Genomic DNA, 230,686 nt, shown 5'->3' with positions numbered 1-230,686 from the left:
TACTCGAACTCCTGCTGGCCGTGCTTGCGCGCGATGAAGTCCGGGATCAGGTCCATCGGGCCGGGGCGGTACAGCGACACCAGCGCGATCAGGTCCTCGAAGCGGTCCGGCCGGGCATCCTTGAGCATGCGCCGCATGCCCGAGGATTCGAACTGGAACACCGCGCCGGTGTTGGCCGCGGCAAAGATGTCGCGGTAGGTCGGCACGTCGTCCAGCGGCAGCGCGGCGATGTCCACCGGCTCGATCCCGGCGCGCGCATGGCGCGCGTTGATCGCCTTGACCGCCCAGTCGATGATGGTCAGCGTGCGCAGGCCCAGAAAGTCGAACTTCACCAGGCCCACGGCTTCCACGTCGTTCTTGTCGAACTGGGTGACCGGGTTCTTGCCGCGCGTGCCCTCGTCGTGTTCGGCGAACAGCGGGCTGAAATCGCTCAGCGGCGAGGGCGCGATGACCACGCCGCCGGCGTGCTTGCCGGCGTTGCGGGTGAGGTCTTCGAGCTGGCGCGCCAGGTCGATCAGGTCGCGCACGTCGTCTTCGCTGCCGTAGCGCTGGATCAGCTCGGCCGAGGCCATCTCGCTGTCCTTGCCTTCGCCCATCGCGTCCTTGAGCGTGATGCCCAGGATGTTGGGAATCAGCTTGGCCACGCCGTCGACGAAGCCGTACGGGAAGCCCAGCACGCGCCCGCAGTCGCGCACCACCGCCTTGGCCGCCATGGTGCCGTACGTGATGATCTGGCTGACGCGGTCGCGGCCGTACTTGCGCGCGACGTAGTCGATCACCTCATCGCGCCGGTCCATGCAGAAGTCGATGTCGAAGTCGGGCATCGACACGCGTTCGGGGTTGAGGAAGCGCTCGAACAGCAGGTTGTACGGCAGCGGATCCAGATCGGTGATCTGCAGCGCCCAGGCCACCAGCGAACCGGCGCCCGAACCGCGACCCGGGCCGATCGGGATGCCCTGGTTCTTGCCCCACTGGATGAAGTCGGCCACGATCAGGAAGTAGCCGGGGAAGCCCATCTTGATGATGGTGTCCAGCTCGAATTCGAGTCGGTCCACGTAGTCCTGGCGCGTCTTGCCCGGCGCCAGCGGATTCTTCTCCAGGCGCGCGTCCAGGCCGCGGCGCGACTCGCTGCGGATCCAGCTGTCCAGCGTCTCCTCGTCCGGCACCGGGTAGGCCGGCAGGAAGTAGGTGCCGAGCTTGAGCTCGATGTTGCAGCGCTGCGCCAGCGCCCAGGTGTTGTCGATCGCGTCGGGCACGTCGGCGAACAGCTCGGCCATCTGCTCGGCGGACTTGAGGTATTGCTCGCGGCTGTACTCGCGCGGGCGCTTGGGATCGTCCAGCACGCGCCCGGAGGCGATGCACACGCGCGCCTCGTGCGCATCGAAGCCCTCCGGCGTGAGGAAGCGCACATCGTTGCTGGCGATCACCGGCAGGCCGCGCGCGGCGGCCGCGTGCAGGGCGAAGGCGTTGAACGCCTCCTCGCCCTCGCGCTGGGTGCGGGTCAGCTCCAGGTGCAGGCTGTCGTCGAAGGCGCGCTGCCAGTCGGCGATGTGCTGCTCGGCCAGGTCGTGGCGGCCGCTGGCGGCCAGTCGCCCGGCCTGGCTGTTGCGGCCGATGATGCCGAACAGGCCCGAGGTGTCCTCGCGCAGCCAGGCCGGATCGATCGCCACCCCGTCGGTGCGATGGCCCTCCAGCCAGGCGCGCGTGAGCAGGCGCGACAGGGTCAGGTAGCCGCCGTGGTCGCGGCACAGCAGGGTGATCGGCCACGGCGTGCCGTCTTCCTCGATCACGCTGACGTCGGCGCCGGCGATGGCCTTCATGCCGACCTTTTCGCAGGCGTTGTAGAACTTCACCAGCGCGAACAGGTTGTTGCGGTCGGTCACCGCCAGCGCCGGGGCCTGCAGCTCGACCGCGCGGCTGACCAGGTTGGGCCGCTTGGCCTTGGACGGCAGGCCCTCGTCCGGTTTCTCGGGCACGCGGATGGTCGAATCCGCCAGCGAGAATTCGGTGTGCAGGTGCAGGTGGATGAAGCGGGAAGACATCGGGGTCAGTGTACGCAAGCCGGCCTGCGCGGGGCAGGCTTGACAGCCTCCCGGACCGGCGCGGGCCGGCCTCTACGCGTTCAGGCCCAGAGGTCTAGAACAGCGCGACCTGTCCCAGCCCGGCCCGGCGCGCGGCGGCCTCGCGCACCGGCGCGAAGCTGTGACGGTGCTGCGGGCAGGGGCCGTGCGCGTCGAGCGCGGCCAGGTGCGCGGGCGTGCCGTAGCCCTTGTGCACGGCGAACCCGTATTCGGGATGGGTCTGGTGCAGCTCGCGCATCATCCGGTCGCGGGTGACCTTGGCCAGGATCGAGGCGGCCATGATCGCCCGGTCGCGGCCGTCGCCGCCGATCAGCGCATGGCCGGGGCAGGGCAGGCCGGCGGGCACCCGGTTGCCGTCGATATGGACCACGCCGGCCACGTGCGCCACCGCTTCCACCGCCAGGCGCATGCCGAGCATCGTGGCCTGGTAGATGTTGAGCCGGTCGATGTCGGGCACCTCCAGCACCACCACGTGCCAGGCCAGCGCACGCTCGGTGATGCGGCCGTAGAACAGCTCGCGCTTGGCGGCGGTGAGCTGCTTGGAGTCGTCCAGCCCGTTGATGCGCGGCCGCGCCGGGTCGAACACCACCGCCGCCACCGTCAGCGGCCCGGCCAGCGGCCCGCGCCCGGCCTCGTCGACGCCGGCGACGAGCAGCCGGGACGCGGGACCGGGGACCGGGGACCCTTGGACCCGCGCTACCGGATCGATCGCGCTCATGTCCGCTGTTCCGGGTCCCGGGTCCCGGCTCTCCGGTCCCGGAGGAGTTCATCCACCGCATCCGCCGCGCGCGCCGAGGCGTCCTGGCGCAGCAGGGCGTGCAGCTCCAGATAGCGTCCCTGCAGCGCGGCGACCGCCTCGGGGTGCGCGAACCACGCCAGCACGGCCGCGGCCAGCCGCTCGGGCGTGCAGTCTTCCTGCATCAGCTCGGGCGCGAGGTCCTCACCGGCCAGGATGTTGGGCAGCGCGAAGCGCTTGACCTTCAGCAGGCGCAGCCTGCGCGCCAGCCAGGCCGAGGCCGGGGCGACCTTGTAGCCCACCACCATCGCGCGCTTGGCCAGCATCGCCTCCAGCGTGGCCGTGCCCGAGGCCAGCAGCACCACGTCGCTGGCGACCATGGCCTCGCGCGCCTGGCCATCGAGCAGGCGCGGACGCGGCGAGGGGAAGGGCGTGGCGGCCAGCAGCGGCTCCAGCACGGCGTGCACGGCCGGGTTGGCGGCCGGAATCAGCACCTGCAGGCCAGGCACCTGCTCGGCCACGCGCAGGGCGGCATCGATGAAGTCCTGCGCCAGGCGGCCGACCTCGCCCATGCGGCTGCCGGGCAACACCGCCAGCACCGGCCGCGTGCCCAGTCCCAGCGCCGCGCGCGCGGCCTCGCGATCGGGCTGCAGCGGCAGCGCATCGGCCATGGGATGGCCGACGTAGCGCGCATCCACGCCATGGCGCGCGTAGATGTCCGGCTCCATCGGGAACAGGCACAGCACCAGGTCAGCGCTGCGGCCGATCCGGTCGGCGCGCTTCTCGCGCCAGGCCCAGACCGAGGGGCTGACGTAATGCACGGTGGGCACGCCGCGCTGCTTGAGCCAGCGCTCCATGCCCAGATTGAAGTCCGGCGCATCGATGCCGATGAACACGTCCGGCTGCCAGTCCAGCAGCTGCTGGCGCAGCGACTTGCGCAGGCGCAGCAGGCGCGGCAGATGGCGCAGGACCTCGGTCAGGCCCATCACCGCCAGTTCGCTGGCGTCGAACCACGCATCCAGCCCGGCCGCGCGCATGCCCGGACCGCCGATGCCGGCGAAGCGGGCCTCGGGATGGCGCTGGCGCAGCTGTGCGATCAATCCGGCGCCGAGCGCATCGCCGGAGGCCTCGCCGGCCACCAGCGCGATACGTGGCGCGCGTGCACCCTGCGGACCTGCCATCAGCTCGGCCAGGGTGCGCGAGGAGCCGGCCGTCGTAGGCATCAGGCGTGCACCACTCAACGCACCAGGCGGCGCTCGCCGTGGGCGATGAAATCGAGCATGGCCTGCACATCGCTGCTGTCCTTGGCCTGCTCGGCCAGCTGCGCCTGGGCCTCGGCCAGCGGCAGGCCGGCCACGTACAGCGTGCGGTAGGCGCGCTTGATCGCGGCGATGCGCTCGGCATCGAAGCCGCGGCGCTTGAGGCCTTCGCTGTTGATGCCGCGGGGGCGGCCATGATCGTCGGCGGCGAACATGGTGAACGGGGCGACATCGCCGCCGACCAGTGCGCCCATGCCGATGAAGGCGTGCGCGCCGACGCGACAGAACTGATGCGCGCCGGAGAAGCCGCTGAAGATCACCCAGTCCTCGACCGTCACATGCCCGGCCAGGGTGGTGTTGTTGGAGAACACGCAGTGGTTGCCGACGTGGCAGTCGTGCGCCACGTGGGTGTAGGCCAGCATCCAGTTGTCATCGCCGATGCGGGTGACGGTGGTGCCGGTGACGGTGCCGCGGTTGAGCGTGACGAACTCGCGGAATACGTTGCGGTCGCCGATCACCAGCTCGGTGCGCTCGCCGGCGAACTTCTTGTCCTGCGGCGGCCCGCCCGCGGCGACATGGCCGACGAAATGGTTCTCGCGGCCGATGCGGGTCGGGCCGGTGATCGAGCAGTGCGGGCCGACGATGCTGCCATCGCCCACTTCCACATCGGCGCCGATCAGGCTGAACGCGCCGATCTGCACGCCGACGCCGAGCCTGGCGCCCGGGTCGACCACGGCCGAAGGGTGGATCAGGGTCTGCGCCATCGGCTCAATCTCCCTTGCCCTTGTCGACCTCGGCGCACAGCATCTCGGCGCAGGCGACCTGCTTGCCGTCCACGCGCGCGATGCCTTCGTACACGGCCATGTTGCGGATCTTGCGCTTGATGGTGACCTCCATCTCCAGGCGATCGCCCGGGACCACCGGCGCGCTGAACTTCACGTTCTCCACCTTGACCAGGTAGAACAGCTTGCACGCGGCGGCCTCGCCGTTGGCGATCTGGGTGATCAGGCCGCCGGCCTGGGCCAGCGCCTCGATGATCAGCACGCCCGGCATCACCGAGCGCTCGGGGAAGTGCCCCATGAAGAACGGCTCGTTGAAGGTGACGTTCTTGTAGGCCTTGATGCGCGTGTCCGGCTCGAGTTCGGTCACCCGGTCCACCAGCAGGAACGGATAGCGATGCGGCAGCAGGCGCTGGATGGTTTCGATGGTGAGCGGCAGTTCCAGGTTCATCGTCATGGTGCTTCTTGGGTGTCCTTGCCGGAGGGAATCCGGCGGGCGAGCGCATCGAGCTGGCGGAAACGCGCCGCGTTCTTGCGCCAGGTGCGGACATCGGTGATGGGAAGGGAAGAGGCGTAGGTGCCCGGCTCGGTCACGGGACCGGCGACCATGGACATGGCCAGCACGGTGACCTTGTCGCCGATCTCCAGGTGGCCGGCCACGCCGACCTTGCCGGCCAGCATGCAGTACTGGCCGATCTTCGCGCTCCCTGCGATACCCACCTGCGCGGCCATGGCGGTGTGCGCGCCGACCTGCACGTTGTGGGCGATCTGGACGAGGTTGTCCACCCGCACATCCTGCGCCAGCACGGTGTCTTCCAGCGCGCCGCGATCGATGCAGGTATTGGCGCCGATCTCGCAATCGTCGCCGATCACCACCCCGCCCAGCTGCGGCACGTTGAGCCAGCGCCCGGCCTCCATCGCCAGGCCGAAGCCCTGCGCGCCGAGCACGGCGCCGGGATGCACGCGCACGCGCCGACCCAGGCGCACACGCACCACCAGGGTGACGCGGGCGACGAGCTCGCAGCCTTCTTCCAGGCTGCAGTCCTCGCCGATCACGCAACCCGGGCCGACGATGCAGCGCTCGCCGACCACGCTGTTGGCGCCGATGTAGACATGCGCGCCGATGCTGGCGCTGGCGGCGATGCGCGCGGAAGGTTCGATCACCGCGCTGGGGTGGATGCCGGGCGCGCGCGGATAGGTCGGCTCGAACAGCTCGGAGACCTTGGCGAAGGCCGCATGCGGATCCTTGGCCACCAGCGCCACGCCGCGCACGCCCTCGACGTGATCGCGGCCGACGATCACCACCGAGGCCTGCGTGGAGGCCAGCAGGTCGGCGTAGCGCGGATTGGCCAGGAAGGCCAGCTGCCCCGGCTGCGCGCCGGCCAGCGTCGCCACGCCGGTCACGACGGTGTCGCCATCGCCATGCAGTTCCAGGCCGAAGCGCTCGGCCAGGGCGCCAGCCGTCTGGGAAGAAGGAGTGGTCATCGGCGGCATTTTACCCCGGACCCGCACCGCACAAGCGAAGGCCCGGTCGAGCCGGGCCTTTGCCTGTGCCAGCGAGGGTCGACGCGTGGCGCTTAGAACGAGCCGCCGAAGGTGAACTGCAGGCGCTCGATCTCATCGCCCGGCTGGGTCTTGAGCGGGAAGGCGTAGCTGATCGAGATCGGGCCCACCGGCGCGCGCCACAGCAGCGCCACGCCCGTGGAGGCGCGCAGGTCGTTGGCGTGGAAGTTGTCGTAGCCGTTGAACACGTTGCCCACGTCGATGAAGGCCGAGATGCGCGCGGCGTTGGAATCGAACAGCTTCGGGAACAGCATCTCGATCTGGCCGATCGTCTTGAGCGAGCCACCCAGGGGCTGGCCGCGGTTGTAGTAGGCGGTCGGTTCCGAACGCGGGCCCAGGGTGTTGTCCTCGAAGCCCCGCACCGAGCGCACGCCGCCGGCGTAGAAGTTCTCGTAGAACGGCAGGCCGGTGGCGGTGAAAGTCTCCGCGACCGCGCCGGCCGTGCCGCATGCCACGGCGACGTCGGTGGCCGGGTCCTTGCAGATCACGCGCGAGGTGTCGCTGCCGTAGCTGTTGCCGTAGCCGATCTCACCACCGGTGCGCAGCACGAAGGCCGGGCTGAGCGGCCAGTACTTGGAGAACTCGTAGTTGAGCTTGTAGTACTCCACGGTCGAGCCGGGCAGGGTGATTTCCGCCGAGACGCGCTGGTAGGTGCCGCGGGTGGGCATCCAGTAGTCGTTGCGCGTATCGCGCGCCCAGCCGACCTGGGTGCGCCAGGCGTGGAAGGTGCGGCTGCCCAGCGCCTTGACGTAGTCGACGATGGCCTGCGGGGTGTAGTTGTCGTAGGTGCTGACCTGGGTCGAGTCGACGCCGAACATGACCGAGATGCTGTCGCTCTCGCTCAGCGGGATGCCCAGGATCGTCTGCGCGGCGACGTTGCGCGAGGAGTACGCGGCGGTGTTGTAGTCCGAGTAGTCCAGGTCGCTGTAGGACAGGTTGTAGCCCAGCGACACGCCGTCGTCGGTGAAGTACGGGTTGGTGAAGGAGAACGAGTAGCGGCTCAGGTAGTCGCTGCGCGAGGCCTCGACCGACACGCGGTTGCCGCCGCCCAGGAAGTTGTTCTGCGACAGCTGCACCGAGGTGGTGATGCCGGACAGCTGCGAATAGCCCAGGCCGAACACGAAGCTGCCCGAGGTGGTTTCCTTGACGTTGTAGATCACGTCCACCTGATCGCGCGTGCCCGGCACCGGCTGGGTCTGCACGTCCACGGTCTCGAAGTAGCCCAGGCGCTGCAGGCGGATCTTGGAGCGGTCGATCGCCGCCTGCGAGTACCAGGCGCCCTCGAACTGGCGCATCTCGCGGCGCAGCACCTCGTCGGCGGTGCGGCTGTTGCCCTTGAACTCGATGCGGCGCACGTTGACGCGCGGGCCCGGCACGACCTGGAAGTTGATGCCGACCGTGCGCTTGTCGCGATCGATGGTCGGGATCGGATTGACCTGGGCGAAGGCGTAGCCGATGTTGCCCAGCGTGGCGGTGATGCCGTCGGAGGTCATCTCCAGCAGGCGGCGCGAGAAGATCTGGCCCTTGCGCACCAGCACCATCTTCTCCACGCGCTCCTGCGGCAGGATCGTGTCGCCGCTGACCTTGACGTCCGAGACGGTGTACTGCTCGCCCTCGGTCACCCCGCCGGTGATGAACATGTCCTTCTTGTCCGGGCTGATCGCGACCTGGGTCGAATCCAGGCTGAAATCCACGTAGCCGCGGTCCAGGTACCAGGAGTTGAGCTTCTCGATGTCGCCGGAGAGCTTTTCCTTGGAGTACTGGTCGTCGCGCTTGTACCAGGACAGCCAGTTGTGCTCCTGCGACTCCCAGCCCTCGCGGATGTCTTCCTGCGGGAACTTCTCGGTGCCGATCAGGTTGATGTGGCGGATCTTGGCCGCCTTGCCTTCCTTGATCGCGATGGTCACGTCCACGCGGTTGCGGTCCAGCGGGCTGACCGTCGGGGTGATCTGGACGTTGTACTTGCCGCGGTTGTTGTACTGGCGCACCAGCTCCTGGGTGACGCGGTCCAGCGCCAGGCGGTCGAAGGTGCCGCCCTCGGACAGGCCGATGTCGTTCAGGCCCTTGGTCAGGTCCTCGGTCTTGATGTCCTTGTTGCCGGTCAGCGTCAGCTTGTTGATCGCCGGACGCTCCTTCAGCGTCACCACCAGGATCGAGCCCTGGCGCGAGAGCTGCACGTTCTCGAAGAAGCCGGTCTTGTACAGCGCGCGGATCGCCTCGCCGATCTTGGCCTGGGTCACCGTGTCGCCGCGCTCGATCGGCAGGTAGGTCAGCACCGTGCCGCTGGAGATGCGCTGCACCCCGTCCACGCGGATGTCGCTGGCCACGAAGTCCGAGGCCGAGGCCGGGGCGGCCGGCTGCGTGCCGAAGGCCGGCGCGGACGGCTGCTGCTGCGAGCCGAACGGCGGCACCGTGCCGGTCGACTGGGCCCAGGCCGGTGCCGCGATGGCCGAAGCCAGGGCAAGGGCGAGCAGGCGGCGGGTCGGGAGTCGCGTCATCATCACATCCGTCGAAAAACTGGTTTTGGTGTGACCCCGTGCGGGGCCGGGCCGCGACGCGGCCATGGAAGAGGTAGTGGAGGGCATCAGATCACCGGGCGCAGGATATCGTTGTACAGCGCCAGCCCCATCAGGCCAGCCAGGAAGGCCAGGCCCACGAACTGGCCCGCAGCCATGGCCCGCTCGCTGAGCGGGCTGCCCTTGACCAACTCGATAAGGTAATACAGCAGGTGTCCGCCGTCCAAGACCGGGATCGGCAGCAGGTTGACGATGGCCAGGCTCAGCGAGAGCAGGGCCAGGAACTGCAGGAACCAGGTCGGGCCGCGTTCGGCCGAGGCATTGGCCACCTTGGCGATGGTGATCGGCCCGGAAACCCCCTGCAGCGAGGCGTGGCCGGTCACCATGCGCCGGATCATGCCCAGCGAATCGGAGGCCAGCTGCCAGGTCTGGCGCAGGGCGGCGGGGATCGCCTGCAGCGGCCCGTAGCGCTGCAGCGCGTCGTAGGCCGGGGCGGTGTCGCGGCCCAGGGAGATGCCCAGACCCCAGTAATGCGCGCCGCTGGCCGGGTCGGTCATCTGCCGCGGCCGCAGCGGCAGGGCCAGGCGGCTGCCCTCGCGTTCGACCTCGATCATGACCTCGCCGCCGCGCGCGCCCAGGGTCTGCACCAGCGGACGCAGGTCGGCGGCCTGCTGCACCGGCTCGCCGTCGATGGCGGTGATCAGGTCGCCGACCTGCAGCACGCCGGCGGCGGGCGAATCGGCCGCGACCGCGCGCACCTGCGCCGGATCGACCAGGAACTGCCAGCGCAGGCCCAGCGTCCCGGCCACGTCCTGCTCGTTGAAGCCGGCCGGCACGCGCGAGGTGTAGACCGTGCGTTCCAGCGTATTGCCCGCCGCGTCCTCGACCCGGGCGCGCGCGTCGCGCCCGTCCATCGCCGCGCCGGTCAGCTCGATCGTGGCCTCGGTCGCGGTCGGGGTGCTGCGCCCGTCCACGTCCAGGATGCGGTCGCCCGGGCGCAGGCCGGACTGCTGGGCGATGCCGGCCACGTGGCCGACCACCGGGGCGAAATCCTCCTTGCCGATCACGAACATGGCCCACAGCAGGGCCACGCACAGGATCAGGTTGGCGATCGGCCCGGCCGCGACGATCGCGATGCGCTGGCCGACCGGCTTGCGGTTGAAGGCCTCGTGCAGGCGCTCGGCGGGCACGTCGGCCTCGCGCTCGTCCAGCATTTTGACGTAGCCGCCCAGCGGGATCGGGGCGATGGCGAACTCGGTGCCGTGGCGGTCGCGGCGCGACCACAGCGGCTTGCCGAAGCCCACCGAGAAGCGCAGCACGCCCACCCCGCAACGGCGCGCGACCCAGTAATGGCCGAATTCATGGAAGGTGACCAGCACGCCGAGTGCGACGATCAGCCACCAGATGGAGCCTGCGATATCACTCATGCGGAAACGGCGTGGCCTGTGGTGCGGTGGATCCAGTCCTGGCTGAAGCGCCGCGCGAGGCCATCGGCCGCCAGCAGCGCCTCCAGCGTCTCGGCCGGGGCATGCGCATGGGCGGCGAGGGCATCCTCGACCAATGCAGGGATCGCTAGGAAACCGATCCGGCCCTGAAGAAAGGCTGAAACGGCCGATTCGTTGGCCGCGTTGAGCACCGCCGGCGCCGCGCCGCCGGCCGCCAGGGCCTCCCAGGCCAGCCGCAGGCAGGGGAAGGCCTCCATGTCCGGCGCCTCGAAGTCCAGCCGGCCGTGGGCCAGCAGGTCCAGCCCGCCCACGCCCGATGCCAGCCGCTGCGGCCAGCCCAGGCCGACCGACAGCGCGGTGCGCATGTCCGGCAGGCCGAGCTGGGCCAGGGTGGAGCCGTCGATGAAGTCCACCAGCGAATGCACCAGGCTCTGCGGGTGCACCAGCACGTCCAGCCGCTCGCGGCCGACGTCGAACAGATGCGCGGCCTCGATCAGCTCCAAGCCCTTGTTCATCAGCGTGGCCGAATCGACCGAGATCTTCGGCCCCATCGACCACTTGGGATGGGCCACGGCCTGGGCCACGGTGACCGTCTCCAGCGAGGCGCGGCTGCGCCCGCGGAACGGCCCGCCCGAGGCGGTCAGGATGATCCGGCGCACCTGCGCCCCGGCCTGGCGCGAGCCCAGGCACTGGAAGATGGCGTTGTGTTCGCTGTCGATCGGCACGATGTCCGCGCCGGAGGCCTGCGCCGCGGCGATCACCAGGGCGCCGGCCAGCACCAGCGATTCCTTGTTGGCCAGCAGCAGGCGCTTGCCGGCGCGCGCGGCGGCCAGGGTGGAGGACAGCCCGGCGGCGCCGACGATGGCGGCCACGACCGTGTCGCAGGCCTGACCGGCCACCAGCGCGTCCAGCGCCGCCTCGCCGGCATGCGCCTGGATGGCGGACAGGCCGGCGTCGGCCAGCGCGTCTCGCAGCTCGGCGTAGCGGGCCGGATCGGCGATCACGGCATGGTCGGGACGGTGGCTGCGGCACAGCGCGACCAGCGCCGGGACATTGCTGCCGGCGGCCAGCACGGTCGCGCGCAGCTGGTCCGGGTGCCGGGCGATCACGTCCAGCGCGGAGCTGCCGATCGAGCCGGTGGCGCCGAGCACGGCGACGCGACGCGAGAAGGGAACAGGCGCATCCATCGGCTTAGAACCCCAGCAGCTCGCGGCCGATCAGGAACACCGGCAGCGCGGCGATCACGCCGTCGATGCGGTCCAGCACGCCGCCGTGGCCGGGGATCAGGTGGCCGGAATCCTTGGCCCCGACGTGCCGCTTGAGCAGGCTTTCGAACAGGTCGCCGGCCACCGAGAACAGCACGGTCACCACGCACACCAGGGCCAGCGCGGGCATCTGCGCCAGCGACACGCCCGCCAGCCAGCCGCCGAGCAGGCCGATGACCACGCCGCCGATCAGCCCGCCGGCCAGGCCCTCGATGGTCTTGTTGGGGCTGATGCGCGGGGCCAGCTTGTGCTTGCCGAAGGCGCGCCCGGCGAAGTACGCGCCGCTGTCGGCGGCCCAGACCAGCGCCAGGGCGGTCAGCAGCCACAGATGGCCGCTCATGCCGGCCTTCGGGTCGAAGCTGTTGGAGTGGATCAGGCACAGCGCGCACCAGGCCGGCACCACCGCCAGCGTGCCGGCGGCCAGCTTGAACAGCCGCGCCCAGGTCTGGTGGTCCGAGGCGAAGGCGTAGAAGCGCAGCCACACCAGCGCCAGCACCCACCAGGCCACGCCGACCAGCGACACCAGCTGGAACAGCGCCGGCGACAGCCCGCTCGGCGCGCGGCTGGCCCAGGTCAGCAGCACCATCAGCGCCAGGTTGAGCAGGACCAGCACGGTGCGCGCCAGGGTGTCGTCCACCTCGGCCAGCTTCAGCCATTCCCACAGGCCGATCAGGAACAGCGCGGCGGCCAGCGCGGCCAGCCACGGCGTGGGCAGCAGCACGATGGCGGCGATCGCCAGCGGCGCCATCACCAGCGCGGCGATCACGCGGACGCGGGTCATGCGCTGGCTCCCTGTGTGGCGACCTGTTCACCGGTCAGGCCGAAGCGGCGCTCGCGCTGGGCGAAATCGTCCAGCGCGGCCTGCAGCACGCCGGCATCCAGGTCGGGCCACAGGGTCTCGGTGAACCACAGTTCGGTGTAGGCCAGCTGCCACAGCAGGAAGTTGCTGATGCGGTGGTCGCCGCCGGTGCGGATGAACAGGTCCGGCGGCGGCAGGTCGGCCAGCGCCACGCGCGCGTCCAGGCTGGCCTCGTCGATGTCTTCCGGCCGCAGCCGGCCGGCCGCGACCTCCACGGCCAGGGCGCGCGCGGCGTCGGTCAGGTCCTGGCGACCGCCGTAGCTGGCGGCGATCGCCAGGGTCAGCGCGGTGTTGGCGGCGGTCTGCGCCTCGGCGGCGGCCATGCGCGCCACGATCGCCGGGGCGAACCGCGCGCGCTGGCCGATGAAGCGGATGCGCACGCCGCGGCGGTGCAGCTCATCGACCTCGCGCTCCAGCGCGCCCATGAACAGCTTCATCAGTGCGCTCACCTCATCGGCCGGGCGGCCCCAGTTCTCGCTGGAGAAGGCGAACAGGGTCAGCGCCTCGATGCCGCGCTCCAGGCAGAAGTCGATGCACAGGTTGACCGCGCGCGCGCCGGCGCGGTGGCCGATCATGCGCGGGCGATGGCGGCGCTGCGCCCAGCGGCCGTTGCCATCCATGATGATGGCCAGGTGGCGCGGCTGGGCGCGGGGCAGGGCGGGCGGCATGGCGGTCATGAGGGCGGTGTGACCCGCTCAGACGGCCATCAGTTCCTGTTCCTTGGCCTTGACCACCTCGTCGACGTCCTTGATCGCCTTGTCGGTGAGCTTCTGGATCTCGTCCTCGCTGCGACGCACCTCGTCCTCGGTGATCTGCTTGTCCTTGAGCAGGTCCTTGACCTGCTGGTTGGCATCGCGGCGCACGTTGCGGATGGCGACCTTGGTGTCCTCGCCCTCGCTGTGCACGACCTTGGACAGGTCGCGGCGGCGCTCCTCGGTCAGGGCCGGGATGTTGATGCGGATGACCGTGCCGGCGGTGTTGGGCGTCAGGCCCAGGTCGGAGGCCAGGATGGCCTTCTCCACGGCCGACACCATCTGCTTCTCCCACGGGGTGATGGTCAGCGAGCGCGCATCGGCCACCGACACGGTGGCCACCTGCGACAGCGGCATGTCCGAGCCGTAGTAGTTGACCTTCAGATGATCGACCAGGGCCGGGGTGGCGCGACCGGTGCGCAGCTTGGTCAGGGCCTGGCGCAGCGACTCGACGCTCTTGTTCATGCGCGCCTGCGCGTCGTTCTTGATGTCGTTCAGCATCGTCGGGTCCTGGGATTCGTCAAACCCGGGATTATAGGTCAAAGCCGGCACTGGCCGGACTTGGGCTCAGTGGTGATGCGGCGCCGATGCCGCTTCGCCGCCTGCGGGACGGCAGGGCTGCTGGCAGGCCTGGCCGCGTTCGAGCTGCAAGGTGGCGTGGCCGATGCCGAAGCGCTCGGCCAGCGCGCTGGCGGTGGCCTCGATGAAGGCGTCCTCGTCCTGCGCCTCGGGCCGCACCACGTGCGCGGTCAGCGCGGTCTGGCCCGCGCCCAGCGGCCAGATATGCAGGTGGTGCACCGCGGTAACGCCGGGGCGCGAGGCCAGGAAGGTCTCCACGGCGGCCTGGTCGATGTGCCCCGGCACCGCGTCCATGGCCGCGGCGAAGCTCTCGCGCAGCAGGCCGTAGGTGCCGATCGCGATCACCACGCTGATCACCAGGGCGGTGGTCGGGTCCAGCCATTCCCAACCCAGCCACCACATGCCCAGGCCGGCCAGGACCGCGGCCAGCGACACCGCCGCATCGGCCATCAGGTGCAGCACCGCGCCGCGTCGATTGAGGTCGTTGCCGCTGTGGCTGTGGCCATGCCCGCTGTGCAGCAACCAGCCCGCGCCCAGATTGACGGCGATGCCGATCGCGGCCACCACCATCACCGGGATGGCGGGGATCGAGGGCGGCTCGCTGAAGCGGCGGATCGCCTCCCAGGCCAGGCCGCCGGAGAACACCATCAGCACGATCGCGTTGGCCAGCGGCGCCAGCAGGGTGGCCTTGCCCCAGCCGTAGGTATGGCTGGCGGTGGGCTGGCGGCGCGCCATGGCCGCCGCCGCCCAGGCCAGGGCCAGGCCGAGGACATCGCCGAGGTTGTGCAGCGCGTCGCTCAGCAGCGCCAGCGAATTGGTGTGGAAACCGTAGCCGGCCTCCAGCGCGGTATAGGCCAGGTTGACCAGCATCGCCACCGCGTAGCCGCGGGTGCCGCTGTCGTGGCCATGCGCGCCACCGGCGGCGGCGCCGTGCGCGTGGCCACTTGTGGCCTGGTGCGCGTGGCCATGGTCATGACCGGCGTGGTCATGGCCGTGGTCTGCGTGATCGTGGGAGTGGGAGTGCGCCATGGGGCGGCAGGGTGAGGCCGGCGGGGCGCGGACACAATTACAGGATCACGGAGTGACCGCGCAAGAGCGAGAAGTGCGCGTAGAGGAGTGAGCAAAGGCGGCGGGCTTTCGACTCCCACTCACTCCTCTGCGCTCACTCCTCTTCACTCGTCTCAGCCTCAGCCCCGACCTTCCACCAGCGTGCCGATGTTCTCGCCGCGCAGGATGTTCATCAGATTGCCCGGCACCGACAGGTCGTAGATGCGCAGCGGCACGGCGCTGTCGCGGCACAGGGCGAAGGCGGCGGTATCCATCACCTCCAGACCGCGGCGGATCACCTCGTCGTAGGTCAGCGTGTCGAAACGCTTGGCGTCGGGGAACTTGCGCGGGTCCTTGTCGTAGACGCCGTCGACCTTGGTCGCCTTGAGCAGCAGGTCGGCCTCGATCTCGATCGCGCGCAGCGCCGCGCCCGAGTCGGTGGTGAAGAAGGGGTTGCCGGTGCCGGCGGCGAAGATCGCGATGCGGCCCTTTTCCAGGTGGCGCACGGCGCGGCGGCGGATGTAGTCCTCGCACACGTCGTTGATCTTCAGCGCGCTCATCACGCGCACCTTGGCGCCGAGCTTTTCCAGCGCGTCCTGCATGGCCAGCGCGTTGATGACCGTAGCCAGCATGCCCATCTGGTCGCCGGTGACCCGGTCCATGCCGCCCGCCGCCAGGCCGGCGCCGCGGAAGATGTTGCCGCCGCCGATCACCAGCGCGACCTCGGCGCCGGCGTCGCGCGCCTCGATGATCTCGCGGGCGATGCGGCCGATCACCTTTGGATCGATGCCGTAGTCCTCAGATCCCATCAGCGCCTCCCCGGAGAGTTTCAGCAGGATGCGGCGATAGGCGAGGGGCGCGGTCATCGGGGGGGAACCTTGGCTTGGACAAACGTCGGCCAGTCTAGCCGACGCCGGCCGGTGCGAGAAGCGAGGCGTGCGTGGAGAGCAGTGAGCGCAAGCGTCCGCGTTGGCTCACGCCTCACTTCTCCACGCGCACTGCTGCGCTCAGACTTCCAGCGAGGCCAGGTCTCCCTTCGTCTCCCGCCGCGCCGCGCGGATGTTTCCGGCGTAGCGGCGTCCGGGCCGTCGCTACGGCTGATAAATAGTGAATCGCCAGGATCACACTTCCAGCGACGCCAGATCGCCCTTGGTTTCGAGCCAGGCCTTCCTGTCCGAAGCCCGCTTCTTGGCCAGCAGCATGTCCATCAGGCCGGTGGTCTGCTCGGCGTCGTCCACGGTCAGCTGGACCAGGCGGCGGGTGTCGGGATGGATGGTCGATTCGCGCAGCTGCGAGGGATTCATCTCGCCCAGGCCCTTGAAGCGGGTCACGTTGACCTGGCCCTTGAGCTTCTCGCGCGCGATCTTCTCCAGCAGCAGGCGCTTCTCCTCCTCGTCCAGCGCGTAGAACACCTGCTTGCCCACGTCCACGCGGAACAGCGGCGGCATCGCCACGAATACATGGCCGGCGGCGACCAGCGCCGGGAAATGCTTGAGGAACAACGCCGAGAGCAGGGTGGCGATGTGCAGGCCGTCGGAGTCGGCGTCGGCCAGGATCACCACCTTGCCGTAGCGCAGGCCGGAGATGTCGTCCTTGCCCGGGTCGCAGCCGATGGCGATGGCCAGGTTGTGCACTTCCTCGGAGGCCAGCACGCTGCCAGAGGCCACTTCCCAGGTGTTCAGGATCTTGCCGCGCAGTGGCATGATCGCCTGGAAGTCCTTGTCGCGCGCCTGCTTGGCGCTGCCGCCGGCCGAGTCGCCTTCCACCAGGAACAGCTCGGTGCGCGAGAGGTCCTGGCTGATGCAGTCGGCCAGCTTTCCGGGCAAGGCCGGGCCGGAGGTGACCTTCTTGCGGACGATCTGTTTCTCGGTCTTCAGCCGCGCGCTGGCGCGGTCGATGGCGATCTGGGCGATCTGCAGGCCGATCTCGACATGCTGGTTGAGCCACAGGCTGAAAGCGTCGTGCGCGGCGCCCTCGATGAAGCCTGCGGCCTGGCGCGAGGACAGGCGCTCCTTGGTCTGGCCGGAGAACTGCGGATCGGTCATCTTCAGGCTGAGTACGAAGGCGACCCGGTCCCACACGTCCTCAGGCGCCAGCTTGATCCCGCGCGGCAGCAGGTTGCGGAAGTCGCAGAACTCGCGCAGCGCATCGGTCAGGCCCGAGCGCAGGCCGTTGACGTGGGTGCCGTGCTGGGCGGTGGGGATCAGGTTGACGTAGCTCTCCTGCACCAGCTCGCCTTCCGGCACCCAGGCCACGGCCCAGTCCACCACCTCGGTGTCCTTCTTCAGCACGCCGACGAACAGCTCGGCCGGCAGCAGCTCGCGCCCGGCCAGTTCGCCCTTGAGGTAGTCGCGCAGGCCGTCCTCGTAGTGCCAGCTGTCCTGCTCGCCGGTGGCCTCGTCGAACAGCTTGACCGTCAGCCCCGGGCACAGCACGGCCTTGGCGCGCAGCAGGTGGCGCAGGGCGCGCACGTTGATCTTGGGCGTGTCGAAGTACTTCGGGTCGGGCCAGAAGCGCAGGCGCGTGCCGGTGTTCTTCTTGCCGACCGTGCCGACCACCTCCAGCGGGCTGGCGCGGTCGCCGTCGCGGAAGGTGATGCGGTGCTCGGCACCCTCGCGCTTGATGTGGATCTCCACCAGCGTGGACAGTGCGTTGACCACGCTGACGCCCACGCCGTGCAGGCCGCCGGAGAAGGTGTAGTTCTTGTTGCTGAACTTGCCGCCGGCATGCAGGCGGGTCAGGATCAGCTCGACGCCGGGGATCTTCTCCTCCGGGTGGATGTCCACCGGCATGCCGCGGCCGTCGTCGGCCACCTCGACGCTGCCGTCCTTGTACAGGGTGACCTCCACGGTCCTGGCATGGCCGCCCAGCGCCTCGTCCACCGAGTTGTCGATGACTTCCTGCGCCAGGTGATTGGGGCGCGAGGTGTCGGTGTACATGCCGGGCCGGCGCTTGACCGGGTCCAGGCCGGAGAGGACTTCGATATCGGCAGCGTTGTAGCGGGTATTCATTGAACTCGATCAGGTCGTGTGGGTGCCACGAAGGGCGGCAAGTGTGCGGTCTGGGGTCTGGATTTGCACGTTCGCGCGGCTTTGCCCCGGCAGTGGCCGCCGCGGAGGCGTAGGCGGGCCGCGCTTGCCGATACAATCGCCCGCCAGCGGGTGCGACGCGCGCCATCGGTGAGGAGATTGTCAGTGGTGCAAGTCGCCGCCCGTGAGACAGCGGGCGCCCCCGGCCAGGCCGGAATCCAACAGCTGATCGCCGCCGACGTCGGCGGCACCTATGCCCGTCTGGGCCTGGTCGAGCTTGCGCCCGGGCACGCGCCGCGGCTGCGGCTGCACCGGCGCTATGCCGGCGCCGATTTCCCCAGCCTGGCCGCCGTGCTGCTGCGCTTCGCCGAGGAGCTGCGTGCCGCGGAAGAGGCCTGCCCGACAGCCGCCGTGGTCGCCATCGCCGGCCTGCTGCAGGGCGATACGCTGCTCAACGCCAACCTGCCCTGGCCGGTGTCGCTGGCCGACACCCGGCGCCAGGCCGGACTGCAGCGGCTGCACCTGATCAACGACTTTCAGGCCCTGGCCTGGGCCTTGCCGCACGTGGCCCTCGACCAGATCCGGCCGCTGACCGGCGAGCCGGCCACCGGCGTGCAGTTTCCCGCGCTGCTGCTGGGGCCCGGCACCGGGCTGGGCGCGGCGCTGGCGATGCAGGGACCGGCGGGCTTTGTCGTCTGGCCCAGCGAGGCCGGGCATGCCGCGCTGGCCGCGACCACGGACCTGGAGCTGGACGTGGTGCGCGTGCTGCAGCGCCGGTTCGGCCACGTGGACAACGAGCGCGCGCTGTCCGGTACCGGCCTGCTGCATCTCTACGCCGCCCTGTGCGAACTGCGCGGCGCCACGCCGGCGTTCGCCACGCCCGCCGAGCTGGTGGCCGCGGCCGAGGATCGGCGCGACGCGCTGGCGGTCGAGTGCCTGGACCTGTTCTGCCAGTGGCTGGGCAGCCTGGCCGGGGACCTGGCGATCACCTTCTGCGCGCGCTCGGTGTACCTGGCCGGCGGCCTGGCCGGCCATCTGGGCCAGCACCTGGAGGCAGGCGGCTTCATGCGCCGCTTCCACGACAAGGGCGTGCTGTCCAGCGCGCTGCGGCAGGTGCCGGTGGCGTGCATCGCGCACGGACAACTGGGCATCATCGGCGCCGCCGCCTGGTGCGCGGCCCAGCCCGACCTCTTCTGACCCCACCGACCCCACGACGGAGCCCTGCCATGTCCACCCGCCGCACCTTCCTGCAGTCCTCGCTTCTGGTCGCCGGCGCGGCGGCGCTGCCGCGCGGCCTGGCCCAGACCGGTTCCAGCGGCGCCAAGGTGGTGTCGACCTGGGACTTCGGCGTGCCGGCCAACCAGGCCGCCTGGGCGGTGCTGGGCAAGGGCGGCAGCGCGATCGACGCGGTCGAGGCCGGCGCGCGCTGGGCCGAGACCGGGCAGTGCAATTCCACGGTCGGGCGCTGCGGCTATCCCGACCGCGACGGCCACGTGACCCTGGACGCCAGCATCATGAAGGGCGACGGCAGCTGCGGCTCGGTCGCGGCGATCGAGGGCATCGACCACCCCATCTCGGTGGCGCGCCTGGCCATGGAAAAGACCCCGCACGTGATGCTGGTCGGCGCCGGCGCGCAGCAGTTCGCCGTCGAACAAGGCTTCACCGTGCGCGACCTGCGTACGCCCGAGGCCGAGAAGGCCTGGAAGGAATGGCTCAAGACCTCCAAGTACGCGCCGGAGATCAACGTCGAGCGCCGCGGCCTGCCCGGCAACAAGGAAAACCACGACACCATCGGCATGCTGGCCATCGACGCCAGCGGCAAGCTGGCCGGTGCCTGTACCACCAGCGGCATGGCCTGGAAGATGCGCGGCCGGGTCGGCGACAGCCCGATCATCGGCGCCGGCCTGTACGTGGACAACGACGTCGGCGGCGCCACCGCCTCGGGCGTGGGCGAGGAGATGATCCGCAACGCCGCCAGCTTCCTGGTGGTCGAACTGATGCGCCAGGGCCGCAGCCCGGCCGAGGCCTGCCGCGAAGCCATCGAACGGGTGGTCGCCAAGCGCCCGGAGGCCAGCAAGACGCTGCAGGTGTGCTTCCTGGCGCTGAACAAACACGGCGAGGTCGGCGCGTTCGCGCTGCACAAGGGCTTCGTCTACGCGGTCTGCGATGCGGCCAGGCAGGACGCGCTGCTGCCGTCGCCGTCGATCTACAGCACCGAGCAGACCTGAGCGGCATGGCCGAGCGGGTGAAGCTGGAGATCGCGGCCAACGCGCTGGAATCCGCCCTGGCCGCCCAGGCCGGCGGCGCGGACCGGGTCGAGCTGTGCGAGAACCTGGGCGAGGGCGGCTGCACGCCGTCCTACGGCACCCTGACGCTGGCGCGCGAGCGGCTGTCGATCCCGCTGTACGTGCTGATCCGCCCGCGCGGCGGCGATTTCGTCTATTCGCCGGCCGAGTGGGAGGCGATGCGCCGCGATGTCGCCTTGTGCGTGCGCCTGGGCTGCGATGGCGTGGTGATCGGCGCGCTGACCGCCGGGGGCGAGATCGACTCCGAGGGCTGCGCCTCCCTGGTCGCCGCGGCCGGGCCGCTGGGCGTGACCTTCCACCGCGCCTTCGACAGCGTGCGTGACCCGCGGCGCGCCCTGGAGCAGATCATCGCCCTGGGCTGCGAGCGGGTGCTGACCTCGGGCCAGGCCGCCGGCGCCCCGCAGGGCGCGGCGGCCATCGCCGCCGCCCGCGCGCAGGCGGCCGGGCGGCTGTCGGTGATGGCCGGCGCCGGCCTGACCCCGGACAACGTGGCCGAGCTGGTGCGCCGCACCGGGGTGGGCGAGGTTCATGCCTCGGCCAAGGCCTTCCAAGCCGGGCAGGGCAGTAGCGACTTGCCCGGACTCAAGGGCGGCTACTGGCGCACCGACGCCGACCAGGTGCGCGCCCTGCGCGCGCGCCTGGACGAAATCGCCGCAAACCAGGCCTAGCCGGCCGTCGGCCGCATTCAGGCCTGGCTGAACAAGCCCAGCGTAGCCTTGCAGCGTCGTCCAGCTGCGCCTTCGCGCGGCGACGCACCTTGAAGGAACCTCACAGGAGGCCCCATGAAAACCCGCACCGTCCTGTTGCTCGCCGGCGCCGTCGCCGCGCTGTCCTCCGCCGCCGTGGCGCTGGCCCAGTCCGCCGCGCCCCAGGTCGAAGGCAAGGCCAGCGCCGCGGCCAAGCCCGAGGACACCCGCAGCGAGGCCGAGAAGCGCGCCGCGCGCCGTGCCGCCAACGAGGCCCGCATGAAGGGCCAGGACCAGCACGCCCCGGCCCCGAGCGAAGAAGAGGAAGAGGAAGCCCGCAAGCGCTGATCCGTCCCTTTCCGCCGTCCGCCCGCGCCCCGCTCGTCGGGGCGCGGGCGTTTTTGTAACCGCGCACGCGGATCGGAAAGGCCTTTTTCGCTCGCGAGGTTTGGCCGTCCGGTTCGGTGCCGGTAGACTATGGCTTTCCTGGAGCCCTCAGATCCATGACTCCCCTGATTTTCGTGACCGGCGGCGTGGTGTCCTCGCTTGGCAAGGGCATCGCCGCCGCCTCGCTCGCGTCCATTCTCGAAGCGCGTGGCCTGAAGGTCACGATGATGAAGCTGGACCCCTACATCAACGTCGATCCGGGCACGATGAGCCCGTTCCAGCACGGTGAGGTCTACGTCACCGACGACGGCGCCGAGACCGACCTGGACCTGGGCCACTACGAGCGCTTCGTGCGCACGCGCCTGAGCCGCAAGAACTCGGTCACCACCGGGCGCATCTACGAGAACGTCATCCGCAAGGAGCGCCGCGGCGACTACCTGGGCGCGACCGTGCAGGTCATCCCGCACATCACCGACGAGATCAAGCGCAGCATCGACGAGGCCGTGGCCGGCTTCGACGTGGGCCTGATCGAGATCGGCGGCACGGTGGGCGACATCGAGTCGCTGCCGTTCCTGGAGGCGATCCGCCAGATCCGCACCGAGCGCGGCCAGGAGAAGGCCGTCTTCATGCACCTGACCCTGGTGCCCTACATCGCCGCAGCCGGCGAGCTGAAGACCAAGCCGACCCAGCACTCGGTCAAGGAGCTGCGCTCGATCGGCATCCAGCCCGACGTGCTGCTGTGCCGCTCCGAGCAGGAGATCCCGGACGGCGAGCGCCGCAAGATCGCGCTGTTCACCAACGTCTCCGAGCGCGCGGTGATCAGCCTGCGCGACGTCGATGTGCTCTACAAGATCCCGCTGGGGCTGAAGGAGCAGGGGCTGGACCAGTTCGTGGTCGACCGCCTGAAGCTGCCGGCCAAGCAGGAGGCCGACCTGCGCGAGTGGGAGGCCGCGGTCGATGCGACGGTCAACCCGCTGGACGAGGTCACCATCGCGGTGGTCGGCAAGTACGTGGACCACAAGGACGCCTACAAGTCGGTCGGCGAGGCGCTCAAGCACGGCGGCCTGCGCCAGCGCACGCGCGTGAACCTCAAGTGGCTCGAATCGCAGGACATCGAGGCCGGCACCGCCGACCTGGACGGCGTGGACGGCATCCTGGTGCCGGGCGGCTTCGGCGATCGCGGCTTCGAGGGCAAGGTGCTGACCGCGCAGTACGCGCGCGAACACGGCGTGCCGTATTTCGGCATCTGCTACGGCATGCAGGCGGCGGTGGTGGACTACGCGCGCCATGTCTGCGGCCTGGCCGGCGCCAACAGCACCGAGAACGACAAGCAGTCCCCGCATCCGGTGATCGGCTTGATCACCGAATGGCGCACCGCCTCGGGCGATGTGGAAAAGCGCGACGAGCGCTCCGACCTGGGCGGCACCATGCGCCTGGGGCTGCAGGAGCAGCGCCTCAAGCCCGGCACGCTCGCCCGCGAGCTGTACGGCAGCGACGTGGTCGCCGAGCGCCATCGCCATCGCTACGAGTTCAACAACCGCTATCGCACCCAGCTCGAGGACGCTGGCCTGGTGATCAGCGCCAAGTCGATGGACGACACGCTGGTGGAAATGGTCGAGCTGCCGCGCGACAAGCACCCGTGGTACCTGGCCTGCCAGGCGCACCCGGAGTTCCTGTCCACCCCGCGCGAGGGTCATCCGCTGTTCGTCGGCTTTATCCGCGCCGCGCGCGAGCGCAAGGCCGGCGGCAAGCTGCTCAAAGAAGCCAGGGCGTGAAGGCAGGAACGAGCGACCAGGAACGAGGAACGAGCCAGAGCTCGTCGCTCGGACTCGATGCTCGTTCCTCTCCACTCGTTCCCGCTTCCTCTCACATCAAACGAGATTCCCAATGAAACTCTGTGGATTCGAGGTTGGCCTGGACCAGCCGCTGTTCCTGATCGCCGGCCCCTGCGTGATCGAGTCGATGCAGCTGCAGCAGGACGTGGCCGGCAAGCTGAAGGAGATCACCGGCAAGCTGGGGATGAACTTCATCTTCAAGTCCAGCTTCGACAAGGCCAACCGCACCTCGGGCACGTCCTTCCGCGGCCCCGGCCTGGAAGAGGGCCTCAAGGTGCTGGAGGCCGTGAAGCGGCAGATCGGCGTGCCGGTGCTGACCGACGTGCACGAGTACACGCCGATGAACGAGGTCGCCGCGGTCGTCGACGTGCTGCAGACCCCGGCCTTCCTGGTGCGCCAGACCGACTTCATCCGCAACGTCTGCGCCGCCGGCCGCCCGGTGAACATCAAGAAGGGCCAGTTCCTCTCGCCCTGGGACATGAAGCCGGTGGTGGAGAAGGCCAAGTCGACCGGCAACCAGGACATCCTGGTGTGCGAGCGCGGCGCGTCCTTCGGCTACAACAACCTGGTCAGCGACATGCGCTCGCTGTCGGTGATGCGCGATACCGGCTGCCCGGTGGTGTTCGACGCGACCCATTCGGTGCAGCTGCCGGGCGGGCAGGGCACCAGTTCGGGCGGCCAGCGCGAGTTCGTGCCGGTGCTGGCGCGCGCGGCGGTGGCCGTGGGCGTGTCCGGCCTGTTCGCCGAGACCCATCCCGACCCGGCCCACGCGCTGTCCGACGGCCCCAACGCCTGGCCGCTGGACAAGATGGAAGCGCTGCTGGAGACCCTGCTGGCGCTGGATTCGATCACCAAGAAGAACGGCTTCCTGGAAGACGGCGTCAAGGCCTGATGCCACCCGGTGCGCCCCCGTCGCGCGGGTTCGCCGGCCTGAGCCTGGCCTGCGGCGCGCGTGCCGCCGCCGTCACCGGCCACTGCGGTGTCGGTCGAACGCTCGCCGCCGAGGCGCGCCGGCCGATCCACCGCCGCGCGGCGGCAGCTTCTACAATCGCCCCTAGCTCGAACGCGCGCGTCGCCGCCTGGCCGACGCGCGTGGCCATGCCGGGTCTGCGGCCCTAGGCCCCAGGCCACTCCCCTCGTCCCTCATCCGATCGATAGAGCCCAACCAGATCCCATGACCAACATCGCCAAGATCCACGCCCGCGAAATCCTCGACTCCCGTGGCAACCCCACGCTGGAGGCGGAAGTCACGCTCACCGATGGTTCCTTTGGCCGTGCGGCCGTGCCCTCTGGCGCCTCGACCGGCGCCAGGGAGGCGGTGGAACTGCGCGATGGCGACAAGACCCGCTACCTGGGCAAGGGCGTGCGCAAGGCGGTCGAGCACGTCAACACCGCCATCGCCAACGCGCTGACCGGCTTCGATGCGGTCGACCAGGAAGGCCTGGACCGCCGCCTGATCGATCTGGACGGTACCGAGAACAAGGGCCGCCTGGGCGCCAACGCGCTGCTGGGCGTGTCGCTGGCCAATGCCCATGCCGTGGCCGCCTCCGAAGGCAAGCCGCTGTGGCGCTACCTGGCCGACACCAGCGAGCATCCGGCCGACTGGCAGCCGACCCTGCCGCTGCCGATGATGAACATCATCAACGGCGGCGCCCATGCCGACAACAACGTGGACTTCCAGGAGTTCATGGTCCTGCCCGTCGGCTTCGCCTCGTTCTCCGAGTCGCTGCGCGCCGGCACCGAGATCTTCCACGCCCTCAAGAGCGTGCTCAAGGGTCACGGCCTGAGCACCGCGGTGGGCGACGAGGGCGGCTTCGCCCCGGACTTCCGCAGCAACGTCGAGGCGCTGGACACCATCCTGGAGGCCATCGGCAAGGCCGGCTACACCGCCGGCGAGGATATCCTGCTGGGCCTGGACGTGGCCTCCAGCGAGTTCCACGACAACGGCAAGTACAACCTCGTGGGCGAGAACAAGCGCCTGACCTCCGAGCAGTTCGTCGATTTCCTCGCCGACTGGGTCGCCCAGTACCCGATCATCACCATCGAGGACGGCATGGCCGAGGACGACTGGACCGGCTGGAAGCAGCTGACCGAGCGCCTGGGCAAGACGGTCCAACTGGTCGGCGACGATCTGTTCGTCACCAATCCGAAGATCTTCAAGGAAGGCATCGAGTCGCACACGGCCAACGCCATCCTGATCAAGGTCAATCAGATCGGCACGCTGACCGAGACGCTGGAAGCCATCGCCATGGCCCACCACGCCGGCTATGCGGCGATCGTCTCGCACCGCTCGGGCGAGACCGAGGACACCACCATCGCCGACATCGCCGTGGCCACCACCGCCACGCAGATCAAGACCGGCTCGCTGTCCCGCTCGGACCGCGTGGCCAAGTACAACCAGCTGCTGCGCATCGAAGAGGCGCTGGGTTCGGCCGCGCGCTACGCCGGTCGCAACGCGTTCGTGTCGCTCAAGCGCTGAGGGTGCGCACGATGGGCCGGCGCCGCTTCCACCCCGTCCGCGGGGGCTGACATGGCCAAGTGGCGCTGGCTGCTGCTGGTGCTGGTGGGACTGCTGGCCTTCCTGCAGTACCACCTGTGGTTCGGGCGCGGCAGCTCGGGCGAGGTGATCGCCATGAAGGCGCAGGTGGCCAGCCAGACCCGCGAGAACGAGGGCCTGCGCGAGCGCAACGCGGCGCTGGCCGCCGAGGTCGAGGATCTCAAGTCCGGCGAGGCCGCGGTGGAAGAACGCGCGCGCAGCGAGCTGGGCATGATCAAGCCCGGCGAGAAGTTCTACCGCGTGGTCGACACCGCGCCGGCGCAGGGCGATGTGTTGCCCGCGCCGCCGTCGGCGCCTGCCGCCAGCGAGCCGGCGCCGATCTCCGAAGAAGACGCCGTGCAGGCAGAGGGCAATTGATGCGTGGGATCTGGGTGGTGATTCCCGCGGCCGGCCGCGGCACGCGCTTCGGCGGCGAGGTGCCCAAGCAGTATCTGGAAGTCGGCGGGCAGTCGGTGCTGGCCTGGACCCTGGCCGCGCTGCTGGGCCATCCGCTGGTCGAGGGTGCGGTGGTGGCCGTGTCGGCCGATGACCCATGGTGGCCGGGCTGGACCGCCTTCGGCGGCAAGCCGGTGCTGGCCTGCGTCGGCGGCGGCACGCGCGCGGCCTCGGTGCTGGCCGCGCTGCAGGCGCTGCCCGAGCACGTGCGCGCCGACGACTTCGTGCTGGTCCACGACGCGGCCCGGCCCAATCTGGCCGATGCCGATCTGGAGCGGCTGATCGAACGCGGTCGCGAAGACCCGGTCGGCGCGCTGCTGGCCGCGCCGGTGCGCGATACGCTCAAGCGCGCCGGCGATGACGGTGGCGTGGACGCCACCGAGCCGCGCGAGCGCCTGTGGCGCGCGCTGACCCCGCAGATGTTCCGCCGCCTGCAGCTGACCCGCGCCCTGGACGAGGCCGCCGGCGCCGGCATCGAGGTCACCGACGAATCGATGGCCATGGAGCGCCAGGGCCTGCGCCCGCTGCTGGTCGAGGGCAACGACACCAACTTCAAGATCACCACGCCGGGGGATCTGGACCGGTTCGCCTACATCGTGGGAGCCGGGACGGGAGACCGGGGACCGGTGACCCGGGAAGCCGGGACCAGGGACCGGGGACCGGGGACCGGGGAAGAACAGATGCCACGGCAACAGCAACAGCAATATCAGAGCGACGAGGGGGCTTCTGCTTCCCCCGGTCCCCGGTCCCCGGTCCCCGGTCCCGCCTTGCCCATCCGCATCGGCCAGGGCTTCGACGTCCACGCCTTCGCGCCCGATGGCGATCACGTGATGCTGGGCGGCGTGCGCGTGGAGCACAGCCGCGGCGTGCTCGCGCACAGCGATGGCGACGTGGTGATCCATGCGCTGTGCGACGCCATCCTCGGCGCGCTGGCGCTGGGCGACATCGGTCGCCACTTCCCGCCGACCGACCCGCGCTGGGAAGGCGCCGACAGCACGCAGTTCCTCGAGCATTGCGCCGGCCTGGCGCGCGCGCGCGGCTGGCAGGTGGGCAACGCCGATGTGACCGTGATGTGCGAGCGGCCCAAGGTCGGCCCGCACGCGCTGGCCATGTGCACGCATCTGGCGCAGGTGCTGGGCGTGGCCGCCGACGCGGTCAGCGTCAAGGCCACCACGACCGAGAAGCTGGGTTTCACCGGGCGCGGCGAAGGCATCGCCGCGCAGGCCGTGGTGCTGCTGGTGCAGGCCTAATTCGACCTACGCATTGTAGAGCCGAGCTTGCTCGGCTGAGGCCTTCCCGGGAAAGCTTCAGCCGAGCAAGCTCGGCTCTACGAAAATCGGGCGAGCGAGCCCCAGCCGAGCAAGCTCGGCGCTACGAGAATGCAGGGCCCCATGACCGAGACATCATCGCTTCCCCTTGCCTTCGGGCCGCCGGTGCTGGAGGCGGTCTTCCGCACCCAGCCGGAGGATTTCCAGGTCGACGAATGCGACGCCTTCGCGCCGCACGGCGAGGGCGAGCACCTGCTGCTGACGCTGCGCAAGCGCGGCCTCAACACGGCCGAGGTGGCGCGCACGCTGGCGCGCTGGGCCGGCATCGGCGAGGTCGGCATCGGCTACGCCGGGCTGAAGGACCGCCACGCGGTCACCACCCAGCGCTTCAGCGTGCACCTGCCCAAGCGCGTGGCGCCCGATCTGGCCACGCTGGCCACGCCCAACCTGGAAGTCGTCGCCTCGGCCTGGCACAACCGCAAGCTGCCGCGCGGCGCGCTGGAGGGCAACCGCTTCACGCTGGTGCTGCGCCAGGTGCGCGGCGAGCGCGAGGCGATCGAGCAACGCCTGGGCGAGATCGCCGCGCGTGGGCTGCCCAACTGGTTCGGCGAGCAGCGCTTTGGCCGCGGCGGCGGCAATGTCGCCCAGGCTTTGGAAATGTTCGGACATGCCAGCCCCTCGCCCGAATCCGCCGCTGCCGGCGCGCGCGCTGCGAGGAGGCCCATCAGGCGCGAGCAGCGCTCGCTGCTGCTGTCGGCGGCGCGCTCGGAGCTGTTCAACCGCGTGCTGACCGCGCGCGTGCTCGATGGCAGCTGGGAGCGCGGCCTGGACGGCGAGGTCTGGATGCTGGCCGGCAGCCGCAGCGTGTTCGGGCCGGAGCCGTGGAGCGCGGCGCTGGCCGAGCGCCTGGCGGCGTTCGACATCCATCCCAGCGGCCCGCTGTGGGGCGAGGGCGCGCCGCGCGTGGAGGGCGCCTGCGCCGCGCTGGAGGCGCAGGCGCTCGGCGAAGGCGACGGGCCCGCGCTGCGCGCCGGCCTGGAGGCGGCGCGGCTGAAGCAGGAGCGCCGCGCCCTGCGCCAACGCGCCGATGCGCTGCAGTGGCATTGGCACGACGCCGACACGCTCGAACTGCGCTTCGGCCTGGCGCCCGGCAGCTACGCCACCGCGCTGCTGCACGAACTGGGCGCCGTGCGCGAGGCGAACCGCATCGTCTGAGCGAAGCGGCGGGCGGCGCATCACGCCTCGCCGCGCGGTCCCGGGCTGGCCTGCGCATCGGCCTGCTGCGCCTGCAGGAAGACCTCTGCCTGCGCCTGGAAGGCGCGCTGGAACGCCGGCCGCGCGGTGCCGCGCGCCAGGTAGTCGAGCAGATTGGGGTACTCCTCCAGCAGCGTCGAGCCCTGCAGCCGCAGCAGCACGCTGAGCATCAGCAGATCGCCGGCGCTGAACTCGCCGTCGAGCCACGGGCTTTGGCCTAGATGAAGGGACAGCTCGCCCAGGCGCTGGCGCACGCGCTTGTCCAGCGTCTCCAGGCGTTCGGCGAACCACGGTGTCTGCCGCTCCAGGACCACGCACAGCGCGCGCTCGAACACCGGCGGCTCGATCGTGTTGAGCGCGGCGAACATCCACGACACCGCGCGCATCCTGGCGTCGGCCGCCTCGGGCAGCAGGCCCGGATGGGTCTGCGCGATGTGCAGCACGATCGCGCCGGATTCGAACAGCACCAGCCCGTCCTGTTCATAGGTGGGAATCTGGCCGAAGGGATGGCGCGCCCGGTGGGCCGGCTTTCGCATCGCTTCGAAGGACAGCAGACGCACCGCGTAGGGCTGGCCGACTTCCTCCAGCGCCCAGCGCACGCGCATGTCGCGGGCCAGGCCGCGCCCGCGATCGGGCGAGCGTTCGAAGGCGGTGATCGTCGGAAGCATGGGAAATCCTCTGTGAAGTGGCTGGCGTCCCCATCGGTCGTTCCCGCCAAAGCGCGGACCCGGCGACTCGTGCGTGGCACCTCGAAGCCCATGGGTGCCTGCCTTCGCGGGCACGACGCGCTTCGCTTTGCCGCTTTGGGGTGGGTGACGATTCCTCTCGGCGTCGGTCTGTGTTGCCGGTCCATCCCGCACGACGTGCGGGCGGACGGCAGATCGACACGTCATGCTTGCGTTTGGCGCTTCAGCGCGCCGCCAGCAGCACCAGCACCGCGCCGGTGCCGCCCTGAGCGGGCGGCGCGGAATGGAAGGCCAGCACGTCGCTGCGCTGGCGCAGCACGCGGTCCACCACGTTCTTCAGCACCGGGATCTCCGCGTCCGAGCCCAGGCCCTTGCCGTGGATGATGCGCACGCAGGCGCTGCCGCTGCGCTGGGCGTTGCGCAGGAACAGGCGCAGCGCCGTCTCGGCCTGGCCGGCGGTGGCGCCATGCAGGTCCAGCTCGTCCTGGACGGAGAACTGGCCGCGCTTGAGCCGGTTGAACACGGTCACCGGCAGCGCCTCGACGCGATGCGCCAGCACGTCGCCCGCGCCGATCGGCATGGCCTCCAGCGCCTGGCGGAATTCGCTCATCGCCGCGCGCTCGTCGGCCTGGGCCATGCGCGCGGCCGGGCGCGGGCGCGGCCCGCGCGGCGGCGTCGGCGCGTCGTCCAGGCGCCGCACCGGGCCGATGGCCGTGCGGAACAGGTCGCTGTCGTCGTCGTCGCGCGCGTCGCTCATACAGGCAGGGTACGTGGCCGGGCGCGTCGCGCAAGGGCGAAGCGCGCGGATCGATCCGGTATCATCCGATGCGCATCAAGAAGGAACCCCATGCGCGTATTGGTCTCAAACGACGACGGTGTCGACGCCCCCGGAATCCGCATTCTCGCCGAGGGCCTGCGTGACGCCGGTCATGAAGTCTGGGTGGTGGCGCCCGATCGCGACCGTTCCGGCGCCAGCAACTCGCTGACGCTGGACCTGCCCATCCGCGTGCGCCAGCTGGACGCGCACACCATCCGTGTCAACGGCACGCCCACCGACTGCGTGCATCTGGCGCTGACCGGCATGCTGGACTTCGATCCGGACATCGTCGTGTCGGGCATCAACAATGCCGCCAACCTGGGCGACGATGTGATCTATTCGGGCACCGTGTCGGCGGCGATGGAAGGGCGCTTCCTCGGCCTGCCGGCGGTCGCCGTCTCGCTGGTCACGCAGGACCATCAGGCGCGCCACTTCGAGACCGCCGCGCGCGCCGCGGTGGACATCGTGGCGCGGCTGGCGGCCGATCCGCTGCCGGCCAACACCATCCTCAACGTCAACGTGCCGGACCTGCCGTGGGAGCGCATCCGCGGCTACGAGGTCACGCGCCTGGGCAACCGCCACCGCTCGGAGGCCTGCCTGCCGCAGAACGACCCGCGCGGCGGCACGGTCTACTGGATCGGCCCGGCCGGTCCGGAACAGGACGCCGGCGTGGGCACCGATTTCCACGCCGTGCGCAGCGGCGCCATCTCGATCACGCCGATCCACGTCGATCTGACGCGCTACCAGGCCCTGGAGACCGTGTCCGGCTGGGTCAGCGGGCTCAGCGCGGGCCTGGAGCCGGCGGCATGACCCCACGCCTGCGTGTGCCGGCGGCCGAGGCGGCCGGCTCCGGCATGACCTCGCAGCGCGTGCGCGACCGCCTGGTCCAGCGTCTGCGCGAGGGCGGCATCGTCGACGAGCGCGTGCTCAACGCGATCGGGACCGTGCCGCGCCACCTGTTCGTCGACGAGGCGCTGGCCACGCGCGCCTACGAGGACACCGCGCTGCCGATCGGCCACAGCCAGACCATTTCCCAGCCCTGGGTGGTGGCGCGCATGACCGAGCTGCTGCTGACCGGGCGTAGCCCCAGGACCGTGCTCGAAGTGGGCACCGGCTCGGGCTACCAGGCCGCGGTGTTGGCGGCACTGGGGCTGGAGGTCTACACCGTCGAGCGCATCGGCGACCTGCTGCGCCTGGCGCGCAAGCGCCTGCGCCAGCTCGGCATGAACGTGCGCAGCAAGCACGACGACGGCCGCGTCGGCTGGCCCGAGCAGGGTCCCTTCGATGCCATCATCGTCACCGCCGCCGGCCCGGCCCTGGTGGACGCGCTGATCGATCAGCTCGCGCCCGGCGGCGTGCTGGTGGCCCCGGTGGGCGGCAGCGCCTCGCAGTCGCTGGTGCAGGTCACCCGCGATGCGGACGGCCAGCTGCAGCAGGCCACCCTGGCGCCGGTGATGTTCGTCCCCCTGCTGTCTGGAACCCTCGACTGATGCAGCTGTTCGGTCCGCTCTACGCCCGCGCCATCGCCTGGTCGCGGAACCGGCACGCGCCGCGGCTGCTGTTTGGCCTGAGCTTCATCGAGGCGATCTTCTTCCCGGTGCCGCCGGAAGTGATGCTGGCGCCGATGGCGCTGGCCCAGCCCAAGCGTGCGTTCTCCTTCGCCGGCATCAGCCTGGGCGGTTCGCTGCTGGGCGCGCTGGTGGGCTACGCACTGGGGCATTTCGCCTATGCGGCGGTACAGCCGCTGATCGATGCGCTGGGCTGGCGCGCGGCGGTCGATGGCCAGGTCGCGCATCTGCGCGAGCTGGTGGCGCAGTCGCCATGGCGCGCGTTCTGGCTGCTGGTGCTGGCCGGGTTCACGCCGATTCCGCTGAAGATATTTACGTGGGCCTCAGGCATCGTCGGAGTGCCGCTGCTACCGTTCATTGCCAGCATGGTGGTCGGACGCGGCAAGCGCGTGTTCCTCATCGCGCTGGCGTTGCGTCTGGGCGGGGCACGGGCCGAAGCGGCCCTGCGTCGCTGGATCGAACCGGTCGGCTGGATCGCCAGCGTGCTGCTGCTCGGTGTCTTGGCTTGGCTGGCGTGGAGGGCAAAGAACGGATGAGATTCGGCATGGACCTGGGGCTTGGCCCGACACGACGCGTGGCGCCACTGGCGCTGCTGATGGGCACGGCGCTGGCGCTGGCCGCGTGCAGCAGCACCGTCACCCGCACCTCCGGCCCTGCTTCGCGCCCTGGCGTCGGCGGCGGGACCAGCGCGCCGCGCGCGGTCGTCTCCAAGCCGCAGTACGGCAAGAGCGTCACCGTGCAGCGCGGCCAGACGCTTTACCGCATCGCCACCGACAACGGCATCGCACCGGCCGATCTGGCTGCCTGGAACGGCCTGTCCGCGCCTTACACCATCTACCCGGGCCAGTCGCTGCGGCTGTTCCCCTCCAACGGTGCGCGTCCGGGTACCACGGTGGCCACCGGGCGTCCCGCCACGTCCGCGCCTGCCGGTGCCACGCCGACGCCGGTCGCCGCGCCGCCGCCGGTCAAGAGCGATATCGCCTGGCGCTGGCCGGCCGATGGCCAGATCGTCGGGCGCTTCGTGCCCGGCGATGCCTCCAACCAGGGCGTGGACATCGCCGGCAACGCGGGCGATGCGGTGCGGGCCACCGCCGATGGCGTGGTCGTGTACTCCGGCGCCGGCCTGGTCGGGTACGGCGAGTTGATCATCGTCAAGCACTCCGAGGCCTGGCTGTCGGCCTACGGCCACAACCGCAAGCGCCTGGTCAACGAGGGGCAGCGGGTCAAGTCCGGCCAGCAGATCGCCGAAATGGGCCGCAGCGGCGCCTCGCGCGACATGCTGCACTTCGAGATCCGTTACAACGGCAAGCCGGTTGACCCGCTGGGCTATCTGCCGCCTAAATAATCGCGCGGGACCACACCGGGGCAGTTGAGACTCTTTGCCGGTGAGGCTCTGTGCCGGCCTGTCTCCTCAAACCTCGCGACCTGCCTGTAGAGCGGAGCTTGCTCCGCTGCTCTTCGTTCGGTTCTTGGGGAAGGCCCCAGCGGAGCAAGCTCCGCTCTACAGGCGGCCGCGCCCGGTCGGGTCGGGCGTGGTCGGCGACGTCGCGCTCCGGCTCCGCACTGCGTCGGAAGGCCAAAAGCAAAGGCCGGCATTGCCGGCCTTCTTCGTGTCCGCCACGGGAGCGCGCCTCAACCGCCGAGGATGAACCCGGCCGCCACGCGCCGGCCTTCGCCGGCCAGGATGTGGTAGGTGCGCGCCGCGGCGGCGTTGGCCATGACTTCCAGGCCGATGCCGCGGGTCAGGCACGCGGCCATGACCTCGGCCGAGGGGAAGATCTGCCGGCTGCCGGTGCCCAGCAGGACGATCTCCGGATTCAGCGCCAGCAGCGGCTGCAGCGCGGCCACCTCAAGCCCGGCGGCGTCGGCCACCGGCCAGTCGGTCTGCAGGGAGTCGGGGGTGAGGATGAAGCTGGCCCGCAGCACCTGGTCGTTGACCGTGGCGCTGGCGCCGTCGGCCGCGCGCAGGCTGTAGGCGTAATCGGGACGTTCGTGGCTCAGTTGCATGGCGGCTCCCGTCTGGGCTGGGCGCGTGACCGGCGGGGAACGGCGCGCCGAAAGGGGGACTTCAGGCCCGCGGCAGGACGATCGTGCGCTTGTCGCGGCTGGGGCGGTACAGCACGGCCACGTGGCCGATGCGCTGGACCAGGGCGGCGCCGGTGCGCTGGACGACGCTGTCGATCATCGCGTCGCGCACCTCGCGGTCCGCGGCGGCGATCTTCACCTTGACCAGCTCGTGGCGCTCGAGCACCTCGTCCAGCTCGGCGTAGAACGCCTCGGTCAGCCCCTTTCCGCCGGTCTGCAGCAAGGCCTTCAGCCCATGCGCCTGCCCGCGCAGGAAACGGTTCTGGGCGGCGGTCAGGACAACGGACATGCAAGGCACTTGGGGGTGGTGGAGGGCGATCAGCGTATCATGGCCCCCTGTTTTCCATCCCGATCACGCGGGCGTGCGCGCCGCGCAAACCGTCGTCCCCATGGCCAAACGCAGTCAAAGCAGCCAGCGCTGGCTCAAGGAGCACTTCTCCGACCCCTACGTCAAAAAGGCGCAGGCCGAGGGGCTGCGTTCCCGCGCCGCCTACAAGCTGGAGGAGCTGATCGAACGCGACCGGCTGCTCAAGCCCGGCATGACCGTGGTCGACCTGGGCGCCGCGCCCGGCGGCTGGTCGCAGTACGTACGCCAGGCCATGGGCGACAACGGCCGGGTCGTGGCGATGGACATCCTGGACATGCCCTCCCTGGCGGGGGTGGAGTTCCTTCACGGGGACTTCAGGGAGCAGGCCGTGTTATCCCAGCTGGAAGCCATGCTGGGCGGGGCGCAGGTCGACCTTGTGCTTTCCGACATGGCCCCCAATAAGAGCGGTGTGGATGCGGTGGACCAGCCGCGGGCGATGCATCTGGCGGAACTGGCGATGGATTTCGCCGACCACCATCTGCGCACCGGCGGGGCTTTCCTGATCAAGCTGTTCCAGGGCGTGGGCTTCGACGATTACATCCGCGACCTGCGCAAGCGGTATGACAAGGTCGTCATCCGCAAGCCGGACGCCTCGCGCAAGCGGTCGCCGGAAGTGTACGCACTGGGGCAGGGCAAGCGCGCCCAGCCCAAGTGAACCGGACGAGCGGGCCGGTCAGACAATTTCGCTTTAACGTGTAGTGCCAGAGGACCACCCAAGGCCATGAGGATGAACGACTTGACCAAGAATCTGCTGCTGTGGGTCGTAGTGGCGGTGGTGCTCATGGTGGTGTTCCAGAGCTTCTCCCCGCGCCCGGGCGCGGGGCCGGGCAGCAACCAGCTCACCTACACCCAGTTCGTCAACGATGTGAACAACGGGCAGATCAGCTCGGTGGAGTTCACCAACAAGGGCGACCAGAAGACCAACGCGATCAGCTACAAGCGCACCGACGGCACCCAGGGCCTGGTGTTCGGCCCGACCGATGAGAGCCTGGTCAACGTGCTGATCGCCAAGGGCGTGAACATCAGCCAGCAGGAGCCGGACAGCGGCATCTCGCTGGCCGCGATCCTGCTCAACTTCCTGCCGGTGCTGCTGATCATCGGCTTCTGGATCTTCATCATGCGCCAGATGCAGGGCGGCGGCGGCGGGGCCAAGGGCGCGATGTCCTTCGGCAAGTCGCGGGCCAAGCTGCAGGGCGAGGACCAGGTCAAGGTGACCTTCGCCGACGTCGCCGGCTGCGACGAGGCCAAGGAGGAAGTGGGCGAGCTGGTCGAGTTCCTGCGCGACCCGACCAAGTTCCAGAAGGTCGGCGGCAAGATCCCGCGCGGCGTGCTGATGGTCGGCCAGCCCGGCACCGGCAAGACGCTGCTGGCCAAGGCCATCGCCGGCGAGGCCAAGGTGCCGTTCTTCTCGATCTCCGGCTCGGACTTCGTGGAAATGTTCGTCGGCGTCGGCGCCAGCCGCGTGCGCGACATGTTCGAGCAGGCCAAGAAGCACGCCCCGTGCATCATCTTCATCGACGAGATCGACGCGGTCGGCCGCCATCGCGGCGCCGGCCTGGGCGGCGGTCACGACGAGCGCGAGCAGACCCTCAACCAGCTGCTGGTGGAGATGGACGGCTTCGAGGGCGGTGAGGGCGTGATCATCATCGCCGCGACCAACCGTCCCGACGTGCTGGATCCGGCACTGCTGCGCCCGGGTCGCTTCGATCGCCAGGTCGTGGTCGGCCTGCCGGACGTCAAGGGCCGCGAGCAGATCCTCAAGGTCCACATGCGCAAGCTGCCGCTGGCCGACGACGTCGATGCGATGATCGTCGCGCGCGGTACGCCCGGCTTCTCCGGCGCGGACCTGGCCAACCTGTGCAACGAGGCGGCGCTGTTCGCCGCGCGCGGCAACGAGAAGGAGGTCCGCATGGACCACTTCGACCGCGCCCGCGACAAGATCCTGATGGGCGCCGAGCGCCGCTCGATGGCCATGAGCGAGGACGAGAAGACGCTGACCGCCTATCACGAGGCCGGCCACGCCATCGTCGGCCGCGTCGTGCCCGAGCACGACCCGGTCTACAAGGTCACCATCATCCCGCGCGGTCGCGCGCTGGGCGTGACCATGTACCTGCCCGAGGGCGACAAGTACAGCTACAACCGCACCGCGATCGAGTCGCAGCTGTGCTCGCTGTACGGCGGCCGCGTCGCCGAGGAACTGATCTTCGGCACCGACAAGGTCACCACCGGCGCGTCCAACGACATCGAACGCGCGACCAAGATGGCCCGCAACATGGTCACCAAGTGGGGCCTGAGCGACGAGATGGGCCCGATCGCCTATGGCGAGGAGGAGGACGAGGTGTTCCTGGGTCGTTCGGTGACCCAGCACAAGAACGTCTCCGACGCCACGGCGCGCAAGATCGACGAGGTCGTGCGCGGGATCCTGGACAACGCCTACCAGCGCACCACCAAGATCCTGACCGACAACCTGGACAAGCTGCACACGATGGCCAAGCTGCTGCTGCAGTACGAGACCATCGATGCGCCGCAGATCGACGCGATCATGGAAGGCCGCGATCCGCCGCCGCCGGCGGGCTGGAGCAAGACCAACAACGACAACAACGACCGCGGTGGCGGCAGCAAGCGGCCCCTGCCGCCGATCGCCGGCCCCGCTGCGCAGACCTGAGGGCCTGGCGCAGAGGTCATCGAAAGGCCGGGATCAGTCCCGGCCTTTTGCTTTGTCACCACCGACCGATCACGAGGGGCGCGTGCGTACGATCTTCGACAGCAGTGGATGGAGCCTGGGCGTCGGCATCGCGCTGGGCGTGGCGCTGGGGGCGGGCTTCGGCCTGGCCATGCACGACCTGGGCGTGGGCCTGGCGATCGGCATCGGCCTGGGCGCGGTGCTGGGCGTGTTCATGAGCAGCCAGAAGAAGAAGCGTCGCGGCGGCTGACGCGTATCATGCGCGCTCGCCCAGACTCGCCGCAGCGCCCATGTTCGACACCTCGCCTCAGCTGGACTGCAACGGCCGCGTGCTGCGCCTGGATCGGCCGCGGGTGATGGGCATCGTCAACGTCACGCCGGACTCGTTCTCCGACGGCGGCGCGCACGACACGCTGGAAGCGGCGGTGGCCCACGGCCTGAAGCTGGCCGAGGAGGGCGCGGATATCCTGGACATCGGCGGTGAATCCACGCGCCCCGGCGCGCAGGCCGTGCCGGTGGAGGAGGAGCTGCGCCGCGTGGTGCCGGTGATCGAGGCGCTGGTCGAGCGGACCACGCTGCCGATCAGCATCGACACCTTCAAGCCCGAGGTGATGCGCGCGGCGGTGGCCGCCGGCGCGGGCATGATCAACGACATCCGTGCGCTGCGTGCCGACGGTGCGCTCGAGGCCGCCGCGCAGCTGCGCGTGCCGGTCGTGCTGATGCACATGCTGGGCGAGCCGCAGTCCATGCAGGAGGCGCCGGAGTACGAAGATGTGGTCGGGCAGGTGCATCGCTTCCTGGCCGAGCGCATCTTCGCCGCCGAGATGAGCGGCATCGACCGGCGCCAGCTGATCGTCGATCCCGGCTTCGGCTTCGGCAAGACCACCGCGCACAACCTCGCGCTGCTGGCGCAGCTGCAGCGCTTCACCGAACTGGGCGTGCCGGTGCTGGCCGGGATGTCGCGCAAGCGCAGCATCGGCGAGCTGACCGGGCGCGAGGCGCCGGCGCAGCGCACGGCGGGTTCGGTGGCCGCGCACCTGATCGCCGTGCAGCGCGGCGCGATGCTGGTGCGCGTGCACGATGTGGCCGCCACGGTGGATGCGCTCAAGGTGTGGGCGGCCGTGGATGCGGTGCCGGCGGTGCGCCAGGACGCGCCGAAGAAGCCTGAGATTCGCTGGCCCGAGGATTGAGTGATCAGGGCGGTCGAGGGGAATTTGGTTGCCGGGAAGCGGTGACCGGCCTCGTGTGTCGCGCTTGAAAGTCGCTGGGTTCCCGCTTTCGCGGGAACGACGGTAGGGAGATTCGTGCGCAGGTTCGCTGTGAACCTAACAGTCGTCATCCCCGCGAACGCGGGGATCCAGGGACTTCCGTCGAGGTCGCGCAACGTCCATGGGTTCCCGCTTCCGCCGGAACGACGATAGGGAGATTCCCGCGCGGGCTCGCGCTGCGAACCCAACAGTCGTCATCCCCGCGAACGCGGGGATCCAGGGGCTTTCGCCCAGATCTCGCAGCGTCCATGGGTTTCCGTTTCCGCGGGAACGACGATAGGAAGATTCGCGCGCGGGCTCGCGCTGTGAACCTAACAGTCGTCATCCCCGCGAACGCGGGGATCCAGGGACTTTCGTCCAGATCGCGCAACGTCCATGGGTTCCCGCTTCCGTGGGAACGACGATAGGAGGATTGCGCGCGGGTTCGCGCTGCGAACCTAACAGTCGTCATCCCCGCGAACGCGGGGATCCAGGGACTTCCGTCCAGGTCGCGCAACGTCCATGGGTTCCCGCGTTCGCGGGAAAGACGGTTGAGGCTTTGTTCGCGGCGGTTAGTGCAGCGCTTTCAGCTTGGCGAGCACGTCGTCCACCGTGTGCGCGACCACGGCGTCCGGCACCACGTGCACCGCGCGCTCGTCCGCAGCAGGGGGCTCAAGCGTGTCGAGCTGGCTGCCGAGCAGGCTGGCGGGCATGAAGTGGCCGGGACGCTGGGCGATGCGCTGGTCGAGCTGCTGGCGCGCCACGTCCAGCCAGACGAACACCGCCTGCGCATCGCCATCGCGCAGCACGTCGCGATAGGCGCGCTTGAGGGCCGAGCAGGCCACGACCACGCCCACGCCCTGCGCCCGCTGCTCGGCGATCCAGGCGGCGACGCTGCGCAGCCAGGGCGCGCGGTCGGCATCGGTCAACGCGATGCCCTGGCGCATCTTGTCGATATTGGTCTGCGGATGCAGGTCGTCGGCGTCGAGCACGCGATAGCCCAGCGCCAGGCCGAGCAGCCTGGACACGGTGGTCTTGCCGGAGGCGGACACGCCCATCACGATGAGGGTCTTGGGGAGCGGCATGGCGATGGAGTTCATGCGAGGAATGAACGGAGAGGCGTGAGCAGTGAGCAGAAGCGACTGCGAACAGCAGGCGTCGCTTGATTCACCCGATGCGCTGGCTTTCGCTCATTCCCCATGCCTTTCCACTCACGCCTGTCTCAACGACGCGGTGCGCGTTTCGCGGCCGGCTTGACCGTCTTCTTTACGGCCTTGCGTCCGGCGGGCTTAGCAGGTGCCTTCTTCACCGCCGGCTTGGCGCTTTTCGTTGCCGGCGCGGAAGCAGCCTTGCCAACCTTGCCTGCGGGCTTGTCGGCCGCCTGCGCGCGGGCGCGCTGCGGCGGGCGCGTGCGCCCGGGCGTCAGCGCCCGCCAGGTGCGTCCGCCGTCCAGCGCCAGCAGCGCATCGGCGGCGGTCGGCCCTTCGCTGCCGGCAACGTAGTTGGGGAATTCGGTCGCCGGCTGCCGGGCCCAGGCGTCCAGCACGGGCTGCACGATGCGCCAGGCCGCATCGACCATGGTCGCGTCCTGGAACAGCGCCGCCTCGCCGCGCATGCAGTCGTGCAGCAGACGCTCGTAGCCCACCGTGTTCTGCTGCGGGAACCAGTCGCGATAGCGGAAGTCCATCCGCACCGGCGCCAGCGCCACCGGATAGCCCGGCCGCTTGACGTCGAACTGCAGCGAGATGCCTTCGTCCGGCTGGATATGCAGGACCAGCCAGTCAGGGCCATAGCCGCCCACGGCCGTATGCCGGAATGGCGCCAGCGGCGCGGGCTTGAAGCGGATCGCCACTTCGGTGGTGCGGGTGCGCAGGCGCTTGCCGGTGCGCAGGTAGAACGGCACGCCGGCCCAGCGCCAGGTGTCGATGGCCAGCTTCATCGCCACATAGGTCTCGGTCTCGGAGGTGTCCGAGGTGGTGTCCTCCTCGCGGTAGCCCGGCACGTTGCTGCCGTTGATGCTGCCTGCGGCGTACTGGCCGCGCACCACGTCCTCGGGCGCCAGCGGACGCACGGCCTCGATGACCTCCGAGCGCCGCCGCAGCATCGCCTTGGGCGTGAAATCCGACGGCGGCTCCATGGCCACCATCGCCAGCAGCTGGAACAGGTGGTTGGGCACCATGTCGCGCAGCGCGCCGGTGGGCTCGTAGAAGCTGCCGCGACCCTCCACGCCGATGGTCTCGGCCGCGGTGATCTGCACGTGGTCGATGCGGTCGCGGTTCCAGACCGGCTCGAACAGGCCGTTGGCGAAGCGGAAGGCCTGGATGTTCTGCACCGTCTCCTTGCCCAGGAAGTGGTCGATGCGGAAGACCTGGTCCTCCTCGAGCACGTCGGCGATCTGGGCATTGAGCGCGCGGGCGCTCTCCAGATCATGGCCGAAGGGCTTTTCGACGATCACCCGGCGCCACGGGCCGCCCTCGGTCTGCTTGACCAGCCCGGCGCGGCCCAGTTCGGTCACCGCCGTGCCGAAGAAGCGCGGCGCGGTGGCCAGGTAGAACAGCACATTGCCCTGCGTGTCGTGCTTGGGGTCGATCTCCTCCAGGCGCTTGCCCAGCAGGCGGTAGTCCTCGGCCGAGGTGAAATCGCCGCGCTGGTAGAACATGCGCTTTGAGAGCCAGCGCCAGGTGTCCTCATCGATGCTTTCGGCCTGGAACTCGCCGCCGCGCGAGGCCGCCTGCGCGCGCAGCGCATCGCCGATCTTGCGGCGCCAGGCCGCCTCGCTGACATCGCCGTGGTCGAAGCCGAGGATGGCGAAGCGCTCGTCCAGCTGGCCGGCGCGCTTGAGGTTGTACAGCGCCGGCAGCACCAGGCGCTGGGCCAGGTCGCCGCGGGCGCCGAACAGCACCAGGATGCAGGGCGGGGCCAGAGCTTCGGCGGTGACGCCGGGAGAGGTGGTGTCGCTCATGCGTGGATCTCCGTGCTGGTGCGCTGGATGTCGTGGAGGTTGTTGAGGCGGTAGGCGGCGTTGACCAGGGCCACGTGCGAATAGCCCTGCGGGAAGTTGCCGAGCATGCGCCGGCCGCGCGGGTCGTATTCCTCGGCCAGCAGGCCCACGTCGTTACACAGCGCGAGCAAGGCGGTGTAACGCTCGAGCGCCTGGTCGGTGTGGCCGATGATCGCCAGCGCCTCGACCAGCCAGAAGCTGCAGGCCAGGAAGGTGCCTTCGCCGTCGGGCAGGCCGTCGCCGGCTTGCTCGGTGGCATAGCGCTGGACCAGGCCATCGACGGTGAGGCGGTCGCGGATCGCCTCGACCGTGGCCACCAGCCGCGGATCGTCCGGCGGCAGGAAGCCGGTCAGCGGCATCAGCAGCAGCGCCGCGTCCAGCGCCTCGCCGCCATAGCTCTGCACGAAGTAGCCATCCGGATGCAGGGCGTTGGCCAGGATGTCGGCGTGGACCTGCGTGGCCTGTTCGCGCCAGCGAGCCCGATCTTCGGCGCAGAAGCTGCCCTCGTTCTGAGCGGCCAGGTCGAACGCGCGCCAGGCCATCAGCTTGGAGTGGGTGAAGTGGCGCCGGCCCGAGCGCACCTCCCAGATGCCCTCGTCCGGGTCGTGCCAGCGCTGTTCCAGCTCGATCAGGAAGGCGCGCTCCAGCTCGATGCCCGACTCGCCCGACTCCATGCCGCGCAGGCGCGCGGCCTCGAGCATGCCGATCAGCTCGCCATAGACATCGAGCTGGAACTGCTTGGCCGCCGCGTTGCCCAGGTTGACCGGGCGCGAGTCGCCATAGCCGGGCAGCCAGTCGGCCACCCACTCGGGCAGGCGCCGCTCGCCGCCCACGCCGTACAGCGCCTGCAGCTGGCCCGGCGTGCCGGCCACCGCGCGCTTGACCCAGTCACGGAAGGCCGCGGCCTCCTCGCGATAGCCGGCATTGGTCAGCGCCAGCAGGGTGAAGCTGCTGTCGCGCAGCCAGCAGTAGCGGTAGTCCCAGTTGCGCTCGCCGCCCAGAGACTCGGGCAGCGAGGCGGTCGGCGCGGCCACGATGGCGCCGGTGGGCAGATAGCTGAGGCCCTTGAGCACGACCAGCGAGCGCTTGACCTGTGCGCTCCAGGGCCCGGCATCGGCGCAGCGCGAGGACCAGTCCTCCCAGAAGCTCAGCGTGGTCTGCAGCGCCTCTTCCACCTCCAGCGCCGGCGGCTGCTCCAGATGCGAGGCGCCGTGGCTGAGCACGAACCACGTGCTCTGGCCAGGCTCCAGCGTGAACTCGGCCGTGGAGACCATGTCGTGGCTGTCGATGGTCAGCGGCGTGCGCAGCAGCAGCTGGTCGGGGCCGGCGACCGCGCGCAGGCCGTCGTCCTGCTGGGTCACCCACGGCACGATCAGGCCATAGCCGAAGCGCATCACCAGCTCGGTGTGCATCGGCACCTTCCCGCGCAGCGCCTCGACCCGGCGCACCAGGTGGTTGTGCACCTCGCCGTTGTGGCTGGCGACCATGAAGTCGGTGACCAGCACCTGCCCGCGGTCGGTCTCGAAGATCGTGTCCAGCACCAGGCTGCCGTCGCGATAGCTGCGCTGGCTGCGGGCGGTCTCGTCGGCCGGGCAGAGCAGCCAGCGGCCGTGCTCGGGCGTGCCGAGCAGGGCGGCGAAGACGGCGTCGGAGTCGAACCGCGGCAGACAGAGCCAGTCGATCGAGCCGGCGCGGGTCACCAGGGCGGCGCTGCGGCAGTTGCCGAGCATGGCGTAGTCTTCGATGGGGGTCGACATCGGGCGGTTCCGGACTGAGCGGCGTAGAAGTACCAGCGCGGCCGTGGGCGGTGCGTGGTCTGGCGCCCGGCCGCGCGGGCAGTGTTCAGGTTTGCCGGGCCTTGTCATCGCGGCGCTTCGTCGCCATGACGCCCCTGTCAGCGGGCAGTCCCGGGGCAAGCGGGTAGAATCGGCCGGCGCCGTGCCCCCGCCACATCGGGCCCGCTGCGTCTCATCAATTCGGAGTTGGCATGGCCTGGAATACCCCTGGTAGCGGTTCGGGAAACAACGGAAGCGGCAGCGGGCCGGGCGGGGGGCGCAATTCCTGGAAGCCGGGACAGGGCGGCGGCCTGGACCAGATCCTGGCGCGCCTGCGCGCCCTCTTCGGCGCCGGCGGCGGTGGCCCGCTGCGCTGGGTGCTGGTGTTCTTCGTGCTGCTGCTGGCCTTCAGCAGCTTCCAACTGGTGGGCGAGCAGGAGCGCGGCGTGGTGCTGCGCTTCGGCCAGTTCGCGCGGATCATGCAGCCCGGCCCCAACTTCAAGTGGCCCTGGCCCATCGAAACCGTGCGCAACGTGCAGGTGACCACCATCGGCACCTGGGGCCTGCAGGAAATGCCCGTGCTGACCAACGACGAGAACATCGTCAACGTCACCCTCAACGTGCAGTACCGCATCAACGACCCGCGCCAGTACCTCTACGGCACCCAGGACGCCGACCAGGTGCTGCAGCAGGCCGCGCAGAGCGCGGTGCGCGAGCAGGCCGGCCGCGCCTCGCTGGAGGACGTGCTCAACAAGCGCGGCCCGCTGGCCTCGGCCGCCAAGGAGCGCCTGCAGGCGGCGCTGGACGCCTACCACACCGGCATGGTCGTGACCGATCTGACCTTGCCCAACGCGCGCCCGCCCAACGAGGTCAAGCCGGCCTTCGACGACGTCAACAGCGCCCAGCAGAGCCGCGAGCGCCTGGTCAACGAGGCCCAGGCCTACGCCGCGCGCGTGGTGCCCGAGGCCCGTGGCGAGGCCGCGCGCATCCGCACCGCCGCCGAGGGCTACAAGGAGGCCGCCATCGCCAACGCGCAGGGCGACGCCGACCGCTTCAGCCTGCTGCAGCAGCAGTACGCCGCCGCGCCGGAGACCACGCGCAAGCGCCTGTGGCTGGAGACGGTCGAACAGGTGCTGGGCCATAACCGCAAGGTGGTCGGCGGCGATGGCCGCCAGCTGATCTACGTGCCGATGGACGCCAACGCCCAGGCCAAGGCGCTGCCGCCGGCCTCGACCCTGCCGCGCCTGCCGACCGACACGCTGCTGCCGGCGGTGCAGAGCGCGGGCGGCAGCGACAGCGCGTCGTCGACGCCGACCGACCCGCTGCGCCCGCCGCGACCCACCGGCCGCGAGGAGGGCCGCCCATGAAGACTTCCGTGACCGTGGCCGTGATCGTGGCCGCCCTGCTGGCGCTGATGGGCTCGGTGTTCGTCGTGCGCGAGGACCAGACCGCGATGGTGCTCAACCTGGGCCGCGTGGTGCGCGCCGACGTCAAGCCGGGCCTGCACTTCAAGCTGCCGCTGGTGGAGACCGCGCGCGTGTTCGACCGCCGCTTCCAGATCCTGGAGACCGCGCCGGAGCGCTACTTCACCTCCGAGCAGAAGGACGTGTCGGTGGACTTCTTCGCCATCGGCTACATCTCCGATGTGCGCGCCTACTACCGCGCCACCGGCGGCGACCAGCGCAACGCCAACGCCCGCCTGGCGCCGATCGTGACCAACTCGCTGCGCAACGAGATCAACTCGCGCACGCTGACCCAGCTGGTGTCCGGCGACCGCAGCGAGATCATCGCCAGGCAGCTGGTCTCCATCAACGCGGCGATCAAGAACCTGGGCATGCAGCTGGTGGACATCCGCCTCAAGCAGATCGACCTGCCGCAGGACAGCAAGGTGCTGGGCGAGGTCTACGACCGCATGCGCGCCCAGCGCCAGCAGGTCGCCAGCGCGCTGCGCGCCGAGGGCGAGGAGCAGGCCCGCACCATCCGCGCCGAGGCCGACCGTCAGGCCACGGTCATCGCGGCCGAGGCCGAGCGCGACGCCCAGCGCCTGCGCGGCGAGGGCGATGCCCAGGCCGCGCAGCTGTACGCCAAGGCGTCGGCGGCCGACCCGGGCTTCTACGCCTTCTACCGCAGCCTGGAGGCCTACCGGCACTCCTTCGCCGACGGCAACGCGGTGATCGTGCTGGACAAGAACGACCCGTTCCTGCAGTACATGAAGTCCGATCGCTGATCGGCCGATCGATGCGGGGTGGAGCGGGGCGCCTTCGAGGCGCCCCGTTTCGTTTTGCCCGAGGCTTCCGCAGCAGCCGAAGCGTCACCTTCGCATCGTCATTCCCGCGAACGCGGGAATCCATGGACTTAGCTCCTCCGCTGATCCCGCGCGCCCCGACCTCGCAAATCTGAACACCCCCCGCCACCCCAAGGTGGCCCCCGTCCCCCAAAACCCGGATAATGCACAAAAGCCGGCCGGGCGCTTCCCACCAGAAGCACACCCTTCCGGCTTTTTCCGTGTCCTGGATGCGGTGATGCGCGTGCGGCCCGCCCCGATGGCGGCTGACATACACGCGCCTCATGCTCCAGACCGCACGGCCCAAGTCCGCGGCCCCGATGGCCGCAACAAAACAGGAGTACCCGTCATGGGTCAGTCAGTGGTGGTGTTGGGCGCCCAGTGGGGCGATGAAGGCAAGGGCAAGATCGTCGATCTGCTCACCGAAGAGATCGGCGCCGTCGTGCGCTTCCAGGGCGGCCACAACGCCGGCCATACCCTGGTCATCAACGGCAAGAAGACCGTGCTGCACCTCATCCCGTCCGGCATCCTGCGCCAGGACGCGCTGTGCCTGATCGGCAACGGCGTGGTGATCAGCCCGGCCGCGCTGATCAAGGAGATCGACGAGCTGGAAACGGCCGGCGTGGAAGTGCGCAGCCGCCTGAAGATCTCGCCGGCCGCGCCGCTGATCATGCCGTATCACATCGCCCTGGATCAGGCCCGCGAGAAGGCCGCCGGCGGCAAGGCCATCGGCACCACCGGCCGCGGCATCGGCCCGGCCTATGAGGACAAGGTGGCGCGCCGCGGCATCCGCATCGCCGACCTGCATTACCCCAAGCAGCTGGAAGAACTGCTGCGCACCGCGCTGGACTACCACAACTTCGTGCTGACCAAGTACCTGGGCGTGGAGGCGGTCGACTTCCAGAAGACCTATGAAGAGGCGCTGGCCTTCGGCGAGTACGTGCAGCCGATGAAGTCGGATGTGGCCGGCATCTGCCACGACCTGCGTAAGCAGGGCAAGCGCGTGCTGTTCGAGGGCGCGCAGGGCGCGCTGCTGGACATCGACCACGGCACCTATCCCTACGTCACCAGCTCCAACACCACCATCGGCGGCGCGCTGGCCGGCACCGGCGTGGGCGCGCAGGACATCGACTACGTGCTGGGCATCGCCAAGGCCTATGCCACGCGCGTGGGCGGCGGCCCGTTCCCGACCGAGCTGGACGACGAAGTGGGCCAGGGCATCCGCGATCGCGGTGCCGAGTACGGCGCCTCCACCGGCCGCCCGCGCCGCTGCGGCTGGATGGACATCGTCGCGCTCAAGCGCGCCGTGGCCATCAACGGCATCTCCGGCCTGTGCATCACCAAGCTGGACGTGCTGGACGGCATGGAGAAGCTGAAGGTCTGCATTGCGTATGAGTACAACGGCAAGCGCACCGAGTACGCCCCGCTGGACGCGCAGGGCTGGGAAGACTGCACCCCGGTCTACCTGGAGTTCCCGGGCTGGAACGAGACCACCCACGGCATCACCGAGTGGGACAAGCTGCCCGCCGCCGCCCGCGCCTACCTGCGCGCGTTGGAGGAACTGGCCGGCTGCCCGATCAGCATCGTCTCCACCGGCCCGGACCGCGACCACACGATGGTGCTGCAGGATCCGTTTGCCTGAGGCGGGGCCAAGGCTCGCGCTAGGAGCGGAGTTGAGGCGCTTCAATGCGTGGAATCCCGCCCTTTGCCCTTTCCCGTGCACGGGAGAGGGGGTAGGGGTAAGGGAAGCTTGAAAGGAAAGGCCCGGCGCAAGCCGGGCCTTTCTTGTGTGTGCAGGAGCCCGTGGGAGGGCTTGCAGTTTCGATTGGGCGCGCCGCTTTCCACTTGATGGACCATATCTGGTCTACGCCAGGCAGGCGTGCCTGCCATATCTTCGGCTGGCTTCAACAAGTGCGGCATCCGGCTCCATATTGAAGGCTGCCTATCGCATGGTGCCGCCGCGAGCGGCCCAACGCGCGTACTCGCGTGCAAGCTTGGTGATTCCATGATCATCGACATTTAGCAACTGAGGCGTAGCGAGGACGTGGAAAGTTCCGGCGGACACTTGGGTGCGCAGATCTACGGAAATGAAGGGTGTCCCAACCCTTTGTGGGGCGGTACAGTCGATCACGACCAGCCGCTATGCTTTGGGGACTACCTCACCCGTATGATCGGGGTGTTGTCGTGTGATGAGCTGGTCACCCGGAAGTCGCCATGGAGTCGGGCATGAGGGCATTCTTTACGGTCAAGGGTCGTATGCGCCGTTCAATAGCTTGGATGGCGCTTTGCACGGGATGGGCGGTCATGTCCGCCTGTTCCGGCCAGACGCCCGCGCCAGCGTCGGAAGCGAAGGCCGAAGCCGGTCCCGCGCTAGTGCCCGGTCACTACGTGACGGAGAAGGGGTGGGGTCACCTGGACATCGTTCCTTCCGACAGTGGGCTTCGATTCGCGCTGGAGACGGTGACCGGTGAGGACATCTGCTCGCTGCAGGGCGAGATCGCAGGTGATCGCGGCACGGCGGCCCCGGAGCAGGGCGAAGCGCCCTGTGTGATGCGCTTCAAAGCTGGCGATGGTGGGGGCATCGGCGTTGCGCCTGTCACCGCCACCCAGTGCAAGACTTTCTGCGGATACAACGGCGGCTTCGAAGGCCAGTATCTGTCCGTCCCGGACACTTGTTCGGATGCAGGCTTGAATGCGGCGCGTCAGCAATTCAAGAATCTTTATGAAGCAAAGCAGTACAAACCGGCCCTGGAGGTGCTGTCGCCCGTGTTCGCCAAGTGCCTGCCGACCCTGACCTGGGAGCAGGAGGGGGAGCTGCGCAATGATCTGGCCATCACCCAGCATCACAACGGAATGGACCGGCAGTGCCTGGCGACGCTTGCGCCGTATGCGGAGGATGCGGCCAAGGACGATGATGCAGTGATGGACGCTTGGCCGCCGGCGCTGGTGGACCGTTATCTGGGCATCGTGCGCTCGGCCAGGACCAACCTCCATCTTTGCCAGAAGGGTTCCGGTGTCCAGTAGTCAATGAGGAAAGGTGAACGTCATGGAAGACAACTCCGTAGCCCCCACACTGCCAAAAACTGAGCTGACCGACGACGAACTTCGCGCGTTGGCCTACTTCGCGGTAGGCGTCGGTTCCGAAGGCAGCGTTGGCGGGCGCGACGTGTCCAACCGGCTCTCATTCGCGGGACGTGTCAGCGGTGGCGTGATGTACCCGGTTGGCAACAGCGGATACTCCATCGGCACCTTGCAAACCGACCTGGGGCAGCATCCCGAGGTCGCGACCACGCTGGTAGCGGCCTATCAGGACTGGGCCAGGCAAGCGCATCCGGACTGGACCTTGACGGCTGGTCAGCAAGCCCAGACCACAAGCGATCTTGCACGCAGTGGCCACACCATCACGGCCCAGCAGGGCAGGGCACTGGACCCGGTCGTCAAATCCCACCTCGACCAGTTCCTGGCCTCGGATGCCGGCATCACCTATGTGCATGAGCGCGACGTCGCTCAGGTGGATCGATTGATGCGCGTCGGGGGTGCCGTCGATCAGCTCAAAGACACCTCGCTGTATCAGCGATCCACGCTGGATGATCAGGCCAGGCTTGCGACGATGATCATGAAGCTGGAGAACCAGGCGGGGCAGGCTTACTACCCGCGCATCATCCGCGGGCTCAATGACGGCAGTATCGACAGCGTCGGCGGCGTACAGACGGCGATCAATGATCTGCTTCCCAATCGCAGCGGCAGGTCACACGCCGATCCTGATTATGTCGAAACCGGCGTTGCGCATGCCCTGGAGGGCACGGAAGTCTTCAACGCGCTGCGCAACGCAAGCGCGCAGAATCCGCTTCATCGGTCCTGGTCGAATGTCCTCTCCGATCCGCTGGCCAATCCTGTACATCCGGACGCCGTTACCGGTGATGCGGATTTTCGCTCGGAGTACGCAACGATCAAAACCTTGTTCCTGCAGAAGGGGGAGGCGCCGGCCTTCATCGATGCATTGGACCAAGGCGGCACATTCGGCCATGTCATCGTGGACGCCCGAGGGCATCGGCATCCACAGTCGACCAACCTGTATGCCGCGGGCGATGACTTCGTGGTGTTGGATGGCCGCGGGCATGGTAAGGCGTGGGTGGATGACAGGTGGCGTGATGTTGAACGCTCGCAGCTGAGTCGCCTCGACCATCCGGATGGCACCACCGACGTCTGCCTTCGGGTGGATGGTCAGACCAGCCGCTTGCTCCATCTCGATCCGACCGCGCAGCCCCTGCGGCCCCGCCAGGCGGTGGAGAAGGCACCCTCGGAACCGGATGGACCTGCCGTACTGACCCCGGATCGTCCCGAACATCCGGACCACGCTTTGCTGGAGCAGATCCGCTCAGGCGTCCGTCGCGAAGATGCGCGCGTCGGGCGCACTTACGATGAATCCAGTGAGCGTCTGAGTCGCAGTCTCTTGGCGGCTTGCAAGGGTGGCGCCGGAGACGTCGGGGACGGCATGAGTGCGATTCAGCGTGCCGACCATGTGGTCTCCGGCATCGACAACATGTTCGTGGTCCAGGGGAAACTTGGCGACCCTGCCCATCTGCGCGTCCACGTCAATATTGTCGAGGCCATGAACACCCCGATCGCGCAGTCCGATGCGAAGGTTCAGGCCGTCAATCAGGCGCAGCAGCAGGTATTGGCACAGGGGCAGCAGCTCGCGCCAGCATTGAGAGCCGAGGGCCCGAGAGGCCCCGTGCTGTCTTGACTGGCCGGCGGTACTTGAACGCCTGTGCGTCCCCTGCGACCATGCATCGCAGTTGCAACGCATGAGGTGTGGGATGAAAACCGCGTCGCTGCCGTCCCTGCGGGTCGAGCCCGAACTGCGCGAAGCCGCCGAGTCGGTGTTGCAGAAGGGCGAAAGCCTGTCCGCCCTGATGGAGCAGTCGCTGCGCGATGAGGTGCGGCGTCGCCGGCACCAGGCCGAGTTCATCGCCAGAGGCCTGGCCTCGCGCGAGCAGGCGCGCCAGACAGGGCGCTACCTCGAGGCACAGGATGTGTTGGACGGATTGCAAGCGAGGTTGGACCGCGCACGAAAGGAATAGGCCGGGATGGCATGGACCGTTCGCTTTACGGAAGAAGCGCAGCAGGACTTGGAGCGCCCGTACGACTGGCTGCTGCAGCATGCGGCGGGCGACTACGCGGTTGCCGAACGGGCCCTGCAGGCCATCCGTGAGGGCGTCGCCCTGCTCGAATGCGCACCGATGAGCTGTCGCAAGCCCACGGCGGATCCGTTTTTGCGAGAACTTGTGATTGGCTTTGGCAGCGCGGGATACGTGCTGTTGTTCGAGATCCAAAACAGCGCGACGGTGACCGTCCTGGCGGTCAGGCATCAGCGTGAAGACGACTATCATTAGGCGCTGCGCCAGTGGCGGCGCCTTACTACAGGGGACGTAGATGGCCAATATCAGCAGACGGCGCACGGGTGAATTGACCCGGGCGCTGTTCCAGATCCTCAAGGCCCAGCCGGAAGGCATGCGCGCAGCCGATGCGCTGGCCGCGCTGGAGAAGCAGGTCGTGTTGACCGAGTACGAAGCGGGCGACTACGAAACCGGTGGCCGTCGCTTCGAGAAGATCGTGCGCTTCAGCACCGTCGCCCCGGTTAAGGCCGGCTGGCTGGTCAAGGACAAAGGCATCTGGACCCTCACGCCCGAGGGTGAAGCGGCCCTGGAGGCCTATCCGGATCCCGAGCAGTTCATCCGTGCGGTGGGGCAGCTGTACAAGAAGTGGAAGAGCGCCCAGCCCGTCGTCGACGAAGTGGATGACCCCGAAGGCGAACTCACCGAGGAATCAGCCAGCATCACGCTGGAAGAAGCCGAGGAGATGGCCTGGGCAGAGATCGAGGCCTATCTCGCCGCGATGCCGCCCTATGATTTCCAGGAGCTGGTGGCCTCGCTGCTGCGCGCAATGGGCTACCACGTCGCCTGGATCGCCCCGCCCGGCAAGGATGGCGGCACCGACATCATTGCCTACAACGACCCGCTGGGTACCCGCCCACCGCGCATCAAGGTGCAGGTCAAACGCAATGCCAACTCGCTGCGGATTGACGTCATCGGGCTGCGCAGCTTTATGGCCGTTCTGGGTGAGGGTGATGTCGGCCTGTACGTCGCGTTGTCCGGCTTTACCAAGGATGCGGACTATGAGGCGCGGCAGTCGCATCGGCGGATCAATCTAATCGATGCGCGTCGGCTCGTTGAATTGTGGACGACGCATTACGCGCAGCTTGAAGACGTGGCGAGAACTCGTCTAGCCCTAAAGCCTGTTTGGTTCCTTGCAGCTGAAAACTGAGAAAGGGCCGAATCGTGCAGAGAAGTGAAGCCAAAACGCGCTCGGAGTTGATCGACAACCAGCTTGCGCTCGCAGGCTGGAACGTCAAAGACTCCACGCAGGTTGTAGAGGAGTTCGACATCCTCGCCACCCTGCCTGAAGGTGTGTCCGAACCTCGCACGCCTTACGAGGGCCACCAGTTCAGCGACTACGTCCTGCTTGGCAGGGACCGCAAGCCCCTGGCAGTAATCGAGGCCAAAAAGACCAGTCGCGATGCTGCCATTGGCCGCGAGCAGGCAAAGCAGTACTGCTACAACATCCAGAAGCAACTGGGCGGCGAACTGCCATTTTGCTTCTACACCAACGGCCACGATCTGTACTTCTGGGACCTGGAGAACGCACCACCTCGCAAGGTTGTCGGTTTCCCCACGCGCGACGATCTGGAGCGCTTTGCCTACATCCGCCGAAACCGCAGGCCGCTGACGCAGGAGTTCATCAACACCTCGATTGCTGGTCGCGATTATCAGATCCGCGCGATTCGTTCGGTGCTCGAAGGCATCGGGCAGAAAAAACGCGACTTTCTGCTGGTGATGGCTACCGGCACCGGCAAGACCCGCACCTGTATCGCCATGGTCGATGTCTTGATGCGGGCCGGCCACGCGGAGAAGGTTCTGTTCCTTGTTGATCGCATCGCGTTGCGTGAACAGGCACTGGCCGCCTTCAAGGAGCACATGCCCAACGAGCCGCGCTGGCCCAATGTGGGTGAAAAGCTGATCGCGACGGATCGTCGCGTGTATGTTGCCACCTACCCGACGATGCTCAATATCATCCGGGATGAGGCCCAGCATCTGTCGCCGCATTTCTTCGATTTCATCGTCGTCGATGAGAGTCACCGCTCCATCTACAACACCTTCGGCGAAGTCCTCAGCTACTTCAAGACCATCACGCTGGGCCTGACGGCCACGCCGACCGACATCATCGACCACAACACCTTCCAGCTTTTTCATTGCGAAGATGGCATTCCCACGTTTGCCTACACCTACGAAGAAGCCGTGAACAACGTGCCGCCTTACCTCTGCAACTTCCAGGTCATGAAGATTCAGACCAAGTTCCAGATGGAAGGCATTAGCAAGCGCACCATTTCGCTAGAGGACCAGAAAAAGCTGATCCTCGAGGGCAAGGAAGTTGAAGACATCAACTTCGAGGGCACGCAGCTTGAAAAGCAGGTGATCAACAAGGGGACCAACGCCCTGATCGTTCGCGAGTTCATGGAGGAGGCCATCAAGGATGCCAACGGTGTGCTGCCCGGCAAGACCATCTTCTTTTGCGCCACCAAGGCGCATGCCCGGCGCATGGAAGAAATCTTCGACAAGCTCTACCCGCAGCATCACGGGGAACTGGCCAAGGTTTTGGTGTCGGATGATCCGCGCGTTTACGGTAAGGGCGGCCTGCTCGATCAGTTCACCAACAACGACATGCCGCGCATCGCCATCAGCGTAGATATGCTCGACACCGGTATCGACGTGCGAGAGATCGTCAACCTCGTGTTCGCCAAGCCGGTTTACTCGTACACCAAGTTCTGGCAAATGGTCGGGCGCGGTACACGCCTGTTGGAGGCCAGCAAGCCCAAGCCATGGTGCCTTGAGAAGGATGTTTTTCTAGTCCTCGACTGCTGGGACAACTTCGAATATTTTAAGCTCAACGCCAAGGGCAAGGAGCTCAAACCACAGTTGCCGCTGCCGGTGCGGCTGGTGGGCCTGCGCCTCGACAAGATTAAAAAAGCCAGCGACAGCGGCCATGCCGACATTGCCGAGCGAGAGATCGCCAAGCTCCGCCTGCAAATTGCAGCGCTACCCAAAGAGTCGGTGGTGATCAAGGAAGCCGTCGCTGCGCTGGCGCTGCTGGACGACGACAACTTCTGGATCAGCCTCGGCCACGACCGACTGGAGTTCCTACGCGTAGAAATCAAGCCGCTATTCCGTACCGTGTCCGAGGCTGACTTCAAGGCGATGCGCTTCGAGCGCGACCTGTTGGAGTACTCGCTGGCCGTTCTGAGCGAAGAAATGGAACAGGCCGACACCCTCAAGGAAGGCATCGTTGAGCAGATCAGCGAGCTGCCGCTCTCCGTCAGCTTCGTCAAGCAGGAAGAGGCCCTGATTCGCGCCGCGCAAACTAGCCACTACTGGGTCAAGGCGGATGAAGACACCTTCGACGAACTGGTCGCCAAGCTCGGCCCGCTGATGAAATTCCGCGAGTCGTCCACAGGCGAGGTGCAAACCCACCTCGATCTTGCCGATGAACTGCACAAGAAAGAGTGGGTGGAGTTTGGCCCACAGCACGAGGCGGTCAGCATCACCCGCTACCGTGAAATGGTGGAAAACCTGATTGCCGAACTCACCGCGCACAACCCAGTGCTGCAGAAGATCAAGAGCGGCGAAGCAGTCAGCGGCGAAGAGGCCGATGAACTGGCCGTACTGCTGCACGAAGAACACCCCCACATCACCGAAGACTTGCTTCGTCAGGTCTACAAAAACCGCAAGGCGCGCTTCATCCAGTTCATCCGCCACATCTTGGGTATTGAAGTACTCAGAAGCTTCCCGGACGAAGTCAGCGCAGCTTTCGACCAGTTCATTCGCGCCCACACCACACTCAGCAGCCGGCAGATCGAATTCCTCAATTTGCTGAAGGGCTTCATCATCGAGCGCGAAAAGGTGGAGAAGAAAGACCTGATCAATGCTCCCTTCACGGTCATCCACCCGCAGGGTATCCGTGGCGTCTTCAGCCCGGCCGAAATCAACGAGATCCTGCAGCTAACCGAACGGTTAGCTGCTTAAAAGGCAAGGTATCCCATGCTGCAAAACAACTCCGAACTCAAAAGCAAGATCGACCAGCTCTGGAACAAGTTCTGGAGCGGCGGCATCAGCAACCCGCTGACCGCCATCGAGCAGATCACCTACCTGCTGTTCATGAAGCGGCTGGATGAGCTGGACCAGAAGCGCCAGGCCGATGCCGAGTGGACCGGTGAGAACTACACCTCCAAGTTCACTGGCACGTGGATTCCACCCGAGGAACGCAACTGGCCAGCATCGGAACGGCGCCCCATCGAAAAGCGCACGCTGCGCTGGAGCGAATTTAAGCGCATGCAGGCCGAAGAGATGCTTCAGCACGTGCAGGGCAAGGTGTTCCCGTTTCTCAAGGACCTGAACGGCGCCGAATCCAACTTCACCCACCACATGAAGAACGCCGTCTTCATCATCCCCAAGCCCGCCCTGCTGGTGGAAGCGGTGAAAACTATTGACGACATCTTCGAGGTGATGGAGAAGGACTCGAAGGAGAAAGGCCAGGCCTTCCAGGATATCCAAGGCGATGTCTACGAGTTCCTGCTGTCCGAGATCGCCACCGCCGGCAAGAATGGCCAGTTCCGCACCCCGCGCCACATCATCAAGCTGATGGCCGATTTGGTGCAGCCGCAACTGGGCCACAAGATTGCCGATCCCGCCTGCGGTTCAGGTGGTTTTCTGCTCGGTGCGTATCAGTACATCGTCACCGAACTGGCGAAAAAAGCCGGTGCCCAGGACCTGAAGCCGGATGAAGATGGCTTCTTACGTACATCGGTGGCCGCTGCGCTCACCGAAAAGGCGCAGGCCATTCTGGCTAGTTCTTTGTGGGGCTATGACATCGACCAGACCATGGTGCGCCTGGGCCTGATGAACCTGATGATGCACGGCATCGACGAGCCGCATATCGACTATAAGGACACCCTCAGCAAAAGCTACACCGAGGAGGCCGAGTACGACATCGTTATGGCCAACCCCCCCTTCACCGGCAGCATCGACAAGGGCGACATCAACGAGCAGCTGCAACTGGCCACCACCAAGACCGAACTGCTGTTTGTCGAGAACATCTACCGCCTGCTCAAGAAGGGCGGCACCGCCTGCGTAATCGTGCCGCAGGGCGTGCTGTTCGGCTCCGGCGGCGCGTTCAAGACGCTGCGCCAGATGCTGGTGGAGCGTTGCGACCTCAAGGCCGTGATCACCCTGCCCAGTGGCGTGTTCAAACCCTATGCCGGGGTCAGCACTGCCATTCTGCTGTTCACCAAGGTCTGGGGGCCGAAAGACAAGGTGAGCAAAGCCGCCACCGAACACGTCTGGTTTTACGAGATGGCCGCCGATGGCTATTCGCTGGACGACAAGCGCAGCAAGCAGGAAGGCTGCGGCGACCTGCAAGATATCATTGCTAAGTACCACGCCCGCGATGCTGCCACTGACACCGACCGCACGGCCAAATACTTCACGGTACCGCGCACTGAGATTGCGGACGAGAAAAACAATTATGACCTCTCGCTGTCGCGATACAAAACCGATGTGTTTGAGGAGGTCCACTACGACGCACCGGCGGTGATTCTGAATCGGCTGATTCAGGCCGAGGTGGGGAGTGTGCATGAAGCGGAACTGGCCAAAGTTCAAAGCGGCATCGTGCGCGAGCTGCTGGAGTTGAAGGGGATGGTGGGATGACCTCGTTCAAAACTCTTCGCGAGCTGGTTACTTTCAGGGGTGGCGGCACTCCGTCAAAAAAAATTCCAGAGTATTGGGATGGCGACATTCCCTGGGCGAGCGTCAAGGATTTTACCTCTACTTCATTGTCCGAAACCCAGGACTTCATCACGCAGGAAGGACTTGGGAATAGTTCTGCGAACCTGATACCCAAAGGGCACGTCATTATCACCACGAGAATGTCCTTGGGGAAAGCAGCGATTAACGCCGTCGATTTGGCGATAAACCAAGACCTGCGAGCCTTGATTCCAAAGGTGCCTTTAGACGCGAAGTTCCTGCTGCACGCAGTTTTGTCATTGAAAGAAGAAATCGTCAAAAAGGGATCTGGCGCGACGGTCAAGGGAATTACCCAAGAGGAACTGTACAAACTCGAAATCCCCGTCCCCGAAGAATTCGAAGACCAAATCCGCATTGCCCATCTGCTCGGAAAAATCGAAGGGCTGATCGCCCAGCGCAAACAACACCTGCAACAACTCGATGACCTGCTCAAGAGTGTGTTTCTGGAGATGTTTGGCGACCCGGGGCGAAATGAGAAAGGGTGGGATAAGCCTGAGTTAAAGGCCTTCGGCAAGATTTCGACGGGCAATACGCCACCCAGAAATGATCCTGCCAATTACGATGGCGACTTTATCGAGTGGATCAAGACGGACAACATCACGGGTGATGCTGTTTTCGTCACGCCTGCCACCGAGCACCTTTCTGAGGTTGGAGCGAAAAAGGCGAGAATGGTCTCGAACGGCGCCCTGCTTGTAGCCTGTATCGCGGGCAGCGTCGAATCAATCGGGCGTGCCGCATTAACAGACAGGACGGTGTCGTTCAATCAGCAGATCAATGCGATCCAGCCTGGCAAGAGTGTGCATCCCCTGTATTTGTATAGTTTGTTTAAGTTGTCTCGGGCTTACATACAGAGCCACGCTACGAAGGGAATGAAGAAGATTCTTACAAAAGGCGATTTTGAGAAGATCACGATGATCAAGCCGCCCGTTGAAATACAGAATCAATTCGCTGTCATCGTAGAAAAAGTCGAAGGCCTCAAATCCCGCTACCAACAAAGCCTCGCCGATTTCGAAACCCTCTACGGTGCCGTGAGCCAGCAGGCCTTCAAGGGGGAGTTGGATTTGTCGCGGGTAGCCTTGCTTGCCGCCCCTATCGAAGGAGAAAAGCCCGTGGCCGCTGCCGCGCCTACGCCCATCGCCGTGCCGGTGATCGAGCTGCCAGAAGCCGATTTACTGCCGCCCGCATTGCAAGACCGCGCACAGCTGGCACCGCTGCTTCGCTTCTGGCTGGAGGCTTATCGCACGCAATTGGGCGGTGCGGCTTTCTCCATCGAACGCTTCTTCGCCGCCGCGCAAACCCGGCTGGGCGAATTGCATCCGGACAACGATTTCGAATTGCGCGCTAGCGATTACGAGATCATCAAGGCCTGGGTGTTTGAAGCCTTGGTCGCTGGTGCCCTGACGCAGGCGTTTGACGACGACCGCAATCGCATCGAGCTCAAAGCCGTCGCCGAGCAAAACCTGGCATGAAGCTGCTGCGCCTCAAGATCACAGACCCTAAAGGCTTTCGCAGTCTGCCTTGCGGGTTTGAGCACCACTTCCGTACCGAGTGGAGCTTGCAGGACGAGCTGGAGCAGGCGAACGACTTTGCGCCCTTCGTCTGCGCCGGGCTCAACGGCAGCGGCAAGTCCAATCTGCTCGAAGCGCTGGCGGCCATCTTCTTTCAGCTTGAAGTGCTGCGCGTGCGCCGCAGCTTTCTGCCGGAGCCCTTGCAGGACGAGGTGCCGGATGTTTCGCCCATCGCCTTTGAGCTGGAATACCTGATCCGCGTGCCCGCCGAGTACCGCGGCCCTGGCAGCCCGCTGTGGGCAAAAGCGGCCGTTTGGAAGAACGCTGGTGAATCGGTGCGCATCCGATGGGAGAATCAGGGCGACTTCAGTACCGATGTGGTCGAGGCGTTCCAAGGCGACCATGCTGACATTCTGCTGCCGCAGTACGTGCTGGGTTATTCCTCGGGCGAGAACGAGATCCTCAGCCTGCCGTTCTTCAAGATGCGTTTCGTGCAGTTCGACGAATACTGGAACGCGCTCGCCAAGCAACTACCCTATCCTGGTTACCCGGAAACGCGGCTGGCCTACCTCGATAACGGTTTCAGTCAGGCCATCCTGCTGTGCAACATGCTGTTTCAGGACGAGGCCACCCTGCAGCCTTTCCGCGAGCACGTAGGCATTGGAGCTCTGAAGCAGTTTCGCATCATTCTGCGCAGGAGTATCCTTGTCACGCGGCACCAGCTGGCAGCTTTCACCTCAGGTGACTACATCATGCCCACCGAGGCGGAAGACGGTCGCTTCGCGGATACCAATGTGGTCTATATTGACCCTGCCACCGGAGACTATCGGCTCAAGCTGTTGCACGGCCTAGAGGCGAACGAGCGCACACAAAATACCTCCATCATCGAGAAGCTCAAGCGCTGCGCTACGCTGCATTTCCACGATGAGGCGTCCGACACCCTGACCCTTGATTACTGGGTCAATGAGAACACCAAGCAAGCCTTTCGCGCCAACTTTGATGATTCGCCTCTGGCCTTGTTCCAGGCGCTACAGGTTCTGCTGGCGCTGAATCTGTACCCGGTTAGCGAAGCTCTGAAGTCGGATCTTTACACCTCGACTAGTCACTACGTCAGCGAGACGGTGCCGACCTTGGCGTCTGATGAGCGCGCCATGCGCATCAAGAACTTCTACTTCACGAAGCAGGGCATTGAGAAGCCGATGCTTCTCAAGGAGTTGTCGGACGGCGAGCACCAGTTGCTACACAGCCTCGGCTTGTGCCTGCTATTCCGCGAGACCAACAGCCTGTTCCTGCTCGATGAGCCAGAGACGCACTTCAATCCTTCCTGGCGCGCCAATTTCATCAGCCGCTTGCGCCAGTGCCTGCCCGGCAACGGTAAGTACGCGCAGGAGATGCTGATCACCACCCACACACCCTTTCTGATCTCTGACAGCAAGCCGGACAAGGTGCTGGTGTTTGCCAAGGACAAAACCACTGGTCTGGTCAGCATTAGCCACCCGGGATACAACACGCTGGGCGCGTCGATCAACAAGATCACCATGAGCACCTTCGGCAAGCGCGAAACCATCGGCGGCCATGCGCAGGCTTTGCTGGAGGCGTTGCGGGCCCGTTTTGAACAAGGCACCGAAGACAAGGAAGCCTTGATCACGGAGATTCATCAGCATCTTGGTGACTCGGTGGAAAAGGTGCTGCTGATCAAGGCCATTCTCGGCGATGATCAGTCTGGCAATGGGGAGGCGCGATACTGATGCTATTTCCGTACACGTATGTGCCTCACCAGATGGAGAAAATGAAGGGTTTTATCGACTTCATCTTCTATGAAGTGTGGTGCAAGGCGACCCCCAAGACGGCCTTCTCATTCGACTTGTGCAACGGCAATCCCGAGTTATTTGAGATCATGAAGAAGTTTTTCTACTCTGACAAGAAGAATGCTAATTTTTTCTACGGCAACGTTGAGCGAATTTATGGCCATTTCGCCCATCTTAAGTCAAAACATATACGTCGGCTGAAATGGTGGTACTTCAGCAACAATGATATTGAGCGAATCTGCTCAAACAACCCCGCCCTCCAGCTGGCGCATTATGCGGACGTTGAGAGAAGATATCCAGATCTAGCTAAAGACCTTCGCACTTTTTTTTTGGGACTTTATGACTTTGAGTCAGCCGATATGAAGGCCAAAGTCGGTGACATCGACGATCATTACCAGGTCTTCGTACGGACCAACAAGTCGGGAAAGTGTCCGTTCTGCGGCATAGATGATTTGCTTGGCGAGTATCACAGCAGGCGCGAGGCCTATGACCACTACTTGCCCAAGGCGCTGTACCCGTTCAATTCCATCAACTTCCACAATCTTGTCCCGGCCTGTCACCATTGCAACAGTAGCTATAAGGCCAGCAAGGACCCAGCCTACATGCCCAAAGATCCCGCCGGTGCGGTTCATCGCTCTGCCATTTTCTACCCATACAAAGCGACTGCGCATTCCATCGAAGTACAAGTCGCGTTCCAGCATGCAGACATTGCAAAGCTAACCCCGGTCGATATCTCCCTGCGATTTGGCCCTGCGGCCATCACCGAGGAAATTGAGACCTGGAAGGATGTGTACGGCATTGAGGAACGCTACAAAGCAAAAATGTGTGGGGAGAACGACGGCAAGTATTGGCTGACGCAGGTGTTGGATGAATGCCAAGCTTATGGCAAGCAGCCCGCTGACATTCTAGCTATGCGTGCCCAGCAGGCACTGAGCAGGCCGTATGCAGACTGCAATTTTCTCAGAAAGCCTTTTCTCGATGCTTGCCAGAAAGTTGGTGTTATTTGATGGCTTGACACCGAAATATTTCAGTAGCAGTCTTGCTGCACGGAGCCTCGAAACTCCGCTTACAGCGGTACCCACCTCCGACAAACCGGTGGGTTTTTTGTGCCTGCATGCTTTGCAGGCGCAACCGACGCGATGCCTGCGTCGGGAGGGCGGTGAATACAACACCCGCAAGGGGAATAAGCCCGCCGGCTGTAAGCGGTTTCGAGCCTCCCGACTTCCCGTCCGCCGTTTTCGGTGGGCGGCTCCCTTTATGGAACGAGGAGGCACCGATGTCGTACGCGCAGTTGGACGAGGAAGACGGCCCCGGCTATTTCCTGCCGGTAGAGGGTCAGGTGCGGTTGGCGCGCCTGAGCGATCACGTCGGGTTTCTGGCACGGCTGCTAGCGCCGCGCACGCAGGCGGAGGAGGACGCGGCTGGGCGTGGGGTGCGCATGGGCGAGGTGGCGTTCTGCCTGGAGCTGTTGGCCGATCAGGTGGGGCAGGTGCTGGAGGCGCTGTCGTGGCCGGCGCAGCGCCCCGGCGGTGCGGCTGATGGCCTGCCCGATCTCGATGGCGATGGAGCGCCGGATGCGGGAGGCGCTGCCTTTCGCGTCACGCTGGCGCAGATCGACCGGCTCAACCTGCTGATCGAGACTGCCTCGGCGCATGCCAAGGTAGTGGCGGTTGGCGATGCGAGCGGGCGGGCTGGGCATGCGCTGCCGGAAGTAGGCGAGACGCTTTGCGCTGCGGTCGAAGAGGTGCGTGCGTTGCTGGGGCAGCTCGAGCGTCAGCCGCTGCGTGCCGCGTCGTCGGCTCGCGTGCGCGAGGAACAGGTGGTCTACAGGGTGAGGCAGGTGGCGCAGGCTGACGAACGCGGACGGATGCACTGAGCCTCAAGGGAAATGGGGCAGGGCAGGAAGGCCCCGCTTTCGAGGGGATGACGACAAGTGGGCTGGTAAGGGAAGGAGACCACATGGCGATGAACCGGGGTGGAGAGGCGGTTACGACGTGCTGCTTGGTCCGTTTGCCGGATCTGGGCTTGCAAAACAACGGCTTATGGTCAATATTCCATATTCCGGAATATGGAATGAGTCGCGCGCCGATGGAGCTCAAGTCGCAGGATCTTCTCGTGCTGTACAAGCAGGTCGCGCAAGCCGGCCGGCTGTGGACGTATGCCTCCTTGGGCGAGGCGCTGCAGATGAGTGCCTCTCAGGTGCATCGCAGCGTCAAGCGTGCCGCTGCTTCCGGACTGGCACTGGAGAAGGCGCGTGGTGAGTGGGAAACCGTGCGGACCGCGCTGTACGAGTTCGCAGTGCACGGGGTGCGCTATGCCTTCCCCGCGACGGTGGGTGCCATCAAGCGCGGCATTCCAACGTCGTTCGGTGCGCTGCCGCTCTCAAGGGACATCGCCAGCGTGCCGGGCGAGGCACCCGTCTGGCCAAGCGCCGAGGGCACGGCCAAGGGGCCGGGGCTGTCGCCCTTGTCGGCCAGTGCTCCCGTGGCTGCTCTGGCGGATCCCGCCCTGCACGAACTCCTCGCGCTTCAGGATGCCTTGCGCGCCGGGCGCGCGCGCGAGCGCGCGCTGGCCGCGAAGTACCTGGAACAGCGTCTGGGTCTGAGCGATGCGGCCTGAGGACGACCCCAATCTTCCGCGCTTGCGGGTCATCGCGGAGGCCTTGGGCGATCTGCGCGAGCAGGTCGTCTTTCTTGGAGGCGCGGTGGTCGGCCTGCTGGTTTCCGACCCGTTGGCAGAGCGCGTGCGCGCGACGTATGACGTGGATGCCGTGGTCGATCTGGAATGGTCCGGATTCCGGCGCCTCGAGGCGCGCGTGGAGGCGCAAGGCTTCATGAGAGAGATGGAGAGCGGTGTGGTCTGCCGCTGGGTCCATCGTGCAACGGGACTGATCTTCGATCTGATGCCGGTCGATCCGGACGTGCTGGGTTTTTCCAACCGTTGGTACGGCTATGCGGTGGAGACCGCGCATGCGGTGCGGGTGAGCGACCACATTTCCATCAGGCTGGTGACCGCAGTGGCGTTCGTCGCGACCAAGCTCGAGGCCTTCGCGACACGCGGTGGAGGCGATTTTCTCGCCAGCCATGATCTGGAGGACGTGTTGAATGTGGTCGATGGACGCGATGAACTTGCTGCCGAGATGGCAGCAGCACCGTCGGAGTTGCGCCGCACCGTCTCCGAGGTCTTTGCCCGCCTGGTGAGCAATCCGGCGTTCGTGAATGCGCTGCCTGGACTGATCACGGATTCCGGGCGGGCCGGCATCGTCCTCCGGCGTCTGCAAGCCATGGTGGATCAGCGGCCTTAAGGGGAACATCCCCATTCACGATTGCGGGGATTACGAAAAGGTGGGCTGTGGGGAGGCCGGCTTCCGTTAATCGCGAGACATAGGCACGCCATGGATCGGGAGAAGCAGGCAGGCTATGGATCGCCAGAAGCGGGCACGCGGTGACCGGAACGCTGCGCGTGGTATGCCTTGCGCCTAACGCTCCGCCACGCCGAGCGTGCGGGCCTGGGCGTCGAACAGCACCCGCCAGTGGAAGAACGGGGCCAGGCCGAGGTTGAGGGTGATCGTGCGGCTGCCGCCGCGGTAGGGTGCGGCGAACATGCCGCTGGCCTGTTCGCGCAGGCCGATGGTGACGGGGAAGGCGGCGTCGCGGTCGTCGCCGAGGGAAATGTCCGCGGGCGTGCCGTTCGGCCAGAGGGCGTCGGCTTGCGCACCCTGGATGCGCAGGCCGCTCGCGCCGGTGTCGATCATCGCCGGCCCGCAGAAGCGCGCCGGGGCGTCGCGCCGGATCAGGCAGGCGGGCACCTGGTTGGTGCCGTCGATGAACCTGACGCTGCGAAAGCGGGCGGTGTCTTCCGGCGAGGGGTTCAGGATCAGGCGCCCGGTCTGGCGCGGGCCGCGCGGCAGTTCGACGATCCAGCGCTGCACGCCCAGCGCGGTGAGCGGGTTGGGGACCGCATCGTCATGCAGGCCGGTGCCGATGATCGCCATGAAGCCTTGTCCGGGCAGGCCGTCGCCGCCGATGCGGTACGCCGCCGCCGGCACGCGCGTGGCGGGGCAATCCGGCTTGCGTTGCACGCAGGCGACCGCTTCCACGAACTGGAAGGGGACTTCGCCGGTGACACCGCCGGGGAAGCCGATCTGCGCCGACACCTTGCGCCCCTGCAGCTCGACCCCCGAGCCGTACGCGTAGCGCACCGGCATCCCCGGCGCGCTGGCGGCCTTGCCGGTCAGGGCGGGCGCCAGAATGCGCAGGCCGGTGGAGCCGGTATCCAGCTGTGCCTCGATCGGGACGCCATCCACAGTGAGCGTCACGGCGTAGCGGCGCACGCCGTCGCTGAGCACCACCTCGCGGATGGGCACTTCCAGGCCAGGCGCGTCGGCTGCGCGGGCGTGCAGGGCGGGGGCGATGGCCAGCAGGAGGGCAAGTGAGCGCAGGGCAAGACGGAACGATGGCATGCAGGCGGCCTTTCAAGCCGGGGATGAGCGTCCGGCGCGCACGCTAACACCGGCGCGGCGCCGGACGATGGCGGGCCAGACATGCGGCGGTGCACCAGACGGCAGGGTCCGGGAACCTGTCAGAACCGACATGACTTTCGGGGGGCGCCGGGCCCGGTGGGGGAGAGGATCATCCGCGGCTTCGGCGCGGGGACGCGCCAGCCACTTCAAGGAATCCGCATGCGCAAGACCCTGGTGACCGCCATCACGCTGGCCCTGGCCGGCACGAGCCTGGCGGCGTCGGCCCAGTCCACCCCGGCCACTCCCGCCGCGCAGGTCGCCGACAGCGCCGCGCAGGTGACCACGCAGCTGCCGCGCACGGCGCGCCCCAGCCACTACGCGGTGCAGATCACCCCGTACGCGGACAAGATGACCTTCGACGGCAAGGTCAGGATCGATGTGCAGGTGCTGGAACCGACCCAGACCCTGGTGCTGCAGGCGGCCAACCTGGCTTTCGGCACCAGCACGCTCAGCGCGGGCAAGGGCAAGCCGCTCACGGCCAAGGTCAGCACCGATGCCGATGCGCAGACGGCGAGCTTCGCCTTCGACAAGACGCTGGCGCCGGGCAAGTACGTGCTGTCCATCGACTACAGCGGCGTCATCAACACCCAGGCCAATGGCCTGTTCGCGCTGGATTACGCCACCGCCGACGGCCAGAAGCGCGCGCTGTACACGCAGTTCGAGAACTCCGATGCGCGCCGCTTCATCCCGTCCTGGGACGAGCCGGACTTCAAGGCCACCTTCGACCTCGCCGTGACCGTGCCGGCGGCGCAGATGGCGGTGAGCAATATGCCGATCGCCTCGTCCAAGGACGCCGGCAACGGCATGAAGCAGGTGGTGTTCGCCACCACGCCGAAGATGTCGACCTATCTGCTGTTCTTCGGCCTGGGCGACTTCGACCGCGCCACGTTGGCCGGGCCCAACGGCACCGAAATCGGCGTGATCGCGCAGAAGGGCAAGGTGGACCAGGCCAAGTTCGCGCTGGAGTCCGGGCGCGATGTGCTGAAGGAATACAACGCCTACTTCGGCGTGGACTATCCGTTGCCCAAGCTGGACAACATCGCCGCACCCGGCCAGAGCCAGTTCTTCAGCGCGATGGAGAACTGGGGCGCGATCTTCACCTTCGAGTACTCGCTGCTGCTGGACCCGGCCGTGTCCAACGTCAACGACGAGCAGCGCGTGTTCACCACCGCCGCGCACGAGATCGCCCACCAGTGGTTCGGCGACCTGGTGACCATGGCGTGGTGGGACGACCTGTGGCTCAACGAGGGCTTCGCCACCTGGATGGAGGGCCGCACCACGGCCAAGCTGCATCCGGAATGGGACATCGACAAGACCGAGGCGGCCTACACCAGCCGCGGCGCGATGGGCCGCGACGCCTACGCCACCACCCACCCGGTGGTGCAGCACGTGGCCACGGTGGAGCAGGCCAGCCAGGCCTTCGACGGCATCACCTACGGCAAGGGCTCGGCGGTGATCGGCATGCTGGAGGACTATGTCGGCTCGGACAACTGGCGCAGCGGCGTGCGCAGCTACATCAAGGCCCACGCCTACGGCAACGCGGTCACCGACGAGCTGTGGCGCGAGGTCGACAAGGCCGCGCCGGGCAAGGACTTCATCCAGGTCGCGCACGACTTCACCCTGCAGCCGGGCGTGCCGCTGATCAAGGCCAATGCGGTCTGCGCCAGCAACAGCACCACGGTGACGCTGGAGCAGGGCGAGTTCACGCTGGACCGCCCCAACAAGACGCCGCTGCGCTGGAACGTGCCGGTGACCCTGCGCGGCGCCGACGGCAAGGAGACGCGCGTGCTGGTGCAGAACGGCAGCGCGCGCGTGACGCTGCCGGGCTGCCAGCAGCCTGTGGTGATCAACGCCGGGCAGAAGGGCTACTACCGCACGCTGTATGCGCCGGCGATGTTCCAGGCGCTCAGCGCCAAGTTCTCCACGCTGCCGGTGGTGGACCAGCTGGGCGTGATCATGGACGCCGGCGCGCTGTCCAGCGTCGGCCTGCAGCCGGTCGCCGACCAGCTGGACCTGACCGCCAAGGTGCCGCTGGAGGCCTCGCCGGACCTGTGGCTGCAGGTGGCCGGCGTGCTGGGCGGCGTCGACGGGCTGTTCGATGGCGATGCCAAGCAGCAGGCGGCGTGGCGCAAGTACGCCATCGCGCGCCTGTCGCCCAAGTTCCAGCAGCTGGGCTGGGACAACCGCGCGGGCGATCCGGCGCGGGTCAAGCAGCTGCGTTCGAGCCTGATCGGCGTGCTCAGCAACATGGGCGATGCGCAGGTGATCGCCGAGGCGCGCCGCCGCTTCGCGGCCTTCCAGGCCGACCCGAAGTCGCTCTCGCCGGATCTGCGTCGCACCGTGCTGGGCATCGTCGCGCGCAACGCCGACGCGGCCACCTGGGACACGCTGCACGCGATGGCCAAGAAGGAGACTTCGTCCATGGTGCGCGACCAGTACTACTCGCTGCTGGCCTACGCCAAGGACCCGGTGCTGGCCCAGCGTGCGTTGGACATGGCGCTGACCGATGAGCCGGGGGCGACCAACGCCGCCAGCATGATCGGCGCGGTGTCCCAGGAGCATGCCGACCTGGCGTTCGACTTCGCCGTCAGCCATCGCGAGAAGGTCGACACGCTGGTCGATTCCACCTCGCGTGCGCGCTACTACCCGGGCCTGGGCAGCAGTGCGGACGATCTGAAGATGGTGGCCAAGATCAAGGCCTATGCCGACAAGTACATCGCCCCGACCTCGCGCCGCGCGGCCGAGACGGTGATGACCAGCATCCAGACCCGGGTCAAGCTGCAGGCCGAGCGCCGTCCGCAGGTGGTGGCGTGGCTGAAGCAGCAGAAGTAAGCGTCGCCTGAGGCATGCCAGGGATTGAGGCATGCAGGCAGGAAGAAGCCCCGCGATGCGGGGCTTCTTTTTTCCCTAGCTGGCGTGCGGGGATGCGGACCATTTGTTGAAGCGCGTAAATGTGCGCCACGCCGCTTGTGTCGGTAAGCGCTACTTCGGCAAGCGGCCTCGACCCGGGCGGGCACGGCTCCTTGGCTCGGTCCGCCCTCCATGGCGGACTTGCCGCCGCGGGCCATCCTAAGGCCCGCTCTCCGCGCGCCCGCCCGGGTCGAGGCCCTGCGGCATATGGATCAGACTTCTTCCAATTCGAAGGCATGGGGCAGCGCTCTGCCCTCCCTTGCGCGCAGCGCAGGGGAGGGCTGGGGTGGGGTGCCTTTGCTGTTGCTTCGGTGGCTTGACCGGGAAGGCCCCGACCCCTCCCCAGCCCTCCCCTCCGCCTATGGCGAAAGGGAGGGGGCCTCAAGTCGATAGTTTTCTGTCACTGATCGTGGTGTGCGCGAGGCAGGGGTTCGAACACCCTCGCAAACCGAAGCACTGTGACCGCGGCCCCACCGAAGTCCCGGCTCTCAAACGCAGCGCTCCCTGGATCGGGCGAAGATCACATTTCCTAGGTATGTCCGGATCTAGAGGTGTGTCCGGATCTATCAGCCATCCTCACGCAGATCAGCCTCCGCAGCCGATCCCGGACCGCCCTCATGGTCCCCATCCCGCACCGCCTGGCCCGGCGGCCCGAAGGACGCGCTGCCGTCGTCGTAGCGGATCAGATCGCGCACGCCGACCACGCCGTCGATCTGGCGCACGTAGGCCACGGCGCGCTGCTTCATGTCGCGCTCGGGCACGTTGCCGGTCAGCGTGACCTGGCCGTCCCGGATCTCGACCAGGATCTCGCCGGCCTCGATGTCCGGCTGCTGCGCCAGGGTGCGGACCACATCGTCGCCGATCAGCTGGTCGGAGCGGGCAGGGGTGCTCATGGTGGAAGTCCTTGTAGTGGGTGAGGCGATGCTGCGCCCGCGCAAGTGAGCGCACCGCCAAGAGCGCGCTCGATGAAGGGCGTGTCCGCCGGGACGCGTATGCTTGTGGGGATTTCGATTCGCCTGGGAGGGCACGATGAAACAGACGATGCGGGTGTCGCTGATGGGCGCGCTGCTGGCCGCGGCCACTGCGCAGGGGGCGGAGGTCACGAGCGCGGCCTACACGCCAAGCGGCGGCGCGGTGACGGTCTACACCTCGGCCTCGGGCGCGCCCGCGCAGATGGTGCGCAGCGAGGTGGCCGCCCTGCAGCCCGGCCACGCCCTTACCGAGCGCGAGAACTCGATCTTCGTCGACCCGACCCGGCGCTTCCAGACCGTGATGGGCGTGGGCGGGGCAATCACCGATGCGGCGGCCGAGACCTACGCCAAGCTGAGCAAGGCCAAGCAGGCCGAATTCATGAGGGCCTATTACGACCCGGACGCCGGCATCGGCTACAGCTGGGCCCGCACCACCATCCACAGCTCGGACTTCTCCAGCGCCAGCTATACCTACATCAAGGAAGGCGACAAGGACCTCAAGACCTTCTCCGTCGCGCACGACCGCAAGTACCGCATCCCGATGATCAAGCAGGCGATCGCCGCGGCCGGCGGCACGCTGCCGATGTTCGCAAGCCCCTGGAGCGCGCCGGCCTTCATGAAGGACAACAAGAGCATGCTCAAGGGCGGCCATCTGCTGCCCGAATATGCCGATGCCTGGGCCAACTACTACACCAAGTTCATCGCGGCCTACGAGAAGGAAGGCATCCCGATCTGGGGCATCAGCATCCAGAACGAGCCGATGGCCGTGCAGATCTGGGAGTCGATGCAGTTCTCGGCCGAGCAGGAGCGTGACTTCCTCAAGGAGCACCTGGGTCCGACCATGGCCAAGGCCGGCTACGGGGACAAGAAGATCATCGTGTGGGACCACAACCGCGACATGATGGTCCACCGCGCCAACGTGCTCTTCGACGACCCGGAGGCGGCCAAGTACGCCTGGGGCATGGGCTTCCACTGGTATGAGACCTGGGCTGGCTTCGACCCGATGTACGACAACGTGGCCGCCGTCTCGCGCGCCTATCCGGACAAGCCGCTGCTGCTGACCGAGGCCTCGATCGAGAAGTTCGACTTCGACCGCATCCAGGACTGGGCCCACGGCGAGCGCTATGGCGCCTCGATGATCCACGATTTCAACGGCGGCGCGGTGGCCTGGACCGACTGGAACATCCTGCTGGACGAGCACGGCGGTCCCAACCACGTGGGCAACTATTGCTTCGCCCCGCTGCAGGCCGACACGCGCACCGGCGAGCTGATCTACACCCCGCCGTACTGGTACATCGGCCATTTCTCCAAGTTCATCCGCCCGCAGGCCCAGCGCGTGAGTGCCGCCAGCAGCCGCAGCAATCTGATGACTACCGCGTTTCTCAACCGGGACAACCGGCTGGCCACCGTGGTGATGAATGGCAGCGACCAGGCGATCACCTACAACTTCTATGTCGGCGAGGCGTCCACCCAGGTGAAGATCCCCGCGCACGCGATCCAGACGCTGGTGTACTGAGCCGGCGCGTCATCCCCGGCCTCTTCGATCGGCATGATCGAAGAAGACGCCCGCATCCGCGGGATGTCCTGCTTTGGCCCGTGGTATCCACCTTGTAGAGCGGAGCTTGCTCCGCTAGGCCGTCCCCGGCGACCCGACCGAAGGGCAGCGGAGCAAGCTCCGCTCTACGGTTCCGGCGATCCGACCGAAGGGCAGCGGAGCAAGCTCCGCTCTACGGTTTAGGCGACCCGACCGAAGGGCAGCGGAGCAAGCTCCGCTCTACGGTTCCGGCGACCCGAACGAAGGGCAGCGGAGCAAGCTCCGCTCTGCGGTTCCGGTGATCCGAACGAAAGGCAGCGGAGCAAGCTCCGCTCTACGGTGGGTTGCGATTTTTCCGATGCGATGTCGGGCGAGCGCCTGATGCATTGCGCGAGGCGCGCCGCTCAGGCTGTGGGCATGGCAAGCCCTGCGCTACACATTGGACGGTACTCGGTGATCGGCGCTGTCTACGCGGTGACCACGGTGACGCTTTTGCGTCGTCCCCTCTTCGCCAATCCGGTCGCCGCGCAAGCGATGGCTTCTGAATTGCGTGGGTCGGATGCGTCCGGCGATAGCGACTCCATTGCCTGGGTCGTCATGCCGGATCACGTGCACTGGTTGTTCGAATTGCGGGCCGAGAGCTTGAGCCGCGTGGTGCAGCGATTGAAGTCGCAGGCTGCGCGTGACATCAATATCGCGCGCGGAACACGCGGTGCATTCTGGCAGCCAGGGTTCTATGACCGGCAGATGCGCGGTGACGAGGATCTGCTGACGCAGGCGCGCTACATCCTCGGGAATCCTGTGCGACGTGGATTGGCTGGGGGTCTGGGTGAGTATCCACATGCCTGGTGCCGATATGGCAGCGACCTATCGCTGGCGCCATGACCCTGCCCTGTAGAGCGGAGCTTGCTCCGCTGGAGCATTCCAGGCGATCTGATCGAAGGGCAGGGGAGCTTGCTCCGCTGGAGCATTCCAGGCGACTTGATCGAAGGCAGGGGAGCTTGCTCTGCTGGAGCATTCCAGGCGATCTGATCGAAGGGCAGCGGAGCAAGCTCCGCTCTACAGAGGGTTTGAATTTTTCTGCGCCATGTCGCGTGATGTGCTGATCGCTTGCGATCGCTCGATGATCGGCGCTTTCGGCGATCTGGCAGACAGCGATATCTGTTGCGCTGGGCATCTTCGGTGATTTGGCCGAAGGGCAGCGGCCCTGTAGAGCGGAGCTTGCTCCGCTGAAGCATTCCAGGCGATCTGATCGAAGGGCAGTTGGGCTTGCTTCGTTGATCATTTCCGGGTGATCTGACCGAAAGGCAGCGGAGCAAGCTCCGCTCTACAGAGGGTTTTGAATTTTTTGGCCCCATGATGGGGGGCAGGCCTTGGGCTTGCCTTGCGTGGTCCGCCGCGCCGCGCGGGCATGCAGTCCCGGATCGACCCAAGATGGTAGAAAGGGCGTTCGGCGGCGGGGTCTGCCGCCTGGACACCGAGCATTCGCATGGCACTGATCGATACCCGGCATCACCAGATGTACCCGGCGCTGGATGCGGCCCAGCTGGCCACGGCGCGGCGGTTCGCCAGCGGGCCGCTGCGGCGGTTCGCGCCGGGCGAGGAGGTGTTCGCCGTCGGCGACCACCCGGCGCCGGTCTGGCTGGTGCTGGAGGGGAGCATCGTCGTGTCGCGTCGCGACGGGTTGGGCCATGAGGAGGTCATCCACGAGCACGGCGTGGGCAGCTTCACCGGCGAGGTCAGCCAGCTGGCTGGGCGTAGTTCGCTGGCCGGTGGCGTGGCCGGTGCGCAGGGCTGCAAGGCCGTGCCCCTGGATGCCGCGCATCTGCGCGCCCTGCTGATCGGCGCGGCCGAGCTGGGCGAAATCGTGATGCGCGCGCTGATCCTGCGCCGCGTGGGCCTGATCGAAAGCGAGGCGGTCGGCTCGGTGCTGGTCGGCCAGCCGGGCGAGGCCGAGCTGGTGCGGCTGCAGGGCTTCCTCACCCGCAACGGCTATCCCAACACGCTGCTGGACGCGACCCAGGACGCGCAGGGACAGGCCCTGGTCGAGCGCCTGGGCATCCACGCCGAAGAACTGCCGCTGATGATCTGCCCCAACGGCACCGTGCTCAAGCGGCCGACCAACCTGGCCGCGGCCAGCTGCCTGGGCATGACGCCGGAGCTGGATCCGGCGGTGGTCCACGACGTAGTCGTGGTCGGCGCGGGGCCGGCGGGGCTGGCGACGGCGGTCTATGCGGCGTCCGAGGGGCTCTCGGTGCTGGTGCTGGAGCAGCGCGCCATCGGCGGGCAGGCCGGTGCGTCTTCGCGCATCGAGAACTATCTGGGCTTCCCCACCGGCATCTCCGGCCAGGCGCTGGCCGGGCGCGCCTACAACCAGGCGCTGAAGTTCGGCGTGGAACTGGCGCTGCCGCTGGATGTGCGCACGCTGCAGTGCGAGGCCAAGGCCGAGGATCCGCATGCGCCGCTGCAGCTGAGCCTGGACAACGGCCAGGTGGTGCAGGCGCGCACGGTGGTGGTCGCTTCCGGGGCGCGCTACCGCCGGCCGGAGGTCGCGCAGCTGGCGCGCTTCGAGGGCAGCGGCGTGTCCTACTGGGCCTCCCCGATCGAGGCGCGCATGTGCGCCGGCGAGGAGATCGCGCTGCTGGGCGGCGGCAATTCAGCCGGGCAGGCGGTGGTCTACCTGGCGCCGAAGGTGAAGAAGCTGCATCTGGTCATCCGCGGCCAGAGCCTGGAGGCGTCGATGTCCAGCTACCTGATCGAACGCATCCAGGCGCTGCCCAACGTGGAGCTGCACACCAATACCGAGCTGCTGTCGCTGGAGGCCGACGATCAGGGCGCGCTGTCCGGTGCGACCTATCGCGATCGCACGAGCGGCCAGTCGCACAGTTGCTCGCTGCGGCATCTGTTCCTGTTCATCGGCGCCGACCCCAATACCGATTGGCTCAAGGGCTGCGTGACGCTGGACCCGGCCGGCTTCGTGGTCACCGGTGCCAACGGCGCGGCCTTGCTGGAGACCGACCGGCCCGGCGTGTTCGCCATCGGCGATGTGCGCGCCGGTTCGGTCAAGCGCGTGGCCGCCGCGGTGGGCGAGGGCGCGGCCGTGGTTGCGCAGATCCATCAATACCTGGCGGCCCTGGAGCCGCGCCCTGCCGCAGAGCCCTGAAGGAGCCATCATGTCCCGTTGCACGCATCTGGATGACATCGCCGAGGTCACGCCCAGCGCCAAGGGCTGCGAGGATTGCCTGGCCATCGGCAGCCCGTGGGTGCATCTGCGCCTGTGCCGCATCTGCGGTCATGTCGGCTGCTGCGACGATTCGCCGCACCGCCACGCCAGCGCGCATTTCCACGCCACCGGCCATCCCATCATCGAGGGCTACGACCCGCCCGAAGGCTGGGGCTGGTGCTACGTGGACAGGACCGAGGTCCATCTGCCCGATCAGACGCCGCAGCTGGGGCCGATCCCGCGCTACGTGTAGCGCGGCCGCGGTGCGACCGTCGGGCGATGCCGAGGCCGACGGGTCCGGTACGATGCGGTCACCGCAGCCTGAAGGACCGTGCATGTCCAGCCCGAGCGTGCTGCCCGCTTCGCCGTGGCGTCAAAGGATCGTGCGTGGCGCGCTCTGGTTTGCGGCGATCGCGTGGGGCGTCCTGCTGGGGGCCAAGGTCTTCGACTTGGTGATCCTGGCGGGCGCCTGGAGCGCGGCGCCGCCGGCCTCGTTGCGGCTGTTGCCCTACGGGGCCGCATATCCGGTCAATACCGGTGACTTCTTCATTCCGCCCTCGGCCTTGCTGCTGGTCGCCACGTGGATCGCGGTCTTCGCCGGCTGGCGCACTCCGATGCGCTACCGCCGCTGGCTGCTGGCATCGGCACTGACGATCCTGGTCGTGCTGGTCTTCACCGTGGCGTCGTTCTGGCCCATGAATGCCGCGCTCTGGGCCATCGCCAAGGGCGCGCCCGGCGCGCTGCAGGATCAGGCAGGTATCGAGGCCCTGGTGCATGCCTGGCTGCGCAACGACTGGCTGCGCGTGATCGCCGCGACGGCGGGGTTTCTCAGCACCCTGCGTGCGATCAGCCTGCCGTTCCCCGACGAACAGGTCGTGACCGGCCCCGCATCGCTCGCGAGCAGGCTCGCGTATGCGGGCTGTGTCCTCCTGCTGCTGGCGTTCGTGGCGTACTTCGTGTCCGAGCTGCTTTAGCGGTCTCACACGCTGAGATGGGCGCGTGGCAGGCTGGTGCGGTGAGGCAGGTTCCATGACCCGACGCGGCGGCAGCGCCGATCTTCCCCTGCATGGCGGGCGCGTACCGGCGTGGCTGGGCCAGCGCATGACCCGGCTGGGTGCGGTGATGTGCCAGGCCATCGTCCACACCTATGGGCGCGACGAGCTGCTGCGGCGGCTGGCCCATCCGTTCTGGTTCCAGTCCTTCGGCGCGGTGATGGGCATGGACTGGCATTCCTCCGGCATCACCACCAGCGTGATCGGCGCGCTCAAGCGCGGGCTGACGCCGCTGTCGGGCGAGCTGGGCCTGCATGTGTGCGGCGGCCGTGGCCGGCATTCGCGCGCCACGCCCGACGAGCTGCTGGCGGTGGGCGAGCGCACCGGCGTGGACGGCGCGGCGCTGGCGCGGGCCAGCCGGCTGGTGGCCAAGGTGGACAGCGCGGCGGTGCAGGACGGGTTCGACCTGTATCTGCACGGCTTCATCGTCGGCGACGACGGCCAGTGGGTGGTGGTGCAGCAGGGCATGAACACCGCCAGCAGGCAGGCGCGTCGCTATCACTGGCTGTCCGAAGGGCTGAAGGACTTCGTCGATGCGCCGCACGCGGCCATCGAGGGCCCGCGCCAGGGTGCGATCGTCAACCTGGCCGATCGTCGGGCCGCCGGCGCGCGGGCGGCGCAGGTCTCGCTGCTGCAGACGCTGAACCCGCAGGAGATCGCGCGCGAATACGGGCGCCTGGCGACGCCGTCGGCGGCCACGGCCAAGCGCCTGGCCCGCGCGCGGACCGAGGCCGCGGCGCCCGTCACCGGCGACCTGTTCGCCGAGCCGGCGGCGGAGGCGCCCGGTCCGCAGGCCTGGAATCCGGCCGCGCAGCCGCACCTGTCGCTGCCGGACCACCACGATGTGCGCGCGCAGGACATCGTCCTGCGCCGGCTGCACGGCAGCCTGGCCGCGGCGGCCGAGCAGGGGCCGAAGGACTTCACCGCGTTGTTGCAGGTGCCCGGCGTGGGCGCGCGCACCGTGCGCTCGCTGGCGATGGTGGCCGAGGTGCTGCACGGCACGCCGTGCCGCTTCAGCGATCCGGCGCGGTTCTCGCTGGCCCATGGCGGCAAGGACCGGCATCCCTTCCCGGTGCCGACCCAGGTGCTGGACCACACCATCGGCGTGCTCAAGACCGCCGTGCGCCAGGCCCGGCTGGGCAACGAGGAAAAGCTCGAGGCGATCCGCCGCCTGGATGCGCAGGCGCGGCAGCTGGAGGCGCAGGCCGAAGGTCCGTCGCTGGAGGCGTACCTGGAAGAGGAGCGCCGCCAGTCGCATCGCTACGGCGGGCGCAGCGTGTTCGGCTGGGAGCCGGCGCCGGATGAGGCGGCTGGAGTTCCTCCCGCGCCGGCCGCCCCGCAGCGCGCCGCATCATGAGCCGCGCCGCCGAGGCGGCGGTCCCGATCGACGGGCGCTGCTTCACCTATGTCTTTCCGTGCGCCTGGGAGGACTTCTGCAAGATCGGGTTCTCGCGCGATCCGCTGGGGCGGATCGGCGCGCTGCATCCGCGCTGGTTCGAGTTCTTCGACCTGCACAGCGGCGTGCTGATCGAGACCGAGACCGTCCGCGATGCCCGCGACCTGGAACTGCGGCTGCGCGGGCCGCTGCGTGCCCATCGCGCCCCGATGCCGCTGACCATCCGCGATGCGGCCGGCGGCCAGACCGAGTGGTTCCGCGGCGTGGCCGCGCCGCTGGCCACGCACGTGGCCGAGCTGGCGCAGGGCGGCTATCGCGTACTGCCGCTGCACGGCTGGCTGCGCGCGGCGGCCCTGTCGCGGATCGACCGGCTCTACGACTGGGCCGATGCCCAGCTCAGCGTCGAGGAACGCGAGGGCCTGATCGCCCGCACGCCGGCCGGGCGGGCGCTGGGCGATGTGCTGGACGGCTATCGCAGCCTGGGCATCGACCTCACCGATCGGCTGTCGCCGGCGATCGCGCGCTGGTACGGCAAGGTCTGAGGTCGGCGTGTGCCGGCCAGCGGGCCGGGCCGGGCCGCGGCTCACGCGCGAGCAAGGGCGTTTGAGCGAAAATCACTGCTCCCGCTGTCGCCCCACCGGTCCATTGAAGCCCGAACGCCTGCTGCCGCTGATCGTCGCCACCGCCTTGTTCATCGAGAACATGGACTCCACGGCGATCACCACCTCGCTGCCGGCGATCGCCACGGACCTGGGCGTGGAGCCGGTGGCGCTGAAGCTGGCCCTGACCACCTACCTGCTGGCGCTGGCGGTGTTCATCCCGATCAGCGGCTGGGTCGCCGACCGCTTCGGCGCGCGGCCGACCTTCATGACGGCCATCGCGGTGTTCCTGCTCGGCTCGCTGGGCTGCGCGGCCTCGACCTCGCTGGAATGGATGGTCGCCGCCCGCTTCGTCCAGGGCATGGGCGGGGCGATGATGGTGCCGGTCGGGCGGCTGGTGCTGTTGCGCAGCGTGGCCAAGGCCGAGCTGGTGCGGGCGCTGAGCTGGCTGACCATCCCCGCGCTGCTGGGGCCGATCCTGGGCCCGCTGCTGGGCGGTCTAATCACCACTTATAGCCACTGGCGTTTCATCTTCCTGATCAATCTGCCGATCGGCGCGCTGGGCATGTGGCTGGCGTGGCGACATATTCCGCTGCTCAAGGAGCCGGTGCAGCCGCTGGACTGGACGGGGTTCGCGCTGTCGGGCATCGGGCTGGCGCTGACGATGTTCGGGCTGGCCACGCTTGGGCGGCACATGGTCAATATCGGCCTGGCGCTGGGCTGCGTGGCGGTGGGCGCGGCGGTGATGGGCGTCTACCTGTGGCATGCGCGCCGGGTCGCGCATCCGCTGATCGACCTGAGCCTGCTGCAGCTGCCCACCTACCGCATCGGCGTGCTGGGCGGGTCGGTGTTCCGCATCGGCATCGGCGCGATCCCGTTCCTGCTGCCGCTGATGCTGCAGCTGGGCTTCGGTCTCAATCCGTTGCAGTCCGGTGCGATCACCTTCACTTCGGCAGCCGGCGCGATGTTCATGAAGACCTTGGCGGCGCGCATCCTCAAGCGCTATGGCTTCCGCAAGGTGATGGTGTTCAACGCGGTGGCGGCGTCGCTGATGCTGGCGACTTATGGCTTCTTCCGGCCGGGGACGCCGTATCTGCTGATGGTGACGCTGCTGCTGGTCGGTGGCTGTTTCCGCTCGCTGCAATTCACCAGCCTCAACGCGATCATCTATTCGGAAGTGGATCAGGCGCGCATGGGGCAGGCGACCAGCCTGGCGGCGATGATCCAGCAGATCTCGCTGGCCTTGGGCGTGACGGTCGGCGGCTATGCGCTCAGCCTGGCCAGCTTGGCCACCGGTCAGCCGACCGGGGTGCCGATCAACTTCACCTTCGCCTTCCTCACCATCGGCCTGATCTCGGCCAGCTCGGTGATCGCCATGCGCAAGCTGGCGCCCGACGCCGGCGCGGAGATGGCCGGCCGTGCCAAGCCGGGCGAGGAAGTACACGAGCCTAAGGTGGTGGCGCGGCCGGGGACTTGAGCCGGGGAATGTTGTTCCCCTGAGCCAGGGATCACGTTGCGATGGACCGTGGTGCGTGCGTGTTGTTGCTTCGGAAGGGCAGCGGTCCGGCGTGCGGTGTCCGCTTATCCCTCGGTCAGGGCATCCTGTCCTGACTCAAGGCGCTCGGCTTCCTGCCTCGCTAGGCGCGGCCTCCGCCCGCCGGCCCGCTGCCTCGCGCGTTGAGCGCATGGGCTTCGGCTCGAAAGATGGACCGCGGCGGCGCGCTTGGTGCTCGCCGGCTCCCACTTGTAGAGCGGAGCTTGCTCCGCTGGGGCTTTCCCTGCGAACCGAACGAAGAGCAGCGGAGTCCCCAAGAGGGGATTGCCACAAGCTCCGCTCTACAACGAGGCTGCGATCTGAGAGACAGCTGCTCGCAGCGCAGCATGAAACCCACTCAGGCCTTTCCATCCAGACGCCGGCCTTCAAGGAATCAGCGAGCCGAGGCGCCGCGCCCTGCCGGCCCGCCACCCCTCCCAAGAAGCTCGACACGCGCATGCGCCAATCGATCGGTCGAGAGAAGCGAAAAAAATGGGCTGCGGTCCATCAGTCGAGAGAAGCAGCAAAAGAAGGGCGCCGGTCTATCAATCCAGAGAAGAAACAAAAAGGGCGCCGGATGCGATCCGGCGCCCTTGCTTCATCTTCTCAGGCGAAGCGGGTCAGAACTTGTAGTTCACGCCCAGCACGATGGTGCGGCCCCACTCGATGTACTCCAGCGGGCGGTCCTTGCTGCCGGCGTAGGTGCGGTACGGGGTGTTGGTGAGGTTGCTGGCCTGCAGCAGCAGGCTCAGGCCGTCCAGCCGGCCGCTGCCGAAGGTATAGCTGACCTGGGCGTCGGTGATGTTCTCGCCGACCACGTAGCGCAGGGTGCGGTTGCCGTTGAAGTTGCCGATCTCGCCGATGAAGTCCGAGCGGCGGCGCTGGCTCACGCGCGCCTCGAAGCCGTTGCGCTCGAAGTAAGCGGTGAGGTTGTACACGCGGTCGGACAGGCCGGGCAGGCTGATCGCGCCGTCGCCGACGCTGGAGGCGCTCTCCGGATCCTTGATCTTGACGTCGCTGTCGTTGAACGTGGCGCTGGCCTGGATGCCGAAGCCCTCCAGCGGCGCGAACACCATGTCCAGCGGCAGTGAGGCGGTCAGTTCCAGGCCGCGCAGCTTGCCGCCCTTGCCGTTGAACGGCGCGCTGAAGGTGCCGGTGGTCTGCACCGGCACGCTCATGCCGGGCGGACGCACGTAGCCGGCGACCAGGTCGCTGAAGTCGTAGTTGTCGCGGGTCTGGGTGTAGATGTAGCTCTTGAGATCCTTGTAGAAGAACGCGGCGGCCACATAGGCCTTCTCGCCGAAATACTTCTCGTAGGAGATGTCCAGCGCATTGGCGCGCCACGGATCGAGCATCGGATTGCCGCCGCTGGCGCCGGGCTTGCCGGTGGAGGTATCCACGCCGAACTCCAGCGAGGCGCGCATCTGGTCCACGCGCGGGCGCGCGACCTGCTTGGCCAAGGCGAAGCGCAGGGTCTGGTCGGCGGGGAACTGGAAGGCCAGGTTGAGGCTGGGCAGCCAGTCGTTATAGGTCTTGCCGTCGTCGATGGGGCGTACTTCGCTGCCCGCCGGCTGCGAGCCGTCCCAGTAGTTGGCCTGCGAGGACTGGTCGGTGTGCTGCAGCTGCACGCCCAGGTTGCCGCGCACGCCCACTTCGCCCCACTGGGTGTCGATGTCCGCGCGCATCCAGGCGGTGGTGATCTTCTCCAGCACGGTCCAGGCCTTGGACACCAGGTAGGAGGCGTCCTCGTTGGGCGAGAACTGCATGTAGCGGTCCACCGCGCCAGGCACGTTCCAGGCCGGGATGTAGCCGATGCCGGCGAAGCCCAGGTTGACCGGCGCGTACTGCAGATCGGGGGCGATGGTGGTGTCGCCCTGCGGGCCCAGGTTGATGTTGCCTTCGGGCTGGTGCTTGGTCTTCTCGCGGCGGGCGTAGTTGACGCCCACGTCCAGGTCGGAGAACCAGCTCAGCGCGTCGGGCATGGGCAAGCTGGCCTGCAGGCGTGCGCCCTTCAGCTCGTCCTCCACCTGCGGCACCTTGCCGTAGCCCGAGCCGTAGATGGTGTTGGTGATGAACAGCGACTCGGGGTTGGAGTAGTTCAGCCCCGGCGAGATCTGCGAGAAGTCGTTGTTGCGATAGGCCAGGTCGACCGTGTCCAGCTGCGGCATCGGCGTGAGCTGGAGATTGCTCTCCAGGTTGAGCTCCTTGCGCGTGGCCTTGGAGTAGTTGAGGTCGGCGTTGACCTTGACCGCGCCGACGTTGAAGGCGTTGTTCCAGCCGAAGGCGTCGATCTTGTCCTTGCGCTTGTTGTACATGCCGCGCACCAGCGGATAGACGCCGCTGGCGGTGCCGCCGGTGAAGGTGTCGTTGCCGTTGACCTGCGGGTTGGCGATGTTCAGCCCCGGGGTGTAGCCGCCGTTGTAGTTGCTGAGGTTGACCTCGAACTGGTTGGCGGTATCGACCTGCTCGGCCTCGGTGTGGAAGGCGTCCAGCGTGCTGGTCCAGGCGTTGGACGGGCGGTACTGCAGGGTCGCCATCACGCCGTCGCGCTTGGAGTTGCCGGTGCGGCGCAGGGCCTTGATGCCGTCCGAGAAGTAAGTGCCCGGCGCCACGCCGGGGCGGTTGCCACTGTCGGTGTTCTGCGTGCTCCACGGCTCGTACAAGCCGACCTGGTTCTCCTGGATCGGCGTGTCGGTATGCGCATAGCCGATCGACAGGCCCAGGGTCTTGTCGAAGAACTGATCGATGTAGCTGGCGCTGAAGCGGTTGCCGTAAGGATCGACGTTGGCCGCCTTGCCCAGCGAGTTGCGCTGGTAGCGGCCACCGAGCGCGATCACGCGCTCGCCGAAGCTCAGCGGACGCACGGTCTGCATGTCCACGGTGCCGGACAGGCCCTGGCCGACCAGGCCGGCGTCGGGCGTCTTGTACACGGTCACGCCGTTGACCAGCTCGGACGGGTACTGATCGAACTCCACGCTGCGGTTGTCGCCGGTGCTCACCACCTCGCGGCCGTTGAGCAGGGTGGTGGAGAAGTCGGGCGAGAGGCCGCGCACGCTGATCACCTGCGCGCGTCCGGCCACGCGCTGCGCGGCCAGGCCGGGCAGGCGGGCCAGCGACTCGGCGATGCTCACGTCGGGCAGCTTGCCGATGTCCTCGGCCGAGATCGCCTCGACGATCGAGGTGGCGTCCTTCTTGACCGAGATCGCGCCCTCGATGCCGCGGCGGATGCCGGTGACCTTGACCCGGTCCAGGTCGGTGGCGTCGGTCTTGACCGCGGCCGGATCGGCCTCGGTGTTGGCCGGCGTGCTCTGGGCCCAGGCCTGGGCGGTGGCCATGCTCATGGCCACGGCGATGGACAGGCACAGCAGGTTGCGCTTGGGAGTCAACATTTTCCCCTCCAGTCAATGTTGGTACTGCATTCGAGTTGATCCGGTGTCCCCCTCGACACCGGCGATTCGCGAAGGCCCGGAACAGCGCCTTGCTTGAATGGGCGGCCATGGTAGTGCGCGTTCCCGGATGTGCATGGGCCTGCATACGTATTCATGGCGGTGCGCTTGCAACGACGTCATCGGACGGGCGATGCAGCGGCCAGCGTCTTCGCTCGCGCGACCGAAAACGGCTTGGAAACAAGGGCTTTCCGGCGTTCTCTGGCGTCCGTGCTGCAGCGCAGGAACGATTCCGCGCAGCCGCCGACGCACGGCTCGATCACGCCACGACGCCGAACCAGCTGCCGCGTGCGGGCAGGGCGAGCGTACGTCCTTCCAGTGGTGCGCCCGGCAGTCCGTGATCCTCCAGCGCAGTGGCGGCAAGGCCTTCGGGCAGGGTCCAGCGCTGCGCCTGGGCCGAGAGGTTGAACACCACCAGCACGCGCTGGTCTTCGTGCTCGCGCAGGAAGGCCAGCACCGGCTCGTCGGTCTGCAGGAAGGCGATCGTGCCCAGTACCAGCGCCGGATGCCGGCGCCGCCAGCGCAGGAAGCGGCGCACGTGCTGCAGAACCGAATCCGCATCGGCCTGCTGGGCGGCGATGCTGCGCGCGCGGTGCTCGGCCGGCACCGGCAGCCAAGGTTTGCCGCTGGTGAAGCCGCCGGCGTCGGCATCGCGCCAAGGCAGCGGCGTGCGGCAACCGTCGCGGCCCTTGAAGTTAGGCCAGAAGGCCTTGCCGTAGGGATCCTGCAGCAGCTCGAAGGGCACCTGCGCCTCGCTCAGCCCCAGTTCCTCGCCCTGATACAGGCACACCGACCCGCGCAGCGAGCACACCAGCGCCACCAGCTGCGCGGCGAAGGCATCATCGCCCGCGCCGCCCCAGCGCGAGACCGCGCGCGGCACGTCGTGGTTGGAGATGGCCCAGCACGGCCAGCCATCGTCCATCGCCGTCTCCAGCCGGGCGACGGTGTCGCGGATGTAGCCGGCGCTGAAATCCTCGACCAGCAGCTCGAAGCTGTAGCCCATGTGCAGGCGCTTGCGACCGGTGTATTCGGCGGTAGTGGCCAGCGAATCCTCCGAGGAGATCTCGCCCAGCGCGGCCACGTCCGGATAGCGGTCCATCAGCCCGCGCAGCCGCTCCAGGAAGGGCAGCATCTCCGGGCGGGTGTTGTTGTAGTAGTGGTACTGGTAGGCGTAAGGGTTGTCCGCGCTGAAGCCGCGGCCCACGCGCTGCTCCTTGGGCTTGGGCGGGTTGTCGCGCAGCTGCGCGTCGTGGAAGCAGAAGTTGATCGCGTCCAGGCGCATGCCGTCCACGCCGCGGTCCAGCCAGAACTGCACATTGTCCAGCGTCGCCTGCTGCACGGCCGGGTTGTGGAAGTTCAGATCCGGCTGCGCGCCGAGGAAGTTGTGCAGGTAGTACTGCTCGCGCCGCGGCTCCCAGCGCCAGGCCACGCCGCCGAACAGCGACATCCAGTTGTTCGGCGGGGTGCCGTCCTCCTTCGGATCGGCCCAGACGTACCAGTCGGCCTTGGCGTTGTCGCGGCTCAACCGGCTTTCCTGGAACCAGGCGTGCTGGTCCGAACAGTGGCTGAGCACCTGGTCAATCATCACCTTCAGGCCCAGCGCATGCGCCTTGGCCAGCAGGGCGTCGAAGTCGGCCAGCGTGCCGAACAGCGGATCGACATCGCGGTAGTCGGCGATGTCATAGCCGAAGTCGGCCATGGGCGACTTGAAGAACGGCGAGATCCAGATCGCGTCCACACCCAGGCTGGCGATGTAGTCCAGGCCCTCGACGATGCCGGGCAGGTCGCCCACGCCATCGCCATCGGTGTCCTTGAAGCTGCGCGGGTAGACCTGATAGATCACCGCGCCGCGCCACCAGTTGTTCATTGCCGTTCCCCGAAGTAATCCGACCCGGACACCGCGAGCGGCCCTGGGCGAAGCGGGCGCCACTATTCCACGCATGACCCGGCGCGTCCTCGCGCAACGACGGGGCGAGGCCATGAATACGTATGCAGCGGGCTGCGATGCGTGAGTCGAAGAAGGGGCTTCGCGCGGGGTGTATCGATCATGCGGCGCATCGCTGAAACCGCTTGAAAACAGGCGTTTCGAACGTATCGCCTGCATTCGCAGGCCGCGACTTTGACGTCGCGGCGCATGCACACACTTGGTTGCACTGCAGCATGGAAAGCGCGACGGCAACGGTCACCATGTCGCCCGGCGAACCGCGGCCGTGATTCGACACGGCCGCGCGTTGTCGCAAGGGGATCGATCGCGCGTCATGAGCCAAACCCGCACCCTGTCGTTCTGGCAGATCTGGAACATGTGCTTCGGCTTTCTGGGCATCCAGTTCGGCTTCGCCCTGCAGAACGCCAACGTCAGCCGCATCTTCCACACCCTGGGCGCCTCGGTGGACGAGATCCCGGTGCTGTGGATGGCCGCACCGCTGACCGGGCTGATCGTGCAGCCCATCGTCGGCTATCTGTCCGACCGCACCTGGACGCGGCTGGGCAGGCGTCGCCCGTATTTCCTCATCGGTGCGGTGCTGGCCACGCTGGCGCTGCTGGCGATGCCGCACTCGCCCGCGCTGTGGATCGCGGCTGGCCTGCTTTGGGTGCTGGATGCCTCGATCAACATCTCGATGGAGCCGTTCCGTGCCTTCGTCGGCGACCTGCTGCCCACCCGTCAGCGTGCCTCGGGCTATGCGATGCAGAGCTTCTTCATCGGCATCGGCTCGGTGGTGGCCAGCCTGCTGCCGTGGCTGCTGGCGCAGGCCGGCGTGGCCAACACCGCCGGTGCAGGGGAGGTGCCGGACACCGTGCGCTATGCGTTCTACTTCGGTGGCGCAGTGCTGCTGCTGACCATCCTGTGGACCGTGCTCACCACGCGCGAGGATCCGCCGGGCCAGCTGGCCGGCGAGCGCGAAGCGCCGGAGGCGGAGGTCGCGCCGGCGCTATCGGCATCCCCGCCCGCGCTGCGTCTGCGCCTGGGCACCGCTGCGCTGGTGCTGGGCCTGATCGGCTGCGCGCTGGTCGCGCTGTTGGGCCTGGACAAGCAGCTGTATGTGCTGGGCGGCGGCGCGGCCGTGTTCGGCGCCCTGCTGCTGGGGCGTGGCCGCGTGCGCGGCGGCATGTATGCGGCCATCGTCGACGATCTGCTGGACATGCCGCCGACCATGCGCCAGCTGGCGGTGGTGCAGTTCTTCTCCTGGTTCGCCCTGTTCGCGATGTGGATCTACACCACCGATGCGGTCACCGCCACGCACTTCGGCACGCGCGACACCACTTCGGCCGCCTACAACGACGGGGCCAACTGGGTGGGCGTGCTGTTCGCCGCCTACAACGGCTTCGCGGCGCTGGCCGCGATCGTGATCCCGCAGATGGTGCGGGTGCTGGGGCTGCGCTGGAGCCATCTGCTCAATCTGTGCCTGGGCGGAGTGGGGTTCCTGTCGTTCCTGCTGATCCGCGATCCGCACTGGCTGCTGCTGTCGATGGTCGGCGTGGGCTTCGCCTGGGCCTCGATCCTGTCGCTGCCCTATGCGCTGCTGTCCGACAGCGTGCCGGCGCGCAAGATGGGCCTGTACATGGGCATCTTCAATTTCTTCATCGTCATCCCGCAGCTGGTGGCCGCCTCGATCCTGGGCCTGCTGCTCAAGACCGTGCTGGGCGGCGCGCCGATCAACGCGCTGGCCGTCGGTGGCCTGAGCCTCTTGTTGGCCGGCCTGTGCACGCTGCGCGTGCGGGATGCCCGTCCGGAAGCCCACGCATGAGAACGTTCTGTCTTTCGCTGCTGGCCCTGTCCCTGTCCCTGGCCGTGCCGGCGCGCGCCGACGAGCTGTACGGCACGCTCGAACCCTTCGCCAGCAAGGCGATCTATTTCGTGATGACCGACCGCTTCGTCAACGGCGATCCGTCCAACGATCATCGCGACCAGGGCGGCCGGCACCGCACCTTCGACCTGCCCACGCCGGGCGCGCCGGCCGGGCAGAGCGACAACATCGGCTACCTCGGCGGCGACTTCAAAGGCATCGTCGACAACGCCGGCTACATCCACGACATGGGCTTCGGCGCGGTGTGGGTGACGCCGATCGTGGACAACCCGGATGAGGCCTTCACCGGCGGTGAGCCGGTGCGTTGGGGCAGCGCGATGACCGACCGGGGCAAGACCGGTTATCACGGCTACTGGGGCGTGAACTTCTACAAGCTGGACGAACACCTGCCCAGCAAGGGCCTGGACTTCGCCGGCTTCACCCGCGCCATGAAGGGCCAGCAGCTGGACGTGGTGCTGGACATCGTGGCCAACCACGGCTCGCCGGCGTACTCGATGCCCAAGGCGCAGCCCAAGTTCGGCCAGATCTTCGACAAGGACGGCCGCAAGCTGGCCGACCACCAGAATCTGGATCCGTCCCAGCTGGATCCGAAGCACAACCCCATGCACGCCTTCTACAACACCGGCGGCGGTCTGGCCCAGCTCTCGGACCTGGCCGAGGACAATCCGGCGGTGCTGGACTATCTGGCCGGCGCCTACGAGCAGTGGATCGAGCAGGGCGCGGCGGCGTTTCGCGTGGACACGATCGGCTGGATGCCGCACCGCTTCTGGAAGCAGTTCGCCGACCGCATCCGCGCCAAGCACCCGGGCTTCTTCATGTTCGGCGAGGCCTTCGACTACGACGCGGCCTTCATCGCCGCCCACACGCTGGAGCGCAACGGCCACTACAGCGTGTTGGACTTCCCGCAGCGGGCCAGGCTGTCCAAGGTGTTCGGCAAGGAGGGCGGTGGCTACGAGGACCTGGAGCGCACGCTGTACCTGGAGGACGGTCCGTACGCCAACCCGTACGACCTGGTCACCTTCTACGACAACCACGACATGGCGCGGCTGGATGCCAGCGATGCGGGCTTCATCGACGCCAACAACTGGCTGTTCACCGCGCGCGGCATCCCGGCGATCTACTACGGCTCGGAGACCGGCTTCATGCGCGGCGCGGCCGAGCATGCCGGCAACCGCAACTACTACGGCCAGCAGCGCATCGACGCCGCGGGCGACAGCGCGATCTACCGCAATCTCAAGCGCATCGCCAACCTGCGCCGCGACTCGATCGCGCTGCAGCGCGGGCTCCAGCTAAACCTGATGCTGAAGGGCGATACCGGCGCCTTCTATCGCGTCTACGAGCACGACGGGCAGGCGCAGACCGCGCTGGTCCTGCTCAACAAGGCCGAGACGGCCTCGACCCTGCGGCTGGAGACGCTGCTGCAGGCCGGCACCTGGCGCGATGGCTTCGACGGCAGCCAGGTGCGGATCGATGACCGCCTCGCGCTGGAGGTGCCGGCGCATGGCGTCAGGGTGCTGTTCTACGACGGTGCGCTGACCAACGCCGACCTGCGCAAGCGCCTGGCCGAAGACATGGGCCACCGGCTGCGTGATTGAATAAGGCGCGCATGCGCGCCTCAAGCCGCGGTGACCCCTGCGCGGCGCTTCAGCCGCAGTGGGTGGAGCCGCGCAGCGCCAGCGTGACGGGGATGGTCTGGCTGTCCACGGGCTGGCCGTGCAGCTGCTGCAGCAGGGCGTCCACCAGCAGCATGCCGGCCTGACGCGTGTCCTGCTGTACCGTCGACAGGGCGGGGGTGACGAAGCCCGCGAGCGGGATATCGTCGAAGCCGGCCACGGCCACCTGCTCGGGGATGCGCAGGCCGGCCTCGCGCAGCGCCTTCATCGCGCCGATGGCGATCAGGTCGCTGGCGCCGAACACCGCGTCGAAGGCCACGCCGCGCGCCAGCAGCGTGCGCGCCGCGTCATAGCCGGACTGCTCGCTGGTCTCGGCGTCCACCTGCAGCGCGGCGTCGTGTCGAAGCCCCGCCGCGTCGAGGGCGGCGCAGACGCCACGATGGCGCTCCTGGAATTCGGGATAGTGCGCCGAGGCATGGCCGAGGAAAGCGATGCGCCGCCGCCCCCGGGCGATCAGGTGCGCGGCCATGTCGTGCCCGCCCTGGAAGTTGTCGCAGCCGATCGACACGCCCGGCTGACCGGGCAGCGCCGCGCCCCAGCGCACGAAGCGGATGCCCTGCTGCTGCAGCTTCTCCAGCCGCACGCGCGATTGCAGGTAGTCGCCATAGCCGAGCAGGATCAGCCCATCGGCCTTCTTGCTGTCGGCGTAGTCGGCCTGCCAGTCGGTGGACAGGTTCTGGAAGGAGATCAGCAGGTCGTAGCCATGCAGCGCGCAGGCGCGGGTGATCGAGCCCAGCATCGACAGGAAGAACGGATTGATCGCCGACTCGTCCGGCGTCGGGTCCTCGAAGAACAGCAGCGCCAGCGTCCCGGTGTGCTGGGTGCGCAGGTTGGAGGCGTTCTTGTCGACCTTGTAGTGCAGCTGCTCGGCGATGGCCAGGATGCGCCGGCGGGTGTCCTCGTTGACCATCGGGCTGCCGCGCAGGGCGCGCGAGACCGTGGGCTGGGACACGCCGGCCAGGTGCGCGATGTCGAGCGAGGTGGCCTTGCCCTTAATCGAATGCTGCACGGAACACCACGCCTGTATTGCGGTGCGCGCGATCATGCCACGCGGCCTCGGGAAGGCCGTGCTGCAGTGCCGCATCGATTGCGCTTTGGGGGTGCGGGCGTCGGGTCAAACGCGATGGCCATGCCGGCTCGGGCGCCGTTGGCCGCCGTCCTGCAGCCTTCCGCTATACCGCCTCGCCTGCGGCGTGGCCGCTGGCCCAGGCCCACTGGAAGTTGTAGCCGCCCAGCCAGCCGGTGACGTCCAGCACCTCGCCGATGAAGTGCAGGCCGGGCGCGCGCCTGGATTCGAACGTGGCCTGCGACACCTCGCGCGTGTCCACGCCGCCCAGCGTGACCTCGGCGGTGCGATAGCCCTCGGTGCCGCTGGCCACCAGCGGCCAGGCGCGCAGCAGCTCGGCGGCCTGGCGCAGCTGCGGCTCGTTGAACTGCTTCATCGGCCGGTTGGGCAGCCAGTGTTCGCATAGGCGCTGGGCGAAGCGGCGCGGCAGCAGATCGCCCAGCACCGTCTTCAGCTCGGCGGCGGGGCGCGCGGCCCGCTGCGCCTGCAGCACGGCCAGCGCGTCCTGTCCCGGCAGCAGGTCCAGGTGCAGCGGCTGGCCGGGCTGCCAGTACGAGGAGATCTGCAGGATCGCCGGGCCGCTGATGCCGCGATGGGTGATCAGCATGGCGTTGTCGAAGGCGACCTTGCCGGCCGCCGCGCGCACCGGCAGCGCCACGCCGGCCAGGTCGGCCAGCTGCTCCTGCGGGCGGCCGCTCAGGGTCAGCGGCACCAGCCCGGCGCGCGTGGGCAGCACCGTGTGGCCGAACTGCCGCGCCAGCGCATAGCCGAAGCCGCTGGCGCCCATGGAAGGAATCGACAGCCCGCCGCTGGCCACCACCAGCGAAGGCGCGACGAACACGCCCTGCGCGGTGTGCACCGCATAGCCACCGTCCTCGCGCGCGACCACGCGCTCAACAGCGCAGCCGGTGGCGATGCGCACGCCGGCCGCTTCGCATTCGGCGACCAGCATGGCCACGATCTGCTTGGACGAGTCGTCGCAGAACAGCTGGCCCAGCTCCTTCTCGTGATAGGCGATGCGGTGCTTCTCGACCAGCGCGATGAAGTCGCGCGGCGTGTAGCGCGCCAGCGCCGAGCGGCAGAAGTGCGGGTTGTCCGACAGATAGTTGGCCGGCGAGGTGCCGGTGTTGGTGAAGTTGCAGCGTCCGCCGCCGGACATCAGGATCTTCTTGCCCACGCGGTTGGCGTGCTCGATCACCAGGACCGAGCGCCCGCGCGCGCCGGCGGTGGCCGCGCACATCAGCCCGGCCGCGCCGCCGCCGATGATCAGGACATCGTGGGTGAAGCCGGCCGGCACCTTCAGTCCTGCGGCGCGTGGCGGACGATGGGGACCACCACCAGCTGCAGATCGTCGCCCATCAGCTGGACTTCGCCGTCCTGGATCAGCACGTCCAGGCGCAGGGTGCGCACGAGCCTGGCCGCCAGTTCCCGGATCGCGTCCTGCGGCAGGTCGATCACGGTCAGCTGCTTCATGCGGCGCAGCGAGGCGGCGTGCTTGTGCCACCACACATCGCCGGCGTGCCCGGCGTAGCCCACCACCACCACCTCGCGCGCGCGGCCGGCGGCCTTGCGCAGGCGGCTCTCGTCGGGCTGGCCCAGTTCGATCCACTGTTCGATCTGGCCGCTGTAGTCGCGGCGCCACAGGTCGGGCTCGTCCTCGTTGCTCAGGCCGCGGCCGAAGGCCAGGCGTTCGTCGGCGTACAGGACGAAGGCCAGCACGCGCGCCACCAGGCGCTCGTCGGTCTCCGAGGGGTGCTGGGCCAGGGTCAGGCTGTGGCTGGCGTAGTGGTTGCGGTCGAGGTCGCTGATCTGCAGCTCGACCTTGCGGATCGTGGCGGAAAGGGCCATGGCTCAAGACAAGGAAGTGAGAACAAACGCGCCCCCCGCGCAGGCATGCGGCGCGGGCGGTCACGGGAAAGAGGGGGCAGGGAGGATCCCGCGCAGGACAGGGCCATCCCAGGCCTGGAGCCGGCGCGAACGCCCGCTGCACTGCTGCAGCGCAGCATCCGCTGGCGCCACCGGCGGTGACTTGGGGCACCTGCCGGACGGCGTATGCTACCGGCTAGCTGTTTGTTTTGAAAGGAATTTCGTGGCTTGTTGAACGATCGGGTCTGGAAATGTCGGGGCTTGGTCCGCGAATTTCCTGGATCGGCCGGCGATTGTGTTGGCTTTTTCACCGCAACCTGCGTATCGTGCGGCCCACTGTGCTTGCCAGGGTCACCGTGGTTCGTGAGCCTGATGCGGTAGATCGACAGATCGGCTACATCGTTTGCGTTTTTCCTACGCCTGCAAACCCAGTCTCGGCCCGGAATCCCGGCGCCGCGATTACCTATCATGTTTTCAGGAGTAGTAAAAATGAGCGATCGTCAGACCGGCACCGTCAAGTGGTTCAACGATGCCAAGGGCTTCGGCTTCATCACCCCGCAGAGCGGCCCGGACCTGTTCGTGCATTTCCGCGCGATCCAGGGCAACGGCTTCAAGTCGCTGAAGGAAGGCCAGCAGGTCACCTTCGTGGCCGTGCAGGGTCAGAAGGGCATGCAGGCCGACCAGGTGCAGGCGCTGTAATCCAGCCCCCACCGCGTCAACACGCATGAAGAACGCCGGGCTTGTCCCGGCGTTTTTTTTTGGCTTTTTCCCCGCCGAGGGGATGCTGACGGCGGCGCCTCGTGGCCTCGCCCGCTTCGGGCGCTGCGGAGAGCAGGCCAGGATGGCCAGCGGGCACGCGCAGGTGCCATCAGTTCTTTCGGAACACCAACTCCATACCGTGGGAGCCGCCATGGCGGCTCCCACCTGTAGAGCGGAGCTTGCTCCGCTGGGGCCTTCCCCACGAACCGAACGAAGCGCAGCGGAGTTCCCAAGAGGGGATAGCCACAAGCTCCGCCCTACAGGCAGGCTGCTGCGAGCGTTAAGGACACAGTTGATCCCACCAGAGCATGAGCCGCTCCCAGCGAAGCATAAGGTGCGCTCAACCTCTTCCCGTCCAGAATGAGCCAGGTGGGCTGAGGGGCCGAGAGGAGCTGCGCCTGGTCGAGTCGAGGCGGTGGGCCAGGTATGTCCACCGTCACTGCACTCCGCGAAGCTTTTTTATACCGGCGTCGACTCCATATCAGGAGCCACACGGCGCACATCCGAGGCGGGCTCCATGCAGTTGAACTTCGACAACCGATTCATCGTCGAGCTGCCGGGCGACCCGGTCGTGGGGCCGCAGGCGCGTCAGGTCGAAGGGGCGCTGTGGTCTTCGGTCGCGCCGACGCCGGTGGCGGCGCCGCGCGTGCTGGCCTGGTCGCCGGAGGTCGCCGCGCTGCTGGGCCTGCAGGCCGAGGACATCGCCGAGCCGCGCTTCGCGCAGGTGTTCGGCGGCAATGCGCTGGCGCCGGGCATGGCGCCGTTCGCCACCAACTATGGCGGGCACCAGTTCGGCCATTGGGCGGGGCAGTTGGGCGATGGGCGGGCGATCTCGCTGGGCGAGGCCATCGCGGTGGACGGGCGCCGCCAGGAGCTGCAGCTTAAGGGCGCCGGGCCGACGCCGTATTCGCGCTTCGCCGACGGCCGCGCGGTGCTGCGCTCGTCGATCCGCGAGTTCCTTTGCAGCGAGGCCATGGCGCATCTCGGCGTGCCGACCACGCGTGCGCTGTGCCTGGTCGGCACGGGCGATGCGGTGGTCCGCGACATGTTCTACGACGGTCACGCCGCGCCGGAGCCGGGGGCGATCGTGTGCCGGGTGGCGCCCTCGTTCCTGCGCTTCGGGCATTTCGAGCTGCCGGCGGCGCGCGGCGATGTGGCGCTGCTGCGCCGGCTGGTGGACTTCACCATCGCGCGCGACTTTGCCGAGCTCGACGGCCCGGCCGGCGAGGCGCGCGATGCGGCCTGGTTCGCGCAGGTGTGCACGCGCACGGCCGAACTGATGGCGCACTGGATGCGGGTGGGCTTCGTCCATGGGGTGATGAACACCGACAACCTGTCGATCCTGGGCCTGACCATCGACTACGGTCCGTACGGCTGGATCGATGACTTCGATCCGGACTGGACGCCCAACACCACCGACCGTCAGGGCCGACGCTATCGCTACGGCTGGCAGCCGCAGGTGGCGTTCTGGAACCTGAGCCGGCTGGCCGGCGCGCTGTCGCCGCTGTTCGCCGATCCCGCGCCGCTGCAGGCCGGGCTGCAGGCGTATGCGGATGCGTTTGCGGCCTGCGAGCGCCGCGATACGGCGGCCAAGCTGGGGCTGGCGCAGTACACGCCGGCCGATGCGGCGCTGATGGCCGATCTGCGCGCGCTGCTGCACGCGGCCGAGGTAGACATGACGCTGTTCTTCCGCGAGCTGGGCGAGCACGCTCCCGGTCCGCAGGCGCTGGAGGCGCTGCGCGAGACGTTCTACGACGCCACGAAGTCCGAGCTGCACGCGGCTGCGTTCACCGACTGGCTGACGCGCTACGCCGCGCGTTGCGCGCAGGACGGCGACGAGGCCGCGCGGCGTGCGCGCATGCGCGCGGTCAATCCCCGCTACGTGCTGCGCAACTATCTGGCGCAGGAGGCGATCGACCGCGCGCACGACGGCGACCTGGGCGGCATCCACACGCTGCTGGAGGTGCTGCGCCGTCCCTATGAGGATCAGCCGGGGCACGAGGCCTTCGCCTGCAAGCGCCCGGACTGGGCGCGCGATCGGGCGGGCTGCTCGATGCTGTCGTGCAGCTCCTGAGCACGGCAGCGTGCGGCGCGGTGCAGTAGCATCGCGCTTTACCCAGGACCACGAGCGTGTCGATGTCCGTGCAAACCGAATGGGCCGCGCTGATCCGCGATGTGCCCGATTTCCCCAAGCCTGGCGTGCTGTTCAAGGACATCACGCCGGTGCTGGCCGATGCGGCTGGGTTCGCCGCGGCCACGGCCGCGCTGGCCGATCCCTGGCGCGAGGCCGGCGTCCAGGCGGTGCTGGGCATCGAATCGCGCGGGTTCATCCTCGGCGCGGCGCTGGCGCGTGCGCTCAAGTGCGGGTTCGTGCCGGTGCGCAAGCCGGGCAAGCTGCCCGCTTCGGTGCTCAGCGTCGAGTACGGCCTGGAGTACGGCAAGGACACCTTGCAGATGCACCGCGACGCGCTGCCGCCCGGTACGCGTGTGCTGATCGTCGACGACGTGCTGGCCTCGGGCGGTACGCTGCATGCGGCGCTGTCGCTGGCGCGACAGCAGGGCTGCGATGTGCTGGGCGCGGCGGTGCTGATCGAGCTGCAGGCGCTGGGCGGGCGCGGGCGCTGGCAGGCGGATCTGCCGCTGACCGCGGTGCTGCGCTTTCCGTGAGAGCAACAAGCGCCGGTGGAGCCGGCGTCTTGTGGCGCGTCTTCGGTCTTCAACGTGCGGGAACGATGTTTGAGGCGGCGGGTGCTTTTGGCGCCTGAGCCAGAGTCTCCCGCGACCTGATCCGACCCCCTCCCGGCCTCCCCCTGCTGCGCAAGGGGAGGGGCGAAGCGCTGCCGGGGTGGGCATTCGCCACGCGTGCGTCAGCGCAAATTCCGTCATCCCCGCGAACGCGGGGATCCATGGACGTTAGCCGGGCACTGCGAGAAGCAGACCATCGCCCCGCGCGCGATCTCCCGCCTCAGCCCGTGGCCCTGATCACATCGGCCAGCACGTTGAAGATCCGGTCGATGTGCGCCTTCTCCACGATCAGCGGCGGCGACAGCGCGATCACATCGCCCGTCACGCGGGTCAGCATCTGGCCGTCCTCGAAGGCGCGGCGGAACACCTCGAAGCCGCGCGCACCCGGCGCGCCCTCGCGCGGGGCGAACTCGATCGCACCGATCAACCCGAAGTTGCGCAGGTCGATCACATGGGGCAAGCCCTTGAGCGAATGCAGGCCCTGCTGCCAGTAGTCGCCCAGTTCGATCGCCTTCTCGAACAGGTGCTCCTCGGCATAGGTGTCCAGCGTGGCCAGCGCGGCGGCGCAGGCCAGCGGATGGCCCGAATAGGTATAGCCGTGGAACAGGTCGATGGCGCTGTCCGGCCCCTGGTCGAAGGCCTCGAAGATGTCCTCGGACACAAACACCGCGCCCATCGGCACGCAGCCGTTGGTGATGCCCTTGGCCGCGGTGATGATGTCCGGCGTGACGCCGAAGCGCTGCGAGGCGAAGGCCTTGCCGACGCGGCCGAAGCCGGTGATCACCTCGTCGAAGATCAGCACGATGCCGTGTCGCGTGCAGATCTCGCGGATGCGCTTGAGATAGCCCTCCGGCGGCAGGATCACGCCGGCGCTGCCGGAGATCGGTTCGATGATCACCGCGGCGATGGTGGACGGATCATGCAGCGCGATCACGCGTTCCAGTTCCTCGGCCCACTCCAGGCCATGCGGCGGCAGGCCCTGCGAGAAGCCGTTGCGCGCGATGTCCAGCGTGTGGCGCAGATGGTCCACGCCTGGCAGGCCGGGTCCGAACCACTTGCGGTTGTTCGGCAGCCCGCCCACCGAGATGCCGCCGAAGCCGACGCCGTGGTAGGCCTTCTCGCGGCCGATCAGGCGCGTGCGCTGGCCTTCGCCGCGCGCGCGCTGGTAGGCCAGGGCGATCTTCAGCGCCGTGTCCACCGACTCGGAGCCCGAGTTGGTGAAGAACACGTGGTTGAGGTCGCCCGGGGTCAGCGCGGCCAGGCGTTCGGCCAGCACGAACGGCAGCGGCGAGGACATCGAGAAGTTGGGCGCGAAGTCCAGCGTGCCGATCTGCTGGCGCACGGCATCGACGATGCGCGGCCGCGCATGCCCGGCGTTGACGCACCACAGCCCGGCGCAGGCGTCCAGGATCTGCCGGCCGTCGACGTCGATGTAGTGCATGTCCTTGGCGCTGGCCAACAGGCGTGGCTTGGCCTTGAACGCGCGGTTGGCGGTGAACGGCATCCAGAACGCGTCCAGCGAGTCGGGCATGTGCGCGCCCAGTTCGGCGTAGTGGGCCGCGTAGCCATCGCGCGGGGAGAGGGAATCGGCGCTCATGCGGGCCTCGCAGGGGACGGGAAAGGGATCGGCGCTAGCCTAGCGCGTTGAAGAAACTTTACAACTTGCGGCCGAAACGGCTCAATGCGGCCTTGCGTGTCAAGAATCCGCAACAGATGGGCAGCCAGGGAGCCACCATGGACATCGGAGCGCGGTTGCAGCAGGTGCGCACCGCCAAGCAGCTCAGTCAGCGCGAGCTGGCCAAGCGCGTGGGCGTGACCAACAGCACGATCTCGCTGATCGAGCAGAACAAGGTCAGCCCCTCGGTCGGCTCGCTGAAGAAGGTGCTGGACGGCATCCCGATCTCGCTGGCCGATTTCTTCACCCTCGACCTGCAGCCGGGACCGCCGGACAGCCCGTTCTACACGGTGGCCGACACGCCCGATGTGGGCAGCAACGGCGTGCACTACTTCCTGGTCGGCCAGCGCGTGGCGCGACGGCAGATGTGCATCCTGCGCGAGGTGATGCCGCCGGGCACCGACACCGGCCCGACCCTGCTGGCCCACGCCGGCGAAGAGGGCGGGGTGGTCGTGGCCGGCGAGGTGGAGATCACCGTTGGCGAGCAGGTGCGCGTGCTGCGCGCGGGAGAAGGCTATTACTTCGAAAGCCGCGTGCCGCATCGCTTCCGCAACCTGGGCGAGAGCGAGGTCGTGATCGTCAGCGCGAACACGCCGCCGACGTTCTGAGCCGATGCCGGCGTCGCAGCTCTGCGAGTGATGGGCTGCGGAGCGTGCAGGGCATCGCGCGGTAGCCAGACAGCCGCTTCTCCTTGCAGCGCGAAGCGGCAGCCGGATCAGACGCCGGAAAGTCTCCGTGGGCTCAGCCCCGCCGCGCCGCATCGATCGCGGCCACATCGATCTTGCCCATCGTCATCATCGCCTCGAACACGCGCCTGGCCACCGCGGGATCCGGATCGGCCATGCCTTCGGTCAGCGTGCGCGGCGTGATCTGCCAGGACAGGCCCCACTTGTCCCTGCACCAGCCGCAGGCGCTCTCCTGCCCGCCGTTGCCGACGATGGCGTCCCACAGGCGGTCGGTCTCGGCCTGGTCATCGGTGGCGATCTGGAACGAGAACGCCTCGCTGTGCTTGAACGCCGGCCCGCCGTTGAGCCCGATGCACGGCACGCCGCACACGGTGAACTCCACGACCAGCACGTCGCCGGCCTTGCCGGAGGGGAAGTCGGACGGCGCGCGCCGCACTGCACCGACCTGGCTGTCGGGAAAGGTCTGCGCGTAGAACTGCGCGGCTTCCAGCGCGGTGCCGTCGTACCAGAGGCACAGGGTGTTCATCGGAATCATGGGGTGTTTCCTCCTGGCGGTGAACGACGCGGCGGGACTGCCGCGTCCTTATACGGCTCCGACGCGCGAAGGCGATGAAGATCGACACGCAGGCCAACGGACTCCGAGCGCGATGGTTGCAGGCGACACCGCTTGCGGCGCGCCCGCGGCCGCGTCGTGACGCTTAGAATCGACGGCTCCCTCCATTCCATTCCGCAAGCCCTGCCTTCATGACCACTTCCCACGCCCCCCTGCGCGGCAGCATCGTCGCGCTCGTCACCCCCATGCACCAGGACGGCAGCGTCGACTACGCCGCCCTGCGCAAACTGGTGGACTGGCACGTGGCCGAAGGCACCGATTGCATCGGCGTGGTCGGCACCACCGGCGAGTCGCCCACGGTCGACGTGGAGGAGCACTGCGAGATCATCCGCGTGGCGGTCGAGCAGGCCGCCGGCCGCGTGCCGGTGATGGCCGGCTGCGGCGCCAATTCCACCGCCGAGGCGATCGCGCTGGCCAGGTTCGCGCGCGAGGTCGGCGCCGACAGCCAGCTGCAGGTGGTGCCTTACTACAACAAGCCCGGTCAGGAAGGGCAGTACCGCCACTTCGCCGCCATCGCCGAGGCCACCGGCGATCTGCCGATCGTGCTCTACAACGTGCCCGGCCGGACCGCGGCCGACCTGGCGCACGACACCGTGCTGCGCCTGGCGCAGCTGCCGGGCATCGTCGGCATCAAGGAGGCCACCGGCAACATCGAGCGCGCGCAGTGGCTGATCCGCGAGGCGCCGGAAGGCTTTTCCATTTACTCCGGCGACGACGCCACGGCCGTGGCGCTGATGCTGTGCGGCGGCCACGGCAACGTCAGCGTCACCGCCAATGTCGCCCCGCGGCTGATGCGCGAGCTGTGCGCGGCGGCGCTGGCCGGCGATGTCGCCACCGCAATGGCGATCCAGCGACGCCTGCTGCCGCTGCACAAGCAGCTGTTCGTCGAGGCCAACCCGATCCCGGTCAAGTGGGCGGTGTCGCGCCTGGGCCACTGCGGCGGCACGCTGCGCCTGCCGATGACCGAACTCGAGCCGGCCAACCAGGCCAAGGTCGAGGCGGCGCTGCGCGAAGCTGGCTTGCTGGGCTGACGCCGATGTCGCCGGCGCCGCGCACAGCTCGTGCAGCCACGTGCCGGATCGCAGGCCTGCGGCCTTGAGCGATCCGACGCGGCCGGCTTCGACCGAGGATGCCGGCAGCGTGTGGCGCGAGATGGTGCGCGTGCGCGGCGAAGTCGCCGAGGCACGCGCGGACGAGATTGCCGAGGAAGTGCCGGTGGCCTTCGTCTACAACGACACGCCATTCGCGGTGATGATGGCCACGCCGTGCGACCTGGCCGATTTCGCCCAGGGCTTCGCGCTCAGCGAGGGCATCGTCGAGTCCATCGACGATGCGCATGTCGAGTCGATCGAACACCTGCTCGAAGGCGTGGAGGTGCGCATGCGCATCCCGCCGCAACGCGAGCAGGCGCTGCAGCGGCGCCGCCGCAGCATGAGCGGGCGCAGCGGCTGCGGGGTGTGCGGCAGCGAACTGCTGGAGGCGGCCCTGCGCGATCCCGCTCCGGTCGGCCCCGGGATCGTCGTGACGCCCGCCGCGCTGCAGCGCGCCTTGCGCGCGCTGCGCGCCGCCCAACCGCTGGGCGCCCGCACCGGCGCCACCCATGCCGCCGGCTGGGCGCTGGCCGACGGCGAGATCGCCTTGGTGCGCGAAGACGTGGGCCGGCACAACGCGCTGGACAAGCTGATCGGCGCCATGCACCGCGCCGGGCTCGATCCCCAGGCCGGTTTCCTGGTCGTCACCAGCCGGGCCAGCTACGAAATGGCGATGAAGGCCGCCAGCGCCGACATCGCCTTCTTGGCCGCCATCTCCGCCCCGACCGCCCTGGCTCTCGCGCTGGCCCAGCGCACCGGATTGACCCTGCTGGGCTTCGCCCGCGACGACGGCTACGCTGTCTATACCCATCCCCAGCGGCTGGACGCGGCGGGGTAACCAAGCTGGCGTTCGTGCCGGTGGATCAGGCCAAAGACGGCTGACTGCCAGGGCGTAGCGGTGCGCGCCAGATTTGCTACGCTGCGCTGGCTTCGAACAAGGAGAGTCCCGATGCGTGTTGTGCTTTTCTTCCTGGCAGGTGTGCTTGCCGTGGGTGCGAGTAGTTGCAAGCCGGCGCAGGCGCCCGCCCAGGCGCAGCAGCCGTCGGCTTCTCCCGCCGAACAGCCGGCCATCCGCCAGATTCTGCTGATGAATGAGAGGGCTACGCCAGGTCAGGCGCAGCGTCCGACTCCGGTGACGCCGGATGTTCCGATCAGCGTGGCGGTCAGCCTGACCGGACCGGTCGAGCGCGAGGTGTCCGTTTCACTGCGTCTGATCGATTTGCGTGACGGCAAGGATGTGGGGCGGCAGACCCAGGCGATCAAAGCAGGGCAGGACGCGGCGCATTTCGAATTCAAGCCCGTGCAGGCCTGGACCCCGGGGCGCCATCTCATCGAGGCCCGCCAGGAGCCCAAGGGCAAGGTGTTTCAGCGCGACTTCGACGTCGTTCCATCGCCACCTTCGAGCGCTTCGGGGTCGTGAGTCGCAGGTCGAGGCCGATCCTCCAGCGCGAATAGAAACGCGCGGAGGTCGTTCTGCTCTTCGACGGTCAGTGAGATCGGCGCACCGCGAGACAGGCTGCGGTAGTAGATCTCACGTTGGATCGCATCGTCCAGAGTGGCAACGCTGCCATCGTGCATGTATGGCGCCGTGCGCGTGACGTTTCGAAGGGTCGGTGTGCGATAGGCGGCGAGATCCTTGCCCAAACCGGTCACCGCATAGCGTCCAAGCGCAGCCATGTCCGGATCCGAGAGGACCAGTTCGGCGACCGGGTGGCCCGATGCGCGTTTCGCCTCGAACGCGGCGATCGTCTGGCCGACCTTGCCAGACAGTCGCCCCAGGTCGACGTTGGAGTGATGAAACCGATTGTCGGTGAATGCAGTGGGCGAGCCCTGCAGCGCATGGCATGTGGCGCAATCTGCCTTGCCTTGGAACAGATCCAGGCCCCGAACTTCAGACACTGTCAGCGCCGTCCGATCGCCTGCGGCGTAGCGGTCGTAGCGGCTGGCGCCCGCTGTGGCGAGTCCCAGGTAAGACAGCAAGGCCTGTCTGATCCGTTCGGGGTCGATGCTGCGATCTCCGAAAGCGGCGTCGAAACCTTCCAGGTAACGCGGATCATCTTCGAGTCTTGAGACGATGGCGCCCATTTCGGGTTGGGCCATCTCGGCCCGATTGGTAAATGCCGCCAGCACGGCATGATCGAGCCGATTCTCCCGCCCATCCCAGAAGAAGGTGGCGAAGTAGGGCAGGTCCAGCAGGCTTGGGACATTCCGCGTCCCGGTTCGGCCCGCGTAGACGACTGGGACGCGTTGCGGCTGCGCGAAGGCATGCTCGGGCACATGGCAGGAAGCGCAGGCCAGCGTCCCTGAGGCGCTGAGGCTGGTATCGCGGAAGATGCGTTCTCCCAAGCGCGTGAGCGCAGCGGTGCGTGCCTGTTGCTGATGCGCCGTCCACACGCGCGACTGCCAGACGCCGACGGCCACCAGGGCTGCGGCGGCAGCACATATGAGGAGCAGGCGGGGGGCTTTCCTTCGCATGCTACTTGTATCCCTGTCGTGAACATAGTATGAATCGATTAGGGGATGCAGGGATAGACCGGGCCGCTGGCTGGCGGCGAAAACGGAACAAAGGGACAGTCGCATGGAAAGGCGATGGTGGAGAGGTAGTGCTCGCGCGACTGGACGCATGACGGCGTCGCGGCACAGCGAAGCCGGACGCTCGCGTTCGCGCTGGGCGGCTGTCGCATTCGGACTTGTCCTGAGCGTGGTCTCATCGGTCGGTGCCTGGGCAACGAGCTACGTCTACGACGGAGCGGGTCGCTTGGTCGCTGTCAGCGACGATACCGGCGCGAGCGCGCGCTACACCTACGACCGTATCGGCAACCTCCTCGCGGTTGATCGCTTCGCCGCCGGTCAACTCGCCGTGTTCGCGTTTGCGCCGGCAAGAGGCGCGGCGGGCATCACGGTCAAGATCAAGGGGCAGGGCTTCAGCACCACAGCCTCGCAGAACACCGTCAAGTTCAACGGCACTTCGGCCACGGTGAGCGCAGCCACCGCGACCGAGCTGACCACCACCGTGCCTTCAGGGGCAACGACAGGCCCCATCTCGGTCACGGTAGGGACGGCCACTGCCGCAAGCACCGGCAGTTTCACCGTGGACCCCGGAGCCGGTGGACCCACCATCACCTCGGTTGCGCCCACCCTTGTGGCCATCGGCGACGCCATCACCGTGACCGGTACGCGACTGTCGCCCGTGGCCGGCCAGACCTCGACGCTGCTCAACGGCCTTCCGGTCGCGACCGGTACGCTTTCCAACACGCAGATCGTGTTCCCCGCACCGGCGAACGTGGGGAGCGGCAAGGTCTCGGTCGTAACGCCGTACGGCGTTGCCACAAGCAGCCAGGATGTGGTCGTGCTTCCGGCCGGCGTTGCGGTTGCAGATATCGCATCGGTCAAGCGGCTGACGCTCGGCGCGGCGGCGCAAAGCTTGTCAGTGAACACATCCGGCAAGTCGCTCGCAGTGCTGTACGACGCAAGCCTGGGCGACTTCCCCAGCCTGCAGTTCAGCGCCCTGGGCGACCTCTCGATCAACTACAGCGTTTACAGCCAGACCAATGTTCAACTGGCGTACGGCACGGTCACCGCAAACACGCCGACAGCGCATCTTCCGAAAGCGTCCTCAAGTGCTACTTATCTGGTCCTGCTGAGCCCGTCCCAGGCCCCGGCGACCTGGAAAATGGCGATCGAGAAGGCGCCTTCCCTAGGAGTGAATGGCTCCTCACTTGTCCAAGGAGTTACCGCCGCGGGTCAAAGCAAGCGGATCATCTTCGTTGCCACTACGCGCCAGAACCTGGGCTTTGCCTTAAGCGATCTGGTGTTCCCAAACGCCACTAACTGGGTAAGCGCGGACTTCAGGATCTATGACCCTGACGGCAACTTTGTGACGAGCGGATGGTGCTATGCGGAGTACGGCGGGTGCCAGGCCAATCTGAGCGACACACTGGCGGGCACATACAGCGTGGTGATCACACCGCCCGGCGATGGCGATCGCACGATGAGCTTCAAGTCCACGCTATCGACCGATCTGACCGGTACGTTGCAAACGGATGTGGTGCAGACGGTGAACCTTTCCCGCCGAGGCCAGAACGCGCGCCTGAGCTTTTCAGGCACCGCCGGCAAGACCGTGGCGCTACAGGTTGCTGGCCAGAGCACCACCCCCGTTGATCAGCCGGTGTACTACACGGTCTACCAGCCCGACGGAACGCAGCTGGCCTCCGTCAGCACGACGTCGGCGGCTACCTTGAATCTGCCCAACCTGCCGGCGACGGGTACGTATCTGGTGTTCGTGGATCCGTCCAGCGGCGAGACGGCGAGCGCGCAGGTCATGTTGGCCTCGGGGACGACCGGTGGCCAGGTAACCAATGGTGCCAGCGGCAGCTTTACGACTACGGTTCCGGGCCAGAACGTCTATCTGACCTTCAGTGCCACGGCCGGGCAAAACCTGGGCTTTGCCTTGAGCGATCTGATGACGCCCAACGCCACTGGTTATGTTTACCTCAATGTTTTCAGTCCTGATGGTGGCGCTGCGGCGAGTCAGGTCTGCTACGCCAGCGACGGGGGATGCCAGGTCAACCTGCCCGGCACGGTGGCGGGTACTTACAGCGTGGTCGTGTCTCCGCCTTCGGACGGCGATCGCACGATGAGCTTCAAGTCCACGCTGTCAACAGATCTGACAGGCACACTGCAGTCGGACGTTGCGCAGACGATCAACCTGACCCGTCGAGGTCAGAACGCGCGCTTGAGCTTTGCTGGAACGGCTGGCAAGACGGTTGCATTGCAAGTTGCGGGTCAAAGCACAACCCCGGCGGAGCGTTGGGTTTACTACACGGTCTACAACCCTGATGGTACACAGCTATCCTCGGTCAATGCGACTTCAGCTGCGACATTGAACTTGCCTAATCTTCCGATGACCGGCACCTATCAGGTGTTCGTGGACCCGGGTTATGGAGAGGCGGCAACTGCTCAAGTCATGTTGGCCTCGGGGACAACCGGTGGCCAGGTCACCAATGGTGCCACCGGCAGCTTTACGACTACGGTTTCGGGCCAGAACGTCTATCTGACCTTCAGTGCCACGGCCGGGCAAAACCTGGGCTTTGCCTTGAGCGATCTGGTGACGCCCAACGCCACTGGTTATGTGTACCTCAATGTTTTCAGTCCTGATGGTGGCACTGCGGCGAGTCAGGTCTGCTACGCCAGCGACGCGGGATGCCAGGTCAACCTGCCCGGCACAGTGGGTGGTACTTACAGCGTGGTCGTGTCTCCGCCTTCGGACGGCGATCGCACGATGAGCTTCAAGTCTACGCTGTCCACAGACCTGACCGCAGCACTGACGGTCAACACGGCCAAGGCGCTGAGCGTGACGCGCCGTGGTCAGAACGGCCGGCTGACCTTCAGCGGGACGGCCGGGCAGACGATGGCGCTGCGCGTCTCCAACCAGAGCACCGGTCCGGTCGATCGGGACGTGTACTACACCGTGCTGGCCCCCGATGGTAGTTCGGTGGACAGCATGTCGGTGCGCACCGAAGGGACCTTGAACCTGCCAGGTCTGCCAGCTAGTGGCACCTACACGGTGTTCGTTGATCCGAACTACGGCGAGACAGTCAGTTCCAGCGTGTTGGTGGCCTCTGGTGTCACAGGCACATCGACCACAGGGGGGGCAACTGGCAGCTACAGCACCACGATTCCCGGTCAGAACATCTATCTGACTTTCAGCGCCACGGCCGGGCAAAACCTGGGCTTTGCCTTGAGCGATCTAGTGACGCCTAACGCCACTGGTTATGTGTACCTCAATGTTTTCAGTCCTGATGGTGGTACCGCGGCGAGTCAAGTCTGCTACGCGACCAACGCGGGATGCCAGGTCAACCTGCCCGGCACGGTAGTGGGAACTTACAGCGTGGTCGTGTCTCCGCCCTCGGACGGCAATCGAACGATGAGTTTCAAGTCCACGCTCTCCGCGGACGTGACCGGAGCGCTGACGGTCAATACGGCCAAGGCGCTGAGCGTGACCCGCCGTGGCCAGAACGGGCGGCTGACCTTCAGCGGGACAGCGGGCCAGACAGTAGTGTTACGCGTTGCCAACCAAACTACCGTTCCGGTCGACCGGTACGTGTACTACACCGTGCTGGCTCCGGATGGCAGCTCGGTCGGCAGCATGTCGGTTACCAATGAGGGGACCTTGAATCTGCCTGGGTTGCCTGCCAGCGGCACCTACACCGTGTTCGTCGATCCGGCTTTCGGTGAGACCGTCAGTTCAAGCGTACTGGTGGCCTCCGGTGTCACGGGAGCACCGACCACCGGTGGCGCCACCGGCAGCTATAGCACCACCGTGCCGGGCCAGAACGTGTATCTGACCTTTACTGCCACGGCGGGTCAGAACCTGGGCCTGGGCTTGAGCGATCTGGCGACGCCCAATTCGAGCTACGTCTCTTTGGTCGTCTATGGGCCCGATGGCAGCTATGCGGCCAGCGAAACCTGCTATTCAAGCAACAACGGGTGTCAGGTCAACCTGCCCAATACTTCGGCTGGCACTTACAGCGTGGTCGTCAGTGCGCCGTACGATGGCGATCGCACGATGAGCTTCAAGTCGACGCTCTCCGCGGACGTGACCGGCACGCTGACCGTCAACACGACCAAGACGCTGAGCGTGACGCGGCGTGGCCAGAACGGGCGGCTGACCTTCAGCGGGACAGCGGGCCAGACAGTAGTGTTACGCGTTGCCAACCAAACTACCGTTCCGGCCGACCGGTATGTGTACTACACCGTGTTGGCTCCGGATGGCAGCTCGGTCGGCAGCATGTCGGTGACCAATGAAGGGACCTTGAATCTGCATGGGTTGCCTGCCAGCGGCACCTATACGGTGTTTGTTGATCCGGCTTCCGGTGAGACCGTCAGTTCGAGTGTATTGGTGGCCTCTGGCGTTACAGGGACGCAGACCACGGGCGGTGCCACTGGCAGCTATAGCACCACCGTGCCGAGCCAGAACGTTTATCTGACCTTCACGGCCACGGCAGGTCAGAACCTGGGTCTCGGCTTGAGCGATCTGGTGACGCCCAATGCGAATTACACATTTCTGACGGTCTACGCACCTAACGGAGATTACGCGGCAGGTGAAACCTGCTATCAAAGCAATAGCGGTTGCCAGGTCAATTTGCCTGGCACCATCGCCGGCACTTACAGCGTAGTTATCAACGCGCCGCCCGATGGCGATCGCACGATGAGCTTCAAATCCACGCTCTCCGCGGACGTGACCGGCACGCTGACCGTCAACACGACCAAGGCGCTAAGCGTGACGCGTCGCGGTCAGAACGGGCGGCTGACCTTCAGCGGCACGGCCGGACAGACCGTGGCGCTGCGCGTGGCTAATCAGAGTACCGGTCCGGCTGATCGGGGTGTGTATTACACCGTGTTGGCCCCCGACGGCAGTACGGTTAGCAGCATGTCGGTGAACAGCGAAGGGACGTTGAATCTACAAGGATTACCTGCCAGCGGCACCTACACAGTGTTCGTCGATCCGTACTACGGCGAGACCGTCAGTTCCAGCGTGTTGGTGGCTTCCGGCGTCACGGGGACATCGACCACCGGTGGTGCCACAGGAAGTTACAGCACTACCGTGCCGGGCCAGAACGTGTATCTGACCTTTACTGCCACGGCGGGCCAGAACCTGGGTTTTGCCTTGAGCGATATGGTAACGCCGAATTCTACTTACGTTTACTTGGTCTTCTATGATCCCGATGGCGGCTATGCGTCAAGCCTGTATTGCTATCAAAGCAACAACGGCTGTCAGATCAATCTACCGAATACGGTAGCTGGCACTTACAGCGCGACGGTGTCCCCGCCTTCGGACGGCGACCGCACGATGAGTTTCAAGTCCACGCTCTCTGCGGACGTGACTGGAACGTTGGCCGTCAACACGGCGAAGGCCCTAAGCGTGACGCGCCGCGGTCAGAACGGGCGGCTGACCTTCAGTGGGACGGCCGGGCAGAGCTTGATGCTCCAGGTGACCGGTCAAACGACCAACCCAACGAGTCGTGATGTTTATTACTCGGTGTACAACCCGGATGGGACTTATCTCAACAGTACCTATGGGCAAACTTCTGCTTCTCTGCCCTTAGAGCAGTTGCCGGTGACGGGCACATACACCGTTTTCGTTGACCCGTATTACGGCGAGACGGTCAGCGCCAATCTTCTGCTGAAGCCCAGCAACTAACGTTTGTTATCCCACCGATGGTTGGAGCCAAAATGGAAACTGGCACGCGTGTACTGAAGGGATGGGGATACGGACTGCTGCTTGGCGCTTTGGCTGCCGCAAGCACGAGCGCCTCTTTCGTGTGGGCCCAGACGCAACCGACGGCGTCGAGCTCATCAAACGCACAAGCCGGCTCGCCGGCGACATTCAGCCAACGCGTCTCGCTGGAATCCCGCCATACGCTTCGCCTCGATGCCTCTGGCAAGACGGCAAGCCTATATACCGAGGATCAGCACGCCTCGCAGCTGCGCGCCTGGTCGCTCCCACAGCAACGGTTGGGTGCCAGTTTGACGCGGATGCCCGATGGCAAGGTGCTGCTCTGGGGCGGCACAGACGGTAAGGGTGTGTTGGTCGAAGGCGGTCTATTGATCGACCCCAGCCAGGAGGGAATCCAGTCGATCGCGCCGGCCGGCCTGCAGGCGCGCGTGCGTCATAGCGTGACCGTCCTGACCGATGGAAGCGTGCTTCTGGCGGGCGGCAAGAGCCACCCGGACCAGGCGCAACGCTGGAATCCGCAGACCCAGGCAGTTGTCACCCTGTCCATGCCTGCCCGGCTCGGTCACCAGGCCACCCTGCAAGCCGACGGGCAAGTACGTCTTTCAGGGGGCACCGACGCCGACGGCGTTTCCCGCGGGGATCTGCTTTTCAACCCGTCTGACGATACGTTCAGCCCGGCTCCACCCAGCTGGACGGCGCCGAAGCAGACGGCACTTGCCGCGTCTCTTCCCAACACCAAGGCGACGGAAGTGGATCCCGGCGTGCGTGTCGCGGTGCGGTTCACCCGGCCGGTCCGCATGCAGGGCGTCAAGGACAACACAATCTCGTTGATGGGCCCGGCGGGGCTGGTGGAGGCGCGGGTGACCAGCGCGGAGGGCGGCCGCCTGGTGTTCATCCAGCCGGACGCGCCTCTATTCCCGGAGACCGACTACACGGTCCTGGTCGAAGGGCTCAAGGCGCTAGGTGGCGAAAGCGTGCCGCTGGCGGTGATCGAGTTCAGGACGCGTGCAATCGCGGGTGACGGCAAGCCGACGACTTCTAGCGGAAAGCCTCTTTCGGTTGAAGCAAAGGCCAGACAGATGGCCGCGCTGCTCGGCTGCGGCAAGGATCATCCGCAGCCGTGTCAGGCATCTTCAAGCATGACAGAGGGCGCCTGGCGTCCAGGACAGGACAGCACGGACGCGCGTTGGCGTGTGACCGGCACACAGCCTGAAGCACTACCGATCGGCGCACTGGAAGTGGCCGCCATTGCCGGCGGCCAGACCAGCGTCAGTGGTCGGCTCCTGCTGGTGAACAGCCAACCCATCGCCGGTGTCGAAGTCAGCGTGGGCTCGATCAGGACCAAGACGGACCCGAGCGGACGTTTCGTACTGTCCGGTGTGCCCAACGGCAGGCAGGAGCTCTACGTCGATGGCTCGAGCGCCGACGTGGCCGGGCGCGAGTATGGGCAGTTCGTGGTGGGCGTGGATCTCAAGGCCGGGCAGCTGACCCGCTTGCCGTACACCATGTACGTGCCGCAGATCAGCGCGCGCGACAAGACCTCCATCGACTCCCCTCTCAAGCGGGACGTCGTGCTGACCCATCCGGATATTCCGGGGCTGCAGGTGCACATCCCCGCCGGGACGGTCATCCGGGATCGCAAGGGCAACCTGGTCCACGAGCTGGCCATCGTGCCAACGCCGGTCAACCGGGCGCCATTCCCGGTTGCCGCCAACTATCCCGTCTACTTCACCTTAGAACCCGGCGGCGCGGTGGTGCAGGGCCTGACCCCGGAAGCGGCCAAGGGCGTCAAGGTGCTCTATCCGAATTACGACAAGCTGCCCACCGGCACCCAGGCCAACTTCTGGATCTACGATCCGATGGAGGGCTGGCGCGTCTACGGCAAGGGACGTGTCACGACCGATGGGACGCGCCTGGCGCCCGAGGGCGGTGTTGCCCTGCATCAGACGATGGGCGCCAGTTACAGCATGGATACCACCACGCCGGGGTCGGAAAGCGACAAAACCGCCAAATCGTGTCCTTGTGGCTGTGACTGCGATGCAGGCGCAACCGAAGGGGATCCAATTGATATGTACACGGGCGAATTCTCTTACGAGGAGACTGATGCGGTAGTGGGCGGTCTGGTGCCGATATCCGTTGGACGTGCCTACCGCCCCCGTGAAACGCTCAAACGCGATTTCGGCATCGCGACAGCGGCCAACTTCCGCTTTACGTTCTACTCGCCCACCACTGACTACAACCAGTTGCAGCTGGTTCAGCCCAACGGAACGCACGTTCCCTTCAGCAGGGTCTCGGGTAGTGGCTTGACGGGGCAGTGGGCGCAGTCGGGTTCGATGACGGCTTATGCCGGCGCCACCGTCACGCAGGGGACGCCTTCGGGGCACGGCTATCTGATGGTGCTGCGTGACGGCAGCAAGATGTACTTCAACCAGTACGCACCCAATAACCTGGAATGGACGCTGGACCGCTTCGGCAACCGCGTCGACTACGTCTACGACGCAGGGTTGGTCAGCCGGATCGTCTCCACCAATGGTCGCTATTTGGCGCTGACCTACGATAGCGAGAACCGGATCAGTACCGTCAAGGACTCGCTGAGCAATACCTGGTCCTACACGTACAACGGCGACGGTTATCTGTCCAAAGTGACGCGGCCGGATGGCAGTACGCGCAGTTTCAACTACAAGGTTCGGGACAAGAACACTCTCTACGAGAAGCAGGTGCGTCTTGAGTCGATCTACGACGGCAAGAACCAGCGGGTGCTGTTTAACGAGTTCCAGGACGACTACGGCACATGGACCGGCAAGGTGGTCAAGCAGACCCAGGCCGACGGCGGCGTGCTGACGATCAATTACGTTCACGTCGATGGCGGAACAACAGGGGTTTTAGCCACCAGACCTGACGGCAGCAAGCGACGCATCGTATTCGACCCGATCACACACTATCCCAAGACTAGTACGTTGGCCTATGGCACAAGCCTGGCCCAGACGACCACCTACGAACGCGGCGCGGGCGGGCAGGTCAGCGCCCGGATCGATGCTTTAGGACGGCGCACCGAGTACAGCTACGACGGCGCCGGCCGGGCCACGCAGGTCAAGGCCATGGCTGGGACCAGCCAGGCGCGCACCACGACGCTGGCCTATAACAGTGACGGCGACCTTGCCTCGATCACCGATCCACTGGGTCACAAGACCAGTTTCGGCTATACCAGCCGTTGCCTGACGTCGGTGACCAACGCCCTGGGTAAGGTCACCAAGGCCACCTGCAATGCGGCCGGTCAGCGCCTGACCCTGACCGACGCGCTCGGACACGCCACCACGTATGCATGGACGGGCGAGGATTTGGCCCAAATCAGCGATGCGCTGGGTCGCAAGATCAAGTTCCGCTATGACGTGCTGGGCCGCATGATCGCTGCGGAGGATGCACAGGGCAACGTCTCGCGCATGGAGTACGACGGGCTCAGCCGGCTCACCAAGTCGGTCGATCCGTTGGGCAACACGGTGCAGACGGGTTTCGACGCCAATGGCAACGTCACCGCGGTGCTGCTGCCCCATGGCAATGGGGTGACCTATGCCTACGACGCGCGCGACCGGCGGATTACCCGGACCGATGCGCTGAGCCAGGTCGAGAAATGGACCTACGACACCATGGACAGGGTCAAGACCTACACCGACCGGCGCAACCGCGTGACCAGTTACGCCTACGACACGCTGGGACGGCTGACCGCCACGACCTTCCCTGGAAGTGGGGGCACCTTGACCTCGGCCTATGATGCTGGTGACCGCTTAACCAGCCTAACCGATAGCATCTCTGGGGCGCTTGGGTGGACTTACGACAACTTCGACGCGGTGACCCAGGCCAACAGCCCGCAGGGCACGATCTACTACACCTACGACGCAGCTGGCCGGCGCACGAACATGCAGGCCGCCTCGCAGACCCAGGTGCAGTACAGTTATGACAACGCAAACCGCCTGCTCGGCATTACCCAAGGCACCGAGGCGGTGACCTTCGCCTACGACAACGCAAACCGGCTCACCACCACCACGCTGCCCAATCAAGTACAGACGGTCTACGCTTATAACGACGCCAATCAAGTTACTGGTCTAGCCTGGGGCAAGGCCGGACAGGCGGCGCTAGGTAGTCTGGGCTATGGCTACGACAGCAGCGGCCAGCTGGTGGCCCAGACCGGCACCCACGCCCCGCAGTCGCTTCCCTCGGCCAGTACCAACAACACCTTCGACGACAACAACCGCCAGACCAAGGCCAACAATGTTGCGCTGAGCTACGACGGCAACGGTAATCTGATCAGCGACGGCAGCCGAACCTACGTCTGGGACGATCGCGACCGGCTGATCCAGATCAAGTCCGGCGGCACGGTCATCGCCAGCTTCGGCTATGACGCTTTGGGACGGCGCGTCGCTAAGACCGAGGGAGGGACCGCCACCAACTATCTCTACGACGGATTGGATGCGGTCGAGGAGACGCAGGGTACAACGGTCAATCCGATCCTGACCGGTGCCAGCATCGACCAGCGCTACGCGCGAAACGAGGCCAGCGGCCGGACCTACTTCCTGACCGACTTGCTGGGCAGCACGCGGCTGCTGACCGATGCCTCGGGCGCCGTGGTGCAGCGCTACGAATATGAGCCCTACGGCATAACGACACAGACCAGTGCTGGGATCACCAATCCCTACCAGTATACGGGTCGCGAAAAGGATCAGAGCGGACTGTACTACTATCGGGCGCGTTACTATCAACCCGGGTGGGGCAGGTTTATCAGTGAGGATCCAATCCAGTTGGCCGCGGGGCCGAATAGCTATGCCTATGTCGGTGGTAACCCGATGGCCTTCTCGGATCCCACCGGCTTGATGCACTGCATTTTTTACGTCGCTAACGGAGTTGTGTTGTGTATGCCTGACAATGGGTCCACCTTTTCTTTTCCCGCGGCTTCGGGAAATAATGGCGGTGGAATGCAGTGCAAAAACAACCCAGCCTGTTACCCACTAGCAAATCGAGGGCCAATTCCTGCGGGTAATTGGATGTGGACAAATGAGGCAACAGCAAAACCAAATGGAAAGTCACTCTCCCCTTTGCCCGGAACCGAAACGTTCGGCAGATCATTGATCAGAAGTCATAGCTGCCCGAACGCGTTCGGACCCTCTCTTGGCCCAAAGTTTTGCTCTGAGGGGTGCTTGACTGGCAATCCTGCAGATATGGCAAAAGTAAAGTCGACAGCAGATGCTGAGCCGGGAAGCATACTTACTGTAGTCGATCACTTTCCTACGTACGCGCCTCCCTTTTCTACGGATATCGATGGGTTGGGATACTAATGGACAGAGTTTTGAAGATTTTTGGGGGTGTTACTACATGCCTTTTGCTTTTCATTGTGAGTGCTCGCTTGGAGGCATCAGGCGCCGAGTCCAGATCTGACCTGGCTCGATTAAGTATTGAAGCTGCGAATAATTCCGCAGTTGCGGCGATGCTGATAAGTACAAGCATGGAAACAAGGTACTTGTGCGCCACGCAGAAATACTCTTGCCTCACGCAGAATGGCGTTGAATCAGCTCTGTCGTTGTTTTTCGCTGGAAGCGAGGATTATTATCAGGATGCTCTTTTGGATATGATAAGGTTTAAATTAGATGCTGGTGGGGCGGAGCTCTTTCATTCCTATATCAGTTTGCTTCCAAAAAAGGGGTTTGTTAGGGCTTCTGCGGCTCTGAAAATTGACATGCTTGCTGATCGATGCACACGCGAAGTGACATTTGAGAAGAAAAGGATTGGTCAGCCGCTAAGTGCCAGACCCGAAGATATATGTAGAAGTGTGGAGGGAATCAAAGCAGAGCTTCTCTTGTTAAAGAGCATGCGGCGATAGATCATTAACTTGTTGATAACTAAGCCGCGCTTTTCTATTAATGGCGATGAGTGGGTTGATTTCCTATTGGCATTGTCAGCGATCTATGCACTCTTTGATTCTTAGTTGCGCATTGAAGGTGGGCTGGTGTGGAAATGATCGCGGCCGAAGACGCAGGGCAACGTCTCGCGCATGGAGTGCGACGGACTCAGTCGGGTCACCAAGTCGGTCGACCCGCTAGGCAACACCGTGCAGACCGGTTTTGACGCGAACGGCAACGTCAGCGCGGTCTTGCTGCCCCATGGCAATGGGGTGACCTACACCTACGACGCGCGCGACCGGCGGATTACCCGGACCGATGCGCTGAGCCAGGTCGAGAAATGGACCTACGACACCATGGACAGGGTCAAGACCTACACCGACCGGCGCAACCGCGTGACCAGTTACGCCTACGACACGCTGGGACGGCTGACCGCCACGACCTTCCCTGGAAGTGGGGGCACCTTGACCTCGGCCTATGATGCTGGTGACCGTTTAACCAGCCTAACCGATAGCATCTCTGGGGCGCTTGGGTGGACTTACGACAACTTCGACGCGGTGACCCAGGCCAACAGCCCGCAGGGCACGATCTACTACACCTACGACGCAGCTGGCCGGCGCACGAACATGCAGGCCGCCTCGCAGACCCAGGTGCAGTACAGTTATGACAACGCAAACCGCCTGCTCGGCATTACCCAAGGCACCGAGGCGGTGACCTTCGCCTACGACAACGCAAACCGGCTCACCACCACCACGCTGCCCAATCAAGTACAGACGGTCTACGCTTATAACGACGCCAATCAAGTTACTGGTCTAGCCTGGGGCAAGGCCGGACAGGCGGCGCTAGGTAGTCTGGGCTATGGCTACGACAGCAGCGGCCAGCTGGTGGCCCAGACCGGCACCCACGCCCCGCAGTCGCTTCCCTCGGCCAGTACCAACAACACCTTCGACGACAACAACCGCCAGACCAAGGCCAACAATGTTGCGCTGAGCTACGACGGCAACGGTAATCTGATCAGCGACGGCAGCCGAACCTACGTCTGGGACGATCGCGACCGGCTGATCCAGATCAAGTCCGGCAGCACGGTTATCGCCAGCTTCGGCTATGACGCATTGGATCGGCGCATTGCTAAGACCGAGAACGGCACCACACTTTCATATCTCTATGATGGATCGGATGCGGTCCAGGAGACGCAAGGTACGGTAGTCAATCCAATCTTAACGGGAATCGACATCGATGAGCGTTACGCACGCAACGAATCCGGTGGCCGGACCTATTTCCTTACCGACTTGATTGGCAGCACGCGACTCCTAACCGACTCGTCAGGCGCGGTCGTGCAACGCTACGACTATGACGCATATGGAGCTACAACCCAGGACAATCCGGGCGTTACAAACCCTTACCAGTATACCGGTAGAGAAAAGGATCAAAGCGGACTTTATTACTACCGAGCGCGCTACTATCAGCCCGGAATAGGCAGATTTATCAGTGAGGATCCCATTGGACTAACTGCCGGACCTAACGGCTACGCATATGTAGAGGGAAACCCAATTGATCAGATAGATCCCTTCGGAGAAGCGGGGCACACCAAAAATAAGCGTCCTAATACTCGTGGTAAACATGAGGCAGGAGATGCTAGGAGAAATCGCGACGCTGGAAACGAAAAGGGTGATCAACGGAGGCGTCCGCCTAGCAAAAGGCCACCTAATACCAAGGGCCCTTGGCCGCCCAAACCGTCGTCTCCAAAGGGGATAGGCTTATTTTGCGCGGTGAAACTTGCAGAGGCTTTAGCGGGAGAGCAGTGCAGGCGTGGTGACATGACCGCTTGCGATATATATGAGGCACTTGGTGGGGAAGTTATCTACCAGCCGCCCGTGACCTACCTATAATAATCTTATGACTACAAAAATTAAGAATATTCTTGGCCGTTACGAGCGGGCCGAGCGGGAAATGACTAAGGCTGAGCCGTCATTAGAGAAGGCTTACCAACACTTGGTCGAGGCGCAGTTAAATCTCGATCATAGAGCGGATTACGCGCTCGCCACTTGGTACCTACACGGCAGATTCGTCAGAAAAAATCTGAGGAAGTCCATAAAATTATTAAGATCTGCGTGTGATGCCAAGGTTCCAGACGCTTGCTTCGATATCGCTGTTCTCTATGAGACTGGCATTGGTGTCAAGAAAAACTTAAAGAAAGCTGCTGCTTATTATCTGAAGGCCGCGCTCTTGGGTGATAAGTCTGCAGCGAATGAGGTTGCAAGATGTCTCTACCATGGCATTGGATTTAACAAGGACGTTATTCAGGCGAAGGTGTGGAGTGACTCAATAAGCGAATAGCTGATCTGCGGGGGTATGCGTCGCTTTTTAGCGATGCTTTCGGGCGCTATTGTGCGGCGTATTGACCGCGCCCGCAGTGCCGTATTGGACCTGCCGCGCAAAGGATCGAGAAGCGATCAAGGCCGCGAAGACGTACACAGCTGCGCATCCAAGTATCGGTGGTCTTCCTCCCAAGAATATTCTTGATCGGGCGCTTGGAATTTGTGGAGCAGATCCACGCTGAAGTGTCAGCAGCGCAAAGCCTCACGATCAGGTGAGATCGAATTGATGGCGTCAGATACGAACGGTTTAGTTGCGCTGGTGTAGGGCTCGTCACCCTCTAGCCCGCAACATAAAGAACTGGGAAAAGTTCTATCCCTGCAATTTTGAAGCAGAAGGTGCCTTGATGGGCGGTAGGAAGCGTCGAATCTATCTGTTTGTGGCGCCGTTGATCGCCTGGTTGTGCCTGCTGGCGATCGGCATGGCACTTTGTCGTGGCGTTCAGCTTCATAATGTCCCTGGATATTCCAACAAGGGCCAGCTTACGCTGTATGTTTGCTTGCCCTCTTTTATGGTGGCGAGTAATTTATTCTTACTTTGGGCATCAATGCGAATTCCGCGTTGGGCTTCTTATCTCCTTTTGTTTTGCCAGGTGCCGCTTTGGATGGTGGCTTTTGCGCTTTTTGGTGGCGGAGTGTAGCGGGCGCTGAAGGGCTTCTTAAAAGAGCGAAGTGCCTAGATGAAGTCAGTGTGTCGTGCGGGATCATGAGGCTTGATTAGGTATAAGGTTCTAAGCGGCGCTTAGAACGAGCAGGCAGCGGACGCGGGCAGACACAGATCGAAAACTTCCAGCGCTCCAAATCGTCTCAAGCGCAACCGTCTCCACCGCCCCCCGGTCAAACATGACAGAATCCGCCGGCTTTTGTTCCGGAACGCGACCTGAAGATGTCCTCGACCACCGCCGCCCCGCCCGTCAACTCTCCGGCCCGCGTCCTGCTGGCCAGCCTGATGGGCACCACGATCGAATTCTTCGATTTCTACATCTACGCCACCGCCGCGGTGCTGGTGTTCCCCAAGCTGTTTTTTCCGCAGGGCGACCCGGTGGCCGCGCAGCTGGCGTCGCTGGCGACCTTCGCGGTGGCGTTCGTGGCGCGGCCGTTCGGCTCGGCGCTGTTCGGCCATTTCGGCGACCGTATCGGCCGCAAGGCCACGCTGGTGGCGGCGCTGCTGACCATGGGCATCTCCACGGTGGTGATCGGCCTGCTGCCCAGCTATCACAGCGTCGGCCTGCTGGCGCCGGTGCTGCTGACGCTGTGCCGCTTCGGCCAGGGCATCGGCCTGGGCGGTGAGTGGGGCGGGGCGGTGCTGCTGGCCACCGAGAACGCGCCGCCGGGCAAGCGCGGCTGGTACGGCATGTTCCCGCAGCTGGGTGCGCCGCTGGGCTTTCTGCTGTCGGCCTCGACCTTCCTGATCATGGGCGCGCTGCTGTCGCCGGAGCAGTTCCTGGCCTGGGGCTGGCGCGTGCCGTTCCTGGCCTCGGCGCTGCTGGTGCTGATCGGCCTGTGGGTGCGCCTGTCGATCCGCGAGACGCCGGCCTTCCAGCAGGCGATCGAGCGTAACGAGCGTCTGCGCGTGCCGTTCCGCGCGGTGTTCTCCCAGCATCTGGGGCCGCTGGTGCTGGGCACGCTGGGGGCGCTGGCGACCTTCGTGCTGTTCTATCTGATGACGGTGTTCGCGCTGGGCTACGGCACCGTGACGCTGGGGTATTCCAAGCAGGAGTTCCTGCTGATGCAGATGGTGGGCATGCTGTTCTTCGCCGCCGGCATCCCGATCTCGGCCAAGTTCGGCGACCGCACCTCGGCGCGCCACGCGATGATGGTGGCCAGCGTGGGCATCGCGCTGTTCGGGCTGGTGTTCCCGACGCTGTTCACCGCCGGGCACCCGGCCTTCGTGCTGGTGTTCCTGTGCCTGGGCCTGTTCGTGATGGGCTGGACCTATGGCCCGGTCGGCACGTTGTTGTCGGAGGTGTATCCGACCGAGGTGCGCTATACGGGCTCGTCGCTGTCCTTCAACCTGGCCAGCGTGCTGGGCGCCGCGCCGGCGCCGTACGTGGCGACCTGGCTGGCCGGCAAGTACGGCGTGCAGCCGGTGGGCTTCTACCTCAGCGGGGCGGCGCTGATCACCATCCTGGCCCTGCTGGCGGTGCGCCGCCACGCCAGCGTCACGCTGTAGGCCTTCAGCGGAACAGGCGCGCCATCGTGCGCGCCAGCCAGCCGCCCTGCTGGTGGTGGCGGCTGAACTGGTCCAGGTGCCGGCGCACGCTCTCCGAATAGGCCTTGTCGTCGCTGCGGATGTGGTTGAACAGCCAGCGCGCCAGCATCTGCTTGAGTTCCTCGGTGACGTCTTCGCCGGCCTCGAAGCGCAGGCGGTACTCGCTGACGCGGCGGGTGAACACCTCGTGCACGCGCTTGTGCGCGGCGCAGAAGGGATAGCCGGCTTCCTCCATCAGCTCCTCCTCGAAGGCGAAGTGCGAAAGGGTGTAGTCCACCAGTTCGGCGATCACTTCGCCCACCGCCAGCCGCTGGCCCTGCTGCTGGGTCTGATGCAGGGTGTTGATCATCTCGACGATGCGTCGGTGCTGCTGGTCGATCACCCCGATGCCGGTGTCCAGATCGTCCTGCCAGATCAGAAGTGCCATCGCGTGTCCCGTGCGGTTGCGGGCCCTGAGGCCCCATGCCCGCAGGCTGGCATCGGCCGATCGCGGCGGCATTGATCGCAGTCAATGTCGGGCGGTCACCACAGCGCGTCGCGCAGCTTGTACCAGCTCATCGCCGCCACCAGCAGCGGCGTGCGCAGCGCCTGGCCGCCGGGGAAGGGCGCGTGCCGGATTCTGGCGAACAGGTCCAGGCGGGCGGACTGGCCGGCGATGGCCTCGGCGATCAGCTTGCCGGCCAGGCCGGTGGCGACCACGCCGTGGCCGGAGAAGCCTTGCGCGAAGTACAGGTTGGGCTGCAGGCGCCCCCAGTGCGGGGCGCGGTTGCGCGAGATGTCCACCAGGCCACCCCAGACGTAATCCAGTGCGACTTCGCCCAACTGCGGGAACACCCCCGCGATGCGCCGGCGCATGATCGCCGCGAGATCGCGCGGGGGGCGCCCGGAGTAACTGGCGCGCCCGCCGAACAGCAGGCGGTGGTCGTGGCTGAGGCGGTAGTAGTCCAGCGCCCAGGCCGTGTCGGCCACGGCCATGTCGTTGCCGATCAGCGCGCGTGCGCGTTCCTCGCCCAGCGGGGCGGTGGCGGCGATGTAGGTGCCGACCGGCATGATCCGCGCCTCGAGTTCCGGCGCGATGCCGTGCAGCAGGGCGTTGCCGGCGAGCACGCCGAAGTCGCAGTGCACCTGTCCGCGTGCGGTCTCGAACACCGGCCGCGCGCCGCGCTGCAGGCGGGTCACCGCGCTTGCCTCGAAGATGCGCACGCCGGCGTCCACCGCCGCGCGACCCAGGCCCAGCGCATAGGCCAGCGGATGCAGGTGACCGCTGATCGGATCGTAGAGCGCGCCCAGGTAGCGCTCGCTGGCCAGGGTTGCACGCAGGCGGTCGCGGTCCCACCACTGCACCGGATGGTCGTAGTGGGTATGGAAGCGCTCGACCATGGCTCGCACCTCGCGCTGCTGGCGGGCTTTCAGCGGCACGGTGGCGTGGCCGGCGCGCCAGTGCGCCTGGATGCCGTGACGTGCCAGCCGCGCGTGCAGCCAGGCCAGGCCTTCGCGGGACAGATCGAACATGCGCCGCGCGTCGTCCAGGCCCACCAGCGCCTCGAGCTTCTCCTCGCCGCAACCGAAGCCGACGATGGCTTGGCCGCCGTTGCGGCCCGACGCGCCCCAGCCGATCCGCTGTGCCTCCAGCACTACCACGCGATAACCTGCCTCGGCCAGCTCCAGCGCCGCGGAAAGGCCGGTGTAGCCGGCGCCGAGGATGCAGACATCGCAGTCGATGCGCCCTTCGAGCGCGGGCTGGGCGGGCAGGGGCGTGGTGCTGGCCGCGTACCAGCTGTCGGGGTAGGCGCCGGGCGTGCCGGGCTCAGACCGCACGCAGGTACCAGGCGTAGTCCAGGTCGGTGACCTGGGTGTCGAAGCTGCGCTGCTCCTTGCGCTTCTGCTGGCCGTAGAGGTGGCGGAAGCGTTCGCCGAAATGTTCGGCGATGAAGGCGCTGCCCAGGAAATCCTCGATCGAACCGCGCCAGTGCGGGCTGTGCTGCTCGGTCTGGGCGTAGGCGTTGCCGACGATGGGTGGGCCGGGATCGAGGCGCTGTTCCAGTCCATGCAGCATCCCGGCCAGCACCGCGGCGCAGGCCAGGTAGACATTGGCGTCGGCGCCGGCGATACGGTGCTCGATGCGCGTGTTGGCCGCGTCGCTGTGTGGGATGCGCATGGCCACGGTGCGGTTGTTGTAGCCCCAGCTGCGGCCCAGCGGGACGAAGGCGTTGGGCACGTAGCGGCGGTAGCTGTTGGCGTGCGGGGCGAACAGCAGCATGGTGTCGGTCGCGCTGGCCTGCAGGCCGCCGACGGCGTGCAGCAGCGCGGCGGCCGGCGCCTGCGCGGTGCCGGCGAAGACATTGCGGCCCTGTGCGTCGAGCAGGCTCACGTGCACGTGCAGGCCGCTGCCGGCCTGGTCGACCAAGGGCTTGGCCATGAAGCTGGCTTGCAGGCTTTGTTGCTGTGCCACGGCCTTGATCGCGCGCTTGAGCATCACAGCGTCGTCGCAGGCCTGCAGCGCATCGGCGCGATGCTTGAGGTTGATCTCGAACTGGCCCGGCGCGTACTCGGCCACGGCGGTGTCGGCGGGGATGTCCTGTGCACGGCACACGGCCGCGACCGCATCGATGAAATCGCGGTTGTCGTCCAGGTCTTCGATCGAATAGACCTGCGTGCTCGTGTTGCGCGCGCCGGTGTTGGGGTTGATCGCCGGCTGCGGGCGGCCGCGGGCATCGGGCAGGCGGTCGAACAGGTAGAACTCCAGCTCGATGGCCACCACCGGAGTCAGGCCGAGGTCGGCGAAGCGCTGCACCACGCGGCCCAGCACTTGCCGCGGGTTGGCTTCGAACAGGCCGCCGAAGCCGTCCTCCATCGCCAGCAGCAGCTGCGCGGTGGGGCGCGGCGTCCACGGCACCGGCCGCAGTGAGCCGGGCACGGGCCGGCAGATGCGGTCCTCGTCGCCGATGTCGTAGCCCAGGCCGGTTTCCTCGACGGTGTTGCCGGTGATGTCGGTGGCGATCAGCGACATCGGCAGGCAGATGCCATCGGCGAACACCTTGTCCAGCGCCTGGCGCGTGACGCGCTTGCCGCGCAGCACGCCGTTCATGTCCGGCAGCAGCAGGTCGATGGCCTCCAGGTCCGGCAGGGCGGCCAGGGTGGCGGCATCGCGGGCGTCGGACAGGGCGGTCATGGTGGGCTCTTGGCGGCGTTGGAGACAGCCTAGCAGGCGCGTTGTTGTCAAGAATACTCAACGCCGTTGCCGCGCGAGTTCATGAATATGGCCTGCAAGACGCCAACTGACGGCTCGCACGCGGTGCGTGTTGTAAAAATAAAACGGCCACGCTAGCTTGCTTCAACGCCCTGAGGAGCCGTCCTGCATGGCCAGACCGCCGCTGGTCGGTGTGCCGACCGACCGCAGACCGATCGGATCGCATCCCTTTCTGATGGTGGGCGAGAAGTACCTGCGGGCGCTCGTCGAGGGTGCCGGCTGCGTGCCGCTGCTGTGGCCGTCGCTGACGCCGGCCTTGCCGGTGGAGGTGTTGCTGGACACGGTCGATGGCCTGTTGCTGACCGGCGCGGTCAGCAACATCGAGCCGCATCACTATTCGGACGAACCGAGCTGGGAAGGCAACCCGCACGATGCGGCGCGCGACGGCACCACGCTGCCGTTGGTGCGCGCGGCGCTGGCCGCCGGCGTGCCGATCCTGGCGATCTGCCGCGGCTTCCAGGAGGTCAACGTCGCCCTGGGTGGCACGCTGCATCAGAAGCTGCACGCGGTGCCGGGGTTGATGGACCATCGCGAGGACACGAGCGCGCCGCTGGAGATGCAGTACGGCCCGGCCCATCCGGTGATGCTGGCGCCGGGCGGGCTGCTGGCGTCCTTCGGCGAAGCCGCGCCGTGGGTCAATTCGCTGCATGGCCAGGGCGTGCGCCGCCTGGCCAAGGGCCTGGTGATCGAGGCGACCGCGCCCGACGGCTTGATCGAGGCCTTTCGACATGAAGGCGCGAGCTTTCTGCTCGGTGTGCAATGGCATCCGGAGTGGCGGGTGACCGAGCAGCCGCTCTACGCCGGCATCTTCCACGCCTTCGGCCAGGCCTGCCGTGCCCGTGCCAACCGCCGCCACGAGGTCGCCTTCGCATGAGTCGCCGCAAGACCCAACCCGACACGCCCGCCGAGCCGGCCGACAACTCACTGCGGCGCTGGCTCAAGGAGCGGCGCATCACCGAGGTCGAGTGCCTGGTGCCGGACATCACCGGCATCGCGCGCGGCAAGATCATTCCGGCCGACAAATTCAGCCACGACTACGGCACGCGCCTGCCCGAGGGCATCTTCGCAACCACGGTCACCGGCGACTATCCGCACGACTATTACGAGCTGACCAGTCCCTCGGACTCGGACATGTTCCTGCGCCCGGACCCGGGCACCGTGCGCATGGTGCCGTGGGCGGCCGATCCCACCGCCCAGGTGATCCACGACTGCTGGACCAAGGACGGTGAGCCGCACGATCTGGCCCCGCGCAACGTGCTGCGGCGCGTGCTCAAGGCCTACGAGGAGGCCGGCCTGCAGCCGGTGGTGGCGCCGGAGCTGGAATTCTTCCTGGTGCAGAAGAACACCGACCCGGACTTTCCGCTGCTGCCGCCGGCAGGGCGCTCGGGCCGGCCGGAGACCGCGCGCCAGTCGTACTCCATCGATGCGGTCAACGAGTTCGACCCGATCCTGGACCTGATGTACGACTACTGCGATGCGATGGAGTTGGACGTGGACACGCTGATCCACGAATCCGGCGCGGCGCAGCTGGAGGTCAACTTCACCCATGCCGACGCGCTCAGCCGCGCCGATCAGGTCTTCCTGTTCAAGCGCACCATGCGCGAGGCCGCGCTGCGCCACGGCATCTACGCCACCTTCCTGGCCAAGCCGATGGAGAACGAGCCCGGCAGCGCCATGCACATCCATCAGAGCCTGCTGGATCGCAAGACCGGCGCGAACGTGTTCGCCGGCAAGGAGGTGGGCAAGGAGCGCAAGACCTTCCTGCATTACATGGGCGGGCTGCAGAAGTACGCGCCCATGACCATGGCCTTCTTCGCGCCCAACGTGAATTCCTACCGGCGCCTGGCCATCGGCCAGGTGGCGCCGATCAATGTGCAGTGGGGCTACGACAACCGCACCTGCGGCCTGCGCGTGCCCAAGGACACGCTGGAGAACACGCGGGTGGAGAGCCGCTTCGCCGGTTCCGACGCCAATCCTTACCTGGCGATGGCGGCGACCCTGGCCTGCGGCCTGCTGGGGCTGCAGGAGAAGCTGCAGCCGACCAGGCCGCTGGCCAGCAGCGCGCAGGACATCGGCTTCGAGCTGCCGCGCTCGCTGGGCGAGGCGCTGGACGAACTGGAAGGCTGCGCGCCGCTGCGGGCGCTGCTGGGCGAGCGCTTCGTGCGCGCCTACATCTCGGTCAAGCGCAAGGAGTACGAGACGTTCTTCCGGGTGATCAGTTCGTGGGAGCGGGAGTTCCTGCTGTTGAATGTCTAGGCGCGTGCGACGCGACGGCGCTGTGGAAGCGGCCGATGATTCCCCGTTGTCGTCCCCGCGAAAGCGGGGACCCATGGACATGGGCTTTGCGCGAGAAGGTCCATGGATTCCCGCTTTCGCGGGAACGACGGTTTTTCCAGGTCGCGGAAACGATGGCCTTATGGGCTGATCCAAGCCGCTAAGAGAAACCAACGCAAGTACGACTGCCGCCGTGTAACAAGCGAGAAGCACAAGTTCATGGATGCCCACCAAGCCCGCACCCTGCAAGACCTCGATGCCGCGCACCATCTCCATCCGTTCAACGACAACGCGGCGCTGGCCGCCAAGGGCACGCGCATCCTGACCCGCGGCGAGGGCTGCTACGTCTGGGATGCCGAAGGCCACAAGCTGCTCGACGCCTTCGCCGGGCTGTGGTGCGTCAACATCGGCTATGGCCGCGCCGAGCTGGGCCGGGCCGCCGCGCGGCAGATGGAGCAGCTGGCTTACTACAACAGCTTCTTCCAGTGCACCACCGAGCCCACCATCCGCCTGGCGGCCAAGCTGGCCGAGCTGACGCCGTACGATCTGGATCACGCCTTCTTCGTCAACTCCGGCTCGGAGGCCAACGACACCATCCTGCGCCTGGTGCGGCACTACTGGGCGGTGCAGGACCAGCCGCGCAAGAACGTCTTCATCGCCCGCCATAACGGCTACCACGGCACCACCGTGGCCGGCGCCAGCCTGGGCGGGATGAAGAGCATGCACGGGCAGGGCGGCCTGCCGATCCCGGACATCGTCCATGTCGATCCGCCGTTCTGGTTCCACGATGGCGGCGAGCTGTCCGAGGACGAATACGGCCTGCTCGCCGCGCGCCGGGTGGAGGACAAGATCCTCGAACTGGGGCCCGAGCGCGTGGCCGCCTTCATCGGCGAGCCGGTGATGGGCGCCATCGGCGTGCACATCCCGCCGCGCACCTACTGGCCGGAGGTGGAGCGCATCTGCCGCCAGTACGACGTGCTGCTGGTGGCCGACGAGGTGATCACCGGCTTCGGCCGCACCGGGGAATGGTTCGGCGCGCAGACCTTCGGCTTCCGGCCCGATGTGATGACCATCGCCAAGGGCATCACCTCCGGCTACATCCCGCTGGGCGCGGCAATGTTCGGCGAGCGCGTGGCCGGCGTGCTGAAGGCGCAGGGCGGCGAGCTGGCGCACGGGGCGACGTACTCGGGCCATCCGGTGTGCGCGGCGGTGGCGCTGGAGAACATCCGCCTCCTGCAGGAGGAGCGGATCGTCGAGACCGCGCGCGATCACATCGCGCCCTATCTGGCCCAGCGCTGGGCGGAGCTGGGTGAGCACCGGCTGGTCGGCCAGGCGCGCATCGTCGGCCTGATGGGCGCCTTGGAGCTGGTCCCGCACAAGGGCCGGCGCACCCTGTTCGAGGAACGCGGCAAGGTGGGGGCGCTGTGTCGCGACCACGCGCTGCGCCATGGGCTCATCCTGCGCGCCACCTATGACGCGATGCTGCTGTCACCGCCGCTGGTGATCGACCGCGCGCAGGTGGACGAGCTGTTCGACAAGGCCTGGAAGGCGCTGGACGACACCGCCGAGGCGCTGGGGATCTGAGGCGTGATGCCGGCCAGAACAGCCAATCAACCCGGTCCACGCCCGGCCTGCGGCGGGTACAGTCTGAGCAACGACCGCCGCGGCGGCGGATCCGTGTGGAGAGTGGCGATGAAGTTGCGGGTGTGCGGAATAGTGGTGGCGCTGGCCGGCTTGGCCGCCTGCGGCGGCGTGGACGGCACGGCAGCGTCGGGCGAGGCGGGCGGCGGCAAGTCCAGGAACGTCAACGTCTACAACTGGTCGGACTACATCGCCCCGGACACCAATGCCAACTTCGAGAAGGCTACCGGTATCTCGGTGACCTATGACGTGTTCGACGGCAACGAGGTGCTGGAGGCCAAGCTGCTGGCCGGCGCCAGCGGCTACGACGTGGTGGTGCCCACGCTCAACTTCCTGGGGCGGCAGATCCAGGCCGGCGTGTTCCAGCCGCTGGACAAGGCCAGGATCCCCAACCTGGCCAACCTCGACCCGCAGATGATGCAGAAGATCGCCAAGCAGGATCCCGGCAACCAGTATGCCGTGCCCTACATGTGGGGCACCACCGGCATCGGCTACAACGTGGACAAGGTCAGGGCGGCCTTCGGCAATACCGAGGTCACCAACAGCTGGGATCTGGTGTTCAAGCCGGAGAATCTGGCCAAACTCAAGGACTGCGGCGTCACCTTCCTGGACACCCCGTCCGAGCTGATCCCGATCGCGCTCAACTATCTGGGCGAAGACCCCAACAGCACCGACCCGCAGGTCATCGACAAGGCCGGCGCGCTGCTCAAGACGATCCGCCCCTACATCGGCCAGTTCCATTCCTCCGCCTACATCGATGCGCTGGCCAATGGCGATACCTGCCTGGTGGTGGGCTGGTCGGGCGATGTGATCCAGGCGCGCGAGCGCGCGGCCGAGGCCGGCAACGGCGTGCACATCGCCTACTCGATTCCCAAGGAGGGCGCGCCGCTGTGGTTCGACATGCTGGCCATCCCCAAGGACGCCAGGAACGTGGACAACGCCTACGCTTACATCAACTACCTGCTCGACCCGAAGGTGATGGCCAGCGACTCGGACTTCGTCCGCTATCCCAACGCGGTGCCCAAGGCCAAGGCGCTGATGGACAAGGCCATCACCTCCGACCCGACGATCTATCCTCCGCCGGAGGTGGAAGCCAAGCTGTTCACCTTCGCCATCATCCCGCCGGAGGTGGACAAGCAGTACACCCGGCTGTGGACCGATCTGAAGACCAGCCGGTAGGCGGCGACGGGGCGGGGCGCATGGCCTGCATCGTGGTGCGGCGCTGCGGCAGAATCCACGCGTGATCCGCCCGTCGCCCGCATGATCCACCCACGGCGGCCGGTACCGCGCAGGCATCCAACAGCGACGAAGGCAGCGAGATGGCGGCAGGGGAACAGCAGATGGTCGCGTCGGGATCCGGCCCTGCGCCAGGGGCGGAGGGCTATCTGCGTCTGGAGGGCGTGCGCAAGGACTTCGATGGCGTCCTGGCCGTGGACGAGATCGACCTGTCCATCCGCAAGGGTGAGCTGTTCGCCCTGCTGGGCGGCTCGGGCAGCGGCAAGTCCACGCTGCTGCGCTGCCTGGGCGGGTTCGAGACGCCCAGCGCCGGCAGGATCTTCCTCGATGGGCAGGAGCTGGGCGCGCTGCCGCCGTACGAGCGGCCGATCAACATGATGTTCCAGTCCTATGCGCTGTTCCCGCACATGACGGTGGAGCAGAACATCGCCTTCGGTCTCAAGCAGGACCGCATCCCTAAGCGCGAGATCGCCCGGCGCGTGGAGGAGATGCTCGCGCTGGTGCGGCTGGACGGTCTAGCCAGGCGCAAGCCGCACCAGCTCTCCGGCGGGCAGCAGCAGCGCGTGGCGCTGGCACGCTGCCTGGCCAAGGGGCCCAAGCTGCTGCTGCTGGACGAGCCGATGGGCGCGCTGGACCGCAAGCTGCGCACGCAGATGCAGCTGGAGCTGGTGTCGATCATCGAGAAGACCGGCGTGACCTGCGTGATGGTCACCCACGATCAGGAAGAGGCCATGACCATGGCCACCCGCATCGCGCTGATGGAGGCCGGCCGCATCCGCCAGGTCGGCACGCCCGATGAGATCTACGAGCAGCCGGCCAGCCGCTTCGCCGCCGGCTTCATCGGTTCGGTCAACATGATCGAGGCGGTGATCGACCAGGACCACGCCGAATTCGTCACCCTGCGTGCGCCGCAGCTGGCCACCGACATCTATGTGGGCCACGGCATTTCCGGCTTCGCAGGCCAGGCGGTGTGCTTCGCCGTGCGGCCGGAGAAGCTGGTCATCGCCAAGGAGGAACCGGCGCAGCCGTACAACAAGGCCCGCGGCGTGATCGAGGACATCGCCTACTACGGCAGTCACTCGGTCTATCACGTCAGGCTGCCCAGCGATCTGGTCGTCCTGGCGCACTTCGCCAACGTGCAGCGCTGGGCCAGCGAGGGCCTGACCTGGGGCGATCCGGTCTGGGTGTGGTGGGGCGACCACGATGGCGTGGTGCTGACCCAATGAGCGCGCCGGCCTGGCTGACGCGGCTGCGCCAGCGCACGCCCGGCCCGCGCTGGGGCGTGATCGGGCTGCCGTATCTGTGGCTGCTGGTGTTCTTCGCCGTTCCGTTCCTGATCGTGCTGAAGATTTCCTTCGCCAGGCTGGCCATCGCCATGCCGCCGTACACGCCGATCCTGGACATGGACGGCGCGCAGGTCGCGCTCAGGCTCGACCTGTCCAACTATCTGCAGCTGGGCGCGTTGCAGAACGGCTATATCGCCGCCTACTTGAGCTCGCTGAAGATCGCCGCCATCGCCACGTTGCTGGCGCTGCTGATCGGCTATCCGATGGCCTATGTCATCGCGCGCTTGCCGCCGGCCTCGCGCCACATCGCGGTGATGCTGGTGGTGCTGCCGTCGTGGACCTCGTTCCTGGTCCGCGTCTATGCCTGGATCGGTCTGCTCAAGAGCAGCGGGCCGGTCGGGCGGCTGCTGGAGCAGCTGGGCGTGATCGATGCGCTGCAGGCGATGGGTTGGATCGAGGGCCGGCAGATCCTGTACACGCCGCTGGCCGCCTACATCGGCATCGTCTACTGCTATCTGCCCTTCATGGTGCTGCCGCTGTACACCAACCTGGTCAAGCACGACCCGCGGCTGCTCGAGGCGGCCTACGACCTGGGCGCGCGTCCGTGGAAGGCGTTCGTCAGGATCACCCTGCCGCTGTCGCGCGCCGGCATCGTCGCCGGCTGCATGCTGGTGATGATCCCGGCGTTGGGCGAGTTCGTGATCCCCGAACTGCTCGGCGGCCCGGACACGTTGATGATCGGCCGGGTGCTGTGGAACGAGTTCTTCGCCAACCGCGACTGGCCGCTGGCCTCGGCGGTGGCCATCGCGATGCTGGCGCTGCTGATGATCCCGATCCTGATCTTCCATCGCGTCCAGCAGCGCCAGCTCGAGGGCAGGCTGACGTGAGCGCGGTCGGTCGCGCGCGCTGGCCCGCCCGGATCGTGCTCGGGCTGGGTTTCGCGTTCCTCTATCTGCCGGTGCTGCTGCTGATGCTGTGGAGCTTCAACCGCTCGCGGCTGGCCACGGTGTGGGCGGGGTTCTCGTTCAAGTGGTATGGCGAGCTGCTGGGCGACGCGTCGATCCTGGAGGCGGCCTGGGTGAGCCTGCGCATCGCCTTCTGGACGGCCACTGCCGCGGTGGTGCTGGGCACGCTGGCCGCGCTGGCGATGACGCGCCTGCGCCGCTTTCCGGGCAGGACGCTGTTCGGCGGGCTGATCGCCGCGCCGCTGGTGATGCCCGATGTGATCATCGGCCTGTCGATGCTGCTGATGTTCGTCTCGCTGGGCGAGGTGTTCCATTTTCAGCCCAAGGGCATGGTCTCGATCTGGATCGCGCACACCACATTCTCGCTGGCCTTCGTCGCCGTGGTGGTGTCCGCGCGCATGGCCGAGCTGGACAGGTCGCTGGAAGAGGCGGCGATGGACCTGGGCGCCAACCGGGTCCAGGTGTTCTTCCTGATCACCTTGCCGATCATCGCCCCGGCGCTGGTCTCGGGCTGGCTGCTGGCCTTCACTCTGTCGCTGGACGATGTGGTGATCGCCAGCTTCGTCTCCGGCCCCGATTCGACCACGCTGCCGATGAAGGTGTTCTCCTCGGTGCGGCTGGGCTTGAGCCCCAAGATCAATGCGCTGGCGACGCTGATGATCGTGGCGGTGTCGCTGTGCGCGTTCTTGGGTTGGTGGCTGATGTCGCGCGGCGAACAGCGCCGCAAGCGGGACCGGCAGCTGGCGCTGCGGGGTGGGGACGACGGCCGGAGTTGACAGTAAGTGGGACTCCGGGTTTCACTTTCACGGCGTCGTGAGGCCCCGGTGCTCTAGTCTCCACGCAGACGTGCACGGCCCCGAGCGCTTGCGCCGCAGATCGCGGGTGCAAGCGCCTGGGGCATGGCCCCCCACCTTCGCGCGCAGGAACCTGCCTTGAGCCAACACGACGATCCCGACCGCGGCCAGGACGGCCGTGCGCAGCCCCCCGCCGACGGGGACGATCCGCAGGGCCGGCAGGATCCGCTCAAGCCTTCGCCGCTGAAGAATCCCAAGGTGCGCTGGACGCTGATCCTCATCGGCGTGGTGGTGCTGATCGCGCTGATCGTCTGGCTGGTCTATCACCTGCTCATCGGGCGCTATCTGCAGGAGACCAACGATGCCTATCTGCAGGCCGATGCGGTGGCCGTGGCGCCGCGCGTCAACGGCTATGTCACCAAGCTGCTGGTCGAGGACCACGCCTGGGTCAAGGCGGGGCAGCCGCTGATCGAGATCGATGGCCGCACCTATACCGCGCAGCTGGAGCAGGCGCAGGCCGCCGTGGCCGTGCGCCAGGCCGACATCGCCGCCGCGCAGGCGGCCATCGAGGGCCATCGCGCACAGCTGGTGCAGGCGCGCAGCCAGGCCGCCTCGGCGCAGGTGCAGCTGAAGTTCGCCAAGGCCGAGGTGGCGCGCTTCACGCCACTGGCCGCCTCCGGTGCCGACACCCACGAGCATCTGGAGAGCCTGCGCCAGCAGCGCGATCAGGCCCAGGCGCAGTTCGATGCCGCCCAGGCGCAGATCGTCGGCGCGCAGAGCCAGATCGCCGCGGGCGAGGCGCAGCTGGAGCAGGCCAAGGCCGGGCTGCAGCAGGCCCAGGCCAATGTCGACCAGGCCAACGTGGCCGTGGGCGATACGCATCTGAAGGCGCCCATCGACGGGCGCGTGGGCGATCGCACCGTGCAGGTCGGCCAGTTCCTGGCCGCCGGCACGCGCACGATGACCATCGTGCCGGTGGAGTCGCTGTACCTGACGGCCAACTTCAAGGAGACCCAGGTCGGGCTGATGCGCCCGGGCCAGCCGGTCGAGATCGAGGTCGACGCGCTGTCGGGGGTGACCCTGCATGGGCATGTGGAGAGCCTGTCGCCCGGCACCGGCTCGCAGTTCGCGCTGCTGCCGCCGGAGAACGCCACCGGCAACTTCACCAAGGTCGTCCAGCGTGTGCCGGTGCGCATCCGCGTCGATGCCGGCGAGCAGGCGCGCAAGGTGCTGGTGCCCGGCATGTCGGTGACCGCCACGGTCGATACGCGTTCGGCCAAGGGCGCCAAGGACCAGGCGCAGGACGAGGCCGACCGCCTCGACGCCCGGGACACCTCCAAGCCGTGAGCGCCACCGGCGCCAGCGCGGGCGCTCGGCCGGCCGGCGCGCAGAAGGCCGACGCCGGGGCGTGGCTGGCGGTGGCCGCCGGCACGATCGGCTCGTTCATGGCCACCCTGGATATCTCGATCGTCAACGCGGCCCTGCCGACCATACAGGGCGAGGTCGGCGCCAGCGGCACCGAGGGCACGTGGATCTCCACGGCCTATCTGGTCAGCGAGATCGTGATGATTCCGCTGACAGGCTGGTTCGTGCGCACGTTGGGGCTGCGCAACTTCCTGCTGATCTGCGCGCTGGCCTTCACCGCGTTCTCGGTGATGTGCGGGCTGTCGACCTCGCTGCCGATGATGATCGTCGGCCGCGTTGGCCAGGGCTTCGCCGGCGGCGCGCTGATCCCCACCGCGCTGACCATCGTCGCCACGCGCCTGCCGCCGTCGCAGCAGACCATGGGCACGGCGCTGTTCGGCATGACGGTGATCATGGGCCCGGTGATCGGCCCGCTGCTGGGCGGCTGGCTGACCGAGAACGTCAGCTGGCACTACGCCTTCTTCCTCAACGTGCCGGTGTGCGCGGGCCTGGTGGCGCTGCTGCTGCTGGGGCTGCAGCACGAGCAGGCGCGCTGGGCCGGCCTGCTGGAGGCCGACTGGCTGGGCATCTTCGGCCTGACCGCCGGCCTGGGCGGGCTGACGGTGGTGCTGGAGGAGGGGCAGCGCGAGCGCTGGTTCGAATCGGAATTCATCCTGTGGCTGTCGGCGCTGTCGCTGGTGGGTTTCGCCGCGCTGCTGGCGACCCAGTTCCTGCGGCACGAGCCGGTGATCCAGCTCAAGGTGCTGCTCAATCGCAGCTTCAGCGCCGTGTTCGTGATGATGCTCGCGGTGGGCATGATCCTGTTCGGCGTGATGTACATGATCCCGCAGTTCCTGGCCATGGTCTCGGGCTACAACACCGAGCAGTCCGGCTATGTGCTGCTGCTGGGCGGCGTGCCCACGGTGATCCTGATGCCGTTCATGCCCAAGCTGCTGGGCACGGTGGACGTGCGCGTGCTGGTGATCGGCGGGCTGCTGTGCTTCGCCGCTGCGTGCTTCATCAATATCGACCTGACCTCCTACAGCGTGGGCAAGACCTTCGTCGCCGGCCAGCTGCTGCAGGGCTGCGGGCTGGCGCTGGCGATGATGGCGCTCAACCAGGCGGCGATCAGCTCGGTGCCCAAGGACCTGGCCGGCGATGCCTCGGGCCTGTTCAACGCCGCGCGCAACCTGGGCGGCTCAATCGGCCTGGCGCTGATCTCCACCTTCCAGGAGCGGCGCATGACCTACCACACCCAGGTCTTGGGCAGCTCGGTCACGGCCAACTCGCCGCTGGGCCAGGACTACGTGCACCAGCTCACCGGCGCCCTGCATGCCGCCGGTGGCGATGCCGCGATGCAGGCCATCGGGGCCCTGGCGCGGATGGTGCAGCTGCAGGCGCTGGTGATGACCTACAACGACCTGTTCTGGATCTTCGGCGTCATCGTGGTGTGCTCGATCCCGCTGGCCTTCCTGCTCAAACCGCTGCCCAAGGGGACGCAACTTGCGATGCATTGACGCCCGCCGCGCCGCGCGCGCATCCCTGACCGTGCTGGTGCCGGCCCTGCTGGCCGGCTGCGTGCTCGGCCCCGACTACGTACGCCCGGAGGTGGCGCCCGAGGCCGTGCAGGCGCCGCGCCTGCATCGCGCCGACGCGGCTGGGGTGGTCAGCGCGCCGCCGCCCAGCCAGTGGTGGCGCGAACTGCACGATCCGCAGCTGGACTGGCTGATCGACACCGCGCTACGCCAGAGCCCCAACCTGCGCGCGGCCGATGCGCGGGTGCAGGCCTCGCGCGGGCTGTTCGCCCAGCGCCGCGCCGAACGCCTGCCGCAGGTCGGTGCGATGGGGGCCTACGCCCACGTCAAGGCGCCGGATTCGATCCAGCACGACATCCGCGACGGAGCCGCCGGCATCGCCCAGGCCACCGACCCGGCCACCGGCGCGGCGGTCGAACAGGCCGCGCGCGACCTCGATCTGGACAGCGACCTCTACCTGGCCGGCTTCGACGCCAGCTGGGAGCTGGACTTCTTCGGCCGCCGCCGTCGCGCCGCCGAAGGCGCCGCGGCGCAGGCCGAGGCCGCGCAGGCGCAGCTGGCCGATGCGCAGGTGCGCCTGGCCGCCGAGATCGCGCAGGTCTATCTCAACTATCGCGGCCTGCAGGCGCGCATCGCCCTGGGCCAGGACGCCGTGCGCGATGCGCAGCAGGCGCTGGACCTCACCACCCAGCGCCGTGCGCACGGGGCGGATTCGGACCTGCAGGTCGAACGCGCCCGTGGCCAGCTGCAGCAGAACCAGGCGCGGCTGCTGCCGCTGCAGGCCCAGCGCAGCGAGGCGCTGGACCAGCTGGCCTTGATGGTCGGGCAGGTGCCCGGTTCGCTCGATGCGCGCCTGGCGCCGGTCGTGCCGCTGCCGGCGCTGCCGGCGCAGGTGAGGGTGGACGACCCGGCCGCGATGATCCGCCGTCGCCCGGACGTGCGCCAGGCCGAGCGTGAGCTGGCCGGCGCCAACGCCCAGATCGGCGAGGCGCTGTCGGGCTATTTCCCGCAGGTCACGCTGATGGGCAACCTGGCCGCGGTGGCGACCAAGCCCAGCGAGCTCAATGCCGATTCGGCCGCCACGCTGGTGGCGCCGTTCCTGCGCTGGTCGATCTTCGATTTCGGCCGCATCAAGGCGCAGGTCGTCCAGGCCCGCGCAGGCACCGAAGGCCGCGCCGCGGCCTACGAGAACACCGTGCTGGCCGCGCTGCAGGATGCCAACACCGCGCTGTCCAACTTTGGCTCGGCGCGCCAGCAGCTGCTGGTGGCGGTGCAGGCCCAGGCCTCGGCCGACCGCGCCGCCGTGCTGATGCAGCAGCGACGCGCGGCGGGCGCCTCCTCGCAGATCGACCTGCTGGACGTGCAGCGCCAGCAGCGCAGCGCCCGCGACAGCGCGGCCCAGGCGCAGGTGCAGCTGCTGGTGGACTACGTGGCCCTGCAGAAGAGCCTGGGCCTGGGCTGGCAGGACGCACCGCAGCCGGGCATCGCGGCGCGCTGAGTGGCGGGGATGCTGAGTGGGAGCAACTGTCTCCTCAACTCCAGCAGCCGTCCGTCTGTAGAGCGGAGCTTGTGGCCATCCCCTCTTGGGGACTCCGCTGCTCTTCGTTCGGTTCGTGGGGAGGGCCCCAGCGGAGCAAGCTCCGCTGCTTCGTTCGGTTCGTGGGGAAGGCCCCAGCGGAGCAAGCTCCGCTCTACAGGGGGGAGCTGCCATGGCGGCGATGGGGCTTTACCGGTAGAGCCCCATCGCCGCCATGGCGGCTCCCACCAAGAGCGGGGCGAAGCAGCGGCGACGGCTGGGTAACGCGCATCGGCGGATGATGGCGCGCTGTCTTGATGCTTCGCGGAGTCGCGCATGTCTACTGAAGTCCCCAATCCCTACACCGGCCAGGTCGAGCACCGTCAGACGCTGATGGGCTCCAACACCGTGGAGGCGGCGCTGCACGCGGCCCAGGCCGCGTTCCCCGAATGGGCCCAGCGCTCCATCGAGGCGCGAGCGGAAGTCCTGCATGCGGTCGCCGCGGCGCTGCGCGAGCGGCGCGAGACCTTCCAGGCGCTGATGACGGCCGAGATGGGCAAGCTGAAGAAGGAAGCCCTGGCCGAGGTCGACAAGTGCGCCGACGCCTGCGACTACTACGCCGACCACGCCGCGCAGTACCTGCGGCCCGAGCCGATCCAGACCGAGGCGCGCTCCAGCTACGTGCGCTACGAACCGATCGGCTGCGTGTTCGCGGTGATGCCGTGGAATTTCCCCATCTGGCAGGTGTTCCGCTTCCTGGCGCCGACCCTGATGGTCGGCAACACCGCACTGCTCAAGCACGCCACCAACGTGCCGCGCTGCGCCGATGCCATCGCCGAGGCGCTGCGCGCCGGCGGCGTGCCCGAGGGCGTGTTCGGCGTGCTGCACATCGACAACGATCAGGCCGCCCAGGTCATCCGCGATCCGCGCGTGGCCGCGGTCACGCTGACCGGCTCCGAGCGCGCGGGCCGCTCCATCGCCGCCACCGCTGGCAGCGTGCTGAAGAAGTGCGTGATGGAACTGGGCGGCAGCGATGCCTTCGTCGTGCTCGACGATGCCGACCTGGACAAGACGGTCGCCGCGGCGGTGAAGGGCCGCTTCGACAACGCAGGCCAGACCTGCATCGCGGCCAAGCGCTTCATCGTGGTCGATGCGATCGCCGAGCGCTTCGTGCAGCGCTTCGTCGAGGCCGCCGGCCAGCTGCGCACCGGCGATCCCAACGATGAAACCACCACGCTGGCGCCGATGGCGCGCCAGGATCTGCGCGACGAACTGCACAAGCAGGTTGCTGCCAGCGTCGCCGATGGCGCCACCGTGCTGCTCGGCGGCCAGCCCGGGCCCGGCCATGCCGAGTACCCCGCAACCATCCTGGATCACGTCAAGGCTGGCATGCCGGCTTACGCGGAGGAGTTGTTTGGTCCGGTGGCCAGCATCCTGCGGGTGCACGACGAGGCCGAGGCCGTGCGCGTGGCCAACGACACCAGCTTCGGCCTAGGCGGCAGTGTGTGGACCGCCGATGCCGCGCGTGGCGAGCGCGTGGCCCAGCAGCTGCAATGTGGCGCGGCCTTCGTCAATGCCATCGTCAAGTCCGACGTGCGCCTGCCGTTCGGCGGCACCAAGCGCTCGGGTTTCGGTCGCGAACTGGCCAACCACGGCATGCACGAGTTCACCAACATCAAGAGCATCTACGTGAGCTGATCCGGCGCGCTGCCCGCATGCGATGATCGCGGGCACCAAGCACGTCGGGAAAGTGGGGCATGCCAGGGAACAGGCACCAGATCGCGGTGATCGGCTATGGCACCGCCGGCCAGGCGGCGGCCGCATTGCTGGCCGCAGACGGGCACCAGGTGCATGTCTTCGAACAGGCGCCGGTGCTGGGGCCGGTGGGCGCCGGCTTCCTGTTGCAGCCCACGGGGCTGCAGGTGCTGTGGGAGATGGGTCTGTTGCCGCAGGCCCTGGCGCATGGGCGCCGCATCGATCGTCTTTATGGCGAGACGCCGGCGGGGCGCGCGGTCATGGACATGCGCTATACGCATCTGGATCGGCGTCTGTTCGGGCTGGGCATGCAGCGCGGTGCGCTGTTCGCGCTGCTGGCGCAGGCGTGGGACGGTTACGGCGGCGTGCACTGCGGCACGCGCATCGTCGAGATCAGCCAGGACACGCGCCGCGTGCGCGAGGCCTCGGGCCAGTGGCATGGGCCGTTCGATCTGGTGATCGCCGCCGATGGCGCGGGCTCGGCACTGCGCCGGCACACGCAGGGCGTGCGCTCGGAGGCCGCCTATCCGTGGGGCGCGCTGTGGTGCCTGGTGCCGCAGGACGACTGGGCCTGGCCGCATGAGCTGCGCCAGCGGTACGTGGCCGCGCGCAAGATGATCGGCATGCTGCCGGTCGGGACGCGCCCGGGCGATGACACGCCGCGCCTGAGCTTCTTCTGGAGCCTGCCGGCCGATGGATTCGCGGCCTGGGAACAGGCGGGGATGCCGGCCTTCCGGCAGGAGGTCGCGGCGCTGTGGCCTCAGGCCGATGCGCGTCTGCATCCGCTTGAGGCCTGTGGCCAGCTGGCGCGCGCTGGCTATCGCGATGCCGTGGTCCACACCTGGCATCGGGACCGTCTGCTGTTGATGGGCGATGCGGCGCACGCGATGAGCCCGCAGCTGGGGCAGGGCGTCAACATGGCGCTGATGGATGCCGCCGCGCTGCGCGATGCCTTGCGCGCCGAAGCCGACCTTCCCGCCGCGCTGGCCCGCTATCAGCAGCGCCGCCGCGCGCATGTGGGCCTCTATCAGTTCTGGAGCCGCTGGCTGACGCCGCTGTTCCAGTCCGACCGCGACCGGGTGGCCAGGCTGCGCGATCTCGCCTTCCTCCGGCTGGGCCGGATGCCAGGCGGGCGCGGCCACATGCTGCGCGTGCTCAGCGGCCTTCAGCATGGACTGTTCGGGAAGCTGGCCTTGCCCGATGCCTTTCTGCTGGCGTTGGCGGGCGATGGATTACAGGTGGTATCGGAAGCGCCTTCTGGCTTGGAACTGGCCGACGGCGGCTGAGTTCTGCTGAAAACTCCCTACCGTCATTCCCGCGAAGGCGGGAATCCAGTGGCTTTCTCGCGTATGTCTGAAGACGTTGGATTTCCTAGCGCTCTCAGCGCGTGGGCGTTACTGGCTTCGGAAGGGCAGCGGTCCGGCGGGCGGTATACGGTTTTCCCTCGGTCAAAGCATCCTGCACTGCCTTAAGGCGCTCGGCTCCTGCCTCGCTCGTCGCGGCCACCGCCCGCCGGCGCGCTGCCTCGTGCGTGGCGTCGGAAGACGTCGGGTCGAAAGTCAAAGAATTCCCGATCCATTCTTCGCGGAGCCTCGCCCCGGCCGGGTACTGCGTGGTCATCAACCGCCGTAACGCGCCTCAGGCTCGTGGAGCTGGCTGCCGGGCTTGGGCGTCAGGTGCTTGCGGATCCAGTCGGCGAAGGCGGCTTCGGCCAGGGCGCCATCGGCCAGGCCGAGCATGGCGATGTACTTGTCTTCGTCGCGGGCCTGCAGCTCCACACCGTTGAGGACCAGGAACACGCGGTAGCAGACATGGGCGGTGCGCTTGTTGCCGTCCACGAACGGATGGTTGCGGGCCAGCCCGAACGCCAGGCTGGCGGCCAGCGCGGCCAGGTCCGGAGGTGGATCGCCGTAGCCGAACAGCTGCTGGGGGCGGGCCAGGGTCGCATCGAGCAGGGCGTCGTCGCGCACACCGCCGCTGCCGCCGTGCTCGGCCAGTTGGCGGTCGTGGATGGCCAGCACCAGGGCCCGGGTCATCCAGACGATCATCTCACTGCGCCAGTTTGTGCAGCACCGTGCGGTCCTCGCGCATGATCCGCTCGGCCACTTCCATCTGCGCGGCCAGGGTCGGGTCGAAGACGGTGAGCTTGATGCCGTCCGGAGTTTCCAGGGCGTAGAGCGTGTCGCCCTTTTCCAGTCGCAGGCGGGCAAGCAGGTCCTTGGGCAGGATGACGCCGGCCGAATTGCCGACGGTGGTGATCTTGAGCTTCATGGTTGTGCGCTCGAGGTTATAACGATGGTTATATTCCGATAGGTTTGGATAGAAAGGCAAGGCCAAGCGAGAACTTTGCCGTATCTCGCCCCGTGCGACGCAGGAGGTGTACAAATGTCCACCCATGGACCCCCTGACCCCTCAACGCGCCGCCGTGCTGGCCTATCTGAAGGCCCAGGCATTGCGCGGTCACGCGCCCAGCCTGGCGGAGATCGCGGCTGAATTCGGCTTTTCCTCGCGCAATGCCGCGCACAAGCATGTCCAGGCACTGGCCGAGGCGGGCCTGATCCAGCTGCGCGCGGGGCAGAAGCGCGGGATCCGGCTGCCCGAGGCCGTGCGCCGCGATGCGCTGCTGGCGCTGCCGGTGCTGGGCCGGGTCGCCGCCGGCGTGCCGATCGGCGCGGATATCGGCCTGGACGAGCAGCTGCTGCTGGATGCCGGCGTGTTCTCGCTGCGGCCGGACTATCTGCTGCGCGTGCAGGGCGATTCGATGATCGACGACGGCATCCTCGACGGCGACCTGGTGGGCGTGCATCGCAGCGCCGAGGCGCGCGACGGGCAGATCGTGGTGGCGCGCATCGAAGGCGAGCTGACCATCAAGCGCCTGGAGCGGGGCAGGCACCAGCTGCGCCTGCTGCCGCGCAATCCGGCGCATGCGCCGATCGAGGTGCCGGCCGGGGCTGACTTCGCCATCGAAGGCCTGTACTGCGGCCTGGTGCGCAGGGGTTGAGGCCGTGGCCGAGGTGCCACGTCGTGCGTTGTCGGCGGTGCCGGCCCCGGGCCTGCCGCTGGACGAGCTGCTGGCCGCGCGCACGGTCTGGCGGGCCGGGCGCGGCGGCGCCCCGCGCCATGACGGCGAGCCCACCGGCCATGCCGCGCTGGACGCACTGCTGCCCACCGCCGGCTGGCCGCGCAAGGCCTTGACCGAGCTGCTGCTGCCGGCCGACGGCATCGGCGAGATCGCCCTGCTGCTGCCCACGCTGGCGCGCCTGACCAGCGCCGGCGAGCGCGTGGCGCTGATCGCCCCGCCGTACATTCCTTACGCGCCGGCCTGGCAGGGCCGCGGGGTGGATCTGGCGCAGCTGGAGGTGGTCGACGCGGCGCCGCGCGATGCGCTGTGGGCCTTCGAGCAGTGCCTGCGCAGCGGTGCCTGCGCGGCCGTGCTGGGCTGGCCGCAGGCGGCCGACGAGCGCGCGCTGCGCCGCCTGCAGGTGGCCGCCGACAGCGGCGACTGCTGCGGCTTCGCCCTGCGCGAGGCGCGCCATGCGCTCAACGCCTCGCCGGCCGCGCTGCGCCTGGAGTACCGCAGCGAGGAGGGCGCCTGGCGCGTGCGCAAGTGTCGCGGCGGCCAGGTGCCGGCCCAGCCGCTGCGGCTGGTGCATTGAGGCGTGGCCATGCCATCGCATCGACCGCTGCCGTGGAATCCGGCTCCCCGACCCGACGCTGACGCGGCGCCCTGCGCGCGGGCGGTGCGCTGATGCTGTGGGCCTGCATCCTGCTGCCGCACCTGGCCATGGACACGGTGCTCCGGCGCCTGCCCGAGGATGAGCGCGCCGCGCCGCTGGTGCTGGTCGAAGGCCCGGCGCAGCTGCGCCGGTTGCATTCGGTCAACGCCGCCGCCGCCCAGGCCGGGCTGACGCCGGGCATGCGCCTGTCGGCCGCGCACGCGCTGCTGGCGCAGGTGCGCACGGTGGATTTCGATGCGCAGGACCAGGCGCGCAGCCAGCGCTTCCTGGCCAGTTGGGCCTATCGGCACAGCTCGCTGGTCAGCCAGCAGTGGCCGCATGCGATCGTGCTGGAGGCGCGCGCCAGCTTCCGCCTGTTCGGGCCGTGGCCGCGCTTCGCCCGCCGCCTGCGCGAGGAGCTGGAGACGCTCGGCTTCCGCCATCGCCTGGCGCTGGCGCCCACGCCGCGCGCGGCGCAGGTGCTGGCCGGGCGCGAGGACGGCCTGGCCATTGCCCGCCCCGAGCGCCTGCAGCAGGTGCTCGACGCGGTGCCGGTGCGCGCCGCGCACCTGCCCGAGGACAGCGGCGAGCGCCTGCACCGCATGGGTCTGCACACGCTGGCCGCGCTGCGCGCACTGCCGCGCGACGGGCTGCGGCGGCGCTTCGGTCTGGCCCTGCTCGAACACCTGGATCGCCTGTACGGGCAGGCCGACGACCCGCTGGACTGGTACGCACCGCCGGACCACTTCGACGCGCGCGTGGAGATGGGCTACGAGGTGGAGAACCACATGGCGCTGCTGTTCCCGCTGCGGCGCCTGGTCGGCGATCTGTGCACCTATCTGTCGATCCGCGACGGCGGCGTGCAGCGTTTCGTGCTGCGGCTGGAGCACGAGCAGGGCCATAGCGATGTGGAGGTCGGCCTGCTGGCGCCCGAGCGCAACCAGGCGCTGCTGTTCGAACTGGCGCGCAACCGCCTGGAGCGCGTGGCCATCAATCGGCCGGTGGTGGGCCTGCGCCTGCTGGCGCGGCAGCTGCCGCCGTTCGTGCCGGCGGTGCGCGACCTGTTCGACACCCGCCCGCAGCAGGCGCTGGACTGGCCGCAGCTGCGCGAGCGCCTGCGCGCGCGGCTGGGCGATGCGGCCGTCTACCGGGTCGAACCGGCCGGCGATCCGCGCCCGGAAAAGGCCTGGCGCCGCGCCCTGGGCGATGCGCCGGCGCGCGGCGTGGAGACCGCCCCCGCGCGTCCGCCGCGTCCGGCCTGGCTGCTGCCGCAGCCGGTGGCCCTGCATGGCCCGGCGCGGATCATCTCCGGCCCTGAACGCCTGGAAAGCGGTTGGTGGGACCAGGGCGATGCGCGTCGCGACTACTACGTGGTGGAAACCGCGCGCGGTCAGCGTGCCTGGGCGTTCCAGCCGGCCGGCGTGCGCGATGCGCCGTGGATGCTGCATGGGTGGTTCGGGTGAAGCGAGAAATGAGTGGAAGCGTAAAAGCGGAGAGCTGCCGGAGGCAGGGGCGATGAGTTGGGATGACGCGGTCGATGGGGTGGATCGGGATACGCCGGGCGGGCGCATGCCGCGCGCCTGGCGCACGGCCCAGCGCCTGCGCACGGCGGCCAACGACGATGCGCCGCAGGGCGTCGCCGCGGACGGCCTGCCGGCCTATGCCGAGCTGCACTGCCTGTCGGATTTCTCGTTCCTGCGCGGGGCCTCGGATGCCACGGCACTGTTCGAACGCGCTAAGGCCTGCGGCTACAGCGCGCTGGCGATCACCGACGAATGCTCGCTGGCCGGCATCGTGCGCGGTTGGGAAGGCGCACGGGCCACCGACGTCAGCCTGATCGTCGGCAGCGAGTTCGCGCTGGTCGATGGCGCCCGGTTCGTGCTGCTGGTGGAGACGCGCGCCGGCTACACCCAGCTGTGCGCGCTGATCACCACCGCACGTCGCGCGGCCAGCAAGGGCCGTTACACCCTGACGCGCGCCGACGTGGAGGCTCAGTTCCACGCCGCGGCGCCCGAACTGTTCGCCCTGTGGCTGCCCGGCGCGCAGCCGCAGGCGCAGGACGGGCGCTGGCTGCAGCAGGTGTTCGGCGAGCGCGCCTATCTGGCGGTGGAACTGCTGCGCGACGGCGACGACGACGCGCGGCTGGCCGCGCTGCTGGCGCTGTCCCGGCAGTTGGGCATGACGCCCTTGGCCAGCGGCGATGTGCACATGGCCACCCGCCGCGAGCGCGTGCTGCAGGACACGATCACCGCGATCCGCCACACCGTGCCGCTGGCCGAGGCCGGCGCGCTGCTGTTCCGCAACGGCGAGCGCCACCTGCGCTCGCGCCGGGCGCTCGGCAACATCTATCCGGCGGCGCTGCTCGAGGCGACGGTGGACCTCGCCCGGCGCTGCAGCGGCTTCGATCTCAAGCGCGATGTGAAGTACGACTATCCGGCCGAGCTGGTACCGGCCGGGTATACCGCGACCAGCTATCTGCGCGAATTGACCGAGGCCGGGATCCGCACGCGCTGGGCCGAGCGCGGCCTGACGATCTCCGACAAGGTGCGGGGCGATATCGAACAGGAGCTGGCGCTGATCGAGGAGCTGAAGTACGAAGCCTTCTTCCTGACCGTGCATGACGTGGTGCGCTTCGCCAAGTCGCAGGGAATCCTGTGCCAGGGGCGCGGCTCTTCGGCCAACTCCGCCGTGTGCTACGCGCTGGGCATCACCGCGGTGGACCCGGACGAGAATCGCCTGCTGATCTCCCGCTTCCTGTCCAAGGCGCGCAACGAGCCGCCCGATATCGACGTCGATTTCGAACACGAGCGGCGCGAGGAGGTCATCCAGTACGTCTACCGCAAGTACGGTCGTGCGCGCGCGGCGCTGGCGGCCACGGTCATCAGCTACCGCGGCAAGAGCGCGGTGCGCGAAGTGGCCAAGGCCTTCGGCCTGCCGCCGGACCAGATCGCGCTGCTGGCCAACTGCTTCGGCTGGGGCAATGGCGACACGCCGATGCAGCAGCGGCTGGAAGAGGCCGGCTTCGACACCGCCAATCCGCTGATCGTGAGGATTCTGGCCCTCACCTGCATGCTCGAAGGCAAGCCGCGCCACCTTTCCCAGCACGTCGGCGGCTTCGTCATCGCCGAGCAGACCCTGTCCACCGTGGTGCCGGTGGAGAACGCGGCCATGGCCGACCGCACCATCATCCAGTGGGAGAAAGACGACCTGGAGACCATGGGCATGCTCAAGGTCGACTGCCTGGCGCTGGGCATGCTGACCTGCATCCGCAAGACGCTGGACCTGATCCGCGTGCACCGCGGGCGCGATCACGGCATCGCCAGCATCCCGTCCAACGACAAGCCCACCTACGACATGATCCAGCTGGCCGACACGGTCGGCGTGTTCCAGATCGAATCGCGCGCGCAGATGGCCATGCTGCCGCGGCTCAAGCCCGCCAAGTTCTACGACCTGGTGATCGAGGTGGCGATCGTGCGCCCCGGGCCGATCCAGGGCGACATGGTCCATCCCTATCTGCGCCGGCGTCAGGGGCTGGAGCAGCCCACCTATCCGTCCGAGGGCGTCGAGGAGATCCTCGGGCCGACGCTGGGCGTGCCGCTGTTCCAGGAGCAGGTGATGGAGCTGGTGATCCACGCCGGCTATCAGCCGGACGAGGCCGACGGCCTGCGCCGCTCGATGGCCGCCTGGCGACGCGGCGGCGACATGGAGCCGCACCGCGTGCGCATCCGCCAGCTGATGGAGGACAAGGGCTACGCGCCGGCGTTCATCGACCAGATCTTCGACCAGATCAAGGGCTTCGGCTCGTATGGCTTCCCGCAGAGCCACGCGGCCTCCTTCGCCAAGCTGGTCTATGTCAGCTGCTGGCTCAAACGGCACGAGCCTGCGGCCTTCGCCTGCGGCCTGTTGAACGCGCAGCCGATGGGGTTTTATTCGCCCAGCCAGATCGTGCAGGACGCGCGCCGTGGCAAGGCCGCGCGCCAGGCCGTCACCGTGCTGCCGGTGGACGTGCTGCACAGCGACTGGGACAACACCCTGGTCGGCGGAAGGCCGTGGCGCAGCGCGCACGATCCGGGCGAGCAGCCGGACATCCGCCTGGGTTTCCGCCAGGTGGCCGGCCTGTCCGAGGCCACCGGCAAGGCGATCATGGCCGCACGCGCGCAGCGTCCCTTCGCCGATCTGGAAGACCTGTGCCTGCGCGCCGGCCTGGACGAGAAGGCCCGCACCGCCCTGGCCGAAGCCGGCGCGCTGCGCTCGCTGGTCGGTCACCGCAATGCCGCGCGCTGGGCGGTGGCCGGGGTCGAACGTCGCCGCCCGCTGCTGCCCGGCAGCCCGCGCGAGCAGGCCATCGCGCTGCCGGCGCCGCGTATCGGCCAGGACATCACCGCCGACTACCGCAGCGTCGGCCTGAGCCTGGAGGCGCATCCGATGGCGCTGCTGCGCGGGCGCATGCGCGCCCAGCGCATCCTCGGCCTGCGCGAGCTGCAGGACCGGCCCAGCGGCAGCGGCGTGCACGTGGCCGGTCTGGTCACCCAGCGCCAGCGCCCGGCCACGGCCAAGGGCACCATCTTCGTCACGCTCGAGGACGAGCAGGGCATGATCAACGTGATCGTCTGGCCGCACCTGGCGATGCGCCGGCGGCGCGCGCTGCTGGAGTCGCGGCTGCTGGCCGTGCGCGGGCGCTGGGAGCGCGTGGACGGCGTCGAACACCTCATCGCCGGCGACCTGCGCGACCTGAGCGAGATGCTCGGCGAGCTGGCGCTGCCCTCGCGGGATTTCCATTGAACGCGCGCTCGGCCCATCCGTACGTCGGCGACCTGTTCGCGCCCGCGCCGCTGACGGTGTTCGACGACGCCGAGGGCGGCATGCGCTACTGGCCCGACGTGGTCGATCCGGCCACCGCCGCGCGCTGGTTCGACGCCCTGCGCGAGGGCGCCCACTGGAAGCACGAGCGCCGCCCGATGTACGACCGCATCGTCGACGTGCCGCGTCTGCGCGCCGGCTACCGGCTGGACGATCTGCCACCGCAGCTACCGCTGGCCGACATGCTGGCCCTGGTGCAAGCGCGCGTGCCGGCGCCGTACACCGGGGTGGGCATGAACTTCTATCGCGACGGCCGCGACAGCGTGGCCATGCACCACGACAAGCTGCACACGCTGGTTCCCGGCCAACCGATCGCGCTGGTCTCGCTGGGCGGCACCCGGCGCATGCACATCCGCGCCCTGCACGGCCGCCGCCGCACCTTCGCCCTCGACCTGGCCCCGGGCAGCCTGCTGGTGATGAGCCATGCTAGCCAGCTCACCCACGAGCACGGCATTCCCAAGACCGATGCGGCGGTGGCGCCGCGCATGAGCGTGGTGTTCCGCGCGCGGCCGGACTGAGAACTGCGTCAAGCGCATTGCGTGCGGTGTGCAACGCCTGAGTCCACCGGCTGGCAGCCCGGGATGCCGCTGTTTCTTCGGCAAGCGTGACGTACATGCACTTGTCAACTCGATCACGTTGGTAATTCGGGATATCCGCTTCAGAAAGCGCTTGCAGCACCGTCTTGGCCGATCTAAACAGGCGCACGCGATCCGCAAAGGCTCGCCAGGAACAGGGGCGTTACATGCACGGCTTGAAGCACCACCATCGCCTCCGGCGCGCCGGGGGTGCGTCAGCTTCCGTTGGCGATCGCCTGGCCTTGGCGTATCGCCAGGAAGGCTTTGCCGTGCGTGCCGCGCCGCTGCCCGCCGATGGCCCGCAGCAGCCCGACGCCGCCCTGCTGCTCAGCCGTGGCGGGCAGACCGTGCTGGTCCATGCCTACGGCTCGGTCCATGGCGCGCAGGCGCAGGCCGCCGTGCAGCAGCTGGCCACCGACGGCTTCACCCAGGGTGCGACGCGGGGTGAGCTGATCGCCGCCGCCGGCTTCACCGTGGCCGCCTACCAGGCCGCGCTGCGTCTGGGCCAGATCACGCTGTGCGAAGACGCCGCGCGCGCCGCGCTGCTCGATGCCCCCGTCGAGGACATGCCTGTCGCCACGCCCGCCCGCACGCCCGGTCGTCCGGCCCTGGCGCTGCGCGCTGCCATCAGCTGCGGTGGCGCGGCGATGGCCCTGGTCCTGGTGCTGGCCGCCATGCCCGGCCTGCGCGGCCAGATGCAGGACCTGCTGCACCGTCCGGCGTCCGCGCCGGCCATGGCCACCCCGATCGCGGCCAGCGACTGGGTGGCACCGGCCGGATCGCGCTCGGGCGCGCTGGAGCTGGGCGGCACGCTCGCTCCGTCCGTGGCCCAGGCCCAGTCGATGACCGCGCCGCTGCCGGCCAACTTCAACCAGGCACTGGCCGCGCGGCTCTAGGCCTCGCGCCTCCTCCGTCACGCGATGGCGTGACGTCCACGCCCCTGCATGCAGTCTGTTGCGGACAGCCCTTAGGAGCGCCGCATGCCGACCCTGCCCAACGACCCCATCCCGCCGTCCGACATGGATCCGCGCGTGGACGATCCGCCGCCGTTGCCCGCCCCGTCGCGGCATGACGGCCAGGAAGAGGGCGACCCCGCCGTCGACGAACCGCTCGCACCGGGCCATCCGGCGCTTGAGTCCGCGCACAACGACGAAGGGCGGGTCCTGCGACCCGCCCTTCGTCTTGCTTGGACCTGGAGTCTTTACTGCGAAGACATCGAATAGGGCAGCTTGCCCAAGTCGGTGGCCCAGGTCGTGTTCGGCTGCGCCTGCATGGTGAAGCGCAGTTCGCCGCCGGCCATGATTTCCGGGTGGGTGAGGTAGGCGCGGTCCAGCGGCTTGCCGTTCAACAGCACGCTGCCGACGTAAGGATGTGCGGCATCCAGTCCGTCGGCGATCACGGTGAAGCGCTTGCCGCCTTCCAGGTTGAGCGTGGCGCGCGGCAGGAACGGCCGGCCGATGATGTACTGGTTGCTGCCCGGCGTGACCGGGTAGAAACCCAGCGCGGTGAACACGTACCAGGCCGACATCTGGCCCAGATCATCGTTGCCGGCCAGCCCGTCGGGCGTGGCCTTGTACTGGGTGTCCATGATCTGCTTCAGCCGCTGCTGCGTGCGCCAGGGCTGGCCGGCGTAGGCGTAGAGATAGGCCACGTGGTGGCCGGGCTCGTTGCCGTGCGCGTACCAGCCGATCAGGCCGGTGATGTCCTCCATGTGCTCGAACACCTTCGGGTCCACCTTGGCATCGAAGGCCGCATCCAGCTTGCCCAGCAGCGCGTCGGCGCCGCCATGCGCCTTGACCAGCCCGGCCACGTCCTGCGGCACGTACCACGAGTACTGCCAGGCGTTGCCTTCGGTGTAGTCGGTGCCGTAGCCGCTGGCGGTGGGATCGAACGGCTCGCGGAAGGGACCGTCGCGCTTGCGCGCGCGCATGAAGCCGGTGGCCGGGTCGAAGGCGTGCTTCCAGTTGCCGGCGCGCTTGTCGAACTCGGCGGTGACGCCGGCATCGCCCATGTCGCGCGCGACCTGGGCGATGGTCCAGTCGTCGAAGGCGTATTCCAGCGTCTTGGAGGCCGCTTCGCCTTCCTCGTCGATCGGCACATAGCCCAGCTCGCGGTACTGGGCGATGCCGTCGTAGGGGCCGTAGTCGGCGCTGGCGACCATCGCCTCCAGCGCCTGGCGCGTGTCGTAGCCGCGGATGCCCTTCATGTAGGCATCGGCGATCACCGGGACGGCGTGGTAGCCGATCATGCACCAGGTCTCCAGGCCGTTGAACGCCCAGATCGGCAGGATCCCGTACGGGCTCTCGCGCCGTGCGGCCAGCAGCGAGTTGACGATGTCGTTGGTGTGCGCGGCAGGCTGGACGATCGTCAGCAGCGGATGCAGCGCGCGATAGGTATCCCACAGCGAGAAGGTCGAATAGTTGGTCCAGCCCTTGGCCTGGTGCACGGCGTTGTCCGGGCCGCGATAGCGGCCATCGACGTCCATGAACAGCGTCGGCCCCAGGAAGGTGTGGTACAGCGCGGTATAGAACTGCGTACGCTGGACCGGCGTGCCCTGCGCCTGCACCGCGGCCAACGCCGTGGACCAGGTCTGCCTGGCCGCATCGCGCACGCCGTCGAAGTCCCAGCCGGGCACTTCGGCATCGAGATTGGCGATGGCGTTCTCTTCGCTGACCGGCGAGATCGCCAGCTTGACCAGCAGCGGGCCGCCCGCATCGCCCACGTCGAAGCTGGCGACCAGTTGGCGGCCCTCGATCTGCGCGCGCTGGCCCGGAGCCTTGTCGGCCGGCGGGGCGAAGCCCTTGTAGATCACGTCCTGCTCGGTGTCGTTGAGCGTGTGGCCGGTCAGGGGCCTGGAAAACCGCATGGCGAAATACAGCTGGCGACCGGGCGCCCAGCCGCGCGTCTCGCGGAAACCCGTCACCGTGCCGTCCGCGCGCAGCCGCACGCGCGACCACAGCACCTTGCCCGGGTAGTCGTACATGCTGGTGCGCATGTCCAGGATCACGTGCCCGGGCTTGCCCTTGGGAAAGGTGTAGCGGTGCACGCCCACGCGTGCGGTGGTGGTCAGCTCGGCGCGCACGCCGGCATCGTCCAGGGTCACGGCGTAATAGCCGGGCTGGGCGATCTCGGTCTGGTGGCGGAAGCGCGAGGTGAAGCCGCTGCCGGGCTTGTCGATGTCGCCGCGCTCCAGCTTGACCTCGCCGGTGGAGGGCATCAGCAGGAAGTCGCCCAGATCCGAATGCCCCGAGCCGGAGAAGTGCGTATGCGAGAAGCCCACGATGGTGCTGTCGCTGTGGCGGTAGCCCGCTGCCCAGCCGTAGCCGTCCTTGCGCGACTTGATCTGGGTATCGGGCGAAAGCTGCACCATGCCGAAGGGCAGGGTGGCGCCGGGAAAGGTGTGGCCCTCGCCGCCGCTGCCGATGAAGGGATCGACCGCATCGAACGCCGCCTGCTCGGCCGGCGTCAGCCGTTGCGCGGCGGTGCCCGACAGCGGCAGTGCCGCCAGCAGACCGGCCAGCCCCAGGACGCCGACATGCCGCATCAGCGCCGAGCGCTGGGTGGACAGGTTTCGCATTGCTCATGGACCCCATTGCGATGATGGGCACGGACCCTAGCACGGAGGGGCCGGCATTCCTGCTCGACCTTGGTCCTGCGGTGGCACGCGTCACGGCGATACGCACGCGACCTTGACAGGGGCGGCTCTATAGGTGGGACTCCAGATGCATCGGGAGTGTTCCATGCCCAGCAACAAGTCCGCACACAAGGCCGCGCAGGACGACAAGCGCGCCGGCAAGTCCCCCAGCACCCAGGCCGGCGAGTACGTGCGCGAGGAGATCGAGGAACTGGAGGCCGGCGAGGGCCGCGCCAAGAACAGGCAGCAGGCCATCGCGATCGGCCTGTCCAGAGCGCGCCGCGACGGCGTCCAGGCCAAGCCCGGCAAGAAAGCCTCCGGCGAGGTCAAGCACAAGGCCGGCCAGGATCTGGCCACCGGACGCAAGCGCGCCACGAAGAAGGTGGCCAAGAAGGCGGCAAAGAAGGCGACGAAGTCGGCCGCGAAGAAGACCGCGAAGAAAGCGACCAAGAAGACCGCCAGGAAAGCGACGAAGAAGACGACGAAGCAGGCCGTCAAGAAAGCCGCGAAGAAGGCCGCAAAAAAGACAGCAAAGAAGGCCGTGAAGAAGTCTGCAAAGAAGGCCACGAAGAAGACGGCGCGCAAGAAATCCAGCTGACGGCCCGCGCACGAGCCCCAACCGTCGTTCCCGCGAACGCGGGAACCTAGCGACCTTCGCATGTCGCCCGAGCGTTTCAACCGTCGTTCCCGCACAACGCGTAACGGTTAGCGCCTCTGAGCAGAATGTGCGCCTAAGCAGTGGCCGGGTGCGCCCGGCGGCACCGGCGGCCGCGAGGATCGCCACGCTGTTCACAGACCATCGAATCCCCAGCCGCTAGCCTGCTGGAGTTACCACAGGGGTCATGCGATGCCGTACACCACACCGGTGCCCGACGGGGCGCCGATGCCGGAGGCGTTCGAACGCGCCGTTCCCGACGCACAGCGCACCGAGGGCGTGCTCTATCACACGCCGGCGCTGCCGGCGTCGGCACGTCGCGCCCCGGACGGGGAGGACGCACGCCTGCTGCTCGGGCTGTCCTCGCCGGAACAGGACTGGTGGCAGGCGCTGTTCGAGGCCGACACCGAAGGCGCGCGCCGCGAGTACGACGCCTTCCTCGCCGGCGATGCGCCGTTGGACATCGAGTATCGCGTGCGCCTGCCCGGCGGCGGGCAGCGCTGGTTGCGCGACCGTGCGCGCGTGGTCGCCCGCGACGCGCAGGGACGCCCGAGCCAGCTGATCGGTGTCTTGGACGATGTGACCGGGCGCAACTCGCTGCGCCGGCGCGCGCGCGAGGCGGCCGAGAAGTACCGGCTGCTGTTCGACTCGATCGATGCGGGCTTCTGCGTGATCCAGATGCTGTTCGATTCGCAGGGACGTCCGCAGGATTACCTGTTTCTCGAGGTCAACGCCGCCTTCGCGCGGCAGACCGGTATCCAGGATGCGCCGGGTCGGCGCATGCGCGAGATCGCGCCGGCGCATGAGGAGCATTGGTTCCAGACCTATGGACGCATCGCCCGCAGCGGCGTGCCCGAGCGTTTCGAGCACAGCGCCGCGCAGCTGGGCTTCTACTACGACGTCTATGCCTTCCGCTTCGGCGACCCGGCGTTGCATCAGGTGGCGGTGCTGTTCAACGACATCTCCGCCCGCAAGCAGATGGAGGATGCGCTGCGCGAGGACGGCCGGCGCAAGACCGAGTTCATCGCCATGCTGGCCCACGAACTGCGCAATCCGCTGGCGACCATCACCAGCGGCCTGCAGGCGATGAAGCTGGGCAGCCACGGCGTGGCCATGCATCCGGCCGCGCCGATGATGGAACGCCAGATCGTGCAGATGAGCCAGCTGCTGGACGACCTGCTGGACATCAACCGCATCGCGCTGGGCAAGGTGGTGCTGCGCAAGGAACGCTGCGACCTGGGCCAGCTGGCCGCGCATGTGGCCGAGGCCTTCCGTGCCCATTACCTGGAACGCGACGTGCGCCTGGAGCTGGAACTCCCGCAAGCGCCGGTGTGGGTGCGCGCCGATTCCACGCGTATGGCGCAGGTGCTGGGCAACCTGCTCAGCAACGCGGCCAAGTTCAGCCATCCCGGCAGCCAGGTGCGGCTGCGCGTGGGCGAACAGGACGCCCGGGCGATGGTCGAGGTGCGCGACACCGGCATCGGCATCGAGCCCGACAAGCTGCAGCACATCTTCGAACTCTTCGCCCAGGTCGACAGCAACCGGCACGCGTCCTTCGGCGGGCTGGGCGTGGGCATCGCGCTGGCGCGCGAGCTCGTTGGCCGCCACGACGGCGTCATCGAGGCGCACAGCGCCGGCCTGGGGCAGGGCAGCACCTTCACCGTGCGCCTGCCGCTGGACGCGCCGGCACCGGCCGTGGAGCACGGCGTCGAGGACAAGCCGGCCCGCGACGGTGCGCTGCAGCTGTTGCTGATCGACGACAACCGCGACGCGGCCGATTCGATCTCGATGGTGCTCGAGCTGCTCGGCCACCAGGTCACCACGCGCTACAACGGCGCCGACGGCCTGGCCGCGGCCGAACAGGCCAGGCCGGACGTGATCATCACCGACATCGGCATGCCCGGCATGGACGGGCACGAGGTCTGCCGCCGGCTGCGCGCGCGGGCCGACGGCGCAGCGCTGCGCATCGTGGCGCTGACCGGCTGGGGCACCACGGAGGATCGCGAGCTGACCCGGCAGGCCGGCTTCGACCACCATCTGGTCAAGCCGGTGACCGCGGCCAAGCTGCGCGAGGCGCTGGCGGCGGTGACCGAGCGCGCCTGAGCGGGCACCCGCTCAGGTCGGGATCGGCCCCGGCGTCCGGCTGTCAGGCGATCCCACGTCCCGGCGTTTCTCGAAGAAGCCGCACGCCTCCTCGGCCGGCATTGGACGGCCCAGCAGATAGCCCTGCAGCAGGGTGCAGCCCAGCTCGGTGAGCAGGGACTGCTGGGCCGAGGTCTCCACGCCCTCGGCGATGACCTGCAGCCCCAGCGAATGGCCCAGCGCGATGATGGCCGACACGATGGCGGCATCGTCGCCACCGCGCTCGAGGTCCTGCACGAAGCCGCGATCGATCTTCAGTTCGCTGGCCGGCAGCTTCTTCAGATACAGCAGGCTCGAGTATCCGGTGCCGAAATCGTCGATGGAAATGCTCACGCCCATCTCCACCAGTCGCTGCAGGATCGCCAGGCTGGCCTCCGCATCGTGCATGGCCATCGATTCGGTGATCTCCAGCACCAGCGCGCTGGCCGGCAGGCCGTGGCGGCGCAGGGCCTGCGCCACGTCCTGGTAGAGCTGGTCGGAATGGAACTGGTTGGGCGAGAGGTTCACCGCCACGCTCTGCACCTCCAGGCCCTGGGCGCGCCACTGGGCGAGCTGGCGGCAGGCTTCGTCCAGCACCCAGCGGCCCAGCTCGATGATCAGACCCGACCGCTCGGCCAGCGCGATGAAGTCGCCGGGCATGATCAGCCCGCGCTGCGGATGCTGCCAGCGCACCAGCGCCTCCACCCCGATCACCGGCCCGTCCGGTGCGCGCAGCTTGGGCTGGTAGTGCAGGCGCAGCTCGTTGCGCTGCAGGCCGCGGCGCAGATCCTGGATCAGCGCGATGCGCGCATGCGCGCCGTGGTTCATGCCCGGCTCGAACAGCTGGTAGCCGTTGCGGCCGCGCTCCTTGACCGCGTACATCGCCGCATCGGCGTTGGCCAGCAGGTCGTGGGCGACGGTGCCGTGCTCGGGATACAGCGCCGCGCCGATGCTGGCCGACACGGCGATCTCGCCGCGGTCCAGCTCCAGCGGCACGCTGGCCAGCTCCATCAGCAGCTCGGCGATGCGCATCGCGTCCTGCGGCGCCTCGATCGTGCTGAGCACCACGAACTCATCCCCGCCGAGCCGGGCGATGGTGGCGTGCGGCGAGAGGCGCCCGACCAGCTGCGAGGAGAACTGCAGCAACAGCCGGTCGCCGATCTGGTGACCGTAGGCGTCGTTGATGCCCTTGAAGCCGTCCAGGTCGACGAACAGCAGGGCGAAGCGCCCGCCCTCCCGCTCGGCCGCCGCGATGGCCTCGCCCAGCCGCTCCTCCAGCAGGATGCGGTTGGGCAGGCTGGTCAGGCCATCGTGCAGGGCCAGATGGCTCAGTTCGCTGTTGGCCTTGGCCAGCGAGGCGGCCAGCAGCGCGGTGCGGTCCTGCAGGCGCCGGTCCAGCACCGAGGTCATCAGCGCGATGCCCAGGATGGCGAAGGTCGCCATGCCGATCAGCGCCGCCAGCACTGGCGGGGTCAGGCCGTTGTGCAGGGCGGCGCCGCACACGCTTCCGGGCGGAAAGCGCGCCGCCGCCATGCCGGTGTAGTGCATGCCGGCGATGGCCAGGCCCATGACGCTGGCGGCCCCCAGGCGCCACGGCAGCAGGTGGCTGAGGCGCTCGCTACGCAGCCGGAAGAAGATCCATAGTGCCGCGGTGGCTGCGGCAATGGCGATCAGCACCGACAGGGCGAACCACAGCGGGTCGTAGTGGATCCCTGGCTGCATGCGCATGGCGGCCATGCCCACGTAGTGCATGGCGGCGATGCCCACACCCATGATCGCCCCGCCACCGAACAGCTGGCTGGCCGGCAGGGTCTCGCGGGTGACCATCCACAGCGCATAGGCCGAGGCGCCCACCGCGATCAGCAGCGAGTACAGCGTGATCAGCAGGTCATAGCCTTGCGGGATGGGCAGGCGGAAGGCGGTCATGCCGATGAAGTGCATCGACCAGATGCCGAAGCCCATCGCGCAGGCGCCGCAGACCAGCCAGCCGCGCGCGGCCCGGCCGCTGCTGGCGGCGATGCGCCCGGTGAGGTTCAGCGCCACATACGAGGCGAAGGCGGCCACGATGAAGGACGCGACCACCAGGAGAGGGTTGTAGATACCGGACATGCGACTGACGAATTGGGCTCGGGGGAGGGCACCGCGACCAGCCGATCAAGCAAGGTCCATGCCGATCCGGCGCGTCTCGTGCGGGCTGGATCGGGCGGTTGCACGCCCCCTCGGGCCTGCCGGCGCCCGGCGGAATGTGACCTGGCGCGTCATCGCCCTGTGACACCGCCCGCAACGAAAAGCCCCGCCGAGGCGGGGCTTTCGTGGTCTCGACCCGGGCCTGAGGATCAGGCCTCGACGTCTTCCTTGTAGGCATCGACCGGGATGCAGGCGCACATGATGTGCTTGTCGCCGTAGACGTTGTCCACGCGCGCCACCGGCGGCCAGTACTTGGCCTGGCGCAGCGAGGGCAGCGGGAACGCCGCCAGCTCGCGCGGGTAGGCGTGGGTCCACTCGCTGTCGGAGACCTGCACGGCGGTGTGCGGGGCGTGCTTGAGCGGGTTGTCCTCGCGTTCCAGGCGGCCGTCCTCGACCGCGCGGATCTCCTCGCGGATCTGGATCATGGCGTCGATGAAGCGGTCCAGCTCGTGCTGGGACTCGCTCTCGGTCGGCTCCACCATCAGCGTGCCGGCGACCGGGAAGCTCAGGGTCGGGGCGTGGAAGCCGAAGTCGATCAGGCGCTTGGCGATGTCCTCGGCGCTGATGCCGGTGGTCTTCTCCAGCGGGCGCACGTCCAGGATGCACTCATGGGCGACCAGCCCGTTGCGGCCGGTGTAGAGCGTCTTGTAGTGCGGTGCCAGGCGCTTGGCGATGTAGTTGGCGTTGAGCAGCGCCACCTGGGTCGCCTTGCGCAGCCCGGCGCTGCCCATCATGGTGATGTACATCCAGCTGATCGGCAGGATCGAGGCGCTGCCGTAGGCAGCAGCGGAGACCATGCCAACCGGGCTCTCGGAGTTGAATCCGCCGCCATGGATGGCGGCTGTTTGACTCTCGCCGGCATGGATGCCGGCTGAAGGCGATGTCCGCGGCAGGAACGGGGCCAGGTGCGACTTGACCGCGCACGGTCCCACGCCCGGGCCGCCGCCGCCGTGCGGGATGCAGAAGGTCTTGTGCAGGTTGAGGTGGCTCACGTCCGAGCCCCACTTGCCCGGCTTGGCCACGCCGACCAGGGCGTTCATGTTGGCGCCGTCGGTGTAGACCTGACCGCCGTGCGCGTGCACGGCCTCGCAGATGGCCACGATGTCTTCCTCGAACACGCCATGCGTGGACGGGTAAGTGATCATCAGCGCGGCCAGGCGGTCGGAATACTTCTCGGCCTGCACGCGGATGTCCTCGACATCGACGTTGCCGTTGGCATCGCACTTGGTGACCACGACCTTCATGCCGCACATCTGCGCCGAGGCCGGATTGGTGCCGTGCGCCGATTCAGGGATCAGGCAGATGTCGCGATGGCCCTCGCCGCGTGAGCGGTGGTAGGCGCGGATCGCCAGCAGGCCGGCGTACTCGCCCTGCGCGCCGGAGTTGGGCTGCAGGCTGACCGCGTCGTAGCCGGTGCACTCGACCAGCATGGCCTCCAGTTCGTCGATCAGCTGGCGGTAGCCGGCCCACTGCGCGGCCGGGGCCAGCGGATGGATCGCGGAGAACTCGGGCCAGGTCACCGGGATCATCTCGGCGGTGGCGTTGAGCTTCATGGTGCAGCTGCCCAGCGGGATCATGGTGCGATCCATCGCCAGGTCCTTGTCGGCCAGGGCGCGCATGTAGCGCAGCAGCTCGTGCTCGCTGTGGTGGGTGTTGAACACCGGGTGCTGCAGGAACGCGCTGGTGCGCACCAGGCCCTGCGGCAGCGCATCGGCGCTGGCCGCGTCCAGCGCGTCCACATCGACCTCCACGCCGAACAGCTTGCCCAGGGCGACGATGTCGGCGCGGGTGGTGGTCTCGTCCAGGCTGATGCCCAGCGCCTCGCTGTCGATCACGCGCAGGTTGATGCCGGCCTGCAGCGCACGGGCGTGCAGCGCGTCGGCATCGACGGCCTTGATGTGCAAGGTGTCGAAGAAGTATTCGCCGACCTGCACGCCCGCCCCGCGCAGCGCGGCGGCCAGGATCGCCGCCAGGCGATGGGTGCGGCGGGCGATCCGGGTCAGGCCCTCGGGGCCGTGGTAGACCGCGTACATCGAGGCCATCACCGCCAGCAGCACCTGCGCGGTGCAGATGTTGGAGGTGGCCTTCTCGCGGCGGATGTGCTGCTCGCGGGTCTGCAGGGTCAGGCGGTACGCCGGGTTGCCCTGCGCATCGATCGACACGCCGATCAGGCGGCCGGGCATCGAGCGCTTGAAGGCGTCGCGACAGGCCATGAACGCCGCATGCGGGCCGCCGAAGCCGAACGGCACGCCGAAGCGCTGCGAGTTGCCGACCACGATGTCCGCGCCCCATTCGCCGGGCGCGGCGATCAGGGTCAGCGCCAGCAGGTCGGTGGCCACGGCCACCAGGCCCTGGCGCGCATGCACCGCGTCGGTCAGCGCCTGGTAGCCGGCGAGCGTGTCGAACGAGAGCTGGCCGAAAGTGTCCGGATACTGCAGCAGCACGCCGAAGGCGTCGGCCTCCATCGCCTGGGCCGGGGTGCCCAGCTCCAGCACGATGCCCAGCGGCTCGGCGCGCGTGCGCAGCAGCTCCAGGGTCTGCGGATGCACCGCGTCGTGGACGAAGAAAACATTGGACTTGGACTTGGCCGAACGCTTGGCCAGGGTCATCGCCTCGGCCGCGGCCGTGGCCTCGTCCAGCAGCGAGGCGTTGGCGATCTCCATGCCGGTCAGGTCGGCGCACAGGGTCTGGAAGTTGATCAGCGCTTCCATGCGGCCCTGCGAGATCTCGGCCTGGTAGGGCGTGTAGGCCGTGTACCAGGCGGGGTTCTCCAGGATGTTGCGCAGGATCACCTTGGGCGTGTGGGTGCCGTAGTAGCCCTGGCCGATGAAGCTCTTGAACACCTGGTTCTTCTGCGCGATGGCGCGGATCTTGGCCAGCGCCTCCTCTTCGATGACGCCTTCCGGCAGGGCCAGGGCGGCGGGCGACTTGATCTTGCCCGGGACGATGGCGTCGGTCATCGCATCCAGGCTGGGGTGGCCGACCGCCTCGAGCATCTGCGCGATCTCGGTGTCGTTGGGGCCGATATGGCGTTCGACGAACGCGGCGTGGTGTTCGAGGTCGCGCAAGGACGGGGAGGGCTGGGACATGGCAGGCATCCGAAGAAGAGGGCACGCGGGATGGAACGGACCTCCCCTCCTGGCCGCGTCCCCCCGCGCGAAGCGGAGATCCGGCGCCGGCCTGCGGCCTGGCCGCGGGCAACGTCGCCGGGTTCCCGCTTGCGCGGGAACGACGAGCGGATGGAAGCATCCTCTCGCGCCCCTCTGTCCTTCTGCCTGAGAGTTTGGAGGCGCGCTGGACTGCGCCTTGTGCCCCTTCGGCGCCGGCGCCGACCCTTGCGGGCGGCCGGTCTCTCCAGAGTGTGTGCTGCCTGCGGTGGTATCGGGCCTGAGCGATTACGGGCGTTGCGCCTTCGGCAGCGGTGCGGGCCTGGCATGGCCCCGCGCCGCTTCTCCCACCTGTGTTGCCCCGGCGATTATACGGGCCGGGGACGGGTGCGTATCGCTTGCGGCAGCGCGAGCCGGGCGAGCCCTGTTCAGGGCCGTGCGGCAAGACGCTGCGCGCAGCGCCTATCATGGACACCAATCCGCCTTCCTTCCCCGTCACGCCGCGCCCTGCGCGCGGCGCGCCCGCCGTGCCGTCCGCGCGGCAGGCCCCCGCTTTCCCGGACCCCCGCATGCCGTTGCCCGCCACCTCGACCCGCCGTCTCGCCCTGCTGCTGGCGGGGCTGGCGATGTTCGGCCCGTTCTCCATCGACACGATCTTCCCGGCCTTTCCGCAGCTGGCCCACCGCCTGGGCGTGGATCAGACCGCGGTGCAGCAGACCGTCAGCGTGTATCTGCTGGCCTATGGCGTGATGAGCCTGGCCCATGGCGCGCTGTCCGATGCGTTCGGGCGGCGGCGGGTGATCCTGGCCGGGCTGTGCGTGTTCGTGGCCGCCTCGGCCGGCTGCGCGCTGTCGCGCGATCTGGGCACGCTGCTGCTGTTCCGCGCGCTGCAGGGCTTCTCGGCCGGCGCCGGCATGATCGTCGGCCGCGCGGTGATCCGCGACCTCTACGCTGGCCCGCTGGCGCAGAAGCTGATGAGCCAGGTGTCGATGATCTTCGGCATCGCCCCGGCCATCGCGCCGATCATGGGCGGCTGGATCCTGGGCACCGGCCTGGGCTGGCCGATGATCTTCTGGTTCCTGATGGTCTTCGGCCTGCTGCTGTTGCTGGCCACCGCGGCCTGGCTGCCCGAGACCCTGCCCGTGGACGCGCGCACGCCACTGTCGCCGCGCGGGCTGGCGCGGCGCTATGCCTCGATCGGACTGGACCGGCGCTTCCAGCGGCTGGCCGCGTCCGGCGCGCTGGCCTTCGGCGGGGTCTTCCTCTACATCGCCTCGGCGCCGGTGTTCGTGCTCGAACTGCTGGGCAAGACCGAGCAGGAGTTCGCCTGGCTGTTCCTGCCCACCATCGGCGGCATGACCCTGGGCGCGTGGCTGTCCGGGCGCATGGCCGGCAGCATGAAGCCGGCCACCCAGGCGCGGCTGGGCTTCGTCTGCTGCGGCGTGTCCGGCATTGCCAGCACCGTCTACGCGCTGCTGGCGCCGCGCCTGCAGGTGCCGTGGGCGGTGCTGCCGATCTTCGTGGCCGGCACCGGCATGGGCCTGGTGTTCCCGATCCTGGCGCTGGCCGTGCTGGACCTGTACCCGCATCAGCGCGGGCTGGCGTCCTCGTTGCAGGCCTTCGTGCAGCTGATGGTCAGCGCGCTGGTCGCCGGCGTGGTCTCGCCGCTGGTGGCGCATCACCCGGTCAAGCTGGCGCTGGCCGCCAGTGCCTTCTTCCTGGCCGGCTGGCTGTGCTGGAAGGCCGACCGCCGCGCCGGCCGCCGCCTGCCGCGCCAGGACGCGATCACCCCGCGCCTGGAGCCGCAGGACAACGTCTAAACGCCAGGCACGCCCGCTCAGGCCGGCGGCAGCGCGATCGCCTGGCCCTCGACGCAGGCGATCAGCCGCTCGCCCGGGGCCAGGTCCGGCACCACGCCGGCGGTGAACTGCGAGAACGCCGGCAGCACCGTCATTTCCTGGCGCAGCAGGAAGGCCGGCCAGCGCACCGTGGTGCCCGGCGCCTTGAACACCGGATGCAGATGGCCGCACAGCACGTGTCGCTGCGGATCGGGCTGCGGGTGGTGGCGCAGCACGAACGGCCCGTCCTCGACGCTGTCGGGAAACACCTCGAAGCCCAGGTCGGCGGCGGCGTCCAGGTCGCGGTCGTGGTTGCCGGCCAGCGCGATCACGCGCAGGTGATGGTGCTGGCGCCGCCACCGGTCCACATGTCCGCGCCAGCTGGCCTGCGGCGCCGGGCCGTGCAGCACGTCGCCCAGCACCCACAGCTCGTGCGCGCCGGTATGTTCGACCAGCGCCGCCAGCCGGGCCAGATCGTGATGGGTGCCGCCACTGGGCAGGGCGATGCCGGCGCGACGGAAGATGTCGCCCTTGCCCAGGTGCAGGTCGGCGATCAGCAGGCGCCGGCGCGCGGGCCAGTACAGCGCCCGGTCGCCCAGGGCGCGCATCGGTTCACCGGCCAGCACCAGGTCCAGCTCAACGGCCATGCTTGCGTTCCAGCTGCTGCGCGGCGCGCTGCACGCGCGTACTCCAGTCCTCGGTGCTGAGCTGCCCGCGCAGGCTCTCGGCCCATAGCGGGAAAGACAACGGCGTCAGGCTGGCCGGGGCGCACAGCCGCAGCTGGCGCCGGGCGCAATCGTGCAGGGTGTCGGTGAGGCGGTCCAGTTCCAGCACGCCGCTGAACAACTCGCGCTGGGCCTGGTGCAGCAGCAGGTGGTCGGGGTCGTGGCGGGTCAGCACGTCGAACAGCAGCCCGCTGGAGGCTTGCAGCTGGCGCATGCTGCGCGGCGTCTTGCCGGGCAGGGACGGCGGCAGCAGGCCGGCCACGCGCGCGATCTCGCGGAACTGGCGGCGCGCCAGCTCGCCCAGGTTGAGGCTGGCGGTGAGGTCCTCCAGCAGCCGCGCGGGCGAGAGCAGGGCGCGCAAGGTGTCCTCTTCCAGCTCGACCGCATTGGCGGGCGAGAGCACCAGCCCGTAGTCGTTGGCGGCGAAGGCGAAGGTATTGGCGTGCAGCCGGCCCCAGCGCAGCGCCAGCAGCGCGGCCAGGCCCTCGTGCACCTGGCGTCCGGCGAAGGGGTACAGGAACACGTGCAGGCCATCGCGCGCCTTGACCCGCTCGCACAGCAGGCTGCCCGGCGCGGGCAGGGCGGACAGGCGCGCCTGCAGGGACAGCAGCGGGGCGATCGCGCGCAGCTCCGGCGCGGCGTGGTCGCCGCCGAAGACGGCCTCCACCTCGTGCCCCAGCTCGGAGGACAGCGGCATGCGTCCGCCCATCCACTTGGGCACGGTGCCGTCGCCGCGCTTGGCCACGCGCACGTAGGCGGTCATGTCTTCCAGGCGCACCAGCTCGAGCGTGCGGCCGGCGAACTGGAAGCGGTCGCCGCGCCGCAGGCGGCCGACGAACTGTTCCTCGATCGAGCCCAGTCCGCCGCCGCGCAGGAACTTCACCTGCACCGCACCGTCGCTGGTGATGGTGCCGATGGACAGCCGGTGGCGCAGGGCGACCTTGCGGTCGTGCACGCGGTAGACGCCGTCCTCGTCGTGCACCACTTTGTGGAAATCCGGGTAGCGGTCCAGCGCGCTGCCGCCGCGTTCGATGAAGTCCAGCACCGCGCGCCAGGTGACCTGGTCCAGCGCGGCGAAGGCCTGGGTGTTGCGCACCTCGGCCAGCAGCGCGTCCGCCTCGAAACCGCCGCCCAGCGCCAGGGTGACGCAGTGCTGGGCCAGCACGTCCAGCGACAGGCGCGGGGCGTGGCGCGGCTCGATCGCGTTGCGGGCGATGGCCTGGCGTGCGGCGGCGTATTCGACCAGTTCCAGCGCGTGGGTCGGCACGCACACCACGTGGCCGGCCTCGCCCGGACGATGGCGTGCGCGGCCGGCGCGCTGCAGCAGGCGCGCGATGCCCTTGGGGCTGCCGACCTGCAGCACCTGGTCCACCGCCGGGAAGTCCACGCCCAGGTCCAGGCTGGAAGTGGCCACCACGCAGCGCAGCGTGCCGGCGCGCAGGCCGGCCTCGGCCTGCGCGCGCAGCTTGGGGCCGAGCGAGCCGTGGTGCAGGGCCAGGGTCTCCAGCGCCTCGGGCCAGACCGAGGCCAGCGCCTGGTGCCACAGCTCGGCCTGCGCGCGGGTATTGGTGAACACCAGGCTGGTGCGCACCGACATCAGCTTGTCCAGCACGCGCGCCAGCTGCGCCAAACCCAGATGGCCCGACCAGGGGAAGCGCTCGCCCGCCTTGGGCCGCAGGGTGTCGATGACCAGGGTGCGGGGGCGGACGCCGGAGACGAGGGCGAAGGCGGGAGCGGGGACCGGGGACCCGGGACCCGGGAGTGAAACAGAAGCGTTGGCTTGCCCGGTGGCCGTGACACCTGCGGCCAACGCTTTCCCGGGTCCCGCCTTCGCCACCGGCATCAACGCCCCCGCAGCCTCCTCCAGATTCCCCAGCGTCGCCGACAGCCCCCAGGTCCTCATGCGCGGCGAGAGCGCGCGCAGGCGGGCCAGCGCCAGCTGCAGCAGCACGCCGCGCTTGTTGGGCAGCAGTTCGTGCCATTCGTCGACGATGACCGCGCGGATCTGGCGCAGCTGGGGCGCGGTGTCGGGATAGGACAGCAGCAGGGCCAGCGACTCGGGCGTGGTCACCAGCACGTCCAGCTTGCCGGCACGGGCCAAGCGCTTGTCGCGCGCGCTGGCGTCGCCGGTGCGCTGGCCGACCTGCCAGTCCAGGCCGACGCCGGCGATGGCCTCGCTCAGCGCGCGGGTGGTGTCGGCGGCGAGCGCCTTGAGCGGGGTAATCCACAGCACCTGGAGGGGGCGGACACGGTTGTTCTTTTTTTTGGGGGGCGGGGTGGGCTTGGCGTCCTCGTGGTTGGAAGAAGGGCCCTCGGGCGTCGCCGCTGTCTGAAGCGCTAGTTCAGCAGGCAGATCTGGTGCGGTTGCGCTTCTTGTCTTCGGGCGCACCCTCACCCCAACCCCTCTCCCAGGGGGAGAGGGGCTCAAAGCGGCTTCTCGCAGGGCTTCGAGCAGCGGGCCGCCGAAGGCGGCCAGGGTCTTGCCGCTGCCGGTCGGGGTGTGCAGCAGGCCGGAACGGCCGGCCAGGTAGTGCTGCCAGACCTCGCGCTGGAACGGCAGCGGCTTCCAGCCGCGCGTGCCCAGCCAGGCCTGCAGCGGCGCGTCGAAGGCGCGCGCGCGCGTCGGACGCGTCGCCTTCGGCTGCGCCTTGTCGGTGCGGCCGGTCGCCGCGGTCTTGCGGGGCGTCACCGCGCCAGCGCCTTGAGGTCTTCCAGCCGGTCGGCCTGCGCCATCGGCTTGTCGTGGCGCCAGCGCAGGATGCGCGGGAAGCGCGTGGCCACGCCGGACTTGTGCCGCTTGCTCAGGTTGACCGCCTCGAAGCCCAGTTCGAACACGTGGTGCGGCGTGACCGCGCGCACCGGCCCGAAGCGCTCGGTGGTGTGCGCGCGGATCCAGCTGTCCAGCTTGAGGATCTCCGCATCGTCCAGCCCCGAATACGCCTTGGCCACCGGTACCAGCGTGTCGCCGTCCCACAGGCCGAAGGTGTAGTCGGTGTACAGCGTGCTGCGCCGGCCGTGACCGGCCTGGGCGTAGAGCAGCACCGCATCGATGGTGAGCGGATCGATCTTCCACTTCCACCAGTCGCCGCGCCGGCGGCCGCCCTGGTAGGTGGAACTGCCGCGCTTGAGCATCAGCCCCTCCACGCCGCGCGTGCGCGAAGCCTCGCGCAGCTGCGCGGCGGCCTCCCAGTCGGCGGCCTGGACCTGCGGGGACAGGACGATGCGCGGATCGGCGTGCGCGGTGAGCAGCTGTTCCAGCAGGGCGCGGCGCTGGTCCAGCGGCTGCTCGCGCAGGTCCTCGCCGTCCAGCTCCAGCAGGTCGTAGGCCTGCACGCGCGCGGGCGTGTCGGCCAGCGTCTTGGCGCCGGGCTTGCGACGCTGGATGCGGGTCTGCAGCGCGGTGAAGGGCAGCGGCGCGTCCTCGCCGGCGCGCCAGGCCAGCAGCTCGCCATCGATCACGCAGTCGCGCGGCAGCGTGGCCGCGGCCGCTTCGATCTCCGGGAAGCGGCCGTCCAGGCGCTCCTCGCCGCGCGACCACAGCGCCACCTCGCCGTGGCGGCGGATCAGCTGCAGGCGGATGCCGTCCCATTTCCATTCCAGGCGCCAGTGGCCGATATCGCCCAGCGATCCGACCTCGGCCTCCAGCGGCGAGGCGAGGAAGAACGGATACGGCTGCTGGCGATCGCCAGGCAGCTCCTCGTCGGAAAGCAGGTCCTGCAGGAACTGCGGCGTCGGCGCCCAGGTCCCGAGCATGCGCTGGGCGATGCGTGCGATGTCGATGCCGCTCATCTCGGCCAGGGCCTGCTGCACCAGCCGCTGCGACACACCCACCCGCAGCGCGCCGGTCAGCAGCTTGTTGAACACCAGCCGCTGCGCATAGGGCAGGGCATGCCAGGCCTCGACGATGACTGCGCGGCGCACGGCTTCGTCCCGGTTGGCCACCGGCAGCAGACGCTCCTCGATCCATTCGGCCAGACCCACGTCCGGTGGCGGGGCGGCCGGGTCGTCGATCAGCAGGGCCAGGGTCTCGGCCAGATCGCCCACGTGGTCGTAGCTGTCGTCCACCAGCCAGTCCGGCGTGGCCGACTCCTGCGCGATCCACGCACGCAGCTCGCCGGTTCCGGCGATCTTCTGCCGCGGGCCGGTGATCTTGCCCCCAGCCAGCAGGTACAGCGCCCACACCGCATCGCGCGGCGGCGCATCGCGGAAATAGGCGATCAGCGCCGCGCGCTTGTCCAGCGTGGCGGTGCTCTCGTCCAGCGCCTTGTACAGCTCGGCAAAGCGCTTCATGCCGACCACCGGCCAGACACGTCCATCTCTCCGTTCTCGCGCATCCACACCGCGTCATTCCCGCGCACGCGGGAATCCAGGGACTTCGCTTTCGGTCCCACGGCACAGCAGCGCGATAAGGACGAGAACGCGCCCTTGCAGGCAGCAAGGCAAGCGTGCGAGGGCGACAACACGAGCCGTTTCACTCCTCGCTCCCGTAATCGGTGCGGAACGCTTCGGCCGCGATACCCGCCTCGTTCATCGCGCGGATGATGGCGTCCGTATTGCCATGCGTGGCGATCACCCGACGCGCACCGGTCTCGCGCACGGTGCGCAGCAGATCCGGCCAATCGGCGTGGTCGGAGACCACGAAGCCGCGATCGTAATTGCGCCGGCGGCGATTGCCGCGCACCCGCATCCAGCCCGAGGCGAAGCCCTGCTGCGCCTTGCGGAAGCGCCGGATCCACGGGCTGCCCGCCGCCGACGGCGGCGCCAGGATCAGCTGGCCGGCGTAGTCGCTGCCCTTGGCCGTCTCCGACACCGGCAAGGTGTCGAGCATGGCGATGCCGGCGCCGCGATAGACCTCCACGCCGGCCTGGATCGCGCCGTGCAGCAGCGCCGGCTGATCGTCCAGGTCGCGCAGCTCGGCCAGCAACCGCTGCGCCTTGCCCAATGCATAGCAGTACAGGATCGCCGCCTCGCCGCGCTGGGCGCAGTGCCGGCGCCAGGCGACGATCTCGCGCGCGACCTCGGGCGTGTCCGGCCAGCGGTAGATGGGCAGGCCGAAGGTCGCCTCGGTGATAAAGGTGTCGCACTGCACCACCTCGAACGGCGCGCAGGTCGGGTCCGGCTGGCGCTTATAGTCGCCCGAGGCGACCCAGACCCAATCGCCCACCTCCACCCGCACCTGCGCCGAGCCCAGCACATGGCCGGCCGAATGCAGCGACAGGCGCGCATCGCCGATCCGGAAGGCCTCGCCGTAGTCGTGGATGGCGTAGTCCTGCTCGCCCAGCCGCCACTGCAGGATCGGCAGGCTCTCGCGCGTGGCCCAGTAACGGCCCATGCCGGTGCGTGCGTGGTCGCCGTGACCGTGGGTGATGACCGCGCGCGGCACCGGCCGCCAGGGGTCGATATGAAAATCGCCGGCCGGGCAATACAGCCCTTCGGGACGCAGGACGATCAGGTCGTTTGAGGCTTGGGCCATGGTCGGGAGGGTGCGGACTGGGATGTGCACAGGCCGCCAACGTTGGGACGGGCCGTCTCAGAACCTGAGATCGAACCCGAACCGCAGCTGACGCATCGGGCTTACGCCGCCACAACACCCTGGCCTGCAAGCTGCAGGCAAGCGGACTTGGAGGACTCATGAGAACAACGCTGCTACCCATGCTGCTGCTTACGCTGAGCGCGTGCGCACCCGAGGCGCCGCAGGCCGACGCACCTGCTGCTTCAGCGCCTGCGGCTTCCAAGACACCGGTCGCCTCCGCGCCGGCCTCAGCACCGCCAGCCTCAGCGAGTCCCGCCACGCAGGAAACGCCCACCAAGGACGCCGAGGTCGATGCCCGCATCGATCAGGTCCTGGGCGACCACGCGGCCTATCGCAGCGTGTTGGAGCGGCTGCAGGTGGCAGTCAAGGCGGACGACCGACCCGCCGTGGCGGCGCTGATGCGCTATCCCTTCGAGGTGCGCCTGGCCGATCGCAAGCGGCGCATCGACAACGCGCAGGACTTCGTCGCGCAGTACGAGCAGATCCTGACGCCTGCCATCGCGCAGGTCATCACCGATCAGCGCTATGGCGCGCTCCAGGTGAACCAGAACGGCGTGATGCTGGGCAGCGGCCAGGTCTGGATCAACGGCGTGTGCAACGACGCGGCCTGCAAGGACGTCGACGTCAAGGTCGTCGCGCTGCAGCAGGGCGGCTGACCGTTCCTGCGGCACAATCGGCGCGGGAGGACACCGATGATGGAACGCCGCGCCACGCCCGCCTTCGAGACCCACACGGTCGACAACCAGCCGCCGGAGTTCGCGCCGCGCGATCTCTGGAGCGACGATGGGGTGCTGCGCGAGGGCTGCACGCGCGAGGGCGCCGGCGACTTCGCCGCCGCGCTGCAGGCCTATGGCGCACAGGCAGGCAGCGAACTCTATGCCCTGGGCTTCGACGCCAATCGCGACAAGCCGCGGCTGAAGACGCACGACCGCTTCGGCCATCGCATCGATCTGGTCGAATTCCATCCCGCCTATCACCAGCTGCTGCACGCGGCCAAGGCCGGCGGCGTCGCCGGGTTGTCCTGGCACACGCCGCGGCCGGGCGCGCATGTCGCCCGGGCCGCGCTCAGCTATCTGCATCACCAGGCCGAGGCCGGAACCAGTTGCCCGTTGACGATGACCCACGCCGCGGTCCCGGTACTGCGCCGCGAGCCCGCCCTGCGCGAATGGGCGGACAAGGCCGCCGCCCCGCACTACGACCCGCGCGATGTGCCCATCGCCGACAAGACCGGCATCACCTTAGGCATGGGCATGACCGAGAAGCAGGGCGGCTCGGACGTGCGCAGCAACGCTACGCGCGCCACGCCGCTGGCGGGCGAGGACGAGTACGCGCTGGTCGGGCACAAGTGGTTCTTCTCCGCGCCCATGTCCGACGGCTGGCTGGTCCTGGCCCAGGCGCCGGGCGGGCTGAGCTGCTTCCTGATGCCGCGCCGCCTGCCCGATGGCCAGAAGAACGCCTTCCGGCTGATGCGGCTCAAGGACAAGCTGGGCGACTGGGCCAACGCGTCCAGCGAGGTCGAATTCACCGGCGCCTGGGCGCGGCGCATCGGCGAGGAAGGGCGCGGTGTGGCCACCATCCTGCAGATGGTCATGCTCACCCGGCTGGACTGCATGCTCGGCGCCACCGCCGAGATGCGCATGGCCCTGGCCCAGGCCGTGCATCACGCGCGCCATCGCGCCAGCTTCGGCCAGCCGCTGGCCGCCCATGCGCTGATGCGCAACGTGCTGGCCGACCTGACGCTGGAATGGGAGGCCGCCCTGGCCCTGGCCCTGCGCGTGGCCGGCGCGGTCGATCGCGCCGCGCACGATCCGCACGAGGCCGCGCTGGCGCGCGTGACCACCGCCATCGGCAAGTACTGGCTGTGCCGCCGCGCGCCGGTTTTCGTCAACGAGGCGCAGGAATGCCTGGGCGGCGCCGGCTACGTCGAGGAATCGATCCTGCCGCGCCTGTTCCGGCAGTCGCCGCTCAACGGCATCTGGGAAGGCAGCGGCAACATCCAGTGCCTGGACGTGCTGCGCGCCTTGGGCAGGGAGCCTGACTGCGGCCAGGCGCTGCTTGGCGAGCTGAACGCAGCGCGCGGACAGGATCACGACTACGACCGCCAGCTGGACCTCGTCGCCGCGCAGCTGGCCGGCCGCGAACTGATCGAATCCGGCGCGCGCCTGCTGGTCGAGCGCCTGGCGCTGTTGCTGCAGGCCGGCGTGCTGCTGCGCACGGGCAGCCCCGTGGCCGAGCCGTTCTGCCGCTCGCGCCTGGGCGGCGCGCACGGACTGGCGATGGGCACGCTGCCGGCGGAGACGGATTTCGCGCTGCTGATCGCGCGTGCCTTGCCCTGAGCGCGAATCAATCGTCCAGGCCGAGGCCGGCCATGATCCGCGCAAGGTTTTTCTCGACCCGCGCCTGGCGGGTCTTGGACTGCTTGGCCGACGAGAAATGCAGCAGATAACCGCGTTGGCGGCCCGGCGTCAGGCCTTCGAAGGCGGCCTTCAGTGCCGCGTCTTCCTCCAGCCGCGCGCGGAACTCGTCCGCCACGGGAAAATCGGCGGTCTTCCTGGGGGCGATCTTGAGTCCGGCCTGTTCGACCGCAATGGCCGCCTCGACATAGGCCTTCAGTGTCGCGACTTTGCCTTTGATCTGATCCAGTGCGGTGAAGCGGATCTGCCGCGCCGATCGTACGTACTCGGTCTGCTGGACCAGCAGGCCCTCCGGGTCGGGCATCAGGGCGCCCTTCATGAACAGCAGGGCGCAGTACTCCTTGAAGCCGTGCATCAGCACGACGTTCGCCTTGCCCAACGCATAGCAGGGCTGGCCCCACTTCAGGTCCTCGGTCAGCGGCGTCTGGCGCAGGATCGATCGCAGCGCCTCGAACTCGGCCCGCCAACGCTCGGCCCGCACCATGAATGCATCCACCTTGGGATTTGCCGTCGCTGCCGTCATCGCACTCTTCCGTCTGCGTGCTTGTTCGAACTTGAGGGCAAGCGTCAGCGATCGACGCCCACGCCCTTGGCCATCGCGCGCGAGCCGGTCAGGATCATGCGCAGCATGGTGGAGAGCTGGCCGATCAGCTCCGGATCGCGTTCGCGCGGCAGGTCCATGGCGCTGGCGCCGGCGGCGAACACCAGGCGGGTGATCGCCTTGGAGACCAGGGCCGGCTGGTGCAGGGTGGCGCCCTCGGCCGCCGCCAGGCGCACCAGGTCCACCTGCAGCTCGTCCTCGAAGTAGGTGAGCTCGCGCTCGACCGCCGCCTTGAAGGCGTCCGAGCCGACCATGCCCTCGCGCAGCATCACGTGCAGCAGCTTGTCGTCGGCGCGTAACTGCTCCATGAAAGTCTCCACCGACAGGCGGATCACGCTGCGGTCGGTCGAGGCCGCGCGTTGGCGGGCCTGGCCGATGATCTGGCGCAGCGAGCGGCCGGCCAGGTCGATCAGGGCCACGGCCAGCTCGTCCATGTCGCGGAACTGGCGATAGAAGCTGTTCGGCGCGATCCCGGCCTCGCGGGCGACCTCACGCAGGCTCAGCGAGGACAGGCTGCGGTGCGGGCCGACCAGGCGCAGGGCGGCCGCCAGCAGGTCCTGGCGCGAGATGGCGGCGCGGCGGCCGCCGCTGGCGTCGTCTGAGCTGGGGTCGATGGCGGCGGACTCGGTAGCGGGCACTGCGGATCCTGGTCCGTGCGGGGCGCCGCCATCATAGCCCCTTACATGAATATACAGGTGTATAGACATGCGTTCTCACGCCTGTATAGTGCATGGCCATGAATCCGATCCGTCGTCCTCGTTCCAGCTCCCCGGTCCAGCGCGTCGCCCGTCGCCTGGTCGAGCCGGCGGTCTTCGACTTCTGGGCCAGCCGGGTCCACCCGCTGTGGAGCTGGGAGCGCCCGCTGGCGCGCCTGCGCGAGCGCCGCCAGGCCGCCGAAGGCGCGGTCACGCTGGTGCTGCAGACCAACCGCCATTTCGCCGGGCTGCGCGCCGGCCAGCACATCAACCTGGGCGTGGAGCTGGACGGCGCCCGGATCACCCGCAGCTACAGCCCCAGCAAGGTCGCCGGCAACCGGATCGAGATCACCGTGCGTGAGGTCGAAGGCGGGCGGGTCAGCCAGCATCTTTGCCGGCACGCGCGCATCGGCGAGGTGTTCGCGCTGGGCGCGGCCTTCGGCACCATGACCCTGCCGGCCGCCGTGCACGGCCCCTGGCTGTTCCTGGCCGCCGGCAGCGGCATCACGCCGCTGATGGCGATGCTGCGCGAGCTGGACGCGGCCGGCATGCCGGTCGAGCTGGACCTGGTCTACTGGGCGCGCACCCGCGCCGAGGTCTGCTTCGCCGACGAACTTGCCGCGCTGGCTGCGCGCCATCGCGGCCTGCGCGTCCATCTGCGGCTGACCCGCCAGGCTGATGGCCCGGCGGCGCCGCGCATCGACGACACCGACCTGGCCGCGCTGGTGCCCGAGCTCGGCCATCGCCAGGTGTTCGCCTGCGGCCCGCACGGCTTCGTCCAGAGCGCGCGCGCGCAGTTGGAAGGGCGCGTGGTGCGGTTCGAGGCCGAGGCCTTCACCCCGCCGCGCGCGCTGCCGGGCGAGGGCGGCAGTGTTGCCCTCACCCTGTCACGCAGCGGGCGCACGCTGACCGTGCCGCGCGATGCGTCGCTGCTGGAGGCGCTGGAGGCGCAGGGCCTGCGCCCGGCCTCGGGCTGCCGCATGGGCATCTGCAACACCTGCGCCTGCACCCGGCGCGAGGGCATCACCCGCGACACCCAGACCAATGCGCGTTCGGGCGAGCCCGACGCCACCGTGCGCCTGTGCATCAGCGCCGCGGCCACCGACCTGACGCTGGACCTTTAGATGAGCAAGCACAACCGCCCCCTGTCCCAGGACGAGCTGCAGCGCTTCGGCGCCGAGCTGGACGCCCTGCGCGCCCGCACCGTGGCCACGCTCGGCGCGCGCGATGCGCGCTACATCCGCCGCGCGGTCGCGGCGGTGCGCTGGAGCGGCGCGCTGGGCCGCATCGCGCTGTTCGCCGGCGCGGTGGGCGGGGCCTTCGTGCCGGCGCTGCTGTGGCCGCTGTGCGTGCTCGGCACCGCGCTGCTGGCGCTGTCCAAGATCCTGGAGAACATGACCGTCGGCCACAACGTGATCCACGGCCAGTACGACTGGATGGGCGATCCGCAGCTGCACAGCCGCAGCTACGAGTGGGACATTGTGGCCACCAGCGAGAACTGGAAGAAGACCCACAACTTCCGCCACCACACCTACACCAACGTGCGCGGGCTGGACGACGACATCGGCTACGGCCTGCTGCGCATCTTCCCCGAGCAGCGCTGGAAGCCGTTCTACCTGTTGCAGCCGCCGATCGCGGTGGTGTTCTGCCTGCTGTTCGAGTGGGGCGTGGCGATCCAGGACCTGCGCCTGGGCCGCTGGCTGGCGGGCAAGATGAGCTTCAGGCAGCTGCGCGCGCAGTTCGCGCCGGTCGGCCGCAAGATGGGCCGGCAGGTGCTGAAGGACTATGTTCTGTTCCCGGCGCTGGCCGGGCCGTGGTTCCTGCCGGTGCTGCTGGGCAACCTGGCGGCCAACATGCTGCGCAGCATCTGGACCTATGTGGTGATCTTCTGCGGTCACTTCACCGCCGATGCGGAGACCTTCCCGAAGGACTGCGTGCGCAACGAGAGCCGTGGCCACTGGTATCTGCGCCAGCTGCGCGGCTCGTCCAACATCTCCGGCGGTGCGCTGGTGGACGTGCTTACGGGCGATCTGAGCCATCAGATCGAGCATCACTTCTTCCCCGACATCCCGGCCAATCGCTACAGCGAGATGGCGGCGGAGGTGCGCGAGATCTGTGCGCGCTATGGGCAGCATTACAACACCGGCTCGCTGTTCAAACAGTTCAGCCAGGTGGCCTGGCGCATCGTGCGCCATGCGTTCCCAAGCCGGCCGCACCGCGTGCGCGCGCTGGTCGAGGCGCCCGCGGCGGGCTGAACCGCGCCGGGCGCGCGGAGCGGGCTTCACCGCGCAGCCAGCGGCATCGCGCTAGCGTGGCCGGACACTCACACAAAGGAGTTCGGTCATGCTCAACCGGACCGTCATCCTGTCGATCGTGGCGCTGCCGATCCTGGCCGCCGCGCCGCTGGCGCAGGCGCAGCAGCTCAACCAGCCGCAGCCGGTGCAGATTCCCAATGCGCGCGATGCCTCCGGCACGTCTCCCCAGCGCAGCACCGGGGTGCGCTCGGACGCGGGCCAGCGCGCGACCACGCCGCCGGTCAGTCCCAAGGGGCCTGCTACGGATGCACAGCGGCCCACGCAGCCCAGCAGCGTCACGCCCACTGCGCCGGCGACGCCCGCGCGGGTGATCGATGCGCAGGGCCGGCTGGTGCCGGGCGCGGTGCAGGTCGGCAACAACCAAGTGCTGGACCCGAAGACCGGGCGGATCTATCCGGTGACGCCAGCGGGTGACGGGCTGCGTATTGCGACGCCGCCCAAGCCCTGAGTGCTTTAGGGCTTTTAAGAGAAGCTACGTCAGAAAAGCCCGGTGCAAGCCGGGCTTTTTTTGCGCGTTGTGGCTCTTCGCCTGATCAGTGGCGAGAGGGGGAGGGCGCTGACTTCGGAGGGGCAGCGGTCCGGCGGGCGGCGCCCGCTTATCCCTCGATCAGGGCATCCTGCCCTGACTCGGGCGCTCGGCGTCCTGCCTCGCTAGTCGCGGACACCGCCCGCCGGCCCGCTGCCGTGCGCGTCATGGATGGGGCTTCGGTTCGAAAGAAATCCTGATCCATTCGCCGCAAAGCCTCGATCCTGCCGCGCGTGGTACAGAGCGGACAGAATGAATCGCGGCGGCGCGCCTGGTGCTCGCGGAGCGCCAACCGAATCCCTGTGGGAGCCGCCATGGCGGCGATGAGGCTTTCCCGGTAGAGCGCCATCGCCGCCATGGCGGCTCCCACCTGTAGAGCGGAGCTTGCTCCGCTGCTCTTCGTTCGGTTCGTGGGGAAGGCCTCAGCGGAGTCCCCAAGAGGGGATTGCCACAAGCTCCGCTCTACAGGCAGGCCGCTGCGAGATTCGAGGGGACAGTTGCTCCCGCCCAGCCATGAGGCGCGGTCGATCTTTTCCCATTCAAGTGTCGGCCATCGAGGGGTAGCCGAGCCGAGGGGCCGCGCTCGGCCTGGTCGAGGCGGTTGGGCGCAATGCGCTCACCGCCTCGCACTCATCCCTTCGACAGAGTCGCGTCACCGCACTGCGGCGACGCGACTTGCCTGCTGCTCGCAAGACCTCAGTCCGCCTTCGCATCCAGACCGCGCTTCTCCAGCAACGGTTCGATCCGCGGCGCGTGTCCGGTGAAGTCGACGAACAGCTTCATCGCGTCCTGGCTGCCGCCCTGGGAGAGCAGGGTCTTGCGGAAGCGGTCGCCGTTGGCGCGGCTCAGGCCGCCGTGCTGCTTGAACCACTGCTGGGTGTTCGCATCCAGCACCTCGGACCAGATGTAGGCGTAGTAGCCGGCCGAATAGCCGCCCATGATGTGGCTGAAGTAGGGCGTGCGGTAGCGCGGCGGCACCGGCGCGTAGGCGATGCCATCGGCCGCCAGCGCCTTGGCTTCGAAGTCCACAACGCCGGACGCGGCCGGGACCTGGTCCTCGGTGATCTGGTGCCAGCGCTGGTCCAGCATCGCCGCGCCCAGGTATTCGGTGGTGGCGAAGCCCTGGTTGAACTTGGCCGCGGCCACGACCTTGTCGAGCAGGGCCTGCGGCATCGGCGCGCCGGTCTGGTGGTGCTTGGCGTAGTGACGCAGGATCGCCGGATCGTCGGCCCACATCTCGTTGACCTGCGAGGGGAACTCGACGAAGTCGCGCGGCACGCTGGTGCCGGAGAAGTAGGGGTACTTCACGTCGGAGAACATGCCGTGCAGGGCATGGCCGAACTCGTGGAAGGCGGTGGTGACCTCGTCCCAGGTCAGCAGCGTCGGCTGGCCGGCCGGCGGCTTGGGGATGTTGAGGTGGTTGGCCACCACCGGCTTGTCGCCGGTCAGCGTGGACTGCGACACGTAGGAATTCATCCAGGCGCCGCCGCGCTTGGACGCGCGCGCATACGGGTCGAAGATGAAGATCGCCAGCTGCGAGCCGTCGGCATCGAACACGTCGTAGACGAAGGTGTCGGCGTGGTACTTGGGCAGGTCGTGGCGCTCCTTGAAGCTCAGGCCGAACTCCTGGTTGGCGGCGTAGAACACGCCGTTTTCCAGCACGTTGCGCATCTCCAGGTAGGGCTTGAGCTGGGATTCGTCGAAGTTGTACTTGGCCTGGCGCACCTTCTCGCTGTAGAAGGCCCAGTCCCAGGCGGCCAGTTCGAAGCCCGGCTTGCCGGCGGCCTTCTGCTCGGCGTCGATCATCGCCTGCAGGTCGGCGGCCTCGCGCTTGGCGTTGGCCACGGCGGCGGGGGCCAGCTTGCCCAGCATCGCATTGACGGCCTCGGGCGTCTTGGCGGTCTGGTTCTCCAGCGAGTAGGCGGCGTAGTTGTGATAGCCGAGCATCTTCGCCTTCTGCGCGCGCAGGGTCATGATGCGCGAGACGATGGCGGTGTTGTCGTAGGCGTTGCCGCGGCTGCCGCGGTTCACCGAGGCCTTGAACAGCTGCTCGCGCGTGTCCCGGTCGGTCAGATGGGTCAGCGGCGGCTGGCCGGTGGTATTGAGCAGGGTCAGCACGTACTTGCCGGGCAGCTTGCGCGCCTTGGCTTCGTCGGCCGCGGCGGCGATCTCCGCAGCGCTCAGGCCGTCGAGCTGCCTGGCATCGTCCAGCACCAGGGCCGAATCGTTGACCTCGGCCAGCACGTTCTGGCTGAACTTGGTCGACAGCGTGGCCAGCTCGGCGTTCATCGCCTTCAGCCGCGTCTTGTCCGCGTCGGAGAGCTTGGCGCCGGAGCGCACGAAGTCGCCGTAGACCTTCTCGACCAGGCGCAGGCTCTGCGGATCCAGGCCCAGGCCGGCGCGGCCGTCGTAGAGGGTCTGGATGCGCGCGAACAGCTTGCCGTTGAGGTTGATCGCATCGCGGTGCGCGGCGAACTTGCCGGCATAGTCGGCCTGCAGCTGCTTGCGCGTGTCGTTGGTGTCGGTGCCGACCAGGTTGAAGAACACCGAGGTCGCCCGATCCAGCAGCTGGCCGCTCTGCTCCAGCGCCACGAAGGTGTTGTCGAAGCTCGGCTTGGCCGGGTTGTCGGCGATCGCCGCGATCTCCTTGAGCTGCTGCGCCATGCCGGCATCGAAGGCCGGGGCGAAGTCGGCGTCGGTGATCTTGTCGAACTGCGGGTAGTGCAGCGGCAGCGGGCTTTGGACGAAGAACGGATTGCTGGCCTGGCTGGCGGCGGGCGTCGCGGAGGTCTGGGCGTAGGCGGGCATGGCGGTTCCAAGGGCGAGGGCGAGCGCCAGGGTCAGGCGGTGGGTCATGTGGCTCCGGATCGGGGTGGTGGACATCGACCCCCGAGGCTAACCGGGACCCGGCGCCGCAGCCCATGACCGAAGGCATGGCCTGACGCAATCGTCACGCGTGACCGGCCACCCTCGATAGCCTAAAATTTGTGACGTAACTCACATAACATTAGGTAGCGCGCCGTCATGGCGCCTATGATCGGTCGGCCAGGGACAACGGAAGGTAGGCATGCGGGGTGTTTTCGAATTCGCGGCGCTGGACATCAATGGCCACGAGCAGCCGCTGGCCGACTGGGCCGGCTCGGTCCTGCTGATCGTCAATGTCGCCTCCCAGTGCGGGTTCACCCCGCAGTACGGCGGCCTGGAGCTGCTGTGGCAGCAGTATCGGGATCGCGGGCTGGTGGTGCTGGGCTTTCCCTGCGACCAGTTCGGTCACCAGGAGCCGGGCGACGAGGCGCAGATCCGCGCCTTCTGCAGCCTCAACTATGCGGTGACCTTCCCGATGTTCGCCAAGGTCGAGGTCAACGGCCCGAACGCGCATCCGCTGTGGCAGCGGCTCAAGCACGACCGGCCGGGGGTCTTCGGCACCGAGCGCATCAAGTGGAACTTCACCAAGTTCCTGGTCGGCCGCAACGGCCAGGTCCTGCGCCGCTACGGATCGCGCAACGCGCCGGCGTCGCTGGCGCGGGACATCGAGGATGCGCTGGGCTGAGCGCGCGCAGCGACGCCTGCCTGCTAACCGTCTCTCAGATCAAGCCGCGCCCTTCATGTAGAGCGGAGCTTGCTCCGCTGCTCTTCGTTCGGTTCGTGGGGAAGGCCCCAGCGGAGCAAGCTCCGCTCTACAGGGAGCCGCCATCGGCCAAGGCCACAAGGGCGGCGTCCACGGCGAGGCTGGCGACTACTTCTCGACGAAGGCGCGTTCGAACACGTAGTGGCCGGGGCTGCCGATGCGCGGGGAGGCCTCGAAGCCGCGGCTGTCCAGCAGCGTGCGCAGGTCGGCCAGCATCTGCGGGCTGCCGCAGATCATGAAGCGATCCCGCGCCGGGTCGATCGGCGGCAGGCCCAGCGTCTGGGCCATCTGCCCGCTGCCCAGCAGCTCGGTCAGCCGGCCCTGGTTGCGGAACGGCTCGCGCGTCACCGCCGGGTAGTACAGCAGCCGCTCGCGCAGCAGCTCGCCCAGCAACTCGTGCTGCGGCAGCTCGCGCTCGAAGTAGTCGCGGTAGGCCAGATCCTGCTCGTAGCGCACGCCGTGGGTGAGGATCACCTTGTCAAAGCGCTCGTAGGTCTCCGGGTCCTTGACGATGCTCAGCCACGGCGCCATGCCGGTGCCGGTGCCCAGCAGGTACAGGTGCCGGCCCGGGTGCAGGTCGGAGATCAGCAGGGTGCCGGTGGGCTTGCGCCCGATCAGGACACTGTCGCCCGGCCGGATGTGCTGCAGGCGCGAGGTCAGCGGGCCGTTGGGGACCTTGATGCTGAAGAACTCCAGCTGCTCTTCCCAGTTGGCGCTGGCGATGGAGTAGGCGCGCAGCAGCGGGCGGGTCTCGCCCTCCAGGCCGATCATCACGAACTGGCCGTTCTCGAAGCGGAAGGCCTCGCTGCGCGTGGTGGTGAAGCTGAAGTAGTCGTCGGTCCAGTGACGGACCTCAAGCACCGTTTCGGCGCCGTAAGCGGAAGACATGGGCGGATCGTGTTGGGCAGGGGAGAGGAACGCGTTCCAGTATAGCCGCGAAGATGAGATTGGTTCTCATATCCGCGCACGCGTCGACCGACGGGGCGCCATGCGCGGACGCGCGAGACCGCGCGCCCGCCGACGGGATCAGCCCTGGCCGCCGCCCCGCGGACCGCGACCGCGCGGCGCGCCGCCGGAACGGTTGCCGCCCGGGCCGCGGTTGCCACCCGGACGCGGGCCGTTGCCACCGGGGCGGTTGCCGCCGGCCGGACGACCGCCGGGGCGGGCCTGGCCCTGGCGCTGGCCGTACGGGCTATAGCTGCCGGGCGTGGCGTGGTCGGACGGGAAGCTGGGCGCATTGCCCGGATGCCCGTACGGCTTGGCCTTGCGCTGCTGGCCTTGGCCTGCGCCCTGGCCGCGCGGACCGCGCTCGTCGCCGAAGCCGCCGCCATAGGGGCTGTTGCCGCCGCCACCGCCCGGACCGCGGCGCTGGCCGCCGGCCGGCTTGCCGCCGAAGGGCTTCTTCGGGCCGGCGTTGCGGTGGCCGCTCGGGCCGGTGTCCACGCCGTCGGGCACGTACCAGCTGCGGAACGCGGCCGGGTTGCCTTCCGGCAGCGGCTTGGGACCTTTTTCCTTGCGCTGCTTGAACGGCTTCTGCGACTGCTTGGCCGCCGCTTCGCCGCTGACGGTCAGACCGCCCTTGAAGCCGCCGCCCTTGCCGCGGCCACGGCCGCGATCCTCGCGCACGTTGTCGAAGCGGCGCAGCTCGCGACCTTCGTCGGCGGTGCTGTGGCCGTTGACGTAGGCGTTGCCGGCGCCGCGTGCGTTGATCTGCAGCGTGGCCTTGGCCGCCTTGCGCTGGCCGATCACCGGCTGCAGGGTCAGCGCGGCCGGGGCGCCGTCCTCCAGGCCCAGCTGCTTGCGCAGCGCCTGGACCTGGGCGTCGGGCAGCTCCTGCGACTGGCCACGCAGCAGCGGCTGCGGCAATTCGATGGCGCCGTAGCGGATGCGCTTGAGGCGGCTGACCTGGCAGCCCTGCGATTCCCACAGGCGGCGCACCTCGCGGTTGCGGCCCTCGCTCAGGGTCACGCGGTACCAGTCGTGCGAGTCGGTGCCGCCGATGCGTTCGATCTCGTCGAACTTGGCCGGGCCATCCTCCAGCGCGACGCCGCGGCGCAGGCGATCGACCAGGTTGTCCGGCACGGTGTCCTGGCCCTCCGGGGCGCGCACGCGCACCACGTACTCGCGGCTGACCTCGAAGGAGGGGTGCATCATCGCGTTGGCCAGCTCGCCGTCGGTGGTCAGCAGCAGCAGGCCGGTGGTGTTGATGTCCAGGCGGCCGATGGCGATCCAGCGCGCGCCCTTGAGCGCGGGCAGGGCCTCGAACACGGTCGGCCGGCCTTCGGGATCCTCGCGCGTGGTCACCTCGCCTTCGGGCTTGTTGTAGATCAGCACGCGGGTGGGCTCGGTCAGCGCGCTGGCCACGAAGCTGCGGCCGTCCAGCTCGACGCGGTCGCCGCTGCCGATGGACATGCCGATCTGCGCGGTCTGGCCGTTGACCTTGACCAGGCCATCGGCGATGCGCTGCTCCAGCGCGCGGCGCGAGCCCAGGCCGGCCTGGGCCAGCACCTTGTGCAGACGTTCCTCCAGGCGGACTTCGGGGGCTGCGGCGGCGTCGCGCTTCAGCGAGAGTTTGCTGCGGGGGGTGTCACTCATGTTTGTGCTCCGACGAGACCGTATCGGCGTCGTCTTCTTGGTGGGTGGTGGAAGCCGGCGCGTCGGTCTGCGGCGCGTCGGTGGGTTCGGCCGCGTCCGCGATGGGCGCGTCGAGGTCGAGGGCGTCCTGCGTGGCCGGCGGCGGCAGGTCGCCGTCGGCGTCCGGCGCGTCCTGCGCCGGCGGGGAGTCGGGGGAGGCCGGCTGTTCGCCGTCTTCGTCGGCGCTGGCGGCGTCATCGGCCGGCGCGGCCTCCGCATCTGCATCCGCATCCGCATTCGCATTCGCGTCTGCATCTGCATCCACATCCGCGTCCGCGTCGGGCTGGCCCTCGGCGGCGGCGCGGGCCGGCAGCGGGGCGCCGGGCAGCGGCAGCTGCGGGTCGAGCTCGGCGATGTCCTTCAGCTCGGACAGCGGCGGCAGTTCGTCCAGGCGCTTGAGCCCGAAGTAGTCCAGGAAGCCCTTGGTGGTGCCGAACAGCGCCGGCCTGCCGGGCACGTCGCGGTGGCCGACCACGCGGATCCATTCGCGCTCTTCCAGCGCCTGGATGATGTTGCTGCTGACCGCCACGCCGCGCACCTGCTCGATCTCGCCGCGGGTGATCGGCTGGCGGTAGGCGATCAGCGCCAGGGTCTCCAGGGTGGCGCGGGTGTAGCGGGTCTTGCGCTCGGTCCACATGCGGCTGACCCAGGCGTGCACGTCCGGCTTGACCTGGTAGCGCCAGCCGCTGGCCACTTCGACCAGCTCCACGCCGCGCTCGGCGCAGGCCTGGGCGAGCTGTTCCAGCGCCAGGTCCAGGCTGCCTTCCGGCGCCGGGCGGTCCTCCGGGAACAGCTCGGCCAGCTGCGCCAGGCTCATCGGCTGGGCCGAGGCCAGCAGCGCGGCCTCCACGATGCGGTTGATCAGGCCCTGGTCCGCCTGGGCGACCGGGGCGGTCGCGGTGTCGGTATCGAAAGCGTCGTCGTCGTGCATGCGAGGGTCTTGGCCGCGCCGTCAGCGCGTGCGGGTCGTGGTGGCCGGCGCGCTCATGCGTCGTTGGCCGCGTCGGTGTCGTCGAACTCGCTGGAGAACTGCAGCGGCTCGTTGGTGTTGTTCAGCGCCAGGGACTTGATGTAGATCGGCGCCAGCGGAGCCTCCTGGACGATGTCCAGCAGCTGCTCCTTGGCCAGCTCCAGCATCGCCAGGAAGGTCACCAGCACGCCGAGCCGGCCCTCGGCCACGGTGAACATGGTCTCGAAGCGGTGGAACTTGCCGTCCTCCAGCCGCGAGAGCACCTCGCCCATGCGCTGACGCACGCTCAGCGCCTCGCGCTTGATCGCGTGGCCGGAGAACAGCTCGGCGCGCTTGAGCACATCGTGCAGCGCCAGCAGCATCTCCTTCAGGTCCACCTCCGGCGGCACCTTGATGGCGGTGCGGTCCGGCACATGGGCGTGGGCCACGGCGGTGTCGCGGTCCTGGCGGGGCAGGGCGTCGATGTCCTCGGCGGCCTGCTTGAAGCGTTCGTACTCCTGCAGGCGGCGCACCAGGTCGGCGCGCGGGTCGCCTTCCTCGCCGTCCTCGGCCTGCGGCCGCGGCAGCAGCATGCGCGACTTGATCTCGGCCAGGATCGCGGCCATCACCAGGTATTCGGCCGCCAGCTCGAAGCGCAGCTCCTGCATGACGTTGATGTAATCCACGTACTGGCGGGTGATCTCCAGCACCGGGATGTCCAGGATGTCCAGGTTCTGCCGGCGGATCAGGTACAGCAGCAGGTCCAGCGGGCCCTCGAAGGCATCGAGGATGACCTCCAGCGCGTCCGGCGGGATGTACAGATCCTGCGGGATCTGCAGCACCGGCTGGCCATGCACCATCGCCAGCGGCATCTCGTGCTGCTGCGGGCTTTGCGGCTTGTCGGTGGAAGCGGTCGCGTCGGGCGCGGATTGCGATGTCATCGAGGGTCGAAAGCGGGTCGCGTCAACACTGCGGTCCGGACCGGTTGGCGTGGGGGAACGCCGGGGCCGGCCCTGCGATTGCCAGGGGGCATGCGCTTCCCGCAAGGGGCGGCGCCGGGGTACTGCAGGTGGTCAAGCCTTGCGTGGGCGGTCGCGGTGCGCACGTCAGCCAATGCGGCGCTCGCCTGTGGGGAGGGCGGCGGGCAACGAAGGATCAGGTGGTCTGGCCTTAAGGACGCGCTTGGCAGCGTGTGGGTCGCGGGCAGGTCCGGGCGGGCCTGGGCGATGGCCGCTGCGGGTCGTGCCGTGCCAATCAGGTTCGCAGAGTACGGTTTGGCCGGCCGCCTGTCCAGCGCGGGCGCATCCGTACAATCGCAGGCCCATCCGAAGTCCAGCGGTCTTAATGCCATGTGGTACGCCATCGAAGGCCATGATGTCCCCGATTCCCTGCCGCTGCGCCAGCCGGCGCGCCCGGCGCACCTGGCGCGGCTGCAGGCGCTGCTCGATGCCGGCCGGCTGCTGGTGTGCGGGCCGTGCCCGGCGATCGATTCGCCCGATCCGGGCCCGGCCGGCTTCAGCGGCAGCATCGTGATCGCGCAGTTCGACTCGCTGGAGGATGCGCGCGCCTGGGCCGACGCCGACCCCTATGCGCTGGCCGGCGTCTATGCGCGGGTGGACGTGCGTCCGTTCCTGAAGGTGCTGCCGTGAGCGAGGCGACGCGGATCGAGCGCATCCGCCAGGCGCTGGACGCCGGCCTTGCGCCGACGGTGCTGGAGCTGGAGGACGAGAGCCACCGCCACGCCGGCCACGCCGGCGCGCGCGACGGCCGCGGGCATTTCAAGGTGCGGGTGGTCAGCGAGGCCTTCGCCGGCAAGCTGCCGCTGGCCCGGCATCGGCTGGTGTATGCCGCGCTGGGCCCGATGATGCAGACCGACATCCATGCCATGAGCATCGTCGCCCAGACCCCGGGCGAGGCCGCCAGCGCCTGAGCGGGCGCGGGTTGCCCAGGCGTGCGACGGCACCGATTTCGCGGGCTTTTGATCCGGCGCCGCCCTAGCATCGGCCCAAGGTAGGATGGACCGCGCGGAGTGGAAGCGCTTACATTCCGCGCCAGAACCAGTCAGCCAGACCGCGGAGGGCGGATGTCGCGCAACGTAACCATCACCATCCGGGATGTGGCGCGCGAGGCGCAGGTCTCGGTGGCGACTGTCTCGCGGGCGCTCAACGGTCACGACAACGTCGCCGAGGAGGTCCGCAAGCTGGTCCTGGAGACCGCCCGGCGCCTGCGCTACCAGCCGCATGCCGCCGCGCGCAGCCTGAGCAGCCGCAGCACCCAGACCATCGGCGTGGTCCTGCCGGACCTGTACGGCGAGTTCTTCTCCGAGCTGATCCGCGGCATCGACGGGGTGGCGCGCGAGCACCGCCGCCACCTGCTGGTGTCCAGCTACCACGGCGCCCAGGACGCCCAGGGCGCGGCGCTGCGCGCGATGCGCGGGCGCGTGGATGGGCTGCTGGTGCTCTCGCCCTATGCCGACCAGCCGGGCTTCCTCACCGACAACCTGCCCGACGGTCTGCCGGTGGTGCTGATCAACACGCACCTGCCGCATGGCGACTATCCGGTCCTGAACATCGACAACCATGGCGGCGCGGTGGCGATGATGCGCCACCTGGTGGCCAGCGGCCGCAGGCGCATCGCCTTCATCGCCGGGCCGGCCTGCAACTTCGACGCGGCCGAGCGGCTGCGCGGCTATCGCGACGCGCTGGCCGAGCTGCTGCCCGGGGTGGCCGAGCAGGTGCTGCCGGGGCGGTTCGACGAGGCCTCGGGTATGGAGGCCGGCACCGCGCTGCTGGCGGCCGGGACCCGGCCCGATGCGGTCTTCGCCGCCAACGACACCATGGCCCTGGGCTGCCTGTTCGCCTTCAACCAGGCCGGGGTGCGCGTGCCGCAGGACATCGCCCTGGCGGGGTTCGACGACGTGCCGGTGGCGCGCTTCGTCCACCCGCCGCTGACCACCATGCGCATCAGCATCGCCGAGCTGGGCGCCAACGCGCTGCGGCGGCTGCTGCAGGACATCCAGGCCAAGGCGCCGCTGGCGCTGCCCGATCCGGCGCCGCTGGTGCCTGAACTGGTGGTGCGCGACTCGGCCCCGGCGGCCGCGGCGCTCTGACTCGGCAGGCCACGGCTGTTAACCTTGCACCACCCCCGCACCGCTTTCGTTTTGCGCCGGACTTTGTTTGCAGGTGTAAACGTTTACATGGATCTTGAGCCTTGAAGACGCGTCGACGCCTCACCTCGCTGCTGCCGCTGACGGCATCGGCCCTGGCCGTGCTGCTGGCCGCCTGCCAGCAGCAACCCGAACCCACGCCCGTCAAGCCGGTCAAGGTGACCGGGCGTCCGCCCGTCGAGCTTCCCGTGGAAGACAAGAAACCCGAATTGCCCGCGCTGTTCCGCGACATCGAGCGTCGGACCTTCCAGTTCTTCTGGGACACCACCAACGAAAGCAACGGCATGACGCCGGACCGCTATCCGTCGCGGCCGTTCGCCTCGGTGGCCTCGGTGGGGTTCGCGCTGACCGCCTATCCGATCGGCATCGAGAACGGCTGGGTCAGCCGCAGCCAGGCGGTGGACCGCACGTTGACCACGCTGAAGTTCCTCTACGAGCTCAAGCAGGGCAAGCAGCCCACCGGCACGGCCGGCTACAAGGGCTTCTACTACCACTTCCTGGACATGCAGACCGGCCAGCGCTTCTCCAGCTGGGTGGAGCTGTCCACGGTGGACACCTCGCTGCTGTTGATGGGCGTGCTGTTCGCCCAGTCCTACTACGACGGCGATGACCCGCGCGAGAAGCAGATCCGCGACCTGGCCGAGCAGATCTACCGGCGCGTGGACTGGACCTGGATCCAGCCGCGCTCGCCGCTGATCTCGATGGGCTGGTTCCCCGAGAGCGGCTTCATCAACCACGACTGGACCGGCTACAGCGAGGGGATGATGGTCTACATCCTGGCGCTGGGCTCGCCCACCCATGCGGTGGAGCCCGACGCCTGGCAGGTGTGGACGCGCACCTATAACGAGATCTGGGGCGTCTACCAGGGCCAGGAGTATCTGTCCTACGGCCCGCTGTTCACCCATCAGTACACGCATATCTGGGTCGATTTCCGCGGCATCCAGGACGACTACATGCGCGAGCACGGCATGGACTACTTCGAGAACAGCCGCCGCGCCGCCTATGCCCATCGCCAGTACGCCATCTCCAACCCGATGAAGTGGAAGGACTACGGCGAGAACGTGTGGGGCCTGACCGCCTCGGACGGTCCCCAGCAGACCCAGCAGGAGTACCGCGGCGAGATGCGCGAGTTCCGCCACTACTCCTCGCGCGGCGCCGGCCTGCGCGACAACTTCGACGACGGCACCATCGCCCCGACCGCGGCCATCGCCTCGCTGCCGTTCGCGCCGGAGATCGTGATTCCGGCCACCGAGGAGATGCACAAGCGCTTCGGCGATTACATCTATTCCAGCTACGGCTTCCTGGACGCGTTCAATCGCAGCTTCACCTACGACATCCCGATCAAGACCGGTCGCGTGGTGCCGGACAACGGCTGGGTCGGCAGCGACTACATCGGCATCGACCAGGGCCCCATCCTGACGATGATCGCCAACTATCGCGACGACTTTGTCTGGAACGTGATGAAGAAGAACCCGCACATCCGCAAGGGACTGGAGCGGGCGGGCTTCACCGGCGGCTGGCTGGCCGGCGAGGACAAGGGCAAGGACGACAAGGACAAGCGCGCGCAGGCCGAGGCGGCCAAGACCGCGCAGGCGCCGGGCCAGATGGACGCGGCCACCGCGCGCGCGCTGGGCACGGCCGAATCGCGCGTGCCCAATTCGCAGTCCGAGCCGCAGCAGCAACAGCAGCAGCGCCCGCAGCAGCCGGGTTGAGTCGCGCATGAGTCCATTCCGCTTTTCCCCGGCGCGCGGCGCGTTGGCGCTGGTGCTGCTGGCGGGCATCGCGGCCGTGCTGGCGGCCTGCGCCCCGCGCGATGCGCAGCAGCGCACGACGGTGCGCTTCTGGGCGATCGGCCGCGAGGGCGAGGTGCTCGGCACGCTGCTGCCCGAATTCGAGGCCGCCCATCCCGACATCCGCGTGGACCTGCAGCAGATCCCCAGCACCGCCGCGCACGAGAAGCTGCTGACCGCCTTCGCCGCCGACACGCTGCCGGACGTGTGCCAGCTGGGCAACACCTGGATCGCCGAGTTCGCCACGCTCAAGGCGCTCACGCCGCTGGAGCCCTACGTGCGGCGCTCGACGGTGGTCAAGCAGGACGACTACTTCCCCGGCATCTGGCAGACCAACATTATCGACGGGCAGCTGGTGGGCATCCCGTGGTATGTGGACACGCGCCTGCTGTTCTATCGCAAGGACATCCTGCGCGAGGCGGGGGTGAAGCTGCCGATCACCACCTGGGCGCAGTGGGACAAGGCGATGGCGCAGATCAAGGCGTACGTCGGGCCGGACCGCTACGCCATCCTGATGCCGCTCAACGAGTTCGAGCAGCAGCTCTCGCTGGCCCTGCAGCAGGACGATCCGCTGCTGCGCGACCACGACAACCGCGGCAACTTCGAGAGCCCGGGCTTCCGCGCGGCGCTGGCCTTCTACGCCAACACCTTCGCCCAGGGCTGGGCGCCGAAGATGTCCGAGACCCAGGTCTCCAACGTCTGGGACGAGTTCTTCCGCGGCACCTATGCCTTCTACCTGTCCGGGCCCTGGAATATCCGCGAGTTCCGCATCCGCGCGCCCGAGGCGCTGAAGGACCAGTGGGGCACGATGGCGCTGCCGGGGCCGCGCGGGCCGGGCGCGGGCATCGCCGGCGGTTCGAGCCTGGTGATCTTCCAGAGTTCGCGCCACAAGGAGGCGGCGTGGAAGCTGATCGAGTTCCTCTCGCGTCCGGACATCCAGCAGCGCTTCCACGCGCTGATCGGCGACCTGCCGCCGCGCCGCTCCACCTGGCATACGCCGCAGCTGGAAGGCGATCCGCTGGCGCGCGCCTTCGCCGACCAGCTCGAGCGGGTCAAGCCCACGCCCAAGGTGCTGGAATGGGAGCGCATCGTGCAGGAGATGCGGTTGGTGACCGAGCGGGTGGTGCGCGGCGGCGAAAGCCAGGACGCGGCGGTGGCCGACCTGGACCAGCGCGTGGACAAGATCCTGGCCAAGCGCCGCTGGATCTATGAGCGCGACCATCCCGGCAGCGACACCCAACAGACGGAGACCGCCCGATGAACCGTTCGCTCGCCGGATGGGTGTTCACCGCGCCGGCGCTGATCGTGCTGGGCGTGTTCTTCGGCCTGCCGGTGCTGGCCGCGCTGGCGCTGAGCGTCACCGACTTCGATCTCTACGCGCTGGCCGACGCGCACAACCTGCGCTTCATCGGGCTGGACAACTACATCGACCTGCTGCGCACGCCGATGTTCTGGAAGGCGCTGTGGAACACGACCTACTTCGTGCTGGTGGGCGTGCCGCTGTCCATCGCGGCCTCGCTGGGCGCCGCGCTGCTGCTCAACGCGCCGGCCGCGCGCTTCCGCGCGCTGTTCCGCACCGCGCTGTTCGCGCCGGTGGTGACTACGCTGGTGGCGGTGGCGGTGATCTGGCGCTATCTGTTCAACACCCAGTACGGGCTGGTCAACTACGTGCTGGTGCACCTGGGCGTGCCGGCACCGGACTGGCTGGGCGACCCGCACTGGGCCATGCCGATGATCATGCTGTTCGCGGTGTGGAAGAACTTCGGCTACAACATGGTGATCTTCCTGGCCGGACTGCAGGCGATCCCGCACGACCTCTACGAGGCCGCGCGCATCGACGGCGCCAACCGCTGGAAGCAGTTCTGGCACATCACCCTGCCGATGCTGGGCCCGGTGCTGCTGGTGGTCGGGGTGATCACCATCTCCGGCTATTTCCAGCTGTTCGCCGAGCCCTATGTGATGACCCGCGGCGATCCGCTGCAGAGCACGGTGAGCGTGCTGTATTTCATGTTCGAGGAAGGCTTCAAGTGGTGGAACCTGGGCCGCGCCTCGGCGGTGGCCTTCCTGCTGTTCCTGATCATCCTGGCGGTGACCACCGTGATGCTGCGCCTGGGCCGCAGGAAGGGGTTGGTATGAGGGGCTCGCACATGCGCGCCCGGTGCGCGGGAGGCCCGGCATGAGCCGCGAAGTCGGGGGCTCGCGCTGGAACGCGATCCTGGTCAACGGCGGCCTGCTGGCGCTGGCCATCGTCAGCCTGGCGCCGCTGGCGTGGATGGTGTCGGTGTCGTTCATGCCGGCCGGCGAGGCCAGCCGCTTCCCGCCGCCGATGCTGCCTAGCGCCGCGACGCTGGCCAACTACCATCAGCTGTTCGAACGCACCGGCATGGCCGACAACTTCGTCAACAGCCTGATCGTGTCGCTGGCCATCACGCTCGGATCGCTGCTGTTCAACACGCTGGCCGGCTATGCCTTCGCCAAGCTGCGCTTCGCCGGGCGCGAGCGGGTGTTCCAGGTGCTGCTGGCCGCGCTAGTGATCCCGGCGCAGGTGGCGATGCTGCCGCTGTTCCTGCTGATGAAGCAGCTGCATCTGGTCAACAGCTTCGGCGGGGTGATCGTGCCGGCGCTGGCTACGGTGTTCGGCATCTTCCTGGTGCGCCAGTACGCGCGCAGCATTCCCGACGAGCTGCTGGAGGCCGCGCGCATGGATGGTGCCGGCGAGCTGCGGATCTTCTTCCAGATCGTGCTGCCGATGCTCAAGCCGGTGCTGGTGACGCTGTCCATCTTCACCTTCATGGCGGCCTGGAACGACTTCATGTGGCCGCTGATCGTGCTCACCGACCAGGATCACTACACGCTGCCGGTGGCGCTGGCCTCGCTCTCGCGCGAGCACGTGATGGACGTGGAGCTGATGATGGCTGGTGCGGTGGTGACGGTGGTGCCGGTGCTGCTGCTGTTCCTGCTGTTGCAGCGGTACTACATCCAGGGGCTGCTGCTGGGGAGTGTTAAGGGGTGAGGCGCCACGCTTGCGCGCCACTGGCGCGCGTGGCGCCGAACGCCCGGCCAGGGATGGCCGGGCCGGACGTTCCGAAGTCGGATCGTCTCGCCATGGATGGCCGAGTTACTTCTGTTCAGCGGGCACGCGGATCGCGCAGCGGCTTGCCTATACAAGCAAAGGCTTTCGTGCGGCTGCGCCGCCCGACCTACTTTTCTTTGCTCGTGCAAAGAAAAGTAGGCAAAAGAAGCGCTCCTCCACAGACGAATGTCTGGTCAAGCACGCCCCAGGCGGCGCGCCTGCGCTGCGCGCAGGTCCGCTGCGGGCCGAGGGATTTTCCGAAGGGACATCCATGTCCCCTCGGAAAACGCCGCACTCCTGTGCGGCGCCCTTCGGGTCTGGTCCTCGTCCCTCCGCCGCGCCTCAAGGGGGACCGAAAAGCCAAGGCAACAGCTTTGGATTCCGCGAGACGGTTGTCTTCACGGGAATCTCCCATAATCTTTTCGATGAACGCCATTGACATGTCCCGTTGCCGCCCGCTTGTCGTTTTCTTGATTGCGCTTGGCTTGCCTGCGTCTGCGCAAGCGCAGACGCGCGTGCTCGATGCCTTCGACGATCCTTCCACCTGGAAGGTGGTGACCTCCAACCAGGTCACCGCGAGCCTGCGTACGGTGGCCGGTGCCGATGGCGGCAAGGCGCTGTGCCTGGACTACGACTACCACGGCGTGTCCGGCTATGCGGGGCTGCAGCGCCAGGTGGCGCTGGACTATCCGGACAACTATCGCTTCGACTTCCAGCTGCGCGGGGCCTCGCCGGCCAACGATCTGCAGTTCAAGCTCACCGATGGCTCGGGCGACAACGTGTGGTGGGTCAATCGGCCGGCCTACGACTTCCCCGACGAATGGACGCCGGTGACCTATCGCAAGCGCCAGATCGACAAGGCTTGGGGGCCGGACCCGGACAAGACGCTGCGCCATAGCGCCAAGCTGGAATACACGATCTACAACAACGCCGGCGGCAAGGGCTCGGTGTGCTTCGATGCGCTCACCTTCACCGCGCTGCCGCCGCAGGACACCAGCCCGCTCACCGGCTCGGCCAGCGCCTCGACCGCCAACGGCGGCAGCAGCGCTGCGCTGGCGGTGGACGGCAATCCGGACACGGCCTGGTATGCGGACTTCGATGCGGCTACGCCGCCGCAGCTGACCCTGGACCTGCACAGCGTGCGCGAGTTCGGCGGGCTCAAGCTGGTGTGGAAGCCGGGCGAGCAGGCCAGCGGCTACCTGGTGCAGCTGTCCGACGACGGCGTGCAGTGGCGCGACGCGCGCGCGGTGGTCGATGGCGATGGCGGCACCGACTGGATCGCGCTGCCGGAAACCGAAGCGCGCTACGTGCGCGTGCTGCCTTCCGAAGGGCCGCACAACTCCTTCGGCCTGGCCGAACTGCAGGTGCTGCCGCTGGCGTTCTCGGCCACGCCCAACGAGGTGATCAAGACGATCGCGGCCGCCTCGCCCAAGGGCTGGTATCCGCGCGGCTTCAGCGGCCAGCAGCCGTACTGGACGATCATCGGCCTGGATGGCGGCACCGAGCAGGGCCTGATCGGCGAGGACGGCGCGGTGGAGGTCGCGCGTGGCGGCTTCAGCGTCGAGCCGTTCGTAGTGACCGACGGGCGGCTGGTGAGCTGGGCCGACGTCAAGGCCCAGCAAAGCCTGCAGGACGGCTATCTGCCCATCCCCAGCGTGGAGTGGCGCCATCCCGCGCTGGCGCTGACCACCACGGCCTTCGCCGACGGCACGCCGGCCGATTCGCAGCTGGTCGTGCGCTATACGCTGCGCAATCCGGACAGCCGCGCGCATGCGTACCGCCTGGCGCTGGCGCTGCGGCCGTTCCAGGTCAATCCGCCGACGCAGTTCCTGAGCGTGCAGGGCGGGGTGAGCCGGATCGAGTCGATCGCCTTCGACGGCCGCACCGCGCGCGTCAACGGCGCGCCGCGGGTGTACGCCTCGCAGGCGCCGGATGCCGCCTTCGCCACAAGCTTCGACGGCGGCATGGCGGTCTCGCATCTGCTGGACGACACGGTGCCGGCGCAGGCCGAGGTGGTCGACGAGACCGGCCTGGCCTCCGGCGCCTACGTGTACGAGCTGACGCTGGAGCCCGGCCAGTCGCGCCAGTTCGACCTGCGCGTTCCGATGACCGGCAAGCCGCGCTGCTCGAGCAGCGTGGCCGCCGCCGACTGCGGCGCGCAGGCGCGCCAGGACGCGGTGGCGGCGCTGTGGCGCGACAAGCTGGACCGCGTGCGCTTCACCGTGCCGGCCGCCGGCCAGCCGCTGGTCGATACGCTGCGCACCGCCACCGCGCACATGCTGATCTCGCGCGTGGGGCCGCGCCTGCAGCCGGGCACGCGCTCGTACAACCGCAGCTGGATCCGCGACGGGGCGATGATCTCCGAAGGCCTGCTGCGCATGGGCCGTCCGCAGGTGGTGCGCGACTACATCGCCTGGTACGCGCCGTTCCAGTTCAAGGACGGCATGGTGCCGTGCTGCGTGGACCGCCGTGGCAGCGACCCGGTGCCGGAGAACGACAGCCATGGCGAACTGATCTTCGCCATCGCCGATTACTGGCGCTACACCGGCGACACCGCCTTCGTGCAGCGCATGTGGCCGCACGTGGAGGGCGCCTATCGCTACATGGAACAGCTGCGCCTGTCCGAGCGCACCGAGCAGAACCGCGCCAGGGATCCGGCCTTCTACGGGATGATGCCGGTGTCGATCAGCCACGAGGGCTATTCGGCCAAGCCGGTGCACTCGTACTGGGACAACTTCTGGGCGCTGCGCGGCTACAAGGACGCGGTCGAACTGGCCCAGGTCCTGGGCAAGACCGAGGATGCCAAGCGCATGGCCGCCTCGCGCGATCAGTTCCGCGCCGATCTGATGGCCTCGCTGCAGGCGGCGGCGCGCGAGCACGGCATCGATTTCCTGCCCGGCTCGGCCGAGCTGGGCGATTTCGATTCCACCTCGACCACCATCGCCCTGGCGCCGGGCGGCGAGCAGGGCCAGCTGCCGCAGCCGCTGCTGGACAACACCTTCCAGCGCTACTGGACCGAATTCGAGCAGCGCGCCGACGGCCAGCGCGCGTGGAAGGACTACACGCCCTACGAGTGGCGCAACGTGGCCGCCTTCGTGCGGCTGGGCTGGCGCACGCGCGCCAACCGCGCGGTGGACTTCTTCTTCGCCCATCGCACCCCTCAGCCCTGGAACCAGTGGGCCGAGGTGGTCTCGCATACGCCGCGGGTGCCGTTCTTCCTCGGCGACCTGCCGCACGCCTGGGTGGGGTCGGACTTCGTGCGCACCGCGCTTGACATGTTCGCCTACACGCGCGAGCTGGACGACAGCCTGGTGCTGGCCGCGGGCATTCCGCCGGCGTGGCTGGACGGGCAGGGCATCGCCATCGCCGGCCTGCGCACGCCCGAGGGCCCGCTGAGCTACACGCTCAGGCGCGCCGATGGCCAACTGCAGCTGGACGTGCCGGCCGGCCTGAAGCTGCCCAAGGGCGGCCTGGTCCTGCCCTGGCCGTACGCCGGCACGCCGGGCCAGGCGACCATCGACGGCAAACCGGCGCAGTGGCAGGACGGTGCGCTGCGCATTACCAGGCTGCCGGCGACGGTGCGGATCGCGGCGCCGTGAGCGAGGTCGTGCGTCGCTACTTGTAGAGCGGAGCTTGCTCCGCTGAGGCCTTTCCCACGAACCGAACGAAGAGCAGCGGAGTCCCCAAGAGGGGATTGCCACAAGCTCCGCTCTACAGGTGGGAGCTTCCGTGATGGCTCCCACCCACCAGCAGGAAAGCGAGGCACGTTCACGGGCAAGCATGCCGGGATGCGGGACCATTCAGTGCTCGATGGACCAGTGGAGGTCGTGCCATGCGCGCATTCGGATTCCTGAGCTTCGGCCACTACGGGCATAGCCCGGGTTCGGTGGCGCGCACCTCGGCCGAGATGATCCGCCAGGCGGTGGAGATCGGCGTCGGCGCCGATGCGCTGGGCGTCAACGGCGCTTACTTCCGCGTGCATCACTTCGCGCGCCAGCAGGCCGCACCGATGCCGCTGCTGGCGGCCATCGCCGCGCGCACCCGGCACATCGAGGTGGGCACCGGCGTGATCGACATGCGCTACGAGAATCCGCTGTACCTGGCCGAGGAGGCCGCCGCGCTGGATGCCATCGCGCAGGGCCGCATCGCGCTGGGCATCAGCCGCGGCTCGCCCGAGCCGGCCCTGCGCGGCTACGAGGTCTTCGGCTACACCGGCGCGGCCGATCCGCGTGGCGGCGACCTGGCGCGCGAGAAGTTCGCGCTGTTCCTGCGCGCCATCAAGGGCGAACCGATCGCGCCGGGCGATCCGCAGCTGGTCGGGCCCGGCCAGCGCCTGGCGATCGAGCCGCGCGCGCCCGACCTGGTCAAGCGCATCTGGTGGGGCTCGGGCACGCGCGAGACCGCCGAATGGGTCGGGCGTCAGGGCCTGAACCTGATGTCCTCCACGCTGCTCACCGAGGACGATGGCAAGCCCTTCCACGCGCTGCAGGCCGAGCAGATCGCGCGCTTCCGCCAGGCCTATCGCGCGGCCGGGCACAGCCGCGCGCCGCGCGTGTCGGTCAGCCGCAGCGTGTTCCCCATCGTCAACGAGCTGGACGCGCGCTATTTCGGCCAGCGCGGCGACGGGGCGAGCGATACGGTGGGCATCATCGATGGCTTCCGCTCGACCTTCGGCAAGACCTATGCGGATACGCCGGACAGGCTGATCGATCAGCTCAAGGCCGACAGCGCGGTGATGGCGGCCGATACGCTGATGTTGACCATCCCCAGCCAGCTGGGGCCGGACTACAACCTGCACGTGCTGGAGTCCTTCGCCAAATACGTCGCGCCGGCCCTGGGCTGGAAGCCGAACACCGAAGGCCCGGTGGTCGGCGACGCAGTCGAACCCGCCGCGGCGTAAGGCGCGCGTTCGGCGCGCTGCTGGGGGCGCCCGGTCAGTCGGCCTGGCGCGTCGGCAGCTGCGGCAACAGCGCGCTCTCGCCGACGTACTGCTGCAGGATGCCGCGCATTTCCTCATCGCCGATGCGCTCCAGCGGGATCGCCTCGGGCGCGAAGAACACGCCATGGGTGGCGACACCGGTGCCGAGTTCGCAGCGGTAGACGATGCGGCGCTCGCGGCCGTGGCCGCACACCGCATAGACGAAACCGACCACCACCGGCAGCTCGGTCGCCTCGCGCAGGCGGCTGGCCAGCGTCGCGTCCTCGCCCTGCGGAATGTCGAAGGCGGGCAGGCGCAGCTGGCCCTGGCTGTCCTCGAACAGCAGCACCTGGTCCTCGCGCGTGGCGATCGCCACCGCGCGCGCCTCGGGAGCCGCGCTGGCCGTGCGCGTGGCCTCCTCGGCCAGGCGCGGGGTGAAGTAGCTGCCGCGCACATAGCCCAGCCCGTTGGCGGCGCTGTGCGCGAAGGCCTGCACGCGGCCGAGCAGGATCACGTGGTCGCCGGCCTCGACCACGCGTTCCAGCGCGCAGTCGAACCACGCCGCCACCGTCTCGATCAGCGGCGCGCCGTGCGGGCCGGCCTGCCAGGCCAGGCCGGCGAAGCGGTCCTGCACGGGCTGGGCGAAGCGGTTGGAGATGTCCTTCTGGTGTTCGGCCAGCACGTTGACCGCGAAGCCCGGGCCCTGGGTGAAGGCTGCCAGATTGCGCGAACTGCGCGCCAGGCAGACCAGCAGCAGTGGCGGGTCCAGCGAGACGCTGGCGAAGGAGTTGGCGGTGAAGCCGATCGGCCGCCCCTGCGCGTCCAGCGCCGTCACCACCGTCACACCGGTCATGAAGGCGCCGAAGGCGTCGCGCAGGGCGCGGGGATCGTGGGTCTGAAGCATGTCCGGGACTTGCGGCGACGGCGGGGGAGCGCAGCCTACCAACTCGCGCGCCGCGACGGGTCCGGTCGCATCGCACACCGCGTTGCGGCGTTGGCATTCGCACCGTGGGAGCCGCCAAGGCGGCGATGGGGCTTTATCAGGAAACCCCCTCTCGTCATTCCCGCGAACGCGGGAATCCAGTGGCTTACGCGCGGAAGGCGAAGACACCGGGTTCCCGCGTTCGAAGGAACGGCGGTAGGCGAGCGGCCGGTGACGATCGCTAGTAAAGCCCTATCGCCGCCATGGCGGCTCCCCCCGGAAGCGCCGCTACCGCCCACGCTCAGCGCGAACTCACACGCCATACCGTATCGCCCACGTCGTCGGCGATCAGCAGGGCGCCGCTGGCGTCCTGCGCCAGGCCCACCGGCGCGCCGAACAGCTGCTTCTCGTCGTCGGAGTGGAAGCCGCTGACCACCGTCTGCGGCGGCCCCGCCGGCATGCCCTGCTGGAACGGCACGTACACCACCTCGTAGCCGCTCAGCGGCGAGCGGTCCCAGCTGCCGTGCTCGGCCACGAAGGCGCCGCCGTGGTACTTGGCCGGCAGCGCGTTGTCTTGCGAGAACCACAGGCCCAGCGCCGCCACATGCGAGCCCAGCGCGTAGTCCGGCTTGATCGCCTTGGCCACCAGGTCTTCGCGCTGCTGCTTGACGCGCGTGTCCACGTGTGGGCCGTAGTAGCTGTAGGGCCAGCCATAGAAGCCGCCTTCCTGCACCGAGGTCAGGTAGTCGGGCACCAGGTCGGCGCCGATCTCGTCGCGCTCGTTGGCGATGGCCCACAGCTTGCCCGTGGTCGGCTCCCACTGCAGGCCGGTGGGGTTGCGGATGCCCGAGGCGTAGATGCGGCTGCCGGCCGAGGCCACGTCCACTTCCATCACCACCGCGCGGCGGTATTCCTGCTCCAGCCCGTTCTCGCCGATGTTGCTGTTGGAGCCCACGCCGACGTACAGCTTGCGGCCGTCGGGGCTGGCCAGCAGCGCCTTGGTCCAGTGGTGATTGATGGTGCCCGGCAGGTCGGTGAACTCCACGCCCGGCGCGGTGATGCGGGTCTGGCCGGCGACGTAGGGGAACTTCATGATCGCATCGGCATTGGCCACATACAGGTCGCTGCCGATCAGCTGCACGCCGAAGGGCGAGTGCAGGTGTTCCAGGAACACGTGCTTCTCCCAGCGGCCGTCGGCGCCGGCGCGCAGCAGGGTGATGCGGTTGCCGCCCTTGCCGCTCTTGCCGGACTGGCCCTTGATCTTGTTGGCGATCAGCTGCTTGGGCGTGGTCACCGGCTCGGCGCCGGGGCCGTTGGCCTCGACCACCAGCACGTCGTGGTTGGGCAGCACGTAGAGCTGGCGCGGATGCATCAGGCCGTCGGCGATCTTCTCGATCTTCAGGCCATCGGCGACCTTGGGCGTCTGGCCGTCCTTCCAGCCCACGCCGTCGGGCACCTGCATCGGCGGCACCAGGAAGTTGCGCGCGGCCGGCAGCGGCGGCGCGTCGCCGGACTGCTGGGCCGGATGCAGTTCGGCCTTGCCGCCGCAGGCGGCCAGCAGGACCGCGCAGGCCAGGGCCAGGGTGGTGCGGGTGAGGGAATCAGTCATGGACATAGCCTCCAAGGCGGGCGTCGCGCACGGCGATCAGCACATTGCCGACGGCCAGCAGCAGCACGGTCAGGGCCGACAGCCACACGCCGGCGGGGATCACGGCATACGCATCGCGGCTGTGCACGAAGGCGTTGAAGATCGCCGCGACGATGGCCAGCAGGTTGAGCCAGAAGGCCAGCCGGTCCGCGCCCAACGCGCTGCGGCGCCCGGTGATCCACACCTGCGCCAGATTGACCAGGCGCGGGATGATGGCGGCGACCAGGCCCAGCACGATCAGCCACGCCGCGCTCTTCATCCACAGGATCACCCCGGTGTTGGCGTAGGTGATGTCGAAGATCAGCGCGGCGACGAAGCAACCGAACGGAATCGGATTGAGCAGCCCGTAGAGCGCGGCGGCGACGGCCGAGCGTCGCGGTGCGGTGTGCGATGTCATGGAAAGGTCTCGAAGCGAGGAAAGGCGTCCGGCGCAGCGATCGGCGCAGGACGCGGTTCACTGTCCTCGCCCGGATGTGGATGTGGTGTGGTGGTCGCTTGCGGGGCGATGGTGCGTCCAGCCGCGCGTGGGCGCTGTCACCGCTGGCGCTGCTTCGTCATTCCCGCGAAGGCGGGAATCCAGTGGCTTTCATGCGCAAGCGCCAATGTCCATGGGTTCCCGCTTTCGCGGGAACGACGGTTTGAGGGTGTTTGTTCGCGCCTGCAAGCTTGGTATTGCCGGCATAAGCGGCGAGGCGCGGCAATCGCATCCCCGTCATTCCCGCGAACGCGGGAATCCAGCGCCTTTCGACCGCAAGCGCAGGCGCCGGCAGCGCCTGCACAGGCCAAACTCAGCCGCCGCGCGCCTGCTTGACGATCTGCGCGGCGCGCGCGGCGGTCTCGCGCACGGAAGTCCAGTCGCCCGCGGTGATCCACTGCTTGGGCACCATCCACGAACCGCCGATGCACACCACATTGGGCTGGGCCAGGTATTCGGCAGCGGTCGCCTCGGTGATGCCGCCGGTGGGGCAGAGCTTGAGCTGCGGGATCGGCCCGTGCAGGCCCTTGATCATCGCCAGCCCGCCCACCGCATTGGCGGGGAACAGCTTGCACACGTGGAAGCCGAGCTGCAGCAGGGTCAGCAGTTCGGTCGGCGTGGCCGCGCCGGGGATCACCGGGATGGGCGCGGCGGCCAGCGCCTCGGCCATGTGCGCCGGGGTGCCGGGGGTGACGATGAAGTCGGCGCCGGCGCCCACGCACTGACCGATCTGGTCGATGGTCAGCACCGTGCCCGCGCCGATGGCGAACTGCGGCAGCTCGCGCTTGAGCGTGGCCAGCGCTTCCATCGCCACCGGCGTGCGCAGGGTCAGCTCGATCACCGGCAGGCCGCCTTCCAGCAGCGCATGGGCCACGCCGCGGGCCTGGTCCAGCGTGTCCACCGCGACCACCGGCAGGATGCCGGCGCGGCGAAGCAGGTCTTCGGTCTGTTGCTGGCGCTTGGAGATGATCATGGTCGTGCCTTGCGTGCGTGGAAGAGGATGGGGCAGGGCGCCGGTCAGGCGTCCTTGGCCTCGTGCGGGGCGGCGGCCGCCTGCGGGGTGTCGCCCAGTTCGTACTCGGCGTCGACTTCCCAGCCGTGCTCGGGCGTGGGCGGGCCGCAGGAAATGGACACCGCGCCCTGGTCGGCCGGCGTCACCTGGGCGCGGTTGAGCGCGAACAGGTTGCGGCCCAGGTCGTGCGAGGGCCGGGCGGTGTCGGGCGCCAGCGTGCGCAGCTGCCATTCATCCGCGTCGACCTGCGCCTCCAGCACGCCGGCCTCGGCGTCGAGCAGGATCATGTCGCCCTCGCGCAGGCGCGCCAGCGGGCCGCCGGCGGCGGCCTCGGGGGTGATGTGGATCGCGGCCGGGATCTTGCCCGAGGCGCCGGACAGGCGGCCGTCGGTGACCAGCGCCACGCGCCGGCCCTGGTTCTGCAGCAGGCCCAGCAGCGGCGCCAGCGAATGCAGCTCGGGCATGCCGTTGGCGCGCGGGCCCTGGTAGCGCACCACCGCGACGAAGTCCTGCGGCAGGGCGCCTGCGGCGTGCAGCTTGTTGAGGCTGCGCGGGTCGTCCACGACCACGGCCGGGGCATGGATGCGGCGGTACTCGGGCTTGACCGCCGAGGTCTTGATCAGCGAGCGCCCCAGGTTGCCGCGCAGCAGGCGCAGGCCGCCCTGGGCCTCGAACGGCGCCGACACCGGGCGCACCACCTTCTCGTCGGCGCTGGTGGCGATGCCGGGGCTGTAGGCCAGCTGGCCATCGACCAGGCGCGGCTCGTCGCAGTAGGCGCGCATGCCGCCGGCCACGATGGTCGGGATGTCGTGCATCAGGCCGGCATCGAGCAACTCGCGGAACACGAACTGGGTGCCGCCGGCGGCGGCGAAGCGGTTCACGTCGGCCTCGCCGTTGGGGTAGACGTGGGCCAGCAGCGGCACCACCTGCGAGATCTCGTCGATATCGTCCCAGGTCAGCACGATGCCGGCCGCGCGCGCCACCGCCACCCAGTGGATGGTGTGGTTGGTCGAGCCGCCGGTGGCCATCAGCGCGGCGATCGCGTTGACGATCGCGCGCTCGTCCACCAGATGGCCGATCGGGCGGTAGTCCTCGCCCAGGGCGGTGATGCGCAGCGCGCGCTCGGCCGCCGCGCGGGTCAGCACGTCGCGCAGTGGTAGGTCCGGGTTGACGAAGCTGGTGCCCGGCAGCTGCAGGCCCATGGCCTCCAGCAGGGTCTGGTTGGAGTTGGCCGTGCCGTAGAAGGTGCAGGTGCCGGCGCCGTGGTAGCTGGCCGATTCGGCCTCCAGGAGCTCCTCGCGGGTGGCCTCGCCGGCGGCGTAGCGCTCGCGCACGGCGGCCTTTTCCTTGTTGGGGATGCCCGGCGTCATCGGTCCGGCGGGCACGAACACCGCCGGCAGATGGCCGAAGGCCAGCGCGCCCATCAGCAGGCCCGGCACGATCTTGTCGCACACGCCCAGGTACAGCGCCGCGTCGAACATGTCGTGGCTCAGCGAGATCGCCGTGGCCTGGGCGATGACATCGCGCGAGAACAGCGACAGCTCCATGCCCGGCCGGCCCTGGGTCACGCCGTCGCACATCGCCGGCACGCCGCCGGCGACCTGCGCGGTGGCGCCCAGCTCGCGCGCCAGCTGGCGGATCATCTCGGGGTAGTGCTCGAAGGGCTGATGCGCCGAGAGCATGTCGTTGTAGGCGGTGACGATGCCCAAGTTGGGCGTCACGTCCGCACGCAGCCGGCCCTTGTCGGTCGGTCCGCACGCGGCGAAGGCGTGGGCCAGGTTGCCGCAGCTCAGGCGGGTGCGCTGCGGGCCGTCCTTGAGCACCGCGTCGATGCCTTCCAGGTAGGCCCGGCGCGGCTGCGCGCTGCGGCGGCGGATGCGGTCGGTAACGGCTTCGATGCGCGGATGCAGGGTCATGGCAGGCGGCTGTGACAGGCGGGAAAGAGGACGCGTCGCGAACCGGGCTGAAGCAGACCACTGGCAATACCAGTGGGATCTGCAATTCCGCTGCGGTCGTCAGCAGGCCTCAAGTCTAGCGCGATCGCGTTTCGACCGGGCGCGCAGCGAAGATACCAATACGATTCCAGTCAGGCGACCGGCGGTTCCGGCGCGTGCTTGTAGGCGGGCCCGAACACCTCCACGGCCATGGCCGCCGCGCCTAGCAGGCCCGGCTGCTTGTGCAGGTTGGCCAGCACCGGGATCTTGCCCATCGCCGGCGAGAAGCGGCCCTTGTGCTCGAAGCGCTGGCGGAAGCCCGAGCGCTGCAGCTGCGGCAGCAGGCGCGGGACCAGCCCGCCGCACAGGAACACGCCGTCCCAGGCGCCCAGGGTCAGCACCAGGTCGCCGGCGATCGCGCCGAACACGGCGAAGAACACATCCAGCGCGTGCAGGCAGCGCGCATCGCCTTCGGCCGCGCGAGCGGTCACGTCCGAGGGCTGCATCGGACCGGGGTCCTCGCCGGCCATCTCGCTGAGCGCGCGATGGATGTTGACCAGGCCCGGGCCGCAGATCAGCCGCTCGTTGGACACCCGGCCGAACTGGCGCGAGAGCCGCTCCAGGATCTCGATCTCCTCCGGATTGCCCGGCGGGAAGCTGACATGGCCGCCCTCGGTCTCCAGCGCATAGCGCTTGCCGTCGCGCACCAGCAGGCCGCCGGCGCCCAGGCCCGTGCCCGGGCCGATCACCGCATAGGTCAGGTTGCGCGACAGCGGCACCGGCTTCCACGGCGTGCCGCCGACCTGGGCCACGTCGTCCGGGCCGAGTAGGGAGGAGGCCATGGCCTGGGCGGCGAAGTCGTTCATCAGCTTCACGCCCTCGAAGCCGAGCATCTTCTTCAGCCGCGGCACGCGGATCACCCAGGGGTGGTTGGTGACGCGGACCTCGTCGCCGTCGACCCGGCCGGCCGCGGCGAACACGCCGTTGCGCGCCGTGGTCCCGGTCTGGTCCATGTAGTGCTTGGCCGCATCGGCCAGCGAGGGGAAGTCGGCCACGACGTACTCGCGCGTGCTGTCCACCAGCAGCGGGTTGTCGGCACCGGTGTCGGCCAGCGCAAAGCGCACGTTGGTGCCGCCGATGTCGGCCAGCAGGACGCACTGCGCGGGGTCGGAAGAGCTCATGCGGGATTCCTGGAACGAGGAAGAAGGATCGGGCGCCGGCCGCGTCGACGGGCCGGGGCGCGAGGCGCGACGGATGGTAGCGCGTGGCCCCGTCCGGCCATGCGGCGCATACGAATGCGTGGGAGATTTCGACATCGCCCCCTCCGGCAAGTCGATTGTGGGATTGGCGTGGTGAAAACGCTTACATGGCAGAATACCGCGTCGCGCCTGCGCTCGTCACCGGGTCGGGCGTAGCCTTCGCCGCAGCGCGCGCCCAGCGCGATGCCGTGTGCGGTGCAGCAACGAAACTGAAGGAGACACGATGGCGAGTGTGCAGCTGGATCAGGTCCGCAAGGTGTACGACAACGGCCAGGTGGCCGTGCACGACGCCAGTTTCGAGGTCGCCGACGGCGAGCTGATGGTGCTGGTGGGGCCCTCGGGCTGCGGCAAGTCCACCCTGCTGCGCATGATCGCCGGACTGGAGGAGATCAGCGGCGGCACGCTGAAGATCGGCCCGCGCGTGGTCAACGACGTGGCGCCCAAGGATCGCGACATCGCCATGGTGTTCCAGTCCTATGCGCTGTATCCGCACATGACGGTCGCGCAGAACCTGGCCTTCGGCCTGAAGCTGCGCAAGCACGACAAGGCCACCATCGCCGCGCGCATCCAGGCCGCGGCCGAAACGCTCGGGCTGACCTCGATGCTGGACAAGCTGCCCAAGGCCATGTCCGGCGGCCAGCGCCAGCGCGTGGCGCTGGGCCGGGCGCTGGTGCGCGAGCCGGCGGTGTTCCTGCTGGACGAGCCGCTGTCCAACCTGGACGCCAAGCTGCGCAACTCGGTGCGCAGCGAGATCGCCCGCCTGCACCGGCAGCTGGGCACGACCATGATCTACGTCACCCACGACCAGGTCGAGGCCATGACCCTGGGCCAGCGCATCGTGGTGCTCAAGGACGGGCAGATCCAGCAGATCGACACGCCGACGGCGCTGTACGACCGGCCGGCCAACCTGTTCGTGGCCGGCTTCCTGGGCAGCCCGGCGATGAACGTGCTGCGCGGCACCGCGCAGGCCGAGGGCCTGCGGCTGGACGACGGCACCCTGGTGCCCTGGCACGGCGCCGCCCCGGCGCCGGCCACGCCCGGCCGGGCGCTGATCGTGGGCGTGCGTCCGGAGGACCTGCATCTGGTCCAGGCCGGCGCCCCGGGCAGCTTCGCGGCGACCGTGGAGAACATCGAGCCGGTCGGCAACGAGATCTTCGTCCACCTGCTGGCCGGCAAGTTGGCGCTGGTGGCCCGCGTCGCCCCGCGCGCGCTGCCCGCGCCGGGCGAGCCGATCGGCCTGCAGCTGGAGCCCGCGCGCCTGCACTGCTTCGACCCGGCCGACGAGCGCCGGCTGGAAGCCTAGGGCGGCGGCGCGACCTCGCCCAGGAATTGATGACAGGCCCTGGGGCCCGGCCGCCCGGGTAGGGCGCCGGTATACTCCGGTGTCCGCCGACGGCCCTGCCGCGCCGGGCCCCGCAGGCCCGCGCCAAGCGCCGCCGGACTCCATCACCCCGGCTGCGCGGCCATCTCCCCCCCTTTGAGAGGGCCCGCGCGCCGCCAACGCGACGCGACGCATGCGCCTGTCCACGATCAAGCTGTCCGGCTTCAAATCCTTCGTCGATCCCACCACGCTGCACCTGCCGACCAACATGACCGGCGTGGTCGGCCCCAACGGGTGCGGCAAGTCCAACATCATCGACGCGGTGCGCTGGGTGATGGGCGAGAGCTCGGCCAGCCGCCTGCGCGGCGACTCGCTGACCGACGTGATCTTCTCCGGCTCGGCGGCGCGCAAGCCGGTGGCGCAGGCCACGGTCGAGCTGATCTTCGACAACGCCGACCACACCATCTCCGGCGAATTCGCCGCGTTCAACGAGATCTCGGTCAAGCGCACCGTCAGCCGCGACGGGCAGAGCAACTACTACCTCAACGGCACCAAGTGCCGCCGGCGCGACATCACCGACCTGTTCCTCGGCACAGGCCTGGGGCCGCGCAGCTACTCGATCATCGAGCAGGGCATGATCAGCCAGATCATCGAGGCCCGCCCCGAGGACCTGCGCGTGTACCTGGAGGAGGCCGCCGGCATCTCCAAGTACAAGGAGCGCCGCAAGGAGACCGAGACCCGCATCCGCCACACCCGCGAGAACCTCGAGCGCCTGTCCGACCTGCGCGAGGAAGTGGACAAGCAGCTCGAGCACCTCAAGCGCCAGGCGCGCCAGGCCGAGCAGTACCAGGCCTACCAGGAAGAGCGCCGGATCAAAGACGCGCAGTGGAAGGCGCTGGAATATCGCGGCCTGGACGGCCAGCTGCGCGGCCTGCGCGAGGGTCTCTCGGTCGAGGAGACCCGCCTGCAGCAGCTGATCGCCGAGCAGCGCGAGGCCGAGGCCCAGATCGAGGGCGACCGCGTGCGCCGCGACGAGGCGGTCGAGGCGCTGGGCCGTGCCCAGGCCGATGTCTACCAGGTCGGCAGCACGCTGGCCCGCATCGAACAGCAGATCCAGCATCAGCGCGACCTGTCCACGCGCCTGGTCAAGGCCCAGGCCGAGGCCCAGGCGCAGCTGGCCGAGCTGGGCACGCACATCGAGAGCGACAGCGCGCGCCTGGACGTGCTGCGCGAGGCGGTGGAAGAGGCCGAGCCGCAGCTGGAGCAGCTGCGCGAGGACGACGTCATGCGCCAGGACGCCCTGCGCGAGGCCGAGGCGAAGCTGGCCGACTGGCAGCAGCGCTGGGAGGCCCACAACCGCGCCACCGCCGAGTCCTCGCGGGCCGGCGAGGTCGAACGCACCCGCGTGGACTATCTGGACCGGCAGTCGCTGGAATCCGAGCGCCGGCGCGAGGCGCTGACCGCCGAGCGCGCCGGGCTGGACCTGGAGGCGCTGTCGGCCGCCTACGAGGCGCTGTTCGAGCAGTACGAGGTCAAGAAGGCCTCCCTGGACGAGCTCAACGAGACCGTCGAGCAGCACAAGCAGGCCGTCTCCGGCGTGGCAGAGCGCCAGCAGGCGCTGCAGGCGCAACTGGCCCAGGTGCGCAAGGACGCCCAGGCCGCGCGCGGCCGGCTGTCCTCGCTGGAGACCCTGCAGCAGGCCGCGCTGGGCCAGGAGCAGGGCGCCGCGCTGGCCTGGCTGCGGGCGCGCGGGCTGGATTCGGCGACCCGCGTGGGCGAGTCGCTCACCGTCGAGGCCGGCTGGGAGAACGCGGTCGAAGGCGCGCTGGGGCGGCTGATCGAAGGCGTGCTGGTGCAGTCGCCCGAGTCGCTGGTCGAGGCGCTGGCCGACCTGGACGAGGGCCGCATCGCGCTGGTCTCGCCGCAGGAAGGCGAGGAGAGCTTCGCGCCGACCTCGCTGGCGGCCAAGGTGCGCGGGCCCCTGGCCGTGCGCCGCCTGCTGGCCCGCCTGCACGCGGCCGAGGACCTCGCCCAGGCGCGTAGCCTGCTGCCGACCCTGCCGGCCGGCGATGCCATCGTCACCCGCGGCGGCGAGCGCCTGGGCCAGGGCTGGGTGCACGTGCAGCGCTCCAGCGCGTCCAGGCAGGGCGCCCTGCTGCGCGAGCGCGAGATCCAGACCCTGCGCGAGCAGATCGACCAGCTGCAGGCGCAGGAGGCGCAGGCCGAGCAGGACCTGGCCGAGCTGCGCGAGGTCGCCCTGGCCGGCGAACAGGCGCGCGAGGAAGCCCAGCGCAGCCTCTACCAGGCCCACCGCGCCGTGTCCGAACTGGCCGGCCAGCTGCAGGGCCAGCAGGGCCGGCTGGACGCCGCGCGCACCCGCATCGAGCGCATCGATGGCGAGCTGGCGCAGCTGTCCGACGCGCTGGAACAGGCCCGCGACCAGGCCGCCGAGGCCCGCGCCCGCCTGGAGGACGCGGTCACCCGCATGGCCGACCAGGAGGACGCGCGCCAGCAGCTGGACGCCGAGCGCCGCGCCCTGACCGCCGCGCGCGATGCCGCCCGCGAGGCGGCCCGCACCACGCGCGAGGCGACCCACGCGCTGGCCCTGACCCTGGAATCCCAGCGCACTCAGATCGCCTCGTTGACCCAGGCGCTGGAGCGCATGGGCGGCCAGCGCGGCCAGCTCGATTCGCGCCTGGGCGAGATCACCGCCCAGCTCAACGGCGGCGAGGATCCGGTGTCCGAGCTGGAGGCCCAGCGCGAGAACGCCCTGCACGAGCGCGTGCGCGTCGAGCGCGTGCTGGCCGAGGCGCGCACCGCGCTGGACGGCATCGACAACGGCCTGCGCCAGTACGAGCAGACCCGGCAGAAGCGCGACGAGCAGGCCCTGGCCCAGCGCGAGGCCATCGCCCAGCGCCGCCTGGACCAGCAGGCGCTGGTGCTCAAGGCCGAACAGCTGTCCACCGCGGTGGAGCAGGCCGGCTTCGTGCTGCAGGCGGTGATCGAGACGCTGCCCGAGATCGCCGACCCGGCCGAGTGGGAAGCCGCGGTGCAGCAGCTGGACTACAAGATGCGCCGCCTGGAGCCGGTCAATCTGGCGGCCATCCACGAGTACGGCGAGGCCAGCACGCGCAGCGAATACCTCGAATCGCAGAACGCCGACCTCACCGCCGCGCTGGAAACGCTGGAGGAGGCCATCCGCAAGATCGACCGCGAGACGCGCGGCCGCTTCAAGGAGACCTTCGACCGGGTCAACTCCGGCGTGCAGGCGCTGTACCCGCGCCTGTTCGGCGGCGGCCATGCCTATCTGGAGCTGACCGGCGACGACCTGCTCGACACCGGCGTGTCGATCATGGCGCGCCCGCCGGGCAAGCGTGTGTCCAGCATCTCGCTGCTGTCCGGCGGCGAGAAGGCGATGACCGCGGTGGCGCTGGTGTTCGCCATCTTCCAGCTCAATCCCGCGCCGTTCTGCCTGCTCGACGAGGTCGACGCGCCGCTGGACGAGGCCAACGTCGGCCGCCTGGCCAACATGGTCAAGGAGATGAGCGAGAAGGTGCAGTTCCTGTTCGTCAGCCACAACAAGGCGACGATGGAAGCGGCCGATCAGCTCTCCGGCGTGACCATGCGCGAGCCGGGCGTTTCGCGCCTGGTGTCGGTCGATCTGGCCGAAGCCTCGCGCCTGGCAGGCGCGGCCTGAAGGCAGGAGTGAGTGTGGAGGCGTGAGGAGTGAGCAAGCAGGCGCGGTACTCGCGCTTCCACTCACTTCTCACTCCTGCGCGCTCGCTTCTGGCCCTGAAGCACCAGCCGTGGCACCATCCGGCCAGTTTTTGAGAAGGAGCCCCAGCCCATGTCGGACGTGATGATGCTGAGGATCGGCATTGCCGTGGTGGGCGTGATCCTCATCATCGCGATGGTGATCTTCGGCCGACCCAAGAAGGCGCCGCAGGGGCGCCGCGTGGAATCCGGCGAGCGTGGCGATGCGGCGCGGGTCGAGCCCAGCCTGGGTGGCGATCCGGCCGATCCGGACTACAGCGGCGAGGGCGTCAGCCAGCCCGACCTGGGCCTGGCCGATCCCGGCGCCGGCGAGAGCGACCTGGGCAAGCGTCCGGGCTCGGACTTCGACAAGATCATCTCGCTGTACGTGGCGGCCAAGTCGGGCCAGATGCTGCGCGGCGAGGACATCGTGGTGGCCGCGGAGAAGACCGGCCTGACCTTCGGCCACATGAACGTGTTCCACCGCCTGATCGAGCATCACCCCGAGCGCGGTCCGGTGTTCAGCATGGCCAACATCATGCAGCCCGGCAGCTTCGACATGGCCGCCATCCGCGAGCTGGAAACCCCGGCCATCGCCTTCTTCCTGACCCTGCCAGCGCCGATGACCGCGCTGGACGCCTGGGAGATGATGCTGCCCAACGTGCAGCGCATGGCCGAACTGCTCGACGGCGTGGTCCTGGACGACAGTCGCAACGCGCTGGGCCGCCAGCGCATCCAGCACATCCGCGAGGAGCTGCGCGGCTACGACCGCCAGCACGAGGCCCCGCCGCTGAGCAAGGCGCCGCGCTGGTAGGTGCTCGGCCTCCTCCACGAAAGGAGCGAGTCGGCGGCCTTAGCAGGCGACGTGTGCCGGCGCCGTCGACACGCTTTCGCCAGCGCTCATGCCCGCAAGCAGCGCTCGGCACGCGCTCTGCAAGCCGCTGGCCAGCTGATCGGCCGGACACCAGGCCTCGCCGCGGATCCAGGCCAGCACCGGCGACAACACCGTGTCGGCCAGCGCGCAGGCCGCCAGGGGCTGCGGCAGATGCAGCGGCGTTCCCGCAAGCGCGATCCGTGACGCCATGCGCAGGATCAGCGCGCGCCTGAATCTGCGCAGCGCGACACCCTGGAACAGCGCGCCCGCCCGGCCACGCATCGCCCACACATGTTCCAGCCACAGCGTTGCGCCACGCAGGCCGTCCGCATCGAACGGGAGGGCGGACAGGCAGGCGAGCGCCGGCTCCATGCAGCTGATCAGCAGGGCGTCCTTGTCCCTGAAGTGCTCGTAGAACGTGGACCGGCCAATGCCTGCGACGCGCAGGACATCGTCCAGCCGGATCTCGGCATAGCGTCGTTCCATGGTCAGCGCGATCAGGGCACCGCGCAGCGCGTCGCGGGTTCGTTCCGGGCGTGGGTCTGCGCGGTCGGTGGCCGGATGCATGCGATGTCCCTCCAAGGGTCGTGCCGGACATCTGCGGCGAACTGTCCGGAAAGGCGAGCGTGGGCGTTGTGGGTGAGCGTGTCCAGCCGCATGCTCCGCGCCTCGTCCATGCTGGAAGCTTCCATGCCGCCCAAGGCCACCGATCTGCGCCCCTTCGTGCCCTGCATCGATTTCGCACTGTGCAAGGGCTTCTATGCGAGCCTGGGGTGGGAAACGCATGAGGTGTCCAACGGGCTGGCACTGGTGCGCCTGGGGGACGCCCAGCATTTCTACCTGCAGGATTACTATCGGCGGGAGGTCGCGGAGAACTGCATGCTCCACGTCACCGTCGAGGATGCGATGGGCTGGTACCGGCACGCCGCGACCGTCGTGCGCGAGCGTCGGTTCCAGGCCGCACGGGTCCAGCCGCCGCAGCACCAGCCCTATGGCGCCCTGGTCACATTCCTGCACGATCCCAGTGGCGTGCTGCTGCACCTGTGCCAGTGGGCATAGCGCCCCTTCCCGACCCCGAGCGATCGCGCCGGCGCCTCATCGCGGCTGCGCCGTCTGGGCGGTGCGCGGGCGCGACACGCGCCGGCGCCAGGCCAGATAGCGGGAAAAGCCCCACAGCACCGCGGCCAGGCAGGCCAGGGTGAGGAAGTAGCCCGAGGTGCCCAGGTCCAGCCTGCCCACCAGCAGGGCGGCGGCGTAGGTGAGCAGGATGCCGGCGGTGAAGACCTCCAGCGAATGGCGGCCCATCGAGGCGAACACTTCGTGCAGCGCCAGCGCCAGCGCCGGGCGCGGCATCCGCCGATCGCGCAGTGCGGCGGACAGCCAGAAGTAGGCGGCCAGCACCAGCGCAGCGTGCGGAATGCGCAGCAGGCCGAGCTGATGCTTGTCCCACCACCAGGCATCGCTCAGGCCCAGCTTGCGGTCGGCGACGAAGACCACCGTCGCCAGCGCCAGCGCGCCCAGGACCGCGACGGCCGCCGCGGGCCGCTGCATCCAGCGCTCGAGCCGGTCCAGGACGCCCAGCCGCCCGCACAGCAGGCCGCCCATGAAGCAAAGCTGCCAGGCGAAGGGATTGAGCCCATAGCCCTCGCCGTGCAGGCCCAGCGCCGCGCGCGCGGCCGGAAGCTGGCACAGCAGATACAGGCCCAGGGTCAGGCCGAAGGCCAGCGGCGCGGCGCGCTGGGCCAGCGGCACGAACACGATCGACACCAGCAGGTAGGCCACGTACAGCGACAGGATGTCCAGCAGCGGCGGGCTGTTGGCCAGCAGCAGGAAGGACAGGGCCGAGTCGTCCGGGCGCTGCACATGGTCGGCCAGGCCCAGCGCCTCCAGGCTGGAGGGCAGCATGATCGAGCAGATCGCCAGCAGCGCGACGAAGGCCAGCGCGTTGTACAGGTACAGGTGCCCGGCCCGGTGCGAGAGGCGCACGAAGCGCTGGGCGAAGGTCACGCCGGGGCGCGTGTGCAGGATCCCGATCAGCGCGCCGGAGACGAACAGGAACAGCTCGGCCGCCGAGGAATACCCCAGCATCGTCGGCGTGAACCATTCGCGGCCGTCGTAGCCCAGTTTGCGCGCGAAGCTGGAGGTGTGGTCGAAGGCGATCACCAGCAGGCAGATGCCGCGGACGAAATCCAGCGCCTCGATCCGGCTGCCCGCGCGCGGCGGGGCGACCGGCGCGTTCAAGCCCAAGGCCCCGAACGGTGGGGCGCGATGCGTGCGCAGGGATCGTGGCTCCCGCGGCCGAACGGCTGGGCGCAGGTGAGGAGCGAGGGGAACAGAAACAGGGCCGACGGGCGGCCGTGTGCGGACGTGGGGGTTCGCATGGGCAAGGGCAGCGGCGGGGGAGATCCGACCCTAACGCCTGTCATGTTCAGTGTTTGTAAGTCGCCATGCCTGGCGTGCATCGACATCGCAGGCTGTGACATGCCGCTCGCGTAAGATTTGCCGATGAGCCCGGCCAAGACCCCCCAGGCGCGCGTGACCGAACTGCGCCAGCAGCTGGATGACGCCAGCTACCGCTACCACGTCCTCGATGAGCCCAACATCCCCGATGCGGAATACGACCGCCTGCTGCGCGAGCTGGACGAGCTGGAGGCCGCCCATCCCGAGCTGGTGACGCCCGATTCGCCGACCCAGCGCGTCGGCGCGGTGGCCTCGGGCCGCTTCGCCGAGGTGCGCCACGCGCTGCCGATGCTGTCCCTGGGCAACGCCTTCGACGACGCCGAGGTGGAGGACTTCGTGCGGCGCATCGCCGAACGGCTGGGACGGCGCACCTTGAAGTTCTCGGCCGAGCCCAAGCTCGATGGCCTGGCGATCAGCCTGCGCTACGAGCAGGGCATGTTCGTGCAGGGCGCCACGCGCGGTGATGGCACCACGGGCGAGGACGTTACGGCCAATCTGCGTACGGTGCGGGCCATTCCGCTGCGGTTGCGTGTGGCGGGAATGGGGAGTGGGGAATCGGGAGTCGGGAAAGGCAAGAGCGGAGCTGCTTCTGCCATTCCCCATTCTCCATTCCCCATTCCCAGCGTCCTGGAAGTCCGTGGCGAGGTATATATGCCGCGGGCGGCGTTCGAGGCCTATAACGAACAGGCGCGCCTGCATGGTGGCAAGGTGCTGGCCAATCCGCGCAATGGCGCGGCCGGTTCGCTGCGCCAGCTGGATGCGCGCATCACCGCGCAGCGGCCGCTGGCGTTCTATGCCTACGGCGTCGGCGAGGTCGAGGAGGGCGCGCTGCCGGACACGCACTCGGGCACGCTGCAGCGCCTGCGCGAATGGGGCTTCCCGGTCAGCGACCTGTCGCAGGTGGTCGAAGGCGCCGAGGGGCTGTTGCGCTACTACCGCGAGATCGGGCAAAAGCGCGATTCGCTGCCGTTCGACATCGACGGGGTGGTCTACAAGCTGGACGACGTGGCCGGCCAGCGCGAGATGGGCTTCGTCTCGCGCGCGCCGCGCTGGGCGCTTGCGCACAAGTATCCGGCGCAGGAACAGGCCACCACGGTGGAGGACATCGAGATCCAGATCGGTCGCACCGGCGCGGCCACGCCGGTCGCACGCCTGGCGCCGGTGCAGGTGGCCGGGGTCACCGTCACCAACGCCACCCTGCACAACGCCGACCAGATCGCGCGCCTGGACGTGCGCGTGGGCGATGCGGTGATCGTGCGCCGCGCCGGCGACGTGATCCCGGAGGTGGTCAGCGTAATCCTCGAGCGCCGTCCCGCCGGCACCGCGCCCTGGCAGATGCCGGCGCGGTGCCCGGTATGCGGCTCGGACATCGTGCGCGAGGAGGGCGCGGCGGTGTGGCGCTGCTCGGGCGAGCTGAGCTGCCCGGCCCAGCGCAAGGAGGCCATCCGCCACTTCGTCTCGCGCCGGGCGATGGACGTGGACGGGTTGGGCGAGAAGTTCATCGAGGTGCTGGTCGATGCCGGCGTGGTCCAGGGCGTGGCCGATCTCTACACGCTCGACCTGGATCAGCTGCTGCAGCTGCGCCTGGTCACCGGTGCCGAGACGCCGGAGGGCTTCCTGCGCGAGGCACGGGAGCATCTGGCCGCCGGCGCGTACGCGAAGCTGGAGGCCACGCTCGCCCGCGTGCGCGGCGACGGCGATGCAGTGCCGGAGACCTGGCAGGCCGACCTGCTGCGCGCCGGCCTGCCGGCCTTCGACTGGAACCGCAAGAAGATCGCGACCAAGTGGGCCGAGAACCTGGTCGCCGCGCTGGAGGCCAGCAAGCGCACGACCCTGGAGCGCTTCCTGTTCGCCCTGGGCATCGAGCATGTCGGCGAGAGCACGGCCAAGGTGCTGGCGGCGTGGTTCGGCGATCTGGAGCTGGTGCGCAGGCTGCCCTGGCCCGTGTTCAAGCGCGTGCCGGACATCGGTGGCGAGGTGGCGCGCGCGCTGGGGCGCTTCTTCGAACAGTCCGGCAACCAGCAGGCCATCGACGACCTGCTGGCGCGCGGGGTGGAGATGGTCGACAGCCATCCGCCCAGCGCGCTGCTGCGCGAAGGCCTGGACCTGGCCACGCTGCTGGTCGATATGGAGATCCCCAAGCTGACCCGGATCCGCGCCACCGCGCTGGCCGCGGCGATGCCGCAGGTCGCCCAGATCCTCGCGGCCGACCAGGACGCGCTGGTCGCCGCCGGCCTGCCCAAGGACACCGCCGCCGCCCTGGTCGAATGGCGCGACGCGGACGACCACGCCGACCTGCTGCAGGCCACCGGCGCGGCCCTGGCGCGCCTGGACGCGATCACGCCCCAGGCCAGCGCGATCCAGGCCGGGCCGCTGACCGGCCAGACCGTGGTGCTCACCGGCAGCCTGGAATCGATGACCCGCGACGAGGCCGGCGCCCGGCTCGAGGCGCTGGGCGCCAAGGTCGCCGGCAGCGTGTCGAAGAAGACCGCCTTCGTGGTCGCCGGCAGCGAGGCCGGTTCCAAGCTGACCAAGGCCCAGGACCTGGGCATCGAGGTCTGGGACGAGGCGCGGCTGATCGCCTTCCTGGACCAGCACGCGTGAGCTGGCAGCCCAGCGCCCGCCCGGAGGTGCTGCGCCTGCGCGCCCGGCTCAACGCCCAGGTGCGCGCGTTCTTCGCCCAGCGCGAGGTGCTGGAGGTCGAGACACCGGTGCTGTCCCAGGCCGGCAACACCGAGCCCAACATCGACAGCTTCACGACCGCGTTCAGCGGCCATGTCAGCGCCGGCGCGCGCACGCGCTGGCTGCGCACCTCGCCCGAATACCCGCTCAAGCGCCTGCTCGCCGCCGGCATCGGCGACTGCTACGAACTGGGCCGCGTGTTCCGCAACGGCGAGGCCGGCGGCCGCCACAACCCCGAGTTCACCATGCTCGAGTGGTACCGCGTGGGCTGGGACCACCGGCGCCTGGCGCAGGAGACGGTGGAACTGGTGCGCCTGGCGCTGACCCTGGTCGACCGCCAGGCGCGCGTGGACGAGCTGACCTACCGCGAGCTGTTCCTGCGCGGCCTGCGGCTGGACCCGTTCAGCGCCACGCTGGAACAGCTGCAGGCGCCGCTGGTGTCGGTGCGCATCGACGGCGAAGGGCTCACCCGCGACGACTGGCTGGACCTGCTGATCACCCACCACCTGCAGCCGGCGTTCGCGGCCGACTGCATCACCATCGTGCATGACTGGCCGGCCAGCCAGGCCGCCCTGGCCAGGCTGCGCCCGGGCGACCCGCCGGTGGCCGAGCGCTTCGAGCTGTACCTGGGCGCGGTCGAGCTGGCCAACGGCTACCACGAGCTGCGCGACGCGGCCGAGCAGGGCGCACGCTTTACCGGCGACCAGCGACGCCGGGCCGAACGCGGTCTGGTGCAGCCGCCGCAGGATCGCCTCTTGCTAGAGGCCCTGCCCCTCATGCCACACTGCGCCGGCGTGGCGGTAGGCATCGACCGGTTGCTGATGGCGATGCTGGGGACGGCGAGCATCGCCGACGTGCTGGCCTTCGATTTCGCACGGGCCTGACACACCAAAGGCATACACGGATCGTAAACAGGTCACTATGCTGGCATGCAGTGCTCGCAGGGAGTTGAAGCTTGCGTATCGCTCAGGGGAATGTCGTGTCCATCCGTCGTGTGCTGCAGGCCGGGCTTCCGGGAACCGCCGCCTTGATGCTGTCCGCCTGCGGCAGCGTGGGCTGGATGTTCGGCGGCCACGACACGCCACCGGGCGAGGTGCCGGTGGAGCACTTCAGCTGCGAGTCCAAGGACCAGAACCTGAAGTATTGCGACGTGGACACCTCGGCCGGCGTGCGCCTGACCCGACAGGTGTCCAACATGCCGTGCATCAAGGGCCGTACCTGGGATTACGGCCGCTTCGGCGTCTGGGTCGACCATGGCTGCCGCGGCGAGTTCATCAGCGGCGCCGGCGATGACGACGGCGGCGAGTTCGACCTGCGCCACAAGGTGCTGCGCTGCGAATCGCAGGACCAGCAGCGCCGCCGCTGCGATGCGCAGGTGACCAGCCCGCCGGCCACGCTGCTGCGCCAGCTCTCCGACACCGCCTGTAAGGAAGGCAGCACCTGGGGCTGGGACGCGCAGGGCGTGTGGGTCGATGGCGGATGCCGGGGCCTGTTCCGGGTTCGATGAACCGCCACATCGGCGCGGGTAAAATGCGCCGATGAACGAGACCTTCGATTACGCCCGCTACGACCGCATCCGGCCCCTGCTGTGGACCGGCGATGCCCTGCAGCTGCTCGACCAGCGCAAGCTGCCCTTCGTGGTCGAACACCTGAGCTGCAGCACCAGCGACGAGGTCGCCGCGGCGATCCATGCGCTGGCCGTGCGCGGCGCGCCGGCGATCGGCATCGCCGCGGCCTGGGGCACGGTGCTGGCCGGGCGCGCCATCGAGGCGTCCGACGGCGCCGAGGCCGCGCTGAAGCTCGAACCGGCCCTGCAGCGCCTCAACGCCGCCCGTCCCACCGCGGTCAATTTGGCCTGGGCGCTGGCGCGCATGCGCCGCGCGCTGCAGCCCGCCGGCGCCGACTGGCGCGCCGTGCTGGAGCGCGAGGCGCAGGCCATCGCCAGCGAGGACCTGGCCGCCAACCGCCATATGGGCGAGCTGGGCGCGGCGCTGATCGGCGAGGGCAGCGGCGTGCTGACCCATTGCAACACCGGCTCGCTGGCCACCGCCGGCTTCGGCACCGCGCTGGGCGTGATCCGCGCCGGCGTGGCGCAGGGCCGCATCGGCAAGGTCTTCGCCGACGAGACCAGGCCGTGGCAGCAGGGTGCGCGCCTGACGGTGTGGGAGCTGCAGCAGGACGGCATCGACGCCACCCTGATCGCCGACTCGGCCGCCTCGCACCTGATGAAGACCGGCGCGGTGCAGTGGGTGGTGGTCGGCGCCGACCGCATCTGCGCCAACGGCGATACCGCCAACAAGATCGGCACTTACCAGCTGGCGATCGCCGCGCGTCACCACGGCCTGAAGTTCATGGTGGTCGCGCCGTCCTCGACCGTGGACATGGACACGCCCAGCGGCGAGCTGATCGAGATCGAGGAACGCGATCCGGGCGAGCTGCATGGCATCGGCGGCGTGCGCACCGTGGCCGAGGGCATCAAGGCCTGGAACCCCGTGTTCGACGTCACCCCGGGCAGCCTGATCGATGCCATCGTCACCGAGAAGGGCGTGGTCGAGCGGCCCACTACCGAGAAGATGCGCGCCGCCTTCGGCTGAAGAACGCGACGGGGGCTTGCGATGCGCCCCGCGCAAGGCCTTGGGCGCGGTCGCCGCAGGCCCGCGCGCAAGGCCCGCTTCCGCGCGCAAGTGATTGATTCTTGGCGCTTCCCGGTACGCATCGGGGGGCGTGCGCGTGTTACAATTTCAAGGTTGAAATCCCCTCCGAAACCAGCCTGCCGCGCCGTTGGCGGCCTGGCCTGTTTCGGCCCGATGTACCGAACACAAGCACGGACCTCGAATGGCTGATCTCGCCAAGGAAATCATCCCCGTCAACCTCGAAGACGAGATGCGCAAGAGCTACCTCGATTACGCCATGAGCGTGATCGTGGGCCGCGCCCTCCCGGACGTCCGGGACGGCCTGAAGCCGGTGCATCGCCGCGTGTTGTACGCGATGAACGAACTGGGCGCGCACAGCAACAAGCCGTACTACAAGTCCGCGCGCATCGTCGGCGACGTGATCGGTAAGTACCACCCGCACGGCGACCAGTCGGTGTACGACACGCTGGTGCGCATGGCCCAGCCGTTCTCGCTGCGCTACCTGCTGGTGGACGGGCAGGGCAACTTCGGTTCGGTCGACGGCGACTCGGCCGCGGCGATGCGTTACACCGAGGCGCGCATGTCGCGCCTGACCCACGAGCTGATGGCCGACATCGACAAGGAAACCGTCGATTTCGTGCCCAACTACGACGAGAAGGAGCTGGAGCCGTCGGTGATGCCGACGCGCTTTCCGAACCTGCTTGTCAACGGCTCGGCCGGCATCGCGGTGGGCATGGCGACCAACATCCCGCCGCACAACCTGTCCGAGGTGGTCGACGGCCTGATCGCGCTGATCGACAACCCGCTGATCGACATCGATGCGCTGATGGACTACATCCCCGGGCCGGACTTCCCGACCGCGGGCATCATCAACGGCACCGCCGGCATCATCGCCGGCTACCGCACCGGCCGCGGCCGCGTGCGCATGCGCGCCAAGGCCGAGGTCGAGGTCGACGACCGCACCGGGCGCGAGGCGATCATCGTCACCGAGATCCCCTACCAGGTGAACAAGGCGCGGCTGATCGAGAAGATCGCCGAGCTGGTCAAGGAGAAGAAGCTCGAAGGCATCAGCGAGCTGCGCGACGAGTCCGACAAGGACGGCATGCGCATCTACATCGAGGTCAAGCGCGGCGAATCGGCCGAGGTGGTCCTCAACAACCTGTATTCGCAGACGCCGATGGAATCGGTGTTCGGCATCAACATGGTCGCCCTGGTCGACGGGCGCCCGCAACTGCTGAACCTCAAGCAGATGCTGGAAGCCTTCGTGCGCCATCGTCGCGAGGTGGTGACCCGCCGCACGATCTTCGAACTGCGCAAGGCCCGCGCCCGCGCCCACATCCTCGAAGGCCTGACCGTCGCGCTGGCCAACATCGATGAGATGATCGAGCTGATCAAGACCTCGGCCAACCCGAACGAGGCGCGCGAACGCATGCTCGCCAAGACCTGGGAGCCGGGCCTGGTGGGTTCGCTGCTGGCCGCCTCCGGCGCCGAGGCCTCGCGTCCGGAAGACCTGCCCAGGGGCGTGGGCTTCATCGACGGCCGCTACCAGCTGACCGAGGTCCAGGCCACGCAGATCCTGGAGATGCGCCTGCACCGCCTGACCGGGCTGGAGCAGGAAAAGCTCACCGAGGAGTACCGCCAGCTGCTGGACACCATCGCCGGGCTGATCCGCATCCTGGAAAACCCGGACGTGCTCAAGGAGGTCATCCGCGAGGAGCTGCTGAACGTCAAGGCCGAGTTCGGCGATGCGCGCCGCAGCGAGATCCGCCAGAGCGAGGAAGACCTGGACATCCTGGATCTGATCGCCCCGGAAGACATGGTGGTCACCCTGAGCCACGCCGGCTATGCCAAGCGCCAGCCGGCCAGCAGCTACCGCGCGCAGAAGCGCGGCGGCCGCGGCCGCAACGCGGCGACGACCAAGGACGAGGATTTCATCGACCAGCTGTGGCTGGTCAACACCCACGACACGCTGCTGACCTTCACCAGCAAGGGCCGCGTGTTCTGGCTGGCCGTGCACCAGCTGCCCGAGGCCGGGCCGAACGCGCGCGGCCGCCCGATCATCAACTGGATCCCGCTGGAAGGCGATGAGAAGGTGCAGGCGGTGCTGCCGGTACGCGAGTACGCGCAGGGTCGCTATGTGTTCTTCGCCACCCGCAACGGCACGGTCAAGAAGACCCCGCTGACCGAGTTCGCCTTCCGCCTGGCGCGCGGCAAGATCGCCATCAACCTGGACGAGGGCGATGCGCTGGTCGGCGTGGCGCTGACCGACGGCGAGCGCGACGTGCTGCTGTTCGCCTCCAACGGCAAGGCCGTGCGCTTCGGCGAGGAGGCGGTGCGCTCCATGGGCCGTACCGCCACCGGCGTGCGCGGCATCAGGCTGGCCAAGGGCGAGGACGTGGTCAGCCTGATCGTGGCCGAGCGCGCGGCCGGGGCCGGCGCCGAGTCGGAGGACGAGGCGGCCGACGAGGTGGCCGAGTCCAATGATGAGACCGTGCTGGAGACGATCCAGGACGAATCGGGCTGCTACATCCTCACCGCCACCGAGAACGGCTACGGCAAGCGCACTCCGCTGGCCGACTACCCGCGCAAGGGGCGCGGCACCCAGGGCGTGATCGGCATCCAGACCAACGAGCGCAACGGCAAGCTGGTCGGTGCGCTGCTGCTGGGCAATACCGACGAGGTGATGCTGATCTCCGACGGCGGCACGCTGGTGCGGACGCGCTCGACCGAGATCTCCTGCGTGGGCCGCAACACCCAGGGCGTGACCCTGATCCGCCTGTCCAAGGGCGAGAAGCTGCAGGCCATCGAGCGTCTGGACGCCTCGCTGGAGGAGGAAGAGGACGCGGTGACGGCCGACGCCAGCGCAGAAGCGCCGCCGCCTTCGCCTGCCGGCTGAGCCGGCGCGGCTGGCCGGGCCGGTGACGAGGGTCGCCGGCTCGCTGGCCAGCCAGTGTGGACATCGTGAGCGGCCGCGCCTTGCACAGGCGCGGCCGTTTTCTTTTGCGCGGGCTGGCTTGATGTCTTTGGGAGCTGGCTCGTTCCGGGGGCAATGACGATGATGCGGTTTCGGTAAAGCCTCATCGCCGCCGTGGCGGCTCCCACCTGCATCTTGGTCGCCGGCATGTGTCCTCGGGCGGCGCGATGGGCATCCCGCAGCGCCATGGCCAAGCGCGGGCAGGACCCGCAGCACAAGCACCGCCGCCCTCGCTTCTGGCTCGGTGGGAGCAACTGTCTCTCAGATCAAGCCGCGCCCCTTGTAGAGCGGAGCTTGCTCCGCTGGGGCTTGCCGACGATCCGGTCGAAACGCAGCGGAGCAAGCTCCGCTCTACAGGTGGGAGCCGCCATGGCGGCGATGAGGTTTTCCCGGTAGCCCCTTCCTTCCCATTGCCCAGAAAGCCCACGGCGGCCCCTCCAGCCTCCATCCGCGCCCTCTATACTCCCGCGCAAAACCGGCTGAAGGGACTGGTGTTGCATGGAGAGTATCCAGGGTCACGGCGCGCTGTCGCCGCAACGTGCCACCGCGCAGGACGCGCCTTCTTCGATCCGGTCGCGACCGTCGCGCCGCCCCTGGCGCGCAGCCCTGCTGGCCGGCGCCTTCGCGCTGCTCGCCCTGACCGGCTGCGACCGCAACAAGACCGGCGATCTGCCGGCGGTGTCCGGCGAGGCGGTGCAGGCGCAGAAGGCCAGGTCCGTCGCCGGCTTCGGCCTGGTCAACGCCTATCCCGACCAGCACGAGGGCCAGGTCGCCATCGCGCTGGAATTCAGCCAGCCGCTGGTCGAGTCGCAGGACTTCGACAAGCTGATCCACGTCAGCGACGACAGGGGCGCGGTGGTCAGCGGCAGCTGGGTGCTGGATGAACACGCCAGGATCCTGCGCTTCCCTTCGGTGGAGGCGGCGCGCGACTACACGGTCAAGATCGATGCGGGCCTGCTGGCCGCGGCCGGCGGCAGCCTGGGCAAGGCGGTCGAGCAGGTCGTGCACACCGGGCAGATCGAGCCGGCGGTGGCCTTCGCCTCGCAGGGCAGCGTGCTGCCGGCCAAGGACACCCGCGGCCTGCCGGTGGTGTCGATCAACGTGCCGGAAGTGGACGTGGAATTCCTGCGCGTGCGCGAATCGCAGCTGCCGCGCTTCTTCGCCCAGTACCAGCGCGGCGGCAGTCGCGGCGCCTGGTCGCTGGACGAGGACTACAGCGAGAACAAGCCGCTGGGCGAGCTGGCCGATTCGGTCTACCTCAACCGCTTCGTGCTGGGCGGCAAGCCCAACGAGCGCATGGTCAGCTATCTGCCGGTGCAGGACATCAAGCAGCTGCAGGAGCCGGGCCTGTACTTCGCGGTGATGAAGCGCGTGGGGCGCTACTCCGACCAGCTGCAGACCGCGTTCTTCAGCGTCAGCGACCTGGGGCTGCACGCGCGCGCCTACAAGGACACGCTGTTCGTCCACACCGCCTCGCTGGCCGACGGCAGCGCCACCGGCGGTGCGCAGCTGCGCGTGCTCGACGCCAAGGGCGAGACCGTGCTCAAGGGCGAGACCGACGGCAACGGCAACGCGCTGCTCAAGTACACGCTCAACGCCGGCCAGGTGCTGGTGGCCAGCCGCGGCAAGGACGTCACCCTGCTGCCGTTCAACCAGCCGGCGCTGGACCTGTCCGAATTCGCCGTGGCCGGGCGCGAGCAGGCCTGGTTCGACGTGTTCGCCTGGTCCGGCCGCGACCTCTATCGCCCCGGCGAGACGGTGCGCGTGTCGGCGCTGCTGCGCGACTTCGACGGCAAGCCGGTCAAGGCCGGGCAGCCGCTGTACCTGCGCCTGAAGCAGCCCGACGGCAAGATCTTCCGCGAGACCCGGCTGACCCCGGGCGAGCAGGGCTATTTCGCCTTCGAGCAGGCCATCCCGGTGGAGGCGCCGACTGGGCGCTGGCAGGTGGAGTTCCGCACCGACCCGGCCAGCGCGCAGGCGGTGCAGGGCATGACCCTGCGCATCGAGGAGTTCCTGCCCGAGCGCATGAAGCTGGACCTGTCCGCGCCGGAGATCCTCAAGCCCGGCCAGAGCTTGGCACTGAAGGCCGACGCGGCCTATCTGTACGGCGCGCCGGCCGACGGCAACCGCTTCACCGCCAAGCTGGCCGTGGCGGTGGAACAGCATCCGCTGGACAAGCTGCCGGGCTGGTTCTTCGGCGATGCCACGGTGCAGCTGCCCAAGGAGGCCAAGGACGTGGTCGATGCCACGTTCGACGCCAAGGGCCACTACGAGGAGACCTTGTCGCTGCCCGACGAGGTCAAGCCGGTCACGCCGGTGGCGGCCATCGTGACCGGCAGCGTGTACGAGACCGGTGGACGCACGGTCAACCGCTCCCTCAAGCGCGTGCTGTGGCCGGCCGAGGTGCTGGTCGGCGTGCGGCCGCTGTTCGACGACAAGGAGGGCTCGGCGGCCAACGGCACGGCGGGCTTCGAGATCGCCCGCTTCAACGCCGCCGGCGCGCGCCAGCCGGGCAAGGGCCTGAAGGTCACCCTGGTGCGCGAGCGCCGCGACTACCACTGGACCCATGACGAGGACACCGGCTGGTCGTTCGACTACACCCAGCGCTTCGAGAACGTCGACACCAGGACCGTCGATGTCGGCGGCGATGCGGTGCGCGTGGACTTCCCGGTGGAGTGGGGCGGCTACCGGCTGGAGGTGTTCGACCCGGCCACCGGGCTGACCACGCGCTATCCGTTCACCGCCGGCTGGAGCTGGAACGATGACAACCGCGGCCTGGACGCGCGCCCGGACAAGGTCAAGCTGTCGCTGGACAAGACCGGCTACCGCGCCGGCGACACGCTGAAGGTCACGCTCACCCCGCCGCACGACGGCAAGGGCGTGCTGATGGTCGAGTCCGACCACATGCTCTACGTCAAGAACATCGAGGCCAAGGCCGGCAGTGTGTTCGAGATCCCGGTCACCCAGGACTGGGAGCGCCACGACGTCTATGTGACCGCGCTGGTGTTCCGCGGCGGCAGCGCGCCGTCCAAGATCACCCCTGCGCGCGCGGTCGGCGTGGCGCACGTGCCGATGGACCGCAGCGCGCGGCGCGTGGCCGTGGGCCTGAAGGCGCCCGAGCAGATGAAGCCTGGCCAGGACCTGGCGGTGACGGTCAGCGTGCCGCAGCTGGCAGGCAAGGACGCGCATGTCACCGTCTCGGCGGTGGACGTGGGCATCCTCAACATCACCCGCTATCCGGTGCCCGACGCCACCGCGCACTTCTTCGCCCAGCGCCGCCTGGGCGTGGACAGCTACGACGTCTACGGCCGGGTCATCGAGAGCTACGAGGGCGACACGGCCAAGCTGCGCTTCGGCGGCGACATGGCGCTGGGCGCCTTGCCGCAGGCGCGGCGGCCGACCGCCAAGGTGCAGACCGTGGACCTGTTCGCCGGGCCGGTGAAGCTGGACGCCAAGGGCAACGCACGTGTGCTGCTCAAGGTGCCCGACTTCAACGGCACCCTGCGCGTGTCGGCGCTGGTCTACTCGGACGACCACTACGGCAGCCGCGACACCCAGACCCTGGTGCGCGCGCCGGTGGTGGCCGAGGCCAGCATGCCGCGCGTGCTGGCGCCGGGCGACCGCAGCATGGTCACCCTGGATGTGCAGAACTTCACCGGCAGGCCGGGGACCTTCCGCGTGCAGGTGGACGGCACCGGGCCGCTGGCCATCGGCGAGGGCAGCCGCAGCGTGTCGCTGGCCGACGGCGCCAAGACCACGCTGAGCTTCCCGCTGCAGGCGCGCGAGGGCTATACGACCGCGCAGGTGCGCGTGCGCGTGGACGGCGCGGCCGACGGCTTCAAGGTCGATCGCAGCTTCGACCTGCCGGTGCGCGCCGGCTGGCCCAGCGTGACCCGCACCGAGAGCCGGGTGATCGATCCGCTGGCGCCGGTGACGATGGGCGCGGGCTTCGCCGATGGGCTGATGCCCGATTCGGTGCGCGCGCGCATGGTGGTCAGCGCGCTGCCGCCGATTCCCTTCGCCGCCGCGCTGGAGGATCTGCTCAAGTATCCCTACGGCTGCATCGAGCAGACCACCAGCAAGGGCTACGCCGCCCTGGTGATGGACCAGGCCACCGCCGACCTGCTGGGCACCAAGGGGCTGGACCCGGCCAAGCGCCGCGAACGCATGGAGGGCGCCTTCGCCCGCATCGCCTCGATGCAGGTGGCCAACGGCAACTTCTCGATGTGGGGCGACGATGGCGACGTGGTGCCGTACATCACCCCGTACGTGGCCGACTTCCTCCTCGACGCGCGCGAAGGCGGCTTCGCCGTGCCCGATACGGTGCTGCAGAAGGCCTTGAACCGCCTCAGCGAGGATCTGCTGTCCGGCGGCAACCAGTTCTACGGGTCCAACTTCCGCGATCACCTGCGCTTCGCCAACCAGGCCTATGCCGGCTACGTGCTGGCGCGCGTGGGCCGTGCGCCGCTGGGCACGCTGCGGGCGCTGTACGACAACGACCGGGGCAAGTCGATGACCGGCCTGCCGCTGGTCCAGCTGGGGCTGGCGCTGTCGCTGCAGGGCGACACCAAGCGCGGCGCGCGCGCCATCGCGCTGGGCTTCGACAAGACCGGCGACCGGCCGGAGTGGCTGGGCGACTACGGCACCCGGCTGCGCGACGACGCGCTGATGCTGGCGCTGGTGCGCGAGCGCAAGCTGTCCAAACCCGAGTACGACGCGCGCGTGATCGCCCTGGGCCGCGAGCTGGACGAGCGCCGCAAGGCACGCTGGTTCTACCTGAGCACGCAGGAACAGGTCGCCATCGCGCGGCTGGGCAAGTCGCTGCTGGGCGATGCGCAGGCCAAGACGCTCGGCGGCACCTGGTCGGCCGACGGCGCCAGCGAGACGGTGCAGGACCTGCGCCTGTTCGCGCGCAGCTTCGACATGGCCACCCTGGCCAAGGGCGTGAGCTTCGCGCCGCAGGGCCAGCCGCCGCTGTACGCCAGCCTGGAGATCGCCGGCGTGCCGCGCACCGCACCGGCCGAGGACCGGTCGAAGATCGGCGTCACCCGGCGCTACTACGCCACCGACGGCAGCGAGTGGAAGGGCGGCACGCTGAAGGAGGGCGAGGCGCTGATCGTCGGCCTGCGCATCACCGCCGACACCGAGGTGCCCGACGCGCTGCTCACCGACCTGCTGCCGGCGGGGCTGGAGATCGAGAATTTCAACCTGTCCGACGCCAAGCAGTGGGCCGACGTGGTGGTCGATGGCATCACCCTCACCGAGCGCGGCGACGCGGCCGAGGTCAAGCACGAGGAGTTCCGCGACGACCGCTACGTGGCCGCCCTGCGCCTGGGGCGCGGCGGCAGCGGCGCCAAGGTGTTCTACCTGGTCCGCGCCGTCACCCCGGGCACCTACACCGTGCCGCCGCCGCTGGTGGAGGACATGTACCGCCCCGACATCCGCGGCGTCGGCACCTCCACTCCGACCACGATCACGGTAGTGCAGCCGTGAGGCCTCTGCGGCGGCCAGCACTTGGTTTGATGCTGGCGATCGCGGCGGCGGGGTCTTTTATCGCAAGAGCCGATGAGAAGCTCCCCGCGTTCGTCATGCCCAAGACTTCGCAGCTGAAAGTGGTGGGTGAGATCAGGCCCCGGGAACCTGTCAATTTCAGTGGGCAAGAGCGGATAGCGGGAGATCTGCTTGCAGAGTGGGAGCCGGGAGAGTCCGGCGAGGTTGAACCAAGTTACTTGATTGTCCCTGACGCGCCTTCTGCAGCACGTCTTCCGCATTTCAAGGGTTATGGCATCAGCGTGATTGATGTCAGCAATGGTGAGGAAACCTTGGCGATGATGCTTGGCGATGATCAGGCTCGCCAACTGCTGTCTGATCGCCACATGAAGCGAGTCCTTGTACACGGTGCGTTCGTCATCACCGACTATGAGATGACGATCGAATGCGACTCACCCTGGGCAAGAGCGCGCGTGATTTCCGCTGAGCGGCCAAGGGGTCCGCCAGATGCTCCGGGATCGCAAGAGCGTTGCTGAGCGCTTGACATCGCTAGTGCGTCTCCCCATTCCAGACGGGTGCTTCGCCCTGCGTGCAAGGCTTCCTGTTCAGCGCGGCAGTGCTGAACCGCCGGGGTTCGTGAGTTGATCGCTGCGATCAGCACGCCAGACCATTCCGGACGGTGCGCATGCCATTGACTCCGCGAACATGATATCTATCATTGGTGTATATCGAGCCTTTAGCTGGAGTATCGCCATGACCACGACCGCAAAACTGTTCCAGTCCGGACGCAGTCAGGCCGTGCGCCTGCCCAAGGCCTTGCGCTTTGAAGGTGATCAAGTCATTGCCCGGCGCTTCGGCAACGGCGTGTTGTTGCTGCCGGTGGAGGCGCCCTGGCAGTTGATGCGTGAGGCACTCGAAGAGTTCGAGCCAGGCTTTGCCCTGCAACGCGACCAACCCGAACAGCAGGTGCGGGAGGACTGGTTGCGATGAGCCGCGTGCTCTATCTGCTGGATACCAACATCTGCATCTACATCATCAATCGGCGTCCGCCTGGGGTGTTCGAGCATTTCGCTGGCCTGCAGATCGGGCAGATCGCGATTTCCAGCATCACCGGCGCCGAGTTGGACTATGGCGTGGCCAAGAGCGGATCCCAGCGCAACCGTCAGGCGCTGGACAAGTTTCTGGCACCGCTGGATGTGCTTTCCTTCGATGAAGCCGCCATGCGTCGTTATGGCGCGCTGCGCAGCGGATTGGAGCGTCAGGGCACACCGATCGGAGCAATGGATCAATTGATCGCGGCGCATGCGCTGGCGCTGGATGCGGTGCTGGTCAGCAACAATCTGCGTGAGTTCGAACGTGTGCCTGGGCTGCGACTGGAGAACTGGGTGTCCGCCGGATGAGTTCGCCGGTCGCAACGGTGCCGAGCCAGGATTCCGCCTGGCCGCAAGGCTTTGCCGATCAGGCGATGCGCTGGCACCAGTCGGCCCCGTGATGCAGGCCCTGCGCCAGCTGGCGCCGCCGGGGCCGGAATGAGCGGGCCACCACGCCTGCACCTGCATGGGTGGTTGCGGACCTTGCGCTGGACGACCGTCGCTGTGCTGGCGGCGCTGCTGGTCCTGGACTTCGCCTTCCCGCCGCCGCTGCCCAAGGCGCGCGATACCAGCACGCTGGTGGTGGCGCGCGACGGCACGCCGCTGCGGGCCTTCGCCGATCGCGACGGGGTGTGGCGCTATCCGGCCTCGCCCGAGGGCGTCTCGCCGCTGTACCTGCAGGCGCTGCTGACCTACGAGGACCGTTGGTTCTGGCGGCATCCGGGCGTCAATCCGTGGGCGCTGCTGCGCGCGGGCGGGCAGATGCTGCGGCGCGGGCAGATCGTCTCGGGCGGCTCGACGCTCACCATGCAGGTCGCGCGCATCCTCGACCCGCACACGCGCACACCCTGGGGCAAGGCCAAGCAGCTGCTGCGGGCCCTGCAGCTGGAGGCGCACCTGAGCAAGCGGCAGATCCTCGACCTGTATCTGGAGCGCGCCCCGTTCGGCGGCACCATCGAGGGTGTGGAGGCCGCCAGCTGGGCCTACCTGGGCAAGCCGGCCGCGCGGCTGTCGCATGCCGAGGCCGCGCTGCTGGCGGTGCTGCCGCAGTCGCCCAGCCGGCTGCGTCCGGACCGCCATCCGCAGGCCGCGCGGGCGGCGCGCGACAAGGTGCTGGCGCGCATGGTCGCCCTCGGCGTGTGGACCCAGGCGCAGGTGGACGATGCCCGCATCGAACCGGTGGTCGCGCGCGCCCTGCAGCCGCCGCTGAGCGCGGCGCTGCTGGCCGAGCGCCTGCACCAGCAGCAGCCGCGCGCCGCGCGCATCGTCTCCACGCTGGACGCCGACCTGCAGCGCACGCTGGAACAGCGCGTCACCGCCTATTTCTCCAACCTGCCCGAGCGCACCTCGGCGGCGCTGCTGGTGGTGGACAACACGACGATGGAGGCGCGCGCCTACGTGGGCTCGGTGCAGTTCGGCGACGACAAGCGCCTGGGCCACGTGGACATGGTGCAGGCGTGGCGTTCGCCGGGCTCGACGCTCAAGCCCTTCCTGTACGGGCTGGCGCTGGACGATGGGCTGGTCCACTCGGAGAGCCTGCTGATCGACGCGCCGCAGGGCTTCGGCGGCTACCGGCCGGGAAACTTCGATGCCGCCTTCAACGGGCCGGTCGGCGCGGCCGAGGCCCTGCGCCTGTCGCTCAATGTGCCGGCGGTGGACGTGCTGGACCACGTCGGCCCGGCGCGCTTCGCCGCGCGGCTGGCCAACGGCGGCATCGCGCTGCGCTTCCCGCGCGGGGCGGTGCCCAACCTGGCGATGATCCTGGGCGGCACCGGCGCGCGCCTGGAGGACCTGGTCGGCGCGTTCGCCGCATTCAGCCGCGACGGGCTGGCCGGGCGCGTGCGCTATCGCCCGGAAGACCCGGTGTCCGACCGTCGGCTGCTCTCGCCGGGCGCGGCCTGGATCATCCGCCAGGTGCTGCAGGACAACCCGCGGCCCGACGAGAGCGTGGGCACCTTCGACACCGGCGGCCGCCCGCGCGTGGCCTGGAAGACCGGCACCAGCTACGGCTACCGCGACGCGTGGGCGATCGGCGGCACGCGCCGCTACACGGTCGGCGTGTGGGTCGGCCGGCCCGACGGCACGCCGCTGCCGGGCCAGTACGGGGCGGTGACCGCGCTGCCGCTGATGTTCGAGGTGATCGACAGCCTGCCGCGCGGCCGCGGCGATGCGGCGGCCGTGGCGCCGCCGGCCAATGTGGCCCAGGTCGAGGTGTGCTGGCCGCTGGGCCTGCCGCCCGACCCGCAGGCGCCGCAGCTGTGCCAGCGCCGGCTGCAGGCCTGGACGCTGGACGGCAACGTGCCGCCGACCTTCGCCGAGCGCGACGCGCGGCTCTGGCGCGCCGGGCGGGAGCGCTTCCTGCGCGATGCCGTCAGCGGCCAGCGTCTGTCGGCCGAATGCACCCGGCCGCATGCGGCGCAGGAGGCGAGCATTGCGCGCTGGCCGGCGCTGGCCTCGCCCTGGCTGAGCGTGGCCGAACGCCGCGCCGCCCAGCTGCCGCCACTGGCGCCGGACTGCGCGCCGGATGGACGCGAGGCCAGCGCCGCGCTGCGCATCGAGGGCCTCAACGACGGCGCCACGCTGGCGCGTGCGCCGGGCAGCGACAAGCCGGCCAGCGTGCGCCTGCGCGCCCTGGGCACCGAGACAGAGGTGCAGTGGCTGCTCGACGGGCGCTGGATCGGCCTGACCCATGGCGCGCGCAGCTTCGAGCACGGCTTCGAGCAGCCGGGCGAGCACACGCTGACCGCGTTGGCCGACAGCGGCGCGTGGAGCACGCTGAGGTTCCGGGTGTTGCGGTAGGGAAGCAGAGGCCGGGGGTCAGAGGCCAGGGGGCGGGGCCGGCGCTGGTCGTCCGGGCGCGCATGCCGGGATTGGGGGCATGTCCTAAAGAAAACGCCGGGCGATGCCCGGCGTCTGTGTGCGAGATCAACTTCCTTGCAGGAGCTGCTTGCTGAAACCAGAGGCGGCGATACGCCTGGTCCATGGCTTACTTCCCGATCCACCCTTCCAGCATGTCCGCGAACTCATCGGCATGCTCTTCTTCCTGCTCCAGGATGCGCTCGAGGATGCGCTTGGTGGTGGTGTCCTTGTCGCCGATGTAGTTGATCATCTGGCGGTAGCTGTCGATGGCGATGCGCTCGGCGATCAGGTTCTCCTTGACCATGTCGCGCAGGTCGCTGCCTTCCTTGTACTCGGCGTGCGAGCGCGCGGTCAGGGTGTCGGGGTTGAGGTCCGGCTCGCCGCCGAGCTGGACGATGCGCTCGGCCAGCATGCCGGCGTGGTCCTGCTCCTGCTTGGCGTGCTCCAGAAACTCGGCCTTGACCGCGTCGGCCAGCATGCCCTTGGCCATGAAGTAGTGGCGGTAGTAGCGCAGCACGCACACGTATTCGGTGGCCAGCGCCTCGTTGAGCAGCTTGACGACTTCCTTGCGGTCGGCCGTATAGGAATCGGTGATCGCGCCGTCCTCGAGCTTCTTGCGCGCGTTGGCGCGCAGGGTCTCGCGATCGGCCAGGTCGGCGGCCGAGGTGTGGTTGAACTTGGTGGCTGATGTCTTGGACATTGGCTTGCCTCGCTTGATGGATGTGCGGTGGGAAGGATCAGTCGGGAAGGTGTTGCAGCACGTAGTCGGCGGAGGAGACCTCGAACGCGCCGGGCTCCTCGACCCAGAGTTGCTTGACCACGCCGTCCTCGGCGTAGAGCGCGTAGCGCCTGGAGCGCACGCCCATGCCCTGCGCGCCCAGGTCCAGCTCCAGGCCCAGCGCGCGTGCGAAGTCGCCGCTGCCGTCGGCCAGCAGCTGCAGCCCTTCTGGCACGTGTAGCGATTCGCCCCAGGCCTTCATCACGAACGCGTCGTTGACCGACACGCAATACACCTCGATGCCGCGCTTGCGGAATGCGTCGAAGTGCTCGATGAAGCCAGGCAGATGGCGCGCCGAACAGGTCGGGGTGAAGGCGCCCGGCACCGCGAACAGCACGACCTTGTGCGCGCCGAACAGGGTCGGGATGTCGACCTTCTCCACGCCTTGGCGGATGCGGGTCAGGATGACTTCGGGGATGGGGTCGCCGATCTGGATCGTCATGGGAGCTTCGGAGGCGCGGGAGGGCGGCCGCGTGAACCGTACCCTAGGCAGGGCCGTGGGAAGGCGGCGTCAAAACCCTTGAAAAGCCGCGTGCGGCGCTTATCTGTTGGTCACGGAGGCCACGGGCCCCTGCCGCACGCACGTCGCGTCTGCGGCCATCCAATCGGAGACATTCATGATGAATTTCGTGCGCTATCAAGGCTGGCCCGTCCGCCCCGGCCAGCTCGAGCTGGGACGCGTGTTGGACCGCTTCGCGCAGGCCGGCCAGGCCGCCGCCGACAGCGTGGGCTGGACCCCGCGCGTGGACGTGAAGGAAGAGGCCAACCGCTTCGTGATCTTCGCCGACCTGCCGGGCGTGGACCTGGAGGCGATCGAGGTGCAGATGGACAAGAACGTCCTGAGCATCCGCGGCGAGCGCGCCGCGCCGCAGGCCGGCGAGGACGCCCGCTTCACCCGTCAGGAGCGTCGCCACGGCGCGTTCGCGCGCAGCTTCACCCTGCCGGACACCGCCGACGCCGAGGGCATCGTCGCCACCGGTCGCAACGGCGTGCTGGAAGTGGTGATTCCCAAGCGGCCCGAGGCCGCGCCGCGTCGCATCCAGGTCGGGTCGATCCAGTAACCTGTACCCCGGCCCGCGTTCCGCGCGGGTCCCATGAACCGGTCGCGATGCGGTGTTTGCCGCATCGTAGCCAGGATCGGGCCCGCGGCTGCCAAGCCGCGGGCTTTCTTGCGGAGGTGCGATGGAATTCAAGGACTACTACCAGACGCTTGGCGTGGAACCCACGGCCGGCGAGGCGGAGATCAAGACCGCCTACCGCCGCCTGGCGCGCAAGTACCACCCCGACGTCAGCAAGGAGGCCGATGCCGAGGAGCGCTTCAAGGCGGTCAACGAGGCTTACGAGGCCCTGCGCGATCCGGAGAAGCGCGCGGCCTACGATCAGCTGCGCGCGCGCGGCTATCGGCCCGGGCAGGAATATCAGCCGCAGGACTTCGGCGGCGGCTACGGCGGCCAGGGCTTCGACTTCGAGGAAGTCTTCGGCAGCGCCGGGGGCGGCGGTGCCGGCTTCAGCGATTTCTTCGAGAACCTGTTCGGCCAGCGCGCACGCGGCGGTCCGGGCTTCCGCAGCGGCCAGGCGCCGCGCGGCGATACCCGCGCCAAGCTGTCGGTGCCGCTCAAGGCGGTCTACGAGGGCAGCAGCATCCGCGTGACCGTCAACGGCAAGCAGCTGGACGTGCGTGTGCCCAAGGGCATCAAGCCCGGCCAGGCGATCCGCCTGAGCGGGCAGGGCAACGGCGGTGGCAACCTGCTGCTGGAGATCGAGTACGCGGCCGATCCGCAGTTCGAAGTGGACGGGCGCAACATCATCCACGTCCTGCAGGTCACGCCCTGGCAGGCGGCGCTGGGCGCCACGGTGAGCGTGCCGACGCTGGGCGGCTCGGTCGAGCTGAAGATCCCGCCCGACTCCGACGCCGGGCGCAAGCTGCGCCTGCGCGGCCGCGGCCTGCCGGGACCGCCGGATGGCGACCAGATCGTGGAGCTGGAGATCACCGCGCCACGCGCGGTCACCGAGGCCCAGCGCAAGGCCTACGAGAAGCTGGCCAAGGCCTTCGCCGACAGCTGATCCACGCCCGCGTCGAGCCAGAATGCGAAACGGGCGCCGCAGGGCGCCCGTTTCGTGTTTCGCGATGGCCGGCCGGCCGGCGTCAGGCGGCCGAGGTCGGCGGCTGGCGCGCGGCGCTGAGGATGCGCTCGATGACCTCGGACAGTTCGTCCTCGGAGAAGGGCTTGGTCAGATAGGCCTTGGCCCCCTGGCGCATGCCCCACATGCGGTCGGTGTCCTGGTCCTTGGTGGTCACCAGGATCACCGGGATGTGCTTGGTGGTGGGCTCGCGGCTGAGCTGGCGCGTGGCCTGGAAACCGTTGAGGTTGGGCATCACCACGTCCATCAGGACCATGTCGGGCAGCTCGCGCTTGGCCACCTCGACCCCCTGCACCCCATCCTCGGCGGTGATCCACGTGTGTCCCAGCTTTTCCACGATGCGCTGGATGCCCAGCAGCTGCGACGGTGAATCGTCGACGATGAGAATGCGCGCCATACCCTGTGTCCTGACCTGTCCCCTGCGCAGGATTGTAGAGGCCTTTGGTGGCGCTGCGTAGGCGGCGCGCACCGTCAATCCGCGCGCCTTCTGCCGTCCATCCGCGGCCGCGATCCGCAGCGTGATCGCGCTCACGGAATCCCTTCGGGAGAGAGCCGGTTCAACGGTGCGCGAGGGCGCTCATTCCAGCATCCATTCCACCGCCTCTTGCTCCACCGACTCGCAACAGGCCTGCACGCGCCGCACGCCGTCCAGGAAGTGGGGCGCCTGCTCGTGTCGGGCCAGCGCAGCGGCGTCGGCCCAGCGCTCAAGCAGAAAGAAACGCCCGGCCTTTTGCGGAGCGCGGGCCACGCGATAGTCCAAACAGCCAAGTTCAAGGCGACTGGCCGCGCGCAGCGTGCACAGCACCTTGCGCAGTTCCTCCTCGCGGCCCTTGGCGGCCTGGAGCGTGACGATGAGATCGATCCGCGCCATGTCAGTCGTGCCGCTGCGCCGTGAGCTGGACTGCGGGCCGTGCGAGGCGACGCGACAGCCACCACAGCGGTCCCTGCGCCAGCGCCGCCAGGACGACGCCGGCCCAGGGCGTCCATGCTAGCTGCTGGCGCGCCACCAGGGCGCTGCCCAACGTCTCGCCCAGGGTGATGCCGAGGTTGAAGGCGGCGATGTTCAAGGCCGAGGCGAAGTCCAGCGCATGTGGCGTCCAGCGCTGCGCGGTGTCCAGCATGCCGGCCTGGCAGCCCGGCGACAGGCCGAACGCCAGCACGCCCCAGGCGAACAGCAGCGGCACCACGGCCCACTGCCATGGCAAGGCCAGCGCCAGCGTCGCGAGCACAAGCACCACGCCCACCAGCATGCGCTGCAACGCCAGCGGCCAGCCCAGGCGCGCTGCCCAGCGTCCACCGGCGAGATTGCCCACCAGCGTGGCGACCCCGAACACCACCAGCAACAGGTTGGCGGTGTGCACGCTGAAGCCGGTGATGCCGGTCAGGATCGGCGTGATGAAGGTAAAGGCGGCGAAGCTGGCGCCGAAGCCGCACACGGTGACCGCCATCATCGCCAGGATCGGCACGCAGCGCAGCGCGGCCAACTGTGCGCGCGCATTGCCCGCCGCCGGCGTGCCCAGCCCCGGCACCCAGCGCGCCGTGGCCAGCCAGGCCAGCGCCGCCAGCGCCGCGACGGCGAAGAACGGCAGCCGCCAGCCCAGGACGTTGCCGATCAGGCTGCCCAGCGGTACGCCGATCACCATGGCCAGGGTCAACCCGGCGAACATCAGGGAGATCGCGCGACTGGCCTGACCGGGCGGCGCCAGGCGTGCGGCGACCGTGGCGCCGATGGCGAAGAAGCTGCCATGGGCCAGGGCCGTGAGCACGCGTCCGGCCAGCAGCATCGCGTAGTGGGCTGCCAGTGCCGACACCAGGTTTCCGGCCAGAAACACCGCCACCAGGGCCAGCAGCAGCGGCTTGCGCGGAACGCGCGCCGATAGCAGCACGATGAGCGGCGTGCCGATGGCCAGGGCCAGGGCATACACCCCGACCAGCCCACCGGCGCGGGCCAGCGGCACGTGCAGATCGCCGGCGATGGCCGGCAGCACACCGACCACGACGAACTCGGCCACGCCGATGGCGAAGGCGGTCGCGGCCACCGCCCAGATTCCGGGATGGATGCGCTGCGGATCGCTCATGCGCGGCCCGCCGCGTGCAAGGCCAGGGTCTGGTCCGCCTCGACCGTGGCACCGGCCACGCCGACCGCACCGATGGGATGGCCGTGTTCGTCGTGTAGGACCACGCCGCCGCCGAAGCTGATCAGGCCGCCATTGGTCGCCTCGAGCGTGTAGATCGCACCGCCCGGCTGTGCGGCGGCGCCCAGCGTCAGGCTGTCGGTGCGGAACAACGCGGCGGTCCGCGCCTTCTTGATCGACACGTCGATCGCGCCGGGCACGGCGCCGTCCATGCGCAGGAAGCCGCGCAGCAGCCCGGCTTCATCGACGACGGCGACGTTGATGGCGAAGTCCAGCTCGCGCGCGAGCGTCTGGGCGCGCTCGATCGCGCGTTGGACCGTGGATACGTCGAGGGACGTGGACATCGAAGACTCCTGAAGATGGTGGGAGCCTTCGATGATTTCCGTGCATCGCCGGCACGGGAAGGGACAGCCGGCGATCGGCCGCTAAAGTTTGAGCATGCCGAACAAATCGCGCAGGCCAGCCTGGGCGAGCCGGCGCAGCTTGGCCTTGGGCAGGCGTTGCACGGGGCCGGCGACGCCGAGCGCCGCCACCACGCGGCCTTGCCGGCGCAAGGGCAGGGCCAGACAGTTCAGGCCGGGCTCGGCCTGCTCCAGGTCCATGGCGTAGCCGCACTCCTTGATGGCCTGCAGCTCCTGCTCGAGCGCGGGGGGAACCAGGCCGGCGCGGCGCAGGCTGCGCACGAGCGACGGATCGTGCGCCAGGAAGATCTTGCCGATGGCCGAGGTGGTCAGTCCCTCGCGGCGCCCACGCGGGCTGGCCACGCGCAGACGCTCGCCGCCTTCCACCGCATCGATGTACAGGTACTCACGCGTGCCGCAGGGCACGGCCAGGTAGCAGGTCTCGCCGCTGCGCTGGGCCAGGGCCTGCAGCGCGGGGGCGAAGGCCGGGCGCAGGGCCGCGTCGGCGTCGGTCAGCGGCTGGGCGATCTCGCGCAGGCGCAGTCCCAGGCCGTAGCGGGTGCCGTGGCGTGCCACATAGCCCATGGCCGCCAGGGTGTTGAGCAGGCCGTGCAGGGTGCTCTTGCTCAGGCCCAGTTGGGCTGCGAGATCGACCAGCCGCGCCTGGCCGCCCGCGCCGGCGATGGCCTCGAGCAGCGCCAGCGCGCGCTCGACCGACTGGATGTGCCGGTTCTCATCGATCATCGGCATGACGGCGGATTCCTGCGCGGGCGATCCGTGACGTAAGCGCACGGATTCCGATCTTGGCACGGGACCGTCGGACACTGCAGCGATCAGAAAGCGCGCGATGTCCATCGCGCGCCTGGCGCATCAACTCAGCGCAGCACCTCGCGGCGCTTCTCGCCGATCCGCGCCGGCGCCAGCCTGATGAACGCGTCGCTATGCGCCTATTGCTTACCGCAGCGCCTCGCGGCGCTTTTCGTCGATCCGCGCCGCAACAGCCCTTGGGCGCCAGTCTGATGAACGCGTCGCTACGCGCCTGTTACTTACCGCAGCGCCTCGCGGCGTTTCTCGTCGATCCGCGCCGCAACAGCCCTTGTGCGCCAGTCTGATGAACGCGTCGCTACGCGCCTGCTGCTTACCGCAGTGCCTCGCGGCGCTTCTCATCGATCCACTTGCTCGCCTGCGCCGGCGTGTAGTCGCGCATCCAGCCCAGCAGCGCATCAATCTCCTCGCCGTGCCACAGATCGGCGCGCTGGGCCGCGTGCAGGAAGCGCTGCTCGACCATGCGGTCGATCATCGCGATCAGCGGCTGGTAGAAGCCGTCGATGTCCAGGAACGCGCAGGGCTTATTGCCGATGCCCAGCTGGCGCCAGGTCAGCATCTCGAAGATCTCCTCCATCGTGCCGAAGCCGCCGGGCAGGGTGATGAAGCCATCGGCCAGGTCGAACATGCGCGCCTTGCGCTCGTGCATGGAGCCGACGATCTCCAGCTGGGTCAGGCCGCGATGGGCCACTTCCCAGTCCACCAGCTGCTGCGGAATCACGCCGACCACCTCGCCGCCGGCCGCCAGCACCGCATCGGCCACCGCCCCCATCAGCCCGACCTTGCCGCCGCCGTAGACCAGACGCAGGCCTTCGGCGGCCAGCCGCTGGCCGAGTTCGGTGGCGCGCTGGACGTAAACGGGTTTGGCGCCGGCGTTGGAGCCGCAGTAGACGCAGATGCTTTTCATCGGGAATGGGGAGTCGGGAATGGGGAATGGGAAAATCAAAAGCCGGAACGCATGACGCCGGACACAGGTCCGGCGTCATGCGGTGGGAGTGGTGGGACGGGAACGCGCTTGCCATTCCCGATGCTCCACTCCCGATTCCCGGCTCTAATTCGCCTTATGAATCGCCCGCTTGCCCACCGCCATGGCGGCGTCGTGCACCACCTCGGACAGCGAGGGGTGGGCGTGGCAGATACGGGCCAGGTCGTCGGCCGAGCCGCTGAACTCCATGGTCAGCACGCCTTCGTGCACCAGCTCGGAGACGTTGACGCCGACCAGGTGCATGCCCAGGACGCGGTCGGTCTCGGCATGGGCCAGGACCTTGACGAAGCCGGCCGGCTCGGCCATCGCCACGGCGCGGCCGTTGGCGGCGAACGGGAAGCTGCCGGCCTTATACGGCACGCCCTCGGCCTTGAGCTGCTGCTCGGTCTTGCCGACCCAGGCGATCTCCGGCTCGGTGTAGATGACCCACGGGATGGTGTCGAAGTTGACGTGGCCCGGCAGGCCGGCGATCAGTTCGGCCACCGCGATGCCTTCCTCGAAGCCCTTGTGCGCCAGCATCGGGCCGCGCACGCAGTCGCCGATGGCCCACACGCCGTCCACGCCGGTGTGGCAGTGTTCGTCGACCACGATCTGGCCGCGCTCGTTGAGCTGCACGCCGGTGCCCTCGGCCAGCACGCCCTTGGTCGCGGCGCGACGGCCCACGGCCACCAGCAGCTTGTCCACGGTCAAGGTCTGCTCGCCGGAGGCGTCGGTGTAGGTGACCACGACCTCCTTCTTCTTGCCCTTGCCGGTGACCTCGGTCGCACTGACCTTGGCGCCGAGCTTGATGTCCAGGCCCTGCTTCTTGAACTCCTTGGCGGCGGCCTTGGCCACTTCGGCATCGGCGGCGGCCAGGAAGTCCGGCAGCGCCTCCAGGATGGTGACCTCGGCGCCCAGGCGCTTCCACACGCTGCCCAGCTCCAGGCCGATCACGCCCGCGCCGATCACCGCCAGGCGCTTGGGCACCTCGGTGAAGTCCAGTGCGCCGACGTTGTCGACGATGTTCTCGCCGTCGAACTTGGCGAACGGCAGCTCGATCGAATCCGAGCCCGGCGCCAGGATCACGTTGGTGCCCTGCAGCTCGACCTCGCTGCCGTCGTGCTGCTTGACCTTGACCAGGTTGCCCGGCTGCAGCTGGGCGAAGCCGTAGTACGGGGTCACCTTGTTGGCCTTGAACAGCATGCCGATGCCGCCGGTGAACTGCTTCACGATCTTGTCCTTGCGGCCGACCATGGTGGCCACATCGATCTTGGCGTCCTTGAAGCTGATGCCGTGCTCGCCGAACAGGTGGCCCATGTTCCAGAACTGGCGCGAGGAGTCGAGCATCGCCTTGGAGGGGATGCAGCCCACGCGCAGACAGGTGCCGCCCAGGGCCGGCTTGCCGTCCTTGCCCAGCGCCGCGTCGATGCAGGCGACCTTCATGCCCAGCTGGGCGGCGCGGATGGCCGCGTGA

Annotated in this window: 180 protein-coding genes, 2 pseudogenes and 1 riboswitch (2 of these 183 cut by a window edge); of the genes and pseudogenes, 113 read left to right on the top strand and 69 right to left on the bottom strand. The window is 68.3% G+C overall.

The annotated features are described in order from the left end of the window. From dnaE to parE, 15 genes are all read right to left on the bottom strand, one after another. Positions 1-2,042, bottom strand: partial view of a DNA polymerase III subunit alpha gene (dnaE, locus tag MWN52_RS12120; protein WP_286574826.1) — the 5' portion only. The gene continues 1,519 nt to the left of window position 1, outside the view; only the first 2,042 of its 3,561 coding nucleotides appear in the window; the start codon lies at positions 2,040-2,042; its stop codon lies beyond the left edge, outside the window. 94 nt (positions 2,043-2,136) lie between these two features. Beyond that, positions 2,137-2,799 (bottom strand): ribonuclease HII, encoded by a 663-nt coding sequence (locus MWN52_RS12115; RefSeq protein ID WP_286574825.1) that lies wholly within the window; start codon positions 2,797-2,799, stop codon positions 2,137-2,139. Further along, the gene (lpxB, locus tag MWN52_RS12110) at positions 2,796-4,040 is read right to left on the bottom strand and encodes a lipid-A-disaccharide synthase (RefSeq protein ID WP_286574824.1); all 1,245 of its coding nucleotides are present in this window, start codon (positions 4,038-4,040) and stop codon (positions 2,796-2,798) included. Before lpxB ends, MWN52_RS12115 begins: the two co-directional genes overlap by 4 nt. 14 nt (positions 4,041-4,054) lie before the next feature. Next, positions 4,055-4,840, bottom strand: coding sequence for an acyl-ACP--UDP-N-acetylglucosamine O-acyltransferase (lpxA, locus tag MWN52_RS12105; RefSeq protein ID WP_286574823.1), 786 nt, complete (start codon positions 4,838-4,840; stop codon positions 4,055-4,057). Positions 4,841-4,844: 4 nt separating this feature from the next. Beyond that, on the bottom strand, positions 4,845-5,312 hold the full coding sequence (gene fabZ / locus MWN52_RS12100; protein ID WP_130521358.1) for a 3-hydroxyacyl-ACP dehydratase FabZ: 468 nt from the start codon (positions 5,310-5,312) through the stop codon (positions 4,845-4,847). Next, entirely contained in the window at positions 5,309-6,340 is a 1,032-nt protein-coding gene (gene lpxD / locus MWN52_RS12095) for a UDP-3-O-(3-hydroxymyristoyl)glucosamine N-acyltransferase (RefSeq protein WP_286574822.1), read from the bottom strand. Before lpxD ends, fabZ begins: the two co-directional genes overlap by 4 nt. A 92-nt stretch (positions 6,341-6,432) precedes the next feature. Next, positions 6,433-8,745 carry an outer membrane protein assembly factor BamA gene (bamA, locus tag MWN52_RS12090; RefSeq protein ID WP_425478245.1) on the bottom strand — a complete coding sequence of 771 codons (2,313 nt, stop codon included), beginning with the start codon at positions 8,743-8,745 and terminating at the stop codon, positions 6,433-6,435. Between the two features lie 257 nt (positions 8,746-9,002). Next, positions 9,003-10,361, bottom strand: coding sequence for an RIP metalloprotease RseP (gene rseP / locus MWN52_RS12085; RefSeq protein ID WP_286574821.1), 1,359 nt, complete (start codon positions 10,359-10,361; stop codon positions 9,003-9,005). Next, positions 10,358-11,566, bottom strand: coding sequence for a 1-deoxy-D-xylulose-5-phosphate reductoisomerase (gene dxr, locus MWN52_RS12080; RefSeq protein ID WP_286574820.1), 1,209 nt, complete (start codon positions 11,564-11,566; stop codon positions 10,358-10,360). The genes rseP and dxr overlap by 4 nt, the downstream gene beginning before the upstream one ends. A gap of 4 nt (positions 11,567-11,570) precedes the next feature. Continuing rightward, positions 11,571-12,425, bottom strand: a complete 855-nt coding sequence (locus MWN52_RS12075) for a phosphatidate cytidylyltransferase (RefSeq protein WP_130522882.1) — start codon at positions 12,423-12,425, stop codon at positions 11,571-11,573. Further along, positions 12,422-13,180 (bottom strand): polyprenyl diphosphate synthase, encoded by a 759-nt coding sequence (gene uppS, locus MWN52_RS12070; RefSeq protein ID WP_286574819.1) that lies wholly within the window; start codon positions 13,178-13,180, stop codon positions 12,422-12,424. The genes MWN52_RS12075 and uppS overlap by 4 nt, the downstream gene beginning before the upstream one ends. Positions 13,181-13,198: 18 nt before the next feature. Continuing rightward, positions 13,199-13,756 (bottom strand): ribosome recycling factor, encoded by a 558-nt coding sequence (gene frr, locus MWN52_RS12065; protein ID WP_130522880.1) that lies wholly within the window; start codon positions 13,754-13,756, stop codon positions 13,199-13,201. Positions 13,757-13,822: 66 nt separating this feature from the next. Beyond that, positions 13,823-14,863: a cation diffusion facilitator family transporter gene (locus MWN52_RS12060; protein ID WP_286574818.1), complete on the bottom strand. Its 1,041-nt coding sequence runs from the start codon at positions 14,861-14,863 to the stop codon at positions 13,823-13,825. Between the two features lie 158 nt (positions 14,864-15,021). After that, on the bottom strand, positions 15,022-15,747 hold the full coding sequence (pyrH, locus tag MWN52_RS12055) for a UMP kinase (RefSeq protein ID WP_130521376.1): 726 nt from the start codon (positions 15,745-15,747) through the stop codon (positions 15,022-15,024). 255 nt (positions 15,748-16,002) lie between these two features. Then, positions 16,003-17,892: a DNA topoisomerase IV subunit B gene (parE, locus tag MWN52_RS12050; RefSeq protein ID WP_286574817.1), complete on the bottom strand. Its 1,890-nt coding sequence runs from the start codon at positions 17,890-17,892 to the stop codon at positions 16,003-16,005. Positions 17,893-18,078: 186 nt separating this feature from the next. On the opposite strand from parE, the gene MWN52_RS12045 reads away from it, so the two are divergent. The 11 genes and pseudogenes from MWN52_RS12045 (at position 18,079) to truD (ending at position 28,599) form a co-directional block, all read left to right on the top strand. Further along, entirely contained in the window at positions 18,079-19,107 is a 1,029-nt protein-coding gene (locus tag MWN52_RS12045; RefSeq protein ID WP_286574816.1) for a glucokinase, read from the top strand. A 29-nt stretch (positions 19,108-19,136) separates the two neighbouring features. Beyond that, entirely contained in the window at positions 19,137-20,138 is a 1,002-nt protein-coding gene (locus MWN52_RS12040) for a glycosylasparaginase (RefSeq protein ID WP_286574815.1), read from the top strand. A 5-nt stretch (positions 20,139-20,143) separates the two neighbouring features. After that, positions 20,144-20,884, top strand: coding sequence for a copper homeostasis protein CutC (locus tag MWN52_RS12035; protein ID WP_286574814.1), 741 nt, complete (start codon positions 20,144-20,146; stop codon positions 20,882-20,884). 114 nt (positions 20,885-20,998) lie between these two features. After that, the gene (locus MWN52_RS12030) at positions 20,999-21,250 is read left to right on the top strand and encodes a hypothetical protein (protein WP_130521386.1); all 252 of its coding nucleotides are present in this window, start codon (positions 20,999-21,001) and stop codon (positions 21,248-21,250) included. Between the two features lie 155 nt (positions 21,251-21,405). Further along, on the top strand, positions 21,406-23,064 hold the full coding sequence (pyrG, locus tag MWN52_RS12025; RefSeq protein ID WP_130521388.1) for a CTP synthase: 1,659 nt from the start codon (positions 21,406-21,408) through the stop codon (positions 23,062-23,064). 112 nt (positions 23,065-23,176) lie between these two features. Continuing rightward, entirely contained in the window at positions 23,177-24,016 is an 840-nt protein-coding gene (gene kdsA / locus MWN52_RS12020; RefSeq protein WP_286574813.1) for a 3-deoxy-8-phosphooctulonate synthase, read from the top strand. A gap of 282 nt (positions 24,017-24,298) precedes the next feature. After that, entirely contained in the window at positions 24,299-25,603 is a 1,305-nt protein-coding gene (gene eno / locus MWN52_RS12015) for a phosphopyruvate hydratase (RefSeq protein ID WP_130521393.1), read from the top strand. A gap of 51 nt (positions 25,604-25,654) precedes the next feature. After that, entirely contained in the window at positions 25,655-26,038 is a 384-nt protein-coding gene (gene ftsB, locus MWN52_RS12010; protein WP_286574812.1) for a cell division protein FtsB, read from the top strand. Further along, positions 26,035-26,730 (top strand): annotated as a pseudogene (gene ispD / locus MWN52_RS12005) (2-C-methyl-D-erythritol 4-phosphate cytidylyltransferase); the annotation flags it as partial. The gene ftsB and the pseudogene ispD, both read left to right, overlap by 4 nt. A gap of 153 nt (positions 26,731-26,883) precedes the next feature. Then, on the top strand, positions 26,884-27,366 hold the full coding sequence (ispF, locus tag MWN52_RS12000; protein ID WP_286577732.1) for a 2-C-methyl-D-erythritol 2,4-cyclodiphosphate synthase: 483 nt from the start codon (positions 26,884-26,886) through the stop codon (positions 27,364-27,366). A 141-nt stretch (positions 27,367-27,507) separates the two neighbouring features. Continuing rightward, entirely contained in the window at positions 27,508-28,599 is a 1,092-nt protein-coding gene (truD, locus tag MWN52_RS11995; RefSeq protein WP_286574811.1) for a tRNA pseudouridine(13) synthase TruD, read from the top strand. A 20-nt stretch (positions 28,600-28,619) separates the two neighbouring features. Here the strand turns inward: truD and MWN52_RS11990 are convergent, their stop codons facing one another. Beyond that, positions 28,620-29,306, bottom strand: coding sequence for a glutathione S-transferase family protein (locus tag MWN52_RS11990; RefSeq protein ID WP_286574810.1), 687 nt, complete (start codon positions 29,304-29,306; stop codon positions 28,620-28,622). Between the two features lie 241 nt (positions 29,307-29,547). After that, entirely contained in the window at positions 29,548-30,081 is a 534-nt protein-coding gene (locus MWN52_RS11985) for a Smr/MutS family protein (protein ID WP_130521402.1), read from the bottom strand. Positions 30,082-30,171: 90 nt separating this feature from the next. Here MWN52_RS11985 and surE point away from each other — a divergent pair, with 90 nt between their 5' ends. From surE to MWN52_RS11965, 4 genes are read left to right on the top strand one after another with little or no spacing between them, the layout of a single operon-like run. Next, complete coding sequence (gene surE / locus MWN52_RS11980) at positions 30,172-30,951, top strand: 5'/3'-nucleotidase SurE (RefSeq protein ID WP_130521404.1); 780 nt, start codon at positions 30,172-30,174, stop codon at positions 30,949-30,951. Next, on the top strand, positions 30,948-31,631 hold the full coding sequence (locus tag MWN52_RS11975; RefSeq protein ID WP_130521406.1) for a protein-L-isoaspartate(D-aspartate) O-methyltransferase: 684 nt from the start codon (positions 30,948-30,950) through the stop codon (positions 31,629-31,631). The genes surE and MWN52_RS11975 overlap by 4 nt, the downstream gene beginning before the upstream one ends. Next, positions 31,631-32,245 carry a YqaA family protein gene (locus tag MWN52_RS11970; protein WP_130521408.1) on the top strand — a complete coding sequence of 205 codons (615 nt, stop codon included), beginning with the start codon at positions 31,631-31,633 and terminating at the stop codon, positions 32,243-32,245. Before MWN52_RS11975 ends, MWN52_RS11970 begins: the two co-directional genes overlap by 1 nt. 8 nt (positions 32,246-32,253) lie before the next feature. Next, positions 32,254-33,054: a peptidoglycan DD-metalloendopeptidase family protein gene (locus MWN52_RS11965; RefSeq protein WP_130533388.1), complete on the top strand. Its 801-nt coding sequence runs from the start codon at positions 32,254-32,256 to the stop codon at positions 33,052-33,054. A 287-nt stretch (positions 33,055-33,341) separates the two neighbouring features. On the opposite strand, the gene MWN52_RS11960 is transcribed toward MWN52_RS11965, so the two are convergent. After that, entirely contained in the window at positions 33,342-33,716 is a 375-nt protein-coding gene (locus tag MWN52_RS11960; protein ID WP_131659300.1) for an Mth938-like domain-containing protein, read from the bottom strand. Between the two features lie 61 nt (positions 33,717-33,777). Further along, positions 33,778-34,083: a ribosome assembly RNA-binding protein YhbY gene (gene yhbY / locus MWN52_RS11955; protein WP_130521413.1), complete on the bottom strand. Its 306-nt coding sequence runs from the start codon at positions 34,081-34,083 to the stop codon at positions 33,778-33,780. 100 nt (positions 34,084-34,183) lie between these two features. Here yhbY and rlmE point away from each other — a divergent pair, with 100 nt between their 5' ends. The 4 genes from rlmE to folP all read left to right on the top strand — a co-directional run bounded on the left by rlmE (position 34,184) and on the right by folP (position 38,034). Next, complete coding sequence (gene rlmE, locus MWN52_RS11950) at positions 34,184-34,816, top strand: 23S rRNA (uridine(2552)-2'-O)-methyltransferase RlmE (RefSeq protein ID WP_130521466.1); 633 nt, start codon at positions 34,184-34,186, stop codon at positions 34,814-34,816. Positions 34,817-34,888: 72 nt separating this feature from the next. Continuing rightward, a complete protein-coding gene (gene ftsH, locus MWN52_RS11945; RefSeq protein ID WP_165394525.1) occupies positions 34,889-36,826 on the top strand; it encodes an ATP-dependent zinc metalloprotease FtsH in 1,938 nt (645 codons plus the stop codon). Positions 36,827-36,908: 82 nt separating this feature from the next. After that, positions 36,909-37,094: a glycine zipper domain-containing protein gene (locus MWN52_RS11940; protein ID WP_130521417.1), complete on the top strand. Its 186-nt coding sequence runs from the start codon at positions 36,909-36,911 to the stop codon at positions 37,092-37,094. 40 nt (positions 37,095-37,134) lie between these two features. After that, complete coding sequence (gene folP, locus MWN52_RS11935) at positions 37,135-38,034, top strand: dihydropteroate synthase (protein WP_286574809.1); 900 nt, start codon at positions 37,135-37,137, stop codon at positions 38,032-38,034. A gap of 629 nt (positions 38,035-38,663) precedes the next feature. Here folP and MWN52_RS11930 read toward each other — a convergent pair. The 3 genes from MWN52_RS11930 to MWN52_RS11920 all read right to left on the bottom strand — a co-directional run bounded on the left by MWN52_RS11930 (position 38,664) and on the right by MWN52_RS11920 (position 42,849). Beyond that, positions 38,664-39,191 (bottom strand): gluconokinase, encoded by a 528-nt coding sequence (locus MWN52_RS11930; RefSeq protein WP_286574808.1) that lies wholly within the window; start codon positions 39,189-39,191, stop codon positions 38,664-38,666. Between the two features lie 122 nt (positions 39,192-39,313). Then, positions 39,314-41,053 (bottom strand): glucose-6-phosphate dehydrogenase, encoded by a 1,740-nt coding sequence (gene zwf / locus MWN52_RS11925; protein ID WP_286574807.1) that lies wholly within the window; start codon positions 41,051-41,053, stop codon positions 39,314-39,316. Further along, entirely contained in the window at positions 41,050-42,849 is a 1,800-nt protein-coding gene (locus tag MWN52_RS11920; protein ID WP_286574806.1) for a glycoside hydrolase family 15 protein, read from the bottom strand. Before MWN52_RS11920 ends, zwf begins: the two co-directional genes overlap by 4 nt. Positions 42,850-43,079: 230 nt before the next feature. Here MWN52_RS11920 and hflK point away from each other — a divergent pair, with 230 nt between their 5' ends. From hflK to MWN52_RS11840, 16 genes are all read left to right on the top strand, one after another. Continuing rightward, positions 43,080-44,234: an FtsH protease activity modulator HflK gene (hflK, locus tag MWN52_RS11915; RefSeq protein WP_286574805.1), complete on the top strand. Its 1,155-nt coding sequence runs from the start codon at positions 43,080-43,082 to the stop codon at positions 44,232-44,234. Then, positions 44,231-45,094, top strand: a complete 864-nt coding sequence (gene hflC / locus MWN52_RS11910) for a protease modulator HflC (RefSeq protein WP_130533380.1) — start codon at positions 44,231-44,233, stop codon at positions 45,092-45,094. Before hflK ends, hflC begins: the two co-directional genes overlap by 4 nt. Positions 45,095-45,500: 406 nt before the next feature. Then, entirely contained in the window at positions 45,501-46,793 is a 1,293-nt protein-coding gene (locus MWN52_RS11905) for an adenylosuccinate synthase (protein WP_286574804.1), read from the top strand. Between the two features lie 662 nt (positions 46,794-47,455). Continuing rightward, positions 47,456-48,175 carry a hypothetical protein gene (locus MWN52_RS11900; protein WP_286574803.1) on the top strand — a complete coding sequence of 240 codons (720 nt, stop codon included), beginning with the start codon at positions 47,456-47,458 and terminating at the stop codon, positions 48,173-48,175. A 22-nt stretch (positions 48,176-48,197) separates the two neighbouring features. After that, complete coding sequence (locus MWN52_RS11895) at positions 48,198-49,898, top strand: XVIPCD domain-containing protein (RefSeq protein WP_286574802.1); 1,701 nt, start codon at positions 48,198-48,200, stop codon at positions 49,896-49,898. Between the two features lie 73 nt (positions 49,899-49,971). Then, positions 49,972-50,235 (top strand): YlcI/YnfO family protein, encoded by a 264-nt coding sequence (locus tag MWN52_RS11890; RefSeq protein WP_286574801.1) that lies wholly within the window; start codon positions 49,972-49,974, stop codon positions 50,233-50,235. 6 nt (positions 50,236-50,241) lie between these two features. Then, a complete protein-coding gene (locus MWN52_RS11885) occupies positions 50,242-50,547 on the top strand; it encodes a type II toxin-antitoxin system RelE/ParE family toxin (RefSeq protein WP_286574800.1) in 306 nt (101 codons plus the stop codon). 40 nt (positions 50,548-50,587) lie between these two features. After that, positions 50,588-51,478: a restriction endonuclease gene (locus MWN52_RS11880; protein ID WP_286574799.1), complete on the top strand. Its 891-nt coding sequence runs from the start codon at positions 50,588-50,590 to the stop codon at positions 51,476-51,478. Between the two features lie 47 nt (positions 51,479-51,525). Beyond that, complete coding sequence (locus MWN52_RS11875) at positions 51,526-54,291, top strand: type I restriction endonuclease subunit R (RefSeq protein ID WP_345783489.1); 2,766 nt, start codon at positions 51,526-51,528, stop codon at positions 54,289-54,291. A gap of 15 nt (positions 54,292-54,306) precedes the next feature. Next, a complete protein-coding gene (locus tag MWN52_RS11870; protein WP_286574797.1) occupies positions 54,307-55,971 on the top strand; it encodes a type I restriction-modification system subunit M in 1,665 nt (554 codons plus the stop codon). After that, entirely contained in the window at positions 55,968-57,536 is a 1,569-nt protein-coding gene (locus tag MWN52_RS11865) for a restriction endonuclease subunit S (RefSeq protein ID WP_286574796.1), read from the top strand. The genes MWN52_RS11870 and MWN52_RS11865 overlap by 4 nt, the downstream gene beginning before the upstream one ends. Next, complete coding sequence (locus tag MWN52_RS11860) at positions 57,533-59,323, top strand: restriction system-associated AAA family ATPase (protein WP_286574795.1); 1,791 nt, start codon at positions 57,533-57,535, stop codon at positions 59,321-59,323. Before MWN52_RS11865 ends, MWN52_RS11860 begins: the two co-directional genes overlap by 4 nt. After that, positions 59,323-60,390 carry an HNH endonuclease gene (locus MWN52_RS11855; RefSeq protein ID WP_286574794.1) on the top strand — a complete coding sequence of 356 codons (1,068 nt, stop codon included), beginning with the start codon at positions 59,323-59,325 and terminating at the stop codon, positions 60,388-60,390. The genes MWN52_RS11860 and MWN52_RS11855 overlap by 1 nt, the downstream gene beginning before the upstream one ends. Before the next feature lie 269 nt (positions 60,391-60,659). Next, on the top strand, positions 60,660-61,259 hold the full coding sequence (locus MWN52_RS11850) for an XAC0095 family protein (protein WP_286574793.1): 600 nt from the start codon (positions 60,660-60,662) through the stop codon (positions 61,257-61,259). Positions 61,260-61,471: 212 nt separating this feature from the next. Beyond that, entirely contained in the window at positions 61,472-62,002 is a 531-nt protein-coding gene (locus MWN52_RS11845; RefSeq protein ID WP_286577731.1) for a MarR family transcriptional regulator, read from the top strand. Then, the gene (locus tag MWN52_RS11840) at positions 61,992-62,687 is read left to right on the top strand and encodes a hypothetical protein (RefSeq protein WP_286574792.1); all 696 of its coding nucleotides are present in this window, start codon (positions 61,992-61,994) and stop codon (positions 62,685-62,687) included. Before MWN52_RS11845 ends, MWN52_RS11840 begins: the two co-directional genes overlap by 11 nt. 174 nt (positions 62,688-62,861) lie before the next feature. Here the strand turns inward: MWN52_RS11840 and MWN52_RS11835 are convergent, their stop codons facing one another. Beyond that, positions 62,862-63,845 (bottom strand): hypothetical protein, encoded by a 984-nt coding sequence (locus MWN52_RS11835; RefSeq protein ID WP_286574791.1) that lies wholly within the window; start codon positions 63,843-63,845, stop codon positions 62,862-62,864. Positions 63,846-64,064: 219 nt separating this feature from the next. Between MWN52_RS11835 and MWN52_RS11830 the strand changes: the two genes are divergently transcribed. Further along, complete coding sequence (locus MWN52_RS11830) at positions 64,065-66,737, top strand: M1 family metallopeptidase (protein ID WP_286574790.1); 2,673 nt, start codon at positions 64,065-64,067, stop codon at positions 66,735-66,737. Between the two features lie 644 nt (positions 66,738-67,381). Here the strand turns inward: MWN52_RS11830 and MWN52_RS11825 are convergent. Further along, positions 67,382-67,708: a BON domain-containing protein gene (locus tag MWN52_RS11825; RefSeq protein ID WP_286574789.1), complete on the bottom strand. Its 327-nt coding sequence runs from the start codon at positions 67,706-67,708 to the stop codon at positions 67,382-67,384. Between the two features lie 136 nt (positions 67,709-67,844). On the opposite strand from MWN52_RS11825, the gene MWN52_RS11820 reads away from it, so the two are divergent. The 8 genes from MWN52_RS11820 to MWN52_RS11785 all read left to right on the top strand — a co-directional run bounded on the left by MWN52_RS11820 (position 67,845) and on the right by MWN52_RS11785 (position 77,067). Further along, positions 67,845-69,302 carry a glycoside hydrolase family 30 protein gene (locus MWN52_RS11820; protein WP_425608029.1) on the top strand — a complete coding sequence of 486 codons (1,458 nt, stop codon included), beginning with the start codon at positions 67,845-67,847 and terminating at the stop codon, positions 69,300-69,302. 435 nt (positions 69,303-69,737) lie between these two features. Beyond that, positions 69,738-70,205, top strand: a complete 468-nt coding sequence (locus MWN52_RS11815; protein WP_286574788.1) for an REP-associated tyrosine transposase — start codon at positions 69,738-69,740, stop codon at positions 70,203-70,205. 604 nt (positions 70,206-70,809) lie between these two features. Continuing rightward, the gene (locus MWN52_RS11810; protein ID WP_286574787.1) at positions 70,810-72,483 is read left to right on the top strand and encodes an FAD-dependent oxidoreductase; all 1,674 of its coding nucleotides are present in this window, start codon (positions 70,810-70,812) and stop codon (positions 72,481-72,483) included. A gap of 10 nt (positions 72,484-72,493) precedes the next feature. Further along, positions 72,494-72,796, top strand: a complete 303-nt coding sequence (locus MWN52_RS11805) for a UBP-type zinc finger domain-containing protein (protein WP_286574786.1) — start codon at positions 72,494-72,496, stop codon at positions 72,794-72,796. 82 nt (positions 72,797-72,878) lie between these two features. Continuing rightward, positions 72,879-73,517 carry an anthrone oxygenase family protein gene (locus MWN52_RS11800; RefSeq protein WP_286574785.1) on the top strand — a complete coding sequence of 213 codons (639 nt, stop codon included), beginning with the start codon at positions 72,879-72,881 and terminating at the stop codon, positions 73,515-73,517. Positions 73,518-73,572: 55 nt separating this feature from the next. Next, positions 73,573-74,952 (top strand): DUF763 domain-containing protein, encoded by a 1,380-nt coding sequence (locus MWN52_RS11795; RefSeq protein WP_286574784.1) that lies wholly within the window; start codon positions 73,573-73,575, stop codon positions 74,950-74,952. Then, complete coding sequence (locus MWN52_RS11790; protein ID WP_286574783.1) at positions 74,949-75,533, top strand: GIY-YIG nuclease family protein; 585 nt, start codon at positions 74,949-74,951, stop codon at positions 75,531-75,533. Before MWN52_RS11795 ends, MWN52_RS11790 begins: the two co-directional genes overlap by 4 nt. Positions 75,534-75,636: 103 nt before the next feature. Beyond that, positions 75,637-77,067: an MFS transporter gene (locus MWN52_RS11785; RefSeq protein WP_286574782.1), complete on the top strand. Its 1,431-nt coding sequence runs from the start codon at positions 75,637-75,639 to the stop codon at positions 77,065-77,067. Positions 77,068-77,744: 677 nt separating this feature from the next. Here the strand turns inward: MWN52_RS11785 and MWN52_RS11780 are convergent. Further along, entirely contained in the window at positions 77,745-80,513 is a 2,769-nt protein-coding gene (locus MWN52_RS11780) for a TonB-dependent receptor (RefSeq protein ID WP_286574781.1), read from the bottom strand. Positions 80,514-80,829: 316 nt separating this feature from the next. Next, the gene (locus tag MWN52_RS11775) at positions 80,830-82,437 is read right to left on the bottom strand and encodes an alpha-glucosidase family protein (RefSeq protein WP_286574780.1); all 1,608 of its coding nucleotides are present in this window, start codon (positions 82,435-82,437) and stop codon (positions 80,830-80,832) included. A gap of 391 nt (positions 82,438-82,828) precedes the next feature. Between MWN52_RS11775 and MWN52_RS11770 the strand changes: the two genes are divergently transcribed. Together MWN52_RS11770 and MWN52_RS11765 are read left to right on the top strand one after the other, a co-directional pair. After that, positions 82,829-84,316 (top strand): MFS transporter, encoded by a 1,488-nt coding sequence (locus MWN52_RS11770; protein WP_286574779.1) that lies wholly within the window; start codon positions 82,829-82,831, stop codon positions 84,314-84,316. After that, positions 84,313-85,971, top strand: a complete 1,659-nt coding sequence (locus tag MWN52_RS11765) for an alpha-amylase family glycosyl hydrolase (protein ID WP_425608028.1) — start codon at positions 84,313-84,315, stop codon at positions 85,969-85,971. The genes MWN52_RS11770 and MWN52_RS11765 overlap by 4 nt, the downstream gene beginning before the upstream one ends. Positions 85,972-86,020: 49 nt before the next feature. Here MWN52_RS11765 and MWN52_RS11760 read toward each other — a convergent pair whose 3' ends face one another. The 3 genes from MWN52_RS11760 to MWN52_RS11750 form a co-directional block, all read right to left on the bottom strand. Further along, a complete protein-coding gene (locus MWN52_RS11760) occupies positions 86,021-87,094 on the bottom strand; it encodes a LacI family DNA-binding transcriptional regulator (RefSeq protein WP_425608027.1) in 1,074 nt (357 codons plus the stop codon). A 127-nt stretch (positions 87,095-87,221) separates the two neighbouring features. Further along, positions 87,222-88,355, bottom strand: a complete 1,134-nt coding sequence (locus tag MWN52_RS11755; RefSeq protein WP_425608125.1) for a BaiN/RdsA family NAD(P)/FAD-dependent oxidoreductase — start codon at positions 88,353-88,355, stop codon at positions 87,222-87,224. 59 nt (positions 88,356-88,414) lie between these two features. Beyond that, positions 88,415-88,963 carry a YaeQ family protein gene (locus tag MWN52_RS11750; RefSeq protein ID WP_130522839.1) on the bottom strand — a complete coding sequence of 183 codons (549 nt, stop codon included), beginning with the start codon at positions 88,961-88,963 and terminating at the stop codon, positions 88,415-88,417. A 507-nt stretch (positions 88,964-89,470) separates the two neighbouring features. On the opposite strand from MWN52_RS11750, the gene MWN52_RS11745 reads away from it, so the two are divergent. The 3 genes from MWN52_RS11745 (at position 89,471) to MWN52_RS11735 (ending at position 92,407) form a co-directional block, all read left to right on the top strand. After that, positions 89,471-89,680, top strand: coding sequence for a cold-shock protein (locus tag MWN52_RS11745; RefSeq protein ID WP_130517728.1), 210 nt, complete (start codon positions 89,471-89,473; stop codon positions 89,678-89,680). Between the two features lie 577 nt (positions 89,681-90,257). Continuing rightward, entirely contained in the window at positions 90,258-91,814 is a 1,557-nt protein-coding gene (locus tag MWN52_RS11740; protein WP_286574776.1) for a protein adenylyltransferase SelO, read from the top strand. A 62-nt stretch (positions 91,815-91,876) separates the two neighbouring features. Beyond that, positions 91,877-92,407, top strand: coding sequence for an adenine phosphoribosyltransferase (locus tag MWN52_RS11735; RefSeq protein ID WP_130517732.1), 531 nt, complete (start codon positions 91,877-91,879; stop codon positions 92,405-92,407). A 298-nt stretch (positions 92,408-92,705) separates the two neighbouring features. On the opposite strand, the gene aptA is transcribed toward MWN52_RS11735, so the two are convergent. Beyond that, positions 92,706-94,016: an omega-aminotransferase AptA gene (gene aptA / locus MWN52_RS11730; RefSeq protein ID WP_286577728.1), complete on the bottom strand. Its 1,311-nt coding sequence runs from the start codon at positions 94,014-94,016 to the stop codon at positions 92,706-92,708. A 203-nt stretch (positions 94,017-94,219) separates the two neighbouring features. On the opposite strand from aptA, the gene MWN52_RS11725 reads away from it, so the two are divergent. Next, positions 94,220-94,768: a cupin domain-containing protein gene (locus MWN52_RS11725; protein WP_286574775.1), complete on the top strand. Its 549-nt coding sequence runs from the start codon at positions 94,220-94,222 to the stop codon at positions 94,766-94,768. A 133-nt stretch (positions 94,769-94,901) separates the two neighbouring features. Here the strand turns inward: MWN52_RS11725 and MWN52_RS11720 are convergent, their stop codons facing one another. Then, the gene (locus tag MWN52_RS11720) at positions 94,902-95,381 is read right to left on the bottom strand and encodes a VOC family protein (RefSeq protein ID WP_286574774.1); all 480 of its coding nucleotides are present in this window, start codon (positions 95,379-95,381) and stop codon (positions 94,902-94,904) included. Positions 95,382-95,590: 209 nt separating this feature from the next. On the opposite strand from MWN52_RS11720, the gene dapA reads away from it, so the two are divergent. From dapA to MWN52_RS11705, 3 genes are all read left to right on the top strand, one after another. Further along, positions 95,591-96,490: a 4-hydroxy-tetrahydrodipicolinate synthase gene (gene dapA / locus MWN52_RS11715; RefSeq protein ID WP_131659755.1), complete on the top strand. Its 900-nt coding sequence runs from the start codon at positions 95,591-95,593 to the stop codon at positions 96,488-96,490. A gap of 121 nt (positions 96,491-96,611) precedes the next feature. Next, positions 96,612-97,388, top strand: coding sequence for a formate dehydrogenase accessory sulfurtransferase FdhD (gene fdhD, locus MWN52_RS11710; protein WP_286577727.1), 777 nt, complete (start codon positions 96,612-96,614; stop codon positions 97,386-97,388). 111 nt (positions 97,389-97,499) lie between these two features. Beyond that, on the top strand, positions 97,500-97,970 hold the full coding sequence (locus MWN52_RS11705; protein WP_286574773.1) for a hypothetical protein: 471 nt from the start codon (positions 97,500-97,502) through the stop codon (positions 97,968-97,970). Here the strand turns inward: MWN52_RS11705 and MWN52_RS11700 are convergent. Further along, positions 97,916-99,025: a cytochrome-c peroxidase gene (locus MWN52_RS11700; RefSeq protein WP_286574772.1), complete on the bottom strand. Its 1,110-nt coding sequence runs from the start codon at positions 99,023-99,025 to the stop codon at positions 97,916-97,918. The genes MWN52_RS11705 and MWN52_RS11700 overlap by 55 nt on opposite strands. 283 nt (positions 99,026-99,308) lie before the next feature. Here MWN52_RS11700 and MWN52_RS11695 point away from each other — a divergent pair, with 283 nt between their 5' ends. The 7 genes from MWN52_RS11695 to MWN52_RS11670 all read left to right on the top strand — a co-directional run bounded on the left by MWN52_RS11695 (position 99,309) and on the right by MWN52_RS11670 (position 115,225). After that, entirely contained in the window at positions 99,309-104,753 is a 5,445-nt protein-coding gene (locus MWN52_RS11695) for a beta strand repeat-containing protein (protein ID WP_425608026.1), read from the top strand. Between the two features lie 32 nt (positions 104,754-104,785). Further along, entirely contained in the window at positions 104,786-110,116 is a 5,331-nt protein-coding gene (locus tag MWN52_RS11690; RefSeq protein WP_286574770.1) for an RHS repeat-associated core domain-containing protein, read from the top strand. Then, entirely contained in the window at positions 110,116-110,658 is a 543-nt protein-coding gene (locus tag MWN52_RS19640) for an Imm57 family immunity protein (RefSeq protein WP_425608025.1), read from the top strand. Before MWN52_RS11690 ends, MWN52_RS19640 begins: the two co-directional genes overlap by 1 nt. 171 nt (positions 110,659-110,829) lie before the next feature. After that, positions 110,830-112,566, top strand: coding sequence for an RHS repeat-associated core domain-containing protein (locus tag MWN52_RS11685; RefSeq protein WP_286574769.1), 1,737 nt, complete (start codon positions 110,830-110,832; stop codon positions 112,564-112,566). A 7-nt stretch (positions 112,567-112,573) separates the two neighbouring features. Further along, positions 112,574-113,014 carry a tetratricopeptide repeat protein gene (locus MWN52_RS11680; RefSeq protein ID WP_286574768.1) on the top strand — a complete coding sequence of 147 codons (441 nt, stop codon included), beginning with the start codon at positions 112,574-112,576 and terminating at the stop codon, positions 113,012-113,014. Between the two features lie 385 nt (positions 113,015-113,399). Beyond that, positions 113,400-113,693, top strand: a complete 294-nt coding sequence (locus tag MWN52_RS11675) for a hypothetical protein (RefSeq protein ID WP_286574767.1) — start codon at positions 113,400-113,402, stop codon at positions 113,691-113,693. A 245-nt stretch (positions 113,694-113,938) separates the two neighbouring features. Beyond that, positions 113,939-115,225: an MFS transporter gene (locus tag MWN52_RS11670; protein ID WP_286574766.1), complete on the top strand. Its 1,287-nt coding sequence runs from the start codon at positions 113,939-113,941 to the stop codon at positions 115,223-115,225. A gap of 4 nt (positions 115,226-115,229) precedes the next feature. Here the strand turns inward: MWN52_RS11670 and MWN52_RS11665 are convergent, their stop codons facing one another. From MWN52_RS11665 to MWN52_RS11655, 3 genes are all read right to left on the bottom strand, one after another. Beyond that, positions 115,230-115,691 (bottom strand): bacteriohemerythrin, encoded by a 462-nt coding sequence (locus MWN52_RS11665; protein WP_286574765.1) that lies wholly within the window; start codon positions 115,689-115,691, stop codon positions 115,230-115,232. Positions 115,692-115,786: 95 nt separating this feature from the next. Then, positions 115,787-117,082: an NAD(P)/FAD-dependent oxidoreductase gene (locus tag MWN52_RS11660; protein WP_286574764.1), complete on the bottom strand. Its 1,296-nt coding sequence runs from the start codon at positions 117,080-117,082 to the stop codon at positions 115,787-115,789. Further along, positions 117,072-118,436 carry a glutamine synthetase family protein gene (locus MWN52_RS11655; protein ID WP_286574763.1) on the bottom strand — a complete coding sequence of 455 codons (1,365 nt, stop codon included), beginning with the start codon at positions 118,434-118,436 and terminating at the stop codon, positions 117,072-117,074. Before MWN52_RS11655 ends, MWN52_RS11660 begins: the two co-directional genes overlap by 11 nt. Positions 118,437-118,623: 187 nt before the next feature. Between MWN52_RS11655 and MWN52_RS11650 the strand changes: the two genes are divergently transcribed. The 12 genes from MWN52_RS11650 (at position 118,624) to MWN52_RS11595 (ending at position 134,206) form a co-directional block, all read left to right on the top strand. Beyond that, complete coding sequence (locus MWN52_RS11650; RefSeq protein WP_286574762.1) at positions 118,624-119,388, top strand: gamma-glutamyl-gamma-aminobutyrate hydrolase family protein; 765 nt, start codon at positions 118,624-118,626, stop codon at positions 119,386-119,388. Continuing rightward, on the top strand, positions 119,385-120,770 hold the full coding sequence (locus MWN52_RS11645) for a glutamine synthetase family protein (RefSeq protein WP_286574761.1): 1,386 nt from the start codon (positions 119,385-119,387) through the stop codon (positions 120,768-120,770). Before MWN52_RS11650 ends, MWN52_RS11645 begins: the two co-directional genes overlap by 4 nt. A 237-nt stretch (positions 120,771-121,007) precedes the next feature. Further along, positions 121,008-122,372 (top strand): aspartate aminotransferase family protein, encoded by a 1,365-nt coding sequence (locus MWN52_RS11640; protein ID WP_286574760.1) that lies wholly within the window; start codon positions 121,008-121,010, stop codon positions 122,370-122,372. A 108-nt stretch (positions 122,373-122,480) separates the two neighbouring features. Then, complete coding sequence (locus MWN52_RS11635) at positions 122,481-123,608, top strand: polyamine ABC transporter substrate-binding protein (protein ID WP_286574759.1); 1,128 nt, start codon at positions 122,481-122,483, stop codon at positions 123,606-123,608. 161 nt (positions 123,609-123,769) lie between these two features. After that, positions 123,770-124,891, top strand: coding sequence for an ABC transporter ATP-binding protein (locus MWN52_RS11630; protein ID WP_286574758.1), 1,122 nt, complete (start codon positions 123,770-123,772; stop codon positions 124,889-124,891). Next, on the top strand, positions 124,888-125,838 hold the full coding sequence (locus MWN52_RS11625; RefSeq protein ID WP_286574757.1) for an ABC transporter permease subunit: 951 nt from the start codon (positions 124,888-124,890) through the stop codon (positions 125,836-125,838). Before MWN52_RS11630 ends, MWN52_RS11625 begins: the two co-directional genes overlap by 4 nt. Further along, positions 125,835-126,692 carry an ABC transporter permease subunit gene (locus MWN52_RS11620; RefSeq protein ID WP_286574756.1) on the top strand — a complete coding sequence of 286 codons (858 nt, stop codon included), beginning with the start codon at positions 125,835-125,837 and terminating at the stop codon, positions 126,690-126,692. Before MWN52_RS11625 ends, MWN52_RS11620 begins: the two co-directional genes overlap by 4 nt. Before the next feature lie 156 nt (positions 126,693-126,848). Then, positions 126,849-128,057 (top strand): HlyD family secretion protein, encoded by a 1,209-nt coding sequence (locus MWN52_RS11615; RefSeq protein WP_345783487.1) that lies wholly within the window; start codon positions 126,849-126,851, stop codon positions 128,055-128,057. Next, positions 128,054-129,631, top strand: a complete 1,578-nt coding sequence (locus MWN52_RS11610; protein WP_131659744.1) for an MDR family MFS transporter — start codon at positions 128,054-128,056, stop codon at positions 129,629-129,631. The genes MWN52_RS11615 and MWN52_RS11610 overlap by 4 nt, the downstream gene beginning before the upstream one ends. Further along, on the top strand, positions 129,618-131,147 hold the full coding sequence (locus tag MWN52_RS11605; RefSeq protein WP_425608024.1) for an efflux transporter outer membrane subunit: 1,530 nt from the start codon (positions 129,618-129,620) through the stop codon (positions 131,145-131,147). Before MWN52_RS11610 ends, MWN52_RS11605 begins: the two co-directional genes overlap by 14 nt. 354 nt (positions 131,148-131,501) lie before the next feature. Next, positions 131,502-132,863: an NAD-dependent succinate-semialdehyde dehydrogenase gene (locus tag MWN52_RS11600; RefSeq protein WP_286574754.1), complete on the top strand. Its 1,362-nt coding sequence runs from the start codon at positions 131,502-131,504 to the stop codon at positions 132,861-132,863. Positions 132,864-132,922: 59 nt separating this feature from the next. Beyond that, positions 132,923-134,206 carry an FAD-dependent oxidoreductase gene (locus MWN52_RS11595; protein WP_286574753.1) on the top strand — a complete coding sequence of 428 codons (1,284 nt, stop codon included), beginning with the start codon at positions 132,923-132,925 and terminating at the stop codon, positions 134,204-134,206. Positions 134,207-134,539: 333 nt separating this feature from the next. Here MWN52_RS11595 and MWN52_RS11590 read toward each other — a convergent pair whose 3' ends face one another. Both MWN52_RS11590 and MWN52_RS11585 read right to left on the bottom strand, forming a co-directional pair. Further along, entirely contained in the window at positions 134,540-134,968 is a 429-nt protein-coding gene (locus MWN52_RS11590) for a type II toxin-antitoxin system death-on-curing family toxin (RefSeq protein WP_130517773.1), read from the bottom strand. Position 134,969: 1 nt separating this feature from the next. Continuing rightward, the gene (locus tag MWN52_RS11585; protein ID WP_130517776.1) at positions 134,970-135,191 is read right to left on the bottom strand and encodes an AbrB/MazE/SpoVT family DNA-binding domain-containing protein; all 222 of its coding nucleotides are present in this window, start codon (positions 135,189-135,191) and stop codon (positions 134,970-134,972) included. Positions 135,192-135,315: 124 nt separating this feature from the next. Between MWN52_RS11585 and lexA the strand changes: the two genes are divergently transcribed. The 7 genes from lexA to MWN52_RS11550 all read left to right on the top strand — a co-directional run bounded on the left by lexA (position 135,316) and on the right by MWN52_RS11550 (position 143,294). After that, entirely contained in the window at positions 135,316-135,921 is a 606-nt protein-coding gene (gene lexA, locus MWN52_RS11580) for a transcriptional repressor LexA (RefSeq protein ID WP_130522818.1), read from the top strand. 4 nt (positions 135,922-135,925) lie between these two features. Further along, positions 135,926-136,576 (top strand): translesion DNA synthesis-associated protein ImuA, encoded by a 651-nt coding sequence (gene imuA / locus MWN52_RS11575; RefSeq protein WP_235871605.1) that lies wholly within the window; start codon positions 135,926-135,928, stop codon positions 136,574-136,576. A 92-nt stretch (positions 136,577-136,668) separates the two neighbouring features. After that, positions 136,669-138,099: a Y-family DNA polymerase gene (locus MWN52_RS11570; protein ID WP_286574752.1), complete on the top strand. Its 1,431-nt coding sequence runs from the start codon at positions 136,669-136,671 to the stop codon at positions 138,097-138,099. 52 nt (positions 138,100-138,151) lie between these two features. After that, complete coding sequence (locus MWN52_RS11565; RefSeq protein ID WP_286574751.1) at positions 138,152-141,418, top strand: error-prone DNA polymerase; 3,267 nt, start codon at positions 138,152-138,154, stop codon at positions 141,416-141,418. An 80-nt stretch (positions 141,419-141,498) separates the two neighbouring features. Beyond that, the gene (locus MWN52_RS11560; RefSeq protein WP_130533459.1) at positions 141,499-142,014 is read left to right on the top strand and encodes an alpha-ketoglutarate-dependent dioxygenase AlkB; all 516 of its coding nucleotides are present in this window, start codon (positions 141,499-141,501) and stop codon (positions 142,012-142,014) included. A gap of 326 nt (positions 142,015-142,340) precedes the next feature. After that, on the top strand, positions 142,341-142,967 hold the full coding sequence (locus MWN52_RS11555; protein WP_286574750.1) for a hypothetical protein: 627 nt from the start codon (positions 142,341-142,343) through the stop codon (positions 142,965-142,967). Between the two features lie 84 nt (positions 142,968-143,051). Beyond that, the gene (locus MWN52_RS11550) at positions 143,052-143,294 is read left to right on the top strand and encodes a hypothetical protein (protein WP_286574749.1); all 243 of its coding nucleotides are present in this window, start codon (positions 143,052-143,054) and stop codon (positions 143,292-143,294) included. Here the strand turns inward: MWN52_RS11550 and MWN52_RS11545 are convergent. Continuing rightward, positions 143,273-145,615 (bottom strand): GH92 family glycosyl hydrolase, encoded by a 2,343-nt coding sequence (locus MWN52_RS11545; RefSeq protein WP_286577725.1) that lies wholly within the window; start codon positions 145,613-145,615, stop codon positions 143,273-143,275. The two genes, MWN52_RS11550 and MWN52_RS11545, sit on opposite strands and share 22 nt — an antisense overlap. 196 nt (positions 145,616-145,811) lie before the next feature. Here MWN52_RS11545 and MWN52_RS11540 point away from each other — a divergent pair, with 196 nt between their 5' ends. Continuing rightward, positions 145,812-146,303, top strand: a complete 492-nt coding sequence (locus MWN52_RS11540; protein ID WP_286574748.1) for a DNA-binding protein — start codon at positions 145,812-145,814, stop codon at positions 146,301-146,303. A gap of 249 nt (positions 146,304-146,552) precedes the next feature. Further along, positions 146,553-148,463, top strand: coding sequence for a hybrid sensor histidine kinase/response regulator (locus MWN52_RS11535; RefSeq protein ID WP_286574747.1), 1,911 nt, complete (start codon positions 146,553-146,555; stop codon positions 148,461-148,463). A 12-nt stretch (positions 148,464-148,475) separates the two neighbouring features. Here MWN52_RS11535 and MWN52_RS11530 read toward each other — a convergent pair whose 3' ends face one another. Both MWN52_RS11530 and gcvP read right to left on the bottom strand, forming a co-directional pair. Beyond that, positions 148,476-150,590: a putative bifunctional diguanylate cyclase/phosphodiesterase gene (locus MWN52_RS11530; RefSeq protein ID WP_286574746.1), complete on the bottom strand. Its 2,115-nt coding sequence runs from the start codon at positions 150,588-150,590 to the stop codon at positions 148,476-148,478. Positions 150,591-150,817: 227 nt separating this feature from the next. After that, on the bottom strand, positions 150,818-153,757 hold the full coding sequence (gene gcvP / locus MWN52_RS11525; RefSeq protein ID WP_286574745.1) for an aminomethyl-transferring glycine dehydrogenase: 2,940 nt from the start codon (positions 153,755-153,757) through the stop codon (positions 150,818-150,820). A gap of 164 nt (positions 153,758-153,921) precedes the next feature. After that, a riboswitch (glycine riboswitch) is annotated at positions 153,922-154,036 on the bottom strand. Positions 154,037-154,344: 308 nt separating this feature from the next. On the opposite strand from gcvP, the gene MWN52_RS11520 reads away from it, so the two are divergent. After that, positions 154,345-155,595 (top strand): multidrug effflux MFS transporter, encoded by a 1,251-nt coding sequence (locus tag MWN52_RS11520; RefSeq protein ID WP_286574744.1) that lies wholly within the window; start codon positions 154,345-154,347, stop codon positions 155,593-155,595. Between the two features lie 17 nt (positions 155,596-155,612). Here the strand turns inward: MWN52_RS11520 and pdeM are convergent, their stop codons facing one another. The 5 genes and pseudogenes from pdeM to MWN52_RS11500 all read right to left on the bottom strand — a co-directional run bounded on the left by pdeM (position 155,613) and on the right by MWN52_RS11500 (position 161,811). Further along, a complete protein-coding gene (gene pdeM, locus MWN52_RS11515) occupies positions 155,613-156,260 on the bottom strand; it encodes a ligase-associated DNA damage response endonuclease PdeM (protein ID WP_286574743.1) in 648 nt (215 codons plus the stop codon). Then, entirely contained in the window at positions 156,250-157,935 is a 1,686-nt protein-coding gene (locus MWN52_RS19635; protein ID WP_425608124.1) for a helicase-related protein, read from the bottom strand. Before MWN52_RS19635 ends, pdeM begins: the two co-directional genes overlap by 11 nt. A gap of 245 nt (positions 157,936-158,180) precedes the next feature. Next, positions 158,181-158,934: pseudogene (locus MWN52_RS19630) on the bottom strand (DEAD/DEAH box helicase); the annotation flags it as partial. Between the two features lie 89 nt (positions 158,935-159,023). After that, complete coding sequence (locus MWN52_RS11505; RefSeq protein WP_286574742.1) at positions 159,024-160,628, bottom strand: ATP-dependent DNA ligase; 1,605 nt, start codon at positions 160,626-160,628, stop codon at positions 159,024-159,026. Positions 160,629-160,809: 181 nt separating this feature from the next. Continuing rightward, positions 160,810-161,811: a ligase-associated DNA damage response exonuclease gene (locus tag MWN52_RS11500; RefSeq protein ID WP_286574741.1), complete on the bottom strand. Its 1,002-nt coding sequence runs from the start codon at positions 161,809-161,811 to the stop codon at positions 160,810-160,812. 179 nt (positions 161,812-161,990) lie between these two features. Between MWN52_RS11500 and MWN52_RS11495 the strand changes: the two genes are divergently transcribed. Continuing rightward, positions 161,991-162,527 carry a hypothetical protein gene (locus MWN52_RS11495; RefSeq protein ID WP_286574740.1) on the top strand — a complete coding sequence of 179 codons (537 nt, stop codon included), beginning with the start codon at positions 161,991-161,993 and terminating at the stop codon, positions 162,525-162,527. Between the two features lie 36 nt (positions 162,528-162,563). Continuing rightward, the gene (locus tag MWN52_RS11490; RefSeq protein ID WP_425608023.1) at positions 162,564-164,207 is read left to right on the top strand and encodes an acyl-CoA dehydrogenase family protein; all 1,644 of its coding nucleotides are present in this window, start codon (positions 162,564-162,566) and stop codon (positions 164,205-164,207) included. 7 nt (positions 164,208-164,214) lie between these two features. Here the strand turns inward: MWN52_RS11490 and MWN52_RS11485 are convergent, their stop codons facing one another. Further along, positions 164,215-164,808: a YdeI/OmpD-associated family protein gene (locus MWN52_RS11485; RefSeq protein ID WP_286574739.1), complete on the bottom strand. Its 594-nt coding sequence runs from the start codon at positions 164,806-164,808 to the stop codon at positions 164,215-164,217. 44 nt (positions 164,809-164,852) lie between these two features. After that, complete coding sequence (fabR, locus tag MWN52_RS11480; protein ID WP_130518736.1) at positions 164,853-165,500, bottom strand: HTH-type transcriptional repressor FabR; 648 nt, start codon at positions 165,498-165,500, stop codon at positions 164,853-164,855. Between the two features lie 122 nt (positions 165,501-165,622). On the opposite strand from fabR, the gene MWN52_RS11475 reads away from it, so the two are divergent. The 3 genes from MWN52_RS11475 to MWN52_RS11465 all read left to right on the top strand — a co-directional run bounded on the left by MWN52_RS11475 (position 165,623) and on the right by MWN52_RS11465 (position 168,344). Next, positions 165,623-166,705 (top strand): ferredoxin reductase, encoded by a 1,083-nt coding sequence (locus tag MWN52_RS11475; RefSeq protein WP_286574738.1) that lies wholly within the window; start codon positions 165,623-165,625, stop codon positions 166,703-166,705. Beyond that, entirely contained in the window at positions 166,706-167,836 is a 1,131-nt protein-coding gene (locus tag MWN52_RS11470) for a fatty acid desaturase family protein (RefSeq protein ID WP_286574737.1), read from the top strand. A gap of 88 nt (positions 167,837-167,924) precedes the next feature. Beyond that, positions 167,925-168,344 (top strand): hypothetical protein, encoded by a 420-nt coding sequence (locus MWN52_RS11465; RefSeq protein WP_286574736.1) that lies wholly within the window; start codon positions 167,925-167,927, stop codon positions 168,342-168,344. A 774-nt stretch (positions 168,345-169,118) separates the two neighbouring features. On the opposite strand, the gene MWN52_RS11460 is transcribed toward MWN52_RS11465, so the two are convergent. Beyond that, positions 169,119-171,278 (bottom strand): M3 family metallopeptidase, encoded by a 2,160-nt coding sequence (locus tag MWN52_RS11460; protein ID WP_286574735.1) that lies wholly within the window; start codon positions 171,276-171,278, stop codon positions 169,119-169,121. A 211-nt stretch (positions 171,279-171,489) separates the two neighbouring features. On the opposite strand from MWN52_RS11460, the gene MWN52_RS11455 reads away from it, so the two are divergent. Next, positions 171,490-171,972, top strand: coding sequence for a glutathione peroxidase (locus MWN52_RS11455; RefSeq protein ID WP_130517808.1), 483 nt, complete (start codon positions 171,490-171,492; stop codon positions 171,970-171,972). Positions 171,973-172,158: 186 nt separating this feature from the next. Here MWN52_RS11455 and MWN52_RS11450 read toward each other — a convergent pair whose 3' ends face one another. From MWN52_RS11450 to MWN52_RS11435, 4 genes are all read right to left on the bottom strand, one after another. Continuing rightward, positions 172,159-172,938, bottom strand: coding sequence for a ferredoxin--NADP reductase (locus MWN52_RS11450; protein WP_130517810.1), 780 nt, complete (start codon positions 172,936-172,938; stop codon positions 172,159-172,161). Between the two features lie 138 nt (positions 172,939-173,076). Next, positions 173,077-174,645 (bottom strand): pseudouridine synthase, encoded by a 1,569-nt coding sequence (locus tag MWN52_RS11445; protein ID WP_130532156.1) that lies wholly within the window; start codon positions 174,643-174,645, stop codon positions 173,077-173,079. Further along, on the bottom strand, positions 174,638-175,615 hold the full coding sequence (gene scpB, locus MWN52_RS11440; RefSeq protein ID WP_286574734.1) for an SMC-Scp complex subunit ScpB: 978 nt from the start codon (positions 175,613-175,615) through the stop codon (positions 174,638-174,640). Before scpB ends, MWN52_RS11445 begins: the two co-directional genes overlap by 8 nt. A gap of 53 nt (positions 175,616-175,668) precedes the next feature. Then, entirely contained in the window at positions 175,669-176,574 is a 906-nt protein-coding gene (locus tag MWN52_RS11435) for a segregation and condensation protein A (protein ID WP_130517815.1), read from the bottom strand. 408 nt (positions 176,575-176,982) lie between these two features. Between MWN52_RS11435 and MWN52_RS11430 the strand changes: the two genes are divergently transcribed. From MWN52_RS11430 to MWN52_RS11390, 9 genes are all read left to right on the top strand, one after another. Continuing rightward, positions 176,983-177,282, top strand: a complete 300-nt coding sequence (locus tag MWN52_RS11430; RefSeq protein ID WP_130517817.1) for a YciI family protein — start codon at positions 176,983-176,985, stop codon at positions 177,280-177,282. Further along, entirely contained in the window at positions 177,279-177,563 is a 285-nt protein-coding gene (locus MWN52_RS11425; RefSeq protein ID WP_130517819.1) for a BolA family protein, read from the top strand. Before MWN52_RS11430 ends, MWN52_RS11425 begins: the two co-directional genes overlap by 4 nt. Positions 177,564-177,716: 153 nt before the next feature. Next, complete coding sequence (locus MWN52_RS11420) at positions 177,717-178,742, top strand: LacI family DNA-binding transcriptional regulator (RefSeq protein WP_286574733.1); 1,026 nt, start codon at positions 177,717-177,719, stop codon at positions 178,740-178,742. A gap of 101 nt (positions 178,743-178,843) precedes the next feature. Beyond that, positions 178,844-180,511, top strand: coding sequence for a glucoamylase family protein (locus MWN52_RS11415; protein WP_130517823.1), 1,668 nt, complete (start codon positions 178,844-178,846; stop codon positions 180,509-180,511). Positions 180,512-180,518: 7 nt separating this feature from the next. Beyond that, positions 180,519-181,850 carry a sugar ABC transporter substrate-binding protein gene (locus tag MWN52_RS11410; RefSeq protein WP_286574732.1) on the top strand — a complete coding sequence of 444 codons (1,332 nt, stop codon included), beginning with the start codon at positions 180,519-180,521 and terminating at the stop codon, positions 181,848-181,850. Beyond that, entirely contained in the window at positions 181,847-182,725 is an 879-nt protein-coding gene (locus MWN52_RS11405) for a carbohydrate ABC transporter permease (protein ID WP_286574731.1), read from the top strand. Before MWN52_RS11410 ends, MWN52_RS11405 begins: the two co-directional genes overlap by 4 nt. Before the next feature lie 40 nt (positions 182,726-182,765). Then, entirely contained in the window at positions 182,766-183,602 is an 837-nt protein-coding gene (locus MWN52_RS11400; protein ID WP_130517829.1) for a carbohydrate ABC transporter permease, read from the top strand. A gap of 500 nt (positions 183,603-184,102) precedes the next feature. Continuing rightward, positions 184,103-187,261, top strand: a complete 3,159-nt coding sequence (locus tag MWN52_RS11395; RefSeq protein ID WP_286574730.1) for a discoidin domain-containing protein — start codon at positions 184,103-184,105, stop codon at positions 187,259-187,261. Between the two features lie 233 nt (positions 187,262-187,494). Beyond that, complete coding sequence (locus MWN52_RS11390; protein ID WP_286574729.1) at positions 187,495-188,562, top strand: LLM class flavin-dependent oxidoreductase; 1,068 nt, start codon at positions 187,495-187,497, stop codon at positions 188,560-188,562. Positions 188,563-188,596: 34 nt separating this feature from the next. On the opposite strand, the gene MWN52_RS11385 is transcribed toward MWN52_RS11390, so the two are convergent. The 6 genes from MWN52_RS11385 to glk form a co-directional block, all read right to left on the bottom strand. Continuing rightward, positions 188,597-189,484, bottom strand: coding sequence for a flavin reductase family protein (locus tag MWN52_RS11385; protein WP_286574728.1), 888 nt, complete (start codon positions 189,482-189,484; stop codon positions 188,597-188,599). A gap of 319 nt (positions 189,485-189,803) precedes the next feature. Continuing rightward, positions 189,804-191,111: a PQQ-dependent sugar dehydrogenase gene (locus MWN52_RS11380; protein WP_286574727.1), complete on the bottom strand. Its 1,308-nt coding sequence runs from the start codon at positions 191,109-191,111 to the stop codon at positions 189,804-189,806. Beyond that, complete coding sequence (locus MWN52_RS11375) at positions 191,104-191,547, bottom strand: DUF2231 domain-containing protein (RefSeq protein ID WP_286574726.1); 444 nt, start codon at positions 191,545-191,547, stop codon at positions 191,104-191,106. The genes MWN52_RS11380 and MWN52_RS11375 overlap by 8 nt, the downstream gene beginning before the upstream one ends. 391 nt (positions 191,548-191,938) lie before the next feature. Next, positions 191,939-192,598: a bifunctional 4-hydroxy-2-oxoglutarate aldolase/2-dehydro-3-deoxy-phosphogluconate aldolase gene (gene eda, locus MWN52_RS11370; RefSeq protein WP_130517839.1), complete on the bottom strand. Its 660-nt coding sequence runs from the start codon at positions 192,596-192,598 to the stop codon at positions 191,939-191,941. A 44-nt stretch (positions 192,599-192,642) separates the two neighbouring features. Beyond that, positions 192,643-194,553 carry a phosphogluconate dehydratase gene (gene edd / locus MWN52_RS11365; RefSeq protein ID WP_286574725.1) on the bottom strand — a complete coding sequence of 637 codons (1,911 nt, stop codon included), beginning with the start codon at positions 194,551-194,553 and terminating at the stop codon, positions 192,643-192,645. 170 nt (positions 194,554-194,723) lie between these two features. Then, positions 194,724-195,752: a glucokinase gene (gene glk, locus MWN52_RS11360; RefSeq protein ID WP_130517843.1), complete on the bottom strand. Its 1,029-nt coding sequence runs from the start codon at positions 195,750-195,752 to the stop codon at positions 194,724-194,726. 301 nt (positions 195,753-196,053) lie between these two features. On the opposite strand from glk, the gene MWN52_RS11355 reads away from it, so the two are divergent. The 3 genes from MWN52_RS11355 (at position 196,054) to zipA (ending at position 201,718) form a co-directional block, all read left to right on the top strand. Further along, entirely contained in the window at positions 196,054-197,133 is a 1,080-nt protein-coding gene (locus MWN52_RS11355; protein ID WP_286574724.1) for an ABC transporter ATP-binding protein, read from the top strand. Positions 197,134-197,344: 211 nt separating this feature from the next. Beyond that, positions 197,345-200,848: a chromosome segregation protein SMC gene (smc, locus tag MWN52_RS11350; protein ID WP_286574723.1), complete on the top strand. Its 3,504-nt coding sequence runs from the start codon at positions 197,345-197,347 to the stop codon at positions 200,846-200,848. Between the two features lie 150 nt (positions 200,849-200,998). Further along, complete coding sequence (zipA, locus tag MWN52_RS11345) at positions 200,999-201,718, top strand: cell division protein ZipA (RefSeq protein ID WP_286574722.1); 720 nt, start codon at positions 200,999-201,001, stop codon at positions 201,716-201,718. Positions 201,719-201,757: 39 nt separating this feature from the next. Here the strand turns inward: zipA and MWN52_RS11340 are convergent, their stop codons facing one another. Next, positions 201,758-202,345, bottom strand: a complete 588-nt coding sequence (locus tag MWN52_RS11340) for a TetR/AcrR family transcriptional regulator (RefSeq protein WP_286574721.1) — start codon at positions 202,343-202,345, stop codon at positions 201,758-201,760. Positions 202,346-202,468: 123 nt separating this feature from the next. Here MWN52_RS11340 and MWN52_RS11335 point away from each other — a divergent pair, with 123 nt between their 5' ends. Then, on the top strand, positions 202,469-202,837 hold the full coding sequence (locus tag MWN52_RS11335; protein ID WP_286574720.1) for a VOC family protein: 369 nt from the start codon (positions 202,469-202,471) through the stop codon (positions 202,835-202,837). A gap of 36 nt (positions 202,838-202,873) precedes the next feature. Here MWN52_RS11335 and opgC read toward each other — a convergent pair whose 3' ends face one another. After that, entirely contained in the window at positions 202,874-204,019 is a 1,146-nt protein-coding gene (gene opgC / locus MWN52_RS11330) for an OpgC domain-containing protein (protein ID WP_286574719.1), read from the bottom strand. Positions 204,020-204,283: 264 nt separating this feature from the next. Here opgC and ligA point away from each other — a divergent pair, with 264 nt between their 5' ends. The 10 genes from ligA (at position 204,284) to pbpC (ending at position 221,907) form a co-directional block, all read left to right on the top strand. Further along, positions 204,284-206,842: an NAD-dependent DNA ligase LigA gene (gene ligA, locus MWN52_RS11325; RefSeq protein ID WP_286574718.1), complete on the top strand. Its 2,559-nt coding sequence runs from the start codon at positions 204,284-204,286 to the stop codon at positions 206,840-206,842. Further along, positions 206,839-207,804, top strand: a complete 966-nt coding sequence (epmA, locus tag MWN52_RS11320) for an EF-P lysine aminoacylase EpmA (RefSeq protein ID WP_286574717.1) — start codon at positions 206,839-206,841, stop codon at positions 207,802-207,804. Before ligA ends, epmA begins: the two co-directional genes overlap by 4 nt. Before the next feature lie 95 nt (positions 207,805-207,899). Next, positions 207,900-208,427, top strand: coding sequence for a DUF3011 domain-containing protein (locus MWN52_RS11315; RefSeq protein WP_130522793.1), 528 nt, complete (start codon positions 207,900-207,902; stop codon positions 208,425-208,427). 31 nt (positions 208,428-208,458) lie between these two features. Continuing rightward, on the top strand, positions 208,459-209,514 hold the full coding sequence (mtnA, locus tag MWN52_RS11310) for an S-methyl-5-thioribose-1-phosphate isomerase (protein WP_286574716.1): 1,056 nt from the start codon (positions 208,459-208,461) through the stop codon (positions 209,512-209,514). 241 nt (positions 209,515-209,755) lie between these two features. Further along, positions 209,756-212,449: a DNA gyrase subunit A gene (gyrA, locus tag MWN52_RS11305; protein ID WP_286574715.1), complete on the top strand. Its 2,694-nt coding sequence runs from the start codon at positions 209,756-209,758 to the stop codon at positions 212,447-212,449. Between the two features lie 576 nt (positions 212,450-213,025). Continuing rightward, complete coding sequence (locus tag MWN52_RS11300; protein WP_286574714.1) at positions 213,026-218,020, top strand: alpha-2-macroglobulin family protein; 4,995 nt, start codon at positions 213,026-213,028, stop codon at positions 218,018-218,020. Between the two features lie 29 nt (positions 218,021-218,049). Continuing rightward, a complete protein-coding gene (locus tag MWN52_RS11295; protein WP_286574713.1) occupies positions 218,050-218,553 on the top strand; it encodes a hypothetical protein in 504 nt (167 codons plus the stop codon). Between the two features lie 217 nt (positions 218,554-218,770). Continuing rightward, on the top strand, positions 218,771-219,007 hold the full coding sequence (locus MWN52_RS11290; RefSeq protein ID WP_286574712.1) for an antitoxin: 237 nt from the start codon (positions 218,771-218,773) through the stop codon (positions 219,005-219,007). Then, positions 219,004-219,417, top strand: a complete 414-nt coding sequence (gene vapC, locus MWN52_RS11285; RefSeq protein ID WP_286574711.1) for a type II toxin-antitoxin system tRNA(fMet)-specific endonuclease VapC — start codon at positions 219,004-219,006, stop codon at positions 219,415-219,417. Before MWN52_RS11290 ends, vapC begins: the two co-directional genes overlap by 4 nt. 129 nt (positions 219,418-219,546) lie before the next feature. Then, entirely contained in the window at positions 219,547-221,907 is a 2,361-nt protein-coding gene (gene pbpC / locus MWN52_RS11280; RefSeq protein WP_286574710.1) for a penicillin-binding protein 1C, read from the top strand. Between the two features lie 187 nt (positions 221,908-222,094). Here the strand turns inward: pbpC and MWN52_RS11275 are convergent, their stop codons facing one another. Together MWN52_RS11275 and MWN52_RS11270 are read right to left on the bottom strand one after the other, a co-directional pair. Continuing rightward, entirely contained in the window at positions 222,095-222,667 is a 573-nt protein-coding gene (locus MWN52_RS11275) for a ferritin-like domain-containing protein (protein WP_130517870.1), read from the bottom strand. A 37-nt stretch (positions 222,668-222,704) separates the two neighbouring features. Beyond that, positions 222,705-223,187 (bottom strand): peroxiredoxin, encoded by a 483-nt coding sequence (locus tag MWN52_RS11270; protein ID WP_286574709.1) that lies wholly within the window; start codon positions 223,185-223,187, stop codon positions 222,705-222,707. A gap of 178 nt (positions 223,188-223,365) precedes the next feature. On the opposite strand from MWN52_RS11270, the gene MWN52_RS11265 reads away from it, so the two are divergent. Together MWN52_RS11265 and MWN52_RS11260 are read left to right on the top strand one after the other, a co-directional pair. Beyond that, positions 223,366-223,806 carry an Hsp20/alpha crystallin family protein gene (locus MWN52_RS11265; protein ID WP_131659783.1) on the top strand — a complete coding sequence of 147 codons (441 nt, stop codon included), beginning with the start codon at positions 223,366-223,368 and terminating at the stop codon, positions 223,804-223,806. A gap of 121 nt (positions 223,807-223,927) precedes the next feature. Next, entirely contained in the window at positions 223,928-224,809 is an 882-nt protein-coding gene (locus tag MWN52_RS11260; RefSeq protein ID WP_130517876.1) for a DnaJ C-terminal domain-containing protein, read from the top strand. An 82-nt stretch (positions 224,810-224,891) separates the two neighbouring features. Here MWN52_RS11260 and pilH read toward each other — a convergent pair whose 3' ends face one another. The 7 genes from pilH to lpdA all read right to left on the bottom strand — a co-directional run. Continuing rightward, the gene (pilH, locus tag MWN52_RS11255) at positions 224,892-225,284 is read right to left on the bottom strand and encodes a twitching motility response regulator PilH (RefSeq protein ID WP_130522786.1); all 393 of its coding nucleotides are present in this window, start codon (positions 225,282-225,284) and stop codon (positions 224,892-224,894) included. 180 nt (positions 225,285-225,464) lie between these two features. Then, positions 225,465-225,758: a putative quinol monooxygenase gene (locus MWN52_RS11250; protein WP_286574708.1), complete on the bottom strand. Its 294-nt coding sequence runs from the start codon at positions 225,756-225,758 to the stop codon at positions 225,465-225,467. Position 225,759: 1 nt separating this feature from the next. Further along, positions 225,760-226,965: an MFS transporter gene (locus MWN52_RS11245; protein ID WP_286574707.1), complete on the bottom strand. Its 1,206-nt coding sequence runs from the start codon at positions 226,963-226,965 to the stop codon at positions 225,760-225,762. After that, positions 226,962-227,366 (bottom strand): GlcG/HbpS family heme-binding protein, encoded by a 405-nt coding sequence (locus MWN52_RS11240; RefSeq protein WP_286574706.1) that lies wholly within the window; start codon positions 227,364-227,366, stop codon positions 226,962-226,964. Before MWN52_RS11240 ends, MWN52_RS11245 begins: the two co-directional genes overlap by 4 nt. Before the next feature lie 81 nt (positions 227,367-227,447). Further along, positions 227,448-228,173, bottom strand: a complete 726-nt coding sequence (locus tag MWN52_RS11235; protein ID WP_286574705.1) for an IclR family transcriptional regulator — start codon at positions 228,171-228,173, stop codon at positions 227,448-227,450. Positions 228,174-228,561: 388 nt separating this feature from the next. Beyond that, positions 228,562-229,155, bottom strand: coding sequence for an LOG family protein (locus MWN52_RS11230; RefSeq protein WP_130522782.1), 594 nt, complete (start codon positions 229,153-229,155; stop codon positions 228,562-228,564). Positions 229,156-229,299: 144 nt separating this feature from the next. Next, positions 229,300-230,686, bottom strand: the 3' portion of a protein-coding gene (lpdA, locus tag MWN52_RS11225; protein ID WP_130532136.1) for a dihydrolipoyl dehydrogenase. 56 nt of this gene lie beyond the right edge of the window; 1,387 of the gene's 1,443 nt are visible here — the last part of the coding sequence; the start codon falls outside the window, past its right edge; the stop codon is at positions 229,300-229,302.

The organism is Pseudoxanthomonas winnipegensis, assembly GCF_030322905.1.
Classification (GTDB): Bacteria; Pseudomonadota; Gammaproteobacteria; order Xanthomonadales; family Xanthomonadaceae; genus Pseudoxanthomonas_A; species Pseudoxanthomonas_A winnipegensis.
The sequence above is the reverse complement of the archived record's forward strand: the minus strand, read 5'-3'. Positions and strand labels throughout refer to the sequence as shown.

What these genes read in the sequence shown, in the direction of transcription:
- MWN52_RS12115 (WP_286574825.1), bottom strand. Translation starts at nt 2,799, where the DNA reads ATGAGCGCGATCGATCCGGTAGCGCGGGTCCAAGGGTCCCCGGTCCCC.
- lpxB (WP_286574824.1), bottom strand. Translation starts at nt 4,040, where the DNA reads ATGCCTACGACGGCCGGCTCCTCGCGCACCCTGGCCGAGCTGATGGCA.
- lpxA (WP_286574823.1), bottom strand. Translation starts at nt 4,840, where the DNA reads ATGGCGCAGACCCTGATCCACCCTTCGGCCGTGGTCGACCCGGGCGCC.
- fabZ (WP_130521358.1), bottom strand. Translation starts at nt 5,312, where the DNA reads ATGACGATGAACCTGGAACTGCCGCTCACCATCGAAACCATCCAGCGC.
- lpxD (WP_286574822.1), bottom strand. Translation starts at nt 6,340, where the DNA reads ATGACCACTCCTTCTTCCCAGACGGCTGGCGCCCTGGCCGAGCGCTTC.
- rseP (WP_286574821.1), bottom strand. Translation starts at nt 10,361, where the DNA reads ATGAGTGATATCGCAGGCTCCATCTGGTGGCTGATCGTCGCACTCGGC.
- dxr (WP_286574820.1), bottom strand. Translation starts at nt 11,566, where the DNA reads ATGGATGCGCCTGTTCCCTTCTCGCGTCGCGTCGCCGTGCTCGGCGCC.
- MWN52_RS12075 (WP_130522882.1), bottom strand. Translation starts at nt 12,425, where the DNA reads ATGACCCGCGTCCGCGTGATCGCCGCGCTGGTGATGGCGCCGCTGGCG.
- uppS (WP_286574819.1), bottom strand. Translation starts at nt 13,180, where the DNA reads ATGACCGCCATGCCGCCCGCCCTGCCCCGCGCCCAGCCGCGCCACCTG.
- frr (WP_130522880.1), bottom strand. Translation starts at nt 13,756, where the DNA reads ATGCTGAACGACATCAAGAACGACGCGCAGGCGCGCATGAACAAGAGC.
- MWN52_RS12060 (WP_286574818.1), bottom strand. Translation starts at nt 14,863, where the DNA reads ATGGCGCACTCCCACTCCCACGATCACGCAGACCACGGCCATGACCAC.
- pyrH (WP_130521376.1), bottom strand. Translation starts at nt 15,747, where the DNA reads ATGACCGCGCCCCTCGCCTATCGCCGCATCCTGCTGAAACTCTCCGGG.
- parE (WP_286574817.1), bottom strand. Translation starts at nt 17,892, where the DNA reads ATGAATACCCGCTACAACGCTGCCGATATCGAAGTCCTCTCCGGCCTG.
- MWN52_RS12040 (WP_286574815.1), top strand. Translation starts at nt 19,137, where the DNA reads ATGTCCACCCGCCGCACCTTCCTGCAGTCCTCGCTTCTGGTCGCCGGC.
- MWN52_RS12035 (WP_286574814.1), top strand. Translation starts at nt 20,144, where the DNA reads ATGGCCGAGCGGGTGAAGCTGGAGATCGCGGCCAACGCGCTGGAATCC.
- MWN52_RS12030 (WP_130521386.1), top strand. Translation starts at nt 20,999, where the DNA reads ATGAAAACCCGCACCGTCCTGTTGCTCGCCGGCGCCGTCGCCGCGCTG.
- pyrG (WP_130521388.1), top strand. Translation starts at nt 21,406, where the DNA reads ATGACTCCCCTGATTTTCGTGACCGGCGGCGTGGTGTCCTCGCTTGGC.
- kdsA (WP_286574813.1), top strand. Translation starts at nt 23,177, where the DNA reads ATGAAACTCTGTGGATTCGAGGTTGGCCTGGACCAGCCGCTGTTCCTG.
- eno (WP_130521393.1), top strand. Translation starts at nt 24,299, where the DNA reads ATGACCAACATCGCCAAGATCCACGCCCGCGAAATCCTCGACTCCCGT.
- ftsB (WP_286574812.1), top strand. Translation starts at nt 25,655, where the DNA reads ATGGCCAAGTGGCGCTGGCTGCTGCTGGTGCTGGTGGGACTGCTGGCC.
- truD (WP_286574811.1), top strand. Translation starts at nt 27,508, where the DNA reads ATGACCGAGACATCATCGCTTCCCCTTGCCTTCGGGCCGCCGGTGCTG.
- MWN52_RS11990 (WP_286574810.1), bottom strand. Translation starts at nt 29,306, where the DNA reads ATGCTTCCGACGATCACCGCCTTCGAACGCTCGCCCGATCGCGGGCGC.
- MWN52_RS11985 (WP_130521402.1), bottom strand. Translation starts at nt 30,081, where the DNA reads ATGAGCGACGCGCGCGACGACGACGACAGCGACCTGTTCCGCACGGCC.
- surE (WP_130521404.1), top strand. Translation starts at nt 30,172, where the DNA reads ATGCGCGTATTGGTCTCAAACGACGACGGTGTCGACGCCCCCGGAATC.
- MWN52_RS11975 (WP_130521406.1), top strand. Translation starts at nt 30,948, where the DNA reads ATGACCCCACGCCTGCGTGTGCCGGCGGCCGAGGCGGCCGGCTCCGGC.
- MWN52_RS11970 (WP_130521408.1), top strand. Translation starts at nt 31,631, where the DNA reads ATGCAGCTGTTCGGTCCGCTCTACGCCCGCGCCATCGCCTGGTCGCGG.
- MWN52_RS11965 (WP_130533388.1), top strand. Translation starts at nt 32,254, where the DNA reads ATGGACCTGGGGCTTGGCCCGACACGACGCGTGGCGCCACTGGCGCTG.
- MWN52_RS11960 (WP_131659300.1), bottom strand. Translation starts at nt 33,716, where the DNA reads ATGCAACTGAGCCACGAACGTCCCGATTACGCCTACAGCCTGCGCGCG.
- yhbY (WP_130521413.1), bottom strand. Translation starts at nt 34,083, where the DNA reads ATGTCCGTTGTCCTGACCGCCGCCCAGAACCGTTTCCTGCGCGGGCAG.
- rlmE (WP_130521466.1), top strand. Translation starts at nt 34,184, where the DNA reads ATGGCCAAACGCAGTCAAAGCAGCCAGCGCTGGCTCAAGGAGCACTTC.
- ftsH (WP_165394525.1), top strand. Translation starts at nt 34,889, where the DNA reads ATGAACGACTTGACCAAGAATCTGCTGCTGTGGGTCGTAGTGGCGGTG.
- folP (WP_286574809.1), top strand. Translation starts at nt 37,135, where the DNA reads ATGTTCGACACCTCGCCTCAGCTGGACTGCAACGGCCGCGTGCTGCGC.
- MWN52_RS11930 (WP_286574808.1), bottom strand. Translation starts at nt 39,191, where the DNA reads ATGAACTCCATCGCCATGCCGCTCCCCAAGACCCTCATCGTGATGGGC.
- zwf (WP_286574807.1), bottom strand. Translation starts at nt 41,053, where the DNA reads ATGAGCGACACCACCTCTCCCGGCGTCACCGCCGAAGCTCTGGCCCCG.
- MWN52_RS11920 (WP_286574806.1), bottom strand. Translation starts at nt 42,849, where the DNA reads ATGTCGACCCCCATCGAAGACTACGCCATGCTCGGCAACTGCCGCAGC.
- hflK (WP_286574805.1), top strand. Translation starts at nt 43,080, where the DNA reads ATGGCCTGGAATACCCCTGGTAGCGGTTCGGGAAACAACGGAAGCGGC.
- hflC (WP_130533380.1), top strand. Translation starts at nt 44,231, where the DNA reads ATGAAGACTTCCGTGACCGTGGCCGTGATCGTGGCCGCCCTGCTGGCG.
- MWN52_RS11905 (WP_286574804.1), top strand. Translation starts at nt 45,501, where the DNA reads ATGGGTCAGTCAGTGGTGGTGTTGGGCGCCCAGTGGGGCGATGAAGGC.
- MWN52_RS11900 (WP_286574803.1), top strand. Translation starts at nt 47,456, where the DNA reads ATGTCCGCCTGTTCCGGCCAGACGCCCGCGCCAGCGTCGGAAGCGAAG.
- MWN52_RS11895 (WP_286574802.1), top strand. Translation starts at nt 48,198, where the DNA reads ATGGAAGACAACTCCGTAGCCCCCACACTGCCAAAAACTGAGCTGACC.
- MWN52_RS11890 (WP_286574801.1), top strand. Translation starts at nt 49,972, where the DNA reads ATGAAAACCGCGTCGCTGCCGTCCCTGCGGGTCGAGCCCGAACTGCGC.
- MWN52_RS11885 (WP_286574800.1), top strand. Translation starts at nt 50,242, where the DNA reads ATGGCATGGACCGTTCGCTTTACGGAAGAAGCGCAGCAGGACTTGGAG.
- MWN52_RS11880 (WP_286574799.1), top strand. Translation starts at nt 50,588, where the DNA reads ATGGCCAATATCAGCAGACGGCGCACGGGTGAATTGACCCGGGCGCTG.
- MWN52_RS11870 (WP_286574797.1), top strand. Translation starts at nt 54,307, where the DNA reads ATGCTGCAAAACAACTCCGAACTCAAAAGCAAGATCGACCAGCTCTGG.
- MWN52_RS11865 (WP_286574796.1), top strand. Translation starts at nt 55,968, where the DNA reads ATGACCTCGTTCAAAACTCTTCGCGAGCTGGTTACTTTCAGGGGTGGC.
- MWN52_RS11860 (WP_286574795.1), top strand. Translation starts at nt 57,533, where the DNA reads ATGAAGCTGCTGCGCCTCAAGATCACAGACCCTAAAGGCTTTCGCAGT.
- MWN52_RS11855 (WP_286574794.1), top strand. Translation starts at nt 59,323, where the DNA reads ATGCTATTTCCGTACACGTATGTGCCTCACCAGATGGAGAAAATGAAG.
- MWN52_RS11850 (WP_286574793.1), top strand. Translation starts at nt 60,660, where the DNA reads ATGTCGTACGCGCAGTTGGACGAGGAAGACGGCCCCGGCTATTTCCTG.
- MWN52_RS11845 (WP_286577731.1), top strand. Translation starts at nt 61,472, where the DNA reads ATGGAGCTCAAGTCGCAGGATCTTCTCGTGCTGTACAAGCAGGTCGCG.
- MWN52_RS11840 (WP_286574792.1), top strand. Translation starts at nt 61,992, where the DNA reads ATGCGGCCTGAGGACGACCCCAATCTTCCGCGCTTGCGGGTCATCGCG.
- MWN52_RS11835 (WP_286574791.1), bottom strand. Translation starts at nt 63,845, where the DNA reads ATGCCATCGTTCCGTCTTGCCCTGCGCTCACTTGCCCTCCTGCTGGCC.
- MWN52_RS11830 (WP_286574790.1), top strand. Translation starts at nt 64,065, where the DNA reads ATGCGCAAGACCCTGGTGACCGCCATCACGCTGGCCCTGGCCGGCACG.
- MWN52_RS11825 (WP_286574789.1), bottom strand. Translation starts at nt 67,708, where the DNA reads ATGAGCACCCCTGCCCGCTCCGACCAGCTGATCGGCGACGATGTGGTC.
- MWN52_RS11820 (WP_425608029.1), top strand. Translation starts at nt 67,845, where the DNA reads ATGAAACAGACGATGCGGGTGTCGCTGATGGGCGCGCTGCTGGCCGCG.
- MWN52_RS11815 (WP_286574788.1), top strand. Translation starts at nt 69,738, where the DNA reads ATGGCAAGCCCTGCGCTACACATTGGACGGTACTCGGTGATCGGCGCT.
- MWN52_RS11810 (WP_286574787.1), top strand. Translation starts at nt 70,810, where the DNA reads ATGGCACTGATCGATACCCGGCATCACCAGATGTACCCGGCGCTGGAT.
- MWN52_RS11805 (WP_286574786.1), top strand. Translation starts at nt 72,494, where the DNA reads ATGTCCCGTTGCACGCATCTGGATGACATCGCCGAGGTCACGCCCAGC.
- MWN52_RS11800 (WP_286574785.1), top strand. Translation starts at nt 72,879, where the DNA reads ATGTCCAGCCCGAGCGTGCTGCCCGCTTCGCCGTGGCGTCAAAGGATC.
- MWN52_RS11795 (WP_286574784.1), top strand. Translation starts at nt 73,573, where the DNA reads ATGACCCGACGCGGCGGCAGCGCCGATCTTCCCCTGCATGGCGGGCGC.
- MWN52_RS11790 (WP_286574783.1), top strand. Translation starts at nt 74,949, where the DNA reads ATGAGCCGCGCCGCCGAGGCGGCGGTCCCGATCGACGGGCGCTGCTTC.
- MWN52_RS11780 (WP_286574781.1), bottom strand. Translation starts at nt 80,513, where the DNA reads ATGTTGACTCCCAAGCGCAACCTGCTGTGCCTGTCCATCGCCGTGGCC.
- MWN52_RS11775 (WP_286574780.1), bottom strand. Translation starts at nt 82,437, where the DNA reads ATGAACAACTGGTGGCGCGGCGCGGTGATCTATCAGGTCTACCCGCGC.
- MWN52_RS11770 (WP_286574779.1), top strand. Translation starts at nt 82,829, where the DNA reads ATGAGCCAAACCCGCACCCTGTCGTTCTGGCAGATCTGGAACATGTGC.
- MWN52_RS11765 (WP_425608028.1), top strand. Translation starts at nt 84,313, where the DNA reads ATGAGAACGTTCTGTCTTTCGCTGCTGGCCCTGTCCCTGTCCCTGGCC.
- MWN52_RS11760 (WP_425608027.1), bottom strand. Translation starts at nt 87,094, where the DNA reads ATGATCGCGCGCACCGCAATACAGGCGTGGTGTTCCGTGCAGCATTCG.
- MWN52_RS11755 (WP_425608125.1), bottom strand. Translation starts at nt 88,355, where the DNA reads ATGTGCGCGGCCACCGCCGGCGCGCGCGGGCGCTCGGTCCTGGTGATC.
- MWN52_RS11750 (WP_130522839.1), bottom strand. Translation starts at nt 88,963, where the DNA reads ATGGCCCTTTCCGCCACGATCCGCAAGGTCGAGCTGCAGATCAGCGAC.
- MWN52_RS11745 (WP_130517728.1), top strand. Translation starts at nt 89,471, where the DNA reads ATGAGCGATCGTCAGACCGGCACCGTCAAGTGGTTCAACGATGCCAAG.
- MWN52_RS11740 (WP_286574776.1), top strand. Translation starts at nt 90,258, where the DNA reads ATGCAGTTGAACTTCGACAACCGATTCATCGTCGAGCTGCCGGGCGAC.
- MWN52_RS11735 (WP_130517732.1), top strand. Translation starts at nt 91,877, where the DNA reads ATGTCCGTGCAAACCGAATGGGCCGCGCTGATCCGCGATGTGCCCGAT.
- aptA (WP_286577728.1), bottom strand. Translation starts at nt 94,016, where the DNA reads ATGCCCGACTCGCTGGACGCGTTCTGGATGCCGTTCACCGCCAACCGC.
- MWN52_RS11725 (WP_286574775.1), top strand. Translation starts at nt 94,220, where the DNA reads ATGGACATCGGAGCGCGGTTGCAGCAGGTGCGCACCGCCAAGCAGCTC.
- MWN52_RS11720 (WP_286574774.1), bottom strand. Translation starts at nt 95,381, where the DNA reads ATGATTCCGATGAACACCCTGTGCCTCTGGTACGACGGCACCGCGCTG.
- dapA (WP_131659755.1), top strand. Translation starts at nt 95,591, where the DNA reads ATGACCACTTCCCACGCCCCCCTGCGCGGCAGCATCGTCGCGCTCGTC.
- fdhD (WP_286577727.1), top strand. Translation starts at nt 96,612, where the DNA reads ATGGTGCGCGTGCGCGGCGAAGTCGCCGAGGCACGCGCGGACGAGATT.
- MWN52_RS11705 (WP_286574773.1), top strand. Translation starts at nt 97,500, where the DNA reads ATGCGTGTTGTGCTTTTCTTCCTGGCAGGTGTGCTTGCCGTGGGTGCG.
- MWN52_RS11700 (WP_286574772.1), bottom strand. Translation starts at nt 99,025, where the DNA reads ATGCGAAGGAAAGCCCCCCGCCTGCTCCTCATATGTGCTGCCGCCGCA.
- MWN52_RS11690 (WP_286574770.1), top strand. Translation starts at nt 104,786, where the DNA reads ATGGAAACTGGCACGCGTGTACTGAAGGGATGGGGATACGGACTGCTG.
- MWN52_RS19640 (WP_425608025.1), top strand. Translation starts at nt 110,116, where the DNA reads ATGGACAGAGTTTTGAAGATTTTTGGGGGTGTTACTACATGCCTTTTG.
- MWN52_RS11685 (WP_286574769.1), top strand. Translation starts at nt 110,830, where the DNA reads ATGGAGTGCGACGGACTCAGTCGGGTCACCAAGTCGGTCGACCCGCTA.
- MWN52_RS11680 (WP_286574768.1), top strand. Translation starts at nt 112,574, where the DNA reads ATGACTACAAAAATTAAGAATATTCTTGGCCGTTACGAGCGGGCCGAG.
- MWN52_RS11675 (WP_286574767.1), top strand. Translation starts at nt 113,400, where the DNA reads ATGGGCGGTAGGAAGCGTCGAATCTATCTGTTTGTGGCGCCGTTGATC.
- MWN52_RS11670 (WP_286574766.1), top strand. Translation starts at nt 113,939, where the DNA reads ATGTCCTCGACCACCGCCGCCCCGCCCGTCAACTCTCCGGCCCGCGTC.
- MWN52_RS11665 (WP_286574765.1), bottom strand. Translation starts at nt 115,691, where the DNA reads ATGGCACTTCTGATCTGGCAGGACGATCTGGACACCGGCATCGGGGTG.
- MWN52_RS11655 (WP_286574763.1), bottom strand. Translation starts at nt 118,436, where the DNA reads ATGACCGCCCTGTCCGACGCCCGCGATGCCGCCACCCTGGCCGCCCTG.
- MWN52_RS11650 (WP_286574762.1), top strand. Translation starts at nt 118,624, where the DNA reads ATGGCCAGACCGCCGCTGGTCGGTGTGCCGACCGACCGCAGACCGATC.
- MWN52_RS11645 (WP_286574761.1), top strand. Translation starts at nt 119,385, where the DNA reads ATGAGTCGCCGCAAGACCCAACCCGACACGCCCGCCGAGCCGGCCGAC.
- MWN52_RS11640 (WP_286574760.1), top strand. Translation starts at nt 121,008, where the DNA reads ATGGATGCCCACCAAGCCCGCACCCTGCAAGACCTCGATGCCGCGCAC.
- MWN52_RS11635 (WP_286574759.1), top strand. Translation starts at nt 122,481, where the DNA reads ATGAAGTTGCGGGTGTGCGGAATAGTGGTGGCGCTGGCCGGCTTGGCC.
- MWN52_RS11630 (WP_286574758.1), top strand. Translation starts at nt 123,770, where the DNA reads ATGGTCGCGTCGGGATCCGGCCCTGCGCCAGGGGCGGAGGGCTATCTG.
- MWN52_RS11625 (WP_286574757.1), top strand. Translation starts at nt 124,888, where the DNA reads ATGAGCGCGCCGGCCTGGCTGACGCGGCTGCGCCAGCGCACGCCCGGC.
- MWN52_RS11600 (WP_286574754.1), top strand. Translation starts at nt 131,502, where the DNA reads ATGTCTACTGAAGTCCCCAATCCCTACACCGGCCAGGTCGAGCACCGT.
- MWN52_RS11595 (WP_286574753.1), top strand. Translation starts at nt 132,923, where the DNA reads ATGCCAGGGAACAGGCACCAGATCGCGGTGATCGGCTATGGCACCGCC.
- MWN52_RS11590 (WP_130517773.1), bottom strand. Translation starts at nt 134,968, where the DNA reads ATGATCGTCTGGATGACCCGGGCCCTGGTGCTGGCCATCCACGACCGC.
- MWN52_RS11585 (WP_130517776.1), bottom strand. Translation starts at nt 135,191, where the DNA reads ATGAAGCTCAAGATCACCACCGTCGGCAATTCGGCCGGCGTCATCCTG.
- lexA (WP_130522818.1), top strand. Translation starts at nt 135,316, where the DNA reads ATGGACCCCCTGACCCCTCAACGCGCCGCCGTGCTGGCCTATCTGAAG.
- MWN52_RS11570 (WP_286574752.1), top strand. Translation starts at nt 136,669, where the DNA reads ATGCTGTGGGCCTGCATCCTGCTGCCGCACCTGGCCATGGACACGGTG.
- MWN52_RS11565 (WP_286574751.1), top strand. Translation starts at nt 138,152, where the DNA reads ATGAGTTGGGATGACGCGGTCGATGGGGTGGATCGGGATACGCCGGGC.
- MWN52_RS11560 (WP_130533459.1), top strand. Translation starts at nt 141,499, where the DNA reads ATGCGCTACTGGCCCGACGTGGTCGATCCGGCCACCGCCGCGCGCTGG.
- MWN52_RS11550 (WP_286574749.1), top strand. Translation starts at nt 143,052, where the DNA reads ATGCCGACCCTGCCCAACGACCCCATCCCGCCGTCCGACATGGATCCG.
- MWN52_RS11545 (WP_286577725.1), bottom strand. Translation starts at nt 145,615, where the DNA reads ATGCGGCATGTCGGCGTCCTGGGGCTGGCCGGTCTGCTGGCGGCACTG.
- MWN52_RS11540 (WP_286574748.1), top strand. Translation starts at nt 145,812, where the DNA reads ATGCCCAGCAACAAGTCCGCACACAAGGCCGCGCAGGACGACAAGCGC.
- MWN52_RS11535 (WP_286574747.1), top strand. Translation starts at nt 146,553, where the DNA reads ATGCCGTACACCACACCGGTGCCCGACGGGGCGCCGATGCCGGAGGCG.
- MWN52_RS11530 (WP_286574746.1), bottom strand. Translation starts at nt 150,590, where the DNA reads ATGTCCGGTATCTACAACCCTCTCCTGGTGGTCGCGTCCTTCATCGTG.
- gcvP (WP_286574745.1), bottom strand. Translation starts at nt 153,757, where the DNA reads ATGTCCCAGCCCTCCCCGTCCTTGCGCGACCTCGAACACCACGCCGCG.
- MWN52_RS11520 (WP_286574744.1), top strand. Translation starts at nt 154,345, where the DNA reads ATGCCGTTGCCCGCCACCTCGACCCGCCGTCTCGCCCTGCTGCTGGCG.
- pdeM (WP_286574743.1), bottom strand. Translation starts at nt 156,260, where the DNA reads ATGGCCGTTGAGCTGGACCTGGTGCTGGCCGGTGAACCGATGCGCGCC.
- MWN52_RS19635 (WP_425608124.1), bottom strand. Translation starts at nt 157,935, where the DNA reads ATGTCGGTGCGCACCAGCCTGGTGTTCACCAATACCCGCGCGCAGGCC.
- MWN52_RS11505 (WP_286574742.1), bottom strand. Translation starts at nt 160,628, where the DNA reads ATGAAGCGCTTTGCCGAGCTGTACAAGGCGCTGGACGAGAGCACCGCC.
- MWN52_RS11500 (WP_286574741.1), bottom strand. Translation starts at nt 161,811, where the DNA reads ATGGCCCAAGCCTCAAACGACCTGATCGTCCTGCGTCCCGAAGGGCTG.
- MWN52_RS11495 (WP_286574740.1), top strand. Translation starts at nt 161,991, where the DNA reads ATGCTGCTGCTTACGCTGAGCGCGTGCGCACCCGAGGCGCCGCAGGCC.
- MWN52_RS11490 (WP_425608023.1), top strand. Translation starts at nt 162,564, where the DNA reads ATGATGGAACGCCGCGCCACGCCCGCCTTCGAGACCCACACGGTCGAC.
- MWN52_RS11485 (WP_286574739.1), bottom strand. Translation starts at nt 164,808, where the DNA reads ATGACGGCAGCGACGGCAAATCCCAAGGTGGATGCATTCATGGTGCGG.
- MWN52_RS11475 (WP_286574738.1), top strand. Translation starts at nt 165,623, where the DNA reads ATGAATCCGATCCGTCGTCCTCGTTCCAGCTCCCCGGTCCAGCGCGTC.
- MWN52_RS11470 (WP_286574737.1), top strand. Translation starts at nt 166,706, where the DNA reads ATGAGCAAGCACAACCGCCCCCTGTCCCAGGACGAGCTGCAGCGCTTC.
- MWN52_RS11465 (WP_286574736.1), top strand. Translation starts at nt 167,925, where the DNA reads ATGCTCAACCGGACCGTCATCCTGTCGATCGTGGCGCTGCCGATCCTG.
- MWN52_RS11460 (WP_286574735.1), bottom strand. Translation starts at nt 171,278, where the DNA reads ATGACCCACCGCCTGACCCTGGCGCTCGCCCTCGCCCTTGGAACCGCC.
- MWN52_RS11455 (WP_130517808.1), top strand. Translation starts at nt 171,490, where the DNA reads ATGCGGGGTGTTTTCGAATTCGCGGCGCTGGACATCAATGGCCACGAG.
- MWN52_RS11450 (WP_130517810.1), bottom strand. Translation starts at nt 172,938, where the DNA reads ATGTCTTCCGCTTACGGCGCCGAAACGGTGCTTGAGGTCCGTCACTGG.
- MWN52_RS11445 (WP_130532156.1), bottom strand. Translation starts at nt 174,645, where the DNA reads ATGAGTGACACCCCCCGCAGCAAACTCTCGCTGAAGCGCGACGCCGCC.
- scpB (WP_286574734.1), bottom strand. Translation starts at nt 175,615, where the DNA reads ATGCACGACGACGACGCTTTCGATACCGACACCGCGACCGCCCCGGTC.
- MWN52_RS11435 (WP_130517815.1), bottom strand. Translation starts at nt 176,574, where the DNA reads ATGACATCGCAATCCGCGCCCGACGCGACCGCTTCCACCGACAAGCCG.
- MWN52_RS11430 (WP_130517817.1), top strand. Translation starts at nt 176,983, where the DNA reads ATGTGGTACGCCATCGAAGGCCATGATGTCCCCGATTCCCTGCCGCTG.
- MWN52_RS11420 (WP_286574733.1), top strand. Translation starts at nt 177,717, where the DNA reads ATGTCGCGCAACGTAACCATCACCATCCGGGATGTGGCGCGCGAGGCG.
- MWN52_RS11410 (WP_286574732.1), top strand. Translation starts at nt 180,519, where the DNA reads ATGAGTCCATTCCGCTTTTCCCCGGCGCGCGGCGCGTTGGCGCTGGTG.
- MWN52_RS11405 (WP_286574731.1), top strand. Translation starts at nt 181,847, where the DNA reads ATGAACCGTTCGCTCGCCGGATGGGTGTTCACCGCGCCGGCGCTGATC.
- MWN52_RS11400 (WP_130517829.1), top strand. Translation starts at nt 182,766, where the DNA reads ATGAGCCGCGAAGTCGGGGGCTCGCGCTGGAACGCGATCCTGGTCAAC.
- MWN52_RS11395 (WP_286574730.1), top strand. Translation starts at nt 184,103, where the DNA reads ATGTCCCGTTGCCGCCCGCTTGTCGTTTTCTTGATTGCGCTTGGCTTG.
- MWN52_RS11390 (WP_286574729.1), top strand. Translation starts at nt 187,495, where the DNA reads ATGCGCGCATTCGGATTCCTGAGCTTCGGCCACTACGGGCATAGCCCG.
- MWN52_RS11385 (WP_286574728.1), bottom strand. Translation starts at nt 189,484, where the DNA reads ATGCTTCAGACCCACGATCCCCGCGCCCTGCGCGACGCCTTCGGCGCC.
- MWN52_RS11380 (WP_286574727.1), bottom strand. Translation starts at nt 191,111, where the DNA reads ATGACTGATTCCCTCACCCGCACCACCCTGGCCCTGGCCTGCGCGGTC.
- MWN52_RS11375 (WP_286574726.1), bottom strand. Translation starts at nt 191,547, where the DNA reads ATGACATCGCACACCGCACCGCGACGCTCGGCCGTCGCCGCCGCGCTC.
- eda (WP_130517839.1), bottom strand. Translation starts at nt 192,598, where the DNA reads ATGATCATCTCCAAGCGCCAGCAACAGACCGAAGACCTGCTTCGCCGC.
- edd (WP_286574725.1), bottom strand. Translation starts at nt 194,553, where the DNA reads ATGACCCTGCATCCGCGCATCGAAGCCGTTACCGACCGCATCCGCCGC.
- glk (WP_130517843.1), bottom strand. Translation starts at nt 195,752, where the DNA reads ATGAGCTCTTCCGACCCCGCGCAGTGCGTCCTGCTGGCCGACATCGGC.
- MWN52_RS11355 (WP_286574724.1), top strand. Translation starts at nt 196,054, where the DNA reads ATGGCGAGTGTGCAGCTGGATCAGGTCCGCAAGGTGTACGACAACGGC.
- smc (WP_286574723.1), top strand. Translation starts at nt 197,345, where the DNA reads ATGCGCCTGTCCACGATCAAGCTGTCCGGCTTCAAATCCTTCGTCGAT.
- zipA (WP_286574722.1), top strand. Translation starts at nt 200,999, where the DNA reads ATGTCGGACGTGATGATGCTGAGGATCGGCATTGCCGTGGTGGGCGTG.
- MWN52_RS11340 (WP_286574721.1), bottom strand. Translation starts at nt 202,345, where the DNA reads ATGCATCCGGCCACCGACCGCGCAGACCCACGCCCGGAACGAACCCGC.
- MWN52_RS11335 (WP_286574720.1), top strand. Translation starts at nt 202,469, where the DNA reads ATGCCGCCCAAGGCCACCGATCTGCGCCCCTTCGTGCCCTGCATCGAT.
- ligA (WP_286574718.1), top strand. Translation starts at nt 204,284, where the DNA reads ATGAGCCCGGCCAAGACCCCCCAGGCGCGCGTGACCGAACTGCGCCAG.
- mtnA (WP_286574716.1), top strand. Translation starts at nt 208,459, where the DNA reads ATGAACGAGACCTTCGATTACGCCCGCTACGACCGCATCCGGCCCCTG.
- gyrA (WP_286574715.1), top strand. Translation starts at nt 209,756, where the DNA reads ATGGCTGATCTCGCCAAGGAAATCATCCCCGTCAACCTCGAAGACGAG.
- MWN52_RS11300 (WP_286574714.1), top strand. Translation starts at nt 213,026, where the DNA reads ATGGAGAGTATCCAGGGTCACGGCGCGCTGTCGCCGCAACGTGCCACC.
- MWN52_RS11295 (WP_286574713.1), top strand. Translation starts at nt 218,050, where the DNA reads ATGCTGGCGATCGCGGCGGCGGGGTCTTTTATCGCAAGAGCCGATGAG.
- MWN52_RS11290 (WP_286574712.1), top strand. Translation starts at nt 218,771, where the DNA reads ATGACCACGACCGCAAAACTGTTCCAGTCCGGACGCAGTCAGGCCGTG.
- vapC (WP_286574711.1), top strand. Translation starts at nt 219,004, where the DNA reads ATGAGCCGCGTGCTCTATCTGCTGGATACCAACATCTGCATCTACATC.
- pbpC (WP_286574710.1), top strand. Translation starts at nt 219,547, where the DNA reads ATGAGCGGGCCACCACGCCTGCACCTGCATGGGTGGTTGCGGACCTTG.
- MWN52_RS11275 (WP_130517870.1), bottom strand. Translation starts at nt 222,667, where the DNA reads ATGTCCAAGACATCAGCCACCAAGTTCAACCACACCTCGGCCGCCGAC.
- MWN52_RS11270 (WP_286574709.1), bottom strand. Translation starts at nt 223,187, where the DNA reads ATGACGATCCAGATCGGCGACCCCATCCCCGAAGTCATCCTGACCCGC.
- MWN52_RS11265 (WP_131659783.1), top strand. Translation starts at nt 223,366, where the DNA reads ATGAATTTCGTGCGCTATCAAGGCTGGCCCGTCCGCCCCGGCCAGCTC.
- MWN52_RS11260 (WP_130517876.1), top strand. Translation starts at nt 223,928, where the DNA reads ATGGAATTCAAGGACTACTACCAGACGCTTGGCGTGGAACCCACGGCC.
- pilH (WP_130522786.1), bottom strand. Translation starts at nt 225,284, where the DNA reads ATGGCGCGCATTCTCATCGTCGACGATTCACCGTCGCAGCTGCTGGGC.
- MWN52_RS11250 (WP_286574708.1), bottom strand. Translation starts at nt 225,758, where the DNA reads ATGGCGCGGATCGATCTCATCGTCACGCTCCAGGCCGCCAAGGGCCGC.
- MWN52_RS11245 (WP_286574707.1), bottom strand. Translation starts at nt 226,965, where the DNA reads ATGAGCGATCCGCAGCGCATCCATCCCGGAATCTGGGCGGTGGCCGCG.
- MWN52_RS11240 (WP_286574706.1), bottom strand. Translation starts at nt 227,366, where the DNA reads ATGTCCACGTCCCTCGACGTATCCACGGTCCAACGCGCGATCGAGCGC.
- MWN52_RS11235 (WP_286574705.1), bottom strand. Translation starts at nt 228,173, where the DNA reads ATGCCGATGATCGATGAGAACCGGCACATCCAGTCGGTCGAGCGCGCG.
- MWN52_RS11230 (WP_130522782.1), bottom strand. Translation starts at nt 229,155, where the DNA reads ATGAAAAGCATCTGCGTCTACTGCGGCTCCAACGCCGGCGCCAAACCC.